We start from the raw sequence: 230,686 nt of genomic DNA, 5'->3' as shown, positions 1-230,686 counted from the left end.
GGCAGCGATAAAGTTTTTCAGTTCCATCGCCATAATCGCAAAGTCGGCATCGAATTGTTCCGCTTTGCTTTCTGGGTTGCGCTCGTTGGCTTTATCGCTAATTACATCTTCAAACTTCAAACGTTTGATGCCGAGTTGATCATCGACGATGCAACTGATGGACTCTTTCCACACCAGCGCAATTTTGCTCACATGCATACCGCTTTCGAGATGATTTCGAATTTCGCTCGCGGTGAGGTCCTGCTTTTTACAGCGAATCACGCGGCCATCTTTCGCAGCCTGTAATTCCACTTCTTCGCCCAATTCAAACTGATGCGGCGCTTCGCTTTCACGCAGCCAGTGGGTCATCACTTGCGTAGGTATATTTTTTGGGGCGATAGGCAGGCAACGCAGACTACCAAGTGCTTCGCGCAATTTGCTGAGCAAATCTTCCGCGCGCTTGGCGGACGAGGAATTCACCACAATCATCTTTTCTTGTGGCGCGATATACGCGAAATCCAGCGATGAACGAGTAAAGGCTTTGGGCAGCAGCGAGAAAATAATTTCGTCTTTCATTGTGTCGCGCTCTTTGCGACCAATCGGACGCGACTCTGCTTCGCTAAGGGCGAGCACTTTTTCTTCAAGCTGTTCTTTGACTACGCCGCCGGGCAGAATTTTTTCCTGCTTCTTCGCGCAAATCATAATGTAGCCATTGGTCACGTGAATAAATTCGCTGCCGTGGCGGCCGAGCGGAAATTCAAAACCGTAACGCATTGGGTCGAGACTGCCGCAGGGGTTAAAACAAAACTCGGCCAGCTTCTCATTTAATTCTTCAGCGGAAATAGTCCACTCTTCGGTCAGGCGATACAAACGTAAATTTTTAAACCACATGGAGAATCCAACAACAGAATAGGTTTTTATTTAAGAGGAGATGAATTACTTGGCGGCGATGAAGCATGGGGTTCGGGGTGATCTTTGAGACCGTATGCGGCATGGATGCCGCATCCGAGCCCCCAGGGATGGGTTTACGGCGTGTCGAAAAAGGTCACCCCGAAACCCATGCTGGTGGTTATTTCAAACTGAAAATCAACCAACAATATCAATCAACTCAACATCAAAAATCAGCGCTGAGTAAGGCTTGATACTGGCACCCGCACCACGCTCACCGTAGGCAAGGTTGTAAGGGATGTACAAGCGGTACTTGGAACCCACTGGCATCAATTGCAGAGCTTCAGTCCAACCGGCGATAACACCGTTAACCGGGAAGTCGATTGGCTGGCCACGATTCACAGAAGAATCGAACACAGTGCCATCGATCAAAGTGCCGTGGTAATGAGTTTTCACTTTCGAGGTCGCGGTTGGAATCGCACCAGTACCCTGAGTGATCACTTCGTACTGCAAGCCAGATGCAGTCACAGTAATGCCATCTTTTTTAGCATTCTCAGCCAGGAAAGCTTCGCCAGCCGCAGCCAACACTTTGCTTTGCTCAGCTTCTTTCGCTTGCATTTGCGCGTTGATCGCCTCAAACGCCGCTTGCATTTGCTCGTTGCCAAAGGGCATATCCACGCCTTTCAGAGCATCCATAACGCCTTGCGCCACAGCCTCTGGCGATACACCGTCAAACGGATTGCTGGCGAGTTGATCGCCCATTTGGCGGCCAATACCGTAGCTCACCAGTTCTTCGTTCGTCTTGTACTGAGTAGACATAAAATCATTTCCGCTAAATAAACAAGGCCGCGCAGTCTAGCAGATCATGCGGCAGAATCCTTATTGGATTCGGGCTCAGCGTCAGGATTCGACAGTTGTGCGTGCAATGGTTGATCGGGATGTACATGCACTTCGCGCATAAAAATCCCCCAAAAGACGATAAAAATCGCGGCGACCAAAGGCCCTACCACAAAGCCATTGATACCAAATAATGCCAATCCGCCAAGGGTGGATAAGAGCACAAGGTAATCGGGCATTTGGGTGTCGCGGCCAACCAGAATCGGGCGCAGGATATTATCGATCAAACCAATTACGCCCATGCCGAAGCCTGCCAAGACTATCGCTTTCACGGTATCGCCAGAGGCCAAAAGGTAGATGGCTACTGGTGCCCAGACGATGGCCGGGCCAACCGCCGGAATCAGCGACATCATCGCCATTACCACCGCCCACAAGAGCGCGCCGGGAATACCGAGCGCCCAAAAGATCAGACCGCCGAGACTGCCCTGAACAATAGCGATAACAAGGTTGCCCTTAATGGTGGCGCGGGTTACTTCGGCAAATTTGGCAAACAATAAACGCTCGCGGGCATCGCCCATTGGCAGGGCGCGAATGATTAGCTCAATCAGACGCTCACCATCGCGCAGCAGGAAAAAGGTCAGGTACAACATCAAACACATATTCAGCAGCAAGCTGAAGGTGTTCTGACCAATGCTCAGGGCATTTTGCGCCAGCCACTTACCGCCGCTCATGGTGACGTTTAACGCACCTTCTTTGACCTTGGCAAAATCGAGACCGACGCGCTCCAGCGAGTGTTGAATGGTAGGGAAGGCGGTGCGTACCTGATCTATGTATTGACCGGGTTTAATCTCGCCATCCTCAAACTTTTGATAGTAGTTAGCACCTTCGGCCACTACCGAGCTGATGAGCACAGTGACGGGCAGCACGACCACCAAAATACACGCCAATAACGTCAGTAGCGAGCAGGTATTTACTCGCCCCGGATAGCGCTGTAGCAGTTTGCGCTGCATGGGATAAAAAATAATGGTGATGGCACAGGCCCAGAAAATAGTGCCGAAGAAGGGTTTTAAGATCATTAAAAACCCGAGGGTTACGAGTATCAAAAACAGAAGAAAAGTACGTGTTTCCAGTTGCGGCATAGCACTGATCCTTGGATGAGAAATCTTTATGGAGAAAGGCGTGGCTCGACTATACGGGAGCCGCTGCGCAGGAGCCAGTACCCCGCGTCATCCTTGTGCGGTAAACCAAGCGCAAACCAGTAACTTGTAGGCGATGAATACTCAGGACTTATCGGAAGGATTGCTACAGCTGGATTTGTTGGGGGTATCACAGCTGCTGCATCCACCACAGGCAGCGGATTTTTTTGCGGGGAACAACCAGCGGCGCACTAAAAAGTACACCGCCGCGAGGACGCATAAGCCAACAATCACTTCTTGCCAGGGAATGTCTTGCCACATAAATGCCTCCTAAAACCTTGGTGTTAGCTGACCAGTATGCTGGCGATTTGGAAAGTCGCCCAAGCGGCAAAGTAAGCCAAGCCAAATAAATAGACAGTAAAAAACGCGGTCGATTTCATCGAGTTGGTTTCGCGTTTTACCACCGCAATTGTGGCCAAACATTGTGGCGCATACACAAACCATGCGAGATACGCAAAAGCGACTGGCAACGACCAGCTGGCATTTATCGCTGCACCCAAAGCAACATCAATTGACTCTTCACCTACTGCATACACAGTTGCGAGTGCAGCAACGGCGACTTCACGTGCGGCCATCGCCGGAATCAGCGCAATACACATCTGCCAGTTAAAGCCCAGCGGCGCAAACAGCGGCTGCATAAAGTGACCTAGCTGGCCGGCAAAGCTGTAGTCGATTGCGGGCATGGTGGCGTTTTCCGGCGCGCCGGGGAAGGTGGCGAGAAACCAGATCACAATGTTCAGCGCCAGAATGATGGTGCCTACGCGACGCACAAAAATCCAACCGCGCTCGCGCAATCCGATCAGCAGGTGATAGGCCATCGGCAGGCGATAGCTAGGCAGTTCCAGCAGCAGCGGGTAATGCTCGCGCTCCTTACGGCGGCGCATAATCCAGGCGATCAGCGCTGCGCTGATAATCCCCGCCAAGTAAAGAGCAAACAAAGTCAAACCTTGTAGGTTGAACATTCCCCATACGGTTTGCTCGGGGATAAACGCGCCGATAATCAACGCGTAAACCGGCAGGCGCGCGGAACAGGTCATCAGTGGCGCCACCATAATGGTGATAAAGCGCTCGCGCGGATCAGAGATGGTGCGGGTCGCCATAATGCCGGGAATCGCACAGGCAAAGCTGGAGAGTAACGGAATGAACGAGCGTCCGGACAAGCCCAGTCCGCGCATGGGGCGGTCGAGCAAAAATGCCGCGCGAGTCAGATAGCCAGTATCTTCAAGCAGCAAAATAAAGAAGAAGAGGATGATAATTTGCGGCAGAAACACTAATACGCCGCCAACGCCCGCGATCAAACCATCCACAATAAAGGCTTTTAGAATGCCGTCGGGCATAGTATTGCCGACCAGCTCGCCGAGTGAGCCGAAAATGGTTTCGATTAAATCCATCACCGGCGACGCCCAGGCAAATACCGCCTGAAAAATCACAAACAGAATACTGAACAGAATCGCCAAGCCCAGTACCGGATGCATCACCACGCTGTCGAGGCGATCCTGCCAGCGGGGCAGGGTTGGCGGCTGGATAACATGTTGCTGCATGAGGCTTTCGATTTCAGCGTAAAGCGCTTCCACCGATTCCTGACGATCGCTCAGGGTGAGGCTCTGCTCGCCTTCTGGCAGTGCGGGCTGTTGCGCCCGCTCATCCATAAATGCGCGCAATTCGCTAACACCTTGGCTGTTAACTGCAACAGTTTCGATAATCGGCATGCCAATCGCTTGGGAGAGCGCAGCAGTGTTAATGCTAATACCGCGGCGTTTGGCTTCATCCATTTGGTTGAGCGCCATGACCATAGGGCGATTCAGGCTTTTCAGCTCCATCACCAAGCGCAACCCCAAGCGCAGATTGCAGGCATCGACTACGGCGATGAGTAAATCCGGGCGGCGCTCACCGGCGAGCTTGCCGAGGATCACATCGCGCGCGACCTGTTCATCGGGAGAGGTCACAAACAAACTGTAGGTGCCGGGTAAATCCAGCAATTCAGCGGCTTTGCTCAAACCGGTCACCATACCGGAGCGGCGCTCAACGGTAACGCCGGGGTAGTTAGCAACCTTGGCGCGGGCGCCGGTCAGGCGATTGAATAAAGAGGTTTTACCGCAATTGGGATTGCCAATCAGCGCAAAGCGAATAGGGGCGGACATTCTTGCTACCTGAGGTTGCTAGCCTGCATCCAAGCGAAAGAGCAGGCGGTATCGATTAAGGATGATTAGGAACGAATAACTGCACTAATAATTAGAGTTGAATAGGCTCAACACAGATTTTGGCTGCCTCAGCGCGGCGCAACGCAAACTTGGTGCCGTTCACTTGTACCGCCAGCGGGTCTGAACCCAGCAGACCAAAGCCGATGACTTTTAATGGTGCTCCGGGTAAAAAGCCCAATTCTTTCAGACGTAAGGCAACACGTTCATCCTGAGCGCCGAACAAAGGTTGATCAATTAATCCGGTTACGCGCACAGTCGCGCCGCGGGCGCATTGATCAAGGCGAAGGCTTTCGCCAGACGGGGCAGTATTCATGGCTAATATCTTGTTTGTAAATGAGATTGATTATTAGCGAGAATACTGTATTTGCCGCCAAGCCGCAATTTGCGCTTGGCGGCTTTACCTTCCTTACCTATTTTCCAAGCGGTTGTAATCCAGTATTGCTGCTTCATCAGGATCAGTTTGGCGATAGAGTTTGTGCACTAAATCGCTAACCGCCCAAAAATCGCTGCTGCTGCGGCGCACGCCGTAAATATCGCGCAGTACCCGGTAATCCTGCTCTGAATTCAGTTTTTGCACGCGGTTGATGAAGTCGTCCATCTGGTGCTCTTCCACTTTCATAAAACTATTGGGGTAGGCGCCAATCACGCCCTGAGCGATAGTCAGGTTGTCCTCACTGGGAATGCGGCGTTCATCTTCACCGAATAATGACGACAGGTTGGTGTAAGCGTTGTTATGCACAAGAGTGAACAGCCCCACCTTGGGTACATAAATGATGGTGGTCTGCGGTAAAAAGCTGATGGGCTTGCCGCGCGTATTTTGCAGCTTCTCATAGCGTGCGCGTTTGTGTTCCGGCAGCGCAGGCGCACGTATGTTGTGCGGCGATTGGCTAATACTCCCTATGTGCTTTTGCAGCATCTCATACAGCTCCAACTTGGGTGTGTTGGTTTTGTAGTCCAGAAAGGTGGGGACTTTAAGTTGGCCTATGTAGGCATCTATATAGGTCTGCAGGTTTTCTTCTGCGCCCCGATACCAAGATTTGAATTCAGCTTCCTGTGCTTCGGCAGGCAAAAGGCCGACAAATCCAGATTCACCTTCAATCCGCAAAAAGTCCATATAAAGACGGCTGAGCAATTGGTGGGATACATTGCCATAGACGTCAAAGCCGGCAACCAATAAATAGTGGATTCGCTCCAGCAGTGGATAGCCAATGATCCACGCTGTTTTGGGCGGTTCACCGACCAAACCTTTATGCACACTTGCACTATCACTGTGGCGGAAAATAGTCAGGGCGGCATTGGGATTGGTGCCTTTATCGCCATCCCAAATGATGTTGATACCCTGCTTGGTTCCCCCTTCGGCAGCTTTGGATTGCACCAGCGCAGCCTTGGCATTGAGATACTCCATTTGCATCTCGGAATACTTCAGCCAGTTGCTCAGTGGGCGAAAGGTGTTGCCCGCTTCGCTTGGCAAACTTAAATGCTTGCTGTTCGCCGCTAGAAACTGGGAATCCATTTCGGAGCCTTGGGTTTCGGGTGAGAAGAAATACACCCAGAAGTGATCTTGAATCACATTCAGCGCAACCTGGCCGCGGCACACCGGGCCTTTAATGAAATTCATGATGGTGAATTGCGCTTCTTCCAGCATAAAACGGTAGCGGGCGTTGATCGGCAATTCCGCGAAGATAATAAACGGGTTGGCGGTGGTCTCGGGTTTGTAATCGGGCAAACGAGTGACTTCATAGCGAGCTTCCGCTGCTTCAGAGAAGAAGAGTTCGTGCCAGCGCTCCATGCGCGCCTTGCTTAATGCATAAGGCATATAGGTTTTGGCAAGTGTGCTAGATGGATCTTGCCAGAGGCGATAGTAAACGCGGCTTACCTTCGGATCGTCATAGGGGCGAGATGTGCTGATGCGGTCCAAAGGTTCACCCGGTGGTGTGCTGGAGCGTACAAGGCGGAAATGCGCGTCTGGCGCCTCGGCAAATGTCAGATGCGCCAAAAACAAGTGTTCATATATATAGCGGCTGACCAATTGCCCTTTCAGGCTCGCATCATTAAAGAAGCGCTCCCACTCAGCAACTTGCGTAGTAATTGCGGCAGGGAGTGCTTTAGGAGTACCCATAGCCGCGCCCTGTGCTAGCCAATCCATCGTAATCCTGTGTTCTTCAGGGTTTAAACCGGGCAGACCATAGGGCATACCCCAGAGTGGTTTGTCCTCGGCGAAGCTATCAAAGGTTTCTATACCGGCGCAGTATTGGGTTGAGTCGAGGCTGAAATCGAAGGTTTCTGGCAGTATCGCCGTTTGTGGCAGCGGGTGCTGTTGCTTAAGTGCCAGCGATTGTGCCATCACCCCGGCATTAATATTGGCGTTGGGGGTGTTGTCGCGTTCATTTAATACCGGATGGAAGTTTTTGGTACGCCATTCGGCGGTGCTCTGCGCATCTTCAAACAAACGGGTCAAAGGGTCGCCAGTAAGACGGGTAGCGTAAACCTTCGCTGGATTGGCGCCGCGCAACAAACCCTCGTAAGCCTCCAGCTTGAGCTGACAGGGCGCGTCATAACAGCCGTGGCAGACAACACAGCGTTGTTCGAGGATAGGGCGGGTGTCTTGGTAATAGGTCAGACTGGCGTTGGCAGGGCCATCACTCAGTTCGCGTGGCATGGGTTTACCGTAGAGTTCATCCCAGTGGGATACGGCAACAGTAGCGCAACCTAGAGTGACGAGAAATATCAGCCCAAGACTGCTGCGTAAAAGGTTGTGTACGAATCGTCTAAACATGACAAACAACGGATGTTGGCGAATCATAATGGTCCTTGTAATTGTGGATTTAATCAGTTTGGCTAAAACGGTGGAGGGAAACTGAGGAACTGATGCTGGCTGAGGCTGTCCCCTTAATAGGGATTAAGCCATAATTCAGCTGTACTATTACTTAATGTCAGGTTCTTGATATCAGGTTTTTATGATCAAAGGCTCTTAATATCTCTGCAATAAATAGCAGAGGTCGCTATAAGAGCCAACAATCTTAAAAATCACTGATCTTAAAAGTCGCTAATCTAAAGGGTATTGTAATGAGTGATGACTATCAACCGCGCAAAAAATCATCGTCAACCACATTGATTGTTATTGTGGTGCTGGCGTTATTTGCGGCGGGCGCTTTCTTTCTGTTACGTGATGATAAACCAGCGGTAACACCTACTGTTACCGCGCCCGTACCAACTGCTCCCCAAGAGTCAGTCGCTACCAGCAGTGCAGCGGCTCCTATTGTTGAGTACGAACCGCCTCAACCAGTCATTGAGGTTGAACCTATCCCTGCATTAAATGAAAGTGATAGCAGTATCCTCGCTGCACTGGAGCAATTGCGTGGTGAGGGTTTGATTCAGCTGTTAGTGCCGCAAGAAGTCCTGCGTAAATTTGTTCTTGCCGTTAACAATATTGCTGAAGGTAAAGTCATACACGAATACCGCCCGGTTGTATCGCCCCCACCGCCTTTTATCGCCGAGTCCTTTACTGTGATGATTGAGGGAGTGGCTGCGGAGCAAGAGCGGGTCTCCCCCAAGAATTATCAGCGCTACGAGTCATATGTCACTACCTTGGCATTAATTGATAGCGACGCGGCGGTTGCAGTTTATCGCCGTTTTTATCCTCTGCTGGAAGAAGCCTTTCGCGAATTGGGTTTGAAAAAACCTAACTTCCACAGCGTGATGATTGCCGCTATCGATAACCTGCTTGCAGCACCCGATGCGCAAGGTGATTTGTTATTGGTTCAACCGAAAGTGTTTTATCAATATGCTGACCCTGCACTTGAAGCTCTGCCGCAAACGCACAAATTAATGTTGCGTATGGGCCCCGAAAATGCGCGCAGTGTGAAGGCAAGTTTGCGCCAATTGCGTGCGCGACTGGTGAATCAGTGATACAAGTTTGTGCATGAGTGATTTGCATCACAAACAGTAAAAAAGCCGCTCTTTAGCGGCTTTTTTATTAATCGGATAAGTCATGTGTGTATTTTGGTAATCCTTTCTGTTTCTCTGCAAAAAATATTTTCCTGCTGTCTGCCTCCTCTTGTGTCGCAATAATCATCCAACCAATTGATTTGCAACAAAAACTTACAAAAGTTAAAAGTTTTTAGCGGCTCTCCGCTTATTACATATTGCTTACAAATATGTTGACAACGTTGTCCCCTGTGGATAGTGTTTGCTCATCGACAACGTTGTCTTACAGGCGCGAATGTCGAAGGGTTTGGGTAATTATTAATACACACAAATTGCAAGTCACGGGAGAATAACCATGCGTAACAAGTTAAGTGATGCGATCAAACTGGCCAATAAGAGTGCATTGATGCTCGGTTCAGTAGCAGCCGTCACCATGATGGGTTTTGCAACTACTGCTAATGCACAAGCAGGCGCAGAACCAGAAGAAGTTTTGGTAACCGGTATTCGCAGCGCATTGAAAAACGCTGTTGATATCAAGCGTAATTCAACTGCAGTGGTTGATGCTGTATCGGCTGAAGATGTGGGTAAATTCCCAGACTCAGACGTAGGTGAGTCTCTTGGCCGTATACCTGGCGTAACTGTTGGTCGCGCATTTGGTCAAGGTGCATCTGTTTCTATTCGCGGTGCAGCACCACAAATGACCTTGACCCAGTTGAATGGTCAAAACGTTGCTTCTACCGGTTGGTACGATCAACAAGCTATTGATCGTAGCTTTAACTACTCATTGCTTCCATCACAATTGGTTGGTGGAATTGATGTTTACAAATCATCACAAGCTGACCTGAACGAAGGTGGCATCGGCGGTACTGTTATCGTTAAAACCCGCAAACCTTTGGATATGGAAGCTAATTCTGTATACGCTGGTGTTAAAGCGCGTACCGGTGAGATCAGCGATGACGTTTCACCTGAAGTATCAGGTTTGTACAGCTGGAAAAACGATTCAGAAACATTCGGTATTTTGGTTGCTGGTGCCACTGAAGATTTTGACTATGTACGTCGTGGTACCGAAGCTGACTATCGTTGGTCGGATGACGTTTCTCCAACTACTTTTATCCAAGAGCGTGAGCGCACTGCGCTGGACTTGACTGCTCAGTGGGCTCCTACTGAAGCTCTGTCTATGACTTTGCATGCCTTGTCTCTTGATCTGAAGGCTAATAACACTAACACCAGTACCTATCTTTTTACTGGAATGGATAAAACCACTTCCAACTACGTTTGTGAAGAAACTAATGCGGCTGGCGTCTGCGTTAAGAACACCGTTAAAGAGCCAATTCGCGGTGATCTGACTGCTGGTTGGGCAAGTGGTGCGCTCGGAACAGAAGTGTTTAACCAGACTTGGGGTCGTGTTGCTAGCATGACTTCTGATACCTATGACTTCGAGATGGAATACAGCGGTGATGCATATAAAGTTACTGGCCGTGTAGGTAATACGAAGGCTGAGGGTGGTACAGACCTCACTACTAACTTCTCTCATTTCGCCAGTTTGGGTGATTACAACATGGCGTTGTGGGCTGGTAGCATTGATGCTACAGGCAAGAAAATCAAAATCGATGCCACTGCTGATATGAACATGACTATCGATAACTATCGTGATCAAGCAGCAGCAGAAGCTTGGGCGGTAAAAAGAGGTCCAAACTCTGATGAAGAAACTTATGCACAAGTGGATTTTGAGTTTGACTTGGATTTGGGTGCAATCAAATCTTTCAAAACTGGTTTCCGTACTACGGATCATGATGTTGAGAAATCTTCTGATGCGGCAGTAATTGGCACTCAAACTCAGAATGACACTTCTATGTTCTATAACGGAACTTTTGAAGTGGGTTCAAATGGCTTCAAGGCGCCAAAGCCAAATCTGGGTGCGATGATCGCTGCTACCAAGGCTGATATCGATGGCTGGAAAGAAGAGCGTTCAGGTTACGCTGCGCTGAATGAGAAAAATGATGCGCTCTACGGTATGTTCACTTTTGAAGCTGATGCAGTTAAAGGTAACTTCGGTCTGCGTTATATCAGCAGTGAAATCACCGGTACTTCATACGCTATTGACGGTACTCCGTTAGCAGATGGTGACTTGGCTCAAAACGCGTACTACAGTGCTGACAAGTCTTCCACCAAAGAAGATTATGACGATGTATTGCCAAGTGTGAACGTGTCTTTCGATCTGACTGATGACTTGGTGTTGCGTACATCTGCATCACAAGCGATCAGTCGTCCAAACTACAACGACATGTTTACTGCCGCAACTCAAGCAGGTTACCAAGACACCGTGCAAGGTAATGAGCGTTTGACCATTGGTAATATTGGTTTGAAACCAATGAAATCGTCTCAAGCTGACTTGGGTCTTGAGTACTACTATGGCGATGGCAATCTGGTCTCTGCAACTTACTTCGTTAAGTCAATCAACAACTTCGTTACCACCGAAATTCAAGTGAACCAATCTATTGGTTTGGTAAGCCCGGATACCGGCCTCGACAATTGGGAAGTTAATACCCTGAAAAACGCCGGTGGTGGTGAGATTGATGGTATTGAATTGCAATTGAACCACGCATTCGATAATGGCTTTGGTATTTCTGCAAACTACACCTACACCAACGGCAATGCGCCAATGGAAAGCTATGCTGATCGCATCGGCGTGTTTACCGAGTCATCAAAAGACAGCGTGAACCTGGTTGGTTACTGGGAAAATGATGTTTACTCTGCTCGCGCTGCATACAACTGGCGTTCAGAGTACATGATTCGTGAAACTGGTTACTACGGCAACCGTATGCATGACGATTTTGGCTCACTTGATTTGAGTTTGGGATGGAATGCTACCGACAATATCAGTGTAACTTTCGAAGCAACTAACTTGCTTGCTGAAGATGACGTTCAATATGGTGCTGCAGAGGCCTATACTGCTGCATATGGCATGAAAACCCCATTATTGGAAGGTTTCCCTGCTTGGTCATTTGAAGGTGAAGCTAGCTATATGTTGGGCGTAAGCTTCAAACTGTAATAGCTGTGTAGTCCAAAAAAAGCCCAGCTTATGCTGGGCTTTTTTATTTCTAATGTATTTATTAGCTAAGTTGATGGTGGCGATGATGAAAATTAAACGGGTGGCAATTGTGGGGGGCGGTACAGCTGGGTGGCTGGCTGCAAATCACTTGGCGGTAGAGTTAAAAGCCGAACCGAATATTGAAATTACCGTCATCGAATCTCCAGAAATTGGCATTATTGGTGTAGGCGAGGGGACTGTGCCACATATCCGTAAGTCGCTCCAAAAATTTGGTATTTCTGAAGCAGAATTACTGGCGTCTTGCGATTGCACATTCAAGTGCGGAATTAAATTTGTCGATTGGTTGTGCGCTGAAAAAAATGGCAAAGGCAATTTTTTTTATCATCCTTTTTCTTCCCCCTACCCAGGTGGCTACGATGTTACGCCTTACTATCTGCAGAATAATAAAACGATTAATTTTTCTGCCGTCACTGAGGTAACTGCTATTGCAGAGGCGATGAAATCACCCAAGCGAATGGATTCATTAGCTTATGAAGGTGTTACCAATTATGCCTACCATTTCAATGCGGTGAAGTTTGGCCAATTACTCGCACGCAATGCAACGCAACGCTTTGGGGTGAAGAGAAAGTCGGCCACAATTGTTGAGGCGTTGCTGAATGAACAGGGTGATGTCGATGTTTTAATAACAAGTGCAGGCGAAAAACTGGAATACGATTTTTATGTTGATTGCTCAGGGTTTCATTCGCTGCTATTGGGTAATTTGTTGCAAATAAAATTCGTCGATAAATCAGCACAAATTCTTAGCGATACTGCGATTGCGGTGCAAATTCCTATTCCTGAAACATCAGAGGTTGCGCCTTACACGCTTGCTACTGCACACGGTGCAGGGTGGGTGTGGGACATTCCGCTTATTAATCGCCGCGGTGTTGGTTTTGTTTATTCCAGTCAATATATGAATGACGAAAGGGCGCTTACTGGTTTGGCCAATTATCTTAATGTAGAGGCCGATTCTCTCTCTCCGCGAAAAATTCAAATGCAAATAGGTTATCGGGAGAAATTCTGGCATAAGAATGTGGTGGCTTTGGGCTTGGCTCAAGGGTTTGTTGAGCCATTGGAGGCAACATCCATATTAGTCACGGATTTTTGTGCGGAATTATTTGCGCGAAATTTTTCAGTGGAGCGGTCCACTATGTCGGTGGCGGCTAATTACTGTAATAAGGTGGTGGCTTACACTTGGGAGCGGGTCATGGATTTCGTGCAAATGCATTACTGCATCTCCAATCGAACAGATTCCGAATTCTGGAGAGCAAATACCATAAAGGCTGATATTTCAGATGTATTAGCTGAAAGGCTGGAAATGTGGGAAGTGAATTCACCCAAGAAGTCCGATTTTTTTAGCCGCTTTGATCTGTTTGATGTGGATAACTATTTGTATGTTCTTTACGGGATGAAATATAAAACCAATCCCAAAGCAATGACTCAGCGAGAAGAGAAAATATTTGCAGCCGAGTTAGAAAAAATAATGCACCAAGGTAAGCAACTTGAGCAGGGGTTGCTGGGGCATCGTGAATGGTTAACGCGATTTAACAATGCCTATCAGTCCAGTATTACCAAAAGTTAGAAATCATAAAATGTATTGACAGTTAGTCTGCCTGTACGTGGGTGACTATCAACACTGATATTGGATTCAATAAAAGGAGCATGCAATATGCTCCCTTTATAAATTACTAGTCGGTTGAACTTGGCTTGAACCGAGCCTATTTTGGTATACAGCTCAGTTGAATCTTTTATGTAATCTGCTTTAGGGCGTTTGGTATTAAGCTCATCGTAACAAACATCCAAATATTGTTCGCGAGTAGTTGCGGTAATCTGATCTAAGCCAGTGGCAACATGGCGATAAAACGCGGTTCCACCGTGATGTTCATCGCATAGATATAGTAAAACAGCTATATGATGTGGATTGCTGGAGTCAAAGTGCGGTGTGCGCTGTAGGGGGCCAAGTGTTTCCGGTTGCATAGTGAGCAATGAAAATGAACAAGGGCTTTTGCGAATATTTAGATGTGCCGGAATCTGAAGTTCTCGCTTAATAATTGGCTCTAAAAATGTTGTGATGTTGTAAGAGTAGTCCTGAGGAGCCGGAGCGCGAATACCTGGATATCCTTTTTTATTTTCGTAACCTGGGTAGGGGTTGAAAATACTTTGTGCAGCAATATCAACCATGGTTTGCGGCTGCTGTAATAGGTCATCAATCACAATAATTTTTTTCTGTTCGTTGCCAACAGTAAAAGATTTAATCTGTAAATTTTCATTTAAAGAGTAGAGCGATTTCATTTTTTTCTCGAGTTTAGTGCTGGTTAAGCTGGCTGCTATTCAGCAGCGGATTTAATTTCCATGAATAGTTAAATATTACTCGTTTTACGTTTGGGATGGGTATTTTGTTAATAATATTTAATTGCGAAGCCACTCGTGTATGGTCGTCCATACTGCAATGGCATTTATCCCTCTCTGTGCCATCAGCTAAGGGGTGCTTTTCTGCTATTTTGGTGCAAATAACTGGATGGGGCTCTCCAATTTTGTGCATAAAAACATAGTGATAATTTCATATATTTATAGCTATTGTACTTAGATGAAAAATTTACAAAAAGAGTAAATATTTTGTTTGACAACGTTGTCTGATGATCGTAATCTAATCCTGTCCGATGATGACTCCTGAGGCTGATAACTCTCCTTGTTAGTCTCAGTATCATGGGGCATGAGTTCTCTAGAGCTGTAGTAGTGGTCTTGTGGTTAGTGTCCTGCGGGGCACTAACCTTTTTTTAGCCCTTTCACTTGTCGTCGCAGTCTTTTTCAGAACGCATTACACTGGAGATTCAATTTTTGGTATCTGGCGCGAAAATTAACATTGTCAGGTATTTGCGCTAAAAATAAAGAGGTAGATCATGGCAAAGATGCCGCTCGGTGAAAAAACCTTGTATATCGGGATTGATGGCGGCGGTACTAAATGTCGTGCCAGTATCATGACCTCGGATTTACAGGTGCTGGGTACTGGTGTCGGTGGTCCTGCTAACCCTTTTCAAGGTGTACAACAAGCCAAAGATTCTATTCGCACTGCTGCTGAACTGGCATTGATAGATGCTGGGCTACCTCCTTCTGCTATGAGCGAGTTAATCGCTGGTGCCGGTCTTGCTGGTGTCAATGTTCCAAGCCTTTACGATGTGATGTCAGCTTGGGAACATCCTTTCAAAGAAATGTATCTCACAACTGATCTGCATATCGCCTGCCTTGGTGCACACAATAGTGATGAAGGCGCAGTGATGATCTGCGGTACAGGTTCTTGTGGTTATTCCTATGTTGGCGACCAGTCTCTATTTATTGGTGGGCACGGTTTTCCCATTGGCGATAAAGGTAGCGGTGCCTGGATGGGGCTTGAAGCTATTCAGGCGATTCTGCTTGCATCAGATGATTTAGGCCCGCAAACCATTTTAAGTAAATCGATAGGCGATTTCCTGCAAGCTTCAGGTGTGATGATTGTTGATCGTATGTTCGGAGCAAAACAGGGCGATTACGCCAAGTTTGCAATTTTTGTTGTCGATGCTGCTGATGCTGGCGATGCGGTTGCTATAGGTATCGCTAAAGAAGGTGCAGCTTATATGAGCGGTATTGCACGCAAATTGTGGGCAACAAACCCCGGTCGTATGTCGATTATCGGTGGCTTGGCTCCGCGTCTTATCCCTTGGATGGAAAAAGATATTGCCGATAAACTTTCTCCTGCTTTATATCAACCTGAGTTTGGCGCCGTGTACTTTGCCAAGCAACGTATTCAACTTGCCAATAATAATCAGAGTGTTTTAACCACTGCTAACTAATGCGAGAAATCAATTATGAATAACGAAGCTGTTGCTACGCATGCACCGGACACAAATCTAAAGGGATCTTTTATTCCTTTAATTATGATTGCTGGCCTGTTTTTTATTTTGGGTTTTGTTACTTGGCTTAATGGTTCATTGATGCCTTATCTGGAGCTTGTGCTTCAGCTTACGCCATTCCAGGCATCATTTATTTTGTTTTCTTTTTATATTGCGGTAACCGTTTTTTCGCTGCCGTCGTCTTGGATTATTCGTAAGGTTGGTTACAAAAATGCAATGGCGATTGCATTGGCGGTAATGGCTTGTGCGGCATTGTTATTTATTCCTGCTGCAAAAACCCATCAATTCGCACTGTTTCTAGTTGCACAGTTCATGATGGGGGCGGGTCAAACTTTGCTGCAAACTGCTGTGAACCCTTATGTAGTGAAAATCGGCCCAGAAGAATCAGCTGCGCGTCGCATTAGCATCATGGGAATTCTGAATAAATCTGCTGGTATTGTTGCGCCGATTGTATTTACTGCGCTGATTTTGGGTGGGATGACTGCTCACACATCGGAAACACCTAGCGCAGAAGAAATAGAACAATTGGCCAGTAATTTGGTAATGCCTTACATTTATATGGCGCTGATCATTGGTGTGGTTGCGTTGCTGGTTAAGCTCTCATCTTTGCCTGAATTGAATTTGCATGAAGACGAAAACGATCATCTGCCACTGCGCGAAGTATTCCAGTTCCCAAGCCTTGTATTGGGCGTGATCGCGCTGTTTGTTTACGTGGGCGTCGAAGTTATTGCGGGCGATACCATTGGTGCTTATGGTCGCAGTATCGGCTATACCAATTTCTCTATCCTCACCTCTATCACTATGGGTTGTATGGTGGTGGGTTATATCCTCGGGATTATTCTGATCCCTCGTTTTATCTCTCAACAAAAAATGCTTTCTATATCGGCGGTCTTGGGTGTGATTCTGAGTTTGTCCGTAGTGTTTGGTAGCAATGAATCCACAGCTATTAGTTCACTGTTTGCTTTCCTTGGTGCGCCTGCAATTCCCGACACTATTTTGTGTATCGCGCTATTAGGTTTGGCGAACGCGATTGTATGGCCTGCGATTTGGCCGCTGGCACTGAGTGGTTTGGGTAAATACACCAGCACAGGTGCGGCACTGTTGATCATGGCGATTGCCGGTGGTGCTGTATTGCCAGTGATTATGGGTGGTGTGGCGAGTTTGGTTGATCGTCAAACCGCTTACATAGTGATGACACCTTGTTACTTGTTCATTCTTTATTACGCAGCTAAAGGATACAAACTGCGCAGCTGGAAATAAATTTCCGCAGGATTTTTGAAATATCATCTGCGAGGTGTCCGATGGTCAAACAACGTTTTTTAGCTTTAGATGTAATGCGTGGTTTGACCCTCGCGTTGATGATTCTGGTAAACACTCCCGGTTCCTGGGAGTTTGTTTACGCACCGCTACTGCATGCAGACTGGCATGGTGCTACACCAACTGATTTTGTATTTCCCTTCTTTATGTTTATTGTTGGTTCAGCTATGTACTTCTCTGTACGCGGCTTGAGCCAACTTACTTTTGCTGAACAATCCAAAAAAATTCTACGCCGCGCTGCACTGATGTTTTTAATTGGTGTGTTGTTGGCTGCTTATCCATTCAATGAAAGTCTTGATCAGTGGCGTGTGATGGGCGTGCTGCAACGTATTGCGATTGCCTATGCGTTTGCGACATTTATCATTTTGTATTTCGGCTTCACTGGCCGAATGATCATTAGCGCCGTGTTGTTGGTTGGTTACTGGGCGTTGTTAAATTTATCTGCTGACCCTTATAGCCTAGAGCACAGTGTTGTTCGTCAATTCGATTTAAGTGTTCTGGGCGCAAGCCATTTGTGGCAAGGGAAGGGGATGCCATTTGATCCCGAAGGTATTCTCAGTACCTTTCCTTCCATTGTTAATGTGATTCTTGGTTTTGAAGCAACACGTGTATTGCTTGCCAGTGAAGATAAACAAAAAGCGCTGATGAAATTATTGATTTCTGCAATCGTGCTGATTGCGGTAGCGCTCTTGTGGAATGGTTCGTTTCCGATTAATAAGTCATTGTGGACTAGCCCATTTGTATTGCTGACCTGTGGCTTTGCGATTTTATTGCTAATCGTGTTGGTTAAACTTGAGCAATCTGCAGCGGCAAATACGATTAAACCTGTGTATCACTTTTTTGAAATTATTGGCAAAAATCCACTGTTTATTTATGTGTTGTCAGGGTTATTGGCAACGACTTTGTACTTGATTCCGGTGGGCGGCGAGTCTGCTTATGCAGCGCTGTACGGTGCTTTCCGCACCTTCGCCGATCCTTATTTAGCATCACTACTGTTTGCATTGTTAATGGTGGGTATTTTGTGGTTTGTTGCTTGGGTCTTACACAAGCGCAACATCATTATCAGTTTGTAATTTTTTAACGTGGTCGATGCAGAAAGCTGTTTTTACAGGTGTTTTTATGAAGCAAGCGTTATTAGGCGCGCGCATTTTTACCGGTGATGTTTTTTTAGATGACCATGCGTTGGTCATGGAAGGCGAAAACATTATTGCCTTAACTCCGCGCGCGGAATTAGATGAATCTATCCCACAGGTATTACTGGATGGCGGTGTTATCGCCCCAGGTTTTATTGACTTGCAGGTGAATGGTGGTGGTGGTGCGTTTTTTACTAACGACACCAGCGTAAACGCTATTCAGACCATGCTCAATGGTCATCGCCCGACTGGTACAACATCGTTATTGCCGACGTTAATTAGTGATACGCGCGAAGTGCATCAAGCAGGTGTAAAAGCCGTTGCCGATGCAGTCGCAGCAGGTATCAAAGGTGTTCTGGGGGTGCATGTTGAAGGGCCATTTTTTGATATGGCTCGCCGCGGTGCGCACAACGAGCGTTACATTCGCAAAATGGAACAGGCCGATATTGATTGGTTGGTCGATTCAGTAAAAGCGCAGCACGAATTTAAAGTCATGCTTACGCTTGCACCTGAGCATGCAGATGCTGGCCAAATTAAACAATTAACCTCTGCCGGTGTGGTTGTTTGTGCAGGTCATACCGACGGCCATTACGACGATGTTGTTGCCGCGCTAAAAGAAGGTCTCTCTGGTTTCACGCATTTATACAATGCGATGCGCCCAACTACTGGCCGTGAGCCGGGTGTTGTTGGTGCAGCGCTGGAAGATAAAAATAGTTGGTGTGGAATTATTATCGACACCTATCACGTACACGCTGCCTCTGCACGTATCGCCTATGCTGCCAAGCCAAAAGGCAAGGTGTACTTGGTGACTGATGCTATGTCGACCGTAGGTTCGCCGGAAAAGTCGTTCCAAATTTATGGTGAGACGATTTATGAAAAAGATGGCTGTTTGGTAAATGCCGAAGGGCGTTTGGCGGGCAGTGCAATTGGGATGATCGATGCAGTTCGTCTCAATACGGATTGGGTTGGTGTTGAGTTGGCAGAAAGCTTGCGCATGGCCTCGCTGTATCCTGCGCAATATATGCAGGTTGATGATCATCTCGGCCGGATTCAAGCGGGTTTTCGTGCAGATTTAGTGCACTTTACCGATGATTATCGCGTGACGCATACCTGGATTGCAGGCGATGGTTTGCGCCACAGCTAAGTTTTTTTGATTGTTGTTTTTGTGTTAATTGTTTTTTAATTTTTTCGGTCAATACCACTCACTGGAGTGCTCAATGAAAGTTGTTATTTTGAAAGATGCTGCTGCAGTTGCTCAATACGGCGCAAATATTTTTATTAAACAAATTAGTCGTAAACCAGATTCGGTACTGGGTTTGGCAACTGGCTCAACACCTGTGGCGCTTTACAAAGAATTGATTGAGTCCTACAAAAGTGGGCAGGTTTCATTTAAGAAAGTCAGCAGTTTTAATTTGGATGAATATTTAGGTTTGCCTTCAAATCATCCGCAAAGTTATCGCTACTTTATGAATCAGCAATTGTTTGATCATATCGACATCGATAAAGCATCTACCTTTGTGCCACCGGGCGATGCAGAAGATCCGTTCACTGCTTGTGCGTTTTACGAAACGGCGATTAAGCAAAAAGGCGGAATCGATATTCAATTGCTGGGTATTGGTCGCAATGGTCATATTGGTTTTAACGAGCCATCATCTTCGTTGATGTCGCGTACTCGCATCAAAACACTGACTAAAGCAACCATTGATGACAATGCCCGTTTCTTTGGCCCGGATGAATATCAGCCGCACCTGTCTATCACTATGGGTATCGGCACTATTCTGGAATCGAAAAAAGTTGTGTTGTTGGCGACGGGTGAAAACAAAGCTGAAGCGATTAAAGCAACAGTGGAAGGCCCGCTGACGGCTGCTTGCCCGGCATCTGCTTTGCAGTTGCATGAGCAAGTTGTGTTGGTAATCGATGAAGCGGCGGCATCATTGTTAAGTGATATTGAGCTGTACAAACACATCGAAGTTGAAAACCAAAAATTGTTAGAGCGTCTTGGTCGCGCTTAATAGCAGCGTCGCTTAACGCTTACTGGTTTTGAATGAAAGGCCGACTTGGAGACAAGTCGGCCTTTTGTTTTATCGCCTGATCTACATACCTGAAAGGCTAAGCTACCTATTCGACACAAAAACCTTGCTATGCTGGAGGCAGTTGCTTACTAAAGGAATTTGATTGTGTCCCAGAATCAAAGTATTGGCGTACTTCCTTGGATAGTCGCGGTTGGCTTTTTTATGCAGGCGCTGGATATGACCATCCTCAACACGGCGCTACCTACCATGGCGCAGAATTTGGGTGAAAGTCCGCTGCGAATGCAGTCACTGATTGTCTCTTACGCGTTAACAGTTGCGCTGCTCATTCCCGCGTCTGGTTGGCTATCTGATCGCTTTGGTACACAACGAGTTTTCTTTACTGCCATAGTGCTGTTTAGTTTCGGCTCGTTGTTGTGCGCGCTTTCTTCATCACTCAATATGCTGATTGTCTCGCGCATTATTCAGGGCATGGGCGGGGCTTTGTTATTGCCAGTTGGGCGCTTGGCAATTCTGCGCTCTGTACCGCGTGATCAATTATTGCAAGTGCTGAGTTTTGTGGTGATTCCGGGGCTTATCGGCCCTTTGCTTGGGCCGACACTGGGTGGTTGGTTGGTCGAAGTTGCGAGTTGGCATTGGGTGTTTCTGATCAATATTCCGGTTGGAATTATCGGCTGCATTGCCACTTGGCGTTATATGCCGAATTTAAAAGGTGATGCAGGCAAATTTGATTTGCAGGGCTTCGTATTAATTGGCAGCGCTATGGTGTTGGTATCGCTCGCGCTGCAAGGATTAGGTGAAAAGTCGCTGTCACTGGCGGTGGCGATGTTGTTGCTGGTGGCAGGGCTGGCTTTTTTTGGAGCTTACTGGCTTTACGCTGCACGCACACCGCGCCCGTTATTTGGATTAAATCTGTTTCGCATTCACAGTTTTTCCGTAGGCATTATCGGCAATTTATTTGCGCGATTGGGCAGTGGCGGTATGCCGTATTTACTGCCGCTCTTTCTGCAATTGGCGTTGGGTTTTTCACCGCTACATGCGGGTATGTTAATGATCCCCACCGCGCTGGGCGCTATGACTTCCAAAGTGTTTGTTAATCGCTTAGTGAAGCATTTTGGTTATCAACGAGTGTTGGTGATAAATACATTAATCGTAGGCGGGTTGATTGCATCCTATTCGCTGATTGGAAAAGACACGCCCACATGGTGGTTGTGTATTCAATTTTTTGTATTCGGAATTTTTAATTCCATCCAATTCTCGGCGATGAATACCGTCACGCTAAAAGATTTGGGCGATGACACCGCGAGTAGCGGTAATAGTTTGTTGTCGGTGATGATGCAGCTGTCGGTAAGTTTGGGTGTTGCTATGGCAGCGGCACTTTTGGCGGCGTTTACCGAAGGGCGATTACAGCAGGCGACGGTGATAGATGCGTTTCACTCGACGTATATTTGTATCGGATTAATTGGCATGGTTGCGGCGAGCATTTTCTTTCAGCTCGACCGCAACACAATTATTGCTGAACCAAAATCTCCCGCAGCGGATGAGACTTAGGTTGTGTGGGCTTCTGTGATGTTGGCTTAGCGTTTTGATGGCGCCGGGCAAGTGGAATCGCGCACAATCAATTGCGGATAAAAACCTTCGCTTTCCACATCGCGTTGGGCGCGAATAGTATCGATTAACAATCCGGTCGCGCGTTCGGCGATGGTACTGTTCGGCTGCTGCGCGGTAGTCAGGTTTGGCCAGGCTTGGCGAGAGAAGGGGCTATCCTCGAACCCGACAATCGATAATTGTTGCGGTACATCCACGCCCTGAATGCGCGCAGCAAACAAAGTACCGGCTGCGATTTCGTCGTTACAGGCAAACACGGCGGTGGGTTTTAAATTGGATGAGAGTAATTGGCGGGTGCGTTTTACACCGGATTCAAACGAGTATTCGCCGGGCAAAATCAGTTTTTTATCGAGGGTAATTTTGTTGGCTTTGAGTGCGGCCTTGTAACCCTCCAAACGTTCCCCACTGGATTTATGCGCTTCTTCACCGCCCAAAAAGGCGATGGCTTTGTGGCCAAGATCGACCAGGTATTGAGTGATTTTGTATGCGGCGGTGCGGTCGTCAATAAACACACAGGGGCCTTTTTTATCGGGCGCTTGTCCGCCGGAAAGGATGCGTACAAATGGAATTTTGCGTTTGCCGAGCGCTGAAAGCACCTCGGGCATTTCCGACATAGGCGGTGTTAATACCAGCCCGCCCACTTGGCTGCGATCCACCATGTTGAGCACTTCATCGATGATGTCATCTGCTTTGGAGTTGCAGGGGTGAATCACCAGTTCATAACCTTGACGGCGACACTCTCCCAAAATCCCCTTCTGCATATCGATCACATAGTTGCTGTTGGGGTTGTCGTAGATAAAACCAATGGATGAGGCCGCGCCACGCAGCAAACGCGCCGATAAGTTGGGCTGATAATTTAATGCCTTGACCGCCTGCATGACTTTCTCTTGCAGCTCTTGCCCAACGGTTCCCTCTTTATTAATCACACGCGATACCGTTTTAAATGAGACGCCAGCCATTTTGGCTACGTCTTTGATGGTCGCTTTGGTTTTGGGGGCGAGTTTGTCGGCACTTGTTTTCATAAGTTATTGGCTTATCTGGCAGTGGGTTACGAATTATTTGTTTTGGAATGAGGTGCTAGGGTAGAGCTTAGCCTATCCGAGCGCAATGATTTACCTGCCTGATTATTTGTTGGTGAGGCGCGCGGGGGCCTTAAGCCTAAATGACGAAAGGTTATGTAAAAAGTTTTGCTTGGCACAAATTGTGAATGCACCATAGCAGTTAAAGGTACGAATACTCGGCTAGGGAAGCGCGGCCAAGTGGCAATGGCATACGCACACGAAAATGAAGAGGTATTTCAATGAAGCTATCTGCACCACTGTTTTTAACCACACTATTTGCATTATCTGCTGCGCCAGCTTGGGCGGAGCATCAGTTAGAGCAGCTTTGGCTGACGCCTGATTTGCCCACGCCAGAATCTGTGCTTTTTATGGCTGATAAAAAAGAGCCATATATGTTTGTCTCCTTGATTGATGGACAAGGCAATGTGGCTGATGGTAAGGGCGGAGTTGCGATCTTGTCGCCAGAGGGAGAGGTAATTGAAAAAGACTGGATTACCGGGCTCAACGCACCTAAGGGCATGGCAGTTTTTAATAATCGCCTGTACGTGGCCGATCTCACTGAAGTAGTGGTGATCGATATTAAAAAAGAAAAAGTGATTAAAAAAATTCCCATTGCCGATTCGGTATTTCTAAACGATGTTGCGGTAAGCACTATGGGGATTGTGTATGTGTCGGATACACGCACCAACAAGGTTCATCGCATTGAAAATGATGAGCCAAGTTTGTATCTGGACAACATCACCAGTGCTAATGGTTTGAAAGTGGTGGGCTCCAATTTAGTAATTGGTGCAGGAAAAGAATTATTGATTGTGGGACCAGATAAAAAGCCGCTGGTGCTTGCCAAGGGTTTTGCTCAAGTCATCGATGGTATTGAGATAGCCGCACGTGGTGAATTTATTGTGTCCTGCTGGGCGGGGATTGTGTACTACGTGTACAGCGATGGCCGGATTGAAGTGTTGATCGATTCCCAAGCAGAACAAATCAACACTGCCGATATAGGTTTTGATGCTGATACGCAGCGGGTTTTTGTCCCTAACTTCTTTAAAAACTCGGTCACTGCGTATCAGTTGAAGTAATCGCTACCTGCACGAATCCGCGTTATTTCTCCTGCGGCGCAGTTTGCTGGAATTGTTGCAACTGCGCTGCACTCGCTTCAGTTTGATATTTTTCTTTCCACTCGCCATAAGGCATGCCGTAAACACGAGCGCGCGCTTCTTCGTAGTCGATGTCAAGATTGTCTGCCTGCGCTGCCGCTGAGTACCACTTGCTTAAACAGTTGCGGCAAAATCCGGCGAGGTTCATCAAGTCGATATTTTGCACATCTTTGCGACTATCCAAGTGTTCCAGCAAGCGACGAAACGCCGCGGCTTCCAATGCTTGTTGTTGTGCGGGAGAAAGTTCATCAATTTTCATAAAGTTAACCTTTAGCTTCTAGCTGTTTGGCCGAAAAAGACTTTTATATGCTGATATTCGGGCGCGCCAGTGTGGGCGATCACTCATGGCAGGTCAATTGTGGTCAATTCGACTGGATTGCTTGAACCTGAAATCAACCTGCCTATACTCAAACCGTGTCGCCAGTTTTGGCATAATAAATCGTGTTTCCTATGTAGGCGTTATTGCCGGTTTTTATCCTGCACCGAGGGCTTTTGCGTGAATATTATTTTGGGGATTATTGTTGTCCTTGGTTGTGTGATTGGTGGCTTTGTAATCCATGGGGGCAACCCTTTGGCATTGATGTCGCCCATCGAAATTTTAATTATCTGCGGTGCATCTTTTGGGGCAATGATCATCGGCAATCCTTTGTCGGTGACTATGGGAGTGATCAAATCGGCGGGTGCGTTGATGACGCCTTCCAAATTCAATAAAACCTTTTATCTCGAATTGCTGACTTTGATGTATGACATTCTCAATAAAACCCGTCGCGAAGGTTTAATGGCGATTGAAGGGGATATTGAAGAGCCGGACACCAGTCCACTGTTTGCCAACTATCCCGAAATTTTGAAAGATCATCACATAGTGGAATTTATTTGCGACTACTTGCGCATCATGGTCGCAGGCAATATGGCGCCACATGAGTTGGAAGCATTGATGGATCAGGAGTTGGACGGCCATCATCAAGAGGCAAGCGTGATTCCCGGTGCGATCCAGAATGCGGCAGATGGTTTGCCCGGCTTCGGGATTGTCGCGGCGGTACTCGGGGTAATTATTACCATGGGTAAAATTGGTGGGCCACCAGCGGAAATCGGCGCGGCAGTCGCAGCGGCCTTGGTGGGAACATTGTTGGGTATCCTGATTGCCTATGGCTTTATTGCTCCTTTTGCCTCCTATTTGAATGGCAAGGTGCGCGATGAGTCGCGCGCATATGAAAGTGTTAAAGCGGTACTCGTTGCATCCATGAACGGTGTTCCTCCGCAGGTTGCGGTGGAATTCGGCCGTAAAGTCCTGTTCCACAGTGTTCGTCCCAGCTTTAAAGAGTTGGAAGAACAATATCGCGCCAATAAGAAATAAGGGTTGGCGTTATGGAAAAGGGCGCGTCTCCGATCATCATCAAAAAGAAAAAGGGGCATGGTCATGGCCACCATGGCGGCTCCTGGAAGGTGGCATTAGCGGACTTTATGACCGCGATGATGGCCTTCTTCCTCCTTATGTGGCTATTAGGTAGCACCTCCACTGAAGAGCAAAAAGCCATTGCCGCTCACTTTCAGGACCCAGGCAGTGAATATGTAGTCGGCGAAGGTGGTGCTGATCTCGGCATCATCAGCCAGGATCAACCGCTGCAGCGCACTGATGCTGCGGAGCCTACCGACGACACCGCCAACGACCGTGAAATGACGGAAGATGAGCTGCAGAAGGAGTTGGAGCGAATCGAACGTGAGCAATTGGAAGAGCTGAAGAAACAGCTTGAGGCAGAGATTGACTCAGATGCGGTATTCCAGCAGATCAAAGACCAGATCCTGATCGACTTTACTGCGTTGGGTTTGCGTATCCAAATCGTCGATAAAGACCAGCGCCCCATGTTCGATATTGGCAGCGCCAACCTGCAAAAGTGGTCTGCCGATGTGTTGCGCGCCTTGGCGCCGATAGTGAACAAGGTGCAGAACAAAATCAGCATCACCGGCCATACCGATGCCACCCCTTACGGTGTGGGCGCCAAGTACACCAACTGGGAGCTATCGGCTGACCGCGCAAACTCCGCGCGCCGTGCATTGCTAGAAGGGACTTACCCTGAAAGCAAGGTGGCGACTGTGCAAGGTATGGGGTCCGCAGCGCCTTTGGTGGTGGATAAACCGACCGAGCCGATCAACCGCCGTATTGCGATTATCGTACTCAAAAAAGCGGTGGCCGATGCCTTGGGTAGCGGTGCGGGAATTGATAGCAGCTATCTGATGAAAAGCGCGATACCCGAAGCTGATTCATCTGCAGCACGGGCGCCAGAGCCGCAAAAGTTCCTCTCGCCGCAGGAAGTAGAAGACGCAATCGACGCAGCCAATTCGCGTTTGCAGTAGCTGGCTAATCAGCCTCTGAATTGAAAACGGGCTGACTTTGAAATGAAAACGGGCTGACTTTGAAATTGAAAAGCCAGCCCGTTTTTTTATGTCTAATCAGTGCTTGGGGATTGAATACTCCGTTGCGCAGCCCCAAGTTGCTTTCACTGTAATCCGAGTGATCAACTTTGCCTTAGCCCATTCCATTAAGGAGAACTCCATGTTTTACGAACTTACTGTTGTGCAATTCACCAAGGCGCTGAATAACCTGAATGCGATTCTCGACAAGGGGGCGGCGCATGCCGAAGCGAAAAAATTTGATGTGAGTGTGCTGCTCAACTCGCGCCTCGCACCCGATCAATTCAATCTGATCCGCCAAGTGCAAATCGCCTGCGATACCGCCAAATTGGGCGTAGCACGTTTGACAGGCAAGGTTGAGTCCGCACCCAAGCATGTAGATACCGAAACCACGCTGCCGGAATTGAAAGCGCGTATTCAAGAAGTGATTGATTATCTCGCTGGTTTTAAACCAGAAGATTTTGCCGGTGCTGCCGACATTCACGTCAGCCAGCCGCGCTGGGAAGGTAAATACCTGACCGGTACCGAATTTGCGATTCAGCATGCGATTCCAAATATCTACTTCCACGTTGCTACCGCCTACGCGATTCTGCGTCACAACGGTGTTGATGTAGGTAAAAAAGATTATCTGGGTGCTATGCCCTACAAGAGCTAATAGTGTTTTAGCTGCAACAAAAAAGCCCGCGCCGGGTTGTTCGGCGCGGGCTTTTTAATAGGCGGTTTTTGCTTACATCTCTTTGGCGATTTTCGCTTTTCTCACCAGTTGAACAAATTCAGTGCGATAGCCGTATTCATCTTTGCCTTTATTCGCTTGTGCCAGTTCGATCACTTTGTCGTAAGTAAAATCGCCAGCGTAGTTGCTGCCTTTTAACAGTTGTGCGAAACCGGCAACGGCGATAGCGAAATTGGCTTCGCGTTGATGAGCGCGTTTAAGCTCAGCCGCTTGCTCAATCGGTTGCTCAATCAATTCCGATTTATTTGAGCTTGGTAATTTATAGCGCAGGCGCAAAAAGGCATATTCATCTTGCGTGTTGGTTTTAGGTTGCGCTGTTGTTTGATAGCGGCTTTCATCCAACAGGCCGCTGTCGGCATCAGTGGGGGTAATTTCATAAATCGCCGTTACACTTTGCCCTGCGCCAACTTCGCCTGCATCGACTTTATCGTTATTGAAATCTTCGCGCTTAAGTGCGCGTGTCTCATAGCCGATCAGGCGATACTCTTTCACCATTGCCGGGTTAAATTCCACTTGGATTTTTACATCCTTGGCAATGGGAAATAAATTCGCGGTAGCTTCAGTCACCAACACTTTTTGTGCTTCGCTTAGTGTGTCGATGTAAGCTGCTGTGCCATTGCCGTTTTGCGCGAGGCTTTGCATCAGCGCATCTTGATAATTGCCTTGGCCAAAACCGAGTACTGATAAATAAATGCCTTTTTCGCGTTTGCGCTCGACAAAATCTTCCAGCGCTTCATCGCCAGTTTGACCGACATTAAAGTCACCGTCGGTAGCGAGAATAATACGGTTCACACCCCGCGCATTAAAATTCGCTTCCGCCAATTGATAGGCGAGGGCGATGCCTTCGGCACCGGCAGTGCCGCCACCCGCTTGCAAATTATTTAATGCGGCGAGAATTTTTGTTTTGTCTTTTACTTTGGTTGGCTCCAACACTGTTCCCGCTGCACCGGCGTAAACGACGATGGAAATAGTGTCGTCTGGTTTGAGTGTATCCAGCAGTAAACTCATGGATTGTTTTACCAGTGGTAATTTATCGGGCGCTTCCATTGAGCCGGATACATCGAGCAAAAACACCAGATTGGATTGCGGAATTTCACTCGCTGCCAATTGATAACCCTGAATGCCGATGTGGATCAATTTATTGCCGGGCGTCCAGGGCGAATCTACTACTGCGGTATAAGTCGCAAAAGGTTTTTTGCGATATTTGGGCAGAGGGTAGCTGTAGTCAAAGTAATTGATCATCTCCTCGCTGCGCACTGCATCTTTCGCTGGCAATTGACCGTTATTCAACATGCGTCGCACATAGCTGTAAGACGCGGTATCCACATCGATGGAGAAAGTCGAGACAGGATTGTCGCGTGTGGCGACTACCGAATTTTCAGTGACGTTTTCAAATCTATCGCGAAATTCCTGCTGTACCGGCGGGCGCATATCCGCAGCTGCTTCTGTTTTCATCGCTGCAAATGTGTGGCGTTCGACTTGTGCGCGCGCTTGCGATTGCACGGCGTATTCCGCAGCGGCTTGTCGTTTGGCTTTTGCTGCCATCTCCGGATTAGCGACAGTAGTTGGGCTGTGTACTATCACTTCCTCTATCGGTGATTCATTCAAGTCAAATTTATAGGTGGATGGTGCCGTTTCAGGTGCTTGTATGGATGGCGCTTGCATGGCGACAGGTTCAGCGAATTCCATTGATAGTGAACCTGTAGGTTGTTGCATAAATACAACGCCTGCGACAACGGCCAAGCAGGATGCAGCGACGGCGGAAATGACTGACGGTTTTTGCCAAAAAGGATGTTGAGCTGAATGCTGACGAGTGTTCATAGGATTCTTCCCGTGAGTGTTGGTGTCACGGGTAAGACGCAAGCGCTGGAAAAATCCTTGGACGATATTGGATTTTTTTTCAGCTGAGTTGTCGATGGCTTGCTTATCAAGTGCCTTTTTATCAATTGCCTTTTTATCAATTGCCTTTTTATCAATTGAATGGGCCGCCTCGAATGCAGCCATAGCCGCTGCCATATGTCGCGCTTTAGTATCTGCGTCGGGTGTGGGCGGTTGCTGCGCGAGCAAATCTTTCAATTCGTTGTCATTCATATCAGAGTGATTCATAGAGAAACTCCCCAGCTACCATCGGCTTGTTGCATGCGCTGAAGCTGTTTGCGAATTTCATGGAGGCGCCATGAAACAGTGGATTCTTTCAGTTGCAGCACCTCTGCTGCCTCGGCGTGGCTCAGACCTTCGCCATGAACCAGCAGTGCAGTCTCTTTAAAGCCTTCGCTCATCTGTTCCAGTTGTCGCAATAATTGCTGCAAGTAAATACTGGTTTCGGCAGTGAGATCGCTGCTGTGTTCAGCATCAATCACAGTGTCTATGTCGGCGTGTGCATGGCGATTCTGGCTTTTGTACCAGTCTTTGGCACAGTTGATCACCAAGCGATAGAGCCAACTGCTGAAGGCAGATTCAAACCGGAATTGCCCAAGGCTTTGTGCGAGTTTGATGCAAGCCAGTTGGGTGATGTCTTCAGCATCGGTGCGATTCCCACACCAGCGATAGGCGAAGCGGTGAATGCTGTCATAAGCCTCTGCCACTAATTGGGCAAAGGCTTGGCGATCACCGGTTTGAGCTGCGCGTATGAGTGTGTCGGAAGTGGGTAATACCATAGCGCCTTCAAGTGAATTGGATTTTGTTATTAGACGGCGGGATTACTCATATCCTTGGTGCAGATTTCAAGAATATTAGAATCTGTTTCCGTCTTCGCTTGGCAGGTATCGGATACGGCCGTGGGGTGCGACCAATCTATCTTGGGCACCAGCGGTCGATTTTTTTGCAGCTTGCAAATCAGGCGGAATATCCGCAAGCGCCAGCGCACCGCAAAGCTTGGGGTGAGCACTCCGGCCAGTATGGAATTAATCGCTTGGGGTAAGTTGAGGAGCGGGCGCGGCGACATAAAAACTTCGCAGGCATCATCGTCATAGTAGATGTCGATGAGTTGGCGCATATAGCCAATTTGCGTTTTCATGCGCGCGGTGTAATCCGCGTAGAGCTTGGCTGGGATCGCCTTAGCGGGTGAGGCCTGTGTATCGGAAATGGCATCGGCAATAGTGTCGGCAGCGAGCAAGCCGGATTCCAACGCGAGATAAACACCAGAGGAAAATACCGGGTCGATAAAACTGGCGGCATCGCCTGTTAGCAGGCAGTTGTCATGGCCAAATAGGTTGTAGGAAAAACTGTAGTCCGAATCGATCCGGTATTCGCCCAGCGCTGTGGCGGGCGCGAGGGCAGAGCTAAAAAAGGAGGACTCGCCAACTTTGCGCCAGAACACTGACTCCCAGGATTCGCCTTTCTCGCGCTTGGCATTTTTTTGCAAAACCACGCCGACCGAAGTGACTGTAGGTGAGATCGGAATCGCCCAGAACCAGGCATCTTGCAAGCGCATGATAATAATGTCGCCCGCCGCTTCACCGGTATCGCGCTGCATGTGTTCAAAGTGATTAAACACCGCCATGCGCCCTGGGTAGGGCAGTGGGGATTTTTCCAGTTTCATGGTTCGCCCCATGACGCAGTGTCTGCCGCTGGCATCTATCACCCAGTCTGCAGTGACGGTTGCGGCTTGGCCGTGATGTTCGGTGGCAATCTGCCATTGTTGATTGTGCCGCTGAACACTCATCACGGAGGTTTCTTCGCAAACTTGAGCGCCGAGGCTCTGTGCATGGCGCAGAAGAATCTCATCGAAGCGCGCGCGCTCGACCTGATAAGTCATTTCCAGACCGGGAATCCAGCCTTGCGCAAATACATTGCGCACAGTGCGCGAGCGATCAGCCAGCGTAAATTGCGCACCACGCTTCTCGATAAAACCGGCAGCGGCAACTTTGTCCCACACACCAATTTCTTTTAATACGCGGTTGCCATTGGGCAGCAGGGATTCGCCAATGTGAAAGCGCGGAAATTTTTCGCGCTCTAATACCAAGGCGTTGATTCCCCGCTGCGCCAAGCGGGAAGCTGCGACGCTCCCGGCGGGGCCGCCGCCAATAATGACAACAGGATAATGTGAGTGAATGGACATGGCTGGTGATGACATCGAAAACCCGGTAAATCCTGTTAGTTAGCTACGCTTAATTGCATGTTCTTGTTGATATCAGCCGCCACATTTTTAACCCAGCTCAGATAGTTGCGGTGAATGTAGCGTTTGCCGTCTTTTTCCTTGTAATCCAGATTGACGCTCGATACGTACTCAATGCGCACCTGCTTCAGATCGTGATAAATCGCAATGCGGGCAACATGGGAGCGCAGATTGAGTGTCGCATCGATTTTGCCCTGGCTTTCGCTGCTCACTACCCAGCCGCGGGTGGTCAACGCATGTTTAATACTGCCGACTACTTGAACTTCCACAAGTGATGACGGCACCGCGATTGGATCAGGGTTGATCAGCTCTGGAGCGGCGCTCGCGGAGACAGAGAAAAGCAATGCAAACGCAGTGACTAACGACCAATACAGCTGTTTCATACTAGTTAGTTGTTTCATACCAATTAGCTGTTTCATAAAAGCTCCTTGAAGTTGATTTTGTGAATAAATCGCAAATTTTTTGAACGCGCGAGTATAAGCATCAATGTCGCGTAAATCGAGGTTTAAGTGACCTGAGCAGCAGGTGCTATAGACTTGATGATTCCATTCATAGCCAGCACTAAGAGGAGCTAAAAAGCTAAGGTTTTGTGTCGGAATTATTTACATTTGAAAAATAAAAATGTGACGTGGTTATCTCTAATTTGTTGATAACAATGCCAAAAATAATGCTGGCCTGGATTTTGCTAATTTTGATGCCAAGTGGGTGAGTCTGCGGGTTCATCCACTGCCAGTCGAATATGGAATGGTGTTTCACCTGACTCTAGTTGATTGGATGGACTGGGTGTGAGCCTCTCCTAACACCCGTAATAGGAGGAGGGCAGCGGTTTGTTGCCCGTGTTAATTGACCAAACATGGAACTATCAAAATGATTAAATCCTTAAAAGTACTTTTTGCTGCTGCACTTTGCGCGTTATCCCTGAACAGCTTTGCGGGCATGATTGTTGATGTAGAGCGCGATGGTGTTGAGACCAAATTAAATACTTTCCAGAGCATTAGCTGGGTTCATGATATTAACGAATGGGGTTTTACTCCTGGTTCAGCTTTAAGCGCCAGTATTTCAATTGATATTAAAGACGATGCAAATGACCCATTTTGGTTTCCATTTGAATTGGCTCTGGTAAAGCTGGGCAATTTTGATTTTCAGGATGGCGGCGTTGAATTTGATGCAACTGAGACTTGGGTAGGTAACCTTGGTTTCAGTTCACTGGCTAAGTTAAATCTCGATGGTACTTTAGCTGTTACCGTGACAAGTTTGGCTGGTGACTTTATCGTGGGTAAGTCTACTCTGACCGTAAACGTTCCAGAGTCAAGCACCCTGATGCTGTTTGGCTTGGGTCTGCTGGGCTTGGGTGTAATGAGAAGAAAAGTTCGCGCTTAATTCTCTTGCTCCAGTCAAAAAAAACCGCTCACACCGAGCGGTTTTTTTATTCTGTCTAGTTGGTGTTCCAGAGAGTTAAAACTCATATTCAATCAGGCCGCGCAGATTATTCTCGGGCGTATCTTTATCCAACCCAAATAAGAATCCCAGCTCCCAGCGCAATTGTTGACGGCCAGAGAGTTTAATTGTGCCCATAAAGGCGGGGCCCACAGCCCAATCCTGATCGTCCAGATAAAGTTCAATTGCAGGTTCAAAGCTGGCACTGTAGCGATGGCGCAATTGTGCGCGCAACGCCGATTCAAATTCCGATTCAATATCACTGCCAAATTCATATTCGGCGATCAGATTGGCGGTAGCGACCCAGCGGCTGGCTAATTCTTTCTCCCATAAAAGACCTACAGCAAATTCATGGCTGCTAATATCTTTGGCTGTGCCTGCTTCCATTAATAAGCCCCAATCTGCCCAGTATTCTCCCTGCTCAGTGATTTGCCATTTCAACTCTGCTTCGTAACCGCGAATCTGTTCGCCTTCGTGAGTGATGGACTCAGTGAGCAAATAAACCTCGGTGAATAGTTTATCGTTCCAGGTGTAGCCTATGCCTGCACGATTTAATAATTCCTGCTCGCCTCCCAAGTCGCGCAAGGTAAAGCCATATTCAAGTTCGCGTTCATTTTGTTCGACATAGGGGTGATATACGCGATTCATTTCTGCCAACACCGGCATTGCGCAAGTCGATAGTGAAATTATTAGAGCGACAAAACTAAATTTTTTCATGGGTGATTGCTCGCAAACGCCACAAATGCCAAATCAACGCCAGCAATATTGGGGTGACGGTTGATAAATAGAAAATTCCCTGAACTAACGATGGGCGTGAATCATATCCGATAAGTGCATAAAGCAGCTCTCCTAGCCATGAATGCTCATTAACTAAAAAAGTGCTGTCCCAGAGTGGCGCTCCTGAGCTGAGTAAATCAATTTGCATTAGTTGTTTGGCTATTTGCATGGATAATCCACCCGCCCATAACTGAATCATCACGATAAACGAGGGGAAGAAAAATTTTTCAGGCATAAAGGAAAAACTGTAAAAAATAATTGCACCCAAACTCATGCCAATTCCTGCTCCAATCACTGCACCTATGAGAGCTGAAGAAAAAATCTCTGGACTGTGTGAAAACGCCGAGAGATAAATCCAAATTTCAGCACCTTCGCGCATCAGCGAAAAACTGACGATGACGATAAATAAACTGTATAACAGACGTGTATGTGTTAAATGATGAGCATCTGTGTTTTCTTCTGGAGCGTTAAACAGCGTTGGCAAGATCAGTAGGCCAAGCAGAACCACGCTAACGACTACTGCGAAGTAGAGTGCGGCATCCAACAATTCCTGCCCTCTACCATCAAACGCATCTGCAATTTCATAAGCGTAATGAGCTAATAAACCAGATCCGGCTATACCGGCAATTAGCGCCCACAGGCTCCAGCGGTAACTCAGCTCCAGTTTATTGCTGAGTGCCAGAAGCAGGCTGATAATCAGCGCTGCCTCCAGAACTTCGCGCAATATCAATAAAACGGCATCGAGCATATTAGTTCTCCACCTTGATCATGCCCTGCGCGGTCTTTGGGTTGAACTCACCAAAAAATGGATAATCGCCGGGGGGGAGCGGGCCGATAAAAATAATCGCTTTTGCACCGCCCATAATGACTTTTTCGCGGTTGAGTTCGTAGCTTTCAAATTCTTCCGGAGTGGGGTCGCGATTAATGATAATCAGCTTTACTTTGGTATTCGCAGGAATCGTCAATTGCGCCGGATAAAATAAATGGTCGCGAATTTCGATGGTAATTGTTGGTGTCTCTGCAGTGGCGAATTCGCTAAACAGAAGCAGCATGCCCAGTGCAATGCTAAGTTTCCATTTCATCTGTGTGATCCTTTTGATCATGCATTTCGAGTTTTTTTGCTTGGTGTGAATGTTGGTTTGCAGCAGCAAAGGTCACCATCACCAACAGGCCATGCCCCACTCGCGATTCAGTGAGTGAAATGCGCGCGGAATGTAAGCTGACGACTTGTTGAACGATAGATAAACCTAAACCGCAACCGGGCACTTTGGAGGTGTGGCGGTCGCCGCCCAAACGATAAAATCGATCAAACACGCGCTCGCGCGCATCGGCTGGAATTCCCGGGCCACTGTCCATCACCTCAAGCACAACATGTTTGCCGCGCAGCCAGGTATTGACAGCAAGCTGGCCGTTGTTGGGTGTGTATTTAATCGCGTTGCCTAGTAAATTATTGAGTAGGCTGGTTAGTGCTGTGCGGTCGCCGGAAATCCAGCATTCATCCCCATCAAATTCAATTTGGTGCTGCTTTGCATCCAATGCTGCGCTTTGCTCAACAATTGCCTGTTTCGCTAGTTGAGTCAGGTTAATGGTTTCAAAGGTTCCCATAAAATGGTCAGGCGTGGTTCGGTTGAGTAATAAAATTTGCTCAACCAAATAACTCATTCGCTCAATTCCCTGTTTCAATTTGTAAACTGAATCTGGTGCAGGGTTTAATTCGTGCTGCAAATTTTCGCAGTGAATTTTCAGTGCGGCGATAGGTGTTCGCAATTCGTGTGCGGCATCACCAGAAAAACGTTTTTCGCGTGCAAAGGAAGCATCCAGACGGCGCAATAAATCATTGGCGGACTGTGTGAGTTGTGCTAATTCAATCGGCATGTTTTTTTGCTTGAGTGGATGTAAGTCCGTTGCTTCTCGTTGGCGTAACTCTTGTGCAAGATTGGTAATGGGTTTAAGCCCCAAACCCAATACCCACCAAATGATCAATCCGATAAGCGGAATGGCCAAGACCATTGGGTATACCGCTTGCAAAATCATTGACTCCGCTAGGCGGTAGCGTTGATCAGCTCGTTCAGCGACGATAAACCAGCTGTTGCCATCGTTGCTGGGCGTGACTAATAAATGCCAACGATAGTCGTGAAAATTGGCAAATTGAAATCCATTTTCCAGTGGTGCTACTACTTGTGCGGGCATGGCCGCTGAGCGTGCGAGTAATTTTCCATCGGTCGCCACCCATTGAAACTCCAGTGAGGCTTCGGCAGCTAAAGTGCGCGCAGGAAATTGCAGCGGCAGCTGGGATTTATCTCGTTGCTCAAGGGATTGCGGCAGGGTGTAATTTAATAAATCGACCTGCTGTAACAAGCGCTGATTAAAAAGACGCTCAGCCTCATCCATACTGCCTAAATAACCACGCACTGCCGCTGCAAAATTTGCCAGCGTGACTATCGCCAATAAAATAATGACAAGGAATCCACGAATGGACTTCATGGGCGCGGCACCATGTAGCCAATGCCGCGTAGTGTTTTAATAAAATTGGCAGGCAATTTTTTGCGCAGGTTATGAATGTGAACTTCAATTGCATTGCTCGCTACTTCATCGTCCCAGGAATAAAGTTTTGCTTCCAGGCCTTCGCGCGTTTGAATAACGCCGACCTGCTCAACCAAGGTTTTTAGCAGCATATATTCGCGGCGCGATAAATTCAGTGCTTGGCCATCGAGTAGCGCTTCGTGGTGAGTGGTGTTGATACTCAGTGAGCCAATGGTAATGACGGATGAGGTCGCGTTGCCAAGTCTGCGTTCGAGTACACGCAGGCGCGCGAGTAGTTCTTCCAGTTCAAAGGGTTTGGTGAGGTAGTCATCTGCACCGGAATCCAGACCGATCACTTTTGCATGGGTACTGTCGCGTGCAGTAAGAATCAGTACTTGGGTGGACAATTTTTTTTGTCGCACCAACTTCAGAATATCCAGGCCGTCCATATCTGGAAGGCCCAGATCGAGCAGCATAATATCGGGCGGATCAGCGACGACTTGCGTCGCTGCCGCTTTGCCAGTGTTTAACCAGTTGATTGCGAAGCCTGCGCGAGTTAGGGCGCTAACAATACCTTCTGCAAGTAATTCGTCATCTTCCACTAACAATATTTGCATCGATTTAGTAATCCGTCATAAATGTTTTTTTGCCATGGCCATTGCTGCATTTATTTCTGTTTTGCGACCAGCATCGGCAGATTCACGCCCGGGGCGAGGGGCAGCTTTGAGTGCTTTTTCAAATGCAGCTACCGCTTGTTGATACTCTTTTTGATCTAACAAGTAGTCGCAATAAAAGTAATTGGAGTCTATGCCATCAGGATTATAGCTCAAGCCCTTAAGTAGCATTTCTTTGGCTTTTTTGTCATCGCCAAAACCGACCGGCCAGCCGGGCACCTTGTAATAGAGTGAGCCCAAGCTGGTGTAAGCCGATCCCGCCAATGCCGCAGGGTCGAGCTTGATCGACTGTTCCAATAATTTTTTTGCTTGCTTTACTTCATCCAATGCGCCTAAGCCGCCTTTTACACCAGCATAGGTAGAGCGAATGATCGCCTCCCAAATCAGATAGGGAGCACGATTGTTGGCTTCGCGCAATTGCTGCGCGTCGGCGATCAGGGTCGTGAACGCTTTTTCTTTTTCTGCCTCAGGAGTTTGATATTTAATTTCTGCCCAGCGCGTTTGCAGTTGTTGAATATCTGCGGCTTCATCGGCGTATGCCATAAAACTCAAGCAGCTGGTCAGCATTATGAGCAGGTATTTTGCCAAGCGATTGTTTGTCAGATTGTTTGCCAAGAAACTTTTCATACTGTCACCTTTAGAATAACCGGATAAAAATAAAGTGGTTGAATCGCTTAAGAATTATGTTCGAGTGGCGCCTGCGCATGGCGACGAATTACGGGTAGCTGTCCGCGCAAGGCTTTATCAATAATCCAGGGAAAAATACTGTTGATGCGTAAAAATAATCGTTCGGGCCAACCGATATTGGCATCGCGCATATGACTAGAAGAAAGCATGGATTCCACTTTGTGGGCAACCAGTTCCGGTGAGTCCATTGCGTTGCCAAGTTCTTTGTTCATCGCGCAAACCGCATCGCTATTTAAGCTGGTGTTAGTTGCACGTGGTGCGAGATAGGCGACTTGAATATTCGTGTCGCCAAGTTCGCGTCGCAGCGCTTCGCTAAATCCACGCAATGCAAATTTGCTCGCGCAATATGCACTAAAACCGGGATAGCCAAGGCCGCCAAAACTGGATCCGATAGTGAGAATACGGCCGTGATGTTTATCCAGAAATGGCAGTGCCAAGCGAGTTAATAAAATCGTTGCGGTGACATTGGTGGCAATTAATTTTTCGATAGCATCTGGATCATTGTCTTCCAACATGCCAAATAAGTTTGTGCCTGCGCAGTTGATTAACGCATCCAGCGGCTCCTGTAGTGCGAGCAATGCAGTGCGAATGATTTCGCGGCCGCTGCGACAACTAATATCGGCTTGCAGTACAAAACCGTCATTGCCGCGCACATTTAATTCGCGTGCAAGGGCATTTAATGTCTGCGTTGATCGACCGACAAGAATCAGGCGCGCACCTTGCTCGGATAGGCGTCGCGCAATGGCTTTGCCTATGCCGCCACTGGCGCCGGTGAGTAAAATGAGCTTGCCTTTAATGTTCATTTTTTTGCCTCGCTAGGAGCGATTATTTAGGTCAAGCTGCTTGTGCGATAGACAGTTTTTCAATTGAACGGAAAATATTGCCGTAGAGTTTGAAAAACATTTTTGCCGCGTGGACTATGTCATCCTGATCTTTTTGCTCGGTTAAGCTATTCATCAACTTCTCAAAAAACACCATGTGTTCCTGATCGAGACTGCCGTGCGAACGCAAATATGAAAATGCTTTGTTAGGTAGACCAAGATGTTTCTGGATAATGTCCGCAGCCTGGGTTGCTAAATTAATACTGGTGCCTTCAAGCACAAACACCATGCCGAAAAATGCCATAGGGTTGTTACGCATGACTGTGTCATAGGCGTAGGCAACCATTAATTCGGTGGCTTCATTGGGGCGGCCGGAGCGCACCGCTTCTTTGTCGCTATCGCACGCGGCTATGTCATTTAATATCCATTCCTGATGTCCCAATTCCTCTTCAATATATTCGGCAATTGCCTCGCGGTAAGTTTCCTTTTCGGAGGGCAGGCGACTGCCAACTGCCATCAATAAGGGCACTGTATGTTTTACATGGTGATAAGCCTGAGTTAAAAACTCACGATACTCGTCCAAACTGAATTGGCCTTGGCCAATACAGCGTTGAATAATGGGCGCGCTTAACAAGTAGTTGCGCTCAGACTGGGTTTCAGTTTGCAAGCGATTAAAAAATGTCATAAACAACTCCTGCGTGTTGCGGTGAAGTGTGGCATGCGTGAGTAGAAGAATCTGAATAGATGGCGGCAATCGCCCCCAGGTACTGGCCAAGTATTGCAGCGCGGCGCAAACGGCCGTTGTCAGTGAGTAACTGATTGGCCGGAGTAAAGGCTTCGGCGGCTACAATAAATTTTTGTACACGCGCGTAATCGGGCAGGCGCTGATTGATCGTGCGAATATCCTGCATAATGTGTTCGGCGGTAATCTGTGCGGAGGCAGGTACAATAATGGCACTGCAAAAGGGTTGTGAATCGCCAATCACCATAACCTGTGCAATGGAACGGCAGAGCGATAATTCGGATTCAATCCACTCGGGTGAAATATTGCGCCCGTAACTGCTGATTAGCAGATTTTTTTTGCGGCCAGTGATAAAAATAAAACCTTCATCATCGATATAGCCCATATCGCCGGTGTCCAGCCATTCATCTTGGGTGGTGGATTGACCGAGATAACCGCTAAATACATTGCCGCGCACTTTGATGATGCCTGCGTCAATTTTTATCTCGACATGATTTAGCGCGCGACCAACGCTGCCAATTTTCTCTGCGCCCGGCGCGTTCAAACTGACAACCGATGCGCACTCCGATAAACCATAACCTTCGTACACGGCTATGCCCATTGTGCGCGCTTGTTCTATTAAAGTGACGGGCGTGCGTGCGCCGCCGACCGCAATAAATTTTAACGATGCTGGCAAAGCAAAACCCTGCGCACTAGCGGCGACAAAGCCTTGCAGAATTTGTGGTAATACAATCAGGCTATTGGGTTGGTAGTGATGCAAGGCTTGCAATAATGTGGGCAGTGATAATTGCGAGCTACCCATCAAACCAAGCGTTGCGCCCGGTACTGCCACTATGCGTTTGCCGAGATAGAGCGGCACATAAACGCCGGCAATATTTTCCAGCAGCGTACTTAAGGGCAATAAATTCAGGTGCGTATTGAGTTCTTGCTCTGCATTGGTTGCGGAATAAATTCTGTCGGCCAGCGCACAGGTAACATTTTCCAGTGCATTGGTTGAGAGTAATACGCCTTTGGGTGTTCCGGTTGTACCGGAAGTGAAAGTAATTTTGGCTACCGAAGCCAGTGCTTCAGATGCATCATTTTTTTCTGTGGCATTTTTATTTTGAGCAATCGTGTTAGCTAATTGATCAAGATAAATATTGGCGATAGGCGAAGCTTTTCTTTCACTGGTTTGGGCTACAGAATTTATGTCGCCACAGACTAATAAACTGGAAAGCTGCGCTTGAGCAATGACATGTTGTAGCTGTGTATTGGAAAAAAAGCGCGGCAATGGCACCAGGGTGATATTCGCTTGCCAAGCTGCGAGGTCGGCAATAATCCACTCGCTGGAGTTTTCTCCCCACAAGCCGAGGTTATGGATGTTTTGTTCGATCAACCAATTTGCAAGCAGATCAATTTTTGCAACCAATTCTGCATAAGATAGCTGCACTGTTTCGCTCGTCAGCGCAATTTTTTGGGGTGTGGCCTGCGCATGCTGATAAATAGCAGAGAGAATTTTATTCATTATTTAACTCCATCGCGGATTACTGAAAAAGGTTCAGTATTAAATTCTGCCGCTGCAAGTTGCGCGGCAATTTTTTCGATTGGGCGCTTAATAGCGGCAACGGTTGCGCGATACATAGGGTTTTTGCGCGCGGCTGCCATCGCGGGACGGTTATCGCCAAACATGACTTGCGGATTGTTTGCGTAGTAGCTGCCCCAGCTGGCGCCGCCGTCGGGCAAAACGGCGGGATCTGCATCGGCCAATACCACTGGTGAATAATGTAAACGTGCGAGCAACGCCTTGACTTCACGCGTGCCGGTGAACAATACGTAGTGATAGCCCAAACGTTCCAACACTTCGCCGATCACAATAAACAGCAACAGGCTGCTGCCTTTCCACGTGGAAACCAAATTGCCAATTTCAACGATTTGATTGCGGGCGATTGGCTGCCCGAGCTGGTCGCCTATCACTTGCTCAATAGGAGCAGTTAAATATTGTTCAGCAAATAGTCTGCCGCCACTGGCGGGTGCCAGACCTACGGCTGCGGAATATTCTCCGCCGCAACGCAGGCTAATAATATTGGGCAAAAAATGGCTGACTTGTGCGTGGTGTACAGCGCAAAAGCGATCATGAATATAAGCCTCAACTTCGGCGCGCTCAGCTGACTGGGCGCTATGCAATCCAAAACGGGGGATTTTAATTTGCGGCAAACGTGGCATATGCCAGCTGGCAGAGACGGGTTCCGGTAACAAACTGGATAGGTCTTTCATACTGCATCCTCAGCGATGGGCTTTCTTAGGATGCAGAGTAAAAAATCAAACTTAAGGAAAAATTAAGGCAAAACAAAATTTGGATTTTTTAGTGTTAGCGCGGGAATTGTTTAACGGCGCGTTCCAACGCCACTAAATATTCTGCCTGATTTTGGTAGGCGACCTGCTCAAACAGTCGGGTAATGCGGGTTAAATTCGGAGTGAATTGCGGCTCGCTGTAATTCATGCGCTTAACAAAATCGCCCAGGGTTTCCCCTGTTTTACGCCGATACCCGAGTTGCGCCAGTTTGCGTTCAAGCTTGTGAATGGCCTGAATTTCCGGGCGCAGATTGGGGGCTTTTTGGTTGCGCAATAAAAACCACACAAAAATCGCCACGCCCACCAAGCCAAAACCAATCAGCCAGAGGGTAATGCGCCATGTCTCTGTGCCACCCAGCAATCGGGTCAGCAATCCTTCTTGAGCTTCGTTATCGTAATTTAGTACCCAGCGCTGCCAGCTGTAGGTGGCGGCATCCCAGCGCAGCTGCAAGTTGTATAAAAGTTGCGATGAGCGCCAGCGGCTGGTCACTAGCTCTTGATCATCTGCGCCTAAAGCTTCATCCATGCCTTGTTCGATACGATTGGGCGCAACGGCAGCGGTGGGGTCGATCATCTGCCAGCCGCTGCCTTCAATCCAGACTTCGGTCCAGGCGTGGGCGTCGGATTGGCTGACGAGTAAATAGTTTTCCACTGGATTCCATTCTCCACCCTGATAGCCCACTACCACCCGCGCCGGTATGCCCGCCGCGCGCAGCAAAAAACTAAAGCTGCTGGCAAAGTGCTCGCAAAAGCCGCGTTTACTGTTGAATAGAAACTCATCGACTGAGTGTTCGCCCAGTAACGGCGGTTGCAAGGTGTAGGTAAATTCGCGATTAAACAGCGACAGGGCTTTATCGATAATTTGCTCGTTGTTCAGATTTTGGCTGCGCCAGCTTTCTGCCAATGCACGGGTTTGTGGATTGCTGTTGAGCGGCAGGCGAATGTTGGCTTCACGCTGAAAACTGTTGAGCTGCGGCGTTTGTGACCAATCGATTTGTAGCGCCGAGGTGACTTGATAGCGCATCCGCTGGGCGACGGGAATGCGGTTCATCAGTAGCGAATCGGCGGTGATGCGAATTGAATTGCTGGTGTTGCTGACGCTTTGCGGCGTCATCAGACTGAACAACCACGGCTGACCATGGGGTTCCATGATGATGCTGTAATCGATCAATTCACGTTTGGTGCCTTCATCTGCCTGACTGCGCGGCGTAATGCCCCAGCTATCGCGCATACGCCAACTGCGGCCATCAAAACTGTCCAGCACCAATCCGCGCCAATAGAGCTGGCTGGCGATGGGCGGTTGGTCGGCAAATTCCACGCGAAACGCGGGGGAGCGATCTTTGGCGAGATTGCCTAAATCGCCGGGCGAAAGGCTATCGCTAAAACCGGTTTTGGCGGCTTGCTGATTGGGTATCGCCCAAAGCGGCCCGAGGCGTGGAATCACCACAAACAGCACCAGCATAATTGGCAGCGCATGAAGCAAAATCGCGCCGCCGCGTTTCAAGCGCAGGCGCGCTGTCTGGCTGTGGGTGAGGTAGAGCGAGCGCCAGCTGGCGAGCAAAAGCACCACGCAGATAACACCATAGAGTGCCGCTTGCGGAGTTTGGCTAAACAGAAATTGGGTGGCGGTGATGATAAAGCCGATAAACACCAGCAGTTGTGCATCGCGTGCGGAATTCACTTCTAATAATTTGAGCGAGAAGGCACACACCAGCAGGCCGACCATCGCCTCGGTGCCGGTTTTGCCCGCGTAGCTGGCAAAGAGTCCACCGGCACACACCAGCGCCAGCAGGGTTTTGATCAGGCTGCCCGGTGCGCCCCAGCGACCGCGAAACATCTGTGTGCGCCAGAATGCGGCGAGCGCCCAGACCAGCCAAAGCCAGACAGGGAGGCTGATCAATAAAGGCAGTATTAGCACTGCTTGCATCGCCAATAGCCATGCAAGTTTGTCGCGCTCCAGATATTCCGCTTGCGGCGGTTTTACCTTGCTGTTGGAAAGTTTGCGCAGACGACTAGCGAGCATGGCCAAACTCCCGAGCAGGCTTGCGTGGTAAGTTGAACTCCGCCAGTGCGGTTAACACACTTTGCAGGTGATGCTCACCCAAAGCAGGTGCCAGTTCGATCCCTGGTAGGCGCAAACCATAGGGAATCTGCCGCTGTTCGTAATCCAGCGCCCAATAACAGAGGCCGGACAAACGCAGCTCTTGCGGCAGGTTCAAGCTGTCCCAATCGAGCCATTTTTCGGCCGAGATATAAGCCTCGTACTCTTTGGTGAACAGCCCCTTGTCCTGCGCAAATTGCTTCCAGGCGATGTGTTTGATCGGGTCGCCCGGTTGATAATCGCGCAGGCCGCTAAAATCATCGCCGCCGCGCTGGCTGGTGCCGCCGTCCTCTTTGCCATTGCTGGCTTGGGCTTTGGGTTCATCGCTTGCGATTGGCGCAGGGTAAATAAGTGCGTGGGCATCCAGATTTTGCCAGCTCCAGCAGCGGATAATGCCGAGTGGAAAACGGCTCTGGATCAGTAAGCGGCCGGGGCGCATGTGGCCGCGCTCATGGCTTTGCGCGCGCACTATCACCTGTTGCGGTTCGTTGTGCTTGAGGCTGATGGTGTGCGTTTCCCCATGCTGCCAGCGCAGTTCCAGGTTGTCGCAACCGGCTTTGTTGCGACAATTTAGCTCCAGCACAAAGTTCACGGCATCGCCCGCAAATGCCGGGCGGGCGCCGACAAAACGGATGCTGATACCGGCGAGATTGGCAAAGGCGTGCAAAATGCCCACCACAAAAATGCTGACCAACAGATAGCTCAGCCCCAGAATCAGGTTGTTCTGGTAGTTGGTGCCCAGCAGCCAGATCACCGCCGTAATCAGCAAATAAATCAGGCCGGTAAAATTGGGAAAGGTGTAGAGGTTTTTGCGATTGAGCAGCACTTGAGATGCGCGTGGCGAACGCCGGTCAAGCCAGCGTTCAAGCCTATGCTGAAGGTATTGCTTCCAGCTTGCGCGCAATCCGCTATTGGATTGATTCACGGCTTAACCCAGTACGTTCACGCTATCGCGCAGGTGTTTGATCAGCGGCTCGGAATCCTGACTATGACCACGGCCGCGCACCCTATGGCCAACCACCGCAGGCAATACGCTTTGCACATCTTCCGGCACCAGATACTCGCGATTGTGAATCAGCGCCCATGCCTTGGCAGCGCGCAGCAACGCCAGAGCACCGCGCGGTGATAAGCCGTAAGTAAATTGGGTATCGCTGCGGGTAAAGGCAACAAGTCGCTGCACATAATCGAGTAGGGCATCGCTGGCTTTAACCTGCTGCACTGCCGCTTGAATCGCTGCCAACTGCTCGTGCGTCACCATAGGCGCGAGCTGACGAATGCGCGCGCGTGGATCTACGCCTTCAAACAACATGCGCTCCGATGCCGGGCTGGGGTAGCCGAGTGAGATGCGCATTAAGAAGCGGTCGAGTTGCGATTCGGGCAGCGGAAAAGTGCCGCTTTGCGAAAGCGGGTTTTGCGTGGCTATCACAAAAAAGGGTTTAGGCAGCGGGCGGCTTTTGCCTTCAATCGTGACCTGACCTTCTTCCATCGCTTCTAATAACGCGCTCTGGGTTTTGGGTGAACTGCGGTTGATCTCATCGGCTAACAAAACTTGCGTAAAAACCGGGCCGGGGTGGAATTTAAAAACGCCTTGTTCGCGCTCAAAAATCGCTACACCGAGAATGTCGGCGGGCAGCAAATCGCTGGTGAACTGCACTCGCTCAAACTTCAGCCCCAATACTTTGGCGAGGCAGTGGGCGAGCGTGGTTTTGCCCATGCCGGGCAGGTCTTCAATCAAGAGATGTCCTTCGGCGAAGAGGCAGGCGAGGGCGAGGCGAACTTGTTGGTCTTTACCTAAAACGATTTGGTCTACTTGCTCGATAATCTTGCTGATCAATGACTGCATGGGAAACCCTGAATTTTTGTTTTATCAGGTGCCAGCATAGCGCAGGAGAAAAAGTGGGGGGATAAAGAATCGCAAAGCGGGCACACAGTCACAAGTGAATCGGGTGCCGGTTGATGGTTGTTTACTCTAGTGCGACTACGCAGTTGCGCCCTTGTTGCTTGGCTTGGTAGACCGCTTTATCGGCGCGCTCAAACCACTCGTCTGCAGTTTCATCAGGGTGAAGTTGGGCGCAGCCAAACGAGGCTGTCAATGCACCATCCGGGTCTTTTAATTCTGCCTCAATTTGCTTGCGCAATTGCTCGGCGATTTTTAATGCTTCTTTGAGTGCAGTATTACGGGTTAAGACCACAAATTCTTCCCCACCGAAGCGGAATACTCTATCGGTTTTGCGGATGCGTTTTTTCAGTAGATTAGCCAAATCGACAAGTACAACATCCCCTAAATTGTGGCCGAATTTATCGTTCACCATTTTGAAAAAGTCCAAGTCCAACACAATAAGGGTGGCGGGAGTTTGGTTACGTGCGCAGTCTTCCATACTCATGCGCAGCTCTTCATCCATTGCACGGCGATTGCCCAACTGAGTGAGCGGATCCTGGATGGCGATGGATTGCAGCATGTGTTGCTGGCGATGGGTGAGTAGGGCAAATACGTAGGCCATGCTGGCGCACATCAATAGCGAGGCTAACATCGCGAGTGTACTGGTGGTGCTTGGCAAATTCAGGGCGATAGGAGTAACCGCAGCAATCGCAACTACATTCATCATTAAGGCTGCTCTGGCGCCAAGTAAAAACACATTGGCCAAAAGGATAGGGAACAGCCAAAACACAAAGATAGGGTCGTTAAGGTGAGCGACTATGACTGCACCTGCAGAATAAAGAATGGACGTGATGATGGAGATGGCTTTGGTAACCTGACCGTGTCGCCAGGTATAGAGCGCGCTGCTGACCGATACTGCAACAATCGCCAAGTCAACCAGCGCGTTTAGATACTCACCATTGAAGTAACGGATTACACAAAAAGGCGCGACTACCAGACTGGCGAGAATCGCGAATAAATACACCATGCCAAGTTGAAACTTGTTTTTCGAGTCGGTCAGCATAATTGCCGGCGAGCGCTCCCATGTCGAAATTTTTTGTGGCGCTCAACCTGTGCGCCCTTTTATTGCTCACAGCATAGTCGGCAAATGTTTTATTTGCTCAATTATTTTTAACAATGACCTATGTGAATTGCGTTGCAAGCGTTATTGCTCGACGCTCAACCACTGCTCTATGCGCTCCTCCATATACGCATAAAAAGGATTGGAATAGAGCCGCATCCCCGCATCCGCCTTAATAATGATTGTGTTGGTTTCGCCGCGTAAATGTAGGTTTCCCAAACGAATGCCGTAAAACTCGTCTTGTTTTGGTTCCAAACCAAACGTTGGATCATCGGCGGGGAAGGGAACTGCAATATGAGAGAGCGAATACACACCAGTGGGATAGCTCAAATCAAGTGGGCGCTCTTGAGTTGCGAGGCCACCCGCTGCTTGGCGAAATTCACTGACCTGGTTTGTGGTTGGATTGCGATTACTGATTTTCACCAAATCGTACTTGTGGGTTTCCTGTGGGAAGGTGTTGTCCATAAAGCTGAGCGCTGCCGGTTTGGTGATGGGCGCAAGATTATTGTGGCGATTAAGATCAAACAGCACCAGCTCGCTCTGATTTTGCGGCAGATAGCGGTAAAAATAGTTTCTGATCGCGTCGGTTTTGACGGTGCTATCGATCAGCGATTGGAAGGTTAATACCGGCGGTAATTTTTGCAGCTGATTGTCCTTAGCCATTTTTTTAATTTTTTTCTGTAGGTGCGTTGAAAGCCGATGTGCTTGCCAGCCTGCATTGACCGGGAAGGAATTGTATTTAAACGGGTTGTATTCCGGGTTTTTACTCAGCCAGCGCTTGGAGCTGAGCAGCGGTAAATGGCCGACCATATCGATTGATTTGGTAAAGCGCGCTGCTTTACTAACGCCGATCATCGGCGATAAGAGCACGATTTTTTTTGGCAGTGGCAGGTTTGAATCCTGTAATGCATCCAGCGTGTAGTTCAGGGTGAGGGCGCCGCCGTTGGAGTAGCCGAGCATATAGAAGTTGGGGTTATCGCCCAGTAACCGTTGCATCTCTTTAACGGCGAGCAGGGTTGCGGCAGCGGCATCTTCCCACTCCATGCTCAACAGCCCCGAAGGCACAGTGCCGTGGCCGGGAATACGTACCCCAATGACCAGAAAGCCCTGCTGCTCCAGCGTTTGTGCAAGGCTGCGCACTGAGTAAGGTGAATCACTCATGCCGTGCAGCATTACAATTCCTGCACGCACCGTCTTGGGGGTGAGCACAAAACTGCGGTTCCAGTTGGGCGTTTGCTTGAGTGTATAAAGTGGTGATTCAGGCGAGTAGCGATAACCTGCGGTTGTATCTTCAGCCGCGAGCTTTTCTGCCAGCTCGGCAAAGGTTTTTTCCTCCTGTGCCAGATAATCACTCCACTGGTAGTTGGGGTTTTTATCCAATGAGTCGGCGGTGAACTCTTGCGTCAGCTCAATGCGATGCCAGGGCTTTGCGCTACTGAGGGTGCTGCAACCAGAGCATGAGGCCAACATCAATAGCAGGCTGAGGGTGATGGTGAGCCGGGTAAATCTGCGCATCTAAAGATCCTTGTCGTCATTCGCGGGAGTATGAATAAATGTTCCCTGTTGTAAAAAATGTAGAGTCTGCTCCATTACATTCTCATCTTTCATAATGTAAGGATGGGAAACTGGCAGCGAGATAAAATCGCGCATTCCATCGATTTTGGTATTTTCCACGGAGACCTTACCGTCATCGGGGTTAGGTAAATATAGCGATAAAATCAGATTGATGCTGGTCGTGCCTGCAATAACACCCAGCTCAAAATTCACTGCACCGAGATTATTGGGAATACTTGCAGAATCGGTACCCAATTCATTTCCGGCAGGCCCATTGAGCCAATCAAACGGAGGCAAATTTTTTAAGCGATCAACCACCTGACTTCCTTTGTTCGGTGGCGCGAGCATCACCACGCGTTTTAATTCGGGGATCTCCTGCTGGCTGAGGTATTGGCGAACTAAAATCCCCCCCAGCGAATGAGTTACAAAATGAATGCTGCTACTCGATTGTTGACGACAGCTGGCAAGTGCAGGTGGAATCGCTTTTTCAGTAAGCGTGGCGATGGGAAATTCGCGCGATGGATAATCCACATTGACTACAAAATAATGATTCGCCTGCAAATAGTCGCGCAGCGGAATCATGGATTTACTGGTGCGTGCCAAACCGTGCAATAAAATGACACACTCGGGTAGAAGTTGCGGATGTGAGTCTGCTGTTGTTTCAGAAATCGTATCAATGACTGTATTTTGTGCGTAACTAGAGACACTTACAGCAATACTTGTCAGTAGTGAAATTGCAAAAACGAGTGATGGTTTTGTCATTGAGTGTCATTCCATAGGTGTCGGCGAATTATGCCACAGTCACTCTGCTGTAATTAATGTGCAGCTAAAAAGGAGTAATCAACATGATATTTTTTGATTCACATTGCCATTTCGATTTTATCGAATTCAATGCTGACCGCGCTGCAATTTGGCAAGCCTGCAAGGCGCAGAATATCCATCATTTATTAATGCCGGGAGTCTGCCCAGATCAATGGCAGGTGGCGGCACAACTCTGTGCACAATACACGGGTTTGGTTTATGCAGCAGGGGTTCATCCCCACTGGATTGAACGGCAGGAATGGCTAACCTATGAAACGACCGGATTATTCACGGCAGCAACTCAAGAAAAACTGATCGCATTGATGATTGCAGAAGTTGAGCAAACGCAACTCAATGGAAGCTCGACAAGTGTTGCATCCAAATGTGTAGCAATAGGCGAGTGCGGTTTGGATAAACTGATCGGCACGCCTATCGAACAGCAACAACAATTGTTGAGTCTGCATATCCATGTCGCCAACCAATTAAATAAGCCACTGATTGTTCACTGCGTTCGCGCGCACAATGAAATGATCGCACTATTCAAAAAAAATAAACCCAAAGCGGGCGGAGTGGTTCACGCTTTTAACGGCAGTTATGAAATTGCGCAGGAATATGTGGGTTTGGGTTTTTATCTCGGCGTGGGCGGCACCATCACTTACGAGCGCGCACAAAAAACTCGCGCAGCGGTTGCGCAAATCCCACTGGAAAATTTACTGCTGGAAACCGATGCGCCCGATATGCCACTGCAAGGCAAACAAGGTCAGCGCAATAGCCCGGAATATCTGCCTATAGTTGCGCAGGTATTGGCGGAGTTGCGTGGTGAAACAGTAGAAACAATTGCAGCGACAACCAGCCGCAATGCGCTGAATTTATTTCACTGCGGTTAATACGGCGGGCGCTTGAGTGGAGGTGCGCACACAGTTGCGGCCTTGGGCTTTGGCCACATAAAGAGCTTTGTCGGCGCGGGCGATAAAATCGGTGGGGGATTCCTCCTCTAGCATTTGCGCAACACCAAAACTGGCAGTCAGTTTTAACCCTTTTGGCCAGTCGTGTTCGCTAATACAACGGCGCAATTTTTCAGCTAAGCCAGATGCTTTATCCAGATTGGTGTCAGGGCAGGCGAGTACAAATTCTTCACCGCCCCAGCGTGCGAGTAAATCCTGACTGCGGGTGTTTTCGCTCAGCACTTGTGCAAAAACCAGTAATACCTGATCGCCCAGATTGTGACCGTAGGTATCGTTAATATTTTTGAAATGATCGATATCGATAAAAATAAGTGATAACAAGGGCGTTGAGTTGTTATCGTTCGGCTGATTAAACACCGGCGCTAATCCATCGCGATTTAATACCCCTGTTAATGGGTCGCGCGTCAGGCGATCTTCCAATTTTTGGTGCTGCTGGTTAAGTAGCGAATTAAGTGCTTCCAGTTGCTGTTGGCGCTGTAAATGGGTTCGTAACTCCTGTTTGGCTTTGCGTAGGGTATCAATAAAGAACGCCAGTGCCAGGAGTATCCAAATACATAACAGAATAAAATACACGGTATGGCTATTGAGATATTTCCCGCGAATTTCTACTCGCTCAATAATCATTTGATATTTGCCTGGCGTTACATTTTCGCCAGTAGATATTTGTACTCCGCGGATATCTTGAAATTCTGGCCCCCAGTAATCCGGTGCAATTTTTCCTTGGCTAAGCCACCAGCTAGGCACTTGCATTTGGCTCATTTGAATGCGTTGTGGGTAGTGCGAATGAGTATCAAATAATTCGATAACGTTGTACTTGAGGGAGTTGTCGTTGTTTGGTTTTGAGTAGGCAGGATTAAAGTTGATTAATTGAACACGCATACCAAATGCCTGCGGTGTTGAATACTTTGCCCAGATATGAACTTGTTGATAACTGCTTAAATTTAGCCCATTGCCGTTTTCATCACGCACTGTAAAGCTGATCTCACAGTAGGGCCAAGGGTATTCAGAGGCGATGATGTCGCAGTCAAGAATGAATTGCTGATCTTTGCGTGTGAGTGTGGCTACCGATTTGCCACCGTTGCCACGGTCGTCGATGGATTCAACGTAATATTGAGTATTTGGATCGAGCAGTAGAATTTTATCAGGGCCGTAGGCCTGAAATGCAAAAGTTAACAGAGTGATAACAATCAGTAATCCAAGCAGCCTTGCTTTTAATAGATCGTGCTGGATAGTCATGATGGATGTTATATGTTTGTTAATTTTCACAAGTAAAGCACAATTTTTCTCTCTCTGACAGAGACTTGTGCAAGTCTCATTGTGCTTATAACAATGAGACAGGTTTTACTGTCACTCTATAAACAAATGAACAGTAAAACCTGAAAATTAAATGCAATCTAGAACAAGGTTTATTTGACTATATTGGTCAGATTTTTGTGAGTCAGGTTTTTATAAATAGTATCGAGCAGACCATTGTTATCGGTATCGTGCGGCAATTGCCAGAACATCATGCCGCCCAATTTATACTGTTGAACATAACGCGCTTTTTCGGCGAGTGAGCGTTCATCATCAAAGGTGGCAAACGTTTTTTTGCTGATGCTGTAAAAACTGGGCGCTTTGGCGATGTCATCCCAGTAGTACACATAGCCGTCGGCGGGTTTAAAGCGAGTTGCAAATTCTTTGTAGTCAGCGCCTTCAACATGAATTCCCGGTTGATATAAACCATTATTAGTGGCCGCAACCTGTTCCCATACGCGCGCATAAAAGGCAGCACCTATCACAATTTTTTCGGCGGGCACGCCATTATTTATTAAATACTGCACGGCGTTATCGGTTGAATCTTTTTGTTGTGGAGTGGAGAAAAGCGCGGTGTGGTGGCCGGTGTGCGGAGTGGCGCCGTTGACTATGTCGTAGCTCATCAGGTTTACGTTATCCAGCAGCGGCATAATTGCCTTCCAATCCACCGCGGTTTCCAAATAGCTGTCAAATCCACCTGCGGCAAAACTCAATTCATATTTATCGCCAAAGGCTGCACGTAATTCTTGCACCAGTGCAGTGAAGTTTGCGCGGTCATAGGTGGCGAACTTGTGGCCGGGGAAGCCGGCGATAGTCGGGTACTCCCAATCCAGATCAATACCATCGGCGTTGTACTCTTTAATAATCGCCAAGGTGGATTGGGCAAAGGCTTTGCGGTTATCGGCATTATTAAACACATCGGAGCAGGTTTCGCAGCCGCCCCAGCCACCGAGTGAAAGCATGACTTTTAAATGGGGATAATCTTTTTTGAGCGCGACCAAGCGCTGCATGGCTTGTTTGTCAGTAGCAGAATCAAAGCTGAGCTGATTGCCTTGTAGATGCAAAAAACTGTAGATGATATGCGTGAGCTGGTTGAAGTTATAGCGCTGCAAATCACTGCCATCGCCCATATAGTAAGCGATAATTTTGGGCGCAGTTGTGGCAGATTCAGTCTGTGTTTTAGCCGTGTGCTGGCTAGTACAGGCGCCCAGAGCCAAGGCAAAAAGACCGGCGCTAATAGCGGATAAAAACGATTTCATAAACATCCCTCGGTGGATAAACCTATTATTTATCGTTCGCGAGAGCAGATTTGTAGTGGTAATGGTGGCGATCTATTTTGCTGTCTGGCAGCAATATTATGTGTTTGCATTTTAACCACAGTCAGTGCGGATAAGCGCGAGCGAACGAGTAAAGATTCTTAAAGTTAATACATCGCTTTATAATCGGGCTATTAACACTTTTACTGGGAATAACGGCGTGAATAACGGCCATATCAAATGCGATAACCTTGGTGCAGTAAATCTGCCTGAATTAATGGCCGCGACCAATTGGCAGCAGCAGTACAAATTGATTATCCAGTGGGGAAAATTAATTCGCCCCAAGGCGGATATTCGAGTGCCTGACAATCTTATAAAAGGTTGCGAATTGCCGGTGTGGTTGGTGCATCAAGCTGATGATAATCAACATTTTTTTGCGTTCGATTCCGACAGCAGTGTGATGAATGGTTTGGCCGCTTTATTGTTGGTACAGGCCAATGGCCAATCGTCAGCGCAGTTGCGCGCCTTGGATATGACCGCATCCTTGCGGGCGCTGGGTTTGGAGCGGCATCTAACCCCATCGCGCAATAACGGTTTAAAAGCAATTATTGCGCGCTTGCAGGGTTTTGCTTAATTGCTTGGTTTAATTGGCCGCGCGCGGTGCTGCGGCAATTTCCTGTGCGATATACAGCTCCCAAGGCTGCAAACTCTGTTTGAGCATTTGCTCGTGCATAGCATCTGTGACCATGGGAATTCCCTCCATATCAGGCAGGTGATGGGCGATACCCTTGTGGCAATCGATGCAGGTTTTTTCGCCGCTGGCGAGCAGCGTTGAATGCATGGCTTGTGCACGCGGTGATTGCAAGGTGAAATCCATGGATTTCAGCGCGTGACAGTTGCGGCACTCAAGCGAGTCGTTGGCTTTTAACCTTGCCCATTCGCGCTCTGCTAATTCGCGGCGTTTTTCCAGAAATTTTTCGCGCGTGTTAATTGTGCCAAACACTTTCCCCCAGACTTCTTTTGACGCCTGCATTTTGCGCGCGATTTTGTAAGTCCAGTCGTGCGGTACATGGCAGTCGGAGCAGACCGCGCGCACGCCGGAGCGATTGGTGTAATGGATGGTCGCAGTCAACTCCTGAAACACATTGTTTTCCATCTCATGGCAGCCAATACAAAAGGTCTCGGTATTAGTCACTTCCAATGCCGTGTTAAAACCACCCCAAAAAATAATCCCCGCTAAAAAACCACCCAAACTTAATGTGCCCATGCCGATATAAGCGGAAGGGCGTCTGAAGCGTTGCCAGTAATCCTTAAGTAACCTGAACATGGATTACTCCTTATGCTCGGCTTGTAAAACAGTGTCGATACTTTTGAAACTGTTAGGGCGTGCTGGCGCTACATCGGCTTGGGGCAAATGGCATTGCACACAAAAATATCGGCGCGGGGAAACGGCTGCAAGCGCCTGACCATCGCGGTCGTAAAAGTGGGTGATGCTCACCATAGGCGCGCCGGTTTGCGGGCTGGCGCTGCGGCTGTGGCAGCTTAGGCACATATTAAAATTTTTATCGATTTGGTAGCCGCGAATATTGTGCGGAATAGTGGGCGGTTGTTCGGGATAGTTGCGATTGCCCGGTTGCGACGTGATTCGCTCGCGCGGAATTTTGGGTGCAGGTAAGTCCTGACTCAAGGTGCCGCCAGGACGAATGCCATCGGGTGCAGGTGCATCCAGATTCGTTTTTTCTGTAGCAGATAATTCTTGTGCTTGAGTTTGCTGCGCCTGCACATAAATAGCAGTGATGCTCAGTGCACTCAATCCGCACAGAAGGCTGATCGCGAGCAGAATTTTTTTGGTCATTGTGCTTCTCCTTCGCGCTAGGCCAGACTGACAACGTCGATTTTCACAGCGCACTTTTTGAAATCGGTTTGCTGTGAGATCGGGCAGGTTGCATCGAGCGTGACGTTATTGATCAGGCGTGTGGCATCAAAGAAAGGGACAAATACCAATCCGCGCGGCGGTTTGACTCGCCCGCGTGTTTCTACTCGCACTCGCACACTGCCGCGCCGGCTGGTGATGCGCACTTCGCTGCCGCGTCTTACACCCAATGCCTCTGCATCTTCGTGATGCATATACACCAGCGCATTGGGAACGGCTGCGTGTAATTCTTCAACGCGATTGGTCATGGTGCCGGTGTGCCAGTGCTCCAAAACTCTGCCGGTACTGAGCCAGAAGGGATAGTCTGCATCGGGCGCTTCCGCTGGCGGCTCATAGGGAAGAGCAAAAATAATCGCGCGTTTATCGGCATGGCCGTAAAACTGTACACCGCTGCCTTTTTCCACATAGGGGTCGTAACCTTCGCGATAGCGCCACTGGGTTTCTTTGCCTTTAACAACAGGCCAGCGCAAACCGCGCGCGTTGTGGTAGTCGTTAAAGTCGGCGAGGTCATGGCCGTGGCCGCGGCCAAATTCGGCGTACTCTTCAAACATACCTTTCTGGATGTAAAAACCGAACGCATCTGCCTCATCATTTTTGTAAGCGGGGTCGCGCTCGCTATTGGGGAATTTATTGATGCTGCCGTTGGCGAACAACACATCAAATAGCGATTTGTTTTTATAGTCGGGCGCTTTGGCCAGTAAATCGTCTGGCCAAACATCATCGGTTTTGATGCGTTTGGAGAATTCGATAATTTGCCACAAATCAGATTTCGCCTCGCCCGGTGCGCTGACCAGTTGATGCCAGAATTGGGTGCGGCGCTCGGCGTTGCCATAGGCTCCTTCTTTTTCCACCCACATGGCGCTGGGCAAGATTAAATCGGCGGCTTGGGCTGACACTGTAGGGTACACGTCCGACACCACCACAAACGCATTGGGGTTGCGCCAGCCGGGTAAAATTTCTCCGGCAACATTGGGGCCTGCTTGCATGTTGTTGCAGACTTGCGTCCAGTAAAAACGAATCACGCCATCTTTTAATTTGCGGCTTTGTACAACCGCGGAAAAACCGACTTTTTCGGGGATAGTCCCTTCCGGCAGCTTCCAGATTTTTTCAGTGGTCGCACGGTGTTTGGGATTGGTGACGACCAGATCCGCCGGCAAACGATGCGCGAAAGTACCGACTTCACGCGCGGAACCGCAGGCTGATGGTTGACCGGTTAGCGAGAAAGGGCTGTTACCCGGTTCGGCGATTTTGCCGGTGAGCAAATGCAGGTTGTACACCATATTGTTTGCCCAGGTGCCGCGCGTGTGTTGATTAAAACCCATCGTCCAGAGCGACATGACTTTAATTTTTGGATCGGCATAAATTTCGGCAAGACGTTTTAAATAGGCTTCATCAACACCGGTTTCTTTGGCGGTGTATTCGAGCGTGTAGGGTTTTACAAATTCGGCAAAATCATCAAAGGTAATATCGCTCCAGCTATTGGCTTTATCCGCACCCTTGGCGTTTTGCTGGCGCGGATCTTCCGGGCGCAGGCCGTAACCAATGTCATCCTGCCCCTTGGCAAAGCGCGTGTGTTTTTTAACAAACTCTTCGTTGACCTTGCCATTTTGAATAATGTGGTTGGCGATGTAATTCAAAATAATCAAATCGGATTGGGGTTTGAATATCAGCGGTAAATCGGCCAATTCAAAACTGCGCGTTTCGTAGGGCGATAAGACTGCAACCTGCACATGGGGGAAAGACATGCGCCGGTCGGTGATGCGGCTCCACAAAATCGGATGCATCTCCGCCATATTGGAACCCCAGAGCACAAAGGCATCGGCGGCTTCAAAATCGTCGTAGCAGCCCATAGGTTCATCCATGCCAAAGGTGCGCATAAAGCCGGTCACAGCCGAGGCCATACAGTGGCGCGCGTTAGGGTCGAGATTGTTGGTGCGCAATCCGCCTTTCATAAATTTACTGGCGGCGTAGGCTTCCCACACTGTCCATTGGCCGGAGCCAAACATGGCGACGCTTTCGGGGCCATGATCGCGCATCGCCTCCTTGAGTTTTTGTTCCATGATGGTGAAAGCCGCGTCCCAACTTACCGGAGTAAAATTGCCGTTTTTGTTGTATTTGCCATCTTTCATGCGCAGCAGTGGTTGATGTAAGCGGTCGCTGCCGTACATGATTTTGGAAAGGAAATAACCTTTCGCACAATTTAATCCACGATTCACTTCAGCTTTTACATCGCCGTGAGTGGCAACTACGCGGTTGTCTTTTGTTGCCACCATCACCCCGCAGCCGGTGCCGCAGAAACGGCAGGGCGCTTTGTTCCAGCTCAGGCTGGTGAGTTCGCGGTTGGTGATCAGGTTGCTGGCGGAGGCGGGGAGAGGGATGCCAATCGCAGCAGCGGCCACCGCAGCGGCATTGGCTTTGGCAAACAGGCGGCGGGTGATATTCATAGCGGTTGCTCCTCGCGCGCAGTGATGGCCGGTGAGTACTCATCGGCAAGATCTGAGCCGGATAAATATTCGTGGTAAACCAAAGCGGCATTTAATACGCCGGGCTGATTGCGCAGCGCATCCAAAAAATCGGCAATCGCTTTTTCTGCTTCACTTTCCGTCACTATCACCATTTTTCCCTGCGCTGTTTCAGCATGAATTTCTGCACGAATGATGGTGTTTGATTCATCGCTCAGCCAGTGGCGAACCTGCGCCACATATTCTGGCCGCACATGGGCAATCAGGCTGGCGATATGCAGTTGCTGGGGCGGGGAACTAATTTCCTGTGCGGGAATAAATTGCTGGTTCATAACTAATCCCTGAGTGCGAATGGCGATACAAAAATATCAATAATTTAATACGGCCCCGGTGGCCCCATAATTAATTGATAAAACCAAATGGAAAATCCCATAGTGGCGACCAGCGCGACAGTGAGAATCGGAAACAAAAAAACGATGATAAAAATAAACAGCCGCCACTCTTTCTTTTTTTCAGAGTGAGCGTCAGCGGCGAGATTAGAAGTGAGCGAGCCGGGTTGGTGATGATTGTCCTGCATCAGCTGGTCTCCGGTATGAATGAAACCCGTTTTTAGCCTAGCTGTGTTTTGTTGCGATGCAAAACCCGAGGTGCAGTGAATTTTGCCAAATTGATATAAATCAATTTCAACTGATGTTCGACGTTATAAATAATGAAAACGATAAGTTTCAACGAAATAATCGATGAGAAAAACTACCATTCGTGAAGGATTTATTTGTTGGCGACCTTGGTAAGGTAACGCTCAATTGCGCGTGTTGCTGCGACAAATCCGAAGGTGCCGGTCACCATCACACTGGAACCAAAACCACCGGCACAATCGAGCTTTACGCCATCGAGCAGGGCTTGTTTATCCATGCACACCGAGCCATCGGGTTGCGGGTAGACCATCTGCTCGGTTGAGTAGACAGCATCAACACGGAAACGGCGATTGGAGTCGCGCGCAAAATTGTGGTGGCGATAAAGTTGTGAACGTACCTTGGCGAGCATAGGGTCGCTAATAGAGCGCCCCAAATCATCCACCGTCACCGCCTGCGGATTGCGTTTGCCGCCCGATGAACCAACGCAAATCAGGCGCACTTTGATTGCCAAACAATAAGCGACTAAACGCGCTTTCAAATGTGCCGCATCTATGGCATCGATCACCACATGATGCTGTTTGCCCACCAGCGTTTTCATGTTCTGATCGTCGATAAAATCTTCGACCGAATGGATGATTAATTCGGGATTGATATCGCGCAAACGTTCGGTAATCACCTGATTTTTGGGGCGGCCGATATTGGATTTAAGCGCGTGGGATTGACGATTGGTGTTGGTAACACAGACCTCGTCCATCTCGATCAATGTCAGCTCGCCCACACCCGAACGCGCCAGCGCTTCAGCCACCCAAGTGCCTACGCCGCCTAAACCTATCACCACAAAATGGGCGTTGGTGAGTGCCGCCAGAGCGTCCTGACCATAAAGTCGGGCGAGGCCGCTAAAGCGTTGCAGATAATCGGGCGTTACAGGTCTGGTCATATTGGTGCCGTTTAAACTGGGTGCAGGGAAAGCTGGCGGCTTTTTAACGGAGATGTCCCGCGAGCGCAAGCGGTAATTCATGCGCCATCTGCTACACTCCAGAAGCTATTAGGCTATTCACAACTTCTATTAATAATGAGTGATTCATGAGTAAAGCGGCTGCCGCTACGGCGTATCTGATTGATGATGACAGCATCACCCTGGAGTTGATGAGCGGAATCATTGAGCCTATCGGGGTGGAACCCTTGTGTTTCAATAGCGCAGAGGCGTTCTTGGAGGCCTATTCTCCACGCGCCTGCGAATGTGTGATCAGCGATATGCGTATGCCCGGTGTCAGCGGTTTGCAGCTGCACAAAGCGTTGCAGTTGCGCTATCCGGTGCCGCCGCCACTGATCATTGTGACCGGCTATGCCGAGGTGAGCGCTGCGGTTGAAGCCATGAAGCAGGGCGCGTTTGATTTTGTGGAAAAGCCGCTCAATGGCCATCAGTTTTTAGAGAAACTGCAAGCGGCATTATCGCTCAGCCGTCAGCTGCATCAGCAGCGCCTGCAACTGGCAGCTCGCGAGGCGCGCATCGCACTGCTTACTCCCAAAGAACAGGAGGTGTTGCAAGCCGTGCTCGATGGATTATCGAGTAAAGATATCGCCAGCAAATTGAATTTAAGTGTGCGCACGGTGGAGAACCATCGCGCGCGGATTATGGAAAAACTGCGGGTGAACTCCGCAATGGAATTGATGCGCGATTTTATGGCGCCGAACGTCAACCGCTAATGCGGTTGGCGGCTCTGCTTTATATGTTTTTTGCTCCCGCCTAAGTGTTTCCCCTCAGACTGACTGAGTAGTTTTACTCTCCCTGCGTGTTTGCCAAACCTTCAAACTAATAACCAATCCAAAAAACCAATCGGGCAGCCACATACAGCGCCAGTGCGCCAAAATAGCCTGCTTTGTTTTTTGTCTATGTCCGTATGTCTCTATAGGTATCGACCCAGGAATATGAGCCTCAACATCAGCACCAATATCAGCCCAGTAGCGTTTCAAAAGATTCGCGACTACGTGCATCGCACAGCGGGAATTATTATTGGTGCCAATAAAACCGCGATGGTGACTGGCCGTCTGTGGCGTCGGTTGGAATTGTTGGGCTATAAGGATTACGAAACCTATTTCAGCTATGTGTCCAGTGCAGCGGGTGCGCAAGAGTGTGCAACCATGTTGGATTTGCTTACCACTAATGAGACTTATTTTTTCCGCGAGTCAGCGCATTTTGATTTTTTGCGCAATCAAATTATTCCACAGCAGGGGCAGCACAAAATGCGCATCTGGTGTGCGGCCTCATCAACTGGCGAAGAACCCTACAGCATTGCCATGGTATTGGCTGACCAGCTGGGCCGATGTGATTGGGATATTTTAGCGACCGATATTTCCAGCAAAGTTCTGGAGCAGGCATGCACAGGTCTGTATCGCGCAGAGCGCATCAGCCATATTCCTGCGGATTATTTAAAAACCTATTGTCGCCGTGGTATTGGCGAATACGAAGGCATGTTAGCGGTAGTGCCATCGCTGCGTTCGCGTATTACTTTTGAACAGCATAATTTGTTGTATGCGCGCACCAAACCTGAACAGTTTGATGTGATTTTTTTGCGCAATGTGCTGATCTATTTCGATAACGCCACCAAACAAAAAGTGATTGAAAATATGTTGCAGTCACTGCGCCCCGGTGGCTGGTTAATTTTGGGCCACTGCGAAAGTTTGCAGGGGTTGAAAGTGGATATCAGTGCAGTGAGTCCTTCGATTTATCGTAAAGCAGCTACAGTTTTGCCGGCGCCTGTGCGCGTGGCAAGTTAAATAATTATTTTGCTATCCTTGCGTCTCTCTGAATCAGTGAGCGATTTATGATTTCACTTAATGCTTCAACCCGGCAGACGCCGCTGTCTGATCTGCACGAAAAAATTCATCAGCAGGGCGTGCTGGTGGTTGACGATAGCAGTATGCACAGATACAGCGCGCACCTCTGTCTGCGCGCATTTGGTATTAATCAGGTGCATGAAGCCGCGAATGGAAAAATTGCGCTGGAACAACTGGCGCAATTGCCACATATGCCCGCCGTTATGATGCTGGATTTAGAAATGCCGGTGATGGATGGCATTGAAGTTCTGCAGCAACTCTCGCGTATGCCGCATAAGCCCGCTGTAGTTCTTGCCAGCAGTTCCGATGAAGTGTTGATCAGTGCCGTGGCGACTATGGCTGAAGCGCTGGGGGTGAATTTACTCGGTGCATTTCGCAAGCCGTTAAACCCTGAAGAACTGGCCGATGCGCTCAAAAGTTATCACCTTGATCCCGAGCGCGAGAGTACCGCTAATGCTCCGGTTGAAACTGATGTTAAGCAATTAAAGCTGGCCTTGGAACGCGCTACCATTCAAGTCTATTACCAGCCCAAAGTAGATCTTGAGACCATGAAGCTGGCAGGGGTTGAGGCACTCGCACGCTGGAAAAACCAGCAGGGCGATTGGATTCCACCGGGGATTTTTATCCCGCTGGCAGAAGAACATGGTTTGATCGGCGATTTAACCCTCTCGGTACTTGAGCAAGTACTGCAAGATATGAATAGCTGGTGGGAGCAGGGCAACTATATTCCGGTTGCGATCAATCTCTCCGTCAAATCCCTCGCGGAATTTAATCTGGCCAATGACATTATCCAACGGGTTATTCGCCAGGGCATTCCTGCTCACTTCATAACCTTTGAAATTACCGAAAGCGCCTTGGTGATGGATTTGCCCTCGGCACTCGCGACTATCAGCCGCTTGCGTCTGAAAGGCTTTGGTATTTCTATCGATGATTACGGCACGGGCTTTTCGTCGCTACAGCAGTTATCGCGCTTTCCGTTTTCAGAGTTAAAAATTGATCGCACCTTTATTCATGGGGCTCCCTCACGCCAATACATTCGCAATATTTTGAAATCGGCGATCGAAATGGGGCAGCGCTTGGGAATAAATACGGTTGCAGAAGGTGTAGAGACAGAAGCCGAGCTACACTTGCTTAAAAGCTTGGGGTGTAACCAAGCGCAAGGCTTCCTGTTGGCGCGCCCCATGTCCGGGCGTGAACTGATGGGATGGGTCGATCAGGAATCGCAACTGCAACCAACCCTATGTCAAAACATACCAACCTAAATAAACGCTTCTCTTTTCTCTCGCTGGTTAATCCCACCTTATTGTCAGCAGCTCTAGCAATAGTGCTGCTGCTTTTTTTTACTGTATTTGCATTGCGCTACATTCACGCCAGCCAGGAGCGAGTGGTACGTGACCACATGCAAACCTCGCTCAATTCTTTTGCTGAATTGATTGGTGTATGGCAGCAGCAGAATCTTGCTGCGCTGCAAATGTTAGCAAGTTCGGCGCAGGGCAAAATCCTGTTAAAACAAGTTTTGTTAGAGCAGGGCGATAATCCCGCTACTCATCAAGCGCTGCGCGATTGGCTCTACCCTGTATTGATGGTGATGGGGTTTGATGGTTTTTCGGTCATCAACCATGAGCGCTTGATAGTCGCTGCGAGTACCGGCGCTTATCACAAGCGCCCAGTGTTGTTGCCAGAGACGCAAGAAGTGCTCGATAAAGCCCAAATAAAACGCCCGGCTATTTCTCGCCCCACAACTGCGGTACTTGCGCTCGAAGGGCCGCGCGGTACACAGCCAGCGGGTTCACTTATGCAAAACATGTGTGTGCTGTTTGAATCTGAAGTTACTGAGTCGGGATATTTTTGTTTGCGCTTTAATACCCAGTCGAGTTTTTTCCCGATTTTCTTAAAAGGTCGCACGGGGAAATCGGGCGAGGTATATGCGATTGATAGCCTCGGGCAATTTATTACACCTGCACGCTTTGATGAAAATGATTCCGAAAGCCAGAAACAGAATACGCGTATTGGTCGTCTGGTTGGTGTTCCTGCGGGCGAGACAGCAACAGCTGAACTTACCGAGATCGCAGAGTTTCTTATCACCCATAAGACCAGTTTTATTGATGTGGGCTATCGCGATTATCGTGGAATAGCTGTGGCTGGTGCAGGGCAATGGATTTCCGGCATGGGTTTGGGGGTAATCATTGAGCAAAATGTTGATGAGGCAATGAAGCCGTTTTTTGCATCGCGCAACATTATTATCGGCTTGAGTTTCAGTGCAAATTTATTGATTGTTGTATTGACTGTTACCGCAATTATTAATCGCCGCCGTTTAGCGATTCGGGAAGGGCGTTTTCGTTCGCTGCTTGATAATTTGCCGCCTCCGACTTACATGGTATCCAGAGACAATCGGCTATTAATGGTTAACCCCGCATTTTGTAATCTGCTCAGACTGACCAAAAGTGATTTGTTGGAGCGCTATTTACATGAACTGCCGGTGCCACGCTGGTTGAAACCGATGTTTCAAAAAACCACCGAGTTGGATGCGCAGGTGGATATAGAAACTGTGTGGCAAGATTCAGTCATTGAAGTGCAGCACCCGGATGGCGGGGCGCGTCATTACAATTTGGTACGTTTCCCCATTATTCACACTCTGGGGCAAGCGCCGCAAGCAATCACCTGGATATGGCGCGACGTCACCGAGCAAGTGGTTGCTAATCAGCGCATGGAAGATGTGAATCAAAATCTGGAACAGATGGTTCAAGAGCGCACCCACGAATTGATGCAAGCAAAAGATGAAGCGCTCGCTGCATCGCAAAGCAAAGCAGAATTTTTGGCGAATATGAGCCATGAAATTCGCACACCACTCAATGCGATTATCGGCCTTGCGCATATCGCACTTGCCAACCAGCCTGAATTAAAGCAGCGCACTTATTTAGAAAAAATGCGCGACTCAGGTGAACACCTGTTGCAAATTATTAACGATATTTTGAGCTTCTCGCGCATGGAGGCAGGCAAGTTAACGCTTGATCACAGCGAGTTATCCATCAATCAATTAGTCGATAAGGCCGTTGATCTGATTTGGGATAAAGCTGCAGCGAAAGGCTTGCAGGTAAATGTCGACGTCGATCCAAAAATTCCACAAGCCCTGCTGGGGGATGCGTTGCGCTTGGGGCAAATTCTTATCAATTTTTGTGCAAATGCAGTGAAATTTACCGACCAAGGCAGCATCAGTATTCGTGTTACCGAAGTGCGTGACTGGCAAGAGCGGGTTGAACTTTTATTTGAAGTAGAAGACACAGGAATAGGTATAGATACGGAAAAAGTAAATAATTTATTTCAACCTTTTCAACAGGTAGATTCATCCAGCACGCGCCGTTTTGAGGGAACCGGTTTAGGTTTATCAATTTGTAAAAATCTTGCCGATTTAATGCAGGCGCGCATCGATGTTAAAAGCACTAAGGGTAAAGGCAGTTGCTTCCGCTTGCGGGTCCAGTTGGAAAAAGTAAATCGCACCAGTGTGTATTCGCCATTACCTGCCAGCGCTGCTGCGAGTAAATTGGAACCGATTGATTGCCATGTGTTGGTGGTAGAAGATAATTTATTAAATCAGGAAATTATTTTATCGCTGCTGGAATCCATGGGCGTGCAAGCTGCTTGTGTTGGCTCGGGTGCAGAGGCGATTGCCATTATCCAACAGCAGACATTTGATCTGGTGTTGATGGATATTCAATTGCCGGAAATGGATGGCGTAGAGACCACTGTGCAAATTCGCGAGTTGCCGGAAGGGAAACACCTGCCGATTATTGCGGTAACGGCGAATGCTTTGCCGGGCGATAAAGAAGCCTATTTGGCAGCGGGTTTGGATGATTATTTATCCAAACCCATAGAGCCCGCGCACCTGCACAGTGTGTTGGAGTTATGGGGCAAGACTTGTCGGATTGCGGAAACGCTCATATCCAAAGCCAGTAGCTTTGAGTTTCTGCATAATGGCGGTATAGATACCGCGCGCGCGCTGCATAATTTGATGGATAATGAAGCGCTTTATCGCCGTTTGCTTGAGCGTTTTGCGCGCGAGCGCAGTGGCTTTCCCGAGCAACTGCAGGAGTTATTGCTGCATAATTCCAAAGAGGCGTTGAATCAGGTTCACTCCTTGAAATCTTTGGCGGGAAGTTTGGGAATGGCGCAATTGGAAATTTGCGCCTTTAATGTGGAGCAGGAATTATTGGCTGGTGAATGGCAGCGGACGTCAATGGATAAACTGGTCAATGAGTTGATAGCAATGGTTGAACTGGTGACACTCGGGTTGAGCTTACAGCAAAAATAATCTTGGCAATCTAGCAGGTGGCGTTATGCATACACTCATGGTATTGATTGGCGGTTTTGTTTTATTGTTTTTTTGTCAGTTAGTTGCGCGTGCTTTTGCTGGCGAGGGCGTTAAACCGCTCGCGAAAGCAGAATTACTTTTTATTCCAATCTGGTTTGTCGTGGCGGCGATCAACATGTGGGTTGGTGTCACCAAAGCCGGTTATTCCATCGCACAAGAATTGCCTATTTTTTTACTGGTGTTTGGCATTCCCGCTATTGCGGCAGGCTTAACATGGTGGCGGATTACGCATTTGCCCAGCAAGAAAAAATAAAATTTGTGCGTGTTATCCACATTAACCCGATGCGCTTATCGGGTTAATGTCAGATCTGTTTCCTCTCAATGCTATAGCGCTGGCTCTTCGCCCGGCAACATCACCATCCAACCTATACCAAATTGATCGGTGGCTTGGCCGTAAAGTGGCGACCAAAAGGTTTTGGTCAATGGCATATCCACTTTGCCGCCGTTACTCGCGAGTGCGTTAAAAATACGATGCGCTTCCGCTTCATCTGCGATGGTTAATGCCAGTCGAAAACCGCTGAATTTTTCCGCATCGTTGCAGCCATCTGATGCCATTACTCGCACATTGCCCAAGCTAAATTCGGAATGCATGATTTTATTTTCAAAACCGGATTGCAGCATACCTTCTGGCATTGGCTCAGGGCTTTCGCTAAAGCGCATCATAAAATTCACTTGAGCGCTTAAATGTTGTTGGTAAAACCTTAGGGCTTCTTCGCAGCGACCAGAGAAAAATAAATAATTGCGCACATCCACTTTTTGCATGGCAATGGTTTGGCGCAGCGCATTTTCATGGGCGGCGGCTTTGCCATCCACATCCACTTCAGCGAAATCTTCGATGGTATAAAAGGTGCGGATTTCAATATCGGAATCTTCATCTTCCATAGGATTGGGGCATTTTTTTACCCACTCGATTGCCTCTTCCATCGAGTTCACATTCCAAATCCAATAGCCAGCAATCAGCTCATTGGTTTCGGTAAAAGGGCCGGTGGTCACAACGCGTTTGTCGCCACTGAAGCGCACGCGAAACCCTTCGCTGCTGGGTTTTAAACCATCGCCGGATTCCATAATCCCGTGTTTGACCAAGTCTTCATTGAACTTGCCCATTGCATTGAGCAGAGCTTCGCTCGGCATTTTGCCTACTTCTGAACCGGGGGACGCTTTAACCATTACCATAACTTTCATCGTATTTTCTCCTTAACTAAATGTGGGTTGTAAATGTGTATTTGGATGTTGCTAAAGACTAGTCGATGCAGACTGTCGGAATTCGACAGGAGAAGAAAAAATTTTTGCGATTACAGTGAAAAATGGCGAACCAGTTCAGGGGTGTGGGAGATTAAATAGAGCAGGGCGCCAATGCAGCCGCCGACCAAGGTGCCGTTGATGCGAATAAATTGCAGGTCTTTGCCGATATTTAATTCGATCTGATGCGACATTTCCCTGCTGTCCCAACCGGTTACTGTGTCGCGGATATGGGTTGTTAAAAATTGAGCAAAATCCGGTGCCATTTTTTGTGCGGCATCTTCCATGTGCTGATTGAGCGAAGCGCGCAAATTCGCATCTGTGGCTAAGGTTTTGCCCAACCATTCACCTGTGGCACTGATTTTTTGGTGCAGCATTGAGTTTGCATTCTCACAATCGCGTTTGAGCCATGTTTTTAAATCGCGCCACAGGCTGCCTGTGTAAGCATTAAAGGTTTCATCGGTTTTTAGATAGTGTTTGATCTCTTCCGCTTTTTCAAAAAAGTGCGGATCGGTTTTTAGGCGCTCGATAAATTCACGTGTAAAGCGATCAAAATTAACTCTGACCGGATGCTCGGGGTTTTCATTTATTTCATTGAGCAAACGGCTAGCCGCGCGCACGGCAATGTCTGCACCATTGCGCCCAACCCAGTTGGATGGCAGGATTTTTTCTGCGACCGGGTGTTCATCTTTAAGCCAGGCGATAATTCCCTCGGCGATAAATGCCTGAGTGTTTTCATCTTGCAGCACCAATGCAAATTGGTTGATGCCTTCATCGAGCAGTGCCTGATGGCGTTGATCTTTGGTCAGCGATTCCAACAGCATGCCTGCCGATTGCGACAAGTCGATTTTATCCAGCATGGCGTGAATAGCGCGGGTAATAAAATTTTGTACGGCAGCATCTTCGATAAAGTCGAGAATCCCTGCGGTCATTTTCACCAAGTGCGAACCCAAGCGTTGGCTGTTTTCCCATTCGCTCAGCCAGTCGGCGGTTTTTTGTGCGGGGTTATGGCGGCGAATTAACGCCACTATTGAATCGACATCAAGAAATTTTTCGCGCACAAAAACAGCTAGGTTGTTAGCGATTTTGTCTTTGTTATTGGGAATAATATTGGTGTGGGATGAAATAATTGGAATAGGTACTGGCTTGAACAGTGCGACAACAGCAAACCAATCCGCCAGCGCGCCCACCATTGCCGCTTCTGCAATCGCGCGAATTAAACCTATCCACCAAATACCTTCGGGTGCAAACAGGGTGCTAATAAATGTCGCAGTGGCAACCAATAAAAATGCCAGCGCCAAACGCTTACTTTTTTTGAGCTCATCTTCTTTGGTCATAAGGCAGCTCCTTTGAAATTCACCTATATAGGGAACCTCTGGGGGTTCCCTAGAAATTGTTAGTGCGATAAAAGTTCTGCTGGGGTAGAGATTATTGCTTCTCCTGCTGTCTCATTTATTAATTGCTGGCGAAATTCATTTGCACTGGTTTCATTCAAACTGATATGCAAACTCACTTTTAGGCTGTAATCAACCGACAGAATTTTTCCTTCAAAATAATTCACAAGATGGCGTACCTTCGCCTCCCGTGCAAAATCTACGCTTACGATAAGTTCTATTTTCGGAACAACTGCTATTAATTCAGCAGAATTAACTGCAGCCGAGACAGCGCCAGAATAAGCGCGTACCAATCCACCCGCACCTAATTTTACTCCACCAAAATAACGCACAACTATTGCGAGTGAATTGCCAACATCACGCTCGGTTAATACATGCAGCATAGGTTTGCCAGCAGTTCCCGATGGCTCACCGTCATCGCTAAAGGCTTGTGTTATTGGCTGGCGTGTATTGCCAATCACATAGGCCCAGCATACGTGATTGGCATCGGGGTATTGCGCACGATAGTTATCGATATGCTCCATCGCCTCTTCGCGTGAGCTGACTGGGTGCAAGAAGGTGATGAATTCACTGTTTTTTTCTTCGGTGGAGGATTCAACAGCAGCGGAGAGGATGGTGTAGGTGGGCATCAAGGCTCCAAAAAACGAAACGCCCTTAGTCGTATCGGGCAGAGAAGCACTAAGTTTAACGGCTAATTCCGGTTAAGCGGTATTTCTGTAGGCGACTATTGGGTTTTTCGGGAATGGTCATTTCAATAAAACCCGCATTGAGCGCAGGTTTTAAATAGCGTTCGCTAAATGATTTCCGATCTTGCAAGCCTAGTGCGGTCTGCAGCTCATCACGGCTCATCTCGCTTTTAAGCGCGGAAAGCAGCTCTTTAATTTGGGGGCTGACTTGAGGGGTGACTTGGGGGGGCTAAAGGGCTTGATGATTCAATTGTGTTCAGAATCATCTCCAGCATAAATTCTATGAAGGGTGCTGAATCGGTCTTTTTAGTGCTGAGGTTAATCGCTTGGTAATACTCGCTTTTCCATGTCTCAAATTGTTCATAGGCTTTTATCGCATTGCGTACTTCCAGAATTTCTTTCGGCGGCGCTATAATGCGTTTATCTTCCAGAATCGCGGTGATTTGCTCTTCGCTTAAGGTGTTCCCTTCAATTGCCAATGAGCCTTGGATAGTACGAATACGGTTTATGCGGCGAAGCCGTAGATTTTTTTCATCTTCCAAAACGGACAAACGACCCACAGCTTCGCCAATAGCTGCAACTAGGCGAACTATATTCGGTGTAATGCTGTGGGGCGGCTGATAAATCTTGAGCATGACTCGATCCGCAACTTGATCTCAGTTGACTGCTTTTTATCCAGTGATGCTGGACTATAGCAACTATGCCGAAGATTGAAATGATGAAATAAAAAACCCGATCATTTCTGATCGGGTTTTTTATTTAGTGTTTGGTGGGCCGGGGGGATTTGAATGTTTGGAAAGCCGTTAGTATTCAAAACCTTATCCATTTAGTGTGCCTCAATGGTGCCAAAAGTATCAAAAACGCTTATTTGTGTCCATTCGCTCGCGCTACGCTCCATAGTCGCTACGCGCTCACTTTCTGTACTCAATACAGGTGCCGAAAATTACGTTTAAGGCACAATTTGGGCACAACTTGAAAAATGCGGGTGTAAATCGGCTCGCTGCGCTCGGCGATTTACTTACCGATTACTACTCAGAAGGTATCCAGCGGCCGTATACCTTACGAATCATTCCCCAGTCTTTGTGTCCCATTTGGTCGGCTACCCATAAAGGGTTTTTGCCCTGGGAGAGCATCATGGATGCAAACGTGTGCCTGGTCTGGTAAGGGTTGCGGTATTCAAGCCCTGCGGCTTTCAGTGCTGGTATCCAGAGGCGTTTGCGAATCGCTTGGTCACATAGCCACGGTTGGCCTGTTTTATCGTCAGCAAAGACCCTGTGGGCGCCCGCAGTGTGTTTTTGTTGGCTGGTTAACGCCTCGATGGTTTGAGGATTTAATTCAACTGTACGGAGGCCGGAAACTGTTTTGGTTGTTTTCTCTTTGCGGCCAACAATTGCAACCCTTACATAAAACCGTTTATTGGGCAGGTCTATATCTTGCCAGCGAAGGGCGATTAATTCCGATGTGCGCAATCCAGAGTAGAACGCAAACTGAAAAAGGTTGCGCGCTTGTCCTTCAAATTGTTCGAGAACTTTGGCTATTTCTGCCTGTGTAAGCGGGTTTGGCTCGCGTTGTTCAACAGGCAAAAACTTCACTCTATCCAGCGGATTTTTTTGGATGAGTTGATCGAAAAAAGCATCCTTAAAAACCAAACGTAACGGACTAAGAATGTTATTAATTCGTTTGTTTGAAACGTCCAATGTGTCGAGCCAATCTTCGATATGATTTGCCGTTAACTCTGTTAGTTTCAGTTGACCAAATGCTGGTATCAGGTGGTGATATACAACGCTGTTATAACCACGAATAGTGCTCAACTGACAATGGCGCTCTGATTTTTTAAGCCAGTCTTTTAGTGCCTGCTCAATAGAAATAGCTTGCCCATAGTTTTTTGAAAACTTGCGCGCTTTCGGGCTAGCAGGGAAGTGATTTAAATAATCAAACGTACCCATAGCAATTTCAAAAAGAATAGCCTCGCGTTTACGTGAGGCTTCTTTCAATGTTGCTTTGGTTGGTTTGATGCGCAAAGTTTCGCGGCAGCGTTCACCCTGATATGTGAAATCAAGGAGAATACTATTGCCGCGTGGTCTTACACCGGCAATCCCTGAATCCATTTTTCCACCGCTATTGTGTTAATGAAAATTCGGCCATTTGGTGCTTTTTTCCAGTGAATTTTTTCACGCCATTGGCCTTTCTTTTTTAGGGCGCGAATGGATTCTTTGGTCATGCCGGATTCTTGGGAGAATTTATCGAGTGTTTTCCAGATCATTAATAACCACCCTTCCATATTTCGGTAGGTATCTCTGCTGGTGGGTACTCTATAGAATCGATATCAATATCGTGAAAATGATACAGGTGATCATCTTTTATCGATTGAAGAATGCGTTTATCAAGTTTCCCATCAATCCATACAGCACTTGAATAAAGAGGGAAAAATTGATCGAGCTGTTCGCCGATTTTTATAAGACTTTTTTTAATCGCAGAAAATGATTTTTTATCTATCGATACGGCTCTAAAAAAAATTACAGAAGATTCACTGAAATACGCATTATTCTTGTTCATCCAATTAGCAAATGTATGATCCTCTATAAAGCCCACTCTTTCCCAATCATTCTGGGTTAGTGCCATTAGTCCATCATTGTCTATATCAATAGCTACATGGATTGTGTTTTTAATATTCTTAGGGTTAATGCCTAGTTGTCTGGCAATAGCTCCTATTTTTTGCTCTAAAGTGTATTTTTCAACAATAATTTGTTTTACATATCTTTTTTGAAGATCCACCCAAGAGGAGAAATCATGCTTTTGGGCAACGTTAAACCTAGCATTATCTAATGCATCGGTGATAATTCGGTGGTAATGAGTATCTTGAGTAAGATCACTTGAAATGAATGAAGCTGGGTCTAATTCATATAAATTAAGATCAACTCCTTGTGATAAAAGAGATGACCTTTGAATAACTTTTGCTTCAGCTTCAAACGGTTCTAATGCGGAAAAATCGCTTCTTACAACTGCTAAGTAATCTCTAGGAGTTGACTGGGTAGTTGTTTCAAATTTAAATGTATCGATTAAATTTTTCCAAGAATTGAAACCTTGCTGAATAGCTATTTCATGAAGAGCTTGGGATAAAGAAATAGATTCTGCCTTTTGAAGTGCTTTTGCTTGCTGCTTTAGCCACTTAACAGAATTTTCACTTAATAGATGGATTTTGGATTCAGACACAATTAATACCTTCATCAAATAAATCTAATGGCCAGCTCATCAGAAAAAATGAATGACAAAGTGCATTAATTGCAAAGGTGGAGATTTGTCAAACTGGATACTACCCCCAAGGAGTTTTGTTTGCGCTGGCAAGGCGTGTACCCGACACCGGTTAAAAATATATCTTTAAGAGCGGCTGCATGTCAACAGAGAGTGCAATAGCCAATCTAGGGGGCTAAAGCCCCCTGACCCAGATAACGCCCCTGTGCGGTCGCTAGCTCCCTTCATGGGTTCCCTTCGGCTAACTGGGCGCGTGTGCGCGTTGGCTTGCAATATTGTGCTAATTTCGTAACGCTTTTAGTGTTGATCAGGAAGAGCTATTCATATGTTCGCCGAGGCGTAACCTCTTTTGCTGATTTAAAACGATCAACAATCTCATTTTTCTCCTGTTCAGTTTGAGCATGGCGAATTGCTTCAACAAACTGATACATCGAAAGGTTGGACTCTATTTGATTGAATGCGTTAGCCATTTTTTCACGAAGCAATCTAAGCATAGAGTTTAATGAATCGAGCCGAATTCCATCGTATTTAGACAAGTCATAAATGTCTGTTACAGCATCGTAAATAAGCTCTATATCTCTGGATAAGAACTCTTCGTCAGTTAAATCATTGGCTGGTTTGGTGATAACATTGCTAGCAGTCATATTAACCTCTACTCAGGTTGGTGTGATTAGCTCTGCCTTGAGGTGCAACTCTTGGCAGGGCGACTAAAATATTTCCGTAACAGTCACGAAAACATTTATTTATTTAGCTCGGCGCGCATTTGGATTCTGCGCTTTCGAGCTAGTCGGCGGCGATCTTCTTGCCAGAAAGGCTCTGGCTCATCCCCGTTTCTATACAAGGGTTGATCGTCATAGTCGTAAATGAGCCAGTACATATCGAGATGTGCGCGGCAAATTTCATAAAGCTTTTCATTAAAGAAAAAATATAGCTCATCACGCTCATGCTTGCGTAACCCGTCAAAGTTTCTATCTTCAAGTTGCCGCCAATACTCCATGTATTCATTTATGCAGGCAAAAATAATCTTACCGGCATAGTTGTTTTTATCTTTTCGATGAAATTTGTAAATTTCATCAAGTCGATAAAGTTTTTCTCTAACAGCGTGAGTTACCATTCTGGCACCAGTTTGTAATCGCCACAAAATTCAGTTTTTGTTAATTGCTCCATGCCTTCAGGAAAACGAACAACCAATTCAATTTCTTCATTAACTGCAAGCACGCCTACGATGTTTCCCGTTTTATTCAGCGGTGGTTGTGGCAATAATTCGGCATCTTCTGATCGAACAACTTCACGACACATAAGTGAGCAAGCTTCTTTTAATTCAAATTGCAATGACGTATCCCAGTCGAAAAAATCAACGTCATACTCTTTGCCTAAATTCTCAGCCATTTTTAATTCCCCATTAATGAATTGGTGACTGCGTACAGTTATTGATACTAGTCCAAGGCCGCCCTGCGGGCGGCGCTGGCGGCTTCGCCGCTGTCGTGCTCGTACCTGCGCGCGGCGCTATGCTAAGGCCGCCAGCGGACTCGTATTTTTTCCAATTATGTAAGCGCGTGATAATGGCCTGATTGAAATAATCCAAGCCTTTAATTCGTGGTTTTTTCGGGTCGCCATAAATGGTAAGACCTTCTGGTAATAGCTCTCCTGTTTCTTCATCGACAAATACAGGGTGCTCATAGAACGGTCTGATAGGATGCTCTGATTTACGCATCTCAACACCACCCATAACCATGACATAAGCTGCCCAATCTGAGGCGACTGCTGCGCATGCCGCCTCAGATATAATTGCGTTATTGTCAATATCATCAACATCAATATCGCATGCTGGTGTTCTTCGAAGCTCTCGCCAGACGGTTACACTCGGGCCACCAATTTGCTGAAATTGACGAATGCCCCAGCAGCTTGCCCATGCATCGATGGCTTTGGCTGATTGCTTTGCATCATTGCCGTATAGGTCTGTATCGATATTGGAACCATCAATATTTTTGGTGATGTATTTAGCAATGTATCCAGCAGCAGAGCCTTTCGATTTATCTATCGCTACAGCTTTAAATCTGTGCTTGCTCGCTCCTTTTTCATGCTTGCTATCCTGCAATGCGTAGTGCTTCATAATCGAACGAACGCGGCTTTTTATTGATGGCGACATAAACAGCATTAAATGCCAGTGCGGGGTTCCATCATGGTTAGGCTCTGCAACACGGAAGCCGTAAACATTCAAATTTTCCCGATGCAACTTGGCTCTAATTCTTGCAAATAGCTCACCTAAATATTCGTTCACTTCTCGCGGAGTCGTGCCGTCATATTTGGAATTTTGTTTTCCTGTTTTATTTAAACGGGAGTGCATTCTTGATGGTGCGGTAATGGTGTAAAACTCGCCGCAATGACCAAGCTCATCGGCAACAATTTCAAAGCCTGATATGCGCGTCATTAGTTCAGCGCGTCTAATTTCCGGATTGGAAACTGATTTTTCGGAAAGCTCTTTTAGTGAAAACACTTGCTGGTTTTGGTTGACCAAAAAAGTGTTTTCCAAAAACTGATTGGCCAAGTGTTTTTGGTGTGATCTTCGAGCTTGAGTGAACTTGCTTGAATAAGCGGAGCGCTTCCGGTGAATCATTCCAAGGTCGCGGGCAACTGCTTCAATAGTCCGGCGCTGGAGCGTACATAGTTTTTTCTTCCACCAGCGTGGGCAACCCATACGCAAAATACTTGCAGAGATAAAATCCCCGTTTTTGCTCTTTCTTGGTGGTGTTAGCTCATAGCTCTTGATGTACTCGCAGCACGCATCATAGGCGGCGTTTAAATTGCCTTTGTAGGATTCAGCAAGGGTGGTGGTGTACTGGGCTTTATCTTCGGCAAATTTTTTGATGATTTCGGGGCTGGACGATAGATTCAGGTCTTTGACGATTAGGCGCTGGTTTAAGGTCAGTAGGTTACGGTTTGCATCGACGTAGCCTTTAGCCTTGGCAATATCCAGATAGGACGATGCCATCGACAGGGAAAGCTGGGGATGTTGTTCAAATATTTTTTTGCGGAAAAGGTGACAGTCAGTCGTTCCGAGACCATTTGTCAGGGAAAGAGCTTTGCTGGGTGGGGTGGTGAAATGTGCCGGATTTGTGCCGGATGTGCCCGATTGGTGCCTTACTGGAGACCGATCAAGACCACTGGAGACCATGTAGTTGGAAGTTGGGGAGCTGCTGGAACCCGCATAAATACTGGTCTCCAGCGGTCTAGATAGGTCTAGACACCCCCCTGTGTTTGGTGGAGCCGGGGGGATTTGAACCCCCGTCCGCCAGCACTCCATCCGCGGCTCTACATGTTTAGATCCGTTTATTGATTTAACGCTTATCAGCCCAACAGGCAGGACGAAAAGCGCGATCCTGTAGAGTTTTAGCAGCGCCACCCCAGGCAAGCTTTGCTGCGATCCAGTTCTGTATGACGGGCTCTAGCGCGGTACTGGCACCTTGTCAGAGACCGTTAGCTGCATTAAGCAGCTAAAGCGTAAGAATCGTCGTTTGCGACTATTCAAGTACAGCTTTGGATTAACGTGATTGGCTGTCATCACGACATGCACCTTGGGCTTTGTTACCAGCGTCGAATCCAAATCGACCCCGTTCGCTAACTCGAAGGGTTGTTCTTGCGAGCTTCCCACGTCCAGTAGCGAGTGGCGGCATTCTACTCCCATTCGCCTTTGTGATCGAGCCTTAATTTCGGCCCTGAATCTCCCCCAGCCCCTCTTTTTCAAAGAGGGGAGTTAGCTCCTCCCTTTGGAAAAGGGAGGCCGGAAGGGATTAGTTATCTCGATACGGCGTGATGGTTTGAATCGAGCCGTCTGCATTGTAATTCAGCGGCGCCATCTTCACTGAACGCAAGTGGGTGATGCCTTTGGACAGCACTGAATCGTGATAGAACAAGTACCACTGGCCTTGGTATTCGGCAATTGAGTGGTGCGTCGTCCAACCGATTACTGGCTCCAGAATACGGCCTTGGTAGGTGAAGGGGCCGTAGGGATTGTCGCCAGTGGCGTAACACAAAAAGTGGGTGTTGCCGGTGGAATAGGAGAAGTAATACTTGCCGTTGTATTTGTGCATCCATGATGCTTCAAAGAAGCGGCGGTCGTGATCGCCAGCGAGAATTGGCTGGCCGTTTTCATCGAGGATTTTAATTTCGCGCGGTTCTTCAGCGAATTGCAGCATGTCATCGCTCATGCGCGCGACAATCGGACCGAGTGCGGGTTCGTTGTCTGCTGGTTCACCGCGATTTGCATCGTATTGATTGTTGCGATAGTTCTGCAACTGGCCGCCCCAAATGCCACCGAAATACATATAGTGCGCGCCGTCTGCATCTTCAAACACCGCTGGGTCGATGGTGTAGCTGCCTTTAATCGCTTCGGGTTCGGCTTTAAAAGGGCCGATAGGTGAATCACCGACAGCTACACCGATTTGGAAAATATCGTCGGCGCGTTTTGCAGGGAAATATAAATAATATTTTCCATTTTTATGCGCAGCATCGGGCGCCCACATTTGGCGTTTCGCCCAGGGCACATCTTTTACATGCAGTGCAACGCCATTATCGACAGCGGCGCTCTCGGGCGAATCGAGGGAGATTACGTGGTAATCCTCCATGCCGAAATGATCGCCGTTGTCGTTAAAGGGAATGCCCGCTTCGATGTCGTGCGATGGGTAAATATAAATTTTGCCATCGAACACATGTGCAGATGGATCGGCGGTGTAAATGTGTTCAACCAGTGGTTGGGAGATCGCGCGCGCTTTTAAATCGGCGATCACTTCGGGAGCCAGAGTTTCTTCGGCAGCCATGTTTAGTACCTCATGTTCTCATTCAAAAAAATTGCGATTGAAAATTATTTTCCTGCCGCTTTGCGACGCTCGTTCAAATCGGCTTCGATTTGCACTTCCAGCTTTTTGTTGATTGCGTAGAAGAACATGCAGCCAACAGCGAGGAAGAATGGCAAGGATGCAAATACGCTTACACCAGTCTTGATGCCTTCAATAGTTTCAGGGTTTTGCTGTGCGAGACTGGCTTCGTAGCCGTAGTGGGCGAGCAGGCCAGCGACCAGTGAGCCACCGATGGTCAAGCCGAGTTTTAACCCGAGAATCATGGCGGAAAATACCATCGCAGTGGCGCGGCGATTGTTTTTCCACTCGGAAAAGTCAGCTACGTCGGCAATCATCGCCCACAGCAATGGAATAGTTACGCCGTAGAAAAACCCGTGCAGGATTTGCGATGTAAACACAATGCCGATGCTCTCGGCTGAATAAAATTTGAAGGCAAAAACAAATAGGGTTGAGAGGAACAGTGCTGCGGCAAATACATTGCGTTTGCCAAATTTGTCGGCCAAGCCTTTGGAGAAGCCGATGCCGATAATCATCATGATAATGCCGCAGCCGTTAAACAAACTGAAGGTAGAGGTTGGGGCATCTTTCGGCCATTGGAATTCAGAGAGGCCAATACTGGTCAGCAGATGATTTAATCCTGCGATAAAACTATTAAAGCCGATGTCATCCAAAAATTGTGCGAGGTGTGGTTCGCTCAAATAATTTTCAAAGTAGTAAATGTACATGCCGCCTTTTAGCGCGAGGGTCACAAATACCAGAATGGTGACGAGCAGCATGACGATCCAAGGAAGGTTTTTAATCAAATCGGAGAGGTCTTGCACAATGCTGTTGCGCGCTTCTACCACCGGCAAAATACGTTCTTTGGTGGTGATAAATGCAATCAAAAAGAAAAGGGTTCCGGTGATGGAAAACAACAACATAGTGTTGTGGAAACCGACTGCTTTGTCGCCATCGCCCAAAATTAAAACCAGCGGCAACAACAATACTTGAATAATAAATTGCGCAACCATCACCGCTACAAAACGATAGGCCGACAGACTGTTGCGGTCGGCCATGCTGCCGGTAAGTACGCCACTGAGCGCAGAGTAGGGCAGGTTGTTAGCGGCGTAGATTACCAATAGCGCGATGTAAGTAGCGAAGGCGTAGATGACTTTGCCGTTTTCATCAAAATCCGGTGTGCTGAAGGCGAGCAATGCGACAGCGCCAAAAGGTATAGCCGTCCACAACAGCCAGGGGCGGAATTTTCCCCAGCGGGTATTGGTACGGTCGGCGATGATGCCCATCACCGGGGTAAAGAAGGCGCCGAACAGACCACCAGCAGCCATGATCATCGCGGCTTTACCGGGCGATATGCTGTAGACATCTGTGTAGAAAAAGGCGAGGAAGGTCACCAGCGTTTGGAAGATCAGGTTAGCGGCAAGGTCGCCAAGGCTATAACCAACTTTTTCAACAACGGAGAGTTTTTGCGCGTTTTGATTCATTGTTATGACTTCTTATTAACGTTATGGGTGTTTAAGCATAGCCATCTACGCCAAATCTCGCTCGAGACGAGATGTTAATGATACTGGTGTACAAGTCGGCGCAGGCGGCATAGGATCACCTAAAGGTGTCTTATAGTCAAGGTGTATATAACGTTGATGGACTGAGTGATATGAAGGACGGATGTTGAATCGGGTAATAGATAGAGGGGGGAATAAGCTAGAGGATTTAGGAGGGCCGAACTGAAGCCGACCCTCCTGCGGTAAATATAGGGGCTTACACGCTCAAATACCGCTGTACCAAATCATCATTCAAGTTGGCGATTGGGCCGGTGGCGACCACGCTGCCTTTTTCCATAATAAAAAAGTCATCGGCAACTTTTCGTGCGAATGGTAATTTTTGTTCGACAAGTAGCACGGTTAATCCCAGCTCGCGATTGAGTTTACGAATGACATCACCTATATCGCGCACAACGTTGGGCTGAATACCTTCAGTGGGTTCGTCGAGGATTAATAATTTCGGATCGAGTACCAGTGCGCGACCTATCGCAAGCTGTTGTTGTTGACCACCGGATAGATCGCCGCCGCGTCTGTGTTTCATCTCCTTTAATACCGGAAACAATTCATAAATCAAACCGGGGATAAAACGCGCTTTGTCTTTGCGTGCACCGAGCGAAATTTTTAGATTTTCTTCAACCGTGAGCAGCGGAAAAATTTCGCGACCTTGCGGTACAAAACCTATGCCGCCGCGTGCGCGATTTTCGGTTGAGAGTTTATTGATGTCGTAACCGTTTAATTGAATTGCACCATCGCGCACGGGCAGCAAACCGGTAATGCATTTCAGTAAGGTGGTTTTGCCTACACCGTTGCGGCCGATCAAACAGCCGCAAGTACCTTCTTTTAGGGTGAGTGATAAATCCCACAGGATGTGGCTCTGGCCGTAGTATTGATTGATATTGTTAATGGTCAGCACGAGTTGTTCTCCTATTACTCACCAAGATAGACTTCAATGACTTTTGGATCATTTTGTACTTGATCCATAGTACCTTCGGTTAATACCGAACCTTGGTGCAATACCGTGACTTTGCGCGCGATTGAGCGCACGAATTTCATGTCGTGCTCTACCACGATCACTGAGTGGTCGCCTGCAAGTGACAATAATAATTCAGCAGTCTTTTCGGTCTCTTCGCCAGTCATGCCGGCGACAGGTTCATCCACTAAAAGTACACGCGGGTTTTGCATCAACAACATGCCGATTTCTAACCACTGCTTTTGGCCGTGGGAGAGGGCACCGGCGTTTTTGTAGCGATGTTCTTGTAAACCGATTTGTACCAAGACTTCGTCGATACGATAGGTTTGTTTGCTGTTTAAATGTTGGGTGAGTGTCCACCAAACGCGTTTATCGGCAGCGGTTGCGAGTTCCAAATTTTCATAAACGGTTAAGGCTTCAAATATCGTAGGCTTTTGGAATTTGCGGCCAATGCCGCCGCGTGCAATTTGGTGCTCAGATAATTCCAACAAATTAATTTGTTGGCCAAAGTAAACACTGCCGCTATCGGGTTTGGTTTTGCCGGTAATCACATCCATCATGGTGGTTTTACCGGCGCCATTGGGGCCGATAATACAGCGCAATTCACCTTCGTTGATGTAGAGGTTTAAATTGTTGAGCGCTTTGAAACCGTCAAAGCTAACACTAATACCTTCCACATAAAGAATAGTGCCTTTGGTAGTGTCCAGCGGTGCACCAAAGTTAGGGTCGGGTTGGCCAAGGGTGCGACGTGCTTGCGCAAAAATATTCATTACACTGTCTCCTTGGTTGCGTTGCTTTTTGCAGAGGAACTATCTATTACTTCAGCTTTCACTTCATTTTTTGTGGGAGATTTTTTAGTGCGATTAAACAGCCCAATCAAACCTTTCGGTAGTATCAACGTAACGATTACAAAAAGCGCACCCAATGCAAACAGCCAGGTTTCCGGTGAGTAAGATGTGAATATGGTTTTTCCGTAATTTACTGTGAAGGCACCGACTATGGCTCCAAATAAAGTGCCGCGTCCACCAGTGGCAACCCACACAACTAATTCAATGGAGTTGAGTGGGGAAAATTCCCCCGGATTAATAATCCCAACCTGCGGCACATAGAGCGCGCCGGCGATTCCTGCAAGCACTGCCGAGAAAACAAACAGCCAGAGTTTGTAAGATTCGACTTTATAACCGCAAAAGCGGGTGCGGCTTTCCGCGTCGCGAATCGAAATAATAATTTTGCCCATACGTGAGGTCACAATGTAACGGCAGGCGAGGTAGGCGAGAATCAACATAAAACCTGATGCTAAAAATAGCGAGATACGAGTGCCGTCAGCAGCAATAGGAAAGCCCAGAATATCTTTAAAATCGGTCAAGCCATTGTTGCCGCCGAAGCCCATTTCATTGCGGAAGAATGCGAGCATCAATGCATAGGTCAGTGCTTGGGTGATAATTGAAAAATAAACGCCAGTTACACGTGAACGAAATGCCAGCCAGCCAAAAATAAACGCAAGAATGCCGGGGATAACAATCACCATCAGCATGGCAAACCAGAACATATCAAACCCTTGCCAATACCAAGGCAACTCTTTCCAGTTTAAAAACACCATAAAGTCAGGGAGGATTGGGTCCCCGTATTGTCCACGCGGACCGATTTGACGCATCAAATACATGCCCATCGCGTAGCCGCCAAGCGCAAAAAAAGCGCCGTGGCCGAGTGATAAAATTCCGCAGTAGCCCCAGATTAAATCTACCGCGAGTGCGAGTAGGGCATAACACAAAAACTTTCCGAGCAGTGTCACCATAAAGGTGGATACATGAAAGGCAGATGATTCTGGTACTAGTAGATTGCAGATGGGCACCAGCACCATCGCGAGTAAAACCAGTCCCAGCACAATCATGCCGCCGCGATCACTGAGTAATAAACGTTGGGTTAACATTTGATTCTCTCTTTAATAAATTCTTGCTGTTGTAGGTTGGGGCGGGGCGCGTAGCCTGAGGAACGAACCCCAACATGACCATGTATCCGAACCAACCTAAAAATAAAATGTGCGTTGTGTTGTTCTCGATTCCAGCAATGTGCGTTTTGCAAATGCGAGTGTTGGGGTTCGCAAGCTCACCACCAACCTACGAGGTGCCACAAATTAATCCGCCGCCGCACGACCTTTTTGCGGGAATATTCCTTTCGGCCGTTTTTGAATAAACAGAATTAACAACACCAATACCAATACTTTGGCGAGCACCGCACCTGCGTAAGGCTCCATAAATTTATTGATAATGCCCAAGCCCATGGCGCCAACCAGTGTGCCCCACAAATTACCTACGCCGCCAAATACCACCACCATAAATGAATCGATAATGTAGGCCTGGCCGAGGTTAGGGCCGACGTTGGTCAATTGCGATAGCGCTACACCGGCGATACCCGCGATACCAGAGCCTAAACCAAACGTCATCGCATCCACCCAGCTTGCACGTACACCGACGGCGCGTGCCATTGAACGGTTTTGCGATACAGCGCGAACTTTTAATCCAAGTGTGGTTTTTTTAAGAATCGCCAGCAGAGCAAAAAACACCAGCAGGCCAAAAATTAAAATATATAAGCGGTTATAGGTGATTGAGAGTACAGGGTTGATGACCAGCGAGCCGCTCATCCATTCAGGTAATTCCACCGCGCGGTTAAGTGGAGAAAAAATGCTGCGTGCTGCTTGTTGCAGAATCAGGCTAATACCAAAGGTAGCGAGTAGCGTTTCCAGCGGGCGGCCGTATAAAAAACGAATCACGCCGCGTTCAATCGCGATGCCTACTAAACCGGCAACAATAAAAGCTGCGGGTACCGCGATCATTAAGCTGTACGCAATTTGGTTTGGGAAAAGCTGTTGTACGACCCAGGTGACGTAGGCGCCGATCATCATCAATTCGCCGTGCGCCATATTGATTACACCCATCACCCCAAAGGTGATGGAAAGGCCGATGGCGGAGAGTAACAGCACAGAGCCCAAGCTCAGGCCGAAAAATACATTTTCAGCAAAACGAAAAGCGGCGACGCGATCTTCAATTGATTCAAGTGCAAACTTGGCTTGTTGTTTTACTTTTTCGTTTTCATCCTTAGCGGCAAGTGTTTGCAATGCCGTACGCACTTCTTGCTGTAAGCTGCCGCGCAATAAGCTGATCGCGTCCAGCCGTGTTTGCACATCGCTACTTTGTAAATTTAATAGTGCTACAGCACTTGTAATCGCCGTGCGAACATCTTCATCGGGTTCTTTTTTCTGGCGTTCTTGCAATAGATTAACTACATCTTCATCAACACCATCGGCGATCATGCGGTTTACTGCATCCAATCTAACGCTGGCATTTTTACTGTTCAGGTTGAGGGTGGCGAGCAGAGTGCGCAACTGACTTCGCATGGCATTGTTAATCGGCACGCGTTTGAGCGACTCAGTTTGTTCTGTAGGAATTTTTTCGCCGCTAATTGCGTTGATGTAGCTGCCGGACTTATCGGCAATCGCCACTAGAGGATCGCTGGATTTTTCGGCATAGAGACTGCCTTGCTGTAATGCGGTAATAACATCAATTACACGCGGATCATCGAGCACACCCAGTTTTTTTGCAGTCTGTGCGCGTTTAGGCAAGCTGCCTTGGGTGAGTTCTTTCACGAGTTTGTTAAATTCAGATTCTGCAACATCTGCTTCTGCAGTACCTGCTTCTGCAACTTCAGCAGTGACTACCGGTGTGCTAAGGGAAGATGGTTCAGAAGTGAGGCCGTTAGTCTCAGCCTCTTGCGAAAAAACCTTGATTGAAGTGCAGAGTGATAGGCATATCAGCAACTGCAACGGCCATAATCCAAGTGGCTTGGTTGGGTTTCGCATAGTCTTGTCTCGATAAAAGCAATAGTGAAAAATTTATATAGTTTTTATATTTCTTCCCGAGCTGTGCTCGGGAAGAAATTCAAGCAGAGAGCCTTACTGTGCAGCAGCACCTAAACATTTTTTAGTTTTGGTGTTGTAGTTACCACACTTCAATTTAATCCAGTCAGATTCCAAATCTTTTGAACCTTCCAGATAGTCAGACCATGCATCACCTGGAACCAAACCATCGGTTTGCGAAACAGTGAGGAATTGGCCGTCTTCTTGAATTTCACCAATCAATACTGGTTTAGTGATGTGGTGGTTCGGCAACATTTTACTTACGCCGCCAGTAAGGTTAGGCGCTTCTACACCGATGATGGCATCAACTACTTTGTCAGTGTCGGTAGTACCTGCTTTCTCAACTGCTTTCACCCACATATTGAAACCGATGTAGTGAGCTTCCATTGGATCGTTGGTTACGCGCTTGTCGTTTTTGATGAATGCTTTCCATTGTTTGATAAACGCTGCGTTAGCAGGATTATCTTCACTCATGAAGTAGTTCCATGCAGCCAAGTGACCAACCAGTGGTTTGGTGTCGATACCAGAAAGCTCTTCTTCACCTACAGAGAAGGCAACAACAGGAATATCTTCCGCTGTGACTTTTTGGTTGCCCAATTCACGATAGAAAGGAACGTTAGCGTCGCCATTGATGGTAGAAACTACGGCAGTCTTTTTACCTGCAGAACCAAAGCGCTTGATGTCAGACACAATGTTTTGCCAATCGGAGTGACCGAAAGGGGTGTAGTTGATCATGATGTCTTCTTGTTTTACGCCTTTGGATTTCAAATAGGCTTCAAGAATTTTGTTGGTGGTGCGAGGGTAAACATAGTCAGTACCTGCAAGTACCCAACGTTTTACTTCCATGTCGTTCATCAAATAATCAACGGCTGGAATTGCTTGTTGGTTTGGTGCTGCACCTGTGTAGAACACGTTGCGTGAAGATTCTTCACCTTCGTATTGCACTGGATAGAAAAGTACACCGTTTAATTCTTCGATTACTGGCAAAACAGATTTGCGTGATACTGAAGTCCAGCAACCAAAGATGGCAGCAACTTTATCTTTGGTTAATAGTTCGCGAGTTTTTTCCGCAAACAATGGCCAGTTTGATGCTGGGTCAACCACAACAGCTTCCAGTTTTTTACCGAGCAAGCCGCCTTTTTTATTTTGTTCTTCAATCAGCATCAGCATGGTGTCTTTCAAAGTGGTTTCTGAAATCGCCATAGTGCCTGAGAGTGAGTGAAGTACGCCGACTTTAATAGTGTCTGCCGCGGCAGCACTAAAAGAAGCGATTGTTAAGCCGCAGGCGATACCGAGTGCCCCGACATGTTTTGCTATTTTCTTCAGCTTCATGGGTCTTTCTCCTAGATGGTTTTTTAATGACTCAGTGGTTAAACAAATTTCCGGTAACGCTTTTGATACTAATCGTGGGTGACAGATTTGCTTCCCTAACAACTGTGATGTCTCGTAAATATCCCAGCTATGTCACTCTGTTTTAAAAACTGTCTTTAAAAAAATTAATTAGGATGTTGCTGTTGCGCTTCGTAAAGCATATGTAGGGTAATTTTGCGTACCTCAGCTTTGCTCGCTTCAATATGCGTTTTTAAATAGCTTTTTACGTCATCTGCGCGTCTTTCCATAATGGTGCGAATGATTTTGGCGTGCTCATCGTAAGTGGCTTCAATGCGATTGCGCTGGGTGAAATCAATTCGGCGCACTATGCGTAAACGCTCGGTAATTTCGTGATGGATGCGTGCCATTTCTGTATTGCCAGTGGCTTCTACTAATTGTTCGTGAAAGCGTTCATCCAATGCACAAACACTGGGGCCGTCTTCCAATCTGTCTTCCGGTTTTACCAACCAGATACGTTTTAAATCTTCCAGATTGGGTGCTGGTTCCATCTCACACAATTTTTTTACCGCAGCTAATTCCAGAATGATGCGCACATCGTAAAGCTGCTCAAATTTCATAAAGTCAAAGGGTTTGACTTGCCAGCCACTACGAAATGAAACCTCCACAAAACCTTCGCGCTGCAAACGTGCGAGTGCTTCGCGCACTGGTGTTCTGCTTGCTGCAACACGCTCCGCTATTTCGTTTTCACTGAATCTATCGCCCGGCAAAAGACGAAATGAAAAAATATCGTCTTTGATGGTTTGATAAATACGTTCAGTCAAATTAACGCGCGGTTCTTCTACTTTCTTTTTGGTTTTGTCGTGTTTTATTAATTTCATGTTTTTACCGTAGGTTGGTGGTGAGCTTGCGAACCCCAACATGACAATGTTTAAATTTTCCGCGTTGTTTGTGTTGGGGTTCGTTCCTCACCGCCAACCTACGTTCGTGTTTTAAATTAATCTGTCTCAAGCACCAACAACAAATCACCCGCATTCACTTGTTTGCCCGGCTCTACGTGAATCGCACTCACTTTTGCACTGCGGTCGGCGTAGACTGAAAATTCCATTTTCATTGCCTCAACAATTAATAGTGGTTGATCGGGTTCAACCAGTTGGCCGGGTTCAACCAGCAGCTTCCAAATATTGCCGCTGATGTCGGCCGTAACCGCGTGGCCATCCACTTCAATTGGGCCGCTGGAAATTTTCACTTGCAGTGCAGCATCCACGTGTTTTTCTTCATCGGCTTGCCAGAGCGCCACTTCTTTGGTGAAGGCGGCCTGTTGTTTGGTTTTGAATTCGGCGATGCTCGCTGCATTGTCTTGCAGGAATTGTTCGTGTTCAGCGAGGCTGAAATAATCTTCTTCAATACGCAGGCTCAAACGACCTTCGCGGAAGGCTTCACGCTGCGCGGTCAATTCATCTTCAGTAACTTCGTAGTAGCGCACGCGGTCAAAAAATTTCAGCAACCAAGGCTCGCCATCTTTGAATACCGGATTTTTCAAAAATTTATTCCAGATGGGCAGAGTGCGACCGACCAATTGATAGCCGCCGGGTGAGTCCATGCCATAGATACACATGTAAACGCCGCCGATGCCCACGGTGCCTTCGGCGGTGTAGGTGCGCGCTGGGTTGTATTTTGAGGTGAGTAAACGATGGCGCGGGTCAACCGGAACAGCGCAAGGTGCACCCAGGTACACATCGCCCAAACCCAGCACCATATAGCTGGCATCAAACAATGTTTGTTTAACTTGTTCGATGGAATCCAAGCCGTTAATACGACGCATAAATTCAGTGTTGCTCGGCAGCCAAGGCGCTGTGTCGCGCACTGATTGGCGATAGCGCGATACGGCATCAAGCGTGGCTGAGTCTTCAAAGGCCATCGGCAGGTGAACGATACGGCTCGGTACTTTGGTATCGCGCGCATCGCCCAGCGTTTCTTCAATTACCAGCAATTGATTAATCAAGTCTCGTTGATGAATAACACGGCTGTCGTAATTGATTTGTAGCGAACGCACACCGGGTGACAATTCAATCACGCCATTAATTGGCGATGCTTTTAAGGCTTCCATCAATGCGTAAACACGCAAACGCAAACTCAATTCGAGAATGTTGTCGCCGTACTCAAGCAAAATATATTTGTCGCCGGCTTGGCGATAGCTGACGAGTGGGCGGCCATTTTGTGCGGGCAGCGCCGCAACAATGCATTCAGAAATAGTATTTTCCGGTTTAATAATTGGTGCAGGCAGTACCGCTGGTTGCATGCTTAAATTTTCAATCGCGCGATCAATGGATAATTCCATCGCCAGCGCTGTATCAAAACTTAAACGTTTAAAGCGAATTTTATCGCCGGGTTTAACTTGGCCGACTTTCCACAGCTCTGCTTTTACAATCGTCACTGGGCAAACAAAGCCGCCGAGGCTTGGGCCGTCTTTGGTGAGAATGACGGGCATGTCGCCAGTAAAGTTAATCGAACCAATCGCATATTCAGTATCGTGAATATTGGAAGGATGCAGACCGGCTTCACCGCCATCGCTGCGCGTCCAAGTTGGTTTGGGGCCATTCAAACGAATACCTAAACGATTGGAGTTGTAATGCACTTCCCACGCGGTGGAGAAAAACATGTCAATCGCTTCGGGTTTGAAAAAATCCGGCGCGCCGTGTGGGCCGTAAAGCACACCGATTTCCCACTCATTGGGATAGGTTGGGATTAATTCAGCGGGTGCCGCCGCCGCTTCATAAACTGGTGCGGGAGTAGTGCAAGCGGCGATAGTAGGATTGCTAATTGGCAACATATCGGTTGCGCGCAGAGTGCGACCCGCGTGACCACCAAATTGTCCCAACGCAAAAGTCGAGCGGCTGCCCAAATAAACTGGCACATCAAAACCATTGCGCACCGCGAGGTAACCGCGGCAGCCTTGTTCGGCTTTGCCAACTTCCAGAATTTGTCCGGCTTTAATGGCAACCGGTTGCCAGAATGGAATTAATTCACCATCGATTTTCGCGGGCGATGTTGCGCCTGTCAGTGCGATAACCGCATCGCGATGGAATTTTAATTTCGGCCCGATAATGGTGTACTCAAGTGCAGCGGCGCTTTCGTGGTTGCCCACAATACGGTTAGCTAAACGGAAGGCATAATCATCCATTGGCCCTGAGGGCGGTACACCAATGCTCCACAGGCCTACGCGGCCGGGATAATCCTGCACGCTGGTGTAGGTGCCCGGTTGCAAAACTTCAACTACCGGCGCGCTGTATTCAAAGCTCGCGAGTTTGTTGGTAGCAACATCGCCGCTACCAAAAAAATCGGTCGCAATAATTTGACGCAGATAATCCAGATTGGTCGCAATACCTGCTGCGCGCGTTTCGTTCAGCGCGGTAATCATTTTATTAATCGCATCAGCGCGATCTGTGCCGTGCACAATAATTTTGGCGATCATCGGGTCGTAATAAGGCGATACTTCGGTGCCGGTCGAAACCCAAGTGTCGTTGCGCGCGGAATCAGAAAACTGTACGTCGGTTAATACGCCGGGCGATGGTTGGAAATCGCGCACTGGATCTTCGGCGTATAAGCGCACTTCAATTGCCGCGCCTTTAGGATTAATTTCGATATCCAGCTTTGGTGGAGTACCTGCGGCGGTGAGGATCATCCACTCCACCAAATCCACACCTGTGCAAGCTTCTGTAATCGGATGTTCTACTTGCAGGCGGGTATTTACTTCCAAAAAGTAAAAGGCATCGCGCGCGGCATCGTAAATATATTCAATAGTTCCGGCAGAGCGATAATTTACGGCTTCACCCAAACTTTTGGAGGCAGCCAATAATTTTTCGCGTGTTGCTGCTGGCAGGTTAGGGGCGGGAGTTTCTTCAACCACTTTTTGGTTGCGGCGTTGCAGCGAACAATCGCGTTCGCCGAGTGCGAGTACATTGCCGTTGCCATCACCAAATATTTGCACTTCTACGTGACGGGCGTTATCGACAAAACGTTCGAGGAATACACCGCTATCGCTAAAAAAGTTTTGGCCTAAACGCTTAACACTTTCATAAGCGGCGATTAATTCGGCTTCGTTGTTACAGCGGGTCAAACCAATACCACCACCACCGGCGGTGCTTTTTAACATCACCGGATAGCCGAGTTCAGCGGCTGAGCTAACGGCTTCTTCAATAGAATTTAACAAACCTGTGCCGGGAGTAAGTGGGACACCGGCCTTTTCAGCGATTTCGCGCGAGGTGTGCTTTAAACCAAATTCGCGGATTTGCGCAGGAGTAGGGCCACAGAATGCAATGCCTTCGGCTTCGCATTGCTCACAAAATTTTGCGTTTTCAGAGAGGAATCCGTAGCCGGGAATTATCGCTTGGGCACCAGTTTCTTTGGCGGCCGCGAGAATTAAATCGGCCTTCAAATAACTTTCGGCTGCCGTATTGCCGCCAAGACAGATAGCTTTATCGCAAGCAGTCACGTGAGCGGAGTTGCGATCTGCATCGGAATAAACGGCAACTGATTCAATACCCATTTTTTTCAGGGTTTTGGCGATGCGAACTGCGATTTCTCCGCGGTTAGCGATAAGTACGGTCTTTAACATTTTCCTTCTCCGGCTGTAATTTTTAATTACTTTTGTAGTGATTTGATATAAGCCCGCCAGCCACCCAGATGCGTAATATCTTTTGCACCATTCACGGCAGCGCCTTCACAGATAAAACCTTTTACTTCGCGACTATCTTTTAGCGTGAGTGTGCCAATGCCTAATGGGGCAGGAATTAGCGCAACAAAACTGCCAAAGTGCTGCACGGGTACATCCCACAATTCCACAATAATTTCTGCACCTTCATCTTCTGTGCGAATTAATCCGGGTTTAGGTGGAGTGGTGTTGGGTAGTGCAAACAGGCGATAATTTTTTGCAGTAAATGTGCTCTCAACAAACAAGGCATTGCGCTCTTGCAGTTGCACATTCAGAGGCATTCCAGTGAGGTGTGCGCCTACTACCGCGAGGCGTACATAACCAGCCGGTGCGGTAGTTGACGGAATATATTCTGGTTGTTTTTTATCAAGCGCACCCAGTGTTAACGCTGTGGCCGCATGCCATTTTTTTCCGAAGGCGGCGAGGGCTGCGTCTTGCCATGCAGGTGCAATTAAGGTGATGCCAAAAGGTAAGCCGTCTGCTCGCATGGTCGCAGGGAGTGCAAGTGCTGAGCAGTCAGCCAGATTCACAAAATTGGTGTAAGTACCAAGTTGACTGTTAACGGCAATCGGATCAGCAGCAACATCAGCAATGGTTGGGTGGCGCGGCGAGGTGGGCACTAATAGTGCATCAACACTGCTCATGAGTGTTTGGATTTTGCGTGCGAGATTTGCACGCTGGTATTCCGCTTTAAATAAATCTGTCGCTGAGAAATTTACCGCTTGCTCAACAATGCTGCGCACAACCTCATTCATCTCGCTGGCATGATCTTTCATAAAATCGCCAATCGCTGCATGGCGCTCTGCAACCCAGGCATCGCCATACAAAATTTGTGCGAGTGCAAACATGGGCGTGAAATCCAATTCGATCAGTTCCACATCCAATGAACGCATTTTTTCGAGTGAAGTTTCCCATGCCGATTTTGCTTGTTCATCGCCAAACCAGTTGGGAGAAGAGGGAATTGCAAGGCGTGGTTTGGATGAAAAATAGGTTGCAGCAGCAGCTTTGCGCGAATAGCCATCGGCGCTATCAAATGCTTCCATAATTGATGCAACCAGTTCGGCATCATCAACCGTCAGTGAAAAAATCGACACGCAATCCAGACTGCGGCAAGCAGGTACTACACCAGTTGTACTGAAGCGACCTTTGGTTGGTTTGAGTCCGACAATATTGTTAAACCCTGCTGGCACACGCCCAGAACCTGCTGTGTCGGTGCCTAAACTAAACGGCACTAAGCCGCGCGCAACAGTAGTGGAAGAACCAGAGCTTGAGCCACCAGAAACGTAGTCCGGTTTAAAAGAGTTGGAGACCGCGCCGTAAGGTGAGCGAGTGCCGACAAGGCCGGTAGCAAATTGATCGAGATTGGTTTTGCCGAGCACAATCGCGCCAGCTTTTTTGAGTTGTGCAACGGCAGTGGCATCAACTTTAGGAATATAGGTAAACGCGGGGCAGGCTGCAGTGGTCGGAAGTCCTGCTACATCAATGTTGTCTTTAACCGCAAAAGGAACACCATAAAGCGGGAGGTGAGTTGGATCTCCCAGTGTTTCCAGCGCGTCAATTTGTGTGCTCAACTCTTCAGCCGAGGCGATATAAATCCAGCTGTTATCGCTGTGACTGAGTTGCGCACGTAAGCTGCTCAATAACGTGCGCGGGGCAAGACCTTGAATGCGATAGGCATTCAGCCATTCGTTGATAGTCCAGCCAGTAGTAGTGAGTTCTTGCGTCATTATGGTTCCTGCGCGTTAAATCTAAATACAATCTTGGATACAAGTTTGTATTCAGCAGAAACCATGCCAATTGAAAATTGTTCGCAAATTCCCTTGTCTGGAAAAGCGCAAAAACCTTTGTATTCAATGGGTTAAATGACGTAGGCGGGAAGCTATGATCAGCCTAAATGCAGGTATTTGGATATGAATTTGTGCGCTGATCTTGTGCGCTCAAAAAAATCATGGGCTGCATGATGGTGCGCCTAGGCCGCCGCATTCATATCTCGGTTCATCTCAAAAATCACAAATATTGAGATATAGAGGGCGATACTTCATAGTTCATCTCAATTTTTTGCGGTTTTGAGATGACATGATCGGATAGCAAGCCGGCATTTCAAACAGTGACATATTTTAAAAAGGTTAAGGATTTATCTATGCCCATGAACTGGAACCAACTTCTCTGTGCAGACCGCTTGGGGAATCGCAGTGCGAAACATGAAGAGGGGCGTTCGCCGTTTCACTCGGATCACGACAAGATTATTTTCTCTGGCGCGTTTCGTCGGCTTGCGCGCAAAACGCAGGTGCATCCACTTGCGACTAATGATCACATTCATAATCGTATGACACACAGTTTGGAAGTGGCTTGTGTGGGGCGTACTTTGGGGATTCGGGTGGGGCAGGCGTTGCGTGATAAAGGAGATTTACCTGCGCATATTTGGCCGACGGATATTGGTGATATTGTGCAGGCAACCTGTTTGGCGCATGACATTGGCAACCCGCCTTTTGGTCATACGGGTGAAGATGCCATCCGCAACTGGTTTCAAAAAGAAGGCGCTGATTTTTTAAAAAATTTATCGCCCGCAGAGCAGGATGATATTCGTGTGTTTGAGGGCAATGCGCAGGGTTTGCGTGTGCTCACAACATCTGAGTATCACCAGTTTCACGATGGTATGCGGCTGACTTATGCAACGCTTGCAGCATCGATGAAATATCCCTGGACTTCATCGCCAACGGTTTCTGGGCTGCGCCCTAAGGATTCCAAATATGGAATTTTTCAAACTGAGCTAAAGCATGTGCATGAGATCGCACAAAAAACCGGATTAATCGAGCTGGGTACTGATTGGTATTGTCGTCATCCGCTGGTGTATTTAATGGAGGCGGCGGACGATTTTTGCTACGGCATTATTGATCTGGAAGATGGCTTGGAGATGGGCATTCTCAACTGGAATGAAATCTACGAATTGTTGCATCCGGTAATCGCTGATTCTGCGCAGTTGTCGGAGTTGGAGCGATTGTTGAAAAAAGTAAACGATGGAAGAAAGCCTGCCTTGGTGCGTGGCAAGGTAATCGATGCGTTTATCAATGCAGGAACCGCTGCGTTTATCAAACACCAGGATGCTTTTTTGCGCGGCGAAGTTGAAAGCGATTTGATTTCACTCTGTGATCCTAAAGTAAAAAATGCAGTGCAAGCCGCAAAAGATTTGGCCAAAAAGAAAATTTTTAATCACTCGCGCCGGGTTGAATTGGAAATTGGTGCTTATACGGTTATTGGCACCTTGTTAAATACTATTTGTTCTGCGGTTTATGCATCGCTCGGCGATCCGGCAAAAATGACCTACAAGGATAATCGCGTGATGGCATTGATTGGTGAAAACAATTTCCACCCTGATGTGAACTTGCGTGCAAACAACTATGAGTATCAGGCGCTAATGTCCGTGCTCGATTACATCAGTGGCATGACGGATAACTATGCAACCAACCTTGCCAAGCAATTTAATGGGATGGGCTACTCGCAGTATTAAAGGGGTTTTGTTGTGAAAGTGAGCTTGCCTTCCTGGTTGTCTGGATTTTTTGTTCTGTTGATTGTGCCGTTTTTCTTTGTCGGTGGACCAGATAATTTTTCGTCGGTTTTTTTTAATCAGCTGTGGAATTTCGGCCACATTATTTTTTTTTCGATCTTGATGTTGTTGGTGCAAGCCTACAAGCCGCTAACCACTTGGCGCGCTTGGTTGCTGGTGACGTTAATCGCAATTGCAGTCGGGTGTTTGATTGAATTTGTGCAGAAGTTTGTCGGGCGAAATTCTAATCTAGATGATGTGCTGCACAATTTATTTGGCGTTTGGTTGGGATTATTTTGGGGGCAGAAACCCCGGCCATTAATCTGGTGGTTGCGCGGCATTAGCAGTCTGCTGGTTTTGCCGTTGGCCTTGTCGGTGCTGGACGCGGGAGTTGCCAATCTTGCGATGCGTAATCAGTTTCCGCTGCTTAACAATTTTGAATCACGCTATGAAATGCAGCAGGTTGTTGCGCATCCCAATATCGCTGAAACCCGGCAGGCGGATAATTTGGCTGCTAACGGTTCCCACTCGTTAGCGATTACCTTTAGCACTCGCCAATATGCCGGTTTGCGTTTATTGGGGCCTTACGGCGACTGGAGCAAATACACTTACTTGACGATGGATTTTTACAATCCCGATGCGGCGCCGCTAATGGTGGTGCTAAAAATTTCCGACCGTCAACATGATGCAGGCAATAATCGATTTGATGATCGATTTAATCGCCGGCTTAATCTCAATTCTGGTTGGAATAAAATTCAAATCGCGCTGGATGATATTCGCAGTGCGCCGCGCAAACGTGAAATGAAATTGGATGAGGTTAGCGGCTTTGCATTGTTTGTGGATAAATTAGAGCAGCCACAAATGCTGTATTGGGACAATATTCGTTTGGAATAGATGCTGTGGTGCGTGAAATGGCTGGAGAAATATCAGCCGCCAGTAAACTGGCGGCTGATCACATGTTTGTTGCGGGTCTGTGTGATCGATCCCGAATCGATAATTTTTACGTAGTTCGTTTTTTTACTTAAAAGTCCAAGTCGGAAAGATCATCGTAACCTAATTGGTCTTTAATACGGCGACGTTCCAAACGATCTTCGATTTTGCGACGCATTTCCAAAGTGTGCTGGCTGGCTTCTTTGCCGGTAAGCTTTGGTGTTGCCTCTTCATCATCGGCTTCGATGCTATCACTCATCAGATCATTGTCTGACGACTCTACATCAACTGACATAAGACTACTCCAACATTGACAGAGAGAGGGGTGGCGTCAGATTCCCTAGAGGGAAATTTGACCCGCGCTATTTACCATAGCCAATAAAAAAAAAAAAGAAAAATCGTTTGCTGGCAATAAATTTTTCCTGTGTACCTTGCGCATGAACTCGGGTACAAAGCGCGCTTGTAATGCTGCTGCTTCTACTTATATCCAGATAGCTTATTCTATGAGTTCCATAGACTCCAAAACGAGGTGTCCGGCTGTGACAAAACAACCTGAAGTGATTGGCTGGCGCGAGTGGGTGGGATTGCCCGATTTAGGGGTTACGGCGATCAAAGCCAAGGTCGATACGGGCGCGCGCACCAGTGCCTTGCATGCCTACTATGTGACGCCCTTTGATAAGGATGGCAAGCAATGGGTGAGGTTTGGTTTGCACCCGCTGCAACTGGATAGTCTTACCTGCATCGAGTGCGAGGCGCCGGTAAAAGATACCCGCGTGGTGAGGGATTCTGGTGGGCACAGTGAGCGGCGTTTTGTGATCGACACCTGTTTACTGATCAATGGCATCAGTATGTCGATCGAGGTAACGCTGACCGACCGGGAAAATATGCGGTTTCGAATGTTGCTCGGGCGCAGTGCGCTCAAGCGGGGCTTTTGGGTGGATAGCAGCAAATCCTTTTTATTGGGCGGAAACAAAAACCAGCCCGCAATGGCGTCGCTTTAGCGATTCGCTATTTCTCTTTTTACCCTCCATCTTTTTATCAGGTCATTTATGAAAATTGCTATTTTGTCGCGCAATCGTCGCCTTTATTCCACCCGTCGTTTGGTCGAGGCCTGCACCAAGCGCGGCCACGATGTGCGCGTCATCGACATTATCAAATGCTATATCGATATCGCCTCTGACAGCCCGGCCATTTGGTATATGGGCGAGCGTTTGGAAGGTTTTGATGCGGTGATCCCGCGGATTGGTGCCTCGGTGACTCACTATGGTCTGGCGGTGATTCGCCAGTTTGAAATGATGGGTGTGTATTGCCTGACCGAGTCTATCGCCCTTGGTCGTTCGCGCGACAAGTTGCGTGCGCTGCAACTTTTGTCCCGTAAGGGGATAGGTCTGCCAAAAACCAGTTTTGCCTATAACGTGCATGACGCAAAGGAGCTGATCAAACTGGTTGGTGGTACGCCGTTGGTATTGAAGTTATGTGAAGGCACCCAAGGGCGCGGCATAGTGCTCGCCGAAACCCAAAAGGCGGCGGAGAGTGTGATCGAGGCATTTCGTGAGCTGCGCGCGGAGTTTTTGGTACAGGAATTTATCAAAGAAGCCAATGGCAGTGATGTACGCTGTTTTGTGATTGGCGATAAAGTCGTTGCCGCTATGGAACGCACCGCGCAGGAAGGTGAATTCCGCTCCAACTTGCATCGCGGCGGCACCGCCAAAGTTACCAAACTTACACCTACTGAACGCCGCACCGCGATCAAAGCGGCGCAGACTATGGGCTTACATGTGGCGGGAGTGGATTTGCTGCGCTCCAGTCGCGGGCCATTGGTGATGGAAGTAAATTCATCGCCCGGTTTGGAAGGCATTGAAGGCGCGACCCAGAAAGATATCGCCGATGCGATAGTGACCTTCGTAGAAGAAAACGCTCGTCCTCACGCTAATAAAACTCGCGGTAAGGGCTAAACGGAAGGGCTGAGGTAAAAAAGGCCGGAGCTAGGTTTGGTGATAAGCGGGGCGATTAAGCCCCGACTTTAAAGTGTGGCTCCAGCTGGATCACAGTGCCATCAAAGTAAAACTTGCCATTGCGGAAATGGTTTTCCAGTTGTTTGGCGGTCATGGGTTTGGCGTAGTGAAAACCCTGCGCCTGGTCGCAGCCCATATCGCGCAGCCATTCGGCTTGGCGCTCATTCTCTACCCCTTCAGCAACTACGCGCATCTGCATATTGTGCGCGAGGCCGATTATCGATTTGGCGATGGCAGCATCATTGTCATCGTCGTGAATGTCATTGATAAAGCTGCGGTCAATTTTGAGCTTTTGAATCGGGAAGCGTTGCAAATAGGCGAGCGATGAATAGCCGGTACCGAAGTCGTCAATCGCGAGGAACATGCCCATTTGATTGAGTTGGTTGAGCTGATTAATGGTTTCGCCCGCATGCTCCATGGCGCAGCTTTCGGTGATTTCCAGTTCCAGATGTCTGGCTTCTAAACCTGTGGCTTCAAGAATGGCCTCAACCTTGCCGGGGAAGTTCTTTTGATGGAATTGGCGTGGCGACAGGTTTACCGCAATTTTGCCCACGTGTTTGCCTGCATCCAGCCAGATTTTTTGTTGGCGACATGCTTCGCGCAGCACCCACTCACCGATAGGGACAATCAAGCCGGTTTCTTCGGCAAGGGGGATAAAGTGCGCTGGGGAGATAAGGCCGCGATCAGGATGTTGCCAGCGTACCAGCGCCTCCACACCCATCATTTCACCGGTTTTTAAATCCACTTGCGGCTGGTAATAAAGCACCAGTTGTTGTTGCTCGACTGCGCGGCGCAGGTCATTTTCCAGTAGCAAATAATTAACCGCAGTCGCATTCATGCCTTTGGTATAGAACTGGCAATTGTTCTTGCCGGCTTCCTTCGCCTTATACATGGCGACATCGGCATTTTTGAGCAGCTCGTCGGTGTCGGCGCCATCATCGGGGAAGACGCTAACACCGATACTAACGGTGGTGGAAATACTGTGACCGCTAATTTCCATTGGTCGCGATAAGGTAGTCAGCAGTTTATTAGCAACAAACACCACGTCTTCAAGATCGTGAATGCCTTCCAGCACAACTACAAATTCATCGCCGCCCAAGCGCGCGACTGTATCCATATCGCGCACGCCTTCATTCAGGCGCATGGCGATCGCCTTCAGCATTACATCGCCCGCATCGTGGCCGAGGCTGTCATTGATGTTTTTGAAGCGGTCGATATCGAGCAGCATCAAAGCGACTTTGGATTCAGCGCGACGTGCGCGTGCAAGGCCGTGATAGATGCGGTCGTAAAATAGCGAGCGATTGGGCAGGGAGGTTAACGAGTCGTGGAAGGCCATGTAATTGAGGCGCGATTGCTGCTCGCGCAGCGCGTTTTCTGCCAGTTTGCGCTCGGAGATATCAGTGCCAATAGTGCAAACGCCGAAAACATTGTTCTCTTTATTGCGCAGCGGAAACTTCACCATCAAATACGTGTGCTGGCTGCCATCTTTGTGCATTAGGTTCAGCTCGACCTCATAGGTCTGCTGTTTGGTTTTGGTGGCACGATCAATTTCCCACATGGATTGCGCGACATCTTTTGGGTAGACATCAAATACGTTTTTACCGACAAATCCGGTTTCGTCGATATTGGCCATTTGTTTGAAATGTTCGCTGGCAAGAACAACATTACCATCCAGATCTTTTACTGAAATCAGTGCCGGCGAGTAACGCAAAATCGCATTCAGATAGGTTTCGCTTGCCCAGAGCGCTTGTTCGGCCAAGCGGAAGCGTTCGGCTTGTTCTTCGTGGTGCCACATATCAATGACTTGACGCACCAGCAGGGAGCTAAACGTCCACACGGTATCCAGTTCATCGACAGTGGCTTGCAGTTGCGCCAACGGTTGCGCTGACTCCATGTAAAACAGAGCGATGGTTTTGTTCTTCTCTTGAATGGGATGTAAAAAGCAGGAGTGGGTACCTTTTTGAGTAAAGAGTGCACCTAGCTGCTTAATGGCTTGATCGTCCAATGCACATGGCTTGCCTGAGTCAAACACCTGATGAATATGCTGGTGAGGTAAGTAGTTAAGGCGACTCAGCGAGGTGGCGACACCATTAATCGTGGGTTCATTGGCGCCTGAAGAAGCAATCGCTTCTACATATAAATGGCTGTCACGTTCAACAATTAGCACTGCGCGGCTAATGGTCTTTTTGGCAATAACCAATTTCACCAGCCGCTCTGCAATTTGTTTGTGATTTAAATCGGTAAAAAGTTGTTGAAACTTTTTAATTAGTTCTATGGCAGTATTCTTCGACTGCCCTGCATCATTATTCTGCATAATCGCTCAATTTGGGTGATCGTCTCGCCATTTAGTGGGTCTCGCTCAGGGAATTTTTCCCGTGAAATGCGGCGAACCACGCTCACTAAAAACCTAATCTTTGGCCGCTCTTCCGGGGCCTGCATTTCCCAAATTTCCACATCGAATCAGCACTTTACAACAAAAAAGCCTTTTGGAGATTTTTTTTATAAAAATTAATCAGGAATTTGGTTCGAACTGAAAAGCGTTTGGCGAGATAGAATTTAAATATTTACCAATATGTTTCAAAAATTCCCAGCACGGATCGTATTTTGTGCAAAAGATGAAAAGTGTGCCAATAATATGTTTTCATAAGCATTAATAAAAATTAATGATGAAGAGGATTTATGCGCCATCTTGTTCCTTTTGTGGGTGAGCAACATCTCATGCGCGCCGATGATGAGCAGGGGCGCAGCAAGCGTATGACTGGTCGGGTGATCGATGATGTGGTGGGCGATGGAAAAGTGGAAAGCAGCTGGGATGATCTGGTACCCGCCGGCTGGATCGATAAAACCAAGCCCAAGCCTATGGCATCAGTAGCCAATACCCTTGTGCCCAAAACAAAAGTGCCGCTTAAAGTACAGCCCAAAACTGCGTCGAATCCGGCAAAAAGTGCGGTGTCAAAAGCATCCAGTGCGTCTGCTGCGATTACCTTTTCCGATACCGCCAGTATGGATTGGGTGTCTATTAATAATGGGCGCGGTTTGCGCATTAATATTTACGGCAATATCGATAACGATTTACGTAAAGAATGGAGTCGTTTGCTAAGTGATGCTGAAGCCGCACAGATAAAAGAGTTTGAATTTAACTTAAGTGAAGCGCCTGCATTGAGTCTGACAGGCTTGGGTATGTTGCTGTTGTTTAAGGAGCGCAAAGGAAAAGCATGTGATGTCATCAAGTTGTGTAACTGTAATAAAGAAGTAGCGCGGTTGTTGTACTGGACGGGAATGGATAAGTATTTTGTTATAGAAACAACAAAAATATCTGAGCAAAACTAAAGTACTTTTCTGAAATTTTTTTCAATAAAAAGCCCGGTTGGTGTTTAATCCAAACCGGGCTTTTTAATTGATGCTGCATGTGCAATTATAATTTTTTTAACGCGTTGATCATCAGTTGCATTTGTTCGTCGGTGCCAATGGTGATACGTAAAAACTGGTTGATGCGTGGTTTATTAAAATAGCGAACCAGAATTTTATGGTCGCGCAGGTATTGTGCTACATCAGCCGCATTTTTACCTACAGGTTCGGCGAATACAAAGTTTGCTTGTGATGGCAGTATTTTGAAATTTAATTTTTCCAATTCGGAAATTGTCCATTCGCGTGTAGCAATAATTTTATCGCGGCACTGTTTGAAGTAAGCGTCATCCTCAAATGCAACTACGGTTGCAGCTTCCGCAAGGCGATCCAGTGGGTACGAATTGAATGAATTTTTAACGCGATCCAGTGCATCGATTAGTTCTTTATTTCCCACCGCTAAACCGACACGCATTCCGGCGAGTGAGCGCGACTTTGACAGCGTTTGTACTACCAATAGATTCGGGTATTTATCAACCAGGGCGATAGCGGTTTCCGCTCCAAAGTCCACATAGGCTTCATCAACTACCACAACGGATTCGGTATTTTTTTGCAGTAGGGCTTCAATTTCTGCCAGCGGTTTTCCAATCGCCGTTGGGGCGTTGGGATTGGGGAAAATAATGCCGCCGTTTGCGCTTGGGTAATCGGCAAAGTCAATTGTGTAATCATCGCGCAGCGGAATGGTTTGCGCGGTAATCCCAAAAAGTTTGCAGTAAACCGGATAAAAGCTGTAGCTGATGTCTGGAAATAGCAGCGGTTTTTCTTGCTGGAAAAACGCCATAAACAACAGTCCCAATACTTCATCTGAACCGTTGCCGACAAACACTTGTTCAGCATTTACACCATAGTAGCTGGCGATGGTATTTTTCAGTTTTTTGGAGTTTGGGTCGGGGTAGAGACGCAGGCGATCAATGGCGTCATGGGTCATCAATTCGATCACTTTAGGCGAGGGCGGGTAGGGGCTCTCGTTAGTGTTTAATTTGATTAACCCATCGATTTGCGGTTGTTCACCGGGCACATAAGGCTCCAGTTCGCGCACCACCTGACTCCAAAACTTCGACATGATCGCTCCTCGGCGAATGATTGAAAAAGAATGCGCAGTATACGCGTTGGCAGGGTTGGCTCAAACCCGTTAATCCAAAATACCTATGCAATCTTTGAGGGTGCACGTGTAATTGTTACATTGATTTATCCATGATTTTCTTTCCTTGTCGTCAATGTTTCCTGGTTGATTGTTTGGTGCTGAACTTGAGCTCTTACTTTATCGCGGGGCGGCTTGAGTCTTTTTAGTTGTATTAAAACCCTGATTTTTCAGATGGTTATTCAATATTTCAAAGTGGTTTGGTGTGAATATTTAATGGATTAAGTGAAGAGCGTTTTGTCGATGTTGGGTAATTTGGCAAGGTGATTGCAATTCCCACTGTGTGTTTACTCTTGCAGCTACTCTTGGTTGCTGCTCTTTGTAGTCACTGATAGCAGTTGCTATCTCTAGTCACTATCTAAGGAGATGATCATGACACTTGGAACAATTTTATTAATTGTAATTGTGCTTATCTTGATTGGTGTTGTACCTACTTGGCCTTACAGTCGTGGGTGGGGATACGGGCCATCTGGAGGCTTGGGGCTGTTACTGCTGATTTTGATAATCCTTGTCTTAATGGGATATGTCTAAAGTAATGCCAATTTATTGAAAATTGAAAAAGTGTTCACGATGTAAAAATATTGTTAATTGAAATGGAGAATTTTATGAAAAATTTTAAATTTTACTTAATTACCCTATTGCTGAGTTTCTTTGTTGCTATGGCCGGTTGTTCATCAACAGATACAAAGAAAAGTACTGGCGAGTATATTGATGACACAGTTATCACCACCAAAGTAAAAGCAGCATTTGTTGAAGATGACGAGCTCAAAGCCAGTGAGATTCAAGTGGAAACCTTTAAAGGTACTGTGCAATTGAGTGGGTTCGTTGCTAACTCATCTCATGTTGCCAAAGCTGAGCGCGTTGCCAAAGAGGTGGATGGCGTAAAATCGGTCAAAAATGATATTCGTGTGAAGTAGATTTTTTATTCTTTAGGAATAGATTTCAAGGCTAGTCCTTGTCCAGAAACAGGCCTCCGTGAAGGGGCCTGTTTTTCGTTGTGAAATTTTAAAACTTTGTAATAGAGGGCTTGGGATAATAATTTGGTGTACTTATTGCAATTATTTATCGTTGTGCACTTGCTGGTTGCTGGCAATTGCGCTCAATGATCTATAGTTGATTGTGAAGCTGATTCTGGCTGGTGCGTATGTTGGCTGTTTTAGATAAGTGATAAGCCTAGGCGTTATGCAGGAGCTAAATATGAAGCCTGAACTCCAATTAGTTATGTTGGATCTTGATGGAACTCTGTATGTCGGCAAACAACCCATTGCAGGTGCACTGGAGTGTATGCGAAAGCTGCGCGAGCTACCTTTGCAGTTACGTTTTCTCACCAATACCACAACAAAATCCCAAGCGGAGTTGGTCGCACAATTAGGTGCGATGGGCTTTGAGCTTGAAGAAGATGAATTAATTAGCGCGCCAGTGGGCGCAAAGCTGGAACTTTTATCTCTACAGCAAAAATTACAACGCCCTATTCGGATATGGCCGGTAGTTGCGAGTGCAATCAAGGCAGATTTTTCCGAGTTTGAGTGGGATGAAAAATCGCCTGATTATGTTGTGTTGGGTGATATTGGTGATGCATGGGATCTCGCGCTTATCAACCGCTTGTTTAATGTAATGCACAGTGGTGCAGAATTGATTGCACTGCATAAAAATCGCTTTTGGCAAATGGAGGATGGTCTTAAAGCTGATATAGGTTTTTTTGTGGCGGGCCTTGAGTATGTATGCAGCAAACCTGCGCAGGTGATGGGTAAGCCCAATCGTAATTTTTTTAACCTCGTGCTTGATTCTGCAGGTGTAATTGCCTCGCGTGCGATCATGGTTGGCGATGATATCGATAGTGATGTAGGCGGTGCGCAAGCGATGGGAATGCAGGGTTGCTTGGTGAAAACGGGTAAGTATCGCCAAACTTATTTCGAACAGTCGGCAGTTAAGCCAGACCATATTATCGAATCGATAGCGGATTTAATTTCAGTTATTAATAGGTGACTTAAAAGGACTGTTTATGCGCTTGTCAATATGTCAGCAGTGCGGCCAACGGGTTTACTTTGAAAATATATCTTGTATTCGCTGTGGGGCTATATTGGGCTTTGACCCTGATACATTACAGATAACTACTTTCTCTGAAACGGAAGATGCATTTCTAAAACCAGTCAATTCAAAAGCTGTAAAAAAATCTTATCGGCGCTGTGCGAATTGGATTAACCATGATGTATGCAATTGGGTGGTTGCAAGTGATGATCCCCAAGAGTTATGCGTCGCGTGCCGCTTGAACAGAACAATTCCTGATTTAACCAAGCCTGAAAATAATACGCTGTGGTTAAAAATAGAGGTAGAAAAACGTCGGCTTATTTATAGCTTGCTTTCATTGAAGCTGCCGACAAGTGGAGTAGATGAAAATACGCAATCCCTTGCTTTTGATTTTCTGGCGGATACAGAAGAAACATTTAGTGAGCAGGGAAGAGTGCTTACCGGTCATGCTGATGGATTAATAACATTGAATATTAACGAGGCTGACCCAGTATTGCGTGAAAAAATGCGCAAGGAAATGGCCGAGCCTTATCGCACTCTGCTCGGACATTTTCGCCATGAGTCGGGTCATTATTATTGGGATTTGTTGGTGCGTGATACCCAATGGCTGGCGCCGGTGCGTGAATTATTTGGTGATGACACTCTGGATTACTCGCAGGCGTTGCAGCGCCATTATGAAAATGGCCCAGCTGCTGATTGGCAGGCAAGCCATATTAGTGCCTACGCCAGTATGCACCCTTGGGAGGACTGGGCAGAAACCTGGGCGCACTATCTGCATATTGTCGATACGCTCGAAACTGCGCATGAATTTGGTTTAAAGCTGCAGCCAGACACTCCGGCAGGGGAAAATTTGCAGGCGGATGTCGAAATCGACCCCTATAAAAATAACTCGTTCAGTGAAATTATTCGCCACTGGCTGCCATTGAGTTATGCGCTGAACAGCTTGAGCCGTAGCATGGGCCATGAACATCTCTACCCGTTTGTATTGGCTGAGCCGGTTATTAAAAAATTAGATTTGGTTAATCGTATTGTGCATAACCAATTTAATAGTAGCGATAAAATCGATAGCATTAGCTGACTAAAATGGTCAGTTTTTGTTGATTTTTCAGTGTAAGTATTTTTTCTTTTAATCTTGAATATTTCTTTGTCATTTAAATACGCTTTTCGTGCACCATTGCTAAACATAATTGATTTGTGCTGTGCGGTTAAGTGCATTATTTAAGTGCTGTTAGAATTTGTTCGATTAAAAAATAGGCGTCTAAATTATTTGTATTTCAGAACAAAACCCAGTGGTTGAAAAATTCCGTAGTTAAGAAATGTGTATTTGCGCACAGCTATACGACTTATTGTCTATGCAACTTCCTCTTTAAATAAATTGGCACGAATACCGCAAACTCCTACCTGTTTTTTTAAACGACCTTAATCCTTACGCAATAAATTCCGAATTTTTTACTGCGTTAAAAACTTTCTAATTTTCAATTTTAGTCAAGTTTTCTATCGGGATTAACAGGCGTTATTTCTACAAATATTCCGTCGTCCATTTTCTCCTTTAAAGAGGTACCTCTATGAGCAAAAAGCGCGAATTGTCGACTGTCATTCAAGCTCTTACATTTGGTGTTTCCGGGTGGTTATTAACTGGTGCGTTACCGGCTTTTGCGCAGAGTGAAAGTGCAGACAGTGTTTTGGAAGAGGTGTTGGTAACCGGGTCTGCCATTAAACGCCAGGAGAATCTTGAAGGCTCATTACCTATTCAGGTATTTGGACGTGGAGAATTGGATCGCAGTGGCGTGGCTACTACCGGTGATTTTATTGAAACCATTCCGGCTATGCAGGGATTTACCACGGTGAGTGATTCAGTTGGTGGCTCTGGCGGCGGGGTACGCACGGCATCTATTCATGATATTGGAGAGCAATACACACTGGTGTTATTGAATGGTCGCCGTATGGCACCAGCAGATTCAGGGGGCACTATCGACCTCACTGCAATTCCTATGAGCATGTTGGAGCAAGTCGATGTGCTGACCGATGGTGCCAGTGCGCTTTACGGTTCAGACGCAATCGCCGGTGTGGTTAACTTCCAACTTAAAAAAGAAGTAGAAGGGACTACGATTAGCGCGCGCTATGCCGACCCGACCGAAGGGGCAGGTGAGACGCTGGATTTTGACTTGATTACTGGTTTTGGCAGCTTGAAAGAAGATGGCTATTCCTTTGTGTTGGGTTTTAACCACAATAGCCAAGAGCAATTAGCGGCGGTTGATCGCGACTTTGCAAAAACAGGTCTTATTACCGTTACTCACCCTGAGTTAGGTGGTAAAGGTTTGTTCTTTAACGGCTCAGGCAATGCCATTCCCGGTAATGCCACTGCGACTTATATAGATGTCACCAAGGTTGATGACCCTGCTACCGAGGTTGATGAGCGTCGTACCAGTATTGCATTCAATCCCTATCAGAAAGAAAACGGAACCTGCGCACCAGACAATTCACAAATTGGTTCCACCTGCTTTTTCGATTACACGACTACTATTGAAATCGTTCCCGAGTCAGAACGAAACTCCCTGTTCTTGAACGGTCATTACAAAGTGAATGATGATTTCACCTTGTATTCTACGTTGGTGTATACCGAGAGCCAGTTAACCTCGCGCATTGCTCCATATCCCACAGGTAATGTGCCTGTGCCAGTAGACTCCCAATTGGTGGCAGATTACGTACTTCCTTATTTAACTCAATCACAAGCCGACAATCTGGTGAGCGTGACAGGGACTTGGCGTGCATTGCCTGCGGACCCTCGCACCACCGAATACAATTCCGATGCTACGCATTTTGTGGTGGGATTTGAGGGTGCATTTAATGATATCGATTATTCCGCTGCCTATACCTTTGCGAATAACTCGCAGGTCCAAGACTATCCAACGGGTTGGTTATTGCTTGACCCGTTTGTGGATTTGGTTGCATCAGGTGGATTAAATATTTTCACCACCCCTGACCAAATTACCGATGCTGAGCGCGATGCATTGCGTGAGACTGTGTACAACGGAAATTGGGATTCTACTGATGTTACGGTGAATTCGATTGAAGGCGTTGCATCCAAACCAATTTTCTCTATGAGTGGTGGTGAAGCAGTAGTGGCGGTTGGTTTTGATTATCGCGATATCAGTTACGTTCGCGAAATTGCTGATGCTAATGCCAACGAAGAAATTCTCTTTTTGTCTAAAGATACTCCGTACGATATGAGCCGTAGTCAGGCGGCGATTTACACCGAAGTTTTGTTGCCGGTGGCTGATTCGATAGAGCTAACTGCGTCATTGCGTTACGACACTATCGATGCGGTAGATTCAAAAGGTGTGGGTTCTGTTGGTGAATCTATGGATGACACCACCTACAAAATTACTGGCCGTTGGGATGTAACTGATCTGTTAGCGTTGCGCGCATCCTATGGTACCGGTTTTAAAGCGCCGAGCATGCTGGAAGTAGCAGAGCCGCTGACTGAGTTTGGCGTTACTTCAGGCAACTACGCTTGTCCGTTCCCGTCCAGCGATTCTATGGCGCAATATTGCTTGCCGGGGACATCGCAATATACGGTTTATCGTCAAGGTAATGCCGAGATCAAGCCTGAAACTTCAGAGCAATACAGCGCCGGTTTTGTATTGCGCCCAATCGACAACGCCAGCATCACCATCGATTATTGGAATGTTGAAATCGATAACGTCGTTGAGCGTTTGAATGAAGAAGAAATTTTTGCGAATCCAACCTTGTATCGCAATTTGTTCTCAACCAAAACCAACCTTGCGACCGGGTCTGAAGAGCTTGCGATTATTCAAAGTGCAGTCAATGGTGGTGTGCGCAATGCATCGGGCATCGACTACAACTTCAGCATGGCATTTGATTTGTCTTTCGGCACGCTTACGCCTACCTTGAGCGGCACTTACATGCTTGAGTCTGAAAGCAGTTTGAATGGCAGCAGTTTGGGTAAATTTGGCGGCGACAGCAAAGTGACTTTCCGCAACCAGATTCGTTTAGGTGTGACACTTGAGCAGGATATGTTTACACACTCATTGGCCGCCAACTACCGTTCTGGCTATGTCGATCAGGCGCAAATAGTAAACATGCTTGATAGCAACGGTGAGCCTGATTTCTCTACCGATACTCCGATTCAACTAACGGTTTCGGATTATTACACCATCAATTATCAAACATTGGTTAAGTTGATGGATGATAAGTTGGGGCTCACGTTTGGTATTAATAATCTGTTGAATGAAGAGCCTCCAGTATCTTTGCGCACCAATGGCTCAGGTCACCAAGTGGGATGGGATCCACGTTATACCGATGCATTTGGCCGCACACTGTATGTACGCGGGGAATACACTTTCTAAAACTATTCATCTCCAGACATTAAACTGTTAACGTCTACACTCATATCAGGAGCGGGTCATCGCTCCTGATATTCTCATCTTAAAAATAATGTCATTTGGAAAATACTTTTTGCTATGAATCATTCTTCAGCGAGCGGTGAGTTTCTTGGCCATCCCAAAGGCCTTTATGTGTGTTTCGCAACCGAAATGTGGGAGCGATTTTCATTTTACGGGATGAAGTACATCCTGCTGTTATATCTCACTAAATACCATTTGTTTTCTGACGGTGCCGGTCTGGATATTCTCGGTGCCTATGCTGGATTAGTTTACGCGCTACCTGTGATTGGTGGGTTGATTGCAGACCGCTATTTAGGTACTCGTCGCGCGGTGTTGTTTGGCGGCATCATGTTGGTGATCGGCCATTTCCTGATGGCGTTTGAGGGGCAGCAAGCAATTTACTACCCCGCTGGGACTGTATTGAGTGAATCATTAACATTGGCCTCTGGTGAAATTCTTGGTGCAGGAGCTGTATTGGTTAAAGAGATAACCAAGCAGGATACCGCTGCCCTCAATGTTTTTTATACCGCTATCGCATTCATCGTGATTGGTGTGGGTTTTTTAAAACCCAATATTTCTGTGATTGTCGGCAAGCTGTATCCCGAAAATGATCCGCGACGGGATTCAGGTTTTACCTTGTTTTATATGGGCATCAATGTGGGCGCATTGGTTGCTACTTTAGTGTGTGGCTGGTTGGGCGAAACCTATGGCTGGAGATACGGCTTTGGTTTGGCTGGTATCGGCATGATCATCGGCTTAATCACATTTTTATTCGGTCAGCGTTATTTGTATGGTTATGCTGAATCACCCGCGCCTGACTGGTTAGCGAAAAAAGTGGTTGGTATTACACAAGAGTGGTGGATATATATTGCCAGCATTGCAGCATTACCACTCATTTGGTGGTTGGTGCAAAGTGAGCCTGTTGTTCACATCACGCAAAATATTTTCCTGCTGTTGGGGATCGTCGGCATCCTTGCTTATGCCATGATTCACTCTAATCCGTGGAAATCGCGAACCTCTCTCTATGCATTAACGGCGACCGTTATTTTTATTGGTATCGGTAGTGTGCTTTCACAAAATAACGTTATCCAAATTTCTGAAACGGCAACGGAATATTGGTTGTACGCTGCCATGCTCGCGCTATTGGTTTTCGTTCTTTTCGGTTTTGCTAAATATCGCAGCGCTGAATTCACCCGTACCTTAGTGTTGATGGTATTAATTGCATCCACCATTGTATTTTGGTCGTTGTTCGAACAGTCGGCGGCGTCCATGACTTTATTTGCTGATCGTGTGATGGATCGGGATGTACTCGGCGTAACAGTAAAAGCCAGCCAGTTTGCTGCATTAAATCCAGCGTTCATTATGTTGCTCGCAATTCCTTTCGCATTACTTTGGCCTTGGTTAGACGCACGCGGGCTTAACCCATCAACCCCTGTGAAATTTGCATTGGGGACGATACTCGCCGGTCTCGGTTTCGGCGCATTGGTTTTGGGGGCGCAATTTCCTGATGAGATGGGTAAGGTCGCGGCAATTTGGTTGGTGTTGGCGTACTTTTGTCATAGCAGTGGCGAGCTTTGTTTATCGCCAATTGGATTGTCCGCGGTAACAAAATTATCAATTCCGCGCGTAGTTGGTGTGAGTATGGGAACCTGGTTTGTCGCAACGGCTTTATCAGAAACCATTGCGACTCGCATGTCCAAAATGGCTTCTATTGATACCTCCGCCAAAACCGATATCGCGGCTATGTTAGCCAGCTACATCGAATTGTTTGAGTACCTCACTGTGCTGGGGGTTGGCTTTGGTATTTTTATGCTGTTTGTTTCACCTTTGTTAAAACGCGGTATGAGTGGCGTTCGCTAATTCGTTTGCTAATCACAGGTAAAAATATTTATGAAAGGCCCTAACTTTTTGCGCAATGTTTTATTTACCAGTATTGCTATCTGTTGTTTGGGGGCTTGTAGTAAAGCACCATCTAGCGTAGCGCCAAGTGAAGTACAACGCACTGACAAGCACACTTCTGCGGCGCCTGCCAAATCGGCGGATGAATTTATCGCGACTGTGAATAAAACCTATCTCGATAATTATCTAGAGTTCAACGCGGCGCAATGGATCTACGTTACCTACATCAACGACGACTCTGCATTATTGGCCACCAAAGCCAATGAAAAATGGATGGCAATGGAAAAGGAGTTGTTAGCAGAAGCGCGTATTTATAAAGATGCGCCTATGTCGGCGGAAACAAAAAAGGCCTATGTCAACATGACCTTGGGCAAAACCATTTTGCCACCTGATACACCTGAAGAACGTTCGGAACTGGCGCGCCTTGGTACACATATGGAAGGTGTTTATGGTGCGGGAAAATACTGTAAACCTGACGGTACTTCTGAGCAAAATACTGGGGAAAATTGCCGCGATTTAATTCAACTTTCTGATGTGCTCGCTACCAGCCGCAACTATGACGAATTGGTTGATGCATGGACAGGTTGGCACAGCGTTGCAAAAGCGTATCGCAAAGATTATCAACGCTATATCGAGATCGCCAATTCAGGCGCTCGCGCCTATGGGTTTAGCGATTTAGGCGCATCCTGGAAATCTGGCTACGACATGCCCGCTGCGGATTTTGAAGCTGATGTGGAACGCTTGTGGCAACAAGTAGAGCCGCTGTACAAATCCCTGCATTGTAAAGTGCGTACTGATCTCGCCAAACAATACGGTGCAGATAAAGTACCGCTCAACAAACCCATTCCCGCACATCTGCTTGGCAATATGTGGAGCCAGCAGTGGGATGCAATTTACGATTTGGTTGAACCTTATCCCGGCGTTGGCGATCTGGATGTGACCGCTGCTTTGGTAAAGCAAAAGAAAGATGCAATTGAGATCACTAAAATTGCAGAAGGGTTTTTTACCTCTTTAGGTATGCGTTCACTACCCGATAGTTTTTGGAAAAATTCCATGCTGACCAAGCCGCGCGACCGCGAAGTAGTTTGCCATGCAAGCGCGTGGACTATGGATGCGAAAGAAGATGTGCGCATCAAGCAATGTGTTGAGCCAAATGATGAGGAGTTTGAAACTATTCACCATGAGCTTGGCCATATCTATTACGACCTTGCGTACAACAACCAACCGTTATTATTTCAAAATGGCGCCAATGATGGTTTCCACGAAGCCATCGGCGACACCATTGTTTTATCCATCACCCCTGAATACTTAAAAGCTATAGGTCTGATCGATAAAGTTGAAAACAATGAACAGGCTGTCATTAATCAACAAATGAAACTGGCATTGGGCAAGGTGGCGTTTTTGCCTTTTGGCAAGCTCATCGATCAATGGCGCTGGAAAGTTTATTCCGGTGAAATAAAACCAGAGGATTACAACAAATCCTGGTGGGAGCTGCGCACGCAATATCAAGGAATCAGTGCGCCAGTGCCACGCAGCGAAGAAGACTTTGATGCGGGTGCGAAATATCATATAGCCGCCAACGTTCCCTACACTCGCTATTTCATCGCGCATATTTTGCAGTTCCAATTTCACAAAGCGCTGTGTGATGCTGCCGGTTTTAAAGGGCCTTTGCATGAATGTTCTATCTACAACAGCAAAGAGGCGGGTGCAAAATTGCAAGCCATGTTAGCGGCTGGCGCAAGTAAGCCCTGGCAGGATATTTTGGAGGAATCTATTGGAACCCGCGAAATGGATGCCTCTGCAATTTTGGATTACTTTGCACCGCTAAAAGCGTGGCTGGATGAGCAAAATAAAGGGCAGGCGTGTGGGTGGTAATCTTTTCTGAAAAAAATAATGTGTGTGTAGTAGACAAGACGGGCGGCTAAGGCCGCCCGATTTTATTACGCAGGTTTGGTGCGAAAACGGAACATCCGTACCGTTAGTAATAGCGCAGCACAACTCAATCCGGCAATTAATGCCGTCCAAAAACCGGGAGCACCCATTGGTGCGACTAACCAATCTTTGAATGTCAGTGCATATCCCAGTGGCAAACAAATTCCCCAGAATGACAAGAGCATAATGAGCATGGGGATTTTGGTGTCTTTGTAGCCGCGCTGCACGTTGATCATGGTAACTTGAATCACATCGACTATCTGAAAAATCGCTGCCAGCATAAATAATTGCGCTGCGATTGTTTGTACAGCCATGTCGGAAGTGTAGAGGCTAGCGATCCAATCGCGACCAAAAAATAAAATCGGTGCGTTAATACAGCTGATGCCGAGTGCTAGTAGCAATGAGCTACGCGCAAGTAATCGCGCTTCGTCATAGTCTTTTGCACCGACTAAAAAGCTGACGCGCAAAGTAATCGCCATGCCCAAACTGAGCGGTAACATAAAAAAGACAGACGTAGCATTTAACACCACCTGATGTCCCGCCACGGTGTTAGCCCCTAGCGGTGCTAAAAATAGCGCGATCATGCAGAACATACTGACTTCAATAAAGAGCGTAAAACCGATTGGTAAGCCGAGTTTTAATACATTCGCTATTTCCTGTTTGTTGTACGCCGCCCAGTTGGCGATTAAATGAAATTGTTGGTAGGTTTTGCTGCGATTCAAATAAATCAGCAGTGCGATAGTGGCTATCCAGTTGGAGATAGTTGTTGCCCAGCCGCAGCCTATGCCGCCCATTGCGGGTAACTGAAACGCAATAAAATCGAACCCATAGATAAAAATATAATTCAACGGCAAGTTTAATATGGTGCTGATGAGTGAGAACACCATAATCACGCGTGTGTGACCGAGGCCATCGGTTAACCCGCGCAGCGCGATCAATAATAAAAGCGCGGGTACTCCCCAAGAGAACGCTTTGAGATAACCGTCAGCAATCGCTGCTGTTGCAGCATCCAGTTTTAATAAAATTAATAAAGGCTGGGCGTTGATCAGCAATAAGATCATAAAAATAGTGGCAGCAAAGGCGATATAAATTCCCTGCCAAGTGGTGGGCATAATTTTTTGCAAATCACCAGCACCGCGATGGCCGGAAATAATCGGTTGCAGCGCGCCGAGTAAACCCACAAAAAATAACAGTACAGGCACCCACAGGCTGGTGCCTATGCCGACACCGGCTAAATCTTTCGCGCTGGCGTGGCCGGCCATCACTGTATCTATAACGCCATTGGCCATTTGCGCGAGTTGCGCAATAAAAATAGGCCCACCGAGCAGCGCCAGTTGTTTCCACTCGGTTAAGGTTCGTTGCACCAGGCTTTGATTGTGGTCGGGCAGGGGTTGTTGCATTTCTTCTTGAATGTCCACGGTATTTCCAGCTGAGGTAGTAGTCTTTTCAGTTAAACGTTGTTGCACCTATATATTTGATAATAGGTGCTGCGGCAGGGTGGTCTGCGATTTCAATACGCGTATGGCTCGCATAGTCAATGTGCAATTGTTTGAAGAGCGCTGCGTTGCGCCAATCCAAATCCAGAATGTGCGCGATCAAAATGCGAATCACACCGCCATGACAAATAATGAGCTGATGCTCGCTCGCGCTTTTTGAAATCGTCTGTTCCCAAACGTCGATAACACGTAATGCAAATTCTTGTAGCGATTCCCCCTTGGGCGCTTTGATTGTTGCGGGCATTTCCCAGAAACGATTGAGTGATTGCCATTGCTGTTCGTCGAACGCATCAAAAGGAATTCCATCCCATTCACCGAAATGCATTTCTTTTAAATTATTAATGATATCCAAAGGCAAACCCTGCTCAGTGGATAATTGCTGAGCCGGTTTTGCGCAGCGCTCAAGCGGCGAGCTAAGAATATGCGTGATCGGCGTATGTTGATGAATCTGCTTAATGTTGCGAGTGAGGTCATTTGCACCCGATATGCTCAGTGCAATATCGGTATGGCCATAAAGAGCGGCTGGGCCGTTGACTTTGCCGTGGCGTATCAAAGTGATGATGCGCTTAGCCATTGTCTCCACCTTTGAGTTGCAAAGCTTTAAGTTGCAAAGGTAAGCCCGCCGCAATAAAAAACACCTGGTCTGCTATTTGCGCGATTCGCTGATTTAATCGGCCTGCTTCATCCACAAATGTGCGGCTGACCTCACCCAGCGGAATGATACCCAAGCCGACCTCGTTGGCGACAAAAATAATATCGCCCTCTGCATCTGCTGCGCTCTGGATAAGCTCGTTAAACAGTGCTTCAAAATTTTGTTGCGGCGAATTGAATAGCTGATTGTTTAACCAAAGCGTCAGACAATCGACCAGAATGGTTTGATTTTTTTTCGATTCCTGAATCAACGCTGCGGCTAAATCCAGTGGGCATTCCAGCAATTGCCAATCGGCCGGGCGCTGTTGTTGGTGATGTGCAATTCGCGCGCGCATTTCGTCATCAAATGCGGTCGCGGTCGCGATATAAAGCACTGATTGTTGTGCTGCTTGCGCAAGTTGTTCCGCATAGCGGGATTTGCCAGAGCGAGCGCCGCCGAGGATAAGTGTGATCATATCGCGAGCAGCACTCCGTATATGGTTAATTCACTTATTTGTTGAGTTGCGCCGAGTGTATCGCCCGTGTATCCACCAATTTGTTTATTTAAATAAAGTTTGGCGAGAGTGCGCACCAGCAACAAACTGACGATCAAATAGACGGCGGTCATGTGCGGCACCAATAAAAGTGCAGGTACGCCGGTGAGCAATAAAATTGCTAATTCGGTTTTACCCAGTTTATTGGCTAAAGGTTTGCTTTTGCTGGCATCCTCTTCACTTACATACTGCATGTCTGCGATTAAACTCACGGCAGTAGCGCGCGATAAGGGGTAGGCAATCAGCAGCGCAATAACAATGTCGGTGTTTTCGATAAGCAATAAATATTTGCCGAGTAACGCCATTAATAATGCAGATGCGCCATAGGTGCCTATGCGGCTGTCTTTCATAATCGCCAGTTTTTTTTCGCGCGTGAACGCACCACCAAATCCATCGGCAGTATCGGCCAAACCATCTTCGTGAAATGCGCCAGTGAGCAGCAAGCTAAAACCCATCGCCAGCCAGAGGCTGATGGTTTCGGGAAATAATTTTGTCGATAAAAAAAATAGTCCAGCGACCAGCGCACCTAACAACCATCCGACAAGTGTTAGATAGCGGCTGGATTGATTAAGTTTTTCCGGTGAATATTCCACCCATGCAGGCATGGGGATTCGGCTAAAAAAGCCGAGCGCAAGAAAAAATAAATTGAGTTGGTTTTTCAAACCTTTACGCCTGCACTTTCAAAAGTTGCCATCTGATTGTAAAAACTCACTGCCGCTTGAATTAATGGCAATGCCAGTGCTGCACCTGTGCCTTCGCCCAAACGCAAACCTAAATCCAGCAGGGGTTTTGCATCCAATAATTGCAACATAAGTTGATGGCCGCTCTCATGGGATGCATGCGCAAAGATCATATAGTCGCGTGCATTGGGGTTAATTTTTACCGCGAGCAACGCAGCGGCAGAGACGATAAATCCGTCTACCAAAATCAATCGCCCGGCTTGCGCAGTGGCGAGCATGGCGCCGCAGATTTGTGCAATTTCAAATCCGCCAACTTCCGCGAGAATTTTGTACGGCGACTGGTCTTTTATGCGCGCAATACCTTGTGCTACCAGTTGGATTTTTTTCTCCAGCTGTTGCGAATTTATACCCGTGCCCAATCCCACACATTGCTCGACAGGTGCCTTGCTGATTGCTGCAAGAATCGCGGCAGCAGAACTGCTGTTGCCGATTCCCATTTCACCAAATGCCAACAGGTTTGAACCAGCGGCGATTTCGGCCTCGGCAAATTCTTTACCCAGTGTTATCGCTTGTAACAGTTGTTGTTCGCTCATCGCCGGTTCATAAGCGAAATTACGCGTACCTGATGCGATACGCTGCAAAATCAGCGCAGAGGGGGCGGGTTTTATTTCGTGTTTGATGCCGGCATCGATCACCTTGAGCGGAATATGGTTAGTGCGGCAAAAGCAGTTAATGGCCGCGCCACCCGCCAGAAAATTCAGCACCATTTGTTGGGTGACACTGCTGGGGGCGATGCTCACTCCCTCTTCGGCAATGCCGTGGTCAGCGGCAAAAACCAGCATTAAGGGCCGCTCAATGCTCAGGCGTTTGCGTGCTTGCACTAACGCAATTTGCATGGCGAGTTGTTCAAGCTGCCCAAGGGCGCCGAGGGGTTTGGTTTTTTGGTCGATGCGTGCCTGTATCTCGGCGGTCTGTTCGCGGTTTACCGGGGCGATTTTCCAGTCAAAGTGCGTATCAAGCGTCATACAGCGTCTCTTTTGTCATTTGGGCGCGGCTGGATTCATATCTGGCCTTATGGCTGCGCAAGTTACCATATCCACAGGGCTAATTTACTGGCATCGGCATCAACCGGGCGTATAATCGCGCCCTGTTTTTGCCGAGCTTGTTTTTGTCCTCTTGTAAGACTTTGGAGTCCGCCATGTTTGAAGCCCTGCCTTTGCTGCCTAATGATCCCATTCTGGGGTTGAGTATCGCTTACGCCAATGACACCAATCCGAACAAAGTGGATTTGGGGGTAGGGGTGTACAAGAACGATGCCGGTGTAACGCCGATCATGAAAGCGGTGGCTGAGGCCGAAAAACTGCGAATCGCGCGCGACATCACCAAAGCCTATACCCCACCTGCGGGTGTTCCGGGCGCCAATGAAGTTGCTACTCGTTTGGTGTTTGGTGCCGGTCATGCAGCGGTAGAGGCAGGCCGTGTGCGCACTGTGCAGGCTCCCGGTGGCTGCGGCGCTTTACGGGTAGCGGCGGAGTTAATTCAGCGCGCGAAACCCGGTGCGAACTTGTGGGTGAGCACCCCAACCTGGGCGAACCATATTCCACTTCTGGGCAGTGCCGGGTTGAAGCTGCGTGAATATCCTTATTATGACTATGCGACCCATAGCATCGACTTTGCGGCGATGATGGCAACCATCAATGAAATTCCGCGCGGCGATTTGGTATTGCTGCACGCTTGTTGTCACAACCCGAGCGGTGCGGATCTGACGCGCGAGCAGTGGAATCAGGTTGCCGATGTGCTGGTTGAGCGCGGCATTATCCCGTTTGTCGATATGGCCTATCAGGGCTTTGGCGAAGGCTTGGAAGAAGACGCTTACGGTCTGCGTATGCTCGCCAATCGCGTACCGGAAATGATCGTCGCCAACTCTTTCTCTAAAAACTTTGGCCTGTACCGCGAGCGCGCAGCTAGTTTGAGTTTAGTCTTTGCCGATACCAAACAAGCTGACGCTGGATTTAGCCAAGTGCTGAACGTGGCGCGTGCTATCTACTCAATGCCGCCAGCACATGGCTCGACGATTGTGGACATCATTCTGCATAGCGATGAGCTGAGCCAACTGTGGCAAAACGAACTGACCCAAATGCGCGAGCGTATCGCCGGTTTGCGCAGCCATCTGGTGGAATCGTTGGGCGGTTTGCAGCAAGCGCGCGATTTCAGCTTTATCGCCCAAGAGCGCGGCATGTTCTCATTTTTAGGACTCACGGTAGAGCAGGTGCATAAACTGAAAAATGACTACAGCATCTATATGACTGATACCAGCCGCATCAGTGTTGCCGGTTTGACCAACGAAAAAATGGACTATGTGGCCAAGGCGATAGTGGCGGTACTCTAATCCAGTACAAGCCTCCAACAAGCAAAGCCCCTGAAATGAGAGTTTCAGGGGCTTTTTTCATGGCTTTGTATGATCTTTTCTGAATATCTAAGATTTTCTTAATATCTGTGAGGATTAAGTTGGCTTGCACGCCTAGCCGCTGCGAGGTTTTTATCTTTGATAATAAAATTCTATCAGGTTGTTATTTATTATAAATTTTGTGTGAGTGAAGTTGTTGGGCTAAGGTTAGTTCATCCAGTCGATACCATCGTATTGACCGATTAGATAATCAATCAACCACTCGTTACCAGCAACCGTAATAGATAGGAGAGATTCATGGATAACAACGCAAAATCTTCAGGCAAATGCCCGGTAATGCACGGCAGTATGACGGCATCTGGCAAGTCCAATACCGACTGGTGGCCGAATGCTCTGAATCTGGACATCCTGCATCAACACGACCGCAAGACCAATCCTCTGGGCGAGGATTTCAACTACGCAGACGCATTCAAGCAGCTGGATTTGGAAGCCGTCAAAAACGACCTTAAAGCCTTTATGACCGACAGCCAGCCTTGGTGGCCAGCTGACTGGGGACACTATGGTGGTTTGATGATCCGCATGGCGTGGCACTCTGCTGGTAGTTATCGTTCTGCCGATGGTCGCGGTGGCGCCAATACCGGTAACCAACGTTTCGCTCCTTTAAATAGCTGGCCGGACAACGGTAACCTCGATAAAGCCCGTCGCTTGTTGTGGCCGATCAAAAAGAAATACGGCAACAAGCTCTCATGGGCGGATTTGATGATCCTTGCGGGCAATATGGCGTATGAATCCATGGGTTTGAAAACCTTTGGTTTTGCCGGTGGCCGTGAGGATATTTGGCACCCCGAAAAAGACGTTTACTGGGGCCGTGAAGTTGAGTGGTTGGCTAAAAGCGGTAGCGAGGGCAGCCGCTATTCATCATCACCAGAGGGCGGTGACCGCGAGTTGGAAAGCCATTTGGCGGCGGTGATGATGGGGTTGATTTACGTGAACCCTGAAGGGGTTGATGGCAATCCTGACCCGATTAAGACCGCCCATGATATCCGCGTCACCTTTGAGCGCATGGGTATGAATGATGAGGAAACCGTTGCCCTGACGGCGGGCGGCCACACCGTGGGTAAAGCACACGGTAATGGCGATGCAGCCAATCTCGGGGTAGACCCTGCTTCTGCGGACGTGGAAGAGCAAGGTTTGGGCTGGATGAACAACAAAACCCGCGGCATTGGGCGCGACACAGTGACCAGTGGTATCGAAGGCGCTTGGACTACCAACCCCACCAAATGGGACAACGGCTACTTCAAAATGCTGTTGAACCATGAGTGGGAACTGACCAAAAGCCCGGCGGGCGCATGGCAATGGCAACCGGTAGATATTAAAGAAGAGGATAAGCCGGTAGATGTTGAAGACCCATCCATTCGCTGTATGCCGTTGATGACTGACGCAGACATGGCGATGAAAATGGACCCGGAATATCGCAAAATTTCCGAGCGCTTCGCCAATGATCAAGCCTACTTCTCCGATGTATTTGCGCGCGCATGGTTTAAGTTAACGCACCGCGATATGGGGCCGAAATCCCGTTACTTGGGCAGTGATGTACCGGCAGAAGATTTGATCTGGCAAGACCCGATCCCGAGCGTGGACTACACCTTGAGCGATGCTGAAGTTGCCGATTTGAAAGCAAAAATCCTCGCCAGTGGTTTGAGTGTGTCGGAATTGGTAGCAACAGCTTGGGACAGCGCACGCACATACCGCGGCTCGGATTTCCGCGGCGGTGCTAACGGTGCGCGTATCCGCCTTGCGCCGCAAAAAGATTGGGAGGGTAACGAACCTGCACGTTTGCAAAAAGTGTTGAACGTCTTGGCTGGAATCCAATCTGCTGCAAGTAAAAAAGTCAGCATGGCCGATTTGATTGTGTTGGGTGGAACCGCAGCGGTTGAAAAAGCCGCGAAAGATGCAGGTGTCAATATCACTGTGCCTTTTGCGGCTGGTCGTGGCGATGCAACCGAAGCACAAACCGATGCAGAATCGTTCGCTGCGTTGGAGCCGGTACATGATGGGTTCCGCAACTGGGTGAAAAAAGATTACGGTGTTGCACCGGAAGAAATGATGTTGGATCGCACTCAGTTGATGGGCTTAACTGCACCGGAAATGACAGCATTGGTAGGCGGCTTGCGCGTGTTGGGTGCTAACCACGGTGGCAGCAAACACGGCGTGTTTACCGATAAAATCGGTGTGTTGAGCAATGACTTTTTCGTGAGCCTGACTGACATGTCCAATCAATGGAAGCCGACAGGCAAAAACAGCTACAACATCGTTGAGCGCAGCACTGGCAATGTGAAATTCACGGCAACCCGTGTTGACTTGGTATTTGGCTCCAACGCGATACTACGTGCTTACGCTGAAGTTTATGCGCAGGACGATAACCGCGAGAAGTTTGTTAAGGACTTTGTGGCGGCTTGGGTGAAAATGATGAATGCTGATCGTTTTGATCTGAAGTAAGTGTTAGTTTTGAGCTGAACAATTGGCGAAAGTTGTACATAAAAAAACGGGCGATGATTTTTCATCGCCCGTTTTTTTATGCTGTTAATTTTTCAGAGGTTCACTAGCTGTGTTGTTTGGTTTTTACCCTTTCATCCATACGCATTTGCTCATTGGGCAGCGCAGTCAAATCCTCTGCGTTTTCGGCGATAGGCTCAACGATGGGGTGATCAATTTTTAACACAGCTTTTTGCAAAATCAGCGTGTTAGGGTAGGTGATCAAGTTGCCATCTTCCCGTTTCATGATGACATGGAACATGCTGATTTCAACAATAACCCCGCTCATATCATCATCTTTATCCAACACTTTTATGCGGTCGCCCACCTTATAGGGAAAGCCGAAAAAGATGATCATGCTGGCGGTCACGTTGCTCAGAATCGACCACTGGGCAAATAGGGCGACGCCAACTACTGCAAAAATAGACGATAGAAAAACTGAAATCTCGCTATAGCCTAATCCCACAATCAAACACATCACCACTATGCAGAGGAACACCATGCCGATGTTCATCAGGCGGGTCATGTAAAGCACACGCAAATCACCCAGTGCGCGGCGCACACTGACATCGTGAATAATCTTGTTCAATAATTTGGCAGCTAAGTAAAAGACCAGTATACAAATGGCAACAGCGAGTAATTTTGATACTACTGAATGACTAATAAACTCTTCTAAACGGGGAAAACTTTCCACACTGATACCTGCGTTGATGATTCAAGGGACGACTGCCATACTTCGGCGACCGTAAAATTTCCAACTAACTATCGTCCGGCATTATAACGGCCGAATGACTGAACGAGTGCTTTATGAACTTACCATCTTCTGATCAATTACTATGCATCGCCCATCGCGGCGGCCCGCAGTTTGCTAATGCCGCTTTACCTGAAAACAGTTTGGCAGCGATTGGACGAGCATTGGAGTTAGGCGTTTATGCCGTTGAAGTTGATGTATTTCAGATTGAGGGAGAACTGTTAGTGACTCACGACCGTCGCTTGGGGCGAGTGGTTTCAGGTGAAGGTTTAATTGCTGATCACTCATTGAGCTATTTGCGCGAGCAGCGCTTGGATAACGGTGAGCCCATTCCAAACTTGCAGCAAGTATTGGAACTCGTGGGGGATAAAGCGCTGCTTAATATTGAAATCAAAGGCGCAAACTGTGTTCCTGCCTTGAAACGAATTTTGGATGATTATGTAAGTTCGTATCAGGGGAGTTACGAGCAATACCTTGTTTCCAGTTTCGACCACCAGCAATTATTTCAATCGCTACAGGTATTGCCGCAAGTAAAACGTGGCGTATTAATAGAAGGGATTCCGCTCGATTACTCCGCCTGTTGTGTGCCGCTAGAGGCTTACTCCTTCAACACCCATTTAAGTTTTATTACTCCTGAGTTGATTTTGGATGCACGGCAGCGTGGTTTAAAAAACTGGGTTTATACGGTAAATCACGAAGACGATTGGCGTTTAATGACAGCGCTTGGTGTCGATGCCGTCTTTACCGATAAGCCTGACTTGCTGCTTGATTTCTTAAAAGGCTAATAAAACTTTTAAATATTTAAAAAAATCTTAAAAAAACAATAAGAAATAAAAACTTTAAAAAAGATTATTCATGCGACATTTTTCCTTTTTTGTTTGGATTTGTTGTGTCGTCGTAAGTTTTATAGTCTAGTATTTTTTGATACTGATACGGCTATCCTTTACATCAAAGTGAACTAATCGCAATGGATCGCTTTTCCCACGACAAATTGCCTTTAATAAAAGCGCCTATCAAAAAAGCGCTTTTCAAAAAAAAATCCGGAGCAAAGGTTCATCGTGCTCTGGAGTCTTTCTGTTGGGTGTTTGGTGTTGGTTTGTTGGGGTATGCGCTGACAATGAAAACTTTGGAGGTTCATGCCTCCCAAGAGGGGATTGCACAATTTCAATCCGCTCTGGAGTTGGCACAAAATGAAACGCAAGAAAATCCAGCTCCGTCTTCATTTGTCGTCGTCATGGATCAGCCAGATACTTCATCGCTTGCACTGGATGACAAAAAATTAAATTCCATTGATAAGTCGCTGTGGAATCAAAAACGTATCAATCAATTTAATGAAATACAAAAAACCAATAAAGATACTCCCATCGCTTTATTGCAGATAGAAAACGTGAATATTCTGGCTCCTGTGTATAACAATACATCGGACTTCAATTTGAATCGCGGCGCTGGTTGGATTGAAAACACTGCGATGATCAATGAAAGTGGCAATATTGGAATTGCAGCGCATCGCGATAGCTTTTTTCGTGGGCTGAAAGATATTAAGAAAGGGCATCAAATATCCTTGCAAACCCTTTCGGGAAAACGATTTTTTACCGTCACAGAAACAAAAGTTGTTGAGCAAACACAAGTGGATGTGCTGGGACCAACTGATAACAATCAGTTGACCCTGGTGACTTGCTACCCTTTTTACTATGTCGGAAGTGCGCCGCAGCGCTTTATTGTTACGGCCACGGAAGATCTTTCACTGCAACCACGTTAAGGAGTTACTTATGAAATTATCATCAATGTTGCGTTCTACTGCTGTAGGTGTTGCCCTGTTATCCAGCTCCTCGCTGTGGGCAGCTGAATGTTCTGATGTTGTGTGGAGTGCGGATACACTGGCTAAATACCCGAATATTGGCAGTGTGTGTAAATCCGTTGTAGAAAAAGATGGCAAGCAGTACGTTGAGGGTGAAGCGAAATTTATCAGTATTCGCAGTGGTAAAGCACATTTAAAGTTTAAGCATAGTGACGGTTCTTATGGTGATACTTTTGAAACCAGAACTATTCCCGATGATTTCCGAATCATGTTAGACGGCAAATCAACCTCGATACATAGAATTCCACGTGATGCTGTCTTGACTGTATATGTACCCGTAGATCGTTTCGGTATGGTTCCTGACCTTAGCAATACTGCAAGTGTGGTTGATCTGGATGAGGCTGCAGAGCCAGCAATGCCACACACCGCATCTGCCATCCCATTGTTGGGTGCTCTTGGTGCATTTGCTTGCATGATGGGCTTGGTGTTGACAGGCCTGCGTCGCTATCGCCGCCAGTAATCATTTAAGTTTTTTCGTTAGTCAAAAGGGGGCTATTTTTTAGCCCCCTTTGTTTTTGTGTTTTTGTGTTAGTTGTAAATTTTCCCGAATAAATCCAAGTGTGTGAGATACAAGCGCAAATCGAATTCATACTGGTGGTAGTTAGCTTCCATGTGCTGGCAGAGCTGATAAAAAGCTTTGTTATGTTCTTTTACTTTGAAATGTGCAAGCTCGTGAACGACGATCATCCGTAAAAATGCTTCTGGCGCGGTGCGAAACACACTGGCGATTTTGATTTCGTTAATCGTTTTTAATTTTCCTCCTTGTACGCGGCTGATGTAGTCATGCTGGCCAAGCGCATGCTGAATAACCTTTATCTTACTGTCGTAATTCACCTTACTTAGCGGTTGGGTTTTACCCATGTATTCGGCTTTGATGCTTTGGGCGTACTCATAAAGAGCAGAATCGGTGCGCACGTCATGAGTGTGCGGATAGCGTCTCAGCAATACATCCTTCAAGCGTCCGTCATCTATTAGTCGCTGAACCTGTGTTAGGGTTTCATCAGTGTAGCCTGTGAGATATTTCAAAGTCATCATTAGAAAAGTGTCTGTTTATTGAAAATGTAAATTATATCGACAATTTTAGTTTTCATCAGAAATTGATAATTATGGTGGGCTTTTTTGGTGATCTATTGCGATATCTTGGGGCGATTTAATTGGGCTACTTAGCACAAAAGTTCAGGTGACAATGCTTAACGCGACATGGTTTACATAATGTCCGCAGAAAAATAAAAAAATTTGAAATTTTGCTCAAAACTGATCTGAAAGTATTTGGTGGCAAAGGTATTGGCCTAATAAATGCTAAGTATTTTTGAGGAAGAGTTAAATAAGTACCTTCAGAGTACTGTGAGCTTGTTGATCATACACGCTGGCCGATATGTGCTGGTATTACGTAGTAACTTGCATGGAGGTAGTATGAGTAACCCATCGGTCGAAGGGGCAGTTGTCAGCCCTGTTACCTTATCAAATGAACCACCTGTCGTTCGTTTTCATCATTCGAAAATTCTCGCTTTATTTCGCGCTATTGATAGTCTTCTTATCGTTTTTTTGCTCTGGCTTCCCTTGAATTTTATGGGGTTGGAGTGGAGTAATATTTACACTGTGTTTGCAATTAGTACCGTTATTATTTTTGGTTTTTTCGCCGAAAGTAATGAGGTGTATTATTTGTGGCGCGGACATTCAATGTCTGATTTGGCGATTCGTTTATTGCTCGCGTGGGTTGCCACAGTCTTATTTATTTCTCTCGCGTTTGTATTGGTAAATCCATTTATCGATCTTGGTGTGTGGGCGCTAGCAACATGGGTAGTCACAACACCAGTAGTGATGATTGCAATGCACATCGGGCGGCGGGTAATTCTTGCAAAGCTGCGTGCAAATCCTACAGAACCGCGTCGTGTCGCTATTGTTGGTGCAAATGAATTGGGTATGCGCCTGATTAACTCCATGTCAGTAATGCCTTGGCTCGGCTACAAAATGATAGGGTTTTATGATGATCGCGCGCCTAATGACGATGCTGGTCGTCGCTTGTTTGGAAATAATATTGAAATAAAAGGAGGCTTGGATGCTCTCTATCAAGATGCACATGATGGAAAGCTGGATATCGTGTTTATTGCGTTGCCCATGCGTGCTGAGTTGCGTATGCATTCAGTGATTGACCGTCTTGCAGATACAACTGTCTCGCCTTATGTCATTCCCGATGTATTCAGTTTTGATCTGCTCCATTCTCGCTTGACCTGTTTACAAGGGATTCCCGCGTTAAGTATTTATGATTCACCTCTGGTTGATAATGGTTGGGCAAAACGCTTGGAAGATTTAGTGCTGGGCTTAGGAATTTTGGCGGTACTTGCAATTCCCATGTTGATTGTTGCCATTGGTGTAAAAATTACTTCGCCAGGGCCCATTTTTTTCAAACAGACTCGCTATGGAATGGGCGGTGAAAAAATCAAAGTGTGGAAATTTCGCTCCATGACTGTTTGTGAAGATGGCCCTAATGTCGCCCAAGCTAAAAAACAAGATGCGCGCATTACGCCATATGGAAACTTCTTGCGTAGAACCTCATTGGATGAGTTGCCGCAATTATTTAATGTGATCTCTGGCAGCATGTCGCTTGTTGGGCCGCGTCCACACGCGGTTGCGCACAATGAATTTTATCGTGGGCAAATTAAGGGCTATATGCTGCGCCATAAAGTGAAACCGGGCATCACTGGTTTGGCACAAGTGAATGGGTTTCGTGGTGAAACAGAAACACTCGACAAGATGTCTGGTCGTATTGCTTATGATCTTGAATACATTCGCAATTGGTCGGTAATGCTGGATATAAAAATCTTGTGGAAAACTATTTTCAAAGGGTTCGTGAATGCCAACGCTTACTAACAGTTATGTTAGGTTGCTAATTTTTTTACGAAGCAATACTTCATTCTGTTTGGCTTCTTTAAGATGGTTGTCACTGGCAAGTGTAGCGTTGTTAAGTTTACAAGTTAATGCTGGGAATATAAGCGCGAGAGCTGAATACTCCGCGCTTTATGATAGTAACTTTTCACGCTCTGAAGTTGAGCAAGATGAAACGATTAAGATTGCTGCATTAAAAGTAAATGCTGATCAAAAATTTAGTAAACAGAATATTTCTGCCATTTTGCAATTTAATCAACTTGATTACGAAACTGACAAAAGTTTGGATTCGTCTTATGCAACAGGAGAGTTTAATTGGCAAGGGCAGATGGCAAAAAAAATTTTATTTGATGCTAATGCTACAAGGGATGCTTATGCGGTTGATCCATTGGAGTATAAAGAAAAGGACATAATTACCAGAAATGAGTATTTTGCCAGAGTTGGTTATGGCTCTCGCGAAAAGCTTTCTGTCTGGATTGGTGGTGTGAATATTAAACAAAATCACAGCGCTTATGAACGGGAGATTTTGGATTTTGAGCAGCCAGCTGCTGTTGTAGAAATAACTATGTTTCAATCACAGAAATTACAGCATAACCTCTCTTTTACAAAAGGGGAGCGCTCATATAAAACGGGTATGAATATTCAGGGTAATATTATTGATTTTGATTTTAGTGAAATTGAGTATGACCTTGATTGGAAAATGAGTGAACGAAATCAGATTTCACTTGGAGTGGCAGGATTTGAGCGCGAAGGTGACATTAATAGCGATACCGGTCTTCTGGCCAATGTGCGGTGGATGTGGAAGCCTCGCTCCAAACTGTCATTGCTTTTGGGATTTGATCTTAACCAACCAGCTGCTGGTGAGGAAATTGAAACACCAACAGAGGTAAGGAATACCTCTGTTGGTGCTCGCTGGCAGCTATCAGATCGCTGGCGTTTAGAGGCTGATTTTTTGCATTCAGAGCAAGATTACATTAATCAAACAACGTATGAAGAGCGGGGTGAAAAGTGGCAGCGATGGCGCCCATTGGTCATTATCTATTCTGGTCCAAAATGGTTTTCGGCACGATTGGAAACTGAATTGTATGAGCGTCGCTCCAGCGCTGTTTATAGGGTGTATGAGGGAACAGTTGTTAACCTGGCACTTGCAGCTAAATTTTAGTGACAACTTACTTACCGTTGATTTTTGCTGAGGTGTTGAATGAATATTGCCGTTTTCAATGTAAAGTTTAGTAATAACGTAGGTGATGGAATAGTCGCTGAAACAACGGAGTATTTGCTTTCCTCTCTTGCGAGCGAAAGCACAATATCGACGTTCGATTTAGGAGGAAGAAATGAATACGGTGATACTGGTATAAAAGCGCCGTCCACCTTGAAAAAGACATTTAGTTCGGTTGTGAAATTCTTGCCCGTATGGTTATCAGATCGGTTGCGCCAAAGAGTAACCTATACATTGCTAAAGCGAGATATTATCCCTCGTTGGCGGGAAGAGATTAAAAAATGTGATCGTTTGGTTATTGGTGGCGGACACTTAATTTCAGATGCTGAGCTATATTTTCCTCTTCGATTGCACGCCATTATCAAGTTAGCAGTTGAATTAAAAAAACCGATTTATTTGCATGCAGTCGGTGTGTCTAATCCGGAGCATTTTTCGGCTATGGGACGGAAATTGTTCCTCGATATATTTAAAGATAATCCTTATCTTCATTACGTCTCAGTAAGAGATGAATTATCGAAAAAATATTGGAGTAGCATTTTTGGCGGTACTGTATCTGTTGTGCCAGACCCTGGAAACTTCACTCGTGAAACCTATTTTTGTTTTCCTTCGGTTGACTCAACCAGAGGAGTTGTTGGTGTTGGTGTGATGGCATCAGGCTTGGTGGTAAATGATACTCCAGGGAATCACACAAAAGTGGTGTTGTCAGTAGCTGATTATGTAGCTTTAGGGAAACGGCTGTTGGATTTGGGTTTTACACCTCTGTACTTTACAAATGGCTCACCAGAAGATGAATCTGTATTAAATGATATCAAGGAGAAAATTTTTGATATGGATAGAGCAATCTTTGCTGAGCGCCCTTTGGTTCCTGAAGATTTGGTAAAGATAATATGCCGTTGTGAAAAAATTATTGCTTACAGACTGCATGCTTGCATTGTTGCAACATCTATTGGTGTTCCTGTAATTGGTCTGGCTTGGGATAAAAAACTGTCTTCATATTTTGAAGGTATTGGTGCTGAGGATCGGGTTTGCACATCATTTGATGTTGATAAAGTTATTAACCAATTAGTAGCGCTGGAGCCGGTAACGGTAGATTTTAATAAAAGTGCTTATATGAAGTTGGTGAGTTAAAAATCCAGTGAATATAGCTATCGTCTAGTGACGATAGCTATTGCACAACTGCGTAAGTGCATGTTCGTATTTTTGTGTGTCTATAATTTCTTGCATCTGTATTCTGCAGTACTTCTTTTTATTCGTTAGTTTCATTCTGTTGTCATAGGCCGATTTTAAATGGTCTGCTGCTGTTTGGACGCTTGCGTCTGCCCATGTCGCATCTTTGAATTCTTGAAACTCAGGGTGGCTTGAATTAACAGGAATGGGGATATAGTCAACCATAAAACTATTGTCTTCAGTGCAAAAATCCATATTGCCAGACCATGCTGTTGCAAGTGGTGGTGTATTTAGTAGCAATGCTTCCGCAATGGTGAGACCAAACCCCTCCGAGCGATGAAGGGAAGCGTAGATATCCGCGCTTGAGATTAATCCCAAAATATCTTTTTTGCTCCAGTGAGAGTCAATCAAAATAATATTGGGGAACCCGTCAATCGACGCCAGTAGTAACTTTTTCTCTTCGCTATCATTCCCTGAGTTTGACTTGAGTACTAGAAAGGCATTATCGGTACTCGTAAAAGCTTTCTTGAATGCCGATATTAATCCCATAGGATTTTTACGTTCCATCGCACTTCCAAAACTAAAAATGTTAGTGACCATAAATGCATCTTCGGGGATGTTTAATCGTGTGCGAATATCCCTGCTTGGTTCTTCAGGTGCAACCGGGTGAGTCACTGTCAGTACTGGCTCGTCAGTGTAGCGTTTAATAGTGTCGGTGGTGAATTTTGACGGTGTCATTATTGCATTCATATAGGCAGTTGCTTTTATCCATTCAGCAGGTATGGCCTCCAATTCCCAAGCCCAATAACCGATATTGAATGTGCGTTTAAATTGCTCTGCACCCATCTGTAATATCACTGGAGGCAACATGGGGGGATTTAAGTGGTAGATGCGACAGTTGATTTCTTCTTTGGGTATTGTGTTATTCCATGACCATTCACACTCAGTCGGCTTTCGAAAAAACGTTTCCACACTGGTGCAATTAACCTGATAGCCATCCTCCTCTAATTGTTGCACACACAATCTTGCTGATTCTGCAATGCCGGAGATGCTGTGAAAAAATCCAATTACTTCAATACGTAATTGGGGTTGTGATGGTAAGGGTGCATTGCTTTTGGGAATGATGCGCTGTAATACCTGCGCGCGTATTTTTCGATACAAATGACGAGCTATTTGCTTCATACCTTTGCTCTTCTTTGTTGGGTTAGTTGAATCGCATCAAAAATTGAATTCGTTGCAATAAAGGTGATAGGCCTTTTGGTAAAAGCCCCATACATTCTTGTAAAAAATTGCGTGTTTCGTTGCGGAAAATTAAAGCGCCTAATAGAACGTAACTAATAGCCCCTGTTATGCCGATGATTATGATGCTTAAAATAGTTGGTAATGTTTCAGGCAGCGTATTTTTTACTAATAGGCAGATGCCGAACATAATTCCTGCGGTGAGATGGCTCGGCCATAGCACGTTGAAAATATTTACAAGCCCGCAACGAAATATATGTTGAAACAGTAATAGGCTAACTATTCCACTGATGTAATTGATAACAACATAAGCGATGGCGGCGTAAATTATTCCATAGGGTATTAATAGATAGCCTGTAAGGAGGGTAATAAATAATGTGCAGAGCATATTGATTAGCACCCAGTGGGATTTGCTCTCGGCGGTGAGCGTGGCGTTAACTTGCATGCGTATCGCCAGTGGCGCTGAACCTAATGCCAACCAACTCATGAGCTCGCCACTACTGTGCCATTTTTCGCCAAAAACCAATGCAATAAAATCCTCAGCTATAGCAGCAGTTCCAAAAAATACTGGCAATATCACAAAACAGTTCAGGCGCAGAATTCGTAATGTGGCTTGTGCTTTCGCGAACTGGGTTTCCATTCTTGCCAAAACCGGAATAGTAGTTTGTTCAAGAGGGCGGATAATAATTTCCTGCATCACAAAGAGTGCTCTTCCTGCCACTCGATAAATTCCCAATGCAATTGGTCCAAGGATGATGCCTACCATAAACTCAACGAGGGATACACATAATGTATTTATAGTTTGTGCGAGTACCATGGGGCTAGAAAGACGAAGCGCTTCGCGTGCCCGAATAGATGAAAAATATTTTTGTGGTCGCCAGTGTGCGCCTATTAGTGTTAATAGGGTCACAATCGTTTGGCTGCATAGTTGTTGTGCTACCAGCGCCCAAACGCCATAGCCTTTGAGCGCCAAATAGACACCAATCACACTGGAAATAATACTGGAGCTAATCGAGCGTATCGCTATAGTTTTAAATTGCATTTCGCGTCGCAGCTTTCCATCAGGTATTACTTTAATAGCTTCCAGCATAAATATTATAGATAAAACTTGTAATATGGATGCTGCGGCAGGGGCGTAGAGTGTTTTGGTTAGCGGCACACCAAGTAAGAGTACGAGTCCGGTAATAAATATGCCGTACAATAATGAAAGATAAAAGCAGGTCGATGCGTAATCATCTCCCCAGTCTTTGCGTTGCACTATGCTGATTGATAGACCACCATTGATTAATATTTTTCCTGTTTCAACAATCAGCAGCGAAAATACAACCAAGCCAATTTCATCGGGTGATAACAGGCGAGAGATAATAATAAAAACAATAAAGCTGACAATGCTCATGCTGCTGGCAGATAAACTCATCCACGCTGCGCTTGATCCTAATCGTTTTTGCATGCTCATAATATTGGTGGTGCCGCCTCTGTTTTTTAAGTTAGTTACTATCACAGTCGATAGGCGTCATCCATTGGGTTGTTTGATCGATTCAGTGCGATCACCCATGCGTAAACACAGCACTAAAAATTGTACAATGTCGATGGTATAGCGCCGCAGCAGCCGCGTAGGTTCAAGGCATAAACGGTAAAACCATTCCATTCGTAGCCGCTGTACCAATTTGGGTGCGCGCGCTTTATCGCCGGCTAAAAAATCAAATAGTGCGCCGACCCCCATTAGCAACTGCGCGTTTAGTTTGTGGCGATTTTGCAATATCCATTGCTCTTGATAGGGGTTTCCCATTGCGACCAGAATGACAGTGGCGTTGCTTTGGTTGATGTTTTCAATTAGCTCAGCAGTATTTTTTGCTTCATCGTAGCCATTGCGCACACCGACTATATTTACATCGTATTGGCTGCTGAGGCAGGCTGCGGCACGTTGTGCAATTCCCGGTTTTGCTCCCAACAAAAATACTTTCGCATTTTCACCCATCTGTTGTAATAAATAGGGGGTAAAGTCAGTTCCATTTAAATTTTCAATAAAACGTTGGCCATGGACTAATTGGCTGGCGATATCCATACCTATGCCATCGTTCACAATGATGGTGTCAGCCATTGTCATCTGTGTTTTTAGTGATTGGCATTGCACAACAAAATTGGTGTTAGCAAAAAAAAGTGTCTGTTGTTGCTGGTGCATTTTTTTTTGTAACAAATGAACAAGAGGAGCTGCGGTAGTGCGCAACACTGGAAAGCCGCCGATCATAAGTAGAGCCTGATCATTTTTGTTTATGTTCACGCTGTCCATTTACTGCACCCTCATTTTGCTAAATATGGTTAGTGACTTGTGGCATTGGGAGCTTGCAATGTTGATGCGCTGGAGAAATTTTGATTTTCACTTGTTTGATTATTTTGATTGCGAAAGAAATGCGCTTTCAAAATTGGCCATTGCGGAACATCTGGTTTGCTGGGGCCGTTTAATGCCAGTGCATAATTTCCCCACCAGCTTCCTGATGCCCAGTATGTCCATCCGCGCCAGCCATCGGCATCCATTAGTTCTACAAAACGGGTGAGTGTTTCCAAACAGTTGTTGCTTTGTGGTACGCCAAACTCCCCGAGAAACAATTGCTGCTCATGTTCCAGTGCCCATTGGCGAATACGTTCAAATTTACTATTGAATTCATCTGCTGGACGACAATCGGTACTCGTGATTGATTCGTGCATACCGGAATAATTTTCATTGGTATATTGATGTACTTCAATTACCGTGCGCTTGAGTGGGTCTGTTAAATCCTGAAAGTGACTTGCGTTGCTGGCTTCTGCTCCCGCAAACCAATCGTGCAGTCCACTCCAGCCGCCGCCAGCGACAAAAATCATGTGGTCTACTTTGGCTTCACGCAGTGCCAGTACTGTGCGCTTTGCAATGGCTGCCCACTCGGCAATTGAGATGTGGGCGGGTTCGTTCATCAAGCCCAGAATTACGTTATCGGCATCAGGAAACTCGGTTGCAAGAGCAATCCAAAAATTAATAAAGGCTTGCTCCAATACCACATCGCCTGCAAGAGTATCGGTCAGTTTGTTGTCGTAATATTCCGCGTAGTTGTGCACATCCAGCAACACACAAAGCCCATTGGCTTTTGCTCGATCAATCGCAACTCGTAAATAGTTCAATTCAGTTTTGTTTAATTCGCCATTGGGCGCTGCTTGGACTCGCTCCCATAAAAATGGAAAGCGAATAATATTGGCTCCTTGTTCGGCGATATAGATAATTTCTGCTTCACTCGGATAGGTGTAATCAGTAAAGACTTTGCCCGGCAGTGTAGTGTGACCAAATTCTGCACCTGCCAGATTGACGCCTCTGAGTCGTGGTTGATCGAGACAACCTGCCTGCACACCATGAGCCAGTAATAAAACTACAATTAATGTGAAGAATCTGTTCATTAGCTCGCCGCTCGCAGTTGGTGATAAAGCGCTAAATAGCGATCAGCGACCGCAGGCCAGGCGTAGCGTCGGGAGAATGCGTGGTTGTCTTTGCGGCGTGCCTGATAGGCCGCTTCACCTTGGGCGTGCAAGTGCAAAAGTTTGCTGATGACTTGCCCGGCTGGGGCGTCTACTGCTGTGCAAAATCCGAGACCGGACTCATCCACCAAACGTTGGAACGGAGGAATGTCGCTGAGGATAGGAGTTAAGCCCGCACTCATTCCTTCAATCGGCGCTATGCCAAAACCTTCATGGCGTGACAGGCAGATGAAGTAGCTCGCCTGTGCCAACAATCCTTTCAATTCTGCATCGCTGGGGTTGGCTGCGAGAGTGACGGCTTGGGTGAGACCGTAATTGTCGATCTGTTGCTGAAGTTCTACTGCGCTGTGATCGTATTCGCGCCCGGCAATGATGAGTCGCCACTGGGGTTGCAAGGCGTGGAGCTGAGCGAAAAAGGCCAGCATCGGCACTAGCCCCTTGTTGCTTGACCAGCGCCCGAAATAAATCAGGCAAGGCTGCAAGCTGGGTGCGCTGGCGAGAGCGTATTTCTCAACATCGACGCCATTTTCGATCACCTGCAATTTGTTCTGCGGCATGATCTGGCTGAATAGATTGCCGTCATTTGCGCTGGTGGCAACCACCTGATTGTAGGCGTTGCCGGATAGTCGGGTGATGCTTTGAAAGTAAGCCTGCTTGGCGCGTGAGGCAAAGCTGGTGTGAAAGAAGCCGCCGTGGGTAGAGAGAATCAGTGGGCGGCGGTGCAGCCATTTAGTGGCGGCGAGAAAATCGTAGAAGAAATCTACACCGTGAACGTGAATCACATCGCTGTCGCGCAAGTATTTCAGCACGCCAGGGCAGATGGGGTAGCGGCTGGAGCCGAAGTAACCCAAGCGGATCACCTCTATACCATCGATCTCTTCACGTGCGGGCAGAGTTTGCTCCGAATTCCTGAATAGGCGATTGAGGGTGATGATACGGGTCTGCTGATTGGGTTGACGCATTTGATGGCGGGCGATATTGCGCACCACTTCTTCCATCCCACCAACTGAAGGCAGATATTGGCGCACAATGTGAACGACCTTGACTGGCTGGCTTGGCGCAGACGTGGCCGGAGAATTAATCGGCATGGCTCATGCTCCTGTTGTTTGGGGGCGATGACGAAGTCATTTGCGGGGATGATGTTGAGGCTAGGGCAGCAGCAGGGGAGAGCAGGCTACAGCCTACGAGAAACCAGAGAACTCCCGTGGTTTTAAGTGCAAAAAAGGAGGTGCCGCTCACGCAGAGGATGAGCGCAATATAAAACGACACCATAGCGCGGAAACGCTGTGCGCTTGGATCTTTGAGTGGTAACAGCCAAAAGCTAAGCCAAAGCACAAGTACCAGCGGTAAACCAAACGTATTGAGTGTGTGGGCATAGCCTGCGTCGAAAAAGTTAATAGTGTGTTTGATGCCCAGAAGCATGGGCAGATCAAATTCCATCAGCATCCAACCGGAAAAAGACAAGCGCCCTTTAAAGTCGTCGCTCGTCACCATATGCCCAGCTTCATTAGTGGCTGTGGCTCCGATAACAAGCACCCCGATAATGGCCAATAACGGCATCAGAACAAACAGATTGAGTAGCGCTCCGTGTACCAGTAGGCGAATAAGAATGAGTAGGGCGATGGTTAGTAATGCAAAGCGGGAGTCGCACAGCACCATTATTATCAGGGCGGCAACAACGAAGAAAACGCCTTCGCGCCAACGTGACGCAGGGCGACATAAACCCCAAGCTGCGCTGATGGTCGCGAAATTGCCCATAGCGATAGGCTCCAAAAATACCGAGGAGACACGATGGGGGCCAAGTAATTGCGGTAGCAAGGTTCGGCCAATGCCTTCCGGGCGCATGCCATTGCTCATCAATTTATCTTCGCGGACAAAAATGTCGGCACCAACATTCACTGCTCCCATGTTGACGTAGTAGCTATAAATATCGAACCAGCGGGTGTAGTAATCGAGCAGCAATGCCTCGAAGAGCCCCATGATCAGCACTACCCAAATGGCCATTTTGAATGCACGATCAGCCGTTTCTGTTCGTCCAATATTGCAGCCCAACCAGAAGTAACAGAGCGGCATGGCCAGATCGCGGAAGGATTTGATATTTACCTGCTGGGTGATTAGCCAGATCAGGGAGAGAAGGGCCAGACTAATTGCTCCGAGCATAAGGACGCCGGGCAATACGCGGCGCAGTAGTAATGGGACGCATATCAACAGAATTAAGGCTTCAGACGCACCCAGCAGAGTGCGGTTAAGCGGCATGATGGTGCTGTTGATAAAGCAGAGTGCCCCCTGATAGCAGACGGTGGCGACTATGATTATGCAGGCGAGCCGCTCATCGCTCAGCCACGGGCGAGCCCCTGCCATTTGCAGTGGTGCAGGCGCTACTGGCGAAGCCGTTGGCGCGCTGGCGAATTGCGGTTTTGGCGAGTAGTTCATCCTTACCTCTAGGCGCTAAACATCATCAAAAACTAGCGTGTCAGGCTGACTCCCAGCAGACGAACTCCTAATTCCTGCAAGCGATTACTGGCTTTGGTTAGTGGGCGCGTTTTAGTGTGGTTGGTTTTGGCCAGTAGTAATACGGCGCCAGCCTGCACCGCAACGAGCTGGGCATCACTGTTGGTATCCAGTGGCGTGGTATTGAGCAGGACTACATCAAAGCCGCGACTCAAATTGCTCAATTGAGTTTGAAACAACTGCTTGTTAGCCAAGAGCTCCTGAGGGTTGGGGGCTTGGGTGCCGGCGCAAACAACTTCTAATCCCCTAACTGCTTCAATTTTGGTGGGCGTAATTACTACGCGCCCTGCAAGGCTGTCGGAAAGGCCTGGCGCCTGTGGGTTGATATTGAACAGATGCTGCAATTGCGGCTGACGCAGGTTGCAATCCACTAGCAGGGTTTTAATCCCCATCTGCGCAAAACTGATGGCCAGATTAGCGCTGGTGAGGGCGATGGCTTCAGCTTCATCGCAGCCCATCAGTGCAAGGGTTTGCGATTGGTGATTGAAGTAGCGCAGCAGCAACTCACTGCGCAGGCTGCGCAAGGCTTCAGCGTGCTGGCTGTCCGGTTGGAACAGGGCGATCAAGCGGTTATCCAAGCGGCTGTTGGCACTGGGCGGGGTGGTGTAAGCGAATTGTTCCGCCAGTACTGCTTTGATGTCAGATTCGCTTACCAGCCCCAACTTGAGCGCGGCATCGCCAAAACGCAGACCGTGAATTTTTTGCTCTGCAAGGATTGTGCTGAGATCTTTGGCTTTCAATTTGCCGCTGGCCACCAGCATGGGGCCTATTTTTTGCGGGCTGGTCGTTTGTACGCTGCCAGATTGCACATTAACGGTGGCACTGGTCATCAATTGCGCAAGGTCATTCATGACAATTTCTCCAGTAGTGAGGGCATTTTTTGATTACCTGGCATAACTGCGAGCACTGGTAAGCCAAGTCCTTGCTCCAAATCGGCAAGCGAGCGAATTCGTGGGTCGAGCCATTCGCGCCCCAGCGCAATAGCAATTCCGGCCATGAGTCCGAAAAGGATGGCGAGAAACAGTGTCAGCTTTGGTTTAGGGCTGGTGGGGCGGCTGGGTACCAAGGCGTTATTGAGGATGGCGACATCGGTGGCGGCTAGCTGGCTCTCCAGACGGGTTTGCGCGGTGCGTGCTAGGGCGGCGTCGTAGGCGGCCTGAGCGTTGTCGGCCTCCTGTTTCAACAGGGCGAGTTCATTGCGATTGCGACTGAGCTGCAGCACCAGTTCTTTTTGTGTTGCCAGCTCGCTTTTGAGTTGATCTTCGCGCACTTGGGACAGCTCTACCGAGGATTGCAAGCTGCCGTTAATGAGTTCCAGCATCCGGTTCATCTGCTTTTTAAGGGAGTCTACATCGCTGGCAGCTTGACGGTATTGCGGATGGTTTTCCCCCACTTGGGTCGCTAATTCACTCAGGCGTGCTTGCGCTTGTGCAAGATCTGCAGACAGCTTTTGAACTTGCGGATTATCCAGTGCGCGCGTCTCCAGTTGACCTCGCTTGGTATTGCTAATCTGATCGCTGCGACTCTGGGAGTTCAGGCGCTCGTTTTGTACCGCAATCAGCATCGACGAAAGCTCAGCCAACTTGCTGGATTCGAGATCCAATCGGTCTGTTGAGGCGATGATGTTGTGCTCTTCTTGGTAGCTCGACAGGGCGTTTTGCTTTTCGATCAATTCGACGCGCAGGCTGGCAAGTTGTTGGTTGTACCACTGGGTGGTTTGCTTGGCAGGTTCAATGCGCAGCTCCAGATTGGTGTAGATGTAGGCTTCGGCAAAGGCGTCGGCCAATTGCGCGGCCAATTGCGGGTCTTGCGCTTGAAACGCAATGCTGAGCACGCTGCTGTCCCGTTTGGGTACCACGAGCAGCCCACTGCCCAAAAAACTGAGCAGGCGACGCTGATCAACTGCGGCTTCACCACTGAGCCCGGCAGCTTTGATCATCGCTGGGGATGTGTGTAGCTTTTGTTGCTCGATCACTTTGGCTGCGACGCTGCGGCTGCGGATGATATCGGCTTGAGTCATGATGTAAGCGCTGTTTACTCGCGCTGGCTGGTATTCGCCGCTCACGGGGTCCATGCCGCGGCTATCGACCAGCAAATCGGTTGAGGCGGTAAAAGATTTGGGGGTAATCAGCACAACCACGATGGCGACCACAATGGCGGCTATTGTGGTCAGGGTAATAGTCCATTTTCGCGCCAATAAGATGCTGACCAATGAGTGCAAATTCATACTGCGGCTCCTGAATTTTCCTGTTGCTCCTGAACGGATTTAAAACAAGCTTTCCTTTACTAACAGCACATCGCCATCCATCACTACATCATCGGGTTTGGCGCGGATTTCTTTTGCTGCGCCACCGGGTTGCTGACGAAAAAGTTTGATGTCACCAGCGCTGGCGCGGGTGGTGGGGCCGCCGCCCGCACTTAGTGCTTGCATGACATTTAAGGGACGGTCGAGGGGATACATGCCGGGGGAGTGAACCTCGCCGTTCAGATAAAAACGTCCTGCATTGGGTACATAGATAGTATCTCCGTCCTGCAGCCAGACCGTTTGGGCTTCGTCTGCGTCGTAATTGAGCAGCTTTTGCAAGTCGTACTCGGTGCGTTCAATGCGGCCATTTTTGGCAGTGCGGGTGAGGATCAATTGCTCGCTGCCGGTTGGCGCTATGCCGCCTGCCCATGCCAGTGCTTGCGTCAGGCTGGTCGGCCCCTCAAGCACAAGTTTGCCGGGATTATTGACCTTGCCGAGGATGGCAACCACCTGACTGCGGTATTTGGTGATCAGCAGGTTTACTTGTGCGTTTTTGAGAAAGTTGCCTTGCTGGTAGCGGTCGGCAATAAGATAGGCGGCATCGGCGCTGGTTCTGCCTGCAATCGCCAGGTTACCAATCAGCGGCACCATCACCATGCCATTGGCGCTGACCTGAGTATCGGCGGTTAATTCGGGTTGGCCGTAGACAGTAATACGCACTTCATCGCCTGCACCGATTGTGTAGCTGCCTTGTGAGCCACCCTGTCCGGTTTGTGCTTGCACTGCACCCGTTGCAATTGCAGAAGCCAAACAAATCGCTTGTACCAATTTGACAAGGGGAGCCCATCTTGTAATACACACCATCACTTAAATCCTTAATGATTAAAAACCCTGAGTCGTTGGGTAGTAAATACACACACCTGTATTTGTCTTAGCAAAAGCGAGGCCGATTTGGCGAGGTTCGGTCGAAAATGCTGAAAAAAGTGACTCCTGTCGTCTTGCGGTCAGAATTTGTCGCTCTTAATTGTTTTTGGTGAATTGATGGCAGCGGCTTATATCCAGTTGTTTGAGAGTTATGGACTGCTATGCCTTTTTTTGGTGCGCGGTTGGTGTCTGGACAGATCCTGAAACAAGGATATGCGGTTTATATGAATCTAATTTTGCACCACTGTATGAATTTTTTGCGTGGCGGCATTTTGGGTGGCTGGTGTACAATGCGCGCCTACATTTTTCCCCCTTCCCATTAACACGGCAGTCGCTTCTGGCTTGCTGGTCAACTTCCACAGGAACTATCTATGTTTGATAAAAACCAAACTATTGCTTCTTTTGATCCCGAAATTTGGGCGTCTATTCAAAACGAAGGCCAGCGTCAGGAAGAGCACATCGAGCTGATCGCCTCTGAAAACTACACCAGCCCAATGGTGATTGCGGCGCAAGGCACCAAGTTGACCAACAAGTACGCCGAAGGCTATCCGGGCAAGCGCTACTACGGTGGTTGTGAATATGTAGACGTAACCGAATCTCTGGCGATTGAACGCGCTAAAGAGTTGTTCGGTGCTGATTACGCCAACGTGCAACCACACGCAGGTTCACAGGCGAACCAAGCGGTTTACGCTGCACTTTGCGCACCGGGCGATACCATTCTGGGCATGAGCTTGGCACACGGTGGTCACCTGACTCACGGCGCTAAAGTGAGCTCATCAGGCAAGTACTACAACGCCATCCAGTACGGTTTGAACCCTGCAACTGGCCTGATCGACTACGACGAAGTTGAGCGTTTGGCGGTAGAGCACAAGCCAAAAGTGATCGTTGCTGGCTTCTCGGCTTACTCACAAGTAGTGGATTGGCAGCGTTTCCGCGACATCGCCGACAAAGTAGGTGCCTACCTGTTTGTGGATATGGCGCACGTTGCTGGTTTGGTTGCGGCGGGTCTTTACCCTAACCCAGTGCAAATTGCTGACGTAACTACCACAACTACCCACAAAACCCTGCGCGGTCCACGCGGCGGTCTGATTCTGGCGAAAGCCAACGAAGAGATCGAAAAGAAGCTGAATTCAGCGGTATTCCCTGGTGGCCAAGGTGGTCCTTTGATGCACGTAATCGCTGCAAAAGCGATCAGCTTCAAAGAAGCAATGAGCCCTGAGTACAAGGCTTACCAGCAACAAGTTGTAAAAAATGCAAAAGCCATGGCAAAAACGTTCATTGAGCGTGGCATCAACATCGTTTCTGGCGGTACTGAAAACCACCTGATGCTGGTTGACCTGATCGGCAAATCTTACTCAGGTAAAGATGCTGACGAAGCTTTGGGTAAAGCGCACATCACCGTGAACAAAAACGCTGTACCAAACGACCCACGCTCTCCGTTTGTGACTTCTGGTATCCGCGTAGGTACTCCAGCAGTAACCACGCGCGGCTTCAAAGAAGCTGAGTGTGTGCAATTGACCAACTGGATCTGCGACATCTTCGCTGCTCTGGAAGCAGGCAATGCCGATGAAGTGATCGCCAGTGTAAAAGCGCAGGTTGCTGATCTGTGCAAGAAGTTCTCTGTTTACGCAGCCTAATAACTCGCAAGCTGAGAGCTAAAAAATACGCTGAGTAATTAATCGTTACTCTAGCGACGAAAAACCCGGACTTGTTCCGGGTTTTTTTATGGGCGACTGTTTTGTGAATATAAAGTGTGAACATAAAAAAGGGAGACCCAAAAATGAGCCTCCCAAGGAGAGTAGCTGGTACACACACCAGCCAGGGACAACATGGGTCAGTTACGGCCGCACCCTAGTCAGTGTTGGCCATAAGCAAGTTTTAGTTGAGATACAGCTTCTTCAAACGCTTGATGTCGCGCTCACTCACGCCGATTTCTTTATCGAGGTAGTTTTCCACGCTGCCGTATTTGGCATCTATCGCTTCAAAGGCATATTGCAGGAATGGGGTGTTGTCGGGCATCACCAAGGGGTTGCCTTTGGTCATATCCATTTTGCCTTTGTATTGCAGCATCATGGCGGCGAAGGTGTTGGTTTTGGCGGCGACGGCCAGATCCACATCACCCATTTCGATCAGCGGGCGGCGGTATTCCATCGACAACAAATAGTCTTTGTAGATTTGCTCGCGCGGTACACCCAACGCGGTCAACAGCAGGGCCGAGGCAATACCGGTGCGATCCTGACCAGCAGAGCAGTGCACAACAATGGGCGCATTGCCCTTGACCAGATTGTCGAAATACATGGCCAGTTGCGGCTTCATGTGCAGTGGCATACCGCGATACATATCATCCATTCTGAATTGGCGCGGGTCTTTGCCTGCGGCTGTGCCTTTCATCATGTCCATCATGCTGTAATCGACAAACTCGTAGTTAAGCTTGGCATTTTTTGCCCAGTAATCCGGGTACAAATCGCGTTCGTCAGTGGAGCGCAAATCCATCACGGTATCGAAATTAAAACGCGCCAGATAAGTCTCGTCGCGGCTGGTTAAGCTCGACATAGCACCCGAGCGGAACAGTAGGCCGCGTTTAACGGTTTTGTTATCGGCGGTTTTGTAGCCGCCCAGATCGCGAAAGTTGGAGCCGCCTTGCAATGGCAGCAAGCGCTCGTAGGTTTGATCCAGCGGACTGCTGAGCAATTGTTGCGGAGTCAGCGCTGTTGTTGTTTGAGTTGTTGCTTGAGTTGTTGATTGCGCAGTAGTTTGCGCAGCAGTTTGAGTCGCAGCAACCGGCGCAGCTTCAGCCGTGGCAGCTGCAGAAACGGGCAGGGCGATCATCAGTGACAGCACCGCCGCAGCAGCACAATGAATGGGGTTTAGGGGAGTGGATTTAATAGAAAAACGCATAGTTATTCTCCTGTTTAATAAATAGATAAGGCATTAATAAAAAATGGGCAAAGCGAGGCTAATGTCAGGCGATTTATCGCCTGACATGATTGCTTGCTATGAATTAGTAGTTAACGCGCACGCCCATCAGGAAAGAGCGGCCATAACTCTCTGACTGGTTGATCAAACCATTGGCGGCGTAGCGCACATCGGTCTCGTCGGTCAGGTTGTTGGCGTTGGCGTAAACCGAAATGGCGGCATCGCTCAGCTTCACTGGCAGTTCATAATTGATGCTGAAATCCACACGGGTTTGCTCGCCCCAGACTTCATCCGGGCTTTCCAGTGGCGATACCCATTGGTCGCGGTATTGGTAGTTCAGACGCGCCGACAGGCCAAAGTTTTCATAGAAAACCGAGGCGTTGTAGACCGAATCTGATGTTCCGGGCAGGTCGTAAGTGGTGCCATCGATACCTTTGAATTCGCTGCTCAGGAAGGCGGCGTTGAGGCTGATGCCAAAGCCGGTGAGCGCTTCGGTGAGATCAACGGCTTGGCCGATAAAGTTCAATTCCACGCCGCTGAGTTTGCCATCGCTGCCGTTGACGCTACCTGTGTATTCCCACTCTTCGCCTGCGGCGGATGGCAGATATTTACCACCGTCTACGATTTCGCTGTCGGCGTAAATCACGTTGTCGATTGCGCGATAGAAGGCGTTGGCCGACAACAGGCTCGCATCGGCAAAGTACCACTCCAGCGAGGTATCAAAACCCGTGGTTTCTTCCGCTTTCAGGTAAGGGTTGCCACCGCTGGCAGTTTTGTTGGCGACATCCACACTGGCAGCGGCGCGCCATTCGCTGTAGGTCGGGCGGCTCATACCGGTGGTGGCCGAGACGCGGAATTTCACATCTTCAGCGAGGTTGATGTTGAGGTGTGCGCTGGGCAGCACATTGGTGAAGCTGTCGTTTACCGAGACAGGCGCATCATCGATGGTGCCTTCGCTGGTGTAGTCGGTTTGCTCAACGCGCGCACCAATAACAAAGTTACCCCAGTCGTAGTCGGTGGTTGCCATCGCATAGGCAGCTACTATGTCTTCATCGATCACAATCAGGTTGGCATCCGGGATTTCGCCAATTTCCAGTTCGCCGGTTGCCTCCCATGCCTCGTACAAGCCTTTGTTGTCGAAATAGGTGCCGCCAATACTGTTGGTGGTGTTGCTCGCCCAAGGTTTGCCGGTGTCGTAACTGTTGATGTTGCTAACCGGGAAGGTGTAGTCGAGCACTGGCATAGCGACAAAACCATCGCCTTGGCGCTGATCAAGTTGCATGCCCAATTCCAGCTTGGCGTTTTGATCGAACCAGGTGAAATCGCGGTCGGCATCCAGTTTGAATTTGGTGCTGTCGACATCGAGGTTTTGCACGTAGTGAATGCCGAGCGTCATGTAGTAGGCGATGTCAGACAGTGGGCTATTCAAATACAGCAGCGGGTCTTCAATATCCGAGTAGTCGTAACTGGCAGTGGCGCGGCCGGCGACGCTTTGTGCAATCGGCAAATCCATTTCAAAAGTGGTTTCGGTGTAAGTCAGGCGGCTTCCCAGCTCCCACTCGCCCAGTGCGAAATCGGCACCTAAAGTGCTGGTGTTGGTCGAGTTGCTGTATTCGCCGTATTGCAGCATGCGCGATACACCTACCGCCACATTGCTACCCGTAACACCACGCGCGCCGCCATTGGCTGCGTCTAAGGTGAACACGTACTGGTTGCGCTCTTCGTCATCCACGAATTCGCTATAGAGGTTGGACAAAAACACTTTTTGCAGCGCGCCATCGCCGCGATATTCCAAGCGGCCGCCGTAGGCGTGGTCTTCACGTTTGACCTTGTAGCTGCGGAAATCAGTGCTTTCGATGATCAGCTCGTCGGTCGCTTCATCGCGCTCCATGCTGTATTCGCGGTTATCAGTAACCTGTTCGCGGCTGTTGTCGGAGCCAAATAACAGAACGCCAAAGTTCTCGTTAGACCATGAGGTGCGCAAACCGAGTTTGGATACATCGCCACCGCCCAAATCCTGCTCGCCAGTGCCTAGGTCAGCAGAAATACCAAAGCCTTCTTTACTGAAGGGGCTAAAAGTATTGATGTTCACATAGCCCGCAACCGACTCGCCCGGCATGCTCGGCAGAACCGCTTTGTTGGCTTCGATGCTGCTGGTAATTACCGATGGGAAACTGTCAAAACGGGGTACACGGCCGTTTTCGGCGCCGGGAACATCAATGCCATCAAACGCGATAGAGGTGTAGCGGAAAGGTGCGCCACGGAAGTTGATGTAACGCGCTTGGCCTTGGTCGCGCTCAATCGCCAAGCCGGGTACACGGCCTAACGAGTCGGCGAGGTTTTGGTCGGGGAAGCGGCCAATAGTGTCGGCGGCGACCATATCAACCGCGTTGCTCGCATTGCGTTTTGCATCCAGCGCGGCTTGTTGGCTGTCGCGGATGGGCGAACCACTGACGATCACCTCTTCCAACAAATGAACGTCTGAACCGGGGTTTTGTGCCTGCGCCAATGACATGCCTGATGTGGATGCCAGAGCAATCGCCAGAGCTAATTGAGTGTGCGACTTTTTAGTGTGCTGCAAGGATTTCATGATTCTGTTTTTCCGGTGGTCACTAAGGTGAAATTGCCCTCAATAGGGGGCGGTTTTGCCCAGCTTGAAAAGATCACTTGGGCGACTCGGTAGCGGAGTATTGGGGGAGTGCGTGACGGTTTTGTTGCAGAGATATTCAAGTGGCTTTTAGAGATGTCTCTAAAAATAAAATCCATAAAAATCAGCTAGTTATTGTTGTTGCTTAGGTGAAATTTAATCATTCACCAACTCATTTGGAGAGGTTGATTGAGCTTGATCGCGCAGTAATTTCAAATCGTCCGGCACGATTTTGATGAATTCCGGCGCAAGTGAAATGCGATAGTTAAAACGCGCGGTGCGCAGATCGCGCTGCACATCAAATAAATAGGGTTGCGCCAGTTCTTCGCCGATGTGGCGCACCAGCTCATCTTTAATTTTGCTGCGGTTTTGGTCGAGGGTTTTGGCGCGCAAACCCTTCTCTTGCAGTTCACTGGCCGCCTTGGCGTGGCCGCCGTATTTCTCAAACAGTGCATGCAGACTGTGACTGTTATTGAGGTCGGGCCGCGTCTGGGCCGGATTTGTGTACCAACCTTCATCCGAACTCAGGCGCAAAAGTGCATACCAGTAGAAATAGAAGAAGGGCGTATCCGCGAGGGTGAGTTCAAGCCCGTGCAGGCGAATGGATTTGGTCGAGGGCATAAACTCAAGCAGGGCGGGGCTTTCGGCGATAAGTAGCGCCTTATCCAAGGCTTGGGGGTGAAGCTCTAATCCTTTAAGCAGCCAAGGGAGTTGAGCGTCGCTCATCGTTTGTATACGAGGGTCGGCCGCCAATTGCACTGCCTGTTTTTCATCTGCCCCATATCCCCTGAGCGTTTGGATGCACATGGCCTGTGCGGGAGTGATGGGTTTGGGCAGCAGTGCCAGCGCCAGTCCAACCAACAAGGTCAGCAATGCCTGGGTGCCGAGCAGATAAAACCAGTTGATGCGATAAAAAACTGCCACTTGCAGCAAAGGTGGCTTGGATTCCGGTGGCTGATGAAAATCCAGTGTGAATCGACTGCCTGCGCCATCGCTGTAGCGAAGGTCTTTGAAGCTCATCACCTGCGCCGAACAATCATTTAGCACCTGAAAAAAGCCGGGCGCGCAAAGCGAGGCCAGATTGCGGGTAATCTCCTGCACCAAATAACTTTGGGTAGTGGCATCGTTAAAGCTGTACAGCTCGGCTTTATCAGCCTGTTCGATCACATTTTCCTGAATATAGGCGCGCAACTGCTCGGTAAAACGGTAGCTCGCGTGCAAATAAGCGCCTAGCGACAAAGCGATAAATAGAAGGAGCAGCAAACCGCCTTGCAGTGGGCGAATCGATAGAAAGCGGGGCATCACAAACACTCCTGCGTGATGTTCGACTTGGCGTCGCGCATCCAATTGATGGTGTTGGAGATGATGTTTTGCACTGTGCAGTGAAGCTGGCTGGAACCTGCATCGCGGCGGATAAACCAGGAAATCGGCGGCGCCTGTTCTTCAATCGCGAGGTTATAAAGTGGGTCGATTCTGTTGCCAAAGGAGCCGATATCCGGCGAAGTAATCAAATCCACTTCCCCCGCCTCAAAGGCGCTGTAGAGCGAGTTCAAATCGTGAAACAGCACTTTCTGCGCATCGTTCAAGTGAATATTGGCGCTGCGCAAAGAGCCGGATGGCAACAGAAAAAAGCTCTGGCTGTAAAAATCATCCAATAAACCTACACGCTTGTCGGCAAAGTAGGCGGGGGTCAGCTCGGGTTTGCTGATGCGCGAAAGCCAATAAACGCTGTAGGGCGCGGAGGTGATAATCGGGCGGTAGTAGCGCTCGTAATCTGGCACCAGACCAGCGACTAAATAAGGGCGATTGAGGAATAGATCGTAATTCTGTTCGACAATATCGCGCGCTGTAATAAAGCCGCGCGTATGCCACACAATCTCCACCTGCCCGTAGTGAGTTTGCATTGTGGGTGCTGCACACAACCGGTTCGCCAGCTCCACTGAATCCATCACCGTGAGCGTCAAAATCCGAAAAGTCTCAGGGCGATTAGCGCCCGTTGTGCATTGGTAGTTGGAATAATCACTCGCCAGCGCCGGCGCCAACTGCTGGTGGCTCAAGCCATAACTGATACTCACTGCAATGCACAAAGGCAGGGCGCAGAGTAATAGATACAGCAACTTGGTCGGGTGATGATTAAGCATAAAACGAGGGATTCCACTGACACACAAAACTGCATGTTAGTGACAAGATATGACATAAAAATGACACAAATCTGACATAAACCCCGCTGGTTTCTTGCGGCTTGTAACCATGAAACGGCAGTAATAGCCCACTCATCTCATCGTTTAGTTATAGATCTGTTAGCTCTTATGGATATTTAGTTAATTGCAAATTCCAAAACCAAATGTTAACGTTAACGTGATCGAAACATATTGCTCTTTTTCTCTTGTTGTCGCCTGCATTTATTGCAGGCAGTTTGGATAGGGCATGTTGTTGTCGTTTAAGCAGATAACAAAATCAGGGGAATAACATAATGAAACACCTCACCATGAAGCGCAGAATTCTCTGCTCTACTATCGCAACTCTCGTGGGTGGAATGTCCGGCAATCTGGTAATGGCGCAGGACGACGAACAGGTCGAAGAAGTCATTGTCACTGGTATTCGCGGTTCGCTTGTCCAGTCAATGGATGTAAAACGCAGTAGTGCGGGCGTTGTCGATGCCATTACTGCAGAAGATATCGGCAAAATGCCTGACACTAACCTCGCAGAATCCTTACAGCGTATTACTGGCGTATCGATTGACCGAAACAACGGTGAAGGCAGCCGTGTGACTGTGCGCGGGTTTGGTTCCGACTACAACATCATTACCTTGAATGGTCGCCAAATGCCGGCAGCGAGTTTGGAAGCGACAACTGCATCCAATTCACGCTCATTTCTGTTTGATAACCTCGCTGCAGAAAGTGTTGCGGGTGTGGATATCCATAAAACGGGCCGCGCAAATTTATCCACCGGCGGAATCGGGGCATTAATTAATATTAAAACTGCGCGCCCGCTGGAAATTGGTGAGACAACTGCATCGATTGGTGTGAAGGCGGTGAGCGATCAATCTAATCGCACTGGCTCAGATGTCACACCGGAACTCTCAGGTATTTTGAGCACAACTTTTGCCGATGGTGTTTTTGGTGTTGCGCTGGCGGGCAGTTATCAAGAGCGTGATAGTGGCTACAATGCTGCTGAAACCAGTAGCGGCTGGTACACCATTAAGGGTACTACCGGGGATTGGGGATCTTTGCCAACCGATGGCAGTTTTGAAAATCGCCCGCAAGAAAATGATGTGTATTCTGTGCCGCGTAATTTGCTTTACAGCATCAATGATGTGCAGCGCAAACGCACTAATGGTCAGTTAACTCTGCAGTGGGCTCCGACTGAGACGATCACCGCAACCGCGGATTACACCTACTATGAACAAGATGTTGAGCAGCAGCGCCAGGAAATTTCGGCGTGGTTTAACGGTGTGCCCACCAGTGGTAAATACACTGAGGGTACTAATCAATCCGGCTCGGTAGTCGCTCCAATTATATATGCCGATGGCAGTCAGGCAGATATAGGTATGGGGGTCGGCAACTGGGGCACAATCAATGAAGGTAATTCTGTTGGTGTGAATGTGCAATGGGAGCCAACGGATCAATTCACCTTGGTCGTGGACTACCACAACTCCGATGCTGAAGCTGGTGCAAAAGATTGGCGCGGCACTAACAACGTTGTAACTGCGGTGCATTACAACCGTGCATCTACCAGTGTTGATTACTCCAATGATTTTCCGGTGATGGATATTACCTATCTGGATGGTCAGGGGCTCGATGCCAGCAAGTTTCAATCGTCCGGTACCAGTTTTCGCAACAGTTATATGCTGTCGGAAATTGAACAAACCAAACTCGATGCTAAATACGAATTCGATAACAGTTTGTTAAAAAGCATTGAGGCAGGTGTTTCGCTAACGGATAACCGCAATCGCTCTGCATTTTCCAATGCCCAGCGCGATACTTGGGGTGGTTATGGTGTTGCAGAAGATTTTGCCGATGATCTATTTACTCGCAAAAATCTTGCAAGCGAATTTGACAATATTTCCGGTTCCAATAATCCCAATTTGGAACCCTATTATTACGCTGTTGATTTCCATGGCTTCAGTAATGCCATCGCTGCGGCATCGCTAAAATACAACGATACCTCTGCGCAGTTTTATTACTGTGGTGCGCAACCAAAACTCTGTTCCAACCCGGAATTCTCCACCGACCGTCGTGTATTGGAAGAGCAAAGTGCTGCATATGTACAGACCAATCTCGGTTGGGATTGGGGCACTATGCCGGTAAATTTAGGTGTAGGTGTTCGCTATGAGGATACAGAAATAACCTCAAAGGCATTAGTGCCAAATTACACATCACTGGTATGGGCATCGGCGAATGAGTTTACTCCAATTGCGGATGGTTCGACTTTCACTGAATTGCTGGGCGATTATGACAATTGGTTACCCAATGTCGATTTTGATATCGAGCTGATGGAGGATGTGATCGCTCGCGCTTCCTATAGCGTTACTATTGCGCGACCAAGCTATAGCGATATTCAAGGTGGAGTTACTATTAACCAGCCGGTTCGTTTTAATGGTGGTACCGGGAATTCCGGCAATCCAGATTTGAATCCCTTTGAGTCAACCAACTTTGATCTTTCTGCTGAATGGTATTACGCAGAAGGTAGTTACATTTCTCTGGGCTACTACCGCAAAGACGTGGAAAATTTTATTGGTAACGATAGTTATCAATCGACTATTTTCAATCTTGCGCATCCAGCACAGGGTGATAGATATGACGCAGCGGTACAGGCCACAGGCTCCACCGATGCAAACACTGTGTTGAATTATTTGCTTCAGCAAAGTGGCGGCGCGCCTATCGTGGGTGATTCGAGCTTGGGTGATCCAGATACAGAGTTCACTATCATTGCGCCTTTCAATCAAAAAGAAGCAGCAATTGATGGCTTTGAATTTGCTGTTCAGCATTTGTTTGGTGATAGTGGGTTCGGCGGCATGTTTAACATGACCACAGTGGATGGCGATATTAGTTATGACAACTACAACACCAATAAAGGGGAGGGAGTTGTAAACCAATTCGCGCTGCTGGGCTTGAGTGATTCAGCCAACCTGGTTGGTTTCTATGAAAAAGATGGATTCCAGGTGCGTATTGCGTACAACTGGCGCGATGATTTCCTTAACTCAACTTTCGATGGCAACGGCGAGCGAAATCCAATTTATGTTGAAGCTTACGGCCAATTTGATATCAACCTCAGTTATGACATAAATGACAACCTGAGTGTGTTCGCCGAGGGTATTAATATCACCGACGAAACCACGCGCGCGCATGGCCGCCATGAAAATATGGTGATCTCTGCAGTGCAAACAGGGGCGCGTTTTAATCTGGGGGCTCGCTACAAGTTTTAATTCGTTGTAACTGTATCGTCAGGGAGCGGCCACCTTAGTGTGGCCGTTTTTGTTTGAAAGATCGCCAATAAACCCTTAAATAAAAAGGTGCGATATGAAAAAAATTGAAAAAATAATTATTGCTGGTGGTGGTACCGCCGGGTGGATGACGGCAGCAGCATTGGGAAAATTATTAGGCAAGGCTATTGATATCACACTAATTGAGTCCGATGAAATTGGCACTGTGGGAGTAGGTGAGGCCACCATACCTACAATGGCATTTTTTCATAAGCTATTAGAGATTAATGAGCGTGAATTTATGCGCGAAACCAATGCCACTTTTAAATTGGGTATTCAATTTGAAAACTGGCGCCAGCAAAACCATCGTTATTTGCATGCGTTCGGCGTTACCGGAAAAGATTGTTGGGCTGCAGGCTTCCAACATTTTTGGATGCGTGGGCGCGAGTTGGGAATAGCTGATGAGTTTGGGCATTACTGCCTTGAGCGGCGTGCGGCCGAAGAAAATTTGTTCTCGCATTTGCCTAACAATGGCTTGAACTACGCATTTCATTTGGATGCAACTGCTTATGCTAAATATCTTCGCAAATTCAGCGAGTCATTTGGTGTTAAACGGATGGAAGGGAAAATAGAAAAGGCTGTTGTAAGAGAGTCTGACGGTTTTATTGAATCCATTAGGCTAGAGTCGGGAGCGTGCCTTACTGCTGATTTTTTTATCGATTGTACTGGGTTCCGGGCTCTGCTCATCGAAAAAGCATTGAAAACAGGCTATGAGGATTGGTCGCATTGGTTGCCGTGCGACAGTGCCATTGCTGTGCAAACCGAATCAACAGGCGCCCCTGTTCCCTATACACGTTCTATCGCCCATGGTGCCGGTTGGCAGTGGCGAATCCCCCTGCGTCATCGTGTGGGCAATGGTTTGGTCTATTGCAGCAAATATCTTGATGATGAGGCAGCAATGAAATTGTTATTGGACAATATTGAAACCCACCCTTTGAGTCAGCCGCGCGTGATTAAATTCTGCCCGGGACGACGCTTGCAGCAGTGGAATAAAAATTGTCTTGCGATTGGTTTATCTGGTGGATTTTTAGAGCCGCTTGAATCAACAAGTATCCATTTGATCCAACAAAATATTATTCGATTTCTACGGATGTTTCCCGCTGGTGGTGTTGTGCAGAGCGATATTGATGAGTTCAATCAGCAGGCAGAGTTTGATATTAACCACATTCGCGATTTTATAATTTTGCACTATCACGTGACGGAGCGTGATGACACAGATTTTTGGAATTATTGCCGCACTATGCCTGTACCTGAATCCCTAGGTCACCGTATCCAATTATTTAAGGACACTGGTCGTGTATTTCGCAATGGTAATGAATTATTTGATGATTCATGGCAGCAGGTGATGATTGGTCAAGGATTGATGCCAGAGCATCATCACCCCTTGGTCGATACTATGAGCAAAGTGGAAGTGCAGATGTTTTTACAGCAAATCAGTAAAAATATTGAATTCACTTTGGCGACATTATCTGGCCATCAGGAATATCTGGAACATTACTGCGTTTGATTTTTTTGGCTCTAGATTTCGTTTAATGCGCATTTTGCATTGCATTAATATCTTATTAATTAATTTGCGATAAAAAAAGCGGGCCACGTGGGCCCGCAAAGCGTTGAGACTCAATGTCTCATCCTGATTGGCATAATTTTGCTGGTGCACGTGAGATTACTTCATCCTCCAGCTATTGAACTTTCATCAAATCTTTATCTGGTAACTTGTTTTTCGATCACGTTAACGTTAACATTAAATCCAATAATGCAATTTGTCAATCTTAAGTGGCCTGAAGTGTTGCGGCCTATAAAGTAATAACAATCCAATAAGAAGACAGTCGAGGTAATTATGTCGGGTCAATTGAACCCTAGGGTACAGCAATCACCAACCAGTTCCTGGTATCCCGTTCTGCTTGCGCTGATTGTCGCGTTGGGCGGATTTTTACTGGGTTTTGATGGCACGGTGAACTCCGGCGCTATTCCATTCTATCGCGTGTCGCTTGAAATTTATGACGATGCATTTCTGCTCGGCTTTTCTTCTGGTGCAATCATTCTCGGTAGCATTTTTGGCAATTTTATCGCTGGCTATTTGGGTGATTTGTTAGGCCGCAAGCGCGCCTTGGTGATCACCGGTGTACTTTTTGCGATAGCCGCATTGGGCACTGCATTTGCACATCACATAGCGATTTTTATTTTCGCAAAAATTATTGCAGGCATTGGCGTGGGCATCGCGATTTTAATTGCGCCTGTGTATATCGCTGAGATAGCTCCAGCAGAACAGCGTGGCCGATTGGTGTCTATCAACCAACTCAATATCGTACTGGGGATTTTTGCTGCCTATTTTTCCAATTATTTTATTTTGCAGTGGGTGCAAAACCCGGAATTGAATTGGCGCTGGATGTTGGGTGTGGGTTTTTTCCCTGCGGCTGCCTATTTGTTATTGCTGATTGTCATCCCTGAAAGTCCGCGCTGGTTAATGGTGCGCGGTCGTGAGCAAGAGGCATTAGCGGTGCTGACTCGTCTGCGTGGCACAGTGGTGGCGGTCAGTGAAATTGCCAGTATCAAACACAACTTGCAGCAGGATGCCAGCGCCACTCAAGCTGTGCGCAAATCTATACGCGCTGAGCTAGCGCAATTATTTTCCAAACCCATGCGTCGTATTTTACTGATCGCCTTTGCATTGGCGGCATTTCAGCAATTGTCCGGTATTAATTCGGTTTTGTATTACGCACCTATGGTATTTGAAACCTCGGGAGTAGGGCGCGACAGCGCATTTTTGCAAACCATTATTTTGGGCGCGGTGTTTGTAATTACCACGCTGATTGCAATGGTGTTGATCGATAAGCTTGGGCGCAAACTGTTATTGATTATGGGTACAGCCATTATGGCGCTGTCATTAGGTTTGGCGAGTTATTCATTTTTTCAGGCGCGCTACCAAATGCCAGTGGATCAAATTGCCAATATTCAAAGTGAGTTATTTAAACAACAGTTGTTAGCCATTGCTGCAAATCAAAACCCCGACAGCTATCAGCAAGATCGCCTAGTGATAGAGGCAGACCAGGCGCTGTTTTTCCAAGGCGATACACTGCTGCATTCTTTGCCATTAACTAACGATGACATCCGCAGTAATCAGCAGAAGTTGGAGTTGCTCAGCCACGTCTTGCGTGCGGTTGCCGGTAAAAACTACACCAGCGAAGTCGAGTTTTTTGCCGCGATTAAATTAGCGCTGGTTAATGCTGCTCAAGCTGAATTAAACAATTCCTCACAGTTGGCCTATCGCGATGCACAAACACCTGAGCAATTAAGTTCAGCGATTAATCAGGACTTTAGTGGCTATCAATCGCTGTTGCTCAAGTCTGCTATCAGTATTAACTCTATGGCGGTGTTAATCGGCTTGTTAGGTTTTATTGCGGGCTTTTCTATCTCGCTGGGGCCAGTGACCTGGACTATGTTGGCGGAAATTTTCCCTAACCATTTGCGTGCGATTGGTATTTCTACGGCGGGTGTATTAAACGCGACTACCAGTTTTACCGTGGCCAGTTTATTTCCCTGGCAGTTGGATGTATTCGGTTCGGCTGTGACTTATTTGCTGTATGCCATTGCCATGCTGCTGTGCTTGATGTTGGTGGTTCGTTTTATCCCCGAAACCAAAGGTAAAACACTGGAGCAATTGGAGTCCAGTTTGGTTCGTGGGCATTGATTTATAAAGCGATTGCTAAAGTGATTTCTAAATTGATTTTAAAGGTTGTTGTATGAATGGAATGATTCAAAATCCAATTCTGCGCGGGTTTAATCCCGATCCCAGTATTGTCCGCGTGGGCGATGATTATTACATCGCCACCTCAACCTTTGAGTGGTTTCCCGGTGTGCAAATTCATCACTCGCGCGATTTAAAGCATTGGCAATTACTCGGGCAAGTATTGGATCGCCCATCGCAATTAGACATGCGCGGCGCGCCCGATTCCTGCGGAGTATGGGCACCCTGTTTAAGTTATTGCGATGGCCTATTTTATTTGGTGTACAGTAACGTCGGATCGTTTGATGGTGTTTGGAAAGATACACCTAATTATTTAGTCACCGCGCCTTCTATTCATGGCCCTTGGTCAGAACCCATTTTTTTAATGTCGCGTGGATTCGATGCGTCGCTCTTTCATGATAGCAACGGCAAAAAATGGCTCACCAATATGATGCTGGATCATCGCGCCGGAAAATTTTTCGGTGGAATCCAGTTGCAAGAATATTGCCCGCAGCAACAAAAGCTTGTTGGCAAAGTGTTTCATATCTTTGCTGGCTCTGAATTGGGTCTTACAGAAGGCCCACATATTTATCAACGCAATGGCTGGTATTACCTGATTACTGCTGAAGGTGGAACGGAATATGGCCATGCAGTGACTATGGCGCGTTCGCGTGAGATTACCGGACCTTACGAATTGCATCCGCATAACCCGATTATGTCTGCACGGGATTATCCCGATGCACCACTACAAAAAACCGGGCATGCCGATTTGGTATGTACACAGCACGCACAATGGTACGCCGTGTATTTGGCGGGGCGGCCATTAACACCGCGCGGCCGCTGCACGCTGGGGCGTGAAACAGTAATCGAACAAATGGAATGGCGCGATGACGATTGGTTGTATCCAGTCACCAATCAAAAAACCACGCGCCTGCAAGTGCCTGCAGCAAATTTAAAGGACGCACCTTTTAAACCGACTGCCGAACTGGATAGCTTTTCTGAAAAGGTATTGGAATCTTACTGGCAAAGTTTGCGTGTGCCAGTGAGTGAAAATTGGTTAAGTTTGAGTGAGCGCGAAGGATTCGTTCGCTTGAAAGGGCGCGAGTCGCTCAGCTCTACACGCGATCAAAGTTTGATTGCACGGCGGGTGCAGGCATTTGATATTGAAGCCAGTTGTAAAATAGATTTTTCGCCGACGAATTTCCAGCAATTAGCAGGCTTGGTGTGCTACTACAACACTGGTCATTACCTGTATTTGTATATTTCTTACAACGAATTGACCTTCAAGCGCGAATTGCATTTAGTAAATTGCGATAACTTTGTTACCACTGAACCATTGCGCGCCCCAATTATTTTGCCTGACCAAGGTGAGATTTTATTAAAAGTAGAATGGCACCAGAGCGAAGTGCAGTTTTATTACGCTGAAACAGATCCCACTAGCAATTGGGCGCCGGAGGGATGGAAAAAAATTGGTCCTGTATTGGATGGCAGCATTCTCTCCGATGATCATGTGCGCGAGATGAGTGAACGCTATCGCCCGGCCTTTACTGGTGCCTTTGTCGGTATCTGCTGTCAGGATTTAAGTGGAATGAAATTGCATGCCGATTTTGATTGGTTTCACTATCGTGAATTTAGCCCGTCCAGTGATGAGCAATCACTGGAACAGAAAAATAAACAACAGAATAAGTATCATCAGGTATCGGAGTAGGGTGAATGAAACGAAAACAAAAGTCCTTATATTCATGGGAATGGTTTTGCATACTGGCCTGCGGTGTTTCTTTAATCACTGCTTGTTCGACGGCAACCAATGAAAATAATACAGCGACCACATCGTCAGTGACTAATAGCGCTGCGGTTGAATTTGCCAGTGCACGCAATTTACCTGCAGACAATAAAATTGCACTGTTTATGGGGCAGGATAGCGAAACTCTAACTGAGTATCGTAAAGAGGCGTTGGAGAAAGATGTATCTTTGCCAAAGCCTGCAGGCATTACCCTTTATACCAAAATTTCCAACAGCGCGAAGCAGGGCAGTCTTGCCGGTATTACTAAAGATACTGACTACGGCGCGGGTATGATTAATTTTTCCAAATCGCTGAAAGAATTTCCGGATGCAGCCTTGGCAGTTGGTTTGGATATTACCGATGGCCATGCAGGCTGCAAACAAATTCCTACACGCGCCATCGCTGGTGTGTTGGGTGAGGGTGTTACTGAAAAGGATGTGGAAGATTACCGCGCGCAAGTCGATAAATTATTGGTGTTTTTAAAAGAATCTGAGCGCGATGTTTTCTTGCGCATTGGCTATGAATTTGATGGTCCCTGGAATTGTTATGAACCCGAAAGCTACAAAGCGGCCTATCGTTTTATCAAAGCGCGTATTAATGAATTGAATGCGGTTAACATCGCCACAGTTTGGCAATCTGCCGCTTGGCCGCGCAATCAAGGAATCTATCAAGCAACCGATGCAAATCACTTGGAAAAGTTTTATCCGGGTAATGACGTGGTGGATTGGGTTTCGCTCTCAACTTTTTATGGTGATAGCTATCGCGACTACCAATGGACTTGTGATGCATTGAGTCCAGAATGGTTTACCCCAGTGGTGACACCCCGCTCACAGCAAGATCGTATTCTCGCGTTTGCGCGAAATCATAAAAAACCGGTCATGATTGCCGAGGCTGCGCCAGTTGGCTTTAGCAATTCACAGTTGACTACGGGTTGCATTTTTACCAACCGAACCAAGCCAATTGCCGCCGAAGAAATTTGGAACAGCTGGTATGCTGATTGGTTTGATTATATTCGCGCAAACAGCGATGTGATTCGTGCAGTGGCCTATATCAATACCAATTGGCATAGTCAGGGAATGTGGTATTGCGCTCCCAATTCAACTGCGGGTGCTAAAGATTGCAATCAGGGGTATTGGGCAGATAGCCGTGTTCAGGCTAACCCTTATATCCTGAAGAAATTTAAAGAAGAAATTTCAAAACCTGTGTATGTGAATGGAAAATAATTGTAGCTTCATGGATGTCCAATTAACGCTCTTATAACAATAAAAAGAGCTTTAACCCATTGGATCAGTGTCATGAGTTTGTTTGCCTTCCTGAGTGAATTGCGTTTTAACCTGTGGGAAATGATGTTTTGTATCATCATTTCCTGCGCGGTTTTTTACGCTTACTTCAGTATTTTAATTCCACGCCTAGCCAGAGAAGCAAATAAAGCAGCTGCTTTTGATGTTTTCGTTCCGTCTACTGAAACGGATACTCAAATCTCCAATGACCTTGAATTGCTCAAGCTGCAAGTCGATGAAAAAATTCGTTTAAATCAACTCTATGAAAATCCACATTTAAATATTGAGCGACTAGCGCAGTTGCTTGATTTACCGGTAAGAAAGTTATCACTGCTGATTAAAACTGGTTTCGGTAAAAATTATTTTGAATTTATTAATGGTTACCGATTATCTGCAGCAAAAGAGCGATTGGTTAGTTGGGAGTGGGTGGATTCCAGTGTGCAAGATATATATGAATCCGTTGGTTTTTCCAGTCGCTCTACGTTTTTTACCTTGTTTAAAAAGCGTGAAGGAATAACGCCAGCAGAATATAGATTTAAATATCGAATTAATCAGATTTCAGATTAGTTCGACTTTTTAGAAAGCGATAATTAGAGCTGTATATTGTGTTTAAAAAACGGTTTGCTGTAGTGGTTACAAATCCCTGTGACATAAATCTAATTCATACAGGATTCCCACATGAAAAACCTACTACGCCGTTCCGGGCTGCTGCTTGGTGGCCTTTTATTTAGTGGTATTTTTTCAATTGCCGCTAATGCAGCCATTGAAAGCAACGCCGTAAACTTACCCGCGAATAACAAGGTGTTATTTCTAATGGGGCAGGACACCACCACGTTGCGCGCATACAAAACCGATGTGCTTACTAACCCTGTGCATTCAACACTGCCAAAACCGGGCGGTGTTACTCTGTATGTGTCGGTATTGCCCAAAGCCACTCATCCGAATTCTGCACCGGCAAATGCCACTATGTATGTGAGTGGCATTGAAGGTCCACCGGTGGATAACAATAACGGCGAAGTCAATTTTGCTGAAACGCTGGGCGATTACGATTTGCTCGCTAACAATAATAAAGTTGCACTGGCCGTTGGTTTGTATTTATCCGATGAGTGGGCAAACTGCAGCAACCAACCGCTGCGCGCAATTGCAGGTACAGGTGATGCCGATGTGGGCAGCGCAACTGATTCTGCATCGCTCAGCTATCAATGGCGCTACGCAATGGATCGCATGATTAATTATTTTAAAGCCAGCGGCCGCCCGGTGTATTTACGCATCGGTTATGAATTTGATGGTCCATGGAATTGTTACAACCAAACCTTTTATAAAAGTGCTTACCGTTGGATTGCAACGCGTATTGATCAATTAGGTGCAACCAATGTGGCTACTGTATGGCAAGCAGCAACTTATCCTGACGATGGTGATGCAACTTATGGTTATCAAGTTTCGCCCAACCCTGCTGCACACTATGAAGCCTGGTATCCCGGTGATGCTTATGTCGATTGGATTGGCATTTCGTTTTTTGCGGGCAGTAATTACTTAACTTATCAATGGTCTTGTCAGGATGGTTCCAAACCCTGGACAGTTCCCGATACCTCGCCGCGTATTTTGCAAAATGCACTCATGACATTTGCGCGCAACCACAGCAAACCGGCAATGATTGCGGAATCTGCACCTCAAGCATTTGATTTGCGCAATTTGCATTACAGTTGCACCGCTGCGCGCCAGAACCAACAGAACTTTGCGAGTGGCCAAGCCGCATGGAATGCATTTTTCACAGATTACTTCCAATGGATTTATGATAACCGCGATCACCTGCGTGCCGTGGCTTACATCAATACCGATTGGCAATCGCAATCGCGTTGGTATTGTGCACCGGGTGCTGCATCTTGCGCAGCGGGTTATTGGGGCATCACCAGCCTGCAAGCGAATTCGCAAGTGATGAGTAATTTCAAAACTGAAATGGCGAAAACATTTTATGCGCATGCCGGCAGCCCCATTGGTGGTGGCAATTCCAGCACTAGCAGTGTTGCATCATCGGCTCCCAGTTCTGTTGCATCTTCTACTGCATCATCTGTTGCTGTAGTTCCTCCCGCCGCTGCACCTCAACCAACAGCAAGCGCCGGTAATGCGAGTGTGAGTTTAAGTTGGAATGCTATTGCCAATGCAACCAGTTATCGCATCAATTATGGTTTTGCGACAGGTGCATTAAATTCAACGCAAACTACGAGTGGCACCAGTGCAACGGTTAGTGGATTAAGCAATGGTTACGCCTACGATTTTACGGTAACGGCGATTAACAGTGCAGGTGAAAAAACCAGTGCGCGTGTTACCGCAACGCCAGTAGGTGTTTCATCCAGTAGTCGCTCTTCGTCGATTTCTTCATCGGCCGCTTCATCTGCTGCAAGCGCCTGCGGTGATTTTGGAATCGCCTACAGCAATAACAACACCATGGTGCTCTACCACAAAAATAACGGCTGGTCTGCCAGTTGGAATTATTTGTGTTTGAACAGCGACTGCCGCGCGGGAACTTTAAGCAACGGTTATTACCGCCGCAGTGTCAGTGGTGTGCTGGGTCAAAGCTATTCCATTGAATTTAAAGTCCAGCAAGCTGCTGCGCCCGGCCAATACATGACAGGTCAGCAAACCAAAACGTTTACTAATCAGTGCGTATTACCTTAACCGAAAATAGATGAGGCGAATAAATGAATAAATTAAAAACTCTATTCGCATATGGAAGTGTTATTAGCAGCCTTGTACTGCTAAATAATGTACATGCGCAAACAACCGGAATTAACGCGAGCAAAAATGCACAAAATAAAGTTGTGCTCGACTACACCTTTAATGAACAAAAAACCGGCGGTATGTGGTTAACCGCCTATGAAAACGGAAATTACTCCTACACCACTATTACTGGTGCAACCGAAACCAATTTAGGCAACGGTTATTGGCGCTACGTTTACACCAGTACATTGCAATGCGACGCGGGCGATCAATTTACCTTTCGCGTGCAAGGCAACTACAGTCGCGTAGATTGGTTGCCTGGCCCAACTGATGCCACTTTTTATAGCTACAACTGCGCAAGTGCGGGTTCATCTTCCTCCGCATCCTCTGTTGCACTACCAGCAAGTGCGCCTGTCGTAAATGCTACTGCTGGCAATGCGAGCGTTGCATTAAGTTGGGGAGCAGTTGCTAATGCAACGAGCTATCGTATTAATTATGGTTTCGCTACAGGCGCATTGAATTCTGTATTAATCACTACAGGAACCAGTATCAATGTCGGTGGATTAAGCAGTGACTTCGCTTACGATTTCACTGTAACCGCCATCAACAGTGCTGGTGAAAAAACCAGTGCGCGCGTAACGCGTACCCCGCAAGCTCCTGCCTCGTCTGTTGCGTCTTCATCTGTGGCACCTTCATCGGCACCTGCAAGTTCATCTAGTTCAAGTGCTGCGCCCGTGAGTTCCGCAGCAGCTTCCAGTTTAAATGGATTGCCTGCAGCATCCACACGCTTGGAAAACGGAGTATTAATTTCCAATTTTGCAGAGCGCTATCGTGTTCGCCACGAGTTAAGCGGCAACGATTTTAATAATTTTAATATCGAATATTGGGTGGGCCGTTTTGGCTATGTAGAGCTGCGCGATTACACCCGCGCCGAGGCTGCATCGCAGCGTCAAGCCGCATGCGGAACAACAGAGGCTTGTGTGGTTGTTACTCTCACCGGTGCAGTTCCCGCGGCGATGACAGATTCATCTGGCGCGACAAAAAGTTGTAACCAGCAAGTGCCCAATTGGCGTTATCACAAATACTATGGCGATGAAACCAATTTTGAATACGGCTATGTAAAGGATATTGTATTGCCCAACGGAACCGTTGTCCCCGCCTGTAATGCAACTCAAGCGCAGCGCACTGCAGCAACCAAATGGCGTGCAGTCATGCAGCGCTGGCAACACATTAATCGCCCGTTTGAGCATGGTGCCCAAATTGAATTTGAAACCACGATTAATTTTGATCGCGCACAATTAACCGGCGATAACGTCAACTATTACGGCCAGACTTTTAAATATGTGTTGGGTGAAGGCTTCACGGTAAACAATCGCGATTCTGCCATCGGCCCGCTGAATGTGAATGACAGTTTTGCAAAACTCGGCGGCAATACAACTGTGCCGCAACTCTCTGCCACGGGTGGAGCACAGCAACGTTTTGCCTATATGCAACACGCTTACAATATTGGCGCAAATCATATTGCGGATTGGTTAATAGGGCGCCGCATATTGCACACCAATATGATTAATGGCAGTCACCTGGAGCAATTTATGCCGGGGCCGCAAGCACAGGGCGGCAATTTGCCAATGTCCGAATTGGCAAATTTGGCAACCAATCCGATTCAACCAACCTGCACCGGCTGTCACACATTAAATGCGTCCGGCAATATGCAAACCGGTCAAAATGTTGTACCTCCAAAAATGATTGGCTTGGGATTGTTAGGTGCAATTCCCGATGCAACTATTGAAGCTTGGGCTGCGCAAAATGGCGGGCGCGTTAATCGTGTAACGGTAAATGGTCAGCAACAAATTGGTCGCTACGGCTGGCGAGCAGAAACTGTGAGCCTTCGCCATCAAGTAGCTAAAGCATTGAAAAATGATATGGGTGTTGGCACTAGCTTTGCCGGTTTTGGCCCGCAAGAAATTTCCGATCAACGATTGGATCAACTGGTGACCTATTTGAAATTATTATCCGTGCCTGTGCCTCGCACTAATCTCACGACTCATGCGGGGCATCAGCAATTTATAAATATGGGGTGCGGTGGTTGTCATAAAATGACCACCACAACTGGCGTAGACGTTAACTTTCCTGAGTTAAGTAACCAAACGATTCACCCTTACACCGATTTACTATTGCATGATTTGGGAGAAGGTGAATTCCGCACCACGCCACTCTGGGGTGTTGGTTTGAGTGGTTATGTTCGCTCCGGCAATGCCAGCAGTTATTCGTTAATGCATGATGGTGCATCTACCACATTAGAAGCTGCGATTAGTCGCCACAATGGCGATGCTGCAACAGCAAAAGCCAATTACAACTCGGCATCGGCAACTAATCGCCAAGCGCTGATTAATTATTTGCAGCAGTTGTAAGTACATTATTTATACTGTGTGTTTTTTTCACATTAGGCAGCTTCGGCTGCCTTTTTTGTTATCGCTGCTAATTAAATTTAATCGCTATTGTCAGGATTTCATTTGTTCATGGAGTTTGGTAACGTCTTTGGCTTCAACTTGTAATTGCTCCTTGTTGGATATGATTAGCTAACTTACATAATAATCGTGAATAAAATGAATCCTGAAAACGAAAAAAAGTACCAACGCCTGCGCTCCTTGTTTTTCGGTTTATGCATAATCGCAGCGGCCTTATTGTTTTTGTCTAGCACCAGTAATATCTATAAGAGCAAGGCGGCTGAACAGTGGACTGTGTATGAGGGCGAGGTTACGCGCGAGCTGAGTCGTGGCCTGAATTATTTTGGGGGCACTTGGTTGGAATACAGCTATGAGGTGAACGGCAATAAATATCAGGGCACCGAAATTGGCTACGGTATCAGCCGCCCGCAAACGCAATTAAAAAAAGGTCAAATAGTGCGAGTCTATGTTGATCCTGTAGATGCCAATAAAGCAGTGCTTGAGGTGGGTGTTGCGCGCAATCATTTTATTGGGCTGGTGTTTTCCATTGGCTTTATTTGGGTTGCATTTGTGATTTGGCGTAGGACGGCTTAGTCAATACTCAAACCGATTCCCGCTCAATAATCGTGTAATCCAGAATGCGGTTATTTTTTACTTTGATATCTAGCAATGTGTCCGCTTTAATTTTTTCGATTAATAAATCCACTGCGGCGATGGCCATATTTTTAATGGGCTGTTGCACGGTGGTGAGTTGTGGCCAGATGGTGGTGGCGATATTGGTGTCGTCGAAGCCGGCTACGGCGAGTTGTTGCGGGATTTCAATGTGCTTGCGGTGAGCGACGGCGACAACAGCGGCGGCCATGTCGTCGTTACTGGCGAAGATCGCCGTTACTTCTTTGTGTTGCAGTAGTTTTTCGGCCGCACTCATTCCTGATGTGAAACTAAAATTGCCTTCGGCGATAAAATCATCATTCAAATTAAGTTGATGTTTTTTAATTGCATCGCAATAACCTTTAAAGCGCGAATCGCTCACGCCTTGGTGCGCATCGCCTTTAATAAAGCCGATGTGTTTGTGGCCACGCTGAATTAATAGCTCGGTCATTTCAAAGGTTGCGCGGTAGTCGTTAATGGTGACGTAAGAAGAGCGTTCCAGTTCAAGGCCTGGGCCTACACGCACATAGCGTAAACCGGCTTTGTCCAAGGCATTCAAGAGCGGTAAGTCATCGCACAGTGGTGGTGGGATAATAACGCCGTCCAGATCGTAGCGATTGCTAAGGTGTTTGATGTGCTCTTCGAGATTGGCTTCTTGATAGGGGCACTGTTCAATCACCAATTGATAGCCCAATTCGTTGCAGCGCTTGAGCGTGCCGATTAGATATTCGCTGATAAAGCTACCGAGCGAGTTATCGTACAAAAAGCCCATCAAATAAGATTGTGTACCCGAGAGGCTGCGCGCCGAAACATTTACGCGATAATTTAATTTTTCTACTGCGGCCATCACACGTGTACGTGTTTCTTCACTGACCTTTGGATCTTTATTGAGCACGCGGGATACAGTCATTAATGATACGTCGGCCAACGCGGCGACTTCTTTCATGGTGGTGTTTTTGGCTTTGCTAGTGGAGGGCGGTTTGCTCATATTTTTATGAATAGGGCAGGTAGGAAGTCGGGTTCGGTTATGCTTGCTTTGTATCATACTCACGCGGCGGGGGCTATGGAGGATAGGGCGAAAGCCCCGCATTTTGTGTTAGCATGCGCCGACTTTAACCATCGCTGGGGCTGCTGATCATGCATTGTCCGTTTTGTAGCGCGGAAGATACCAAGGTAATCGATTCACGTTTGGTGGCCGAGGGCGATCAGGTTCGCCGTCGCCGCGAGTGTTTATCCTGTCATGAACGTTTTACGACCTTTGAAGTAGCGGAATTGGTGATGCCGCGCATCATCAAACAAAACGGCACCCGCGAACCCTTCGATGAAAACAAACTCCGCGCTGGTTTGCTGCGCGCGCTGGAAAAGCGCCCGGTGAGCATTGAGGCGATTGAATCTGCCATCAACCACATCAAGCACTTCTTGCAGGCGACTGGCGAACGAGAAGTTAAAGCCTTGATGGTCGGCGAAAAGGTGATGGAGCAGCTGCAAAAGCTTGATGAGGTCGCCTATGTGCGCTTTGCGTCTGTGTATCGCCGCTTCAAGGATTTGAATGAGTTTCGTCAAGAGATCGATCGTCTCGAACAACAGCCGGAATAACAGCAGTCTAGCCTTTCCTTATTAACAACTGATTTTCCCTCATGCCTATTAACGCAGCAGATTTTGATTTTATGGCGCGCGCGCTCCGTCTCGCGGAGCGCGGCCTTTACACCACCATGCCTAATCCGCGCGTGGGTTGTGTGCTGGTTAAAGACGGCCAGGTTATCGCTGAAGGTTGGCACGAGCGCGCCGGTGAAGGCCATGCCGAGGTTAATGCCTTGCGTATCGCCGCTGACAATGCGCGCGGCGCTACGGCTTATGTCAGCCTTGAACCATGCAGCCATCACGGCCGCACTGGCCCTTGTTCGCAGGCGTTGGTCGATGCTGGCGTAAGTCGCGTTGTCTACGCGATGGAAGACCCGAATCCGATGGTCTCCGGCAATGGCATCGCCATGATTCGTGCTGTGGGCATTCAGGTAGATGGCCCGGTGCTGGAAGATGATGCGCGCGCACTTAACCCCGGTTTTGTTCGCCGCATGGAGCGTAAACGCCCCTATGTACGCTGCAAAATGGCGATGAGTATCGATGGCCGCACGGCGATGGGTTCTGGCGAAAGCAAGTGGATCACCGGCCCCAAAGCGCGCGCCGATGTGCAGCGTTTGCGCGCTCGCTCCTGCGCGATTATCTCAGGTGTCGATTCCATCCTGCAGGACAATGCCTCTTTGACCGTTCGCGTGAGTGAGCTGGATTTACCCAATGCCGAAGCCGCTGCCGCCAAGCAGCCGCTGCGCGTCATTCTGGATTCGCAGCTGCGCACGCCGCGCAACGCATTGATGTTTAAACAGGCGACCCCCATATTGCTGGTTCACAACGGCCAGGTCAGCGAAGAGCAACTATCGGGCTGGCCGGATTTTGTTGAGTTGATCGCCTTGCCCGCCAAAGATGGCCGTATCGACCTGCAAGCGCTGTTGCGCGAACTCGCCCAGCGTCAATGCAATGAAGTGCTGGTGGAAGCAGGTGCGACCTTATCCGGCAGCTTTTTACGCCGAGGCCTGCTTGATGAAATCATCATGTATATGGCGCCCAAGCTGCTGGGTAGCAATGCGTTGCCACTGTTTAATCTGCCGCTGGAAACCATGTCAGCATCGCTTGCATTAAAGATCAAAGATATACGCGCCGTCGGCCGCGACTGGCGCATTACCGCTGTGCCGGATACTGAATACTAATATTTGCCCAAAAGGTTTTTGCTTGTGAGTAACGAACAACCCTCAGCCCCCTTTAGCCCGCCGCCCTCTGCGCCGCAAATGGATAACAATGCTTCATTGGGTAAACGTTTAGGAGCATTTTTATTGGACTGGGTCTTTTTGTTAATAGCTACTGCTTTTTTATTTCAATTTTTAGGTGTAGTGGAAGCTGATCCAAATAATGTCAAGGATATGAAAACAATAGAGTCTGAAATGATTGCCAAATTGGCCGAGTTATCAACCGGACAAAAAATGGTGATTCAGATTTTTCCTTACCTCGCATTCTTGGCAATTAATGGTTATTTGTTGCGCCGTTATGGGCAAACCATTGGCAAACGTATACTTGGTATTGCCATTGTAACTATGGATAACCGCGTACCACCGTTTACGCCGTTGATCGTCCAGCGCTACCTCATCCAATGGGTGGCAGGGCAGTTACCTCTGATTGGTGCAATGCTGTTGTTGGCGGATGTGCTGGCTATTTTTCGCCCGGATCGCCGCTGTATTCATGATCATCTGGCCAGAACCAAAGTGATCGATCTGCGTATTCCGGTTGTGCATTCAGAGGCAGCATCCGAAGCCTCTGCTGTGCCCAGTAATACCTTGATCGTTTAAACGGAGGAATTATGTTTACCGGGATTATCGAAGCCATAGGCGAAGTTGTCGCCCTGCAACCCAAAAATGGCGACCTGCGCTTGCGCATCAAAACCAATAATCTGGATTTGGGCGATGTGCGCTTGGGCGATTCTATCGCCACTAACGGTGTCTGCCTTACAGTGGTCGAATTGCCAGGTGACGGTTATTGGGCAGATGTATCGCGCGAGACGCTGGATAACACCAGCTTGCCGCAGTGGAAAATTGGTCAGCGCGTCAATCTGGAAAAGGCGCTGACCCCGCAAACCCGCTTGGGTGGTCATATCGTCAGCGGCCATGTGGATGGCGTGGGCGAAGTGGTGAGCCGTCACCCCGATGCGCGCTCCGAGCGTTTTCGCATCCGCGCACCGAAAGAATTAGCCAAATATATCGCCCATAAGGGGTCAATCACCGTGGATGGTACTAGTCTTACGGTTAACAAAGTCGATGGCGCCGAGTTTGAGCTGAATATCGTGCCGCACACCCTGCAAATGACCATTATGGATAGCTACAAAACCGGTACCCAACTCAATCTGGAAGTGGATGTACTGGCGCGCTATCTGGAGCGATTGATGCTCGGCGAAAAAGCCGCCGAAGGCCAAGGGCAGGGCATCACCCTGGAGTTTTTGGCTAAAAATGGTTTTATGTAGATGATGTTGGGGCACGCAGACAGTCATGCCCAACATAAGAAAACAACGACAAATTATTACGTTGGGCATGACTGCCCAACCTACGTTCTCATGAGATGAACTATGCAACTCAATACCATTGAAGAACTGATTGAAGATCTGCGCCACGGCAAGATGGTTATCCTGATGGATGACGAGGACCGTGAAAACGAGGGCGATTTGATTATGGTCGCCGAGCAGGTGCGCCCGGAAGATATCAACTTTATGGCGACTCACGCGCGCGGTTTGATCTGCCTGACGCTATCGCCCGAGCGCTGCAAACAACTGGATTTGCCGCTGATGGTCAGCGACAACAAATCCCAGCATTCCACCAACTTCACCTTATCGATAGAAGCTGCTGAAGGTATCAGTACTGGCATTTCAGCCGCTGACCGTGCGCTCACTGTACGCACTGCGGTTAAAGCCAATGCCAAGCCGAGCGATATAGTTCAGCCGGGTCACATCTTCCCGCTAATGTCGCAACCGGGTGGGGTGATGAGCCGTGCTGGTCATACCGAGGCGGGTTGCGATCTCGCGCGTCTGGCGGGTTTTGAGCCTGCAGCGGTGATCGTGGAGGTAATGAACCCTGACGGCACTATGGCGCGCAGGCCAGATCTGGAGCGATTTGCCGAGCAACACGGGCTGAAAATCGGTACCATTGCCGACCTGATTCACTATCGCGCTACCAAAGAGCAAACCGTTGCTTGCATCAATACGCGTAAAGTGGAGACACTTTACGGCGAGTTTGATCTGCACACCTATCGCGATCTGGCGCGCGGCGATCTGCATTTTGTGATGACCAAAGGCGAGATCGACGCCGAACCAACGCTGGTGCGGGTACATGTGATGGATATAGCGCGCGATGTGCTCAGCCTTAAACGCACCTCTATCGCGGGCGGCAAAAGCTGGACTTATCAGGATGCGCTGCAAAAAGTCAGCGAGGAAGGTAAAGGCGTTGTGCTTTTGATCTGTCACGATGAGTCGACCAAAGAAGTGGAAGACAGTATCGACTGGTTGATTTCCGGCAAGCAGATGCGCCGCAGCTCCGAAGTGCTCTACAAACAAGTGGGCACTGGCTCGCAAATCCTGCGCGATTTGGGCGTGCGCAAAATGCGGGTGATGTCAGCGCCTATGCGCTATTCCGCATTGTCCGGTTTTGATCTTGAAGTGGTCGAATACATCTGCCCTGAAGGTGAATAAATCCACAAGAATTTTGTTTATTTTTTGAGAAAATATTATGAGCAATATCAAAGTAATTGAAGGTGATTTTTCTGCATCAGCTGGTAAATACGCATTGATCGTAAGCCGCTGGAACAGCTTTGTTGTAGAAAGCCTGAAAGACGGTGCGCTTGATACTCTGCGTCGTCACGGTATTAAAGATGAAAACATCACCATTTATTACGCTCCCGGTGCATTTGAGTTTCCGCTGACTGCACAAAAAATTGCTGCCAAAAACGAGTTCGATGCAATCATCGCTTTAGGTGCAGTTATTCGTGGCGGCACTCCACACTTTGATTATGTTGCGGGCGAGTGCACCAAAGGTTTGGCGCAAGTGTCACTGCAATACGGCGTACCGGTAACTTTCGGTGTATTGACTGTCGATTCAATCGAGCAAGCCATTGAGCGTTCGGGCACTAAAGCAGGCAACAAAGGTGTTGAAGCTGCATCTACCGCGCTGGAAATGGTTTCTCTCTTCGGCAAAGTTTAAGAAGAGTAAGATTTAAGATCGACTGCTTTATCCAGTTATTTTTTGTGTTTTTTATGTCATGCCTGCGTTTGCAGGCATTCACGTTTTTATCAGGTAATAGTTCATGACTACTTCATCAGGTCAGGCCGGAAGCACCAGTTCATCCGAGCAAAAAGGCCACACTGCAGCTACTCGCCGTATGGCTCGTCACTACGCCATGCAAGCTTTGTATCAATGGCAAATGACCGGTAATTCGCTCAACTCTATCGAGGCGGAATTCCGTACCGACAACGACATGAGCAAGGTGGATGTTGAATATTTCCATGATATTCTTCATGGCGTGCCTGAACACTTGAGCGAAATCGATGCGGTTTATCAACCTTTTTTGGTTGATCGCTCATTGGAAGAGTTGGATGCAATTACGCGCGCGCTTTTGCGTTTGGCGAATTACGAATTTAAATTCCGCATTGATGTTCCCTATAAAGTGGTGATTAACGAGGCAGTCTCGCTGGCGAAAAAATTCGGCGCGGAAGATAGCCACAAATTTATCAACGGAGTTTTGGATAAGTCTGCCGTTGTACTGCGTGCGCCAGAAGTGAATGCCGAGCGCAAAAGCCGTTAATTGTCTGGGCGATTACTAATCGCCCTGTCTTTAAAATTCTTTCAAACCTGCCAAAACGACCTAAACGTGCCCAGCGAATTCCAGCTCATTCAACAGTTTTTCCAACGCGAGCAAGCCGAACAGCCTGCCGCTGGTGTTGTGCTGGGGATTGGCGATGACTGCGCAGTGTTACAGGTTCCTGCAGGGCAGCAATTGGCGGTATCGGTAGATACGCTGGTTGCCGATGTACATTTTCCCGCCGATGCTGATCCCGAATTAATTGCCGAGCGCGCTTTGCGCACTAACCTGAGTGATCTGGTCGCTATGGGCGCAGACCCTTTGTGGTTCACTCTCGCGTTAACATTGCCTGAAGCTAATGAAGAATGGTTGCGTAGTTTTAGTCGCGGTTTATTCGCCTGCGCGCGCGAATATGGCATCGCCTTGGTTGGGGGTGATACCACGTCAGGGCTGTTGTCGATCACGATTCAAGTAATGGGCGCAACCCAGCCGCAGCAAACGCTGCGACGCGATGGGGCTAATATCGGCGATTTTGTATTGGTAACCAACACAGTTGGGGATGGCGCAGCCGCTTTGGCGGCGATCCAAAATACGCACACATTTGCGGATGAGCACATCAACTATTTGCAGCAACGTTTTTATCGCCCGACACCGCGTTTGAATGAGTCCGCGTTGATTCGCTCTATCGCGAGCAGTGCGCTAGATATTTCCGATGGCTTGGTTGCCGATTTGCAGCACATTTGTGATGCCAGTGATTTGGGCGCAGTGATCGATGTTGAAAATTTGCCCTTGTCGGCTGCAGTAAAATCCTTAAATGATTCCGCGCAAGCCTACCAATGGGCGCTCAGTGGCGGTGACGATTACGAGCTATGTTTTACCGTATCGCCGGAAAAAATGGCGGACATCGCTATGCTTATTGCGCAAGGTAAATTAAACGCTACGGTGATTGGTGAAATGATTGCGGGTAGCAAAGTAATTTGTGAATACGAAGGCGAGCCTTTTGTATTGCCAAAAACGGGATACCAGCATTTTTGATGCGCACTTCCTAATATTTAAATGCCAGCCTAATATTAAAACACCAACCTATGATTAAAACGCCCAGCTTTAAAGAATTATTGGCCAATCCCAATCATCTATTTGCATTCGGGTTTGGCAGTGGCTTGGTCAAAAAAGCGCCTGGAACTTTTGGCACTCTCGCAGCTATTCCTTTTTTTTTATTGCTACAACATTTGTCTTGGCCGCTGTATTTAAGTTGGTTGTTCGTCACCTTTGCCTTGGGCGTTTACTGGTGTGATCGCTCATCAAAAGCGCTTGGTGTTCACGATCACGGCGGTATTGTATGGGATGAATTTGTCGGCTATTGGCTCACCATGTTTATGGCGCCGACCGGATGGCAATGGATTTTATTAGGCTTCATTCTGTTTCGTTTTTTTGATGTATTAAAACCCTGGCCAATTAACTGGCTGGATAAAAAAGTTCACGGCGGTTTCGGCATTATGATCGATGATGTGCTTGCCGGAATTTACGCACTGATAGTGCTGCAGCTGATTGCGTTTTCTGTGAGGTTCTTGTGACCGTAACTTATGTAGAGTCATCCAAATTGCCGACCCCTTGGGGCATTTTTGTTATGCACGGTTTTTGCGATGAAGAAAATTACAAAGAGCACGTGGTGCTCACCATGGGTGATATCAGTGGTGATGAGCCGTTGCTCGCGCGTATTCACTCTGAATGTTTAACGGGCGATGCGTTGTTCAGTATGCGCTGCGATTGCGGCCCCCAGTTGCAAGCGGCCATGCACAAAATTGCGCTCGCAGGTCGCGGTGTGATTTTTTATTTGCGACAGGAAGGGCGTGGCATAGGCTTGCTCAATAAAATCAAAGCCTATCACTTGCAAGATCAGGGCGCGGACACTGTTGAAGCTAACGAACAATTGGGCTTTGGTGCGGACATGCGCGATTACTCAATCCTCAAGCCCATGCTTGAGCATTTGAATATCAAAGCATTGAAGTTGCTGACCAATAATCCACGCAAAGTAAAAGCATTACAGGATATGGGCATTAATGTGGCGGAACGTATCCCGCATCAAACCGGGCGCAATCCGCACAATGCGAAATACCTGGAAACTAAACAGGGTAAGCTTGGGCATCTGTTTAATAGCGATGACGACGAATAAAACTACATTATTTTTCTGACTTTTTTGATTCTGGAATTAACACCATGATACGCATTGCAATCGCCGGCGCTGCTGGCCGTATGGGAAAGGCATTGATTGAGTCCACCCATAAAAACCCTGAAGCCACTTTGGGCACAGCCATTGTTCGCCCCGGCAGTTCACTGATTGGTGTTGATGCGGGCGAATTAGGTAATGTAGGGAAATTGGGCGTTGCGATAACTTCATCGCTCATCGATGTGGTTGAAAAATTCGATGTGTTAATCGATTTCAGCTCGCCTGCTGCAACACTCGAAAACGCAAAAATCTGTGCGGCTCACGCCAAGCCAATCGTGATTGGAACCACCGGTTTTAACGCAATGGAAAAGGCTGATTTGCTCAGCCACAAAGTGCAAATTCCTCTGTTGCTCTCTGCGAATTTTTCTACCGGCGTAAATTTGTGTTTTAAACTGCTGGACTTGGCTGCGCGTGTACTCGGCGATGATTATGATGTGGAAGTTTACGAAGCGCATCATCGCCACAAAGTAGATTCTCCTTCAGGTACTGCGGTGCGCATGGGTGAAGTCCTGGCAAATGCACTGGAACGTGATTTGGATAAAGTGGCTGTTTACGGTCGCGAAGGTCAAATCGGTGCGCGCCCGCGTGACACTATTGGTTTTGCGACAGTGCGCGGTGGCGATGTGGTGGGCGATCACACTGTAATGTTTATGGCTGATGGTGAGCGCGTAGAAATTACTCACAAAGCTTCCAGCCGTTTAGCATTTTCTAATGGTGCCGTCCGCGCAGCGATTTGGTTACAAAAAGAAAAGTCTGGTCTGTTTGATATGCAGGATGTTTTGGGGCTGCGTTAAGGTTTTTTCATCATTTTTAACGTGCAGGGAATCGATAATGGCAGGCTCAAGTTTATTAATGTTGCTCGATGATATCGCCACTGTGTTGGATGACGTGGCGGTCATGACCAAAGTGGCGGCGAAAAAAACTGCTGGTGTATTGGGGGATGATCTAGCACTTAATGCACAGCAGGTGCAGGGAATTCGCGCTGAACGTGAACTGCCGGTGGTGTGGGCAGTTGCTAAAGGCTCCTTCCTCAATAAGGCCATCTTGGTTCCAGCGGCCTTGTTGATTAGTGCTTTCGTTCCCTGGCTAATCGTACCCTTATTAATGATTGGTGGTACCTATTTATGCTTTGAGGGATTTGAAAAGCTCGCGCATAAATTTCTTCATCCCAAACACGAAAAAGAGCAACATCAGCGCGAGTTGATCGATGCTGTTGCTAATCCTCAAGTCGATTTGGTCGCTTTTGAAAAAGAAAAAATCAAAGGCGCTGTGCGTACCGACTTTATACTCTCTGCTGAAATTATTGTTATCGCGTTAGGCACAGTGGCTGCTGCAACCTTTATCAAACAGGCGGTAGTCGTAGCGAGCATTGCTTTACTGATGACTATCGGCGTTTATGGTTTTGTTGCCTTGATTGTCAAGCTAGACGATATGGGCGCGCACCTGTGTACCAAACCGGGCTCCATCACTCAATTTTTCGGCAAAGTTTTGCTTGCCGCTGCGCCCAAACTAATGCGCTTTTTGGCTGTAATTGGCACTGCGGCAATGTTTATGGTTGGTGGAGGCATAGTTACTCATAACATCGCCTCTATTCATCATGGGATTGAACATCTAGCTCACGCCACTGAACCACTGGGGTGGTTAACATCGTCGGTATTAAATGGTTTAGCGGGAATTGCGATTGGTGCATTGGTTTTGGCGGCAGTCACTTTGGTGAAAAAGCTCTTCATCAAAAAGTAATTCCGCTGGTGCGAGCCTTATTGGGGCAGATTCCAATAGACAGCAAAGCGACACTCCCGTAGAATTCGCAGCCAGATTACGCCCTGCTCCAGATTGGGCGGCAAAAGAATACAAATGGTTCGCACAAGAACATAAAAAGGCGAGATGAGATTTGGGTTTCATCTCGCTTTTTTACAACCAGACGTTTTGCAGCCTGACTAAATTTGCCTTTTAACTCAATAGCTTATCGTGTTGATCACCTCAATCGTGTGATATGCGACTGACTTGTTGAGCCCAAATAAAGCCAAGGCTAAACGCTCAAGCGAACGCAATCGGTTTATTAGCTTGCTTTAAGGGTACCCCCGTCGTTTAGGTGAGAACCTTGCTTCAGGGTGTTGTCCAAGCCAAAACCCCAACCATTTCAGGAGGTTGTTTTGACTACTCAGGAATCTCTTCCTGCCCCGAAGAAGGCCATTTTGGTCCTCGCCGATGGTAGTGTTTTCCGCGGTACCGCCATTGGTGCTGAAGGTTTATCTGTTGGTGAGGTGGTGTTTAACACTGCAATCACAGGTTATCAGGAAATTCTTACCGATCCATCCTACGCCCAGCAAATCGTTACCCTGACTTATCCCCATATCGGCAATACCGGTACCAACTCTGAAGATGAAGAGTGTGAGCGTATCTGGGCGACCGGTTTGGTTATCCGCGATTTGCCGCTGCTGGCGAGCAACTTCCGTAATCAGGAAAGCCTTTCTGATTATCTGAAAGCGCGCAACGTGATTGGTATCGCCGATATCGATACTCGTCGCTTAACCCGCCTGCTGCGTGATAAGGGTGCGCAAAATGGCTGTCTGATGGCTGGCGATAACATTGATGAGGCCAAGGCTCTTGCCGCTGCTAAGGCTTTTGGCGGTTTGAAAGGCTTGGATTTAGCTAAAGAAGTGACTGTTGCTGAATCTTACAAGTGGAATGAAAGCAGCTGGTCGCTGACCGAAGGGCACCAAGTGTTGGATGGCGCCAAGCCATTCAAAGTAGTTGCTTACGATTACGGCGTTAAGCGCAACATTCTGCGTATGCTGGCAGATCGCGGTTGTGACCTGACAGTAGTCCCTGCAAAAACGCCGGCGGCTGATGTGCTGGCGATGAATCCGGACGGTATTTTCCTCTCCAATGGCCCCGGCGACCCTGAGCCATGTACTTACGCGATTGAAGCGATCAAAGAATTTCTTGAAACCGATACGCCCGTATTTGGTATTTGCCTTGGCCACCAACTGTTGGCGCTGGCCTCAGGTGCCAAGACTATCAAGATGAAGTTCGGCCATCATGGCGGTAACCATCCGGTGCAGGATCTGGACACTAAGCGTGTAATGATCACCGCGCAAAACCACGGATTTGCAGTGGAAGAGAGCAGTCTGCCCGCGAATCTGCGCGCAACTCATAAATCGCTGTTCGATGGTTCTCTGCAAGGTATTCATCGTACCGACAAGCCAGCATTCAGCTTTCAGGGTCACCCTGAAGCGAGCCCTGGCCCGCACGAAGCCGATACTTTGTTCGACCACTTTATTGAATTGATGCAAGCCCGCAAGTCTTAATCGGAGCCGACATGCCAAAACGTACCGACATAAACAGTATTTTGATTCTCGGCGCTGGCCCGATTGTTATCGGCCAAGCCTGTGAGTTCGACTACTCTGGCGCCCAAGCCTGTAAAGCACTGCGTGAAGAGGGTTACCGTGTAATTCTGGTTAACTCCAATCCAGCAACCATCATGACCGATCCGGCGATGGCGGACGCAACCTATATCGAGCCGATTGAGTGGCAGACAGTTGCAAAAATTATCGAAAAAGAGCGCCCCGATGTAATCCTGCCAACCATGGGTGGCCAGACTGCATTGAACTGCGCACTGGCACTTGCCAAAAATGGCGTGCTGGAAAAATACAATGTTGAATTGATCGGCGCAAAAGAAGAAGCCATCAACATGGCGGAAGACCGCAACCTGTTTGATCAGGCGATGAAGCGCATTGGTCTTTCTTGCGCGCGCGCGAAAATTGTTCACAGCTTGGAAGAAGCGCGTGAAGCGCCGAAAGAGTTCGGCTTCCCGTGCATTATTCGTCCGTCATTCACCATGGGTGGATCTGGTGGAGGTATTGCTTACAACTGGGATGAGTTTGAAGAAATCTGTACCCGTGGTTTGGATCTTTCTCCAACCAACGAATTGTTAATCGACGAATCGCTGCTCGGCTGGAAAGAGTACGAGATGGAAGTGGTGCGCGATAAAAACGATAACTGCATTATCGTGTGCTCCATTGAAAACTTTGACCCTATGGGTGTTCACACCGGCGACTCGATTACCGTTGCGCCAGCGCAAACCCTTACCGATAAGGAATACCAAATCATGCGTAATGCATCGATTGCGGTATTGCGTGAGATCGGCGTAGAAACCGGTGGTTCTAACGTGCAATTTGCGGTGAACCCAGTTGATGGTCGAATGGTGGTTATCGAGATGAATCCGCGTGTATCGCGTTCATCTGCGCTCGCATCTAAAGCAACCGGTTTCCCGATTGCAAAAATCGCTGCGAAATTGGCGGTAGGTTACACCCTCGACGAATTGAAAAACGACATCACTGGCGGTGCAACGCCAGCATCGTTTGAGCCATCAATCGATTACGTGGTTACTAAAGTGCCGCGCTTCACTTTTGAAAAATTTGGTGATGCCGATGCGCGTTTGACTACGCAAATGAAATCCGTTGGCGAAGTCATGGCGATTGGCCGCACTTTCCAGGAATCTTTGCAAAAAGCCCTGCGCGGTTTGGAAGTTGGCTCAGCCGGTTTTGAATCAAAAGTGGATTACACCACTGAAGAAGGCGCGGCAAAAGTTCGTCGCGAATTGACTACTGCTGGCGCTGAGCGTATCTGGTATGTCGGCGATGCATTCCGCATGGGCTTGAGCGTTAACGATGCTTTCAATCTCTCCAAAATTGACCCTTGGTTCTTGGTGCAAGTTAAAGAGCTAATCGATTTGGAATTAGGTTTGCGTGGCAAATCCCTGAGCGACTTGGATGCAGACAAATTGTTCCAGCTTAAACGCAAAGGTTTTTCCGATAAGCGCTTGGCATTGTTATTAGGTGCTTCTGAAAAAGATGTTCGCCATTACCGTCAAGGCTTAAGCATTCGTCCTGCATACAAGCGAGTTGATACATGTGCGGCGGAATTCTCTACTTCGACGGCGTATATGTACTCCACTTATGAAGAAGAGTGCGAAGCTAACCCAAGCGATAAGAAAAAGATTCTGGTGATCGGCGGTGGCCCTAACCGTATCGGTCAAGGTATCGAATTCGATTACTGCTGTGTACACGCTGCATTGGCGATGCGTGAAGATGGTTACGAAACCATTATGGTGAACTGTAACCCTGAAACCGTTTCTACTGACTACGATACCTCTGATCGCTTGTTCTTCGAACCAGTGACCTTGGAAGATGTATTGGAAATCGTTCACAAAGAAAAACCGGTTGGCGTAATCGTGCAGTTCGGTGGGCAAACTCCGCTGAAATTAGCGCGCGCACTGGAAGCGGAAGGTGTACCTATTATTGGCACCAGCCCGGACGCAATCGATAAAGCAGAAGACCGCGAACGCTTCCAGCAGATGATCAACAAGCTTGGTCTGCTGCAGCCGCCAAACGCGATTGTTCGCTCGCTGGAAGAGGCATTACTGGCTGCTGATAAAGTTGGCTATCCATTGGTGGTTCGTCCGTCTTATGTATTGGGCGGCCGTGCAATGGAAATCGTGTATAAAGAGGAAGAGTTGCGCACTTATATGCGCACCGCGGTACAAGTATCAGAAGATGCCCCCGTATTGCTCGACCACTTCCTGAATAACGCTATTGAAGTGGATATCGACTCGGTATCGGACGGCAAGCAAGTTGTTATCGGCGGCATCATGCAGCACATTGAGCAATGCGGTGTTCACTCAGGTGACTCGGCGTGTTCATTGCCACCGTATTCGTTGCCTGCTGATGTGCAAAACGACATGCGTGAGATCGTTAAGAAAATGGCGATCGAATTGGGTGTAATTGGTTTGATGAATACCCAGCTTGCCTATCAGGACGGCAAAATTTACGTGATCGAAGTAAACCCACGTGCATCACGTACTGTTCCGTTCGTTTCCAAGTGTATTGGTGTGTCTTTGGCAAAAGTAGCTGCACGTTGCCAAGCTGGTGTGTCACTGGAAGAACAGGGCTTTACCAAAGAAATTATCCCAACCTATTTCAGCGTGAAAGAAGCGGTATTCCCGTTCAACAAATTCCCGGCAGTTGACCCAATTCTTGGGCCAGAAATGAAATCTACCGGTGAAGTGATGGGTGTTGGCGCGAGCTTTGGTGAGGCTTACGGTAAATCGCAATTGGGTGCTAACAACCGTATCCCATCAACCGGCACTGCATTCCTGAGTGTTCGTGATATGGATAAAGACGGGATTGTCAGTGTTGGTAAAGATCTCGCTGAACTTGGCTTTAAGTTGGTTGCGACACGCGGTACCGCAGATGTATTACAACAGGCTGGTTTGACTGTGCAGGTTGTAAACAAGGTGCAGGAAGGTCGTCCGCATATTGTGGATATGATCAAAAACGATGAGATTGATCTGATTCTGAATACTGTTGAAGGTCGTCAGGCAACTCGCGATTCGTCTTCAATCCGCCGTAGTGCTGAAAACCATCGCGTGTACTACAACACGACTTTGGCTGCGAGTCAGGCGGTATGCATGGCGCTGAAACAAGGTCAGCATATTGAAGTGCGTCGCTTGCAAGATCTGCATCAGCAATTGAACAAATAAGGATTGTCCATGAGCACTAAATTTCCTATGACTATTCAGGGCGCAGAAAAACTTGCGCTTGAGTTGGAAGATCTGAAAAAAGTTCAGCGTCCGCGTATCGTGCAGGCAATTGCCGAGGCGCGTGAGCATGGCGACCTGAAAGAAAATGCCGAATACTCTGCTGCGCGCGAGCAGCAGAGTTTCTGCGAAGGTCGTATTCAGGAGATCGAAGGCAAGCTCAGCAATGCGCAGATTATCGATGTCACCAAAATTCCTCATTCTGGAAAGGTGATCTTCGGTACCACTGTAACCATCATTAATCAGGATACCGATCAATCAGTTACCTATCAGATCGTAGGTGATGATGAGGCGGACGTGAAAGCCAATAAGATTTCCGTTAACTCACCCATCGCCCGTGCATTAGTGGGTAAAGAGGAGGGGGATGTTGTGGTGGTGCGCGCGCCGGGTGGCGATGTGGATTACGAAATCGATCAGGTTGAACACATCTAAGCTAGAATTTTGTTGATAAAAAAACCGCCTGCTGGCGGTTTTTTTATGTCTGCTATTTGGGGCTTATCGATGCAGATTAGAGAGCTTGGGGTTAGCTCTTTTATTGTGGCGATAGAGTAAAACTACTTTGCCTATTTCCTGAATTAGCTCAACATTCGGCAAGGCAACCAGTTCTGCCACAACTTCTTTGCGGTCTTCGCGTTCGGCAATTGCCAGCTTAACTTTAATTAGCTCGTGGTCATCCAGCGCACGGTTGAGTTCTGCAAGAACTCCTTCGCTCAAGCCGTTGCCAGCGATGGTCACAATGGGATTAAGCTTGTGGCCAATAGTACGAAATTGTTTTTTGCGCTCTGGGTTAATCGGCATACACTTACCTTAAGGATGAAAGAAATAACGGCGGCCATTCTACTGCATTCTGTCCGCTTGCGTTTGAAATTACCTGATTTAGCCAATCAAGGGTTGTAATTTGAGTCCCCAATCCCCACATGCGCTTTATAGAACAAGTATGTTTAGCATCTGGCTTTTATGGTTCAAAGTGGTATGTGTATCACTTCAAATGCCTGATTTAGATGCGAAAAAGACGTTAAGCTATGAAAAAAGCAACGATTTCAGCCAGTAAATATGCAACTATCTGTAGCTGGCGGCCTGTAGAATGGACGTGGCGACCAGTCATTAAAAATGTGATGTAACTGTGAGGAATCTTCCTTGAACGATATAACCAAGAATCTCGTGCTGTGGCTGGTCATTGCCGTAGTCCTCTTCAGCGTATTTGATGGCTTTAATAAACCGTCATCGAATAACACGCTTAATTACTCGGATTTCATCTCCAGTGTACGTGATGACCGTGTGCAAGAGGTCGTTATCGACGGACTGGTCATCGAGGGGGTCTACAGGGACAACACTACTTTCAAAACCATCCGCCCCCAAATTCCAGATCAAAAATTGATGGATGACCTTTATAACCACAATGTGGTGGTTAAAGGCAAAGAACTTGAGCAGCCAAGTTTGTTGCATCAGCTGCTGGTGGCTAGTTTTCCTATCCTGATCATTATCGCGGTGTTCTGGTTCTTTATGCGCCAAATGCAGGGTGGTGCTGGTGGTAAAGGTGGCCCCATGAGCTTTGGTAAAAGCAAAGCACGTTTGTTAGGTGAAGATCAAATTAAGACGACATTTGCCGATGTTGCAGGTGTAGATGAAGCAAAAGAAGAAGTGCAAGAACTGGTTCAGTACCTGCGCGACCCCACTAAATTCCAGCGTTTAGGTGGCCAAATTCCCCGTGGCGTGTTGATGGTCGGCCCTCCGGGTACAGGTAAAACATTACTTGCTAAAGCTATTGCTGGTGAAGCAAAGGTACCTTTCTTCTCAATCTCAGGTTCAGATTTTGTAGAGATGTTTGTTGGTGTGGGCGCAAGCCGTGTACGCGATATGTTTGACCAAGCTAAGAAGCAGGCGCCTTGCATCATCTTTATCGACGAGATCGATGCTGTGGGTCGTCATCGTGGTGGTGGTCACGGTGGTGGTCACGACGAACGCGAACAAACCCTCAATCAGTTGTTGGTTGAGATGGATGGTTTCGAAGGCAACGACGGTGTAATCATTATCGCTGCAACCAACCGTGCCGATGTGCTCGATAAAGCGCTGTTGCGTCCTGGTCGTTTTGATCGTCAAGTTTATGTTGGTTTGCCGGATATTCGTGGCCGTGAGCAAATCCTGAAAGTGCATATGCGCAAGGTGCCACTTGATGAGCGTGTGAGCGCTTCGGTTATCGCGCGTGGCACACCGGGCTTCTCTGGTGCAGAGTTGGCAAACCTTGTTAACGAAGCTGCATTGATGGCTGCGCGTGGTAATAAACGTTTGGTAACTATGGAGGATTTTGAAAAAGCGCGCGATAAAATCATGATGGGCGCTGAACGTAAATCGATGGTGATGAGTGAAAAAGAGAAGGAAAATACCGCTTACCACGAGGCGGGGCACGCCATCATCGGCTGCATAGTTCCTGAGCATGACCCGGTGCATAAGGTTTCAATCATTCCTCGCGGTAGAGCTTTGGGCGTGACTCACTATTTACCTGAGGAAGATAGATACAGTTACAGCAAACGCGCATTGGAATCCAGCTTGTGCAGTTTGTTTGGTGGTCGTATTGCTGAAGAGATGACACTTGGTTTTGATGGTGTGACAACAGGTGCATCTAATGACATTGAGCGTGCTACCAGTTTGGCACGCAATATGGTTACCAAGTGGGGCCTGTCTGCCAAAATGGGACCGCTGCATTATGGTGAAGAGGAGGGTGCATATCCCGGTATGGCAACGCAGTCCTACTCTGATGACACGTCAAAAAGTATCGATGAAGAGGTGCGTCGTATCATCACTGATTGTTATGCGCGTGCAACCAAGATACTTGAAGATAATCGCGACATTCTCGAAGCCATGAAAGATGCATTAATGGAATATGAAACTATCGATGCTGAGCAAGTTGCCGATTTGATGGCGCGACGTAAAGTGCGCCCTCCGCGCGAATGGAATGACGATGACTTCAATAGTCATCTGCGCGATAAAGATGCTTCAGGCGAAACACCTGCGGGCCCAATCGGAGGTCCAGCAAACACCCATTAATTGGTTGCTTATGCTGTCAGGCATGTAAAATAATTGAGTGTCAAAGAACCCCGAGCTTGCTCGGGGTTCTTGTTTTTAGTGATTGATGATATTGAGGTGAGCCATTTGTCTAGTTCCGGCCTATTAACGCTAATATGTGGAAAACATCATCTGGATCTGTCGCAACCTGTAGTGATGGGGATACTCAACACAACGCCCGACTCCTTTTCGGATGGCGGTAATAACTACATCAATAACCAGTTGTCGATTGATGTGGTCTTGCGTAAAGCCGAGGAAATGTTAGTAGATGGTGCGCGTATCATTGATGTTGGTGGTGAGTCGACTCGCCCCGGAGCAGCAGTGGTTTCTGAGCAAGAGGAGTTGGATCGCGTAATCCCGGTAGTTGAGGCACTAGTAACAAAACTGGATGCATTAGTGTCAGTTGATACCAGTACTGCCTCAGTGATTCGAGAGTCCGCCCAAAAAGGCGCTGGCCTCATTAATGATGTAAGGGCATTGCAGCGTGAAGGTGCGTTGATGGCTGCCGCTGGGAGCAAGCTGCCTGTATGTTTGATGCATATGCAGGGGCAGCCAGAGAATATGCAGGCTCACCCCGAATATGTCGATGTTGTTAGTGACGTAGATGTTTTTTTGCGAGAGCGTATCGAGGCGTGCCTCAATGCTGGAATCGCGCGCGACCAGATAATTCTTGACCCTGGATTTGGCTTTGGTAAAACACTCGCGCATAATCTCGCGCTTTTGCGGCGTTTGCCAGAATTAGGTGAACTGGGTTATCCCCTGCTGGTGGGGATGTCACGCAAATCAATGGTGGCGCAATTGCTTAATCGCCCAGTGAATGAGCGTTTGGCTGGCAGTTTGGCTTTGGCACTACTTGCGGCTGAGCGTGGTGCAAAGATTATTCGAGTGCATGATGTCGCTGAAACGGCGGATGTTTTAAAGGTTTTTGCTGCAGTGACTGAGTAATCACAGCAGTATTATTGTTAGTGGAGTAGGAATTATGTCTCGCAAGTATTTTGGAACTGATGGCATCCGTGGTTTGGTTGGCGAAGCGCCAATCACCCCTGATTTTATGCTCAAGTTGGGTTGGGCTGCTGGCTGCGTGCTCAAAGATCGTTTTGATGGGCAAAACATGATTCTGATTGGCAAAGATACACGTATTTCCGGTTATATGTTTGAGTCTGCATTGCAGGCAGGCTTGATCAATGCTGGTGTTGATGTTGGTCTGTTGGGGCCTATGCCAACGCCGGGGGTTGCTTATCTTACACGTACATTTAAAGCTCAGGCGGGAATTGTTATTAGTGCCTCGCATAATAGCTATGTCGATAATGGCATCAAGTTCTTTGGGGGTAATGGCAGTAAGTTGCCAGATGAGTTGGAGAATTTGATCGAGGCGCAGCTGGAACTTCCAATGTCAACCAGTGAAAAATTGGGTAAGGCTCGTCGAATTGCCGATGCATCAGGCCGTTATATCGAATTTTGCAAAGGGACTATGCCTTGGGGATTTAACCTTAAAGGTATGCATATAGTGCTGGACTGCGCAAACGGCGCAACTTACAACATTGCGCCTGATGTATTCACTGAGTTGGGCGCTCGTGTTACCTCGTTGTTTGTGGAGCCAAATGGCACCAATATTAATCGAAGCTGTGGTTCTACCAAGCCCGAGGCTCTGCAAGAAAAGGTTGTTGAGCTAGGGGCGGATCTTGGTATCGCGTTTGATGGCGACGGTGATCGCGTGGCTTTCGTCGATCATAAAGGCGAGTTAGTCGATGGTGATGAGTTGCTGTTTATTATCGCTGCCTATCAACAGGAATATGCGGGTGGTTGTGATGGCGTAGTAGGCACACTGATGAGCAACTTTGGGTTTGAGTTAGGGCTCAAAAAGCTCAATATTCCATTTGCTCGTGCCAAAGTAGGTGATCGTTATGTCATAGAGATGATGCGCAATAACGGTTGGCGTTTGGGGGGCGAAAACTCGGGTCACATCGTGTGTAGTAATGTAACTACCACGGGGGATGGGGTTATTTCCGCTCTTCAAGTGCTGTTGGCTATCTCGACTGCAGGGGAGTCATTGCATCAAGTCAAAAAAGGCATGCATAAACTGCCGCAAGTGATGATTAATGTCCATATGGCGAAGCGAGTTGATATCGCGGGCAATGAGGCTGTGCAGAAAGCGGTGAAGCTCACAGAGGGCAAGCTCGCGGGAACTGGGCGAGTGCTTTTGCGTCCATCAGGCACTGAACCGGTTGTGAGAGTGATGGTTGAAGGTGAAGATAAAAAACAAGTGAAAACACTTGCACAGGAGCTAGCAGCAGCAGTTGAAACCGCACTGAGTTGATAGGTTGCTTATAAGATGGTTTTCGCAAAATCTTACATTAAATCATTTGTTGTGATTTTATTCGTTGTGAGTGTTTTGTGTGCGGTGTTGTGGCGGGCAATTTGTTCTGATCTATGAAAAATCAAAAAAACAGATAAAAAACAGGATGTAAGCAAAGATTTGGTTGTATGTTCAAATCTACTTAGCTACCATTGGCGCCCGCTTTGGGGGAGGTATTGCTGTTGAACAAAGCAAGTAACGCCAAGCGTCGCCAACTGGTGGTTGGCAACTGGAAAATGAACGGAAATCTGCGCGAAAATGCAGAACTGTTGGGCAAAGTCGTAGCGGGTTGGCAGTGCGAGCACAGTGCTGAAGTTGTGATTTGTCCGCCATTTCCCTATCTGATTCACACCGCGACGGTTTTGTCTGGCTCGAGCATTTTAATAGGAGCGCAAACCGCCAGTGAGCATTCAAAAGGTGCTTACACAGGTGAAGTTTCAGCGGTAATGCTTGCAGATTTGGATTGCAAATTTGCAATAATTGGTCACAATGAGCGCCGCAGATTACAGGGTGAAACTGATGAGCAAGTTGCCCGTCAATTTGCCGCAGTGCAAAAAGCTGGTTTGATTCCAATACTCTGTGTAGGTGAATCTTTAGAAGATCGCGAACAGAGCAAACAATTGGAAACTATAAAAAGACAGCTCGAAGCTGTTTTTTCCTTAGAGGGTAAGGCTGTATTTAAAAATGCAGTTTTAGCTTATGAACCAGTCTGGGCAGTAGGAACAGGTAAAACGGCGACACCGGAACAGGTTGAAGAAGTGCATAAATTTATGCGCTCACAACTGGGTGATCTAGCTGAAGAAGTAAGAATTTTGTACGGTGGCAGCGTTAAAGCGCACAACGCACAACAATTGTTCGCGTTGCCTGATATAGATGGCGCCTTACTTGGTGGTGCATCTTTAGACGCTGATGAATTTTTAGCAATTTGTAAGGCTGCAGATTAATTCTCCAGCTAAACACCAAATGCTCAAGAGAGCTTTAGTAATGGAAAAATTAGTTTTAATTATTCATTCACTCGCTGCATTGGCCATTATTGGTTTGATTTTGCTGCAGCAAGGTAAAGGTGCAGCTGCTGGTGCTTCATTTGGTGGCGGTGCATCGCAAACTGTGTTTGGTAGTGAAGGTAGTGGTAATTTCTTTACCCGTGCAACTTGGATTATTGCAACAGTATTTTTCTGTACCAGTTTTGGTTTAGCAATTATTGCAAAAAATCATTCAAAAGTAGCAACACAAGGCTTAGTGGTTCCTGCAGTACAGCAACAAGAAGTTCCAACTGCTTCTGATGTTCCAGCAAGTGAAGTTCCAGCTGCTACATCTGATGTTCCTGCTGTAAATGCCGAATCTGCTCCAGCAGCAGATACACAAGTAGAGCAGCAGTAAGAGTATTTAAAAGGTTAATGCCCCGGTGGTGGAATTGGTAGACACGCTATGTTGAGGTCGTAGTGGCGAATGCTGTGCCGGTTCGAGTCCGGCCCAGGGCACCAAATAAAAAGCGCTCAATAGAGCGCTTTTTTTTCGTCTGTATATTTTGGGGTTTGTGGTGGTGGGTGGTTTGATGGCAGGTCAATATTCAAATCAATATTTGCGATTGCGGGCGCAGCGGTTGGCGTTGTCGACGCGTGAGTTTTTGGCGCGGGGGAAATCGGTTACTCGCTGTGAATCTTGCCAGCTTGCTGTGTTTGCTTGCATCTGCCCTTGGCGACCGGAGTTGCAAGCGCGCTCTGAATTTATTTTGTTGATGCATACCGACGAGGTGTTTAAGCCGACCAATACCGGCCGCTTGGTTGCAGAGGTGTTGCCTAAGCAGACACATGTTTTTTGTTGGAGTCGAACTGAACCGGCACAGGAACTTATCGATTTATTAAATGACCCCATGCGCCGTTGTCTTATTGTATTCCCGGCTGATGCGAATAAGGCTGCATCCAGCCCGCGAACTTTGGTCACAGAATTGCCGGCTGATGACAAAATCAATACGTTTATTTTGCTGGATGGAACCTGGAAGCAAAGTGGCCGTATGTTTCATTTAAGCCGATGGTTGGAGCATGTTGCCTGTATTGTGTTACCCGAATCCTTGGTGCGCGGCTACGCAGTGCGAAAATCTCATCAGGAGCACTATCTGTCGACCGCTGAAGCGGCTGGATTGTGTTTGGAGATGGCTGGCGAGACGAAAGTGGCGAATGCGATACAGGATTATTTTCAGCTTTTTAATGTGCATTATTTAGCGACTAGAGGGGCTTTTCCGCCTGAAGTTGGTGAGTTGCACGAGCGAATGCTGGGGTATAGGGACGGCGATCGAGCCTAATTTGACCATATTTCCGCTGCACTCAGGCGAATTGCTGCTGTCCGGTATGGTTGATTTCCTACAAGTTTTAGTGAGTTTTACGACTATCGCCCAATGTGGGTTTGCTTGAAAATGGCTTCAACAAGGAGGTAGTCAGGGACGGTAAGTCGACCAAGCAGGGTCAAGGGAAGCGCCTATTTATAGCGTCATTTCACTCGGTTTAATCATGCTTAAATGACGTTAACTGAATTCGATACAGGGAGTGTTGGATTCAGTACAAAAAAGAGGGTCAGCATTTGCTGACCCTCTTTTTTATTATTGCTGCTAATGTCTCGTCACTGCTGATTCTCAGTTTTTTCATCTTTGTTCGTAAATTCATCGCCGCTGGCTTTTTGCTTCATAAAGCCGCGCACTCTCCCCAGTAAATAACCTTGATAATCCTGAGCGACTGATCTTGGCGGGTTATCGATTAATAGTTGTTGGTAGTCAACAACTTTGTTGCGCATCGCAACCGCTCTATGCAGCTCTCTGGATGTTTTTTGCTCGGCATCCTCCGGGGTGAAAAAAATATCCAGAATCGGCAGCTCTTTTGCCGCAAAAATACTACTCAGCTCTTCTTTGTTGAGCGGTTCCTGCTGTTGCAAATTAGTAATTGCCAGCGCTTGTAACGGCCCATCGATGGTTGTTGGATCTTCCGGGTTCTCTTTAATTTGTGGGATTAAGCTTTGCAGCACTTGATGGGCAGAGCTATTGTCCGTCAACACGACAACATTGAAGCGCTGGTTCTCGTTCAGGAAATTAAAGGCTGAAGTGACGTAAGCGCTTATCAATACTTCGCGTGCCACACTGGATGAGCTAGCAGCAGAGCTTAATGTACTGCTGGATGATTCTTGCTCAGTCGCAGGCGCATTAGCTGTTTGGTCACTTGTTGTATCGCCAGAGGTTTCGCTCTCGGTACTGGATGCAGATGCACTAGATGAGGATGAGCTTGGTCGATTGGGAATAGCTGCCGGAAATTGGTGTGGCAGGCTAATCGCAAGCGTCTCCCAGCCATAGCGCGGCAGATTGGCGCGCAGGCTCTCAAGCGCAGCTGGCCAAAATTGCGGATCTTCAGCAGCGTGAAATAGCACGAGTACACCCAAGGTTTTTTTCGCTTCTGTGGGGCGATAAAGGGCGAGGATTTTGCCGTATTCGGTATTCAGCCATTGCGCTTCATCTTTAGTCGCATCAGCGAATAGGCTTTTGTTGCGCATGTCGCGCGAAGGATAAAGTAGTGGTTCTGAGGATGCGCTACTTGATCTGACCTCAATGGTTGTAGCCACCGGCTCACTATTTTCCTCGGGCGCTTGTGCCAATACAGGCAGCGTCAGCAGGCAGAGTGCAATTAATCCACCCATACAAACTGTGCGACTTTTGATGATTCCTGTTGGCCATAGGCTGAGGATTGAGATCATGGATTGGCTCGGAAGTGGTTTTGGTGGCAAACCTTATCACGTAGAATGCGCGCTGCCATTCATCAATATCGGGATATTTATGCAGAACTTTAAGCGAGATTACCAAATTGCCCCTTCAATTCTCTCTGCCGATTTTGCGCGCTTGGGAGAGGAGGTGGATGCTGTGCTCGCAGCGGGTGCCGATATCATCCATTTTGATGTGATGGATAACCACTATGTGCCCAACCTGACCGTCGGCCCAATGGTGTGCAAGGCTTTGCGCAAATATGGCGTAACTGCCCCTATTGATGTGCATTTAATGGTGGAGCCGGTTGACGACCTTATCGTTCAGTTCGCCGATGCAGGTGCGACCTACATTACCTTTCATCCTGAAGCTTCGCGCCATGTAGATCGCTCGTTACAGCTCATTAAAGACAAGGGTTGTAAGGCGGGGTTGGTACTGACGCCAGCCAGCTCACTGGATTACATCAAATACGTTATGGGCAAACTCGACATGCTGCTGTTGATGTCAGTTAACCCCGGTTTTGGCGGTCAGGCATTTATTCCTTATGTGCTCGATAAACTCCGTGAAGCGCGTGCGCTGATCGATGCCAGCGGTTATCCGATTCGCCTTGAAGTGGATGGTGGTGTTGGCTTGGCCAATATTCGCGAAGTGGCCGCTGCGGGTGCCGATACTTTTGTGGCGGGTTCTGCGATTTTTAATGCTCCCGATTATGCGGCTGTAATAGCCCAAATGCGCGAACAGCTAGCGCTGGTTTAATCGGTCGCAGATTTATATATAGCTGGATGGTTTGAGGGTAGGCATAGTCAGATTAATTCAGTAAACTTGCCCTCAGCTTATATAGGAATCACCCTCGTGAAACTCGCAACCTACACTACAGAGTGCGCTGCCTACCTTGCCGCCCGATGGCGTCGCTAGTTCATACCGCTTTGCCGAAATCCTCGCCGATTTTGCGCTAAGTCTGCCTTCCTTGTTTGCGCATCGGACTCTGTTGATTGTTTTAATTAATGGCGTCCCATTAAGAGGTCTGCGCAAATACACTATTGATAAAGATAAAAACTCGCCCCTTAGTCTGGCGAGCTTAAAGGTAATCCCATGAATTCCGACCCGTTTATTGATCAGGAAAAATTTGCCCAATTGGCTGCGCAAGGTTACAACCGAATTCCCGTTATGCGTGAGGTCCTTGCCGACCTGGATACCCCTCTGTCGTCTTACTTGAAGCTGGCTGCTGGCGCTTACTCTTATTTATTTGAATCTGTGCAAGGGGGCGAAAAGTGGGGGCGTTACTCCATGATCGGTCTGCCTGCTCGCACAGTGTTGAAAGCCTTTGGCGATGACATCCAAATCGAGCGCGATGGCGTCGTGGTAGAAACTCACAATTGCGCCGATGCATTGACCTTTGTTGAAGAATTCAAGCAGCGTTATCGCGCGCCGGAGTTGCCCGGTTTGCCACGTTTTACTGGCGGATTGGTCGGTTATTTTGGCTACGACTGTGTGCGTTATGTTGAGCCGCATCTGAAAGCTAGCACACCCAAAGATGTGATAGGCACGCCCGATATTTTACTCAGTGTATCCGACGAAGTTCTGGTGTTTGATAATCTCGCTGGCAAGTTGATTTTTGTCGTTCACGCTAATCCTGAAATTGAAGATGCGTTTAATAAAGCCAATGCGCGTCTGGATGAGCTTGAATCAAAACTACGCGGCGAAATACCTGCCACGCCCAGTTTGTCACTGGGAAATAATGGTCACAATGAACCGAGTTTTGTATCCAATACAGGTGAAGAAAACTTTCATCAGTATGTCGATAAAATCAAAGATTACATTCTGGCTGGCGATACCATGCAAGTGGTTGTCTCCCAGCGTTTATCGATTGATTTTACTCAAGAGCCAATCAACCTTTACCGCGCGCTGCGAAATCTAAATCCATCGCCCTACATGTACTTCATGGATCTTGGTGACCATCATGTAGTGGGTTCAAGCCCTGAAATTCTGGCGCGCTTGGAAGATGGTGAGGTTACTGTGCGCCCGATTGCCGGAACCCGCCGCCGCGGTTACACGCCGGAAGAAGATAAAGCCTTGGAACTAGAGTTAGTGAATGACCCTAAAGAAATCGCCGAACATTTAATGTTGATCGACTTAGGGCGCAATGATGTAGGTCGCGTTGCAAAAATTGGCAGCGTCAAACTGACTGACAAAATGGTGGTTGAGCGTTATTCACACGTAATGCACATCACCTCTAATGTCACAGGTCAGTTAAAAGATAATTTACGGGCGATGGATGTACTGCGCGCAGCGCTTCCCGCGGGAACCTTAAGTGGTGCACCCAAAATTCGTGCGATGGAAATTATCGATGAATTGGAACCGGAAAAGCGTGGAATTTATGGCGGCGCAGTGGGTTATATCTCTTGGAATGGCAATATGGATACCGCAATTGCGATACGCACAGCAGTCATTAAAAACGGCAAGCTTTACGTGCAGGCAGGTGCTGGTGTAGTGGCTGACTCAGTACCCGCACTGGAGTGGAAAGAAACCATGAATAAAGCGCGTGCGATTTTTAAAGCCGTTGATATGGTAGGTGTTGCCGCTGTGCAAGGGGATGAAAAATGATTCTGATGATTGATAACTACGACTCCTTTACCTACAACCTGGTGCAATATTTTGGCGAGTTGGGCGCGGACATCAAAGTCGTGCGCAATGATGAGATCACGATTGATGAAATCGCCGCTTTGGCCCCTGAAAAAATTGTGATTTCTCCCGGCCCTTGTACTCCAACTGAAGCGGGTGTATCGGTTGATACCATCAAAACCTTTGCGGGAAAAATTCCACTGCTTGGCGTTTGTTTGGGGCATCAAAGTATCGGCCAAGCGCTGGGCGGAAAAGTAATTCGCGCGCCCTATGTGATGCATGGGAAAACATCGCCTGTGTATCACAATAACAAAGGTGTATTTGCCGGTCTGAAAAATCCCTTCCAAGCTACTCGCTATCATTCGTTGGTAATTGAAAAAGAATCGATTCCTGAGTGCTTGGAAATTACTGCCTGGACGCAAAATGAAGATGGCAGCATGGCTGAAATCATGGGTGTAAAACACAAAACGCTCGCGTTGGAAGGTGTGCAATTTCATCCTGAGTCGATTTTGACTGAGCACGGGCATGACATGCTGCGCAATTTTTTAACAGCGTACTAAATCTTGCTGAAAAATTGACTTGCTAATAACACAAAAGTGCACATTTAAAACTCGACCTGACACAGTGCACTAATACTTAAAAGGTGATGGCAATGGATATCAAACAAGCGTTAACAAAATTAGTGGCACGCATCGACCTGAGCACGGAAGAAATGATTTCTGTGATGCGTATTGTCATGACCGGTGGAGCTACTCCTGCACAAATCGGCGGCTTTTTAGTTGCGCTGCGCATGAAAGGTGAAACGCTAGACGAGATCACTGGCGCTGCAATGGTGATGCGTGAATTGGCTACACCAGTGGATATAGATGTGCCTTTTCTGGTAGATACCTGCGGTACGGGTGGTGATGGTGCAAACCTGTTTAACATTTCTACTGCGAGTGCATTTGTCGTTGCCGCTGCGGGTGGCCGCGTTGCCAAACATGGCAATCGCTCTGTTTCCAGCTCAACGGGCAGTGCAGATGTTTTAGAGGCGGCCGGCATCAAATTGGATATTAGTGCAGAGCAGGTAGCACGCTGTGTACGCGAAATTGGAGTAGGTTTTATGTTTGCTCCTGCGCATCATTCTGCGATGCGCCATGCCATAGGGCCGCGCAAAGAGTTGGGTATGCGCACCGTCTTCAATATGCTTGGCCCTATGACCAATCCTGCGCGTGTTAAGCGTCAGGTGATAGGCGTGTTCAATGGTGAGTTGTGCAAACCTATGGCGGAAGTTTTGGCGCGCTTGGGAAGTGAGCATGTGATGGTTGTCCATGCCAAAGATGGCTTGGATGAGATCAGCTTATCTACCGAGACTCAAATTGCTGAATTAAAAGATGGCGAAATTCGCGAGTACATCATCAAACCCGAAGATTTTGGAATGCAATCCAAAAGTTTGATTGGCTTGAGTGTATCTAATGCGGAAGATTCGCTGTTGTTGATTCGCGACGCACTGGGGAACCGTCGCGGCCAATATGCTGAAAAAGCAGCAGATATAATCGCCTTGAATGCCGGTGCAGCGATTTATGTCAGCGGTGTGGCCAGTACCTTATTGGATGGTGTGGAAATGGCGCGCGATGCAATCGGTAGTAGCTTGGCTGGCGAAAAAATTCGCGAGCTGGCGGCTTTTACCCAATATTTGCAATAAGTTAATCGAACGATTTTTTTTGGAAAAGCTCATGTCTGATACACCAACAGTACTGCGTAAAATTATTGCGCGCAAATGGGAAGAAATTGCTGAGCGCAAAGCGCAGGTTTCACTTGAAGAGTTAAAAGTGCACGCTGCTGCGCAGGCGCCCGCGCGCGGTTTTGTAAAAGCCATTGAATCAAAGATTGCGCAAGGCAAAGCGGGAGTGATCGCTGAGATTAAAAAGGCATCGCCGAGCAAAGGGGTAATTCGCGAGCACTTTGTGCCAGCAGAGTTGGCGCGCTCTTACGAGCAGGGTGGTGCTGCTTGTCTGTCGATATTGACCGATGTTGATTTCTTTCAAGGTGCAGATGCGTATTTGCAGCAGGCGCGTGCAGCAGTGAGTTTACCTGTTATTCGCAAAGACTTTTTGGTCGACGAATATCAAATCTATGAAGCGCGTGCGATGGGGGCAGATTGTGTATTGCTGATCGTCGCTGCACTAACGGCGGATAAACTGAAAGAATTAAATTCACTCGCCTATTCCATTGGTTTGGATGTGTTGGTGGAGGTGCATGATGAGGCTGAGTTGGATATTGCCTTGGAGTTGCCAAACAAATTAATCGGCATCAACAACCGCAATTTGCATACTTTTGATGTGACATTAGAAACCACTTATCGGTTGCTTGATAAAATTGGCAGCGACCGAATTGTAGTGACCGAGAGCGGAATTCTTGCTCCTGCAGATGTACAGGCAATGCGCAGTAAAAATGTAAATGCGTTTTTGGTGGGTGAGGCTTTTATGCGCGCAGATGAGCCGGGCGTGGCGCTGGCTGAATTTTTTGCATAATTCCACAATCGCTTTAGCTGAGTAAAAACAAAGCCCGCATTAAGCGGGCTTTGTTTTATGTATTGAGTGGTGCGGAAAATTAACGGGTGCCGTAAACAACCATTGTTTTGCCTTTTACCATTACCAAACCTTGCTCTTCCAAGGTTTTGAGTACGCGTCCGACCATTTCGCGGGAGCAGCCCACAATGCGGCCAATTTCCTGACGAGTAATCTTGATCTGCATACCATCCGGGTGGGTCATGGCATCTGGTTCTTTGCATAACTCCAGCAGTGTGCGAGCAACACGGCCGGTTACATCAAGGAAGGCCAAATCGCCTACTTTACGAGTGGTTGCACGTAAGCGGCGAGCCATTTGGCTGCCGAGTGCAAACAAAAATTCGGGATGACTTTCGGAAATTTCCTGAAACTTAGCGTAACTAATTTCAGCAACTTCACATTCAGATTTCGCACGCACCCAAGCACTGCGCGAATCTTTTTCGTCAAACAAGCCCATCTCACCAAAAAAGTCGCCATCATTCAGATAGGCAACAATCATTTCGTGGCCTTCATCGTCTTCGATCAATACAGTGACCGAACCTTTCACGATGTAGTACAGCGAATCACTCTTATCGCCCGCGTAAATGATGGTGCTTTTGGCGGGATAACGGCGACGGTGACAATGAATTAAAAATTCTTCCACATTCTTAATGTGCGGTGTAAGCGAGACGGCGACCAAGGTGCGGCTCCTGTTAATGGATTTTTATATTACTAATTGTGATATGAAATTTATTATGACGACAAGCCCATCGCACTGCTATAGATATGCCATGACATGCTGAAAATTTGTGATGCAGTTATAAGCCTAGAGAATTGAATTGTCTAGATAAAGTCGCCATTTATAGTAAATGCGTTGATTTTGGCGACGTTTTCGGTTTTTTTGTTCCCTGTGTTACCCTAGAGGACTATTTTTTTGATGCAATTTTGCGATGGGTGGAATTATGCAAGCGGTTGTGAAATGGGTTGATGGCGCCCAATTTTTAGGCGAGTCGGGTAGTGGGCATACAGTATTAATGGATGGCCCGCCAGATCATGGTGGCCGTAATACCGGCGTGCGCCCGATGGAAATGTTGTTGCTTGGTTTGGGCGGCTGTTCATCATTTGATGTGATGAGTATTTTGACTAAGGCTCGCCAACAGGTGACTGATTGTCGTTGCGAATTAGAAGCGGAGCGCGCAGAGGGCGTACCTTCACCCTTTACCAAAATTCATATGAAATTTTTGGTTACGGGTAAAGAGTTAAAAGAAGCTCAGGTAAAGCGCGCAGTAGAACTGTCGGCGACCAAATATTGTTCTGCATCGATTATGTTGGAAGCGGGGGGAGTTGAGATTACGCACTCCTACGAGATCCGCGAAGCCTAAGACTTGTAAGTGATTTATAAGTTAAGTGAAATAAAAATGCCCGCATCGCGCTGATGTGGGCATTTTTGTATGCGATAGGTAACCTTTAAATACGGTAGCTGGCAGTAGTCATTACTTTGGATACCAGTGTCATTAAACCTTTTACGGGTAACGGGAACTGATAGCCACCTGCATTTAATGCCATTTGCGCATGGTTAGCTTCATCCACCAGCATTTGTTCAATTACCGCGCGGCTGCGGCTATCTTGAATCGGTAATTCTTGCAGATGTTCTTGCAGATGTTTGCACACCTGATCTTCTGTTGCGGCGACGAATCCCAAGCTAACCTTGTCACTTACTAACCCTGCACCTGCGCCAATCGCAAATGAAAGCCCGTACCAGACGGGATTTAAGTAGCTGGTGTGGCTGCCCAGTGCATCGATACGCTCTTGGCACCACACCAGATGATCAATCTCTTCATCTGCTGCATGTTCCATTTCGGCGCGTACATGGGGCAATTTGGCGGTCAATGCTTGGCCTTGGTAGAGCGCTTGGGCGCAGACTTCACCGGTGTGATTAACACGCATCAACGCCGCCGCTTTTTTGCGCTCGGCTTCGCTCAGGTCTGCTTCATCTAAAGGGCGGGCAGGTGATGGACGTTCGCAGGTCATATCGCTACCCGCTGCCAGTGTGCGCAGGGCGCGATCTGCATTGATGATGACTTTGTCGATGAGGCTTAAATGCGTGTTGAACATGGTGATGTCCTCCTGAATCAGTTTGTCATTTAAGCAGAAAAGCTCGGCGCATCCCAGTAGCTAAAAATTATTGCAAGCCGATAGGTGAGGCTGCATGCTTGTGCCTGAATAAAATCAATCCTGCTGAAAGGAGTTGTGCGTGCAAGATGTCGATGAAATAAAGCTGTTGCTGGATTCCCGTATTCCGCTGTTGGTGATTGAAACTTTTGAGGAGAAAAAGGCGCTCGATGTGCTGCTCAAAGTGGCGAACAAACACGGCAAGGATCTGCATCGCTGGTCGCTTACGGAGGGGCTGACCCGCTTGAATTTTGGCCCGCAATTGGTACCCAAGGGTAGCGAGCTAAACGAGCCGGAAGAAATGTTGCGCCATATCAAACAGCAGCATCAGCCAGCTATGTTTGCACTTTGCGATATTCATCCCTTTTTGGTGGATCAGCCGCAGGTTGTGCGTTTATTAAAAGATATAGCGCTCAATCATTTCGCAGTCCCACACACCCTTGTTTTGCTGAGCTATCAACTTCGTCTGCCTCCAGAATTAACCCGCTACAGCGCTTCATATACGCTCACCTTGCCCGATGATGACAAGATCATGGAAATCATTCGTGAAGAGGCGAAAGACTGGTCTGATCGCCATGCAGGAGCGAGAGTGAAGACTGACAACATAACTCTCAAAAAAGTAGTCAATAATCTGCAAGGCATGAGCATCAGCGATGTGCGTCGTTTGGTGCGCTCGGCAATTTGGAATGATGGCTCGCTTAATGAAGATGATTTACCGCGAATCAACAAAGCGAAGTTTGCGTTGTTGGATATGGAGGGGGTAATTAGTTTCGAGCAGCAAATGGAAGATTTTTCCAATGTTGGTGGTTTACACAATCTAAAGCGTTGGCTGTTAACGCGTCGCGATGCGTTTAACAACGATGATTCTCCACTTGATCGCCCCAAGGGTATTTTGTTGCTTGGTGTACAAGGGGGCGGTAAAAGTCTCGCAGCAAAAGCAGTTGCCAGCATGTGGGGCTTGCCCTTGATGCGTATGGATGTGGGCGCGCTTTACAACAAGTTTCATGGTGAAACCGAGCGCAACTTGCGCGAGGCATTAAAACTTGCCGATGCTATGTCTCCCTGTGTGTTGTGGCTGGATGAAATTGAAAAAGGCATGGCGCAAGATGGCAATGACAATGGCGTATCCCAACGTTTGTTAGGTACTTTGCTTACATGGATGGCAGAGCGGCGCACCCGCGTGTTTATTGTCGCGACCAGCAATGATATTTCGCGTTTGCCACCTGAGTTGATCCGTAAAGGGCGTTTGGATGAAATCTTTTTTGTCGATTTGCCCGATGCGCTTGTACGCAAAGATATTTTCACTATTCATTTGCGCAAACGTAATTGCGCGCTCGCTAATTTCAATCTGGATGAGCTGGCAGAAGCTACGCAAGGCTTCTCTGGCTCCGAAATAGAACAGGCGATAATCGCTGCGCTTTATTCGGCGGGTGCTGAGGCAAAACCTTTGGGGACGGATATTTTGTTGCGTGAAATTGCAGCGACAAGCCCACTGTCGGTGGTGATGTCTGAACAAATTGCCGGATTGCGTTTGTGGGCGGCTGACCGGACTATTCCGGCATAATGTGATAATTGGTTAAAAAAATGACAGACGATAAATCGCAAATCCTTGCTGGATGGTTGCATTGGGCAGAGCAGTGTCCATCGCCCAATTTTAATTTCCGTCCGGATGATAGCGAAATCAGCTTATTGATAATTCACAATATCAGTTTGCCGCCGGGTGAATTTGGCGGCGGATATGTTCAGCAATTCTTTCAAAATAAATTGGATGCGTGCGTGCATCCTTATTTTGAAACCATCGCTGATCTTCAGGTTTCTGCGCATTTATTCATTGAACGTGACGGTAAAGTGACGCAGTTTGTGCCTTTCACTGGGCGCGCTTGGCACGCGGGTAACTCGTGTTTTGCTGATGTTGTAGATTGCAATAACTACAGTATTGGGATTGAGCTGGAAGGCACTGACGATATTCCCTACACAGATGCGCAATATCGCGCGCTGGAGAAAGTTTCTCGCCAGTTGCTGCTGACTTATCCTAAACTAACACCTGAGCGTATTACCGGGCATTCGGATGTGTCGCCCGGGCGCAAAACCGACCCTGGTCCGGCGTTTGATTGGCCGCGTTATCGCGCTTCTCTTGGTTAATGCCATTTTTCTTTTTGACTGAAGAGTGATTAGACAACATGATTTTTCTCAGTTTGGTTGCAGTACTCGCAATAGTGTATTGGCTTGGTTCCGCCAGTTTTCTTCAATATGACGGCTGGTTTAAATGGCTGAGCAATCGCTTGCAAAAAGTCCCTGGCCTCTCGGCTGCTCCCGCATTACCACTGGCGCTATCACTAATTATCTCGTTGATCGTATTAGTGGTTGCTTTTGTACTGATCTATGAGTTGGCGGGAAAACAGTATTTATTTTTCCTCTATGTGCCGGTGTTGTTGTACAGCCTTGGGCGCGGAAATATTTTGACCGATGTGCAGGAATACATCGCACTGGCGACTCGTGGTGATAGTGTTGCTGCGACGCAATTATTGGATCGTCTGCGCGCGAGTGAGTCAGTAGCAGATGTGAGTGATTGGCGCGGATTGCACACAGAGGCGTTGAAAGTATTTGCCTATCGCGGATTTGAACGCATGTTTGCGGTGCTGTTCTGGTTCTTTATTGCAGGGCCGTTTGGTGCTTTGTTATATCGCTTGAGTGTGTTGTATCGCGATTTCGCTGAAGCTGGCAGCGAAGCACAGGCGGTTGCTAATCAATGGCTGTGGTTGCTGGAGTTACCGTCGGTACGCTTGATGGGTATTACTTGGGCGCTGGTAGGTAACTTTGAAACCTGTCCACTGCGTAAAAATCTGCTCGATATGCAAAGCTCATCTGATTATGTTTTGAACGAATGTCTGCGCGGTGCTTTAGGTGCGCCAACCGATTGTTCAGCATCCGCTATGGAGCAAATGAATTCTGCTGAACAAGCGGAGATGCAGGAAGAAATGGAAGAGGAAACGCAGGATATTATTGAAGATCTGACCGGTGATGTAATCACCACTCACTCTGAACCTGCCTATTCTTTTGCTTTGGTGAAATCCAGCGTGCCGCTGTATTCCCGTTCTCTGTTGTTCTGGATTTGCGCTATCGCCTTTGCGACGTTGATTGTTTAATAGTTGTGTAATTGATAAGAAAAGGTTGTTTGATAGGCAACCTTTTTTCTTTGTGTGAATGATTTAATTTTGTTTGGAAGAGGTTAGTTATGCCATCGTTTGATGTGGTATCAGAAGTTGATAAACACGCGCTGACCAACTCGGTTGATCAAGCCCAGCGTTTAATTACCAATCGTTTTGACTTTAAGGGCGTGAATGCCAGTTTCGAGCTCAAAGAGTACGAAATCACCATCACTGCTGATGCTGAAATGCAACTTGATCAAATGCTCGACATTCTCAGACCAGCCATGGCAAAAAATGGCATTGATGTGAGCTGTCTGGAAGTAGGGCAGGTCAAGAGTGCGGGTAAACAAGTTAAACGTGAAGTAAAAGTTCGCACCGGTATCGACAAAGATCTGGCGAAAAAAATCGTTGCCTTGGTGAAAGATAAAAAACTGAAAGTGCAGGCCAGCATTCAAGGTGAGCAAGTGCGTGTAACGGGTAAAAAGCGCGATGATTTGCAAGAGTGTATCGCCGCCTTGCGTGCCGCCGAGTTGGGAATGCCAATGCAGTTTGAAAACTTCCGCGATTAAGTTTTTACGTTAGATAAATCGCATGCCAGCAAAAAGCCCTGTTTATCGACAGGGCTTTTTTGTTTTTTTGGATGTCTATTTATGTGCTGCTCGACGCTTCGGTTTTTTTCAAATGATTCCAAAGCCAGGCAAGAATCAGCAGTGTTGGTATTACCGATAGACTACTCAAAATATAAAACCAGGAATAACTGCTGGCTTCCACGATATACCCAGACAGTCCGCCAATAAATTTACCTGGTAAGTTTGCCAGTGATGCCAATAGCGCATATTGAGTCGCGGTGAAATTCTGGTTGGTGAGGCTTGACATAAACGCTACCAGCACAACACCCGCAAAACCTTGGGAAATATTATCGGCGCTGATTGCCGCAAAAAATGCCCACTCCTGCCCCGGATTATTCGCCATCAATAAATAAGCAATGTTCGATAGAGAGACGACCAGCGTCGCGACAAATAACATGCTGCGCATACTGAATGCGGCGATACAAATTCCACCTAAAAATGCACCGCCAATACCGACCCAAACACCAAACAATTTAGAGACTGTGGCTATATCTGCCTTGGTATAACCTGAATCCAAATAAAACGGCCCCGCCATTACGCCAATCATTTGGTCGGGTAATTTAAACAGGCCGACAAACACCAATAGCGCCAGTGCGAGCAATACACCGTTGCGCGAAAAAAACTCTTGAAAGGGTTTGATAAACGCATCCACGATATGAACATCGCGTACTTCCAGTGTGCGCTCAGCATCCGGTTCTTTGCAAAAAAACGCTGCAATTAATGGGATAACCAAACAGAGCGCCATCATTAAATAAGCGCTAGTCCAGCTAAATAATTCAGCGAGATAAAAAGCCACTGCGCCCGATAAGATCAGCGCAATGCGATAGCCCAAAATATAAGTCGCCGCCAACGCTGCCTGATATTCAGCAGGTGCAATCTCAATGCGATAAGCATCAACTACTGTATCCAGCGACGCACCGGCAAAGGCCGCAATTCCAACCAGTACAATAAAAATACTAAGTGATGATTCAGGCCCTATGAGAGCAATCGCGATCAGCGCAGAAATTAAAACAATTAGCGATGTGACCAGCCAGCCTTTGCGACGCCCTAAAAACGGCAAGCTGTATTTATCGATTAGCGGCGCCCATAAAAATTTGAGCACATAGAAAAAGCCGACGAAACTGATCAATCCAATCACGCTGAGTTCAAACCCAAGGTCGCGCAACCAAGTCGATAGAGTCATGCCACCGACTAATAAAAATGGCAAACCGGAACCTAGTCCCAAGCAAAATAATGTAATCGCCGAAGGTGTTGCGAACGCGCGTTTGATACCGCGCCAGCCTTTGTATTGGTTCTGGGAGTTGTCTTTGTCGGTGGCGTTGGCGTTGTTATCAGATGAATTCATAGGGGGCGATGAGTGCTTGTTGGTTGATGTGGCTAGTTGATGTGGCTAGTTGATGTGGCTAGTTGATGTGGCTAGTTTGTGTGAACAGTGTAACCGTAAATTTTCAGGTTGATTTTGTTATTGGTGAAGTTTACGCCTTCTGCTTCCAGTCGTTTTTTCTGTTCTTTATAGCCCGCCGAATCTTCGGGCAGAGAAATTTTTCCCTGTGCATTAATTACTCTGTGCCACGGCAATTCAGTGTGCTCGGGCAATCCACACAAAACCGTTCCTGCTAGCCGCGCTGCACCGGGTAATCCAGCCAGCGCGGCAAGTTGCCCATAGGTAATCACACAACCAGCGGGGACGGACATAAGCGCTAAATAAAGTGCTTCGCGATTATTGGGGTGAGCGTTGGTGTTGGGTTTGTTCATAGCGGCAATCATGGTGTAGATGTGAGTAGGTGTTGCGCGAAGTGTATAAATTTTGGCGATTCGCGCGACGACTTTACGTGAGTAAACGCAAGGTAACCTAAATTAACATTATTAACACTTTTAGCATTGCAGTAGAGGGTAGGTGTCATTTAAAAGAGAAAGTTACCCTCTGAATTGGCCAGTCCCGCTGGAAGGTCTGCTATGAAAAAAGCCCTCTCATCCTGTTGTTTTTTATTGTGTTGGCTCAGTCTGTGTGCGAACGCTGGCGTGGTTGAGCTGCTCAATGGTGATCGACTGGAGGGTGAGTTAGTAAGCATCGATGAAGATCATTTGTTGTGGCGTTCGACTAATTTTGGCGAGCAGAGCATCAAAAAGAGCGACATTAAAAATATTCAATCCGATGTTGCTTTAAAAATTAACGGCAACAATGTTCCCTGCCGTTTGGAGCCCATGGATGCCGAGTTTTTGCGCTACCGCTGTGAAGAATCGGAGAAGGTTAAGCGGGCATCTTTGCTGCGTGTTAAAACACTTATGCCCTATGAGGACTATAAAAAAGGCGCCTATGAGCACCACGGAGAGCTAAAGCTCTGGGGAGCCTATTCGCGTGGTAACGAAGTGCGCGATGAGTGGAATGCACAAGGCGAGGTCAAGTTGCGCCGCAATGACTTCCGTCATGTGCTCGGTGGTGAATTTGCACGTGCCTCTTGGAATTATTCTGCGCCACAGGAGCGTTGGAATATGCGTTATTCACTCGATTGGTTTATGGGTGAGCACTGGTTTTGGTACAACAGTGGTTTGGCGGGTGCTGACCCCCAGCGCGGAATCAGCGCGTATCACCACTTGGGTTCTGGCGCGGGTTATCAATTCTTTGAGAATAAAACCATCACCTTGTCGATGAAATCAGGCTTGGCATTGATGGAAGAGTCCTATGTGCTACCCGATGAGCTGGAGGGAGATTACGCCCCGGAAGATGATTTTCTCGCGCTGGGATTTGCCTTTGATTTTCGCTACAACCTGCCGTGGGGCGTTGGGTTTTTCCATAATAATGAAGTCTTGCAGCCCACCGACAATGACCCGAATTTGCAGTTAAAAACCTCTACCGGGCTTAGCTCGATGATCCTCAAGCGTATTTATTCCGAGTTTAAAATTGACTATTGGTTGGATCGCGATCCGCAGCCAATGCGCAAAGACAAGGATACGCGCATGTCACTGGGGGTGAGCTACAAATGGTAGACTTGGGTTTTTCTTCTTCTGGATGTTGTTGATGCGTATTCTCCCTCTGTTGTTGTTACCTTTCCTGGAGTTGTGGCTGATGATTGTCATTGGCAGCGAAGTCGGCGCCTTGGCGGTGATCGCTTGGTTGGTGGCGATGATTTTGGTGGGGGTTAATCTACTGCGTTATCTGGGCACGTCAAACATGATGAAGGCTGCGCAAAATGCCCGTAGTGGGGTTATGCCGGTGCAATCGCTAGGCGATGGATTGTTCAAGGCGATAGGCGCTGTACTACTCATTATTCCCGGGTTTATCACCGATTTTTTGGCATTGTTGTGTTTTATCCCCTTGGTGCGCCGTTTGCTGTTAGCGCGTTGGATGGCCAATGTCGCGGTGCGTGCGCGCGACTTTCAAGCATCTGGCTTTAGGGCAGGGCCTTTTGGATCATCGACAGGTAATGTGTATGAGCACCAAGGCTCGGAGCATTCGCATCCTGATCAGCCCAATGCCGATCAGCCTCACATCGGCGTGACTATTGATCAAGAGCCCGAATCCTCTGGCTCGCAAGAGCCTAAAGATGGCTCAAAGTAGAGTCATTTCGACAATTTTCACCGCATCAGGTTGAAATCCCCAAACCCAGCCCCACATAGGTTTCACCGCTTTTAGGCCGCCACCTTTAATTAATCTTAAAGGGGGAGGTGTCCCGTAAATCGGTGGCCTTACTGACGGCCTTGAAACTTTTCTGGCCGTCCCTATATGTCATCACGCGGAATCATCATGCTTTTTACCCTTGAGGGCGGAAAAGCCGGATTCCAAGCTTGTTAAACCCGTATTGTTAGGAGACAAAGTTCCATGAAAATTCGTCCGTTGCATGATCGCGTTGTAGTTCGTCGCAAAGAAGAAGAAACCAAAACCGCTGGCGGCATCATCCTGTCTGGTTCTGCAAAAGAGAAGCCGAATCAAGGTGAAGTTCTGGCAGTAGGTAATGGCCGTGTATTGGCAAGCGGTGAGCTGCGCCCATTAGATGTAAAAGTTGGTGATGTAGTTGTATTCGGCAAATATGCTGGCAGCGACACCATCAGTATCGATGGCGAAGAGCTGGTAATCCTGAGCGAATCAGACATCAAAGCGGTTCTGGTTTAAGTCAGACCCTCACGAATTGAATGTGGAGTTGCGATCAAGCAGCTTCACCGGATTAACAAAAGTTTTTAGGAATTGAAGATATGTCAGCTAAAGAAGTGAAATTTGGTGATAGCGCACGTCAACGCATGTTGGCTGGTGTAAACATTTTGGCCGATGCTGTTAAAGCAACCCTTGGCCCAAAAGGCCGTAACGTAGTGCTGGAGAAGTCTTTCGGCGCACCTACCATCACTAAAGATGGTGTTTCTGTTGCTAAAGAAATTTCTCTGAAAGACAAGTTCGAAAACATGGGCGCGCAAATGCTGAAAGAAGTTGCTTCTAAAGCATCTGATGACGCAGGTGACGGTACTACTACTGCAACCGTATTGGCTCAAGCCATTGTTAACGAAGGTTTGAAGTCAGTTGCTGCTGGCATGAACCCAATGGATCTGAAGCGCGGTATCGACAAAGCGATCATCGAAGCAGTTAAGCATGTTCAATCGATTTCTGTTCCTTGTGTAGATACCAAATCTATCGCACAAGTAGGCACCATCTCTGCAAACAGTGATGTGTCTGTAGGCGCGCTGATTGCTGAAGCAATGGAAAAAGTGGGTAAAGAAGGTGTTATCACCGTTGAAGAAGGCACCAGCCTCGACAACGAGTTGGACGTAGTAGAAGGTATGCAGTTTGACCGCGGTTACCTGTCTCCATACTTCATCAACAACCAAGACAACATGAGCGTTGAACACGATCATCCGTTCATCCTGTTGGTTGATAAGAAAATCTCTAACATCCGCGAATTGCTGCCAGTGCTGGAAGGCGTTGCCAAATCTGGCAAGCCACTGGTAATCGTTGCAGAAGATGTTGAAGGCGAAGCGCTGGCGACACTGGTTGTAAACAACATTCGTGGCATCGTGAAAGTAGCTGCAGTTAAGGCTCCTGGCTTCGGTGATCGTCGCAAGGCGATGCTGCAAGATATCGCCATCCTGACTGGCGGTACTGTGATCTCTGAAGAAGTAGGCCTGGATCTGGAAAGCGCTACCGTTGAGCATTTGGGTACTGCAAAACGCGTAACCATGAACAAAGACAATACCACTATCGTTGATGGTGCTGGTAACGCTGAAGAGATCAAAGCGCGCGTACAACAAATCCGCGTACAAATTGAAGAAACTTCTTCTGACTACGACCGTGAAAAACTGCAAGAGCGCGTAGCTAAACTGGCTGGCGGTGTTGCGGTAATCAAAGTGGGCGCAGCAACTGAAGTTGAAATGAAAGAGAAAAAAGCGCGCGTTGAAGATGCTCTGCACGCTACCCGTGCTGCAGTAGAAGAAGGCGTTGTGCCAGGGGGCGGTACCGCTCTGCTGCGTGCTGTTGCTGCAATAGTTGACCTGAAAGGTGACAACGAAGATCAAAACGCCGGTATCGCGATTGCTCGCCGTGCGATGGAAGCTCCACTGCGTCAAATCGTTGCTAACGCTGGTGATGAGCCATCAGTTGTTGCTGACAAAGTAAAACAAGGTTCTGGCAACTTCGGTTACAACGCTGCATCTGGTGTATACGGCGACATGATCGAAATGGGTATTCTCGATCCAGCAAAAGTAACTCGTACTGCGCTGCAAGCTGCAGGTTCTATCGCTGGTTTGATGATCACTACCGAAGCGATGGTTGCTGATCTGCCAGAAGACAAACCAGCTGCTCCAGATATGGGCGGCATGGGCGGTATGGGTGGTATGGGCGGCATGATGTAAGCCGACCCACTCGACAATTGCGGCCCCTAGTGGGCCGTAATCGTTTTGGGCAATTGATAATCTTTAGTAACTGACCATCCTGTTTTTTTGCGATAGTGAATTTTTAATAATCGTAATTTCAATTAGTTGCTATTATTCGCGACAGAAGTTTAAACATAGATCGACTCTAAACAACCGTGACCTAGGAGAAACATCATGGCTTTTGAATTACCAGCACTGCCTTATGCAATCGACGCTTTGGCTCCTCATATTTCTCAAGAAACTTTGGAATTTCACCACGGCAAGCACCACAAAACTTACGTTGATAAGTTGAACGGTCTGGTTCCTGGTACCGAGTTTGAAGGCAAATCTTTGGAAGAGGTGATCAAAACCTCTTCTGGTGGCGTATTCAACAACGCCGCGCAAATCTGGAACCACACTTTCTACTGGCACTGCCTGAGCCCTAACGGCGGTGGCGCAGCAACTGGTGCTGTTGCAGAAGCGATCAACAAAGCGTTTGGTTCTTTTGACAAGTTCAAAGAAGAATTCACCGCCTCTGCTATCAACAACTTCGGCTCAAGCTGGACTTGGTTGGTGAAAAAGGCCGATGGTTCTGTTGCTATCGTAAACACCAGCAACGCAGCAACTCCATTGACCGATGCTTCTGTTACTCCAATCCTGACTGTGGATTTGTGGGAACACGCTTACTACATCGATTACCGCAATGCGCGCCCAACTTACATGAACGCTTTCTGGGCGTTGGTAAACTGGGAATTCGTGAACTCTAACTACGCTAAGTAATTAGGTTTTGCGGTACAAAAAACGGGCTTCGCGCCCGTTTTTTATTGCGTGAAATAAAAGTGCTGGCCTATGTTTGTCGTGTGCGCTGCTATAAACTGCGCGCATTCGTTACTCACTTTGATCATCGTCTCATCCTAAGGTATTTGTTGTTATGGAACGCAGAGAACCCACATTATCGACTGGCGGAACCCCTGAACCGACGGATTCTTATTCGCGTCGCCCGCAGCCACAAACACATGATCGCGATGACGATGTAGCGCCAGCGCGACCTGCGCGCAAACCCACCCCGCATTCGACTCCAGCTTATGTGCCAGCAGCGCCTTCCAGTAGTTTACCGGCGGTCGCATTAATTATTGCGCTTGTTGCCGTTGGCGGCGCGGGCTTTCTTGGCTGGCAATTGTTCCAAGCGCAGGAAATGTTGAAGCAAGCCGATGTTCGTATTCAGGGCTTGGAGCAGCAGTTGAATTTGTCTTCGGAAGAGTCCAGCGCATCGGTTGTCACTCTGCAATCCAACGTGAAAAAAGTGGATGCTGAAGTGCGCCGTATTACTGCATTGATTGAAACCAATCGCAAAGCAATTGCCGCTAACACCGAAAAAACTACCGCAGTTGCGCGCGATGCGGCCAATGCGCAAAAAGCTGGTACTGATGCAAAAGCCGGTGTCGCTTCTTTGAAGACAGAAGTTGCTGCGAATAAAACGGTTGCCGATGCAGCAGCAGCAAAAATTGATGGCATGAGCACCAGTGTCAGCCAGCAGGTTCAGGGTTTGCAAAATCTGAAAGAAGAGCTGGATAAGATGCGCTTGGAAATGACCGCTTTGGATAGTTTGGCTGCCCGCACCAGCAACAACGAAGAAGCGATTAAATCGATTGATGATTTCCGCCGTAGTACCAATCGCGAGTTACTGCAACTCAAGCAGCAAATGGGCGGCGCTCAATAGTGAAGCATCTTGAGCATTGCTAGATTTAAAAAAACGGGGCGATCAAATCGCCCCGTTTTTTTGCAGCTCATTTTTTAACAGAGCATTTTCAGCAGCGCAGCTGTGTGAGATGGCTGTCGATATCCTGAGTGATTTTATCTACATTGCCGCTGGCCGAGAAAATACTGTTGGCCAAGCGCTCCAGCTCCTGTGTGGCTTCGCCGATAGCAGAGATATTGCGATTAATCTCTTCCGTCACTTGATTTTGTTCTTCTGCGGCCGCAGCCACTTGATAAGAACTGTCGGTGATGGCGTTCATACCTGCCGTTGCAGTAGTTAAGCGTTCATAGGCATTTTCGGCCTCGATGAGCGTATCGCCAACCCGCTGGGTGTTTTGATTAATTTGCACGACTGATTGATCCACTTGTTGTTGCAGGGCTTGGATCAAATTTTTAATTTCCTCTGTCGATTGCTGCGTGCGCGCTGCCAGTGAGCGCACTTCATCTGCTACTACGGCAAAGCCGCGCCCTTGTTCGCCAGCGCGCGCAGCTTCAATTGCTGCGTTGAGTGCAAGCAAATTTGTTTGCGCGGCAATGCCCTGAATAACATCGGTAATGCCACTGATTTTAGTGCTGCTTTCTGCGACTAGTTGAATTTTGCGGCTGGAGTCAGAGAAGTCGGTCGCAACGCCTTTGAATTCCGCCAGTGTGCTTTGGAATAAATCCCGTGCGTGATTAATTTCTTTAACGGAGTTTTCTGAATCGGTTGAAGTATTGCTCGCCAGTTTGGCGACTTCATTGGCGGTGGCCGACATTTCATTGATCGCCGCCATAATATTTTGAATTTGCTCCACTTGAATTTCGGTTGCCGAGCGCGTGTTTTTCGATGTTCCCGTCAGATTATTACTCTGCTGTTTTAGCTTTTCCGAATCCTGTTTGATGGCGATGATCATGCCGCGCAGTTTTTCGGTAAAACTGTTGAAGCCGTTGGCCATATCGATCAATTCGCGGTCATTTGAAGGAACCAGTTTTTGGGTGAGGTCGCCCTCGGAGCTGGCGAGTTCGCGCATCATGCCGCTCATACGCACAATTGGTTGCGTCGCCGCTTTAATCCACAGTGACACTATGATCACAAACGCCACCAACAAAATAACTGCGAGGCCAATCATTTTGCTGGCAGTGCTTAGGCTGCTTTCTTCCAATGAAATGGAAAGGTCGTCCACCACGCCATACGCCAGCGCGCGCGGTGTCGCTATCACAATTTTCCAGGGGTTTTGCACTGCATCCACACGAATGGTTTCCACCGTAATAATTTGATCCTTATAGATGAATTGCCCTTGGTTATTTTGTGCCAGTGCAGTGGCGAGTGAATTATCGGCCTGTTCAAGTGCTTTGCCCAACGACTCCGGGTGTTGGTTGCTGGCGACGATTAAATGCTTGCTGCTTAGCAGATACAAACTGGCTTTGCCGTCGTAGAGCGATTGTGCTTGCGATAAAAGCTGTTGTTGCAGGACGGGCAGATTGATATCAATCCCGCTAACGCCGCGAAATTCACCTTGCACCAATACTGGCGAAACAATGGATGTCATCAACATTTCATTGCCGGGGCTGATCTCGTATAGATAGGGTTCCATTAAACAGGTTTTGCGGCTGTCTTTGCTGCACAAATACCACTCGGATTTGCGCAGGCCGTTTTCATCCAAGCTGGTATCTGTTTGAGTGGCGTAGTCGACACGGTTAAATTCCGCTTGGCCATTATTCGCGACCCAATAGAGCGCCATGCTGCCGATTTCCGAGCTGTAGAGGCGATCATCAAGATACTCGGCATCACGTCCGTCATAGCCATTGGGTTCAAATTGGGCGTAGATGGCGGAGGCAGAAGGGGAGGCGAGCAGTAAGTCCTGCGTGAGTTGTTTGACCTGCGCGCGTGAATAGTTGGGCGCACTCGCACCTTGCGCGGTGCTGCTGAGGAGCGCGGCCAAATGCACAGCGATATCGGCGTTGCGGTTGAGTAAGCTACTGGTTTCCAGTGCGCTGCTTTGGGCGATTTCGCGCAGGCGACTATCGATGGTCTCCTGCATAGAGCTGGCGCTTTGCTCAATCGAGCTTGCTGCATTTTGGGACATCGAACGCCATGCCACAAAACTCAGGCAACCCATGCTAAAGGCGAGGATAAGCGCGACACTCAAACTCAGTTTAAAGCGCAGTGAGAGAGCATTCATAACCTTGTGATTCCTTTTAATAACCGCCTAAGTGTATTGGGTTGTGTAAATGAGTTTGCCTGTTATTTGGCAGTCTAGCTGTTGCTTGTGTATTTGCACGTCAACCAGCACTAGGGTGTGATCGCGTTATGTCAGTATTCCAAGCCTGAAAGATCAGGGCTGATGGTGTAGAATTGGCGCCCGGTTTTATCCCTTCCGATATCCGATCTAACAATTCGAGAAGTTCATTATGCCAACCGTGATTCGCCAACAAGACCTTATCGACAGCGTCGCCGATGCGTTGCAATTTATCTCCTACTACCATCCGGTAGATTTCATTCAAGCCATTCACAAAGCCTACGAGCGCGAGCAAAACAAAGCCGCCAAAGATGCGATGGCGCAAATCCTTATTAACTCGCGCATGTGTGCCATGGGGCACCGCCCTATCTGTCAGGACACAGGTATCGTGACCGTGTTTGTGACCGTGGGTATGGATGTGCAGTGGGATGCGCAAATGAGCCTCACCGACATGGTCAATGAAGGTGTACGCCGTGCTTATAACCACCCCGACAACGTATTGCGAGCATCGATTCTGGCTGATCCGGATGGCGCGCGTAAGAACACCGGCGACAACACGCCCGCTGTGATTCACTACAACATAGTCCCCGGCAACACTGTCGATGTACATGTAGCGGCCAAAGGCGGCGGTTCTGAAGCAAAAACTAAATTTGCGATGCTGAACCCATCGGATTCCATCGTGGATTGGGTTTTAAAAGTGGTTCCTGAGATGGGTGCTGGCTGGTGTCCGCCGGGCATGCTGGGTATCGGTATTGGTGGCACTGCTGAAAAAGCCATGCTCTTGGCAAAAGAAGCGCTGCTTGATCCGGTTGATATTCAAGAGCTGCAAGCGCGCGGTGCCAATGATCGCTATGAAGAATTGCGTATCGAGTTGTACGACAAAGTAAACCGCTTGGGGATTGGTGCCCAGGGTTTGGGTGGTTTGACGACTGTGGTCGACATCAAAATCAAAGACTACCCAACTCACGCCGCGAACAAAGCAGTGGCGATCATCCCTAACTGCGCGGCAACCCGCCATGCACATTTTGTATTGGATGGTTCTGGCCCAGCGTTCCAGACCCCGCCCGCGCTGGAAGATTATCCGGATATCACTTGGGAAGTGGGTGACAGCGTGCGCCGCGTAAATCTGGATACACTCAAGCCAGAAGATGTACAGGACTGGAAAACAGGCGAGACCATTTTGCTATCGGGCAAGATGCTCACCGGCCGCGATGCTGCGCATAAAAAGATGACTGACTTGCTCGCCAAAGGTGAGCCGCTGCCAGTCGATATGAAAGGCCGCTTCATTTATTACGTTGGCCCGGTTGATCCAATCCGCGACGAAGTGGTCGGCCCCGCTGGTCCGACGACTGCGACCCGTATGGACAAGTTCACCCGCACCATGCTGGAGCAAACCGGTTTGCTCGGCATGATCGGTAAATCCGAGCGTGGCCCACTTGCAATTGAGGCGATTCGCGATAACAAGTCGGTATATCTGATGGCAGTGGGTGGTGCGGCCTATTTGGTAGCGCAAGCGATCAAATCATCCAAGGTGCTTGGCTTTCCTGAATTGGGGATGGAGGCCATCTACGAATTTGATGTGAAAGACATGCCGGTAACTGTGGCGGTGGATTCGCGCGGTGAATCAGTGCACACCACTGGCCCCAAAATCTGGAAAGCAAAAATCGAAGAAGGCGTTCTAGAGATTCAATAGTTTATTTTGTTGCAACATGCTCAAGTAATCTTGAGTGGTTTAAAAGCGGCAGTCATATGGCTGCCGTTTTTTTTGACTTAAAGAATTAATCAAAATAAAAATAATTTTTTTAAGTCTTTTGGTAATTTATCTTGCGTAATAAAAAAGTCTTAACGACTATTTTTTTATAAAACCATGCCAAATTCTTTGCAAACCCAGCAAGCCGCTATAAACCTGCTACTGTTAAAACGTCTTATAAAAATACTGGTTTTGTAAATCAGCTGGTAAAAAACTAGCCAGGTCACCCAGGGATCAATGGAGTTGAATTCATTTATGCAGGTGAAAAAATTATGGCTGCCCTCTGTTGCATTTGTGGCAGGTTCGTTTATAGGCGTTTATTTTCATCCAATTGCAGGAGCCGGTTTAGTATCGGCTCTGCTTGTTTGCATAATTTTTTTTCCTGCTTCATTTATCGGTAATAGCGCCAGCCCGCAAAACGAAAACTCCCAATTAAAACTTCCCGCGGAAAGGGATAATCATTCAGGCCCGCTAGGGTCATTAGGTGAAACTAGTTCGATTGTGGGTGAGGTAATGCAGGAAAGCATGAGCAACTTATCCGCTCAAATTGGTATTCAAGCTGATGCAGTAAATACCTTGGCTCAGGCGTTTGAGCAGATTAAAAACCTATTGGAGCAGCAACAGCAAGGGATGCAGCAGTTGCTATATGAAGCTGATGCAGGGGAAAGCGGCGATAGTATTTCTGCGAGAATGAATCTATTTGCAGAAAAAACCTACAAATTACTCAATCAATTTGTTGATACCACAGTCAATATGAGCGCCTCCTCGGTAGAGCTTGCTGAGAAAGTTGGGGCAATCGCCAAACAAATGCCGGATGTTCAAAAAGCATTAAAAGACATTGATCAAATTGCCGCGCAGACGAATTTACTTGCGTTAAATGCAGCAATAGAAGCTGCTCGTGCAGGAGATGCAGGAAGAGGATTTGCGGTAGTTGCAGATGAAGTTCGCGCATTATCAAATCGCTCGGCTGGTTTCAGCTTGGAAATTCAAAAGCGTTTAAATGATATAGCTTCCGCAATTAAAGAGCTTAGTCATGTTGTTGGTGAAGTGGCCTCGCAGGATATGACTTACGTTTTAAAAGCGAAAGCAGAAATGCAGAGTGTCAGTGATAATTTAATCGATAAAGCAGATAAAGATCAGCGCATTAATCAAGATATGGAAGCCTTGGTGGGGCAGTTGGTGGTTGCACTGCACAATGCGACACGCGCTCTACAATTTGAAGATATGTCCACCCAAAATATGCGCCACATTATTCAGCGATTGGAAGAGCTGGTGCCTATTATTGATTCTCTGCAAAGTGCAGATGATGGACTCTCTCGCTTGGATGATGAATTGGCGAGATATCGACAATCTCCGTTCCGACAAAAACATAACCCTGTATCTGCCAATTCGGTTGCTAGCGGATCAGTTGATTTGTTCTAAATCCAAGGTGATTAAATATGTCTGGTATTGGTGCTATTCGAATGCCAAAACGTTTTGACTATTCCTCGATTAGTGCCTTCAATAATCAAGTGGAAGAAATATTAGCTCACACAAATCAAGTCACTCTGGATTGTGCGGATATGGAATATATTGATAGCGCAGGTATAGGTTTGCTAGTGATGGCGCATAGGAAAGCACAATCGCAAGAAGCAAAAATTATTTTAGTAAATATGAGGGATTTCCCGAAAGAAATTCTAATCCTTGCGAATTTACAAAAGATAATTGAGATGAAATAGATGGTTACTAAAGTTGTGTTGGTTGTGGAGGATGAGGAGCACTTAAATAACATTTTATGCGTTTTTTTACAGAAAAAGAGTTTTGCAACCAAGTCGGCATGCTCCTTTAAAGAAGCCGTTGGATTGTTAAAGTCAGGTTTAGAGTTTGATTTGATTGTTTTGGATTATAACCTTGGTGATGGAACTGGTGATGATTTTCTTGTGAGTCTGCAAAAATACTATCAGGGAACGATTGCACCTCCGGTGATGATAGTTAGTGGTAATGATGACCCTGTGTTTATTGAGCAATGTTTTTCCAAAGGAATTTATGATTATCTAATTAAACCCATTAATTATTCGTTGTTTGCAATAAAGGTGATGTCTCTAATAAAAATTGTAGAAATGCAGGGGCTCATTGTAGCGCAAAACAAGGAGTTGCAGCGATTTAAACGGGATTCAGAACAAGAGCAGCTAGTAGCAAAATTTACCTATGAATATTTGTTGCAACAAAATAACCAACTAATTGAAGGTGTAACCAGTTGGTTAAAACCTTTGCTGGCTTTTAGTGGTGATATCGTCCTGACCCAGATGTCTCCAGAGGAAGATTTTTATTTTTTGCTTGCAGACGCAACAGGTCATGGTTTGTCGGCGGCCATTACTCTTTTACCTGTGGTCAATGTTTTCAATACCATGGTTAGTAAGGGGTTCGATGTTAAATCGATTGTTGCGGAGATAAATAAAAAATTAGTTAGAGATACTCCTGACTTTCGATTTGTGGCTGCAGTACTGATTCGATGGCGTTTTGCAGATGGCATGCTTGATGTGTGGAATGGAGGAATGCCTGCTGTGCATTGGATGAAGAATGGTCATGTGTTTAACCAGTTTGAATCCCGGCATATGGCGTTGGGAATCTTGGGTGAAGACTTATTTGATAATAGTGTTGTGAGTTGCCCTGTTGATGGATGCGGTGAATTAATCGCTTATACAGATGGCTTAATTGAAGCCGCTAATAATAATGATGTGCGGTTTTCTATGCAGGGCGTTATCGATAATCTTTGTGCAAATTCAGATGCACAATTGGAAGCCTTAGTGGAGGCCCTAAATCGGCATGTAGAGGGGCAAGGATTTAATGACGATATTTTAATTTGCAAGTTAGATCTTCATCGCATCGAAAGTGCACACAAGACTAGAGCTACTGGATCACTCTGATAGCTATCAGATATTTTTTGAGATTAAAGGGTAGGGAGCTATGGGAAAGAATGTACTGATTGTGGATGATTCTGTGTCTGTGAGACAGATGGTAGAAGCAACACTCAAATCTGCAGGTTATATGGTGACAGCTGCAAAGGATGGGCTGGAAGCATTTAATTTATGCAAAACCAAAAGTTACGATTTTATTCTGACGGATCAGAATATGCCGAATATGGATGGGCTAACATTTATTAAATCTACCCGCGCGTTACCTTCCCATGCGCGCACGCCAATTGTTGTGCTTACTACCGAGGCGAGTGACGCGATGAAAGCACAAGGGCGCGCGGCGGGTGCAACCGGATGGATGGTCAAACCATTTGATCCTGCAAAACTGCTTGAGATTGCAAAAAAAGTAATGGGCTAACGCGAATTGTTTTAGGTTCAATTTTTCGAAGGACGTGGATATGTCTATCGATATGCGGCAATTTCATACCGTTTTCTTTGAGGAGAGTCAGGAGCACCTCGAAGAAATGGAGCAGTTACTTCTGGACTTGGATGTGAATAATCCAGATTCAGAGATGCTTAATAGTATTTTTCGCGCTGCTCATTCAATAAAAGGCGGTAGTGGGATTTTTGGGTTTGATGCACTAGGAAGTGTTACCCATATTATGGAGAGCCTGCTTGATAAAATCCGTAAAGGACAAATGCCAATTGCTGAGACTATGGTTGATTTGTTCCTGAATTCAGTTGATCAGCTAAAAAGTATTTTACATTCATATAGAACAAGCAGTGATATAGATTGGTCTTCCGTTCATAAGATAACAAGTGAACTGGAAAGCGTTACATCAGGTGGATGCAATAAAACTGCTGGCGAAGACAATAACGAGCAGGGCTACGGTTTTTTTACTATTCCAGAGCCTACAGTTAAAGATGATGCTTATGGCTTTTTTGATGAGCCGCCACAATCAGAGCAAAGTTTTGGTTTCTTTGATGATCTTCCAGATGAGAAATTATCGTTAGATGATGAGCCTGCACCAATTAAAAATAACAGCACTCATTCTGTTCCTCGGAGTGATGATGTATTTGGTTTTTTCGAAGATTTATTAGTGGATGGCGCGGAGCCTATTGCTGCATCAACAGCTAATCCATCCTTGCCCCCAGAAATTGAAAAAAATAACAAACAAGCTCCCAAAAGCTCGCCCGGCACATCAGCAGTGTCGTCCAGTATTAATGATGTAAATAATCAGGTTGGAACAGGGCATACGTCAGTAAAAACAGTTTCAACAAAACCCAAGCAAAACGAAATCACCTCTCCTGAGAGCTCTTCTATTCGGGTCGATGTGGCGAAAGTTGACCAGCTGATTAATCTTGTCGGTGAAATTGTTATCACTCAATCAATGATGAGTTTATTGGGTAAGAGCCTGGATGGTGCCATTGCAGAAAAATTTCAAACCGTTGCAAATGAACTTGAGCGCAATACGCGTGAAATTCAGGAGGCGGTTATGTCAATTCGCATGTTGCCAGTTTCATTTGTATTTAATCGTTTTCCGCGAGTTGTAAGAGATCTTTCAAGCAAATTGGGCAAGCAAATTGATTTGGTGATTGAGGGGGGCGAAACTGAGCTGGACAAAGGACTGACAGAAAAACTTGTCGACCCCTTAACGCATTTGGTGCGCAACAGCATTGATCATGGAATTGAATCGGCTGATGTACGCCGCGAACACGGTAAAAACCCAATTGGCACTGTTGTGCTTCGTGCTGCGCAACAGGGAGGGAATATCGTTATCAGTATTAGCGATGATGGTGCCGGGCTTAATCGGGAACGAATTCTTACAAAGGCGCGAGAGAATAATATTCCTATTGCGGATAGTCCTAGAGATGAAGAAGTCTGGCAATTGATTTTTGCTCCCGGATTTTCGACTGCAGCTGAAGTAACGGATGTGTCTGGTCGTGGCGTGGGTATGGATGTTGTAAAACGCAATGTACAAAGTTTGGGAGGGCGGATTGATATTGAGTCAACAGCAGGTGTAGGTGCTACTTTTACTATTCATTTGCCGTTAACGCTAGCGATTGTAGATGGCATGTGCGTTTCTGTGGGCGATCAAACTTTTATTGTTCCTTTGGTTCATATTGTTGAGTCTATGCAACCTTCCGCGGCAGATATCAAAACCTTGGCTGGTGATGACCAATTGCTGCATGTGCGCAATGAATATTGGCCAATCTTGCCCCTGTTCAAAATCATGCAATTGGATTCCCATTTTTCCGATGCAAGTAAAGGCATTGTCGTCTTGATTGAAACAACTAAATATCGATTTGCCTTGTTTGTGGATGCTTTGGTTGGGCAGCAGCAAGTTGTTATAAAAAGTCTTGAGCAACATTACAAGCGTGTTCAGGGAATTGCCGGCGCGACCATTATGGGTGATGGCAGTGTCGCATTGATTTTGGATGTGGAATCGCTGGCGCTAAACGTAAATCACAATGTCGAGATCGCAACAGCTGTTTAATTGAAAATGTTATTTAGCCGAGGTAGTTGTTTTATGGAACAGGGTACAACACCTATATCAAATACCATTCAAGAGTTTCTTACTTTTACATTGGGTGATGAAAATTATGCTATCGATATTCTCACTGTAAAAGAAATTCGTGGTTATGAGTCTGTCACTAAAATTGCAAATGCTCCCCCCTTTATAAAAGGCGTTATCAATTTGCGCGGCGATATAGTGCCCATTGTGGATTTACGCATTAAATTTGACGTGGGCAATGTGACCTACGATGAATTTACGATTGTAATCGTCCTGCACATTCATAATCGTATTGTCGGCATAGTGGTAGATGGCGTTTCTGATGTTGTGAGTTTGTCAAAGGAACAGTTGCGACCGCCGCCGGATTTTGGTGTTGCGTTCAATAGCCGTTATTTGTTGGGTTTGGCAACCGTAAATGAACAAATGATAATTTTAGTAGACATTGATGAGTTGATATCGAGCGAAGAACTCGGGTTATTCGACGCACCAGAAGCAACCGGCGCTAGTGTATAAGGAGAAAGTGTAATGAATATCATCAGTATGTTTAATTCGAGTTCTTCCGCTAAATCAATAAAAGTCGATGAGCGTGAGTTTGAGAATATGCGCGGGCAATTGGCTGCGATTAATCGCGTGCAGGCCGTTATCGAATTTGCATTGGACGGCACGATTCTCAATGCGAACCAAAATTTTTTGGATGTGATGGGGTATAGCCTAGATGAAATAAAAGGTCGCCACCACAGTATTTTTGTCGATCCTGATTACCGTTCCAGTTCCGAGTACCGCCTCTTTTGGGATCGACTTGGTCGTGGCGATTTTGAAGCCGGGCAATATCGGCGTATTGGTAAGGGTGGCAAGGAGGTTTGGATTCAAGCCAGCTACAATCCAATTTTGGGCGCTGATGGGCGCCCGTTTAAGGTGGTTAAGTATGCAACTGATGTTACATCTGACGCACTTAAAAAACTAACATCAGAACATCAAATGAGCCGCATATTAGGCGCGCTGGATTCCACATCTTCCAATGTGATGGTGGCAGACCCGGATCGAAACATCATTTACATGAATAAATCGGTTGAAAAAATGTTGCGTGCAGCTGAGCCGGAGCTGCGTAAAGCCTTGCCGCATTTTGCTGTCGATAAGGTGTTAGGTAGCAATATCGATATTTTTCATCGCAATCCTTCGCATCAAATGCAATTGCTAGCAAACTTGAAAGATACTTATACCAGTCAAATAACGGTAGCCGGCATTGTTTTTCGTCTCATTGTTAATCCAATTTTTTCCGATGCAGGCGAGCGTTTGGGGACAGTGGTGGAGTGGATTGATCGAACACAGGAAGTTGCCGCTGAACATGAGCTTAGCCGCATATTAGGTGCGCTAGAGACCACCACAACCAATGTCATGATTGCCGATGCAGATCGTAAAATTATTTACATGAATAAATCGGTAGAGAAAATGTTGCGCGTTGCGGAAGCGGATTTACGCACAGTGTTGCCCCATTTTTCAGTCGATAAAGTAGTGGGCAGTAATATGGATAGTTTCCATAAAAATCCTATGCATCAAATGAAATTGCTGGAGAATCTGACGACCGCATATACCTCCAATATAGTGGTAGGAAAACGTCATTTTCGGTTGGTTGCTAATCCCATTTTTAGTAAGGACGGAACCCGTCTTGGGTCAGTGGTGGAGTGGCAGGATAGGACTGCTGAGGTCGCCGTAGAGGCAGAGGTAAGTAACATTGTCAGTTCCGCAGCTGCTGGTAATTTCAGTGTGCGTGTCAGTGTTGATGGTAAGGAGGGTTTCTTCCTTGCTTTGGCTGAGGGTTTAAATAGTCTTGTGACTACCGCCGAGAAAGGCCTGAATGATGTGGCGCGTGTTTTAGGCGCAATTGCGAAGGGCGATTTAACTGAGCGAATTGATGCAGATTACACAGGTACCTTTGGTGACTTAAAAAATTATTGTAATGAAACAACGGGCAGTCTCACGACTATGCTGAGTGAAATTCGCAGTGCGGCAGATATGATTTTCACTGCATCCAGTGAAATAGCCCAGGGTAATGCTGACCTTTCAAGTCGCACTGAGCAGCAGGCTGCCAATTTGGAAGAAACAGCATCTTCAATGGAGGAGCTTACTTCAACGGTTAAATTAAATGCAGACAATGCCAAGCAAGCTAATGTGCTTGCAGAACAGGCTTCAACGGTTGCAGTTGATGGAGGGGCGTTGATCCAGCAAGTGGTAACAACCATGAATGCGATTAATGAATCGGCTCGGAAAATTTCTGACATTATCGGCGTGATAGATGGCATTGCATTCCAAACCAATATCCTTGCCTTGAATGCCGCAGTTGAAGCGGCGCGCGCAGGTGATCAAGGGCGTGGATTCGCGGTGGTTGCATCGGAAGTTCGTACATTGGCCCAACGCTCTGCAAATGCAGCAAAAGATATTAAAGCGTTGATTTCAGATTCTGTACAAAAAATTGATAGTGGCAATAGTCTGGTAGGAAAATCAGGCGATACCATGAAAGAAATTGTCAGTGCGATTAAGCGTGTCAACGATATTATGGCGGAGATTGCAGCTGCCTCGGCGGAGCAGTCGACAGGTATTGAAGAGATTTCAACTGCAGTTTCGCAAATGGATGAGATGACCCAACAAAATGCTGCGCTCGTTGAACAAGCTGCTGCTGCAGCTGAGAGTTTGCAGTCGCAAGCAGATCAGTTAAATCGCAATGTAGGGCAATTTCGTCTTGATGAAAATTATGAGCAGCCGGTGAAAACCGCGAAGCATTTAATTGCATCAAAATTGCCTGCAAAAAATCCTGCGCGCACGACTACCAAGCCGATTGAGCACAAGACGCGAGACGTGGGTAAAAAACTCACTCCACCAAGTTCATCTGCAGAGGATGAGTGGGAGCAATTTTGATTTCCCTCAGGTTTCTTTGTGAGTAGCAGTACTGCTGCTACTTTGATGAATTGCTAAACCAGGATGATTAGGGTGAGTGAAGATTCGGTACACGAGTTCAAATATGCCGAGGCCGATTTTATTCGGGTGAAAGCAACTATCCATCGGAAAGCGGGAATTCATTTGGGGGATAGTAAAAAACAATTAGTGTACAGTCGTCTCGCGCGGCGCTTGCGCATACTCAAACTTACGACATTCAATGAGTATTTGAACTATCTGGATTCCAATACTCAAGAGTTGCAAGAGTTTATTAATGCGCTAACGACAAACTTGACCGCCTTTTTTCGCGAAGAGCATCACTTTACTATTCTTGCCAATTTTGTTGCGAAACATCGGAATAATAGACCTTGTCGCATTTGGTGTGCAGCATCCAGTACTGGAGAAGAGCCTTATTCCATTGCTATGACCTTAGTGCAAGCCTATGGCAGTTATAAGCCGCCAGTTAAAATTGTCGCTTCGGACATTGATAGTAATGTTTTGCGCACAGCTGCTACCGGTATATACGATTTGGAGCGGTTGGACGCGTTGAGTCAAGCACAAAAAAAACAATTTTTTTTGCGCGGAAAAGGGCGCAATTCAGGAAAAGCAAAAGTCATTGATGAATTGCGTAAGCTTATCGATTTTCGGCAAATCAATTTGTTGGATAAGAGCTGGCAATTAGAAGGGAAATTCGATGTTATATTTTGCCGCAATGTCATGATTTACTTTGATAAGCCAACACAATTAACTTTGCTGGCACGGATGACGGCATTATTAGAGTCAGATGGTTTATATATCGCTGGACATTCTGAAAGTTTTTCGCACGCCTCCCATCTTGTCCACATAGTAGATAAAACTACATATCGCCTTGCTCATCGCAGCACTTTGGAAAATAACGATGAGCTACGAAAATAATACCCACTTCACGCCGAATCTTTACTTTGATCGCTATTTTGATCGCAACGCGGTGAAAATTTTACCGGGTGAATACTATGTTTCCACAGGCGATAAAATGATTGTCACTGTACTGGGGTCATGTGTTGCTGTTTGCCTGCGCGATAAGTTTACCGGTATGGGAGGCATGAATCATTTTCTCTTGCCAACGGATACCGCCAGTGAGTCCGGGTTACTAACAGAATCAGCTCGCTATGGCGTATACGCAATGGAGTTGCTGATCAATCAATTATTAAAAATGGGTGGTAATCGTTCGCGCTTTGAGGCCAAAGTGTTTGGCGGCGGAAATGTGCTGCGGGGGATGACGGTGAATAATGTCGGACAGCGAAATGCAGAGTTTGTCCTTGATTATTTGGATGTAGAACAAATCCCTGTGGTCGCTCAGGATTTATTAGGAGAGTTCCCTCGCAAAGTGTATTTTTTTCCAGATACGGGACAGGTATTGGTTAAAAAAATTAAAACGTTACACAACAGCACTATTACTGACCGTGAAAGTGAATATCGTATGCGGGTTAAATTTACTCCCAAGAGTGGCGAAGTGGAGTTATTTGACTAATCGATTTGTTCAAGTAGTGGTTAAGTGTGAGATGAAATTATGCCCATTAAAGTGTTAGTCATAGATGATTCAGCGCTAGTGCGGAGTTTGTTGGCTGAAATTATTCGCGATGCTTCCGATATGGTGTTGGTTGGCACCGCCCCTGATGCTTATGTGGCTCGTGATCTGGTTAATCAATTCACACCAGATGTCATCACACTGGATATTGAAATGCCGCGCATGGATGGATTAAGTTTTTTAGAGAAGCTCATGGCTGCGAGGCCGACTCCGGTAGTGATGATTTCGACTCTGACAGAAGATGGGGCTGATGCAACCTTAAGAGCTTTGGAGCTGGGGGCAGTGGATTTTATACCCAAACCCAAGTTGGGCGTTACGAGCGGAATCCGCGAATACGCTGAAATTATTCTGGAAAAAATCCGTGCGGCAGCAACGGTACGTGTCAAACCTCTCATCAAAAAACATCGCACTGAATTTACATCGGAACAAAAGCTCCATTCGAACACTAATTTGCAAAGCACGGAAAAAATTATTGCGATTGGTGCCTCTACCGGTGGAACTGAGGCGATCAAAGACTTACTGGTTCAATTGCCTTCTGCAGTTCCAGGAATTGTAATAACGCAACATATGCCCGCTGGGTTTACTCGTACTTATGCTGAACGGCTTAATAAAACTACGCGCCTGCATGTGGTGGAGGCAAAGGGTGGTGAGCGTATTCTACCGGGGCACGCATTCCTCGCACCGGGCGGGCATCATCTAATTGTCGAGCGCTCTGGTGCTGATTACAAAGTAAAACTATCTGATGCTGAACCAGTTCATCGGCACCGACCCGCTGTCGATGTAATGATGGAATCAGTTGCGCGGGTCGGAGGTAAAAATGTGATCGGTGTTTTATTAACGGGTATGGGTAAAGACGGTGCACGCGGCATGTTGGATATTCGCAGCCACGGAGGTTATACCTTTGCTCAGGATGAAGAGAGCTGCGTGGTATATGGAATGCCGAAAGAGGCTGTGCTGTGTGGTGGTGTTGAGCAGACGGTTGAACTGGACAAAATGGGAGCAGCGCTCTTGGCTAGAATCAAACAAATGGGTTCTGGAAATCGACTCTAAGTTATGGAGGTGTGTGATGAGCGAGCTGTTCGAAAAAATCTGTACTGCATGCCGCGCCGATGCGCCTGCACTGAGTGATGCAGAGATCAAAACGGTACTTGTGCAATTGCCAGCGTGGTCATTAGAGGTAGTTGATGGGGTAAATCATTTGACGCGAGTTTATCGTTTTGACAACTTTATGCAGGCCTTGGGGTTTACCCAAACGGTAGGGGAGTTGGCGGAGAAAAATAATCATCATCCCGCGTTACTAACTGAATGGGGGCGGGTGAAAGTCAGTTGGTGGACACACAAAATCAAAGGGCTACATGAAAACGATGCCATCATGGCTGCGAAAACCGAGCAGCTATTTGCTGCCCGTGTCAGTTCGTTGTCGTGATGGCAATCGCCATTAGGCGAGCAATACCGCCTTAGTAAAGGCGGTATTGCTCGGGGATTTGCTCAATAGATGAAATTGGCGGCGTCAGTTTGTGCAGAATGCCGTCGTGAATATCGTAAATCCAGCCGTGGATAGTTAATTCCTGGCCGCGCTCCCATGCGTTTTGCACGATGTTGCTGCGCGAAATGTTATCAACTTGCTGGATAACGTTGAGTTCGCATAAGCGGTCTACGCGCTGATCCTGATCACTCAGGCGATCGAGAACATTTTTGTTCGCGTAGTACACATCGCGAATGTTGCGCAGCCAGTAGTCGATCAAGCCCAGTTTTTGGTTATCCAGCGCCGCTCTTACACCGCCGCAACCATAGTGGCCGGTCACCATCACGTGTTTCACTTTCAAAAACTCCACCGCGTAATTCAATACCGTCATGCAATTCAGATCGGTGTGAATAACTACGTTGGCAATGTTGCGGTGCACAAAAATCTCACCGGGTGCGAGGTTGAGAATCTGGTTAGCAGGCACACGACTATCAGAGCAGCCAATCCACAGGTATTCCGGCGCTTGTTGCTTGGCCAGATTGGAAAAGAATTCGGGGTCATCCCGTTTAATGTCTTCTGCCCACTTCTGGTTGGCGGCAAATAAACTCTCTAAATCACTCATGACATATCTCCAGGCAAACACATATAGACATTATGTTGTACTTTTAAAGTGCGACATCAGAAGACGCAAAAATCAGGCCGCAGTATAGGGGAAAGCGGAAGCCGAGTGTTACATTGCGCCCTTACTGAAATGTAGTTAATCATGAATGTAGCTGGATTGGTGAAGGGCATAACAACGATGAAAACCGCAGTGCAAAATACCCTCTATTGGCACGATTACGAAACCTGGGGCGAAGTACCTGCGCTGGATAAGCCCTCGCAATTTGCGGGTGTCCGCACCGATGAAGACTTAAATATTATCGGCGAACCGCTGATGATTTACTGCAAACCTGCTGCGGATTTACTGCCCAAGCCAGAAGCCTGTTTGGTGACGGGTTTGGTACCGCAAGTAGCGGCCGAACGCGGTTTGCCCGAGTATCAATTTATCGCCGCGATCCACACCGAACTGTCGCGCCCCGGCACCTGCGGTGTGGGTTACAACTCCATTCGCTTCGACGATGAAGTGACGCGCTATACGCTTTATCGCAACTTTTATGATCCCTACGAGCGCGAGTGGCGCTATGGCAATTCACGCTGGGACATTATCGACATGGTGCGCATGACTCGCGCCCTGCGCCCTGAGGGTATTGAGTGGCCGAATTACGAGGACGGCACACCCTGTTTTAAATTGGAGATACTCAGCAAGGCCAACAACCTCAAACACGAAGCCGCGCACGATGCGCTTTCGGATGTCTATGCGACTATCGCGGTGGCCAAGCTCATCAAAACCCGCCAGCCCAAACTTTACGATTACGCCTATAAATTGCGCGATAAGCGTTTTGTCGCCAGTTTGATTGATATCGACAGCCATAAACCGCTGCTGCATATCTCCTCGCGCTTTTCCTCCCAAAATGGCAATGCGGCATTGGTATTGCCGCTGGCGATGCATCCAACTAACAAGAATTCAGTCATCGCATTTAATTTAGGTTCTGATCCGCAAGCGCTGCTGACCTTGCCGGTCGAGGAATTAAAACTGCGTCTGTTTACCCGCACCGAAGATTTGTCCGAGGGCGTCGAGCGGCTGGCACTCAAGGAAATCCATCTCAACAAAACCCCCATGCTGCTGCCAACCTCCATGCTGGACGATGCAACCGCAGAGCGATTGACGATTGATAAAACTCGCGCCGAGCAACATTGGCAAACGCTACGCAACCTCAGTTTGCAGGAGCAGCAACTACTCCAGCAAAAGCTGTTTCAGCTCTACAGTTCGCAGGAATTTGCCGACAAAACCGACCCGGAGCAGATGCTCTACAGCGGTTTTTTTGAAGATCACGACAAGCGCTTGATGGCTCAAGTGCGTAAGGCTGCGCCAGAAACCCTCGCCAATGGCGATTTTGATTTTCGCGATTCGCGTTTGCAGGAGCTGCTGTTTCGCTATCGCGCGCGCAATTTCCCCGATAGCTTGAGTGATAAAGAGCAACAGCGTTGGCAGGCATTTTGTCGCGCGCGCTTAAACGATAAAGCCGCTCAGGCAAGCTTGACCCTCGGTGAGTTTGAGCAGCGCTTACAGGTTTTAGCGGCAGATGAAAATATCACTGATCTACAACGAAATCTGCTAAAGCAACTGAGTGCTTATGCCGATAGGTTAAAACTGGCGTTTTGAATCTATACTCCTGAAGCGCGGCTTTTTTCAAAGCACATCAACCAACGACAAAAATACAGCGCTCTAGAACCCATAAAACTCAACATTAGGAGGTGCAATCCCCGTTTTTAGTAACAAGCTTCACCACAAAGGTCAGGTACAAAAAGGAAAGGATCTGGCCGGAACTTTAATAATTACTTTCCATTAATAACTATATTCCCGTCCGCTTGCGGAGGGGGCCACTCGGTTGGAGGTCAAACAATGTCAGCTCGCTGGTCTTTACGTAAAAAAATCAGTGCATCGGTCGCCGTATCCCTATTACTGGTCGGCTGTGCCGTTTCCTATCTCTCTTACTCCTCGGCCATCAAGGCGATGGAGGTCAATATTCACCGGCAAGTCGCCGGTATTTCTGCCACTTTTAGTAAATATGTTCACGACTGGTTTGCGCTCAAAGGCAAGGCACTGGAAGGTTTTCCTGCAAGCGCAACCGAGGAGAGCTACAACGCGCATCTCACTCAAGTGAAAGTATCGGCCGATGTGGATAACAGCTTTTTAGCCTTTGCCGATGGCAAGCTCTATAACGCCAATAATCTGGTGATGGCGGCGGGCAATGACGATCCGCGCGTCTGGGGCTGGTATATAGCAGCGGCTAAAAACCCGCGTGAAACCTATATCGATATGCCTTCGGTTGCATCGGCGACCGGCAAAAATGTGGTGTCGCTCGGCCGCGCGGTGATCAATAGCGATGGCAGTATCAAGGCGATTCTCGGGATCGATGTGGTCATCGATAACATCGTCCAGCAGTTGCGCGACATCGACTTGCCGGGCAACGGCTATATGTTTATCGCCCGCGGCGACAAGGTATTTGCTCATGCGGATAGCAATCTGCTCAATAAGCCGTTATTGGATGTGTCGCCTGATTTAACCAAGGGCATGTTGGAGCAGCTGTTGCGCGCCAAAGAGGAACTGCATCTGATTGAGTTGAATGGCACGACTATGCAAATTTTTGCTGATGTCATTCCCGGCACCGATTTGACTTTGATTATGGTGCTGGAGCGCGAGCTATTGATCAGCCCGGTACAGTCGGATTTGATGGGGCAGTTGGCGGCGATTTTGGTCTTGCTGGTGACAACGCTGGTTGCACTCAACTGGTTTAACGGAGTGCTGCTCGGGCCGTTACATAATGTTTCCCAATCGCTATCGGATATTGCCTCGGGTGGGGGTGACTTATCGCGCCGCCTGCCAGTGACATCCAATGATGAAGTCGGTGTGTTGGCAGCCAACTTCAACTCCTTCGTTGAGCATATGAATGATCTGGTAAAGCACATTCGCGCTCAGGCGACTGACTTGCAAGATAACGCCCGCTCTATGGCGGATTCAGCGGTAAGCTCTGTGCGCGAGCTGGATGTTCAGCAGCAGCAAATCGGCATGGTGGTTCAGGCCATGAACGAGATGACCAATGCTACGCAGGAAATCGCGCATCACGCCGAACATACCGCCGATTCGGTACGCGAGTCGGTGGCGAGTGCGAGCGATGGCAAACAGCAGGTGGATAAAACCCGCGATTCTATTGTGGTGCTCGCCAATAAAGTTGAACAGGCGGGTACTGTGATTTCCACACTGAACAGCAATGCGCAAAATATCAGCGGCATTCTCGCGACTATTCAGGGGATCGCCGAGCAGACCAATTTGTTGGCACTTAATGCGGCGATTGAAGCTGCGCGTGCAGGCGAACAGGGCAGGGGTTTTGCGGTGGTGGCTGATGAAGTGAGAGTGTTGTCGCAGCGCACCCATGCTAGCACTGAAGAGATTCAGGCGATGATCGGCTCGCTGCAATCCACCGCGCAAAATGCCGTGGCGATTATGGAAGAGGGGCGCCGCTTGGCGACTGGCAGTGTAGACAACGCCGATCACGCATCCAGTTCCCTCGACAAAATCAACGCCGCAGTGGGGGCAATTAGCGGTATGGCGGTACAGATTGCGACGGCAGCGGAAGAGCAAAGTCACGTGGTGAAAGAGGTATTGAACAATATCAATTCCATTAAGCAGGTGGCGGATAACTCAGCCGCGGTAGCGCATCAGGGGGATGCCCGTGCGCAAAGTCTGCAGGATTTGGCGAGTGCGCTGAATGCCAAGGTGTCTACCTTCCGCCTCTAACCTTCACCAATTAACTCACATCACAAAAAGCAGCTTTTAGGGCTGCTTTTTGTTTTTTGCGTCAATGGTTTGCTTGTGCCTGAGAGATGTTTTCATTTAGCGCGAAAAGCCGCTATTTAAACCCGTCAAGTGTGGGAATTTGGTCTGCTTGCGAGTACAATTCCGCGCCCAAGTAGGTACTGGTCTGCGGCTTGTGCCGGCGAATTGTCAACGAGTAATAGCGGGAGCTTCCCATGTCATCTATCAAGAAAGTTGTGTTGGCCTATTCCGGCGGCCTCGACACCTCCGTAATCGTCAAATGGTTACAAGAAAACTACAACTGCGAAGTTATTACCTTCACCGCTGACATTGGTCAGGGCGAAGAAGTAGAGCCAGCGCGCGCCAAAGCCGAAGCGCTGGGTGTTAAGCAAATCTACATCGATGACCTGCGCGAAGAATTTGTTCGCGATTTCGTATTCCCCATGTTCCGCGCCAACACCATTTATGAAGGCGAATACCTGCTGGGTACTTCTATTGCTCGTCCGCTGATCGCCAAGCGTTTGATCGAAATCGCGAACGAAGTGGGCGCCGATGCTATCTCTCACGGTGCTACCGGTAAGGGTAACGACCAAGTGCGTTTCGAGCTGGGTGCTTATGCGCTCAAGCCAGGCATCAAAGTAATTGCTCCTTGGCGTGAGTGGGATCTAACTTCCCGCGAAACTCTGATGGCCTACTGTGAGCAACACAATATTCCGGTGGATTTCACCAAGAAGAAAAAATCTCCTTATTCTATGGATGCCAACCTGTTGCACATCTCTTACGAAGGCAAGGTTCTGGAGAATCCATGGACTGAAGCTGAAGAGGATATGTGGCGCTGGACTGTTGCTCCTGAAGCAGCACCAGACAAGGCTACCTATCTTGAACTGACTTATGAAAAAGGCGACATCGTTGCTATCGACGGCAAACCAATGTCACCTGCAACCGTACTGGCTTACCTGAATAAAGTGGGTGGTGAAAATGGTATCGGTCGTTTGGATATCGTTGAAAACCGCTACGTGGGCATGAAGTCACGCGGCTGTTACGAAACCCCCGGTGGCACCATCATGCTGCGTGCACACCGCGCGATTGAGTCAATCACTCTTGATCGCGAAGTGGCTCACTTGAAAGATAGCTTGATTCCGAAATACGCCGAGATGATCTACAACGGTTACTGGTGGAGCCCTGAGCGTCTGATGATGCAGGCGATGATCGATGAGTCACAAGTTCACGTAAATGGTGACGTGCGTGTGAAACTCTACAAAGGTTCTGTGCAAGTGGTTGGCCGCCGTTCAGCTGACAGCCTCTTCGATGAAAAAGTAGCTACCTTTGAAGATGATGCTGGTGCATACAACCAGAAGGATGCGGAAGGCTTTATCAAGCTGAACGCTCTGCGTATGCGCATCGCTGCCAACAAAGGCCGTACTCTCATCAAGTAAAGCACGTGGTTTAAAACATTGTGGCGCTCGTATCCACTTGCGGATGCGGGTTGCCAATTAATGACCTATTGTTTGTCTATTAACCAAAAGTGCTCTGTGCACGGTTAAAAGTGCATAAATAATTTGATAAATATCAATCCTGAACTGACTTGGGTGAGACAAATTACCTCTCATGAGGCAAAATGCCGCACCTAAAGTAGGGTTATAGGATTGTTATAAATTTACTCGTTTTGAATTTGCTTATTGAGTGTTCATAGGCGGGTTCAAAAGTGCCGTGTAGCTCAGGCGATCAATAGCGCTGACAGAGACAAAAGTTTTCATTTTTCTTTTAAGTAATAGGAAAGTCCTATGGGTAGTCATGCGACAGTAGCTGGAGATCCTCCAGTATACGACTTCGATATAGTGCGCAAATTCTCCATCATGACCATTGTCTGGGGCATAGTTGGGATGGGAATTGGGGTACTTATCGCTTCTCAATTGGTTTGGCCGGGTCTGAATGACCTGTTTCAACCTTACACCAGCTTCGGTCGTCTGCGCCCGTTGCACACTAATGCCGTAATCTTCGCGTTCGGCGGTTGTGCCTTGTTTGCTACTTCTTATTACGTAGTTCAACGTACCTGTCAGACATCTTTATTTGGTGGCTGGTTGGTTCCCTTTACTTTCTGGGGTTGGCAAGCAGTTATCGTATTGGCCGTGATTACTCTGCCTTTGGGCATGACCTCAGCAAAAGAATACGCTGAACTGGAGTGGCCAATCGATATCCTCTTGGCACTGGTTTGGATCTCTTACGCGGTTGTATTCTTCGGTACCATCGTTAAACGTCGCACTTCGCACATCTATGTTGCTAACTGGTTCTACGGTGGTTTTATCGTAACCGTCGCCGTTCTGCACATCGTTAACAGCGCCTTTGTTCCAGTTACTCTCACCAAATCTTATTCAGCTTACGCTGGAGCTGCCGATGCCATGGTGCAATGGTGGTACGGCCATAACGCTGTAGGTTTCTTCCTGACTGCAGGTTTTCTGGGGATGATGTATTACTTCGTTCCAAAGCAAGCCGGTCGCCCTGTTTATTCTTATCAGTTGTCGATTGTTCACTTCTGGGCGCTGATCTCTCTGTACATTTGGGCTGGTTCTCACCATTTGCACTACTCAGCATTGCCGGATTGGACTCAATCTTTGGGTATGGTGATGTCGCTGATCCTTCTGGCTCCTAGCTGGGGCGGTATGATCAATGGGATTATGACGCTCTCAGGTGCATGGCATAAGTTGCGCACCGACCCTACCTTGCGCTTCCTTGTAGTAGCTCTTTCTTTCTACGGTATGTCTACCTTTGAAGGCCCGATGATGGCAATCAAAAACGTAAACGCACTGTCGCACAACACTGACTGGACTGTTGGTCACGTTCACTCAGGTGCACTGGGCTGGGTTGCGATGATTTCTATCGGCGCTCTCTACCACATGCTGCCAAAACTGTTTAACCGCGAAGAAATGTTCAGCGTAAAACTGATCAACTTGCACTTCTGGTTGGCAACTGTAGGTACCGTACTTTATGTGGTGGCTATGTGGATCAACGGTATCGGCCAAGGTTTGATGTGGCGTGCATTCAACCCCGATGGTTCTCTGACTTACAGCTTCATTGAAACAGTTGTATTCAGCAAAGGCGGTTACATCATGCGTGCTATTGGTGGTGCCTTCTTCCTGACAGGCATGCTGATCATGGCATACAACACATATCGCACCGTAAAAGCAGCTGGTCCAGCTGTTGATACTGCTAATCAGCCTGCTCAGGCACCAGCTGTTTAAGGGGAATGCCGTGAAAGGTCATGAAATAGTAGAAAAAAATATTGGCTTGATGACTGTATTGATGGTTGTCGCTATCAGCTTTGGTGGTTTGGTAGAAATTGTTCCTCAATTCTTCCTGAAGCAAACTACCACCCCGATTGAAGGTTTGAAGCCTCTGAACGCTGTGCAATTGGAAGGCCGCGATATTTATATCCGCGAAGGTTGTCACGTGTGTCACACCCAGATGGTGCGTCCATTGCGTGCCGAAGTTGAGCGTTATGGTCACTACTCGGTAGCAGGTGAGTCGGTTTATGAACATCCATTCTTGTGGGGCTCAAAACGTACTGGTCCTGATCTGGCACGTGTAGGTGGTCGTTACTCGGATGACTGGCACAAAGTTCACTTGTTTAATCCTCGTATCGTAGTGCCTGAGTCAATCATGCCTGCTTACCCACACTTGTACGATCACAAGCTGGATGGCAAACACACTGAAGGCAAAATGCGCGCACTGGCTAAAGTAGGTGTTCCATACACTGAAGAAGACTTCGCCGGTGCCAAGCAAGCTGTACAAGGTGTAACAGAAATGGATGCATTGGTCGCTTACTTGCAAAACCTGGGCTTATTGCTCAAAGAGAAGCGCTAATGGATGCCGGTACAGTTGGCGCCATTTCTACCGTGTTGGTAACAATTGCGTTCTTCGGAGTTTGTTTTTGGGCCTTTTCACCCAGATTGAAAAAACGCTTTGAAGAGGATGCGAAATTACCCTTTGCGGATGATGAAAAAGAAACTGGACAAACCGCAAAGCAGCCAGAAAACAACCAGACAGATGATCGCAAGTGATCATCGATTAGGGGCGGATTTTATATATGAGTACTTTTTGGAGTCTTTGGATCATTATCCTGACAACCACCAATCTGGTGCTGTTGTTTTGGATTCTCATGGCTAACCGCAAAAAAGCGGTAATTGGTGAGGCAAGTAAGGAAGCACAAACAACCGGTCACGTGTATGACGGTATTGAAGAATATGACAATCCGCTGCCGCGCTGGTGGTTTTGGATGTTCATATTGACCTTTGTATTTTCGATTGGATATTTGGTTCTCTATCCTGGTATGGGGGCGTGGAAAGGTGCTGGCGGCTGGACTTCGGTAGGTGAGTTGCGTGGCGATCAGGAGAAAGCCCAAGCCGTTTATGCCGAGACCTATGGCGTCTACTCAAAAATGCCAATTGAAGATGTTGCCAAGAACCCGGATGCGCTCAAGATGGGCTTCCGCCTGTTCTCTAACAACTGTGCAATCTGCCACGGGGCTGACGGCGGTGGAAACCCAGGTTTCCCCAATCTGACAGATAAAGACTGGCTCTATGGCGGCACCCCTGAAAAAATTCTGGAAACCATTACCCATGGACGTAAAGCGGCGATGCCAGCTTGGGTCGGTGTGATTGGTGAAGAAGGAGTGGCTCAAGTAGCCGAATATGTGCTGCAACTTTCTGGCAGTGAGCACGATGCTGCTAAAGCAGAAGCTGGCTCCAAGTTGTTTGCTACAAATTGCGTTGTTTGCCATGCAGCTGACGGTAAAGGTAATCAGTTGGTGGGTGCACCAAATTTGACTGACAAAATCTGGCTGTATGGTGGTGAACCAGCCACTATCCGCCAAACCATCCGCGATGGTCGCAATGGTGTAATGCCAGCACAGCAAGAGCTGTTGAAGGAAGATCGCATCCATTTGTTGGCGGCTTATGTATATAGCCTGTCGCTGGAAGAAAATTAATCGTTAAACGAGTAATTTTCTCCCCAAGGAAGGCAGGCTCAGGCCTGCCTTTTTTTTCGCGCTCAATCTGCGTTGTAGATGGCTTAGCTTCCATCGCAGTAGCAAAGAGGTAATTCCCTTTGAGTGAACAGAAAGCACCAGATCAGTCGCCATCACCTAGTGAGACGAGTATTCGCTACGTTAGTCTTTACGAGGCGGATGAGAAAATCTACACCCGTCGCATCACCGGTTTTTATCAGCGTTTGCGCCGCTATACCGGTCTGCCGCTTATGCTTGGTTTCTTGCTGATGCCATGGCTTGTGATCGATGGCCGTCCCGCGATCCTGTTTGATCTTCCCGAGCGTAAATTTCATATCCTCTGGCTCACTTTTTGGCCGCAAGATGCTATGTATCTCGCGTGGTTACTTGTGATTGCAGCCTTTCTACTATTTACCGTTACTGTGCTAGTTGGTCGGGTCTGGTGTGGATTTACTTGCCCGCAAACTGTGTGGACACAGATGTTTATCTGGGCTGAGCACCTTTGCGAAGGTGATCGCAACAAACGCATAAAACTGGATGCCCAGCCGTGGAATATTGAGAAAATCTGGCGCAAGGGCGCAAAGCAATTTATTTGGATTGCGATCTCACTGGTGACTGCGATTACCTTTGTGGGCTATTTCACGCCAATTCGCGAATTAGTGGTGGGCTTTTTTACCTTTCATCTGGATTTGATTACGGCATTTTGGGTGCTGTTTTATGTGGCGGCGACCTACATGAATGCCGGCTTCATGCGTGAGCAATTCTGTAAGTACATCTGCCCTTATGCTCGTTTTCAGGCGGTGATGTATGACCATGACACCTTGACCGTGTCCTACAATAGCCTGCGCGGTGAGAAGCGTGGCCCGCGTAAATCTGGTGTGGATTACAAAGCACAAGGCATGGGTGACTGCATCGACTGCTCTTGGTGCGTGCAGGTATGTCCGGTGGATATTGATATCCGCGATGGATTACAAGCTGAATGTATCGACTGCGGTTTATGCGTTGATGCCTGTAATAGCGTGATGGATAAGATGGACTATCCTCGCGGCCTGATTAGTTTTACCACCGAAGATGCCATCCAAACCGGCAAAACCAAGGTGTTCCGTCCGCGCTTGCTGGGTTATGGCTTGATGTTGACGATTATGATTTCCCTGTTCATCTATTCCATCGCCACCCGTGTGCCTGTGGGCTTGGAGGCGCAACGCGACCGCGGCGTGCGTATGTATCGCGTGGTGGAGGATACAATTCAAAACGTCTACACCCTCAAAATCAGCAATATGGATCGCAGCACTCATATTTATGATGTCGAAGTAACCGGAGCTTATGAGTTTGATGTGCAGGGTTACAAAGCTGTCCCCGCAGTTGAAGGTGAAGTGCTGACAATTCCGGTGCGGGTGTCGGTCAAACAGTCGGAATTAAAGAGTAAAAAATCGGAAATTCAGTTCCGCGTTCGTGCGCGGGAAAATCCTGAGATTACAACAACAAATACCACTACTTTTATCGGTCCCTAGTATTGGTAATAGGGCGGGAATTGTTCTTAAGAATTGTTTTTAAGGTATTAGCATGAGCGTTTTACAGAAAGAGCTAAAAGACGAAACAACAGATGAAAGCCAAAAGCCTTGGTATCGCCAGTTTTGGTTCTGGTTTGTATTTAGTCCGCTGATTTACATCATGATTATGTGCAGTATCACTGTCACTATCGCTCTGAAAGGCGCAGACGATGTCATCATCGATAATTATTACAAAGAAGGGCGCATGATTAACCAAACGCTGGAGCAGGATAAGCGTGCGCAAGCCTTGGGGTTGAGCGGCAATTTGAGCTTTGATCGCACCACGGGTGAAGTGATGCTGGCGATTACCAATCCACCTGCCGACGCCAGCTTGATGCCAGAGCAAATGCTGTTGTTGATGGGGCATCCGGTTAAAGCGGCCAAAGATCAGCTCATCAGTCTGCGTGCGATTGCGCCCGGTCAGTATCGCGGTGAGTTGGTGGCTGAACCCGAATTTTCATGGTATCTGACGCTTTATCCTATCAGCGACATTGCCCAGCGTAATGATGCGCCCTGGACTCTGAGCGGCGACATTGATTTCCGCGCTTCGGAAAACACACTTCTGGCGCCGCGCGTTCAATAGTTAATGGCAAGTCAGTCTATTACCGGCGAATCTTTAGAGCAGGCTTGTTATCACTGCGGCCTGCCAGTTCCTCCCGCCAGTAATTATCCAGTCACCATTCAAGGCAAAGTGCACCGCATGTGTTGCCCCGGCTGTCAGGCGGTGGCAATGGCGATTGTCGATGGTGGCTTGGACAGTTTTTATCAATTCCGTACTACCAATAATGATCGTCCTGAATATGCCGGTCAGGCTTCGCAGCGTTGGGATATTTACGACCTTCCCGAAGTGCAATCCGAGTTTGTAATCCCATTTAGCGAGCAATTAAAACAAGCCAATCTTTTGCTGGAAGGCATTAGCTGCGCCGCTTGTAGCTGGTTGGTTGAAGCGCATCTTAAACAGAATCCGGCCATTCAGTCAGTCACGGTAAACCTCAGTACTCATCGCTGCGCTATTGTCTGGGATGGGCAATTTCCGCTCAGTGAGATTTTCCAATCCCTCGCCAGTATTGGCTATTTGCCGCGCCCCGCGACCGACGA

The 230,686-nt window shown here is 47.6% G+C and carries 201 protein-coding genes, 1 tRNA gene, 1 other RNA gene and 1 pseudogene (2 of these 204 cut by a window edge); 111 read left to right on the top strand and 93 right to left on the bottom strand.

The window, feature by feature from the left end; all coding sequences use genetic code 11:
• The 7 genes from rdgC to SPL68_RS11345 all read right to left on the bottom strand — a co-directional run.
• Positions 1 to 870 carry the 5' portion of a recombination-associated protein RdgC gene (gene rdgC, locus SPL68_RS11375; protein ID WP_323815270.1) on the bottom strand. It extends 39 nt beyond the left edge of the window, so only the first 870 of its 909 coding nucleotides appear in the window; its start codon is at positions 868 to 870; its stop codon lies off the left edge, out of view.
• Positions 871 to 1,065: 195 nt separating this feature from the next.
• A complete protein-coding gene (locus SPL68_RS11370) occupies positions 1,066 to 1,686 on the bottom strand; it encodes an FKBP-type peptidyl-prolyl cis-trans isomerase (protein WP_323815269.1) in 621 nt (206 codons plus the stop codon).
• A gap of 44 nt (positions 1,687 to 1,730) precedes the next feature.
• Positions 1,731 to 2,843, bottom strand: coding sequence for an AI-2E family transporter (locus SPL68_RS11365; protein WP_323815268.1), 1,113 nt, complete (start codon positions 2,841 to 2,843; stop codon positions 1,731 to 1,733).
• A gap of 141 nt (positions 2,844 to 2,984) precedes the next feature.
• Positions 2,985 to 3,161, bottom strand: a complete 177-nt coding sequence (locus SPL68_RS11360; RefSeq protein ID WP_323815267.1) for a FeoB-associated Cys-rich membrane protein — start codon at positions 3,159 to 3,161, stop codon at positions 2,985 to 2,987.
• Positions 3,162 to 3,184: 23 nt separating this feature from the next.
• The gene (gene feoB / locus SPL68_RS11355) at positions 3,185 to 5,041 is read right to left on the bottom strand and encodes a ferrous iron transporter B (protein ID WP_323815266.1); all 1,857 of its coding nucleotides are present in this window, start codon (positions 5,039 to 5,041) and stop codon (positions 3,185 to 3,187) included.
• A 91-nt stretch (positions 5,042 to 5,132) separates the two neighbouring features.
• On the bottom strand, positions 5,133 to 5,414 hold the full coding sequence (locus SPL68_RS11350) for a FeoA family protein (protein ID WP_323815265.1): 282 nt from the start codon (positions 5,412 to 5,414) through the stop codon (positions 5,133 to 5,135).
• A 93-nt stretch (positions 5,415 to 5,507) separates the two neighbouring features.
• Positions 5,508 to 7,877, bottom strand: coding sequence for a fatty acid cis/trans isomerase (locus SPL68_RS11345; protein WP_323815264.1), 2,370 nt, complete (start codon positions 7,875 to 7,877; stop codon positions 5,508 to 5,510).
• 290 nt (positions 7,878 to 8,167) lie between these two features.
• On the opposite strand from SPL68_RS11345, the gene SPL68_RS11340 reads away from it, so the two are divergent.
• The 3 genes from SPL68_RS11340 to SPL68_RS11330 all read left to right on the top strand — a co-directional run bounded on the left by SPL68_RS11340 (position 8,168) and on the right by SPL68_RS11330 (position 13,701).
• Entirely contained in the window at positions 8,168 to 9,010 is an 843-nt protein-coding gene (locus tag SPL68_RS11340) for a DUF3014 domain-containing protein (protein ID WP_323815263.1), read from the top strand.
• A 373-nt stretch (positions 9,011 to 9,383) separates the two neighbouring features.
• Positions 9,384 to 12,080, top strand: coding sequence for a TonB-dependent receptor (locus SPL68_RS11335; protein ID WP_323815262.1), 2,697 nt, complete (start codon positions 9,384 to 9,386; stop codon positions 12,078 to 12,080).
• Positions 12,081 to 12,132: 52 nt separating this feature from the next.
• The gene (locus tag SPL68_RS11330; RefSeq protein WP_323815261.1) at positions 12,133 to 13,701 is read left to right on the top strand and encodes a tryptophan halogenase family protein; all 1,569 of its coding nucleotides are present in this window, start codon (positions 12,133 to 12,135) and stop codon (positions 13,699 to 13,701) included.
• On the opposite strand, the gene SPL68_RS11325 is transcribed toward SPL68_RS11330, so the two are convergent.
• Complete coding sequence (locus tag SPL68_RS11325; protein ID WP_323815260.1) at positions 13,698 to 14,411, bottom strand: DUF6445 family protein; 714 nt, start codon at positions 14,409 to 14,411, stop codon at positions 13,698 to 13,700. The genes SPL68_RS11330 and SPL68_RS11325 overlap by 4 nt on opposite strands.
• A gap of 608 nt (positions 14,412 to 15,019) precedes the next feature.
• On the opposite strand from SPL68_RS11325, the gene nagK reads away from it, so the two are divergent.
• The 6 genes from nagK (at position 15,020) to mdtD (ending at position 22,037) form a co-directional block, all read left to right on the top strand.
• Positions 15,020 to 15,946 (top strand): N-acetylglucosamine kinase, encoded by a 927-nt coding sequence (gene nagK / locus SPL68_RS11320; protein WP_323815259.1) that lies wholly within the window; start codon positions 15,020 to 15,022, stop codon positions 15,944 to 15,946.
• Between the two features lie 15 nt (positions 15,947 to 15,961).
• Positions 15,962 to 17,266 carry an N-acetylglucosamine MFS transporter NagP gene (gene nagP / locus SPL68_RS11315; RefSeq protein WP_323815258.1) on the top strand — a complete coding sequence of 435 codons (1,305 nt, stop codon included), beginning with the start codon at positions 15,962 to 15,964 and terminating at the stop codon, positions 17,264 to 17,266.
• A gap of 41 nt (positions 17,267 to 17,307) precedes the next feature.
• Entirely contained in the window at positions 17,308 to 18,396 is a 1,089-nt protein-coding gene (locus SPL68_RS11310; RefSeq protein ID WP_323815257.1) for an acyltransferase family protein, read from the top strand.
• 46 nt (positions 18,397 to 18,442) lie between these two features.
• Positions 18,443 to 19,600 carry an N-acetylglucosamine-6-phosphate deacetylase gene (gene nagA / locus SPL68_RS11305; RefSeq protein WP_323815256.1) on the top strand — a complete coding sequence of 386 codons (1,158 nt, stop codon included), beginning with the start codon at positions 18,443 to 18,445 and terminating at the stop codon, positions 19,598 to 19,600.
• A gap of 73 nt (positions 19,601 to 19,673) precedes the next feature.
• Positions 19,674 to 20,468 (top strand): glucosamine-6-phosphate deaminase, encoded by a 795-nt coding sequence (nagB, locus tag SPL68_RS11300; protein WP_323815255.1) that lies wholly within the window; start codon positions 19,674 to 19,676, stop codon positions 20,466 to 20,468.
• Positions 20,469 to 20,633: 165 nt separating this feature from the next.
• Positions 20,634 to 22,037, top strand: a complete 1,404-nt coding sequence (gene mdtD / locus SPL68_RS11295) for a multidrug transporter subunit MdtD (RefSeq protein ID WP_323815254.1) — start codon at positions 20,634 to 20,636, stop codon at positions 22,035 to 22,037.
• A gap of 26 nt (positions 22,038 to 22,063) precedes the next feature.
• Here the strand turns inward: mdtD and SPL68_RS11290 are convergent, their stop codons facing one another.
• Complete coding sequence (locus SPL68_RS11290; protein ID WP_323815253.1) at positions 22,064 to 23,116, bottom strand: LacI family DNA-binding transcriptional regulator; 1,053 nt, start codon at positions 23,114 to 23,116, stop codon at positions 22,064 to 22,066.
• 278 nt (positions 23,117 to 23,394) lie between these two features.
• On the opposite strand from SPL68_RS11290, the gene SPL68_RS11285 reads away from it, so the two are divergent.
• Positions 23,395 to 24,231 carry a GTP-binding protein gene (locus SPL68_RS11285; RefSeq protein ID WP_323815252.1) on the top strand — a complete coding sequence of 279 codons (837 nt, stop codon included), beginning with the start codon at positions 23,395 to 23,397 and terminating at the stop codon, positions 24,229 to 24,231.
• A 22-nt stretch (positions 24,232 to 24,253) separates the two neighbouring features.
• Here SPL68_RS11285 and SPL68_RS11280 read toward each other — a convergent pair whose 3' ends face one another.
• Positions 24,254 to 24,568, bottom strand: coding sequence for a DUF1244 domain-containing protein (locus SPL68_RS11280; RefSeq protein WP_323815251.1), 315 nt, complete (start codon positions 24,566 to 24,568; stop codon positions 24,254 to 24,256).
• Positions 24,569 to 24,805: 237 nt separating this feature from the next.
• Between SPL68_RS11280 and motA the strand changes: the two genes are divergently transcribed.
• The 3 genes from motA to SPL68_RS11265 all read left to right on the top strand — a co-directional run bounded on the left by motA (position 24,806) and on the right by SPL68_RS11265 (position 27,373).
• Positions 24,806 to 25,663, top strand: a complete 858-nt coding sequence (gene motA, locus SPL68_RS11275; RefSeq protein ID WP_323815250.1) for a flagellar motor stator protein MotA — start codon at positions 24,806 to 24,808, stop codon at positions 25,661 to 25,663.
• An 11-nt stretch (positions 25,664 to 25,674) separates the two neighbouring features.
• Positions 25,675 to 26,661, top strand: a complete 987-nt coding sequence (motB, locus tag SPL68_RS11270) for a flagellar motor protein MotB (protein WP_323815249.1) — start codon at positions 25,675 to 25,677, stop codon at positions 26,659 to 26,661.
• A 199-nt stretch (positions 26,662 to 26,860) separates the two neighbouring features.
• Positions 26,861 to 27,373 (top strand): DUF1993 domain-containing protein, encoded by a 513-nt coding sequence (locus SPL68_RS11265; protein WP_323815248.1) that lies wholly within the window; start codon positions 26,861 to 26,863, stop codon positions 27,371 to 27,373.
• A gap of 72 nt (positions 27,374 to 27,445) precedes the next feature.
• Here SPL68_RS11265 and SPL68_RS11260 read toward each other — a convergent pair whose 3' ends face one another.
• From SPL68_RS11260 to SPL68_RS11245, 4 genes are read right to left on the bottom strand one after another with little or no spacing between them, the layout of a single operon-like run.
• Entirely contained in the window at positions 27,446 to 29,557 is a 2,112-nt protein-coding gene (locus SPL68_RS11260) for a vWA domain-containing protein (RefSeq protein WP_323815247.1), read from the bottom strand.
• Complete coding sequence (locus SPL68_RS11255) at positions 29,554 to 30,108, bottom strand: RNA polymerase sigma factor (RefSeq protein WP_323815246.1); 555 nt, start codon at positions 30,106 to 30,108, stop codon at positions 29,554 to 29,556. The genes SPL68_RS11260 and SPL68_RS11255 overlap by 4 nt, the downstream gene beginning before the upstream one ends.
• 29 nt (positions 30,109 to 30,137) lie before the next feature.
• On the bottom strand, positions 30,138 to 31,526 hold the full coding sequence (locus tag SPL68_RS11250; RefSeq protein WP_323815245.1) for an NAD(P)/FAD-dependent oxidoreductase: 1,389 nt from the start codon (positions 31,524 to 31,526) through the stop codon (positions 30,138 to 30,140).
• A 20-nt stretch (positions 31,527 to 31,546) separates the two neighbouring features.
• Complete coding sequence (locus tag SPL68_RS11245; protein ID WP_323815244.1) at positions 31,547 to 31,987, bottom strand: hypothetical protein; 441 nt, start codon at positions 31,985 to 31,987, stop codon at positions 31,547 to 31,549.
• 448 nt (positions 31,988 to 32,435) lie between these two features.
• Here SPL68_RS11245 and SPL68_RS11240 point away from each other — a divergent pair, with 448 nt between their 5' ends.
• Positions 32,436 to 32,948, top strand: coding sequence for a PEP-CTERM sorting domain-containing protein (locus SPL68_RS11240; RefSeq protein WP_323815243.1), 513 nt, complete (start codon positions 32,436 to 32,438; stop codon positions 32,946 to 32,948).
• Between the two features lie 75 nt (positions 32,949 to 33,023).
• On the opposite strand, the gene SPL68_RS11235 is transcribed toward SPL68_RS11240, so the two are convergent.
• From SPL68_RS11235 to SPL68_RS11160, 16 genes are all read right to left on the bottom strand, one after another.
• Entirely contained in the window at positions 33,024 to 33,722 is a 699-nt protein-coding gene (locus SPL68_RS11235; protein WP_323815242.1) for a hypothetical protein, read from the bottom strand.
• Entirely contained in the window at positions 33,709 to 34,530 is an 822-nt protein-coding gene (locus SPL68_RS11230; RefSeq protein WP_323815241.1) for an FTR1 family protein, read from the bottom strand. The genes SPL68_RS11235 and SPL68_RS11230 overlap by 14 nt, the downstream gene beginning before the upstream one ends.
• A 1-nt stretch (position 34,531) precedes the next feature.
• Complete coding sequence (locus SPL68_RS11225) at positions 34,532 to 34,864, bottom strand: cupredoxin domain-containing protein (RefSeq protein WP_323815240.1); 333 nt, start codon at positions 34,862 to 34,864, stop codon at positions 34,532 to 34,534.
• Positions 34,848 to 36,266 carry a sensor histidine kinase gene (locus SPL68_RS11220; protein ID WP_323815239.1) on the bottom strand — a complete coding sequence of 473 codons (1,419 nt, stop codon included), beginning with the start codon at positions 36,264 to 36,266 and terminating at the stop codon, positions 34,848 to 34,850. Before SPL68_RS11220 ends, SPL68_RS11225 begins: the two co-directional genes overlap by 17 nt.
• Positions 36,263 to 36,922, bottom strand: coding sequence for a response regulator (locus tag SPL68_RS11215; protein WP_323815238.1), 660 nt, complete (start codon positions 36,920 to 36,922; stop codon positions 36,263 to 36,265). Before SPL68_RS11215 ends, SPL68_RS11220 begins: the two co-directional genes overlap by 4 nt.
• A gap of 15 nt (positions 36,923 to 36,937) precedes the next feature.
• The gene (locus SPL68_RS11210; RefSeq protein WP_323815237.1) at positions 36,938 to 37,606 is read right to left on the bottom strand and encodes a tetratricopeptide repeat protein; all 669 of its coding nucleotides are present in this window, start codon (positions 37,604 to 37,606) and stop codon (positions 36,938 to 36,940) included.
• A 47-nt stretch (positions 37,607 to 37,653) separates the two neighbouring features.
• Positions 37,654 to 38,469 carry an SDR family oxidoreductase gene (locus tag SPL68_RS11205; protein ID WP_323815236.1) on the bottom strand — a complete coding sequence of 272 codons (816 nt, stop codon included), beginning with the start codon at positions 38,467 to 38,469 and terminating at the stop codon, positions 37,654 to 37,656.
• A gap of 31 nt (positions 38,470 to 38,500) precedes the next feature.
• Entirely contained in the window at positions 38,501 to 39,172 is a 672-nt protein-coding gene (locus SPL68_RS11200; RefSeq protein ID WP_323815235.1) for a TenA family transcriptional regulator, read from the bottom strand.
• Entirely contained in the window at positions 39,159 to 40,733 is a 1,575-nt protein-coding gene (locus SPL68_RS11195) for an AMP-binding protein (RefSeq protein WP_323815234.1), read from the bottom strand. Before SPL68_RS11195 ends, SPL68_RS11200 begins: the two co-directional genes overlap by 14 nt.
• Complete coding sequence (locus SPL68_RS11190; RefSeq protein ID WP_323815233.1) at positions 40,733 to 41,482, bottom strand: thermostable hemolysin; 750 nt, start codon at positions 41,480 to 41,482, stop codon at positions 40,733 to 40,735. The genes SPL68_RS11195 and SPL68_RS11190 overlap by 1 nt, the downstream gene beginning before the upstream one ends.
• 94 nt (positions 41,483 to 41,576) lie before the next feature.
• Complete coding sequence (locus SPL68_RS11185) at positions 41,577 to 43,583, bottom strand: transglutaminase TgpA family protein (RefSeq protein WP_323815232.1); 2,007 nt, start codon at positions 43,581 to 43,583, stop codon at positions 41,577 to 41,579.
• Positions 43,573 to 44,586 (bottom strand): DUF58 domain-containing protein, encoded by a 1,014-nt coding sequence (locus tag SPL68_RS11180; protein WP_323815231.1) that lies wholly within the window; start codon positions 44,584 to 44,586, stop codon positions 43,573 to 43,575. Before SPL68_RS11180 ends, SPL68_RS11185 begins: the two co-directional genes overlap by 11 nt.
• Before the next feature lie 3 nt (positions 44,587 to 44,589).
• Positions 44,590 to 45,504, bottom strand: coding sequence for an AAA family ATPase (locus SPL68_RS11175; protein ID WP_323815230.1), 915 nt, complete (start codon positions 45,502 to 45,504; stop codon positions 44,590 to 44,592).
• Between the two features lie 121 nt (positions 45,505 to 45,625).
• Complete coding sequence (locus SPL68_RS11170) at positions 45,626 to 46,567, bottom strand: GGDEF domain-containing protein (RefSeq protein WP_323815229.1); 942 nt, start codon at positions 46,565 to 46,567, stop codon at positions 45,626 to 45,628.
• A gap of 177 nt (positions 46,568 to 46,744) precedes the next feature.
• Positions 46,745 to 48,175, bottom strand: a complete 1,431-nt coding sequence (locus SPL68_RS11165; protein WP_323815228.1) for an alpha/beta hydrolase — start codon at positions 48,173 to 48,175, stop codon at positions 46,745 to 46,747.
• Positions 48,176 to 48,976, bottom strand: coding sequence for an esterase/lipase family protein (locus SPL68_RS11160; RefSeq protein ID WP_323815227.1), 801 nt, complete (start codon positions 48,974 to 48,976; stop codon positions 48,176 to 48,178).
• A gap of 83 nt (positions 48,977 to 49,059) precedes the next feature.
• Between SPL68_RS11160 and SPL68_RS11155 the strand changes: the two genes are divergently transcribed.
• Positions 49,060 to 49,902 (top strand): TatD family hydrolase, encoded by an 843-nt coding sequence (locus SPL68_RS11155; protein WP_323815226.1) that lies wholly within the window; start codon positions 49,060 to 49,062, stop codon positions 49,900 to 49,902.
• On the opposite strand, the gene SPL68_RS11150 is transcribed toward SPL68_RS11155, so the two are convergent.
• Together SPL68_RS11150 and SPL68_RS11145 are read right to left on the bottom strand one after the other, a co-directional pair.
• The gene (locus SPL68_RS11150; RefSeq protein WP_323815225.1) at positions 49,885 to 51,246 is read right to left on the bottom strand and encodes a GGDEF domain-containing protein; all 1,362 of its coding nucleotides are present in this window, start codon (positions 51,244 to 51,246) and stop codon (positions 49,885 to 49,887) included. The genes SPL68_RS11155 and SPL68_RS11150 overlap by 18 nt on opposite strands.
• A gap of 140 nt (positions 51,247 to 51,386) precedes the next feature.
• Entirely contained in the window at positions 51,387 to 52,532 is a 1,146-nt protein-coding gene (locus tag SPL68_RS11145; RefSeq protein ID WP_323815224.1) for a glycoside hydrolase family 18 protein, read from the bottom strand.
• A gap of 217 nt (positions 52,533 to 52,749) precedes the next feature.
• Between SPL68_RS11145 and SPL68_RS11140 the strand changes: the two genes are divergently transcribed.
• Positions 52,750 to 53,163, top strand: a complete 414-nt coding sequence (locus tag SPL68_RS11140) for a SufE family protein (protein WP_323815223.1) — start codon at positions 52,750 to 52,752, stop codon at positions 53,161 to 53,163.
• A 9-nt stretch (positions 53,164 to 53,172) separates the two neighbouring features.
• On the opposite strand, the gene SPL68_RS11135 is transcribed toward SPL68_RS11140, so the two are convergent.
• The 6 genes from SPL68_RS11135 to tcdA all read right to left on the bottom strand — a co-directional run bounded on the left by SPL68_RS11135 (position 53,173) and on the right by tcdA (position 58,496).
• On the bottom strand, positions 53,173 to 53,856 hold the full coding sequence (locus SPL68_RS11135) for a cytochrome c3 family protein (protein ID WP_323815222.1): 684 nt from the start codon (positions 53,854 to 53,856) through the stop codon (positions 53,173 to 53,175).
• A 3-nt stretch (positions 53,857 to 53,859) separates the two neighbouring features.
• Positions 53,860 to 54,384 carry a nitrate reductase cytochrome c-type subunit gene (locus SPL68_RS11130; protein WP_323815221.1) on the bottom strand — a complete coding sequence of 175 codons (525 nt, stop codon included), beginning with the start codon at positions 54,382 to 54,384 and terminating at the stop codon, positions 53,860 to 53,862.
• 17 nt (positions 54,385 to 54,401) lie between these two features.
• On the bottom strand, positions 54,402 to 56,906 hold the full coding sequence (gene napA / locus SPL68_RS11125; RefSeq protein ID WP_323815220.1) for a nitrate reductase catalytic subunit NapA: 2,505 nt from the start codon (positions 56,904 to 56,906) through the stop codon (positions 54,402 to 54,404).
• Positions 56,903 to 57,256 (bottom strand): chaperone NapD, encoded by a 354-nt coding sequence (locus SPL68_RS11120; RefSeq protein ID WP_323815218.1) that lies wholly within the window; start codon positions 57,254 to 57,256, stop codon positions 56,903 to 56,905. Before SPL68_RS11120 ends, napA begins: the two co-directional genes overlap by 4 nt.
• Before the next feature lie 44 nt (positions 57,257 to 57,300).
• Positions 57,301 to 57,501, bottom strand: coding sequence for a periplasmic nitrate reductase, NapE protein (locus SPL68_RS11115; protein WP_323815217.1), 201 nt, complete (start codon positions 57,499 to 57,501; stop codon positions 57,301 to 57,303).
• Between the two features lie 191 nt (positions 57,502 to 57,692).
• Positions 57,693 to 58,496: a tRNA cyclic N6-threonylcarbamoyladenosine(37) synthase TcdA gene (gene tcdA, locus SPL68_RS11110; protein ID WP_323815215.1), complete on the bottom strand. Its 804-nt coding sequence runs from the start codon at positions 58,494 to 58,496 to the stop codon at positions 57,693 to 57,695.
• 146 nt (positions 58,497 to 58,642) lie between these two features.
• On the opposite strand from tcdA, the gene SPL68_RS11105 reads away from it, so the two are divergent.
• The 5 genes from SPL68_RS11105 (at position 58,643) to SPL68_RS11085 (ending at position 65,019) form a co-directional block, all read left to right on the top strand.
• Positions 58,643 to 59,266: a response regulator transcription factor gene (locus SPL68_RS11105; RefSeq protein ID WP_323815214.1), complete on the top strand. Its 624-nt coding sequence runs from the start codon at positions 58,643 to 58,645 to the stop codon at positions 59,264 to 59,266.
• Positions 59,267 to 59,488: 222 nt separating this feature from the next.
• Entirely contained in the window at positions 59,489 to 60,337 is an 849-nt protein-coding gene (locus SPL68_RS11100; RefSeq protein ID WP_323815213.1) for a CheR family methyltransferase, read from the top strand.
• Positions 60,338 to 60,384: 47 nt separating this feature from the next.
• Positions 60,385 to 61,659 carry an EAL domain-containing response regulator gene (locus tag SPL68_RS11095; protein ID WP_323815211.1) on the top strand — a complete coding sequence of 425 codons (1,275 nt, stop codon included), beginning with the start codon at positions 60,385 to 60,387 and terminating at the stop codon, positions 61,657 to 61,659.
• On the top strand, positions 61,638 to 64,706 hold the full coding sequence (locus SPL68_RS11090; RefSeq protein WP_323815210.1) for an ATP-binding protein: 3,069 nt from the start codon (positions 61,638 to 61,640) through the stop codon (positions 64,704 to 64,706). The genes SPL68_RS11095 and SPL68_RS11090 overlap by 22 nt, the downstream gene beginning before the upstream one ends.
• A 25-nt stretch (positions 64,707 to 64,731) precedes the next feature.
• The gene (locus SPL68_RS11085; RefSeq protein ID WP_323815209.1) at positions 64,732 to 65,019 is read left to right on the top strand and encodes a hypothetical protein; all 288 of its coding nucleotides are present in this window, start codon (positions 64,732 to 64,734) and stop codon (positions 65,017 to 65,019) included.
• A 71-nt stretch (positions 65,020 to 65,090) separates the two neighbouring features.
• Here the strand turns inward: SPL68_RS11085 and SPL68_RS11080 are convergent, their stop codons facing one another.
• The 23 genes from SPL68_RS11080 to atzF all read right to left on the bottom strand — a co-directional run bounded on the left by SPL68_RS11080 (position 65,091) and on the right by atzF (position 90,384).
• Positions 65,091 to 65,948 carry a YciI family protein gene (locus SPL68_RS11080; protein WP_323815208.1) on the bottom strand — a complete coding sequence of 286 codons (858 nt, stop codon included), beginning with the start codon at positions 65,946 to 65,948 and terminating at the stop codon, positions 65,091 to 65,093.
• A gap of 110 nt (positions 65,949 to 66,058) precedes the next feature.
• Positions 66,059 to 67,342 carry a DUF445 domain-containing protein gene (locus tag SPL68_RS11075; RefSeq protein WP_323815207.1) on the bottom strand — a complete coding sequence of 428 codons (1,284 nt, stop codon included), beginning with the start codon at positions 67,340 to 67,342 and terminating at the stop codon, positions 66,059 to 66,061.
• 59 nt (positions 67,343 to 67,401) lie between these two features.
• Positions 67,402 to 68,028 carry a YigZ family protein gene (locus SPL68_RS11070; RefSeq protein ID WP_323815205.1) on the bottom strand — a complete coding sequence of 209 codons (627 nt, stop codon included), beginning with the start codon at positions 68,026 to 68,028 and terminating at the stop codon, positions 67,402 to 67,404.
• A 55-nt stretch (positions 68,029 to 68,083) separates the two neighbouring features.
• Complete coding sequence (locus SPL68_RS11065) at positions 68,084 to 68,248, bottom strand: Fic family protein (RefSeq protein WP_323815204.1); 165 nt, start codon at positions 68,246 to 68,248, stop codon at positions 68,084 to 68,086.
• A gap of 28 nt (positions 68,249 to 68,276) precedes the next feature.
• Positions 68,277 to 68,720 carry a Fic family protein gene (locus SPL68_RS11060; protein ID WP_323815203.1) on the bottom strand — a complete coding sequence of 148 codons (444 nt, stop codon included), beginning with the start codon at positions 68,718 to 68,720 and terminating at the stop codon, positions 68,277 to 68,279.
• Between the two features lie 393 nt (positions 68,721 to 69,113).
• Positions 69,114 to 70,193 carry a site-specific integrase gene (locus SPL68_RS11055; RefSeq protein ID WP_323815202.1) on the bottom strand — a complete coding sequence of 360 codons (1,080 nt, stop codon included), beginning with the start codon at positions 70,191 to 70,193 and terminating at the stop codon, positions 69,114 to 69,116.
• Positions 70,169 to 70,348, bottom strand: coding sequence for a hypothetical protein (locus SPL68_RS11050; RefSeq protein WP_323815201.1), 180 nt, complete (start codon positions 70,346 to 70,348; stop codon positions 70,169 to 70,171). The genes SPL68_RS11055 and SPL68_RS11050 overlap by 25 nt, the downstream gene beginning before the upstream one ends.
• Positions 70,348 to 71,298 (bottom strand): hypothetical protein, encoded by a 951-nt coding sequence (locus SPL68_RS11045; protein WP_323815200.1) that lies wholly within the window; start codon positions 71,296 to 71,298, stop codon positions 70,348 to 70,350. The genes SPL68_RS11050 and SPL68_RS11045 overlap by 1 nt, the downstream gene beginning before the upstream one ends.
• Positions 71,299 to 71,654: 356 nt before the next feature.
• Positions 71,655 to 71,981 (bottom strand): hypothetical protein, encoded by a 327-nt coding sequence (locus SPL68_RS11040; protein ID WP_323815199.1) that lies wholly within the window; start codon positions 71,979 to 71,981, stop codon positions 71,655 to 71,657.
• 95 nt (positions 71,982 to 72,076) lie between these two features.
• Positions 72,077 to 72,451 carry a hypothetical protein gene (locus SPL68_RS11035; RefSeq protein ID WP_323815198.1) on the bottom strand — a complete coding sequence of 125 codons (375 nt, stop codon included), beginning with the start codon at positions 72,449 to 72,451 and terminating at the stop codon, positions 72,077 to 72,079.
• Positions 72,445 to 72,726 (bottom strand): hypothetical protein, encoded by a 282-nt coding sequence (locus SPL68_RS11030; protein WP_323815197.1) that lies wholly within the window; start codon positions 72,724 to 72,726, stop codon positions 72,445 to 72,447. The genes SPL68_RS11035 and SPL68_RS11030 overlap by 7 nt, the downstream gene beginning before the upstream one ends.
• A 13-nt stretch (positions 72,727 to 72,739) precedes the next feature.
• Positions 72,740 to 74,329: a replication endonuclease gene (locus SPL68_RS11025; RefSeq protein ID WP_323815196.1), complete on the bottom strand. Its 1,590-nt coding sequence runs from the start codon at positions 74,327 to 74,329 to the stop codon at positions 72,740 to 72,742.
• Between the two features lie 267 nt (positions 74,330 to 74,596).
• Positions 74,597 to 74,950, bottom strand: a transfer-messenger RNA (tmRNA) gene (ssrA, locus tag SPL68_RS11020).
• 178 nt (positions 74,951 to 75,128) lie between these two features.
• Positions 75,129 to 76,154, bottom strand: a complete 1,026-nt coding sequence (locus tag SPL68_RS11015; RefSeq protein ID WP_323815194.1) for a glycoside hydrolase family 43 protein — start codon at positions 76,152 to 76,154, stop codon at positions 75,129 to 75,131.
• A 44-nt stretch (positions 76,155 to 76,198) separates the two neighbouring features.
• Positions 76,199 to 77,674 (bottom strand): MFS transporter, encoded by a 1,476-nt coding sequence (locus tag SPL68_RS11010; RefSeq protein ID WP_323815193.1) that lies wholly within the window; start codon positions 77,672 to 77,674, stop codon positions 76,199 to 76,201.
• Between the two features lie 274 nt (positions 77,675 to 77,948).
• Positions 77,949 to 78,644 (bottom strand): urea ABC transporter ATP-binding subunit UrtE, encoded by a 696-nt coding sequence (gene urtE / locus SPL68_RS11005; protein WP_323815192.1) that lies wholly within the window; start codon positions 78,642 to 78,644, stop codon positions 77,949 to 77,951.
• Positions 78,645 to 78,658: 14 nt separating this feature from the next.
• Positions 78,659 to 79,471: an urea ABC transporter ATP-binding protein UrtD gene (gene urtD, locus SPL68_RS11000; protein ID WP_323815191.1), complete on the bottom strand. Its 813-nt coding sequence runs from the start codon at positions 79,469 to 79,471 to the stop codon at positions 78,659 to 78,661.
• Positions 79,471 to 80,631, bottom strand: a complete 1,161-nt coding sequence (gene urtC, locus SPL68_RS10995) for an urea ABC transporter permease subunit UrtC (protein ID WP_323815189.1) — start codon at positions 80,629 to 80,631, stop codon at positions 79,471 to 79,473. The genes urtD and urtC overlap by 1 nt, the downstream gene beginning before the upstream one ends.
• 204 nt (positions 80,632 to 80,835) lie before the next feature.
• Positions 80,836 to 82,557: an urea ABC transporter permease subunit UrtB gene (urtB, locus tag SPL68_RS10990; protein WP_323815188.1), complete on the bottom strand. Its 1,722-nt coding sequence runs from the start codon at positions 82,555 to 82,557 to the stop codon at positions 80,836 to 80,838.
• A 93-nt stretch (positions 82,558 to 82,650) separates the two neighbouring features.
• Complete coding sequence (gene urtA, locus SPL68_RS10985) at positions 82,651 to 83,946, bottom strand: urea ABC transporter substrate-binding protein (protein WP_323815187.1); 1,296 nt, start codon at positions 83,944 to 83,946, stop codon at positions 82,651 to 82,653.
• Positions 83,947 to 84,110: 164 nt separating this feature from the next.
• The gene (locus SPL68_RS10980; protein ID WP_323815185.1) at positions 84,111 to 84,824 is read right to left on the bottom strand and encodes a GntR family transcriptional regulator; all 714 of its coding nucleotides are present in this window, start codon (positions 84,822 to 84,824) and stop codon (positions 84,111 to 84,113) included.
• Positions 84,825 to 84,940: 116 nt separating this feature from the next.
• On the bottom strand, positions 84,941 to 88,561 hold the full coding sequence (gene uca, locus SPL68_RS10975) for an urea carboxylase (protein ID WP_323815184.1): 3,621 nt from the start codon (positions 88,559 to 88,561) through the stop codon (positions 84,941 to 84,943).
• Between the two features lie 26 nt (positions 88,562 to 88,587).
• Positions 88,588 to 90,384, bottom strand: a complete 1,797-nt coding sequence (gene atzF, locus SPL68_RS10970; RefSeq protein ID WP_323815183.1) for an allophanate hydrolase — start codon at positions 90,382 to 90,384, stop codon at positions 88,588 to 88,590.
• 413 nt (positions 90,385 to 90,797) lie between these two features.
• Between atzF and SPL68_RS10965 the strand changes: the two genes are divergently transcribed.
• Together SPL68_RS10965 and SPL68_RS10960 are read left to right on the top strand one after the other, a co-directional pair.
• The gene (locus tag SPL68_RS10965) at positions 90,798 to 92,165 is read left to right on the top strand and encodes a deoxyguanosinetriphosphate triphosphohydrolase (RefSeq protein ID WP_323815182.1); all 1,368 of its coding nucleotides are present in this window, start codon (positions 90,798 to 90,800) and stop codon (positions 92,163 to 92,165) included.
• A gap of 12 nt (positions 92,166 to 92,177) precedes the next feature.
• On the top strand, positions 92,178 to 93,095 hold the full coding sequence (locus tag SPL68_RS10960) for a VanZ family protein (RefSeq protein WP_323815181.1): 918 nt from the start codon (positions 92,178 to 92,180) through the stop codon (positions 93,093 to 93,095).
• A gap of 127 nt (positions 93,096 to 93,222) precedes the next feature.
• On the opposite strand, the gene SPL68_RS10955 is transcribed toward SPL68_RS10960, so the two are convergent.
• Positions 93,223 to 93,426 (bottom strand): PA3496 family putative envelope integrity protein, encoded by a 204-nt coding sequence (locus tag SPL68_RS10955; RefSeq protein ID WP_323815180.1) that lies wholly within the window; start codon positions 93,424 to 93,426, stop codon positions 93,223 to 93,225.
• A 244-nt stretch (positions 93,427 to 93,670) separates the two neighbouring features.
• Between SPL68_RS10955 and SPL68_RS10950 the strand changes: the two genes are divergently transcribed.
• Positions 93,671 to 94,132: an ATP-dependent zinc protease family protein gene (locus SPL68_RS10950; protein ID WP_323815179.1), complete on the top strand. Its 462-nt coding sequence runs from the start codon at positions 93,671 to 93,673 to the stop codon at positions 94,130 to 94,132.
• A gap of 48 nt (positions 94,133 to 94,180) precedes the next feature.
• Entirely contained in the window at positions 94,181 to 95,086 is a 906-nt protein-coding gene (rimK, locus tag SPL68_RS10945; protein WP_323815178.1) for a 30S ribosomal protein S6--L-glutamate ligase, read from the top strand.
• Between the two features lie 55 nt (positions 95,087 to 95,141).
• Here rimK and SPL68_RS10940 read toward each other — a convergent pair whose 3' ends face one another.
• Positions 95,142 to 97,460, bottom strand: a complete 2,319-nt coding sequence (locus tag SPL68_RS10940; protein WP_323815177.1) for a putative bifunctional diguanylate cyclase/phosphodiesterase — start codon at positions 97,458 to 97,460, stop codon at positions 95,142 to 95,144.
• A gap of 365 nt (positions 97,461 to 97,825) precedes the next feature.
• Here SPL68_RS10940 and SPL68_RS10935 point away from each other — a divergent pair, with 365 nt between their 5' ends.
• Complete coding sequence (locus tag SPL68_RS10935) at positions 97,826 to 98,476, top strand: STAS domain-containing protein (RefSeq protein WP_323815176.1); 651 nt, start codon at positions 97,826 to 97,828, stop codon at positions 98,474 to 98,476.
• An 85-nt stretch (positions 98,477 to 98,561) separates the two neighbouring features.
• On the opposite strand, the gene hisC is transcribed toward SPL68_RS10935, so the two are convergent.
• Entirely contained in the window at positions 98,562 to 99,614 is a 1,053-nt protein-coding gene (hisC, locus tag SPL68_RS10930; RefSeq protein ID WP_323815175.1) for a histidinol-phosphate transaminase, read from the bottom strand.
• A gap of 444 nt (positions 99,615 to 100,058) precedes the next feature.
• On the opposite strand from hisC, the gene SPL68_RS10925 reads away from it, so the two are divergent.
• From SPL68_RS10925 to SPL68_RS10895, 7 genes are all read left to right on the top strand, one after another.
• Complete coding sequence (locus tag SPL68_RS10925; protein WP_323815174.1) at positions 100,059 to 100,223, top strand: DUF3309 family protein; 165 nt, start codon at positions 100,059 to 100,061, stop codon at positions 100,221 to 100,223.
• 74 nt (positions 100,224 to 100,297) lie between these two features.
• A complete protein-coding gene (locus SPL68_RS10920) occupies positions 100,298 to 100,609 on the top strand; it encodes a BON domain-containing protein (protein ID WP_323815173.1) in 312 nt (103 codons plus the stop codon).
• Positions 100,610 to 100,889: 280 nt separating this feature from the next.
• Positions 100,890 to 101,678 carry a TIGR01458 family HAD-type hydrolase gene (locus SPL68_RS10915; protein WP_323815172.1) on the top strand — a complete coding sequence of 263 codons (789 nt, stop codon included), beginning with the start codon at positions 100,890 to 100,892 and terminating at the stop codon, positions 101,676 to 101,678.
• Positions 101,679 to 101,694: 16 nt separating this feature from the next.
• On the top strand, positions 101,695 to 102,798 hold the full coding sequence (locus tag SPL68_RS10910; RefSeq protein ID WP_323815171.1) for a zinc-binding metallopeptidase family protein: 1,104 nt from the start codon (positions 101,695 to 101,697) through the stop codon (positions 102,796 to 102,798).
• Between the two features lie 487 nt (positions 102,799 to 103,285).
• Complete coding sequence (locus SPL68_RS10905; RefSeq protein ID WP_323815170.1) at positions 103,286 to 106,090, top strand: TonB-dependent receptor domain-containing protein; 2,805 nt, start codon at positions 103,286 to 103,288, stop codon at positions 106,088 to 106,090.
• Positions 106,091 to 106,204: 114 nt separating this feature from the next.
• Positions 106,205 to 107,986, top strand: coding sequence for a peptide MFS transporter (locus SPL68_RS10900; protein ID WP_323815169.1), 1,782 nt, complete (start codon positions 106,205 to 106,207; stop codon positions 107,984 to 107,986).
• 30 nt (positions 107,987 to 108,016) lie between these two features.
• Entirely contained in the window at positions 108,017 to 109,900 is a 1,884-nt protein-coding gene (locus tag SPL68_RS10895; RefSeq protein ID WP_323815168.1) for a M2 family metallopeptidase, read from the top strand.
• Positions 109,901 to 109,965: 65 nt separating this feature from the next.
• Here the strand turns inward: SPL68_RS10895 and SPL68_RS10890 are convergent, their stop codons facing one another.
• The 5 genes from SPL68_RS10890 to cobT are packed head-to-tail and all read right to left on the bottom strand — an operon-like array spanning position 109,966 to position 114,342.
• Positions 109,966 to 111,375 (bottom strand): MATE family efflux transporter, encoded by a 1,410-nt coding sequence (locus SPL68_RS10890; RefSeq protein ID WP_323815167.1) that lies wholly within the window; start codon positions 111,373 to 111,375, stop codon positions 109,966 to 109,968.
• Positions 111,376 to 111,403: 28 nt separating this feature from the next.
• Entirely contained in the window at positions 111,404 to 112,027 is a 624-nt protein-coding gene (locus tag SPL68_RS10885) for a histidine phosphatase family protein (RefSeq protein WP_323815166.1), read from the bottom strand.
• Positions 112,020 to 112,559 carry a bifunctional adenosylcobinamide kinase/adenosylcobinamide-phosphate guanylyltransferase gene (cobU, locus tag SPL68_RS10880; RefSeq protein ID WP_323815165.1) on the bottom strand — a complete coding sequence of 180 codons (540 nt, stop codon included), beginning with the start codon at positions 112,557 to 112,559 and terminating at the stop codon, positions 112,020 to 112,022. The genes SPL68_RS10885 and cobU overlap by 8 nt, the downstream gene beginning before the upstream one ends.
• Entirely contained in the window at positions 112,556 to 113,299 is a 744-nt protein-coding gene (locus tag SPL68_RS10875) for an adenosylcobinamide-GDP ribazoletransferase (RefSeq protein ID WP_323815164.1), read from the bottom strand. The genes cobU and SPL68_RS10875 overlap by 4 nt, the downstream gene beginning before the upstream one ends.
• Positions 113,296 to 114,342 (bottom strand): nicotinate-nucleotide--dimethylbenzimidazole phosphoribosyltransferase, encoded by a 1,047-nt coding sequence (gene cobT, locus SPL68_RS10870; RefSeq protein ID WP_323815163.1) that lies wholly within the window; start codon positions 114,340 to 114,342, stop codon positions 113,296 to 113,298. Before cobT ends, SPL68_RS10875 begins: the two co-directional genes overlap by 4 nt.
• A gap of 173 nt (positions 114,343 to 114,515) precedes the next feature.
• On the opposite strand from cobT, the gene SPL68_RS10865 reads away from it, so the two are divergent.
• Positions 114,516 to 115,706 carry an amino acid aminotransferase gene (locus SPL68_RS10865; RefSeq protein WP_323815162.1) on the top strand — a complete coding sequence of 397 codons (1,191 nt, stop codon included), beginning with the start codon at positions 114,516 to 114,518 and terminating at the stop codon, positions 115,704 to 115,706.
• A 315-nt stretch (positions 115,707 to 116,021) separates the two neighbouring features.
• Positions 116,022 to 118,223 (top strand): catalase/peroxidase HPI, encoded by a 2,202-nt coding sequence (gene katG / locus SPL68_RS10860; protein WP_323815161.1) that lies wholly within the window; start codon positions 116,022 to 116,024, stop codon positions 118,221 to 118,223.
• A 103-nt stretch (positions 118,224 to 118,326) separates the two neighbouring features.
• Here katG and SPL68_RS10855 read toward each other — a convergent pair whose 3' ends face one another.
• Positions 118,327 to 118,953, bottom strand: a complete 627-nt coding sequence (locus SPL68_RS10855) for a mechanosensitive ion channel domain-containing protein (protein ID WP_323815160.1) — start codon at positions 118,951 to 118,953, stop codon at positions 118,327 to 118,329.
• Between the two features lie 113 nt (positions 118,954 to 119,066).
• Here SPL68_RS10855 and SPL68_RS10850 point away from each other — a divergent pair, with 113 nt between their 5' ends.
• The 3 genes from SPL68_RS10850 (at position 119,067) to SPL68_RS10840 (ending at position 121,328) form a co-directional block, all read left to right on the top strand.
• Positions 119,067 to 119,795 (top strand): glycerophosphodiester phosphodiesterase, encoded by a 729-nt coding sequence (locus SPL68_RS10850; RefSeq protein ID WP_323815159.1) that lies wholly within the window; start codon positions 119,067 to 119,069, stop codon positions 119,793 to 119,795.
• Positions 119,796 to 120,127: 332 nt separating this feature from the next.
• On the top strand, positions 120,128 to 120,769 hold the full coding sequence (locus SPL68_RS10845) for a class D sortase (RefSeq protein WP_323815158.1): 642 nt from the start codon (positions 120,128 to 120,130) through the stop codon (positions 120,767 to 120,769).
• A gap of 10 nt (positions 120,770 to 120,779) precedes the next feature.
• Positions 120,780 to 121,328, top strand: coding sequence for a hypothetical protein (locus tag SPL68_RS10840; RefSeq protein ID WP_323815157.1), 549 nt, complete (start codon positions 120,780 to 120,782; stop codon positions 121,326 to 121,328).
• A 68-nt stretch (positions 121,329 to 121,396) separates the two neighbouring features.
• Here SPL68_RS10840 and SPL68_RS10835 read toward each other — a convergent pair whose 3' ends face one another.
• Positions 121,397 to 121,903 carry a YgjP-like metallopeptidase domain-containing protein gene (locus SPL68_RS10835; RefSeq protein ID WP_323815156.1) on the bottom strand — a complete coding sequence of 169 codons (507 nt, stop codon included), beginning with the start codon at positions 121,901 to 121,903 and terminating at the stop codon, positions 121,397 to 121,399.
• 378 nt (positions 121,904 to 122,281) lie between these two features.
• Here SPL68_RS10835 and SPL68_RS10830 point away from each other — a divergent pair, with 378 nt between their 5' ends.
• The 3 genes from SPL68_RS10830 to SPL68_RS10820 are packed head-to-tail and all read left to right on the top strand — an operon-like array spanning position 122,282 to position 126,101.
• Positions 122,282 to 123,739: an undecaprenyl-phosphate glucose phosphotransferase gene (locus tag SPL68_RS10830; protein ID WP_323815155.1), complete on the top strand. Its 1,458-nt coding sequence runs from the start codon at positions 122,282 to 122,284 to the stop codon at positions 123,737 to 123,739.
• The gene (locus SPL68_RS10825) at positions 123,723 to 124,916 is read left to right on the top strand and encodes a hypothetical protein (RefSeq protein WP_323815154.1); all 1,194 of its coding nucleotides are present in this window, start codon (positions 123,723 to 123,725) and stop codon (positions 124,914 to 124,916) included. Before SPL68_RS10830 ends, SPL68_RS10825 begins: the two co-directional genes overlap by 17 nt.
• Positions 124,917 to 124,955: 39 nt before the next feature.
• On the top strand, positions 124,956 to 126,101 hold the full coding sequence (locus tag SPL68_RS10820; protein WP_323815153.1) for a polysaccharide pyruvyl transferase family protein: 1,146 nt from the start codon (positions 124,956 to 124,958) through the stop codon (positions 126,099 to 126,101).
• Positions 126,102 to 126,125: 24 nt separating this feature from the next.
• On the opposite strand, the gene SPL68_RS10815 is transcribed toward SPL68_RS10820, so the two are convergent.
• From SPL68_RS10815 to SPL68_RS10775, 9 genes are all read right to left on the bottom strand, one after another.
• Positions 126,126 to 127,322, bottom strand: a complete 1,197-nt coding sequence (locus SPL68_RS10815) for a glycosyltransferase family 4 protein (protein WP_323815152.1) — start codon at positions 127,320 to 127,322, stop codon at positions 126,126 to 126,128.
• Positions 127,323 to 127,344: 22 nt separating this feature from the next.
• Positions 127,345 to 128,835, bottom strand: a complete 1,491-nt coding sequence (locus SPL68_RS10810) for an oligosaccharide flippase family protein (protein ID WP_323815151.1) — start codon at positions 128,833 to 128,835, stop codon at positions 127,345 to 127,347.
• A gap of 57 nt (positions 128,836 to 128,892) precedes the next feature.
• On the bottom strand, positions 128,893 to 129,480 hold the full coding sequence (locus SPL68_RS10805; protein WP_323815150.1) for a WecB/TagA/CpsF family glycosyltransferase: 588 nt from the start codon (positions 129,478 to 129,480) through the stop codon (positions 128,893 to 128,895).
• Between the two features lie 218 nt (positions 129,481 to 129,698).
• Complete coding sequence (locus SPL68_RS10800; RefSeq protein ID WP_323815149.1) at positions 129,699 to 130,802, bottom strand: glycoside hydrolase family 5 protein; 1,104 nt, start codon at positions 130,800 to 130,802, stop codon at positions 129,699 to 129,701.
• Positions 130,802 to 131,968, bottom strand: coding sequence for a glycosyltransferase family 4 protein (locus SPL68_RS10795; RefSeq protein ID WP_323815148.1), 1,167 nt, complete (start codon positions 131,966 to 131,968; stop codon positions 130,802 to 130,804). The genes SPL68_RS10800 and SPL68_RS10795 overlap by 1 nt, the downstream gene beginning before the upstream one ends.
• Complete coding sequence (locus SPL68_RS10790) at positions 131,958 to 133,313, bottom strand: polysaccharide biosynthesis protein GumE (protein WP_323815147.1); 1,356 nt, start codon at positions 133,311 to 133,313, stop codon at positions 131,958 to 131,960. The genes SPL68_RS10795 and SPL68_RS10790 overlap by 11 nt, the downstream gene beginning before the upstream one ends.
• Before the next feature lie 32 nt (positions 133,314 to 133,345).
• Positions 133,346 to 134,242 (bottom strand): CpsD/CapB family tyrosine-protein kinase, encoded by an 897-nt coding sequence (locus SPL68_RS10785; protein WP_323815146.1) that lies wholly within the window; start codon positions 134,240 to 134,242, stop codon positions 133,346 to 133,348.
• Positions 134,239 to 135,618 (bottom strand): Wzz/FepE/Etk N-terminal domain-containing protein, encoded by a 1,380-nt coding sequence (locus SPL68_RS10780; protein ID WP_323815145.1) that lies wholly within the window; start codon positions 135,616 to 135,618, stop codon positions 134,239 to 134,241. Before SPL68_RS10780 ends, SPL68_RS10785 begins: the two co-directional genes overlap by 4 nt.
• Positions 135,619 to 135,657: 39 nt before the next feature.
• Positions 135,658 to 136,446, bottom strand: coding sequence for a polysaccharide biosynthesis/export family protein (locus tag SPL68_RS10775; RefSeq protein ID WP_323815144.1), 789 nt, complete (start codon positions 136,444 to 136,446; stop codon positions 135,658 to 135,660).
• Positions 136,447 to 136,931: 485 nt separating this feature from the next.
• Between SPL68_RS10775 and glyA the strand changes: the two genes are divergently transcribed.
• Positions 136,932 to 138,197, top strand: a complete 1,266-nt coding sequence (gene glyA / locus SPL68_RS10770) for a serine hydroxymethyltransferase (RefSeq protein WP_323815143.1) — start codon at positions 136,932 to 136,934, stop codon at positions 138,195 to 138,197.
• A gap of 241 nt (positions 138,198 to 138,438) precedes the next feature.
• On the opposite strand, the gene SPL68_RS10765 is transcribed toward glyA, so the two are convergent.
• The 4 genes from SPL68_RS10765 to SPL68_RS10750 all read right to left on the bottom strand — a co-directional run bounded on the left by SPL68_RS10765 (position 138,439) and on the right by SPL68_RS10750 (position 144,264).
• A complete protein-coding gene (locus SPL68_RS10765) occupies positions 138,439 to 139,458 on the bottom strand; it encodes a tyrosine-protein phosphatase (RefSeq protein WP_323815142.1) in 1,020 nt (339 codons plus the stop codon).
• 103 nt (positions 139,459 to 139,561) lie between these two features.
• On the bottom strand, positions 139,562 to 142,066 hold the full coding sequence (locus SPL68_RS10760) for a TonB-dependent receptor (RefSeq protein WP_323815141.1): 2,505 nt from the start codon (positions 142,064 to 142,066) through the stop codon (positions 139,562 to 139,564).
• A gap of 213 nt (positions 142,067 to 142,279) precedes the next feature.
• The gene (locus SPL68_RS10755; protein WP_323815140.1) at positions 142,280 to 143,425 is read right to left on the bottom strand and encodes a hypothetical protein; all 1,146 of its coding nucleotides are present in this window, start codon (positions 143,423 to 143,425) and stop codon (positions 142,280 to 142,282) included.
• Positions 143,425 to 144,264: a hypothetical protein gene (locus SPL68_RS10750; RefSeq protein WP_323815139.1), complete on the bottom strand. Its 840-nt coding sequence runs from the start codon at positions 144,262 to 144,264 to the stop codon at positions 143,425 to 143,427. Before SPL68_RS10750 ends, SPL68_RS10755 begins: the two co-directional genes overlap by 1 nt.
• Positions 144,265 to 144,596: 332 nt before the next feature.
• Here SPL68_RS10750 and SPL68_RS10745 point away from each other — a divergent pair, with 332 nt between their 5' ends.
• From SPL68_RS10745 to SPL68_RS10705, 9 genes are all read left to right on the top strand, one after another.
• On the top strand, positions 144,597 to 147,551 hold the full coding sequence (locus SPL68_RS10745; RefSeq protein WP_323815138.1) for a TonB-dependent receptor: 2,955 nt from the start codon (positions 144,597 to 144,599) through the stop codon (positions 147,549 to 147,551).
• A 94-nt stretch (positions 147,552 to 147,645) separates the two neighbouring features.
• Positions 147,646 to 149,115: a tryptophan halogenase family protein gene (locus SPL68_RS10740; protein ID WP_323815137.1), complete on the top strand. Its 1,470-nt coding sequence runs from the start codon at positions 147,646 to 147,648 to the stop codon at positions 149,113 to 149,115.
• 330 nt (positions 149,116 to 149,445) lie between these two features.
• On the top strand, positions 149,446 to 151,296 hold the full coding sequence (locus SPL68_RS10735; RefSeq protein WP_323815136.1) for a sugar porter family MFS transporter: 1,851 nt from the start codon (positions 149,446 to 149,448) through the stop codon (positions 151,294 to 151,296).
• A 52-nt stretch (positions 151,297 to 151,348) separates the two neighbouring features.
• Positions 151,349 to 153,040, top strand: coding sequence for a glycoside hydrolase family 43 protein (locus tag SPL68_RS10730; protein ID WP_323815135.1), 1,692 nt, complete (start codon positions 151,349 to 151,351; stop codon positions 153,038 to 153,040).
• Between the two features lie 5 nt (positions 153,041 to 153,045).
• The gene (locus tag SPL68_RS10725; RefSeq protein WP_323815133.1) at positions 153,046 to 154,338 is read left to right on the top strand and encodes a glycoside hydrolase family 26 protein; all 1,293 of its coding nucleotides are present in this window, start codon (positions 153,046 to 153,048) and stop codon (positions 154,336 to 154,338) included.
• A gap of 72 nt (positions 154,339 to 154,410) precedes the next feature.
• Complete coding sequence (locus tag SPL68_RS10720) at positions 154,411 to 154,962, top strand: helix-turn-helix domain-containing protein (RefSeq protein ID WP_323815132.1); 552 nt, start codon at positions 154,411 to 154,413, stop codon at positions 154,960 to 154,962.
• A 111-nt stretch (positions 154,963 to 155,073) separates the two neighbouring features.
• On the top strand, positions 155,074 to 157,071 hold the full coding sequence (locus SPL68_RS10715; RefSeq protein ID WP_323815131.1) for a family 31 carbohydrate-binding protein: 1,998 nt from the start codon (positions 155,074 to 155,076) through the stop codon (positions 157,069 to 157,071).
• Positions 157,072 to 157,094: 23 nt separating this feature from the next.
• Positions 157,095 to 159,524 (top strand): di-heme oxidoredictase family protein, encoded by a 2,430-nt coding sequence (locus SPL68_RS10710; protein ID WP_323815130.1) that lies wholly within the window; start codon positions 157,095 to 157,097, stop codon positions 159,522 to 159,524.
• A gap of 195 nt (positions 159,525 to 159,719) precedes the next feature.
• Complete coding sequence (locus SPL68_RS10705; protein ID WP_323815129.1) at positions 159,720 to 160,154, top strand: DUF3592 domain-containing protein; 435 nt, start codon at positions 159,720 to 159,722, stop codon at positions 160,152 to 160,154.
• Between the two features lie 7 nt (positions 160,155 to 160,161).
• Here SPL68_RS10705 and SPL68_RS10700 read toward each other — a convergent pair whose 3' ends face one another.
• Positions 160,162 to 161,199 (bottom strand): LacI family DNA-binding transcriptional regulator, encoded by a 1,038-nt coding sequence (locus SPL68_RS10700; RefSeq protein ID WP_323815128.1) that lies wholly within the window; start codon positions 161,197 to 161,199, stop codon positions 160,162 to 160,164.
• A 149-nt stretch (positions 161,200 to 161,348) separates the two neighbouring features.
• On the opposite strand from SPL68_RS10700, the gene nrdR reads away from it, so the two are divergent.
• The 15 genes from nrdR to greA all read left to right on the top strand — a co-directional run bounded on the left by nrdR (position 161,349) and on the right by greA (position 175,858).
• Positions 161,349 to 161,807 (top strand): transcriptional regulator NrdR, encoded by a 459-nt coding sequence (gene nrdR / locus SPL68_RS10695; protein ID WP_323815127.1) that lies wholly within the window; start codon positions 161,349 to 161,351, stop codon positions 161,805 to 161,807.
• 41 nt (positions 161,808 to 161,848) lie between these two features.
• Positions 161,849 to 162,973 (top strand): bifunctional diaminohydroxyphosphoribosylaminopyrimidine deaminase/5-amino-6-(5-phosphoribosylamino)uracil reductase RibD, encoded by a 1,125-nt coding sequence (gene ribD, locus SPL68_RS10690; protein WP_323815126.1) that lies wholly within the window; start codon positions 161,849 to 161,851, stop codon positions 162,971 to 162,973.
• A gap of 24 nt (positions 162,974 to 162,997) precedes the next feature.
• Positions 162,998 to 163,606, top strand: a complete 609-nt coding sequence (locus SPL68_RS10685) for an RDD family protein (protein ID WP_323815125.1) — start codon at positions 162,998 to 163,000, stop codon at positions 163,604 to 163,606.
• Between the two features lie 11 nt (positions 163,607 to 163,617).
• Positions 163,618 to 164,274 (top strand): riboflavin synthase, encoded by a 657-nt coding sequence (locus SPL68_RS10680; protein ID WP_323815124.1) that lies wholly within the window; start codon positions 163,618 to 163,620, stop codon positions 164,272 to 164,274.
• Positions 164,275 to 164,376: 102 nt separating this feature from the next.
• Positions 164,377 to 165,492, top strand: a complete 1,116-nt coding sequence (gene ribBA / locus SPL68_RS10675) for a bifunctional 3,4-dihydroxy-2-butanone-4-phosphate synthase/GTP cyclohydrolase II (protein ID WP_323815123.1) — start codon at positions 164,377 to 164,379, stop codon at positions 165,490 to 165,492.
• A 37-nt stretch (positions 165,493 to 165,529) separates the two neighbouring features.
• On the top strand, positions 165,530 to 166,000 hold the full coding sequence (ribH, locus tag SPL68_RS10670) for a 6,7-dimethyl-8-ribityllumazine synthase (protein WP_323815122.1): 471 nt from the start codon (positions 165,530 to 165,532) through the stop codon (positions 165,998 to 166,000).
• 103 nt (positions 166,001 to 166,103) lie between these two features.
• Positions 166,104 to 166,601 carry a transcription antitermination factor NusB gene (gene nusB, locus SPL68_RS10665; RefSeq protein ID WP_323815120.1) on the top strand — a complete coding sequence of 166 codons (498 nt, stop codon included), beginning with the start codon at positions 166,104 to 166,106 and terminating at the stop codon, positions 166,599 to 166,601.
• A gap of 66 nt (positions 166,602 to 166,667) precedes the next feature.
• Positions 166,668 to 167,633 (top strand): thiamine-phosphate kinase, encoded by a 966-nt coding sequence (gene thiL, locus SPL68_RS10660; protein WP_323815119.1) that lies wholly within the window; start codon positions 166,668 to 166,670, stop codon positions 167,631 to 167,633.
• 50 nt (positions 167,634 to 167,683) lie between these two features.
• Positions 167,684 to 168,172 carry a phosphatidylglycerophosphatase A family protein gene (locus tag SPL68_RS10655; RefSeq protein WP_323815118.1) on the top strand — a complete coding sequence of 163 codons (489 nt, stop codon included), beginning with the start codon at positions 167,684 to 167,686 and terminating at the stop codon, positions 168,170 to 168,172.
• The gene (gene ribA / locus SPL68_RS10650) at positions 168,169 to 168,771 is read left to right on the top strand and encodes a GTP cyclohydrolase II (RefSeq protein WP_323815117.1); all 603 of its coding nucleotides are present in this window, start codon (positions 168,169 to 168,171) and stop codon (positions 168,769 to 168,771) included. The genes SPL68_RS10655 and ribA overlap by 4 nt, the downstream gene beginning before the upstream one ends.
• A 44-nt stretch (positions 168,772 to 168,815) precedes the next feature.
• Positions 168,816 to 169,619: a 4-hydroxy-tetrahydrodipicolinate reductase gene (dapB, locus tag SPL68_RS10645; protein WP_323815116.1), complete on the top strand. Its 804-nt coding sequence runs from the start codon at positions 168,816 to 168,818 to the stop codon at positions 169,617 to 169,619.
• A 37-nt stretch (positions 169,620 to 169,656) separates the two neighbouring features.
• Positions 169,657 to 170,565 (top strand): DUF808 domain-containing protein, encoded by a 909-nt coding sequence (locus SPL68_RS10640; protein WP_323815115.1) that lies wholly within the window; start codon positions 169,657 to 169,659, stop codon positions 170,563 to 170,565.
• Between the two features lie 413 nt (positions 170,566 to 170,978).
• A complete protein-coding gene (gene carA / locus SPL68_RS10635; RefSeq protein ID WP_323815114.1) occupies positions 170,979 to 172,136 on the top strand; it encodes a glutamine-hydrolyzing carbamoyl-phosphate synthase small subunit in 1,158 nt (385 codons plus the stop codon).
• A gap of 11 nt (positions 172,137 to 172,147) precedes the next feature.
• Complete coding sequence (gene carB, locus SPL68_RS10630) at positions 172,148 to 175,369, top strand: carbamoyl-phosphate synthase large subunit (RefSeq protein WP_323815113.1); 3,222 nt, start codon at positions 172,148 to 172,150, stop codon at positions 175,367 to 175,369.
• A 9-nt stretch (positions 175,370 to 175,378) separates the two neighbouring features.
• Entirely contained in the window at positions 175,379 to 175,858 is a 480-nt protein-coding gene (gene greA / locus SPL68_RS10625) for a transcription elongation factor GreA (RefSeq protein WP_323815112.1), read from the top strand.
• A gap of 63 nt (positions 175,859 to 175,921) precedes the next feature.
• On the opposite strand, the gene SPL68_RS10620 is transcribed toward greA, so the two are convergent.
• On the bottom strand, positions 175,922 to 176,224 hold the full coding sequence (locus SPL68_RS10620) for a YhbY family RNA-binding protein (protein ID WP_323815111.1): 303 nt from the start codon (positions 176,222 to 176,224) through the stop codon (positions 175,922 to 175,924).
• 339 nt (positions 176,225 to 176,563) lie between these two features.
• Here SPL68_RS10620 and ftsH point away from each other — a divergent pair, with 339 nt between their 5' ends.
• The 7 genes from ftsH to SPL68_RS10585 all read left to right on the top strand — a co-directional run bounded on the left by ftsH (position 176,564) and on the right by SPL68_RS10585 (position 183,147).
• Positions 176,564 to 178,471, top strand: a complete 1,908-nt coding sequence (gene ftsH, locus SPL68_RS10615) for an ATP-dependent zinc metalloprotease FtsH (protein ID WP_323815110.1) — start codon at positions 176,564 to 176,566, stop codon at positions 178,469 to 178,471.
• Between the two features lie 174 nt (positions 178,472 to 178,645).
• Positions 178,646 to 179,434, top strand: a complete 789-nt coding sequence (gene folP, locus SPL68_RS10610) for a dihydropteroate synthase (protein WP_323815381.1) — start codon at positions 178,646 to 178,648, stop codon at positions 179,432 to 179,434.
• A gap of 34 nt (positions 179,435 to 179,468) precedes the next feature.
• On the top strand, positions 179,469 to 180,806 hold the full coding sequence (gene glmM, locus SPL68_RS10605; RefSeq protein ID WP_323815109.1) for a phosphoglucosamine mutase: 1,338 nt from the start codon (positions 179,469 to 179,471) through the stop codon (positions 180,804 to 180,806).
• 257 nt (positions 180,807 to 181,063) lie between these two features.
• Complete coding sequence (gene tpiA / locus SPL68_RS10600; protein WP_323815380.1) at positions 181,064 to 181,789, top strand: triose-phosphate isomerase; 726 nt, start codon at positions 181,064 to 181,066, stop codon at positions 181,787 to 181,789.
• A 40-nt stretch (positions 181,790 to 181,829) separates the two neighbouring features.
• Entirely contained in the window at positions 181,830 to 182,225 is a 396-nt protein-coding gene (gene secG, locus SPL68_RS10595) for a preprotein translocase subunit SecG (protein ID WP_323815108.1), read from the top strand.
• 19 nt (positions 182,226 to 182,244) lie between these two features.
• A tRNA-Leu gene (locus SPL68_RS10590) sits at positions 182,245 to 182,329 on the top strand.
• A 71-nt stretch (positions 182,330 to 182,400) separates the two neighbouring features.
• Positions 182,401 to 183,147 carry a tRNA-uridine aminocarboxypropyltransferase gene (locus SPL68_RS10585; RefSeq protein ID WP_323815107.1) on the top strand — a complete coding sequence of 249 codons (747 nt, stop codon included), beginning with the start codon at positions 182,401 to 182,403 and terminating at the stop codon, positions 183,145 to 183,147.
• 314 nt (positions 183,148 to 183,461) lie between these two features.
• Here the strand turns inward: SPL68_RS10585 and SPL68_RS10580 are convergent, their stop codons facing one another.
• Entirely contained in the window at positions 183,462 to 184,580 is a 1,119-nt protein-coding gene (locus SPL68_RS10580) for a DUF3530 family protein (protein ID WP_323815106.1), read from the bottom strand.
• Between the two features lie 79 nt (positions 184,581 to 184,659).
• Here SPL68_RS10580 and rpe point away from each other — a divergent pair, with 79 nt between their 5' ends.
• The 5 genes from rpe (at position 184,660) to trpC (ending at position 189,719) form a co-directional block, all read left to right on the top strand.
• A complete protein-coding gene (gene rpe / locus SPL68_RS10575; protein ID WP_323815379.1) occupies positions 184,660 to 185,340 on the top strand; it encodes a ribulose-phosphate 3-epimerase in 681 nt (226 codons plus the stop codon).
• A 336-nt stretch (positions 185,341 to 185,676) separates the two neighbouring features.
• Positions 185,677 to 187,188, top strand: coding sequence for an anthranilate synthase component I (trpE, locus tag SPL68_RS10570; protein WP_416377425.1), 1,512 nt, complete (start codon positions 185,677 to 185,679; stop codon positions 187,186 to 187,188).
• Positions 187,185 to 187,766, top strand: a complete 582-nt coding sequence (locus tag SPL68_RS10565) for an anthranilate synthase component II (RefSeq protein ID WP_323815105.1) — start codon at positions 187,185 to 187,187, stop codon at positions 187,764 to 187,766. The genes trpE and SPL68_RS10565 overlap by 4 nt, the downstream gene beginning before the upstream one ends.
• A 92-nt stretch (positions 187,767 to 187,858) precedes the next feature.
• Positions 187,859 to 188,890: an anthranilate phosphoribosyltransferase gene (gene trpD / locus SPL68_RS10560; protein WP_323815104.1), complete on the top strand. Its 1,032-nt coding sequence runs from the start codon at positions 187,859 to 187,861 to the stop codon at positions 188,888 to 188,890.
• Between the two features lie 31 nt (positions 188,891 to 188,921).
• Positions 188,922 to 189,719 carry an indole-3-glycerol phosphate synthase TrpC gene (gene trpC, locus SPL68_RS10555; RefSeq protein WP_323815103.1) on the top strand — a complete coding sequence of 266 codons (798 nt, stop codon included), beginning with the start codon at positions 188,922 to 188,924 and terminating at the stop codon, positions 189,717 to 189,719.
• A gap of 79 nt (positions 189,720 to 189,798) precedes the next feature.
• On the opposite strand, the gene crp is transcribed toward trpC, so the two are convergent.
• The gene (crp, locus tag SPL68_RS10550; RefSeq protein ID WP_394982205.1) at positions 189,799 to 190,434 is read right to left on the bottom strand and encodes a cAMP-activated global transcriptional regulator CRP; all 636 of its coding nucleotides are present in this window, start codon (positions 190,432 to 190,434) and stop codon (positions 189,799 to 189,801) included.
• A 262-nt stretch (positions 190,435 to 190,696) separates the two neighbouring features.
• On the opposite strand from crp, the gene SPL68_RS10545 reads away from it, so the two are divergent.
• The gene (locus tag SPL68_RS10545) at positions 190,697 to 191,116 is read left to right on the top strand and encodes an OsmC family protein (RefSeq protein WP_323815102.1); all 420 of its coding nucleotides are present in this window, start codon (positions 190,697 to 190,699) and stop codon (positions 191,114 to 191,116) included.
• Between the two features lie 85 nt (positions 191,117 to 191,201).
• Here SPL68_RS10545 and coq7 read toward each other — a convergent pair whose 3' ends face one another.
• A complete protein-coding gene (gene coq7, locus SPL68_RS10540) occupies positions 191,202 to 191,849 on the bottom strand; it encodes a 2-polyprenyl-3-methyl-6-methoxy-1,4-benzoquinone monooxygenase (protein WP_323815101.1) in 648 nt (215 codons plus the stop codon).
• A 139-nt stretch (positions 191,850 to 191,988) separates the two neighbouring features.
• Between coq7 and SPL68_RS10535 the strand changes: the two genes are divergently transcribed.
• From SPL68_RS10535 to SPL68_RS10520, 4 genes are all read left to right on the top strand, one after another.
• A complete protein-coding gene (locus SPL68_RS10535) occupies positions 191,989 to 193,470 on the top strand; it encodes an AAA family ATPase (protein ID WP_323815100.1) in 1,482 nt (493 codons plus the stop codon).
• Between the two features lie 20 nt (positions 193,471 to 193,490).
• Positions 193,491 to 194,048, top strand: a complete 558-nt coding sequence (gene ampD, locus SPL68_RS10530) for a 1,6-anhydro-N-acetylmuramyl-L-alanine amidase AmpD (RefSeq protein ID WP_323815099.1) — start codon at positions 193,491 to 193,493, stop codon at positions 194,046 to 194,048.
• Positions 194,049 to 194,086: 38 nt separating this feature from the next.
• Positions 194,087 to 195,052, top strand: coding sequence for a regulatory signaling modulator protein AmpE (gene ampE, locus SPL68_RS10525; RefSeq protein WP_323815098.1), 966 nt, complete (start codon positions 194,087 to 194,089; stop codon positions 195,050 to 195,052).
• Between the two features lie 89 nt (positions 195,053 to 195,141).
• Positions 195,142 to 195,624 carry a YajQ family cyclic di-GMP-binding protein gene (locus SPL68_RS10520; protein ID WP_323815096.1) on the top strand — a complete coding sequence of 161 codons (483 nt, stop codon included), beginning with the start codon at positions 195,142 to 195,144 and terminating at the stop codon, positions 195,622 to 195,624.
• 79 nt (positions 195,625 to 195,703) lie between these two features.
• On the opposite strand, the gene SPL68_RS10515 is transcribed toward SPL68_RS10520, so the two are convergent.
• Positions 195,704 to 197,029, bottom strand: coding sequence for an AmpG family muropeptide MFS transporter (locus SPL68_RS10515; protein ID WP_323815095.1), 1,326 nt, complete (start codon positions 197,027 to 197,029; stop codon positions 195,704 to 195,706).
• A gap of 71 nt (positions 197,030 to 197,100) precedes the next feature.
• Positions 197,101 to 197,439 (bottom strand): MGMT family protein, encoded by a 339-nt coding sequence (locus SPL68_RS10510; RefSeq protein ID WP_323815094.1) that lies wholly within the window; start codon positions 197,437 to 197,439, stop codon positions 197,101 to 197,103.
• Between the two features lie 201 nt (positions 197,440 to 197,640).
• On the opposite strand from SPL68_RS10510, the gene SPL68_RS10505 reads away from it, so the two are divergent.
• The 6 genes from SPL68_RS10505 to SPL68_RS10480 all read left to right on the top strand — a co-directional run bounded on the left by SPL68_RS10505 (position 197,641) and on the right by SPL68_RS10480 (position 203,239).
• Complete coding sequence (locus tag SPL68_RS10505; protein ID WP_323815093.1) at positions 197,641 to 198,672, top strand: DUF481 domain-containing protein; 1,032 nt, start codon at positions 197,641 to 197,643, stop codon at positions 198,670 to 198,672.
• A 31-nt stretch (positions 198,673 to 198,703) separates the two neighbouring features.
• On the top strand, positions 198,704 to 199,243 hold the full coding sequence (locus SPL68_RS10500; protein WP_323815092.1) for an FxsA family protein: 540 nt from the start codon (positions 198,704 to 198,706) through the stop codon (positions 199,241 to 199,243).
• A gap of 261 nt (positions 199,244 to 199,504) precedes the next feature.
• Entirely contained in the window at positions 199,505 to 199,795 is a 291-nt protein-coding gene (locus SPL68_RS10495) for a co-chaperone GroES (RefSeq protein WP_323815091.1), read from the top strand.
• A gap of 80 nt (positions 199,796 to 199,875) precedes the next feature.
• Positions 199,876 to 201,519, top strand: coding sequence for a chaperonin GroEL (gene groL, locus SPL68_RS10490; RefSeq protein WP_323815090.1), 1,644 nt, complete (start codon positions 199,876 to 199,878; stop codon positions 201,517 to 201,519).
• Between the two features lie 195 nt (positions 201,520 to 201,714).
• Complete coding sequence (locus tag SPL68_RS10485; protein ID WP_323815089.1) at positions 201,715 to 202,299, top strand: Fe-Mn family superoxide dismutase; 585 nt, start codon at positions 201,715 to 201,717, stop codon at positions 202,297 to 202,299.
• 151 nt (positions 202,300 to 202,450) lie between these two features.
• Positions 202,451 to 203,239: a hypothetical protein gene (locus tag SPL68_RS10480; protein ID WP_323815088.1), complete on the top strand. Its 789-nt coding sequence runs from the start codon at positions 202,451 to 202,453 to the stop codon at positions 203,237 to 203,239.
• Positions 203,240 to 203,327: 88 nt separating this feature from the next.
• Here the strand turns inward: SPL68_RS10480 and SPL68_RS10475 are convergent, their stop codons facing one another.
• Positions 203,328 to 205,439, bottom strand: a complete 2,112-nt coding sequence (locus tag SPL68_RS10475; RefSeq protein WP_323815087.1) for a methyl-accepting chemotaxis protein — start codon at positions 205,437 to 205,439, stop codon at positions 203,328 to 203,330.
• Between the two features lie 229 nt (positions 205,440 to 205,668).
• Between SPL68_RS10475 and SPL68_RS10470 the strand changes: the two genes are divergently transcribed.
• The 12 genes and pseudogenes from SPL68_RS10470 (at position 205,669) to SPL68_RS10415 (ending at position 218,580) form a co-directional block, all read left to right on the top strand.
• Positions 205,669 to 207,189 (top strand): fumarate hydratase, encoded by a 1,521-nt coding sequence (locus tag SPL68_RS10470; protein ID WP_323815086.1) that lies wholly within the window; start codon positions 205,669 to 205,671, stop codon positions 207,187 to 207,189.
• Between the two features lie 894 nt (positions 207,190 to 208,083).
• Positions 208,084 to 208,668, top strand: a pseudogene (locus SPL68_RS10465) (methyl-accepting chemotaxis protein); the annotation flags it as partial.
• Positions 208,669 to 208,685: 17 nt separating this feature from the next.
• Positions 208,686 to 208,964, top strand: a complete 279-nt coding sequence (locus tag SPL68_RS10460; protein ID WP_323815084.1) for an STAS domain-containing protein — start codon at positions 208,686 to 208,688, stop codon at positions 208,962 to 208,964.
• Entirely contained in the window at positions 208,965 to 210,152 is a 1,188-nt protein-coding gene (locus SPL68_RS10455; RefSeq protein WP_323815083.1) for a SpoIIE family protein phosphatase, read from the top strand. It begins immediately after the preceding gene.
• Between the two features lie 40 nt (positions 210,153 to 210,192).
• Positions 210,193 to 210,558, top strand: coding sequence for a response regulator (locus tag SPL68_RS10450; RefSeq protein ID WP_323815082.1), 366 nt, complete (start codon positions 210,193 to 210,195; stop codon positions 210,556 to 210,558).
• A gap of 40 nt (positions 210,559 to 210,598) precedes the next feature.
• A complete protein-coding gene (locus tag SPL68_RS10445; RefSeq protein WP_323815081.1) occupies positions 210,599 to 212,638 on the top strand; it encodes a chemotaxis protein CheA in 2,040 nt (679 codons plus the stop codon).
• Positions 212,639 to 212,671: 33 nt separating this feature from the next.
• Positions 212,672 to 213,169: a chemotaxis protein CheW gene (locus SPL68_RS10440; protein WP_323815080.1), complete on the top strand. Its 498-nt coding sequence runs from the start codon at positions 212,672 to 212,674 to the stop codon at positions 213,167 to 213,169.
• 12 nt (positions 213,170 to 213,181) lie between these two features.
• Positions 213,182 to 215,569 (top strand): methyl-accepting chemotaxis protein, encoded by a 2,388-nt coding sequence (locus tag SPL68_RS10435; protein ID WP_323815079.1) that lies wholly within the window; start codon positions 213,182 to 213,184, stop codon positions 215,567 to 215,569.
• A gap of 72 nt (positions 215,570 to 215,641) precedes the next feature.
• Complete coding sequence (locus SPL68_RS10430; protein ID WP_323815078.1) at positions 215,642 to 216,502, top strand: CheR family methyltransferase; 861 nt, start codon at positions 215,642 to 215,644, stop codon at positions 216,500 to 216,502.
• Positions 216,486 to 217,097, top strand: a complete 612-nt coding sequence (gene cheD / locus SPL68_RS10425) for a chemoreceptor glutamine deamidase CheD (protein ID WP_323815077.1) — start codon at positions 216,486 to 216,488, stop codon at positions 217,095 to 217,097. The genes SPL68_RS10430 and cheD overlap by 17 nt, the downstream gene beginning before the upstream one ends.
• A 39-nt stretch (positions 217,098 to 217,136) precedes the next feature.
• Positions 217,137 to 218,204, top strand: coding sequence for a protein-glutamate methylesterase/protein-glutamine glutaminase (locus SPL68_RS10420; protein WP_323815076.1), 1,068 nt, complete (start codon positions 217,137 to 217,139; stop codon positions 218,202 to 218,204).
• A 16-nt stretch (positions 218,205 to 218,220) separates the two neighbouring features.
• Complete coding sequence (locus tag SPL68_RS10415; protein ID WP_323815075.1) at positions 218,221 to 218,580, top strand: 4a-hydroxytetrahydrobiopterin dehydratase; 360 nt, start codon at positions 218,221 to 218,223, stop codon at positions 218,578 to 218,580.
• 31 nt (positions 218,581 to 218,611) lie between these two features.
• On the opposite strand, the gene can is transcribed toward SPL68_RS10415, so the two are convergent.
• Positions 218,612 to 219,241, bottom strand: coding sequence for a carbonate dehydratase (gene can, locus SPL68_RS10410; RefSeq protein ID WP_323815074.1), 630 nt, complete (start codon positions 219,239 to 219,241; stop codon positions 218,612 to 218,614).
• A 141-nt stretch (positions 219,242 to 219,382) separates the two neighbouring features.
• Here can and sbcB point away from each other — a divergent pair, with 141 nt between their 5' ends.
• From sbcB to SPL68_RS10360, 10 genes are all read left to right on the top strand, one after another.
• The gene (gene sbcB / locus SPL68_RS10405; protein WP_323815073.1) at positions 219,383 to 220,882 is read left to right on the top strand and encodes an exodeoxyribonuclease I; all 1,500 of its coding nucleotides are present in this window, start codon (positions 219,383 to 219,385) and stop codon (positions 220,880 to 220,882) included.
• Positions 220,883 to 221,122: 240 nt separating this feature from the next.
• Positions 221,123 to 223,018, top strand: a complete 1,896-nt coding sequence (locus SPL68_RS10400; RefSeq protein ID WP_323815072.1) for a methyl-accepting chemotaxis protein — start codon at positions 221,123 to 221,125, stop codon at positions 223,016 to 223,018.
• A 233-nt stretch (positions 223,019 to 223,251) separates the two neighbouring features.
• Entirely contained in the window at positions 223,252 to 224,472 is a 1,221-nt protein-coding gene (locus SPL68_RS10395) for an argininosuccinate synthase (RefSeq protein WP_323815071.1), read from the top strand.
• Positions 224,473 to 224,820: 348 nt separating this feature from the next.
• Positions 224,821 to 226,275, top strand: coding sequence for a cytochrome-c oxidase, cbb3-type subunit I (gene ccoN, locus SPL68_RS10390; RefSeq protein ID WP_323815070.1), 1,455 nt, complete (start codon positions 224,821 to 224,823; stop codon positions 226,273 to 226,275).
• A gap of 10 nt (positions 226,276 to 226,285) precedes the next feature.
• Positions 226,286 to 226,897 (top strand): cytochrome-c oxidase, cbb3-type subunit II, encoded by a 612-nt coding sequence (gene ccoO / locus SPL68_RS10385; RefSeq protein WP_323815069.1) that lies wholly within the window; start codon positions 226,286 to 226,288, stop codon positions 226,895 to 226,897.
• Positions 226,897 to 227,094 (top strand): cbb3-type cytochrome oxidase subunit 3, encoded by a 198-nt coding sequence (locus SPL68_RS10380; RefSeq protein ID WP_323815068.1) that lies wholly within the window; start codon positions 226,897 to 226,899, stop codon positions 227,092 to 227,094. The genes ccoO and SPL68_RS10380 overlap by 1 nt, the downstream gene beginning before the upstream one ends.
• A 26-nt stretch (positions 227,095 to 227,120) precedes the next feature.
• Complete coding sequence (gene ccoP, locus SPL68_RS10375; RefSeq protein ID WP_323815067.1) at positions 227,121 to 228,020, top strand: cytochrome-c oxidase, cbb3-type subunit III; 900 nt, start codon at positions 227,121 to 227,123, stop codon at positions 228,018 to 228,020.
• Between the two features lie 119 nt (positions 228,021 to 228,139).
• Complete coding sequence (gene ccoG / locus SPL68_RS10370) at positions 228,140 to 229,549, top strand: cytochrome c oxidase accessory protein CcoG (RefSeq protein WP_323815066.1); 1,410 nt, start codon at positions 228,140 to 228,142, stop codon at positions 229,547 to 229,549.
• 52 nt (positions 229,550 to 229,601) lie between these two features.
• A complete protein-coding gene (locus SPL68_RS10365) occupies positions 229,602 to 230,171 on the top strand; it encodes a FixH family protein (protein ID WP_323815065.1) in 570 nt (189 codons plus the stop codon).
• Between the two features lie 3 nt (positions 230,172 to 230,174).
• A protein-coding gene (locus SPL68_RS10360; RefSeq protein WP_323815064.1) for a heavy metal translocating P-type ATPase crosses the window boundary here: on the top strand, positions 230,175 to 230,686 show its start. It continues 1,921 nt past the right edge of the window; 512 of the gene's 2,433 nt are visible here — the first part of the coding sequence; its start codon is at positions 230,175 to 230,177; its stop codon lies off the right edge, out of view.

This window comes from Cellvibrio chitinivorans (assembly GCF_035117775.1).
GTDB classification, from domain to species: Bacteria; Pseudomonadota; Gammaproteobacteria; order Pseudomonadales; family Cellvibrionaceae; genus Cellvibrio; species Cellvibrio chitinivorans.
This window is presented reverse-complemented; position numbering and strand designations above follow the sequence as displayed.

Coding starts and splice junctions, on each gene's coding strand:
- SPL68_RS11370 (WP_323815269.1), bottom strand. CDS start 1,686: ATGTCTACTCAGTACAAGACGAACGAAGAACTGGTGAGCTACGGTATT.
- SPL68_RS11365 (WP_323815268.1), bottom strand. CDS start 2,843: ATGCCGCAACTGGAAACACGTACTTTTCTTCTGTTTTTGATACTCGTA.
- SPL68_RS11360 (WP_323815267.1), bottom strand. CDS start 3,161: ATGTGGCAAGACATTCCCTGGCAAGAAGTGATTGTTGGCTTATGCGTC.
- feoB (WP_323815266.1), bottom strand. CDS start 5,041: ATGTCCGCCCCTATTCGCTTTGCGCTGATTGGCAATCCCAATTGCGGT.
- SPL68_RS11350 (WP_323815265.1), bottom strand. CDS start 5,414: ATGAATACTGCCCCGTCTGGCGAAAGCCTTCGCCTTGATCAATGCGCC.
- SPL68_RS11345 (WP_323815264.1), bottom strand. CDS start 7,877: ATGTTTAGACGATTCGTACACAACCTTTTACGCAGCAGTCTTGGGCTG.
- SPL68_RS11340 (WP_323815263.1), top strand. CDS start 8,168: ATGAGTGATGACTATCAACCGCGCAAAAAATCATCGTCAACCACATTG.
- SPL68_RS11335 (WP_323815262.1), top strand. CDS start 9,384: ATGCGTAACAAGTTAAGTGATGCGATCAAACTGGCCAATAAGAGTGCA.
- SPL68_RS11330 (WP_323815261.1), top strand. CDS start 12,133: ATGTATTTATTAGCTAAGTTGATGGTGGCGATGATGAAAATTAAACGG.
- SPL68_RS11325 (WP_323815260.1), bottom strand. CDS start 14,411: ATGAAATCGCTCTACTCTTTAAATGAAAATTTACAGATTAAATCTTTT.
- nagK (WP_323815259.1), top strand. CDS start 15,020: ATGGCAAAGATGCCGCTCGGTGAAAAAACCTTGTATATCGGGATTGAT.
- nagP (WP_323815258.1), top strand. CDS start 15,962: ATGAATAACGAAGCTGTTGCTACGCATGCACCGGACACAAATCTAAAG.
- SPL68_RS11310 (WP_323815257.1), top strand. CDS start 17,308: ATGGTCAAACAACGTTTTTTAGCTTTAGATGTAATGCGTGGTTTGACC.
- nagA (WP_323815256.1), top strand. CDS start 18,443: ATGAAGCAAGCGTTATTAGGCGCGCGCATTTTTACCGGTGATGTTTTT.
- nagB (WP_323815255.1), top strand. CDS start 19,674: ATGAAAGTTGTTATTTTGAAAGATGCTGCTGCAGTTGCTCAATACGGC.
- SPL68_RS11290 (WP_323815253.1), bottom strand. CDS start 23,116: ATGAAAACAAGTGCCGACAAACTCGCCCCCAAAACCAAAGCGACCATC.
- SPL68_RS11285 (WP_323815252.1), top strand. CDS start 23,395: ATGAAGCTATCTGCACCACTGTTTTTAACCACACTATTTGCATTATCT.
- SPL68_RS11280 (WP_323815251.1), bottom strand. CDS start 24,568: ATGAAAATTGATGAACTTTCTCCCGCACAACAACAAGCATTGGAAGCC.
- motB (WP_323815249.1), top strand. CDS start 25,675: ATGGAAAAGGGCGCGTCTCCGATCATCATCAAAAAGAAAAAGGGGCAT.
- SPL68_RS11265 (WP_323815248.1), top strand. CDS start 26,861: ATGTTTTACGAACTTACTGTTGTGCAATTCACCAAGGCGCTGAATAAC.
- SPL68_RS11260 (WP_323815247.1), bottom strand. CDS start 29,557: ATGAATCACTCTGATATGAATGACAACGAATTGAAAGATTTGCTCGCG.
- SPL68_RS11255 (WP_323815246.1), bottom strand. CDS start 30,108: ATGGTATTACCCACTTCCGACACACTCATACGCGCAGCTCAAACCGGT.
- SPL68_RS11250 (WP_323815245.1), bottom strand. CDS start 31,526: ATGTCATCACCAGCCATGTCCATTCACTCACATTATCCTGTTGTCATT.
- SPL68_RS11245 (WP_323815244.1), bottom strand. CDS start 31,987: ATGAAACAGCTAATTGGTATGAAACAACTAACTAGTATGAAACAGCTG.
- SPL68_RS11240 (WP_323815243.1), top strand. CDS start 32,436: ATGATTAAATCCTTAAAAGTACTTTTTGCTGCTGCACTTTGCGCGTTA.
- SPL68_RS11235 (WP_323815242.1), bottom strand. CDS start 33,722: ATGAAAAAATTTAGTTTTGTCGCTCTAATAATTTCACTATCGACTTGC.
- SPL68_RS11230 (WP_323815241.1), bottom strand. CDS start 34,530: ATGCTCGATGCCGTTTTATTGATATTGCGCGAAGTTCTGGAGGCAGCG.
- SPL68_RS11225 (WP_323815240.1), bottom strand. CDS start 34,864: ATGAAATGGAAACTTAGCATTGCACTGGGCATGCTGCTTCTGTTTAGC.
- SPL68_RS11220 (WP_323815239.1), bottom strand. CDS start 36,266: ATGAAGTCCATTCGTGGATTCCTTGTCATTATTTTATTGGCGATAGTC.
- SPL68_RS11215 (WP_323815238.1), bottom strand. CDS start 36,922: ATGCAAATATTGTTAGTGGAAGATGACGAATTACTTGCAGAAGGTATT.
- SPL68_RS11210 (WP_323815237.1), bottom strand. CDS start 37,606: ATGAAAAGTTTCTTGGCAAACAATCTGACAAACAATCGCTTGGCAAAA.
- SPL68_RS11205 (WP_323815236.1), bottom strand. CDS start 38,469: ATGAACATTAAAGGCAAGCTCATTTTACTCACCGGCGCCAGTGGCGGC.
- SPL68_RS11200 (WP_323815235.1), bottom strand. CDS start 39,172: ATGACATTTTTTAATCGCTTGCAAACTGAAACCCAGTCTGAGCGCAAC.
- SPL68_RS11195 (WP_323815234.1), bottom strand. CDS start 40,733: ATGAATAAAATTCTCTCTGCTATTTATCAGCATGCGCAGGCCACACCC.
- SPL68_RS11190 (WP_323815233.1), bottom strand. CDS start 41,482: ATGAAAGACCTATCCAGTTTGTTACCGGAACCCGTCTCTGCCAGCTGG.
- SPL68_RS11185 (WP_323815232.1), bottom strand. CDS start 43,583: ATGCTCGCTAGTCGTCTGCGCAAACTTTCCAACAGCAAGGTAAAACCG.
- SPL68_RS11175 (WP_323815230.1), bottom strand. CDS start 45,504: ATGCAGTCATTGATCAGCAAGATTATCGAGCAAGTAGACCAAATCGTT.
- SPL68_RS11170 (WP_323815229.1), bottom strand. CDS start 46,567: ATGGTGTATTTATTCGCGATTCTCGCCAGTCTGGTAGTCGCGCCTTTT.
- SPL68_RS11165 (WP_323815228.1), bottom strand. CDS start 48,175: ATGCGCAGATTTACCCGGCTCACCATCACCCTCAGCCTGCTATTGATG.
- SPL68_RS11160 (WP_323815227.1), bottom strand. CDS start 48,976: ATGACAAAACCATCACTCGTTTTTGCAATTTCACTACTGACAAGTATT.
- SPL68_RS11155 (WP_323815226.1), top strand. CDS start 49,060: ATGATATTTTTTGATTCACATTGCCATTTCGATTTTATCGAATTCAAT.
- SPL68_RS11145 (WP_323815224.1), bottom strand. CDS start 52,532: ATGAAATCGTTTTTATCCGCTATTAGCGCCGGTCTTTTTGCCTTGGCT.
- SPL68_RS11135 (WP_323815222.1), bottom strand. CDS start 53,856: ATGTTCAGGTTACTTAAGGATTACTGGCAACGCTTCAGACGCCCTTCC.
- SPL68_RS11130 (WP_323815221.1), bottom strand. CDS start 54,384: ATGACCAAAAAAATTCTGCTCGCGATCAGCCTTCTGTGCGGATTGAGT.
- napA (WP_323815220.1), bottom strand. CDS start 56,906: ATGAATATCACCCGCCGCCTGTTTGCCAAAGCCAATGCCGCTGCGGTG.
- SPL68_RS11120 (WP_323815218.1), bottom strand. CDS start 57,256: ATGAACCAGCAATTTATTCCCGCACAGGAAATTAGTTCCCCGCCCCAG.
- SPL68_RS11115 (WP_323815217.1), bottom strand. CDS start 57,501: ATGCAGGACAATCATCACCAACCCGGCTCGCTCACTTCTAATCTCGCC.
- tcdA (WP_323815215.1), bottom strand. CDS start 58,496: ATGACCAGACCTGTAACGCCCGATTATCTGCAACGCTTTAGCGGCCTC.
- SPL68_RS11105 (WP_323815214.1), top strand. CDS start 58,643: ATGAGTAAAGCGGCTGCCGCTACGGCGTATCTGATTGATGATGACAGC.
- SPL68_RS11100 (WP_323815213.1), top strand. CDS start 59,489: ATGAGCCTCAACATCAGCACCAATATCAGCCCAGTAGCGTTTCAAAAG.
- SPL68_RS11095 (WP_323815211.1), top strand. CDS start 60,385: ATGATTTCACTTAATGCTTCAACCCGGCAGACGCCGCTGTCTGATCTG.
- SPL68_RS11090 (WP_323815210.1), top strand. CDS start 61,638: ATGTCAAAACATACCAACCTAAATAAACGCTTCTCTTTTCTCTCGCTG.
- SPL68_RS11085 (WP_323815209.1), top strand. CDS start 64,732: ATGCATACACTCATGGTATTGATTGGCGGTTTTGTTTTATTGTTTTTT.
- SPL68_RS11080 (WP_323815208.1), bottom strand. CDS start 65,948: ATGAAAGTTATGGTAATGGTTAAAGCGTCCCCCGGTTCAGAAGTAGGC.
- SPL68_RS11075 (WP_323815207.1), bottom strand. CDS start 67,342: ATGACCAAAGAAGATGAGCTCAAAAAAAGTAAGCGTTTGGCGCTGGCA.
- SPL68_RS11070 (WP_323815205.1), bottom strand. CDS start 68,028: ATGCCCACCTACACCATCCTCTCCGCTGCTGTTGAATCCTCCACCGAA.
- SPL68_RS11065 (WP_323815204.1), bottom strand. CDS start 68,248: ATGAGCCGTGATGAGCTGCAGACCGCACTAGGCTTGCAAGATCGGAAA.
- SPL68_RS11060 (WP_323815203.1), bottom strand. CDS start 68,720: ATGCTCAAGATTTATCAGCCGCCCCACAGCATTACACCGAATATAGTT.
- SPL68_RS11055 (WP_323815202.1), bottom strand. CDS start 70,193: ATGGATTCAGGGATTGCCGGTGTAAGACCACGCGGCAATAGTATTCTC.
- SPL68_RS11050 (WP_323815201.1), bottom strand. CDS start 70,348: ATGATCTGGAAAACACTCGATAAATTCTCCCAAGAATCCGGCATGACC.
- SPL68_RS11040 (WP_323815199.1), bottom strand. CDS start 71,981: ATGACTGCTAGCAATGTTATCACCAAACCAGCCAATGATTTAACTGAC.
- SPL68_RS11035 (WP_323815198.1), bottom strand. CDS start 72,451: ATGGTAACTCACGCTGTTAGAGAAAAACTTTATCGACTTGATGAAATT.
- SPL68_RS11030 (WP_323815197.1), bottom strand. CDS start 72,726: ATGGCTGAGAATTTAGGCAAAGAGTATGACGTTGATTTTTTCGACTGG.
- SPL68_RS11025 (WP_323815196.1), bottom strand. CDS start 74,329: ATGGCATCGTCCTATCTGGATATTGCCAAGGCTAAAGGCTACGTCGAT.
- SPL68_RS11015 (WP_323815194.1), bottom strand. CDS start 76,154: ATGGCTGCCGAAGAAACTCTGGCTCCCGAAGTGATCGCCGATTTAAAA.
- SPL68_RS11010 (WP_323815193.1), bottom strand. CDS start 77,674: ATGAATCAAAACGCGCAAAAACTCTCCGTTGTTGAAAAAGTTGGTTAT.
- urtD (WP_323815191.1), bottom strand. CDS start 79,471: ATGAATATTTTTGCGCAAGCACGTCGCACCCTTGGCCAACCCGACCCT.
- urtC (WP_323815189.1), bottom strand. CDS start 80,631: ATGTTAACCCAACGTTTATTACTCAGTGATCGCGGCGGCATGATTGTG.
- urtB (WP_323815188.1), bottom strand. CDS start 82,557: ATGCGAAACCCAACCAAGCCACTTGGATTATGGCCGTTGCAGTTGCTG.
- urtA (WP_323815187.1), bottom strand. CDS start 83,946: ATGAAGCTGAAGAAAATAGCAAAACATGTCGGGGCACTCGGTATCGCC.
- SPL68_RS10980 (WP_323815185.1), bottom strand. CDS start 84,824: ATGAAATTAATAAAACACGACAAAACCAAAAAGAAAGTAGAAGAACCG.
- uca (WP_323815184.1), bottom strand. CDS start 88,561: ATGTTAAAGACCGTACTTATCGCTAACCGCGGAGAAATCGCAGTTCGC.
- atzF (WP_323815183.1), bottom strand. CDS start 90,384: ATGACGCAAGAACTCACTACTACTGGCTGGACTATCAACGAATGGCTG.
- SPL68_RS10965 (WP_323815182.1), top strand. CDS start 90,798: ATGCCCATGAACTGGAACCAACTTCTCTGTGCAGACCGCTTGGGGAAT.
- SPL68_RS10955 (WP_323815180.1), bottom strand. CDS start 93,426: ATGTCAGTTGATGTAGAGTCGTCAGACAATGATCTGATGAGTGATAGC.
- rimK (WP_323815178.1), top strand. CDS start 94,181: ATGAAAATTGCTATTTTGTCGCGCAATCGTCGCCTTTATTCCACCCGT.
- SPL68_RS10940 (WP_323815177.1), bottom strand. CDS start 97,460: ATGCAGAATAATGATGCAGGGCAGTCGAAGAATACTGCCATAGAACTA.
- SPL68_RS10935 (WP_323815176.1), top strand. CDS start 97,826: ATGCGCCATCTTGTTCCTTTTGTGGGTGAGCAACATCTCATGCGCGCC.
- hisC (WP_323815175.1), bottom strand. CDS start 99,614: ATGTCGAAGTTTTGGAGTCAGGTGGTGCGCGAACTGGAGCCTTATGTG.
- SPL68_RS10925 (WP_323815174.1), top strand. CDS start 100,059: ATGATCATGACACTTGGAACAATTTTATTAATTGTAATTGTGCTTATC.
- SPL68_RS10920 (WP_323815173.1), top strand. CDS start 100,298: ATGAAAAATTTTAAATTTTACTTAATTACCCTATTGCTGAGTTTCTTT.
- SPL68_RS10915 (WP_323815172.1), top strand. CDS start 100,890: ATGAAGCCTGAACTCCAATTAGTTATGTTGGATCTTGATGGAACTCTG.
- SPL68_RS10910 (WP_323815171.1), top strand. CDS start 101,695: ATGCGCTTGTCAATATGTCAGCAGTGCGGCCAACGGGTTTACTTTGAA.
- SPL68_RS10905 (WP_323815170.1), top strand. CDS start 103,286: ATGAGCAAAAAGCGCGAATTGTCGACTGTCATTCAAGCTCTTACATTT.
- SPL68_RS10900 (WP_323815169.1), top strand. CDS start 106,205: ATGAATCATTCTTCAGCGAGCGGTGAGTTTCTTGGCCATCCCAAAGGC.
- SPL68_RS10895 (WP_323815168.1), top strand. CDS start 108,017: ATGAAAGGCCCTAACTTTTTGCGCAATGTTTTATTTACCAGTATTGCT.
- SPL68_RS10885 (WP_323815166.1), bottom strand. CDS start 112,027: ATGGCTAAGCGCATCATCACTTTGATACGCCACGGCAAAGTCAACGGC.
- cobU (WP_323815165.1), bottom strand. CDS start 112,559: ATGATCACACTTATCCTCGGCGGCGCTCGCTCTGGCAAATCCCGCTAT.
- cobT (WP_323815163.1), bottom strand. CDS start 114,342: ATGACGCTTGATACGCACTTTGACTGGAAAATCGCCCCGGTAAACCGC.
- SPL68_RS10865 (WP_323815162.1), top strand. CDS start 114,516: ATGTTTGAAGCCCTGCCTTTGCTGCCTAATGATCCCATTCTGGGGTTG.
- katG (WP_323815161.1), top strand. CDS start 116,022: ATGGATAACAACGCAAAATCTTCAGGCAAATGCCCGGTAATGCACGGC.
- SPL68_RS10850 (WP_323815159.1), top strand. CDS start 119,067: ATGAACTTACCATCTTCTGATCAATTACTATGCATCGCCCATCGCGGC.
- SPL68_RS10845 (WP_323815158.1), top strand. CDS start 120,128: ATGAAAACTTTGGAGGTTCATGCCTCCCAAGAGGGGATTGCACAATTT.
- SPL68_RS10840 (WP_323815157.1), top strand. CDS start 120,780: ATGAAATTATCATCAATGTTGCGTTCTACTGCTGTAGGTGTTGCCCTG.
- SPL68_RS10835 (WP_323815156.1), bottom strand. CDS start 121,903: ATGATGACTTTGAAATATCTCACAGGCTACACTGATGAAACCCTAACA.
- SPL68_RS10830 (WP_323815155.1), top strand. CDS start 122,282: ATGAGTAACCCATCGGTCGAAGGGGCAGTTGTCAGCCCTGTTACCTTA.
- SPL68_RS10825 (WP_323815154.1), top strand. CDS start 123,723: ATGCCAACGCTTACTAACAGTTATGTTAGGTTGCTAATTTTTTTACGA.
- SPL68_RS10820 (WP_323815153.1), top strand. CDS start 124,956: ATGAATATTGCCGTTTTCAATGTAAAGTTTAGTAATAACGTAGGTGAT.
- SPL68_RS10815 (WP_323815152.1), bottom strand. CDS start 127,322: ATGAAGCAAATAGCTCGTCATTTGTATCGAAAAATACGCGCGCAGGTA.
- SPL68_RS10810 (WP_323815151.1), bottom strand. CDS start 128,835: ATGAGCATGCAAAAACGATTAGGATCAAGCGCAGCGTGGATGAGTTTA.
- SPL68_RS10805 (WP_323815150.1), bottom strand. CDS start 129,480: ATGGCTGACACCATCATTGTGAACGATGGCATAGGTATGGATATCGCC.
- SPL68_RS10800 (WP_323815149.1), bottom strand. CDS start 130,802: ATGAACAGATTCTTCACATTAATTGTAGTTTTATTACTGGCTCATGGT.
- SPL68_RS10795 (WP_323815148.1), bottom strand. CDS start 131,968: ATGCCGATTAATTCTCCGGCCACGTCTGCGCCAAGCCAGCCAGTCAAG.
- SPL68_RS10790 (WP_323815147.1), bottom strand. CDS start 133,313: ATGAACTACTCGCCAAAACCGCAATTCGCCAGCGCGCCAACGGCTTCG.
- SPL68_RS10785 (WP_323815146.1), bottom strand. CDS start 134,242: ATGAATGACCTTGCGCAATTGATGACCAGTGCCACCGTTAATGTGCAA.
- SPL68_RS10780 (WP_323815145.1), bottom strand. CDS start 135,618: ATGAATTTGCACTCATTGGTCAGCATCTTATTGGCGCGAAAATGGACT.
- glyA (WP_323815143.1), top strand. CDS start 136,932: ATGTTTGATAAAAACCAAACTATTGCTTCTTTTGATCCCGAAATTTGG.
- SPL68_RS10765 (WP_323815142.1), bottom strand. CDS start 139,458: ATGCGTTTTTCTATTAAATCCACTCCCCTAAACCCCATTCATTGTGCT.
- SPL68_RS10760 (WP_323815141.1), bottom strand. CDS start 142,066: ATGAAATCCTTGCAGCACACTAAAAAGTCGCACACTCAATTAGCTCTG.
- SPL68_RS10755 (WP_323815140.1), bottom strand. CDS start 143,425: ATGCCCCGCTTTCTATCGATTCGCCCACTGCAAGGCGGTTTGCTGCTC.
- SPL68_RS10750 (WP_323815139.1), bottom strand. CDS start 144,264: ATGCTTAATCATCACCCGACCAAGTTGCTGTATCTATTACTCTGCGCC.
- SPL68_RS10745 (WP_323815138.1), top strand. CDS start 144,597: ATGAAACACCTCACCATGAAGCGCAGAATTCTCTGCTCTACTATCGCA.
- SPL68_RS10740 (WP_323815137.1), top strand. CDS start 147,646: ATGAAAAAAATTGAAAAAATAATTATTGCTGGTGGTGGTACCGCCGGG.
- SPL68_RS10735 (WP_323815136.1), top strand. CDS start 149,446: ATGTCGGGTCAATTGAACCCTAGGGTACAGCAATCACCAACCAGTTCC.
- SPL68_RS10730 (WP_323815135.1), top strand. CDS start 151,349: ATGAATGGAATGATTCAAAATCCAATTCTGCGCGGGTTTAATCCCGAT.
- SPL68_RS10725 (WP_323815133.1), top strand. CDS start 153,046: ATGAAACGAAAACAAAAGTCCTTATATTCATGGGAATGGTTTTGCATA.
- SPL68_RS10720 (WP_323815132.1), top strand. CDS start 154,411: ATGAGTTTGTTTGCCTTCCTGAGTGAATTGCGTTTTAACCTGTGGGAA.
- SPL68_RS10715 (WP_323815131.1), top strand. CDS start 155,074: ATGAAAAACCTACTACGCCGTTCCGGGCTGCTGCTTGGTGGCCTTTTA.
- SPL68_RS10710 (WP_323815130.1), top strand. CDS start 157,095: ATGAATAAATTAAAAACTCTATTCGCATATGGAAGTGTTATTAGCAGC.
- SPL68_RS10705 (WP_323815129.1), top strand. CDS start 159,720: ATGAATCCTGAAAACGAAAAAAAGTACCAACGCCTGCGCTCCTTGTTT.
- SPL68_RS10700 (WP_323815128.1), bottom strand. CDS start 161,199: ATGAGCAAACCGCCCTCCACTAGCAAAGCCAAAAACACCACCATGAAA.
- nrdR (WP_323815127.1), top strand. CDS start 161,349: ATGCATTGTCCGTTTTGTAGCGCGGAAGATACCAAGGTAATCGATTCA.
- ribD (WP_323815126.1), top strand. CDS start 161,849: ATGCCTATTAACGCAGCAGATTTTGATTTTATGGCGCGCGCGCTCCGT.
- SPL68_RS10680 (WP_323815124.1), top strand. CDS start 163,618: ATGTTTACCGGGATTATCGAAGCCATAGGCGAAGTTGTCGCCCTGCAA.
- ribBA (WP_323815123.1), top strand. CDS start 164,377: ATGCAACTCAATACCATTGAAGAACTGATTGAAGATCTGCGCCACGGC.
- ribH (WP_323815122.1), top strand. CDS start 165,530: ATGAGCAATATCAAAGTAATTGAAGGTGATTTTTCTGCATCAGCTGGT.
- nusB (WP_323815120.1), top strand. CDS start 166,104: ATGACTACTTCATCAGGTCAGGCCGGAAGCACCAGTTCATCCGAGCAA.
- SPL68_RS10655 (WP_323815118.1), top strand. CDS start 167,684: ATGATTAAAACGCCCAGCTTTAAAGAATTATTGGCCAATCCCAATCAT.
- dapB (WP_323815116.1), top strand. CDS start 168,816: ATGATACGCATTGCAATCGCCGGCGCTGCTGGCCGTATGGGAAAGGCA.
- SPL68_RS10640 (WP_323815115.1), top strand. CDS start 169,657: ATGGCAGGCTCAAGTTTATTAATGTTGCTCGATGATATCGCCACTGTG.
- carB (WP_323815113.1), top strand. CDS start 172,148: ATGCCAAAACGTACCGACATAAACAGTATTTTGATTCTCGGCGCTGGC.
- greA (WP_323815112.1), top strand. CDS start 175,379: ATGAGCACTAAATTTCCTATGACTATTCAGGGCGCAGAAAAACTTGCG.
- SPL68_RS10620 (WP_323815111.1), bottom strand. CDS start 176,224: ATGCCGATTAACCCAGAGCGCAAAAAACAATTTCGTACTATTGGCCAC.
- folP (WP_323815381.1), top strand. CDS start 178,646: ATGGGGATACTCAACACAACGCCCGACTCCTTTTCGGATGGCGGTAAT.
- glmM (WP_323815109.1), top strand. CDS start 179,469: ATGTCTCGCAAGTATTTTGGAACTGATGGCATCCGTGGTTTGGTTGGC.
- secG (WP_323815108.1), top strand. CDS start 181,830: ATGGAAAAATTAGTTTTAATTATTCATTCACTCGCTGCATTGGCCATT.
- SPL68_RS10585 (WP_323815107.1), top strand. CDS start 182,401: ATGGCAGGTCAATATTCAAATCAATATTTGCGATTGCGGGCGCAGCGG.
- SPL68_RS10580 (WP_323815106.1), bottom strand. CDS start 184,580: ATGATCTCAATCCTCAGCCTATGGCCAACAGGAATCATCAAAAGTCGC.
- rpe (WP_323815379.1), top strand. CDS start 184,660: ATGCAGAACTTTAAGCGAGATTACCAAATTGCCCCTTCAATTCTCTCT.
- trpE (WP_416377425.1), top strand. CDS start 185,677: ATGAATTCCGACCCGTTTATTGATCAGGAAAAATTTGCCCAATTGGCT.
- SPL68_RS10565 (WP_323815105.1), top strand. CDS start 187,185: ATGATTCTGATGATTGATAACTACGACTCCTTTACCTACAACCTGGTG.
- trpD (WP_323815104.1), top strand. CDS start 187,859: ATGGATATCAAACAAGCGTTAACAAAATTAGTGGCACGCATCGACCTG.
- trpC (WP_323815103.1), top strand. CDS start 188,922: ATGTCTGATACACCAACAGTACTGCGTAAAATTATTGCGCGCAAATGG.
- SPL68_RS10545 (WP_323815102.1), top strand. CDS start 190,697: ATGCAAGCGGTTGTGAAATGGGTTGATGGCGCCCAATTTTTAGGCGAG.
- coq7 (WP_323815101.1), bottom strand. CDS start 191,849: ATGTTCAACACGCATTTAAGCCTCATCGACAAAGTCATCATCAATGCA.
- ampD (WP_323815099.1), top strand. CDS start 193,491: ATGACAGACGATAAATCGCAAATCCTTGCTGGATGGTTGCATTGGGCA.
- ampE (WP_323815098.1), top strand. CDS start 194,087: ATGATTTTTCTCAGTTTGGTTGCAGTACTCGCAATAGTGTATTGGCTT.
- SPL68_RS10520 (WP_323815096.1), top strand. CDS start 195,142: ATGCCATCGTTTGATGTGGTATCAGAAGTTGATAAACACGCGCTGACC.
- SPL68_RS10515 (WP_323815095.1), bottom strand. CDS start 197,029: ATGAATTCATCTGATAACAACGCCAACGCCACCGACAAAGACAACTCC.
- SPL68_RS10510 (WP_323815094.1), bottom strand. CDS start 197,439: ATGAACAAACCCAACACCAACGCTCACCCCAATAATCGCGAAGCACTT.
- SPL68_RS10505 (WP_323815093.1), top strand. CDS start 197,641: ATGAAAAAAGCCCTCTCATCCTGTTGTTTTTTATTGTGTTGGCTCAGT.
- SPL68_RS10500 (WP_323815092.1), top strand. CDS start 198,704: ATGCGTATTCTCCCTCTGTTGTTGTTACCTTTCCTGGAGTTGTGGCTG.
- SPL68_RS10495 (WP_323815091.1), top strand. CDS start 199,505: ATGAAAATTCGTCCGTTGCATGATCGCGTTGTAGTTCGTCGCAAAGAA.
- groL (WP_323815090.1), top strand. CDS start 199,876: ATGTCAGCTAAAGAAGTGAAATTTGGTGATAGCGCACGTCAACGCATG.
- SPL68_RS10485 (WP_323815089.1), top strand. CDS start 201,715: ATGGCTTTTGAATTACCAGCACTGCCTTATGCAATCGACGCTTTGGCT.
- SPL68_RS10480 (WP_323815088.1), top strand. CDS start 202,451: ATGGAACGCAGAGAACCCACATTATCGACTGGCGGAACCCCTGAACCG.
- SPL68_RS10475 (WP_323815087.1), bottom strand. CDS start 205,439: ATGAATGCTCTCTCACTGCGCTTTAAACTGAGTTTGAGTGTCGCGCTT.
- SPL68_RS10470 (WP_323815086.1), top strand. CDS start 205,669: ATGCCAACCGTGATTCGCCAACAAGACCTTATCGACAGCGTCGCCGAT.
- SPL68_RS10460 (WP_323815084.1), top strand. CDS start 208,686: ATGTCTGGTATTGGTGCTATTCGAATGCCAAAACGTTTTGACTATTCC.
- SPL68_RS10455 (WP_323815083.1), top strand. CDS start 208,965: ATGGTTACTAAAGTTGTGTTGGTTGTGGAGGATGAGGAGCACTTAAAT.
- SPL68_RS10450 (WP_323815082.1), top strand. CDS start 210,193: ATGGGAAAGAATGTACTGATTGTGGATGATTCTGTGTCTGTGAGACAG.
- SPL68_RS10445 (WP_323815081.1), top strand. CDS start 210,599: ATGTCTATCGATATGCGGCAATTTCATACCGTTTTCTTTGAGGAGAGT.
- SPL68_RS10440 (WP_323815080.1), top strand. CDS start 212,672: ATGGAACAGGGTACAACACCTATATCAAATACCATTCAAGAGTTTCTT.
- SPL68_RS10435 (WP_323815079.1), top strand. CDS start 213,182: ATGAATATCATCAGTATGTTTAATTCGAGTTCTTCCGCTAAATCAATA.
- cheD (WP_323815077.1), top strand. CDS start 216,486: ATGAGCTACGAAAATAATACCCACTTCACGCCGAATCTTTACTTTGAT.
- SPL68_RS10420 (WP_323815076.1), top strand. CDS start 217,137: ATGCCCATTAAAGTGTTAGTCATAGATGATTCAGCGCTAGTGCGGAGT.
- SPL68_RS10415 (WP_323815075.1), top strand. CDS start 218,221: ATGAGCGAGCTGTTCGAAAAAATCTGTACTGCATGCCGCGCCGATGCG.
- can (WP_323815074.1), bottom strand. CDS start 219,241: ATGAGTGATTTAGAGAGTTTATTTGCCGCCAACCAGAAGTGGGCAGAA.
- sbcB (WP_323815073.1), top strand. CDS start 219,383: ATGAATGTAGCTGGATTGGTGAAGGGCATAACAACGATGAAAACCGCA.
- SPL68_RS10400 (WP_323815072.1), top strand. CDS start 221,123: ATGTCAGCTCGCTGGTCTTTACGTAAAAAAATCAGTGCATCGGTCGCC.
- SPL68_RS10395 (WP_323815071.1), top strand. CDS start 223,252: ATGTCATCTATCAAGAAAGTTGTGTTGGCCTATTCCGGCGGCCTCGAC.
- ccoN (WP_323815070.1), top strand. CDS start 224,821: ATGGGTAGTCATGCGACAGTAGCTGGAGATCCTCCAGTATACGACTTC.
- SPL68_RS10380 (WP_323815068.1), top strand. CDS start 226,897: ATGGATGCCGGTACAGTTGGCGCCATTTCTACCGTGTTGGTAACAATT.
- ccoP (WP_323815067.1), top strand. CDS start 227,121: ATGAGTACTTTTTGGAGTCTTTGGATCATTATCCTGACAACCACCAAT.
- SPL68_RS10365 (WP_323815065.1), top strand. CDS start 229,602: ATGAGCGTTTTACAGAAAGAGCTAAAAGACGAAACAACAGATGAAAGC.